Raw genomic sequence first — 230,686 nt, 5'->3', positions numbered from 1 at the left:
CTTCCTGGGTAAAGGGAGCGGTTATGTATCAGATTTTTGTGGATCGCTTCTACAATGCGGATGGAAAGAACAATGTTGAGGATAGGGAATATATCTATCTGGGAAGGCCGGTCAGTGCAGTGCAGGACTGGAATGCCAAAATAGAGCCTTTTGATGTGCATCGTTTTTACGGTGGAGACCTGGAAGGAGTTTGGAAGAAGCTGGACTATCTTTGTTACCTTGGCGTTGAGGTTTTGTACTTTAACCCTCTTTTCGTATCTCCCTCCAATCACAAATATGACACACAGGATTATGACCATATCGATCCGCACCTGGGGAGGCTTGTTGAAGATGGAGGAGAAGTGCTTCTTCCGGGAGAGACGGAGAACAGAAAGGCAAGTAAATACAGCATTCGCAGTACCGAGAAAGCAAACCTGGAAGCCAGTGATGCCCTTTTTCGGGACTTTGTGGCGGCTTGTCACGCCCGAGGAATGAGGGTTATTATTGACGGTGTTTTTAATCACTGCGGATCTTTTCATCGCTATATGAATGCCTCTTTTTTCTATAAGACGGGAGAGGGAAATCCCTATCCTTTCGGTGCCTTTGAGAGCTACCAAAGTCCATATCGAGAGTATTTTGAATTTGCCAAAAAGACGGAAGCCGATTGGCCTTATAATGACAGTTATGAAAAATGGTGGGGAAATGATACGTTGCCGAAGCTGAATTATGAAAATGCCGAAGCGCTGGAAGAGGAAATTATAAACGTAGCCAGAAAATGGATTAGTGCTCCTTACTTTTGCGACGGATGGAGATTGGATGTTGCGGCTGATTTGGGACACAGTGAAGCCTATAATCATAGCTTTTGGAAGAAGTTTCGGAAGGCCGTAAAAGAGGCCAATCCGGAAGCCGTGATTTTAGCAGAGCATTACGGAAATCCGGCTGCCTGGCTAAAAGGAGAGGAATGGGACAGCATCATGAACTATGATGCTTTTATGGAGCCGGTAAGCTGGTTTCTCACGGGAATGGAAAAGCATTCCGACAGAGCCATGCCGGAAACCTACGGGGATGGTGTGCTGTTCTTTAATACGATGCGTTACAACATGGCAAATATTCCGGAAAATGCATTAGATGCCTGCATGAATCAGCTTTCCAATCATGATCATTCCCGTTTTATGACAAGAACAAACAGGAGAGTGGGACGAATTAAAGCGGATATAGATGATGCTGCAGTGGGAATTGATCCGGCACTTTTCCGTTTAGCGGCTATGCTGCTCTTAACTTGGCCCGGGGCCCCCACACTTTTTTATGGAGATGAGGTAGGAGTATGCGGGTGGACGGAACCGGACTGCAGAAGGCCTTTTCCCTGGGGGGAAGAGGATATGGAGCTTCTGGACTATCATCGATACCTCTTATTTCATCATAAGAAGCTGCCGGCTCTTAGAAATGGAGCTCTTATGCTCTTAGAGGCCGGGCCAAACTATGCGGTTTATGCAAGAATAACAGAGAGACAGGTAGCGATTATCGTGCTATACACAGGAGAGACGGAGTGTACTCTTCCGATTCCGGTTTGGAAGGCCGGAGTGAGCGATAAAATGCAGATGAGAAGAATTCTAAAAACGGACTACAGAGGATACAATGCAGGTCAAACCTGCAGATTCTCGAAGAATGGAATGATAGACTGCCGCATGTGGGCTAAAACCGGAAAAATTTACATTGTAGATTTAGAAGAAATCGAAAAATCAAAATAATTTTCTAAGCAATATAGGTCTGAACTTGGGCACGCTCTCGCTAGCTTCGCCACGTAACGGATACTAAGCGAAAAACTGCGTTTCTCTTGTTTTTCGCAAGTACCGACGGGCTCAGACTACCCTGCATTCAGACCTATATTGCAAAAATTACTTTATTATTTTGATTTTTTACAGCCCCTTTTTTACAATAAGAAGACCACTAAAAGGGAATCTTTTAAGCCATGACCAAATACTCTCGAAGTTTTTCTTCCACCTGCGTCATCTTCTCCTTTGGCGCAAAGAGTTCGGTGATTCTTCCAACGCCTAGATAAAGAACGCCCAGAAGAGATTTTGCATCAACTAAACGATTTCCGCTCCCCAAATCCACATCAAAAGGCAGACTGCTGGTTTTGTTTACAAAGTCGCTTACGGCTTCGGAATTGGGTATCAGGATTTTTACTGTTTCCATAATTCCTCCATAACAATGATTTATCGGCGTTTTAATCGGTTACTCTGTTTTATCTTTCCATCTGAAACCGAACGCCCTTATGTTCTACTCTATTAACCCTTATTTAATAATTCGGTATTTCGAGGGAAAATATTACTCTTTTCGAGAAAAATAAGCAAGGACATTTATATAAAGCTTTTATAAACTCGGCATGAAAAAAAGAAATAAAAATGATTGAATTAAGTTCTTTCCTTTTTCTGTCTTCTTTTCTTCTCCAGTAGGAGGTCGCGCTTTGCTTTTTGCTCACGACTTAAATCTTTTGTATGTTTCAGCATACGCTTTCTTCTTCTTGCACGGTAAAATTCCTCCCTCCTTTGAAACAGATAGACGGCGAGAAGACCTAATACGGTTAGAAGGGAAAGGCTTAGAAGAATCTTTAATAATTTCAGAATCGGTTTTTGCAGGATGATTTTTCCGGCCTTTTTGTCGAAAATAAGCGGTGCATTGTTTTGTTTTTCCGGATTACTGTCTACGCTTTCTTCTGTGTTTTCTTCCTCTTTTTGCAGCTCCACGGAAATCTTTTTGGGGATAGCTTCTTCTTTTTTTAGAGAAGTTTTAGACAGATCGGAATTTTCATTGCTCGTTTTCTCATCCTCCAGATAAATATAGGCCGTACCAACAATACGGTCTTCATAACGATACTCAATTTTCGCTATTTTTCCCTCCGCTTTTTCTTCTTCACTTAAGTCATAATGGAGGTCGGAGGCTACATCCTGGAAAGGGATTCCTTTTGGAAGGCAAACCTGGTCGTCACTTCCCGTAGTAAAATGCAGGCTCTTTAAGAGCGGAATTCCGTCCACAGACCAGTTGCTTTCCAGATTGCGAAAACGGCTGTCATTCTTTTCTGCAGGATAGGAAGTAAAGGAAGAAAAACCGAAATCAAAAAGTTTTTTTGTGTCGCGATACTGGGAATTGTGTCCATTTAAAATGGCACAAATCAGTGTGGTATCTCCCTTTTTACAAGCGGTCAGAAGGGTGTTTCCGGCAAGAAGAGTATATCCGGTTTTTCCGGCAAAGACTCCCTCATAGTATTCTCTATAGCTTTTACGCATCATCTTATGATGGGCGTAAACCGTATTTTCCTTGTCCTCGGGATTCGGATATTTACTGATAGGAGCATGGGTATAAACCTGCGTAGCATCAATTTGTAAAAAGCTCTTGTTTTGAATGGCATACTGCATGATTTTTGCCATGTCCATGGCACTGGTGTAATGCTCTGCATTATTCAATCCCGAAGGATTGGTAAAATGAGAATCCGTGCATCCTATTGCCTGCGCTTTTTCATTCATCAGCTCCGCAAAAGCACTGTTGGATCCGGCTACATATTCTGCCAATGCATTTGCACAGTCATTTGCGGAATGTAAGAGAAGACTGTAGAGACAGTCTCTGACACTCAGTTTATCTCCGGCTACCGCGCCGATAACAGTAGAGTTCGGTTCCAGATTGTCTTTGGTGGCTGCGGTAGAAAAGGTGATCTTGGTTTCCAGATTTTCTACGTGTTCTAAAACCACGATGGCTGTCAGAACCTTTGTGATGGAAGCCGGATAGTAGTGTGCATGCTCATTTTTTGCATATAAAACGGTTCCGGATTTTGCATCCATCAAGACAGCACCTTCTGCTTCGATATTTTCCGTACAACTTGGCCAGCCGTCGGCATAGGATGGAAAAGAGGGGGCAGAAAAAAAGCCTAAAAGAAGAATGAGGAGCAGGCAGAACAAACGAGAAGAAAGGCTATTTTTTTGTCTTATCATTTCTCCTCCTTTTCTACCAGAGGAAAAATCAAAGAAACCTTGTAGAGATCACCGTCAATCTCGATTCTCATTTTTCCGGACATCAGCTTGGTTAAGCTTTTGGCTATGGAAAGTCCCAAACCGGAACCCTCCGTACTTCTGGATACATCCCCTCTTACAAAACGTTCCGTCAGTTCCTCGGGCGAGATATTTAAGGGAGCTTCGGAGATATTTTTCATCGTAAAGACGGCATCCTTCTCCCTTTTTGTTAAAGTAATATAGACTCTACTGCCGAGCAGGGCATATTTTGCACAGTTATTAAAGAGGTTTTCCAGAACACGGAACAGCTGTCTGCCATCGGCAAGAATCAGAATGGAACCTTCCGGAACCTCTGTTATGATCTGTAAAGAACGCTTTTCCAGTTTTTCCTGAAACTCCCCCAGGGTTTGTAAGATGATTTCATTATAGTCAATCGGATGGAGTTCCAAAGTTATATTACCCGAACTTGCTTTACTGGCCTCGACGAGATCCTCGGTAAGGTTCTTTAAACGACTGGCCTTGTGCTCCAGAACCTCGATATAGCTTTGTACTCTCTCGTCCTGAATATTTTCACGCTTTAAAAGATCCACATAGCTTATGATGCTGGTGAGAGGTGTTTTTAAATCATGGGATACATTGGTAATCAAATCCGTCTTTAATCGCTCCGCCTTTACCTGTTCGTTTACAGCAGCCTGCAGACCACGACTGATATAGTAGGTATAGTAGTCGATGGAAATGGTGACGAAGAGCAGGATGATGGAAAAGAGGAGGTGCAAAAGACTCCTTCTATGGACAAAACAATATCCGTTGTACAGGATAAGCCCGAAAGCCAAAAGATTCGGGAACACGAAAAGAATGTATGAGAAAGTTTTGGATCGGGCAAATTTACTGGCTTCCACATAGGTTCCGATGAGTTTCCAGATACGCTTTAAATAAGAACTGCTGTACAAGGTGGACTTCTTATATTTTCTTACCAGGGAAAGAAATAGGGGCAGCAGAAGGAAATAGCGCAAAATAAATAAGCAGAGCGCGGAGAAGAAGGAGGGCTCCGGAAAATTTCCCACCGCAAGGACAAGGCTTTCGAAAAAGTACACGGTAAGAGGCTTTGCAAGATAAAACCAAAGCAGTCCCAGAAACAGGGTTATCTCCATAGGGCTTTTATCAAAGGTATAGAGGGTGAGCTCCCGCCCCTCATTGCGTCCCGTATCAAAGAGAAGGATAACAAAGCTGGTCAGTGTTAGGACTGCGGAAAATATAAACAGAAAAAGTCCCAGGAAGGTGAGCTGACGTCGGTTACTGTAGCTAAGATAGGCTGCCTTATACAGGTCATCATAGGGGAAATTGGTATCGACTCCGGCAGCAAAAACATAGGCACCGTCCTTATAGGGATCTCTGGCTTCCAAAAGGGGCACCAAATTGGAGGGTACCGTATTTAAATTGCTCTTCACTTCCAGAGAATTCGAATCTGTACCGATATATTTGCCCAAGTGCCAAATCTGCTCCGCACTGACACTCTCCACGTTGTTGTAATAAGTGGAATTGTTTCCGTTCGTATAATTCACATAAAACTGAAAGTTGCTTCCCCTATCGAAGTAACGGGAACGAATGGCATAGTATTTGGCAAGATAGCCGAGCGCTTCCTTCGCCAGTCGTCCCAAACTCATAAAACCGTCTGCAGGGCTTGCAGGTTGGTAATCAGGGAGATAAGCACGATACGTTACACGAATCTGATGCTCCTTTTCGTCCTGCTCCTTTGTCACGGTAGCCGGACCGTCTTCCATGATTTCATTTTTCTCATTCAAATAATAGCCCATCGAACGGGCATATTTAATCAGATAATCCAAACTGTAGGAACGAGTGGCACCATTGGTTTCACTTTGCGCAATGGTATGGTTTAAGTCCAGCGTTCCCTTTGTCTCAAATAGGTCTCGAAGATCGATATAATCAAAGATATCATTGACGCTTTCGGAGATGGCACTGTCAAAAGCGGAGGAAGAAAGATAACTTTTCTCTTTTAAAAAGGAGACGGCATCATTTCCTTCCGGCGCAAAATGCAAAAGAATCAAGCTGCCAAGAAGCAAAACCACGGAAAAGAGATGGATGAAGGGGATGAAAAATTTCTTCATACTAGTCCTCCGGCTTTCCCTGCTTTTCAATCTTGTAACCTACGCCCCAAACAACCTTTAAATACTTGGGCTTACGGGAGTCAATCTCAATCTTTTCCCGAATATGGCGAATGTGTACGGCTACCGTATTATCGGCACCGATAGCCTCCTCATTCCAGATAGAGGTATAGATTTCGTCAATGGAAAATACCTTTCCGGCATTCTTTACCAAAAGCAGAAGGATATTATACTCGATAGGGGTGAGTTTCACCGGCTCTCCGTCCACGGTAACTTCCTTGGTATCATCGTTGATCACCAGACCGCCACAACTGAAAACGGCATCTCCTTTGGCGGATTCATTCATATTTCCGAGCTGTGTATAACGCCGAAGCTGGGACTTTACTCTGGCTACCAGCTCCAGAGGATTAAAAGGTTTTGTGATATAGTCGTCCGCCCCGATGTTTAAGCCGAGAATCTTATCGGCATCTTCACTCTTGGCACTGAGAATAATAATAGGAATAGAACTTTTTTCGCGAATTTTCAAAGTGGTACGAATGCCGTCCAGTCCCGGCATCATAACGTCCAGAATCAAAAGATCCAGGGACTCCTTTTCCATGATTTTTAAGGCATCAAAGCCGTCGTATGCTTTCAAAACATTATAGCCTTCCCCCGCAAGATAGATGGAGATGGCTTCCACGATTTGTTTATCATCATCGCAAACCAAGATATTTTGCATAGTTGCTCCTTTTTTATGTGAAGAAAAAGTACACTTCCCGAATCTATGCTAGTATAACAAAGCTTTACGGAAAGCGGAAGAAGAGTAAAAAGTATTCAGAAAAAAATAAGAAGCATGAAAAAAGGATGTCATCTTCATGACATCCTTTTTCGAATCAAATGCGCCCTCAGGGACTCGAACCCTGGACAAATAGATTAAGAGTCTACTGCTCTACCAACTGAGCTAAGGGCGCGTATGCCGTAGCACCCGTATAATATACAAAGATTCATTTTTCTTGTCAAGCAAAATTTTGTAAATAATTTACGCGAGCATTTTAGCCGCTTAGTTTGAGTGAAAAAGCTAAGATGTATTTTTCTTTGTACAAAAATATACAAAAAAGCTTCCATTTTATTTCCATAGTGAAAAAGCGGAGTTTTTATAATAAAATCAGATATAAGGAAGATGGCCGGGACGTGTAGCGGATTATCTTTGGTATGATTGGAAAAATCTCTCACAAACGGATTCATCTTGATGTTTCTTACATTCATGAAGGGAGAAAAAATGAAAAAAACGGTTTCTGTGCTGCTGGGCAGCGCGATGGCGCTTATGGTGGTGACTTCCCAGGTTATGACCGCCTTTGCCTGTACCGGTGTAATCATCGGAAAAGATTTAACGGAAGACGGCAGTACGATTTTCGGACGTACCGAAGATCTGGAGGTAAACCATAACAAGGTTTACAAAGTCCATGAAGAGGCGGAGTACAAGGCGGGAGAGAGCATTAAGGACGTTTCGGTGAATCCGGACAACGGGTACTCCTACACCTTTACCCATGCATCCTATCGCTATACCTCTGTGAGTGATACCACTCCGGAGTATGGATATTTCGATGAGGCGGGCTTTAATGAAAAGGGATTGATTGCGGATATGACGGTATCGGCCAGTGCAAATGATGAGGTCCTGTCCGTGGATCCTTATGTGGACGGAACGGATACAACAAAGCCGGTCGGTATTACGGAAGCCATTATTGCCACGGCGGTTCTCGGAAATTGCGAGAATGCAAGGCAGGCGGTAGAATTTATTGCGGATGAAGTGGCAACAAAGGGAGCAGCGGAAGGAAACGGCCTTGTGGTTGCAGACAGTAAAGAGCTATGGTATATGGAAATTTATACCGGACATCAATTTGTTGCGATGAAATACCCGAGCGACAAGTTTTCCGTTTTCCCGAACTCTTTCTGGTTAAACGAGTGTAATCTGACTGTAGGGGAAGAAAAAGAAAACTACAATGTTTCTTCCGACGGAATGTACATTTACTCAAAAGATATTTTCAAAGTGGCATCCGATGCAAAAACCTTAAAGGGCGATGAGGCAAGCCGAAGCATCGACTTATACGGCTCCTATGCGGGAGAGCTCAGAGACAGTACGGAATCCCGTGTCTGCTCCGGTATTAAGCAGTTTAAGCCTGACGCCAGCTTTGACGGGAAGGTTTATCCGTTCTTACAGGATACGACAAAGAAAATTACGCTCTCTGACGTTTTTGCCTTTACACGGAATCGTTTGGAGAACTTGGATAAAGTAGCCGATGACTTGAGTCGCGGAGACCTCTACCCAATCGGAAACAGAAACACCATGGAAGCGCATATTTACCATATTCCAAAGACGGCAACGGCGGAATATCCCGGAACGATGTGGCTTGCTTTAGGTTCCCCTCTTACGTCTCCTTTTGTGGCGTATTATCCGAATCAAACGGCAGGAATTCCTGAGGCGCAAAATGAAAGCAACGAATTTAATGAAGATTCGGTTTACTGGCTGGCCATGGATACGCTCTTCATGATTGAGTACAATCGTGAACTGCTTCAGCCTATTGCAACAGAAAAGATCAATGCGTTGGAGAGCGAAGAACTGAAAGATGCGGTAACAACGATGATGAGTGCGGAAGAGGCTACGGCACTGAATCAGAAGGATGCAACAAAGGCATTTGAAACGCTGAAGGAAATCCACTCGGAAATCAAAGAGAAGTTCCAAAATTATATCAAAGAAAATGATTACACCATTCACTTTTCCGGAAAGCGTGCAACAGCTGCATTTACCGGTGCGGAAGTAACGGTTCCGAAGGACAGTGCGGAAGTCGGCATGAAGCTGCAGATTAAGCCTGCTGAAGAGGAAGGAAGCGGAGAATTACAGCTCGTGGATTTCTACGGTAATCCTGTAACGGAAGTGAAGCAGGAGTTAACGTATTCCATTCCTACATCTGCTTTTTCCGGAAAAACGGCATTTTTCGACGGAGAGCAGGAAATCGCAAGTGAAGTAAAAGACGAGCATTATGTCTTTAGCACCAAGGCGGTGAAGATCAGCTATAAAGCGGGAAGCGCTGAGGGAAGCGCAGAAACGACAGCAGAGGAAAGCACTGCCGCTACACAGGAAAAGACGGAAAATCAGGCGGAAAGTTCCAAGAAAGTCCCCAACTCCGTTTTGTTGATCGGTGCAGCTGCGTTCATCATTGCAGCAGTGCAAATGCGCAGAAAAAAATCACAATAAAAAGAATGGGCTGTCACAGCTTCTTGCATGGCAGACATGAGTAACGAGATATCCTATGCACTAAGATTACGATACTTCTTAAGAATAAAAATCCCCGGGCCGAACGGCTCGGGGATTTTTATTCTTAAAGTGGTGCAGAAAGAGGGAGACGATAGAAACTTTCTAAAAGCCGATTGTCCCCGGAACTGCTGTAAAGTGTAAGCTTGGATTCTCCGGTTTTTCGGAGAAGATTTTTTTCCGCTAATCGATGAGCGGTTTCTCTTGCCGTGCCTTCCGCACCGTCAAAGAAGGGGATGGAATAGCCAAGTGCCTTTTCGATTTCTTTTTTCACAAAAGGGAAATGAGTACAGCCCAGAACAATAGAAGAGACGGAACCTTTAGAATAGGGCTTCAATAAGTCCTTTAAGTAGGATTGCATTTCTTCTCCAAAGCCTTTTCCCTCCTCAAGCAGTCGGACAATACCCGGTGCGGGAAGCAGGATATATTCTCCTTTGTCTTTTAAGCGGTCTATCAGGTGATGCAGACGATCTCCCTTCAGTGTACTTTCGGTTGCTAAAATAAGAATCTTCTTCTCTTCCGAATGGGGGAAGCGTTCTCCCTCCCGCTCTGCAATTTCCTGAGCAAAGAGTGTTGCGGGTTTCACGGCCGGCTCCATACCCACAATAATATCTTCCGGATATTTCTCACGAAGGAAGGGAGCGGCAGCGGATGTTGCGGTATTGCAAGCGATAACCGTCGCTTTCACTCCGTGTTCTTTCAGAAAGCGGTAGGCGCTAAGAGAAAGTGCTCGTACTTCTTCTTCCGTTTTTTCCCCATAGGGAGCATTTTTTTGATCTCCGTAGAAAAAGAAATTTTCATGGGGCAGTTCCTTTTCCAGCGCCTTTAAGACACTGATTCCCCCTACACCTGAATCAAAAATGCCGATAGGACTGTCCTTTGCATTTTCACCATTCATAGATAGTTTCCGTCCTTTCTTCACCGCTCAAGTCTAGCATAGCTTTTCGGGGATTGCAATTTTACGGCGGAAAACCTATACTTTTTAAAACAAAGAATAGGAGGTGCTCATGAAAAGCACTGAAAAAGTCAGCGTATCGGAATTGATAGAGAAAGAAGGATTAAAAAACCTGACACCGAGCATCAACACGGATGAGGTTTTTATGACAATTCCCGATGTAAACAGGCCGGCATTACAGCTTGCAGGTTTTTTTGATCAATTTGATTCGGAAAGAGTACAGATCATCGGTAATGTAGAGACTGCCTATCTTATGACGAAAGATAGGCCCACGAGAAGGGCAAGATATGCGGAAATTACGAAATATCCGATTCCCTGTATTATTTATGCCAGAAACATAGAACCGGATTCCTGCATGATTTCCGCCTGTGAAGAAGCAGGGATTCCTCTTCTTTCGAGTAACAGACCGACGACCGAACTGGAAGCCGAGGTCATTCGTTGGCTGAAGGTAAAGATGGCACCGATGATTACCGTGCATGGTGTTCTGGTGGATGTCTACGGAGAAGGCGTGTTGATTACCGGGGACAGCGGAATCGGAAAATCCGAAGCGGCATTGGAATTAATTAAAAGAGGGCATCGCTTGGTCAGTGATGATGTAGTAGAAATCCGTAAGGTTTCGGATGAATCTTTGGTGGGAACCGCACCGGATGTTACCAAGCATTTTATCGAACTGCGCGGAATCGGCATTATTGACGTGAAGCAAATGTTCGGAGTGGAGTCTGTCAAGGATACGCAAACCATCAATATGGTCATTTCTTTGGCGGAGTGGTCGAAGGAGAAGGACTATGACAGACTTGGCTTAAAAGATAATTTTGTGGAGTATTTGGGGAATAGTATCATCAGCTATGATATTCCGATTCGACCGGGAAGAAATGTGGCGATTATTGTAGAATGTGCCGCCATCAATAACAGGGCCAAGAAGATGGGATACAATGCCGCTCAGGTACTGTATGACAGAGTCACCAAAAATCTGAAGAAGCAGGAAGAAGAATAGATAGATGGAACATTTGCAGGGAATATTGCTAAAGGAATACACCAGCTTTCAAGTAGGGGGAAAAGCCAAAGACCTCTATATTCCGCACTCCGCGGAAGAACTGGAAGAACTGCTTAAGCGTTTTCATAAAGAAGGACGTTCCTTTTATGTTTTGGGAAAAGGCTCCAACTTACTGATATCCGATGAGGGACTGGAAGAACCGGTTATCTTGATACGGGAGAATCTTTCCGGAATTACTTTTACGCCTTCCGGTGAGGAGGCTGTTTTCACGGCCCTTTCCGGAACTTCTCTTTTTGAACTTGCAAGGTTTGCGGAGGAAAAGGGCTATACGGGTATGGAGGCGCTTTCCGGAATTCCGGGAACGGTAGGTGGTGCCGTAAAGATGAATGCAGGTGCATATAACAGAGAAATCAAAGACATTTTCCGGAGTGGCAGTTTTTTTTGGAAAAACGGAGAAAGGATAGAACTGGATTTAGGGCAAATGGATTTTTCTTATCGCCATTCAGCGGTGGAAGACGATATGGTATGCCTTTCGGCAAGCTTTCTTCTGCAAAAGGGAGAGGCTGCTTCCATTCGGGAAAAGATGGAAGACTACACGACTCGCAGGGCGGAAAAGCAGCCTTTGGAAATGCCTTCCGCCGGTTCGACCTTTAAGAGACCGGAAGGGGATTATGCCTCCAGGCTGATAGAGCAGGCGGGACTTCGAGGATTTTCCTTGAATCATGCGGGAGTTTCGGAAAAGCATTGTGGTTTTGTGGTGAATCTTGGCGGTGCGAGTGCGGAGAACATTTACAGTCTGATACAAGAAGTCATACGGATTGTAAAAGAAAAAGAGGGAGTTCAGTTGGAACCCGAGGTGAAGCTGTGGGGGAAATTTTAAAAAACAGTTCTGCTTTTTGCCTGATTTTGACAGGAATGAGCGGTGCCGGCAAGACGGTAGCTTTGAAAAATTTGGAAGATTTCGGCTTTAACTGTATTGATAATCTTCCTGTCGGCTTACTCGATAAATTTATTGAGTTATTTATGCAAAGCAATCAAGGCGAACGGATTGCGCTCGGGATTGACAGTAGAAATATTCAAGAGCTGGATCAACTGGAAGAACACCTTCTTTTTTGGGAAGAAGAGGCGCAGATTCGATTCCGAATCGTTTTTTTGGATGCAAGAGATGAGGTTCTGATACAGCGCTTCAAGGAAACAAGGCGTGCACATCCCTTGGCAAAAGGCGGAAGAATAGAAGCGGGGATCGCTTTGGAAAGGAAAAAGCTTGCTTTCTTGCGGGAGAAGGCGGACATCCTCATCGATACTTCCAAACTTTTAACACGGGATCTTCGCCAACAGTTGTTTTCCATTTTTATGGAAGACAAAGCATATAAAAATTTACAAGTCAGTTTGGTGTCCTTCGGCTTTAAATACGGTATTCCGGAAGACTTGGACTTACTTTTCGACGTACGTTTCCTGCCTAATCCTTTTTATGACAGTGAGTTGCGCAGTCACACCGGACTTGAAAAAGGGATACAGGATTTCGTGATGCAGGATGGAAAGGCGGAGATTTTCCTGCAAAAACTGAATGATATGCTCCGTTTTCTTATTCCTTTGTATATTGCAGAGGGAAAAAATCAATTGGTTATCGGAATAGCTTGTACCGGAGGGAAACATCGATCCGTGACAATTTGCGAAAAATTGTATCAATCTATAAAAGACCTGGAAAATATAGGACTAAGTCTGGACCATAGAGATATAAATAAATAATATGCATAGATTAAACTTAAAAATCCGTCGATGATTATGTAATTTATCGAAAAATAACAGGACAAAATGCACAGTGGATAAAAAAAGAAAAATAGAAAAAGAAGAAAAAAAACCGTCATTTTCCAAGCGGATCAAGGCGGAACTGGCTGATTTAGGCTTTACACAATCTAAAAAAACCTTTAAGATAAGCATAGATGATAAGGAGAAAAGCAAGGAAGAGTTAAGACGTTTTTTTCTTGCCGGAGCTTCTGTAACGGATCCCATGAAAGAGTATCATCTGGAGTTTTTGCCCGGAAACAAGGCGGAGGAAGAACGGATTGAAGCAATTTTAAAGAGCTTTTCGATTCATCCGAAGCGGGGTTTCAGAGGGAAGAACCCCATGATTTACTTAAAGGATGCAGGTGAAATTGCGGATGTTTTAAAGCTTCTGGGGGCTTTTAACAGTCTTATGGAGTTTGAAAATGCCCGAATTTTGAAGGAAGTGAGCGAGAATGTAAACCGCAGGGTAAACTTTGAAGCGGCGAACATTAATCGCACGGTAAAGGCAAGCGTGAAGCAGCAGGAAGATATTCTTCTTATTAAAGAAATGATAGGATTGGAACGAATAGAATCCGGTTTAAGAGAACTTGCCGAACAACGTTTACAATATCCAGATGCATCTCTGGAAGAACTTTCAAGGGGACTCAGTACTCCTATCGGAAAGAGCGGAGTAAATCATCGACTGCGTAAGTTGGCTAGGATTGCAAGGGAACTTCGAGAAGAAATTGCCCTAAACCGGAATGAGACAGAGATGAGTCAGGATGACTTCTAAATCATTTTAATTTGTTACAAAGGAAATACCGGAGGGAGCATTCCTCAAAAAGTAGAAATTGCTTAGGCCTGCATTTTCAAGACAATTCAGTAAGACAGCTTAGGAACGAGGATGGAGTGAAGACACTCTGCATTTGGGATGCTCAATGCACCAGGGAGGCACAGACCATGAAAGACAATAACATTACAGTAAATTTACCGAGGAACACGGAGGATCATCCGGTGGCTATGCTGGTACAGATTGCCAGTCGCTTTCAGTCCAGAATTTATATGTCGGAAGGAAGCCGGAGAGTCAATGCGAAATCCATTATGGGAATGATGGCGCTCGGATTGAACAATGGATCCAAACTGTATGTTTCAGCAGAGGGAGAAGATGAAGAGGCTGCGATTACGGCAATCAGCGATTACCTTTTGGGAGAAGCAATATAGTCTTATCAATCAATTTGTGATTTTTAAATAAAGAGTAAACCAGGGCTTTCGGGGATTGATTCTCGGAAGCCCTTCCTTTAGTATACAGAGAGAATGATACGATAAGGAGAGAAAATGGCATTTACACATTTGCATGTACATAGCAGCTACAGTTTGTTGGACGGCTCGGGGAAGATTCCGGAAATGATTGCCAGAGTGAAGGAGCTCGGAATGGATTCCTGTGCCTTGACGGATCATGGTGTAATGTACGGCGTGATTGATTTCTATAAAGAGGCGAAGAAGCAGGGGATTCATCCGATTCTGGGCTCGGAAATCTATTTAACCGAGAATATGGAAGAGAAGAGTCTGCAAAAGGGCGAGGCGAGATATTATCATCTTGTTCTTCTTGCGGAAAATGAAACGGGCTTTCATAATCTGATGAAGCTTGTATCACTGGGATTTACCGAAGGATACTACTATAAGCCGAGGGTGGATTATGTCGTTTTGGAAAAATACCATGAAGGCATCATTGCACTTTCCGCATGTCTTGCGGGAGAAGTTTCCCGTGCCCTTCGGCAAAGCGATTACGAAAAGGCGAAAAAGGCGGCTCTTCGCTATCGGGATATCTTCGGAGAAAAGAATTTTTTTCTGGAAATGCAAGACCACGGCTATCCGGAACAAAAGCTTGTAAACCAAGGGATGCTGAGACTGCATGAAGAGACGGGGATTCCGCTGGTTGTGACAAACGATATCCACTATACCTACCCGGAGGATGCCAAGTCTCATGATATTTTGCTCTGCCTGCAGACCGGAAAGAAACTGCTTGATGAAGACAGAATGCGCTATCCCGGAGGACAGTTTTATATTAAAAGTGAAGAAGAAATGCGAAGTCTTTTTCCCTTTGCAGAGGAGGCTTTGGAGAATACGGCGCGCATCGCGGCGCGTTGTCAAGTGGAGATAAAGTTCGGTGAATATCACTTACCGAAATATGAGGTTTCTCAGGGCTATACTTCCGAAAGCTATTTGGAGGAGCTTTGCCAAAAAGGCCTGGAAAGGCGCTATGGAGCAGTAGGGGAAGAAGTGCAGGAAAGACTGAACTATGAGCTTTCCGTCATAAAAAGCATGGGATTTGTAGACTACTTTCTAGTGGTTTGGGACTATATTAACTTTGCTAAAACAAACGGCATCGCGGTAGGACCGGGGAGGGGTTCCGCTGCAGGTTCCATCGTGGCCTATGCAATCGGCATTACCGATGTGGATCCGATTGCCCATCAGCTTCTTTTTGAGCGCTTTTTGAATCCGGAAAGAGTGACCATGCCCGATATCGATGTGGACTTTGAGTACGAAAGACGACAGGAAGTGATTGACTATGTCGGAAGAAAGTACGGAAAAGACCAAGTGAGTCAGATTATCACCTTTGGAACCTTGGCTGCTCGTGGAGTTATCCGAGACGTAGGACGTGTTCTCGATATTCCCTATGCGAAGTGTGACCGGCTTGCGAAGCTTGTGCCAACGGAACTCAACATGACTTTAGAGAAAGCTCTTTCCATGAGTAAGGAACTGAAGGAACTCTATGATACGGAGGAAGAAACGCGAACCATGATTGACTTCTGCCTTCGCCTGGAGGGGCTTCCCAGACACAGTTCCATGCATGCGGCAGGCGTGGTCATTGCCGGCAGTCCGGTTTCGGACTATGTTCCTTTGGCCCGTGCACAGGACGGATCGGTAACCACGCAGTTCACGATGACCACCATCGAAGAACTGGGACTTTTAAAGATGGACTTTCTGGGACTGAGAACTCTTACGGTGATACAGGATGCTATTCGTTTTATCGAACAGAATCACGGTATTCGTCTTGATCTGGATAAACTGAATTATGAGGACAAAGAGGTTTATGCAATGCTTTCCAGAGGAGACTGTGCAGGCGTTTTCCAGTTGGAATCTACCGGTATGGTGAATTTTATGAAACGTCTGCAGCCTACGAATCTGGATGACATTATTGCCGGAGTGGCACTTTATCGTCCCGGTCCCATGGACTTTATTCCGGACTATATTGCGGGGAAGAAAAATCTGGAGAAGGTAGAATATGATTGTAAAGAAATGGAGCCAATCCTGAAAAACACCTATGGTGTTATCGTGTATCAGGAGCAGGTTATGCAGATTGTTCGGGACCTCGCCGGCTTCAGTATGGGGGCTGCGGATTTGCTTCGACGTGCCATGAGTAAGAAGAAGCTTTCCGTTATGGAAGAAGAACGAAAACACTTTGTTTACGGAAATCCTGAGGAGGGTATTTTCGGATGTCTTTCCAAGGGAATCTCCGAGGCTGTGGCGAATCGCATCTATGATAAGATGATTGATTTTGCAAAATATGCCTTTAACAAGTCTCATGCGGTAAGCTATGCACTCCTTTCCTATCAGACAGCTTATCTGAAGCGCTACTATGCTCCGGAGTTTTACGCCGCAACCATGAGTTCTTATATGGACAACTCTGTTAAAACTGCGGAATACATTGAAGTGGCCAGGGAAGAAGGGATTCCGATTCTTCCTCCGGATATCAACGAAGCGGAGGTGGGATTTTCCGTCAAGGGCGGAGCGATTCGCTATGGACTTTCCGCTGTGAAAGGAGTAGGAAGAACTGCGGCGGAAACCATTCTTGAGGAGAGAAAAAAAGGTCGATTTAAAGATTTTGAGGATTTTGTGCTCCGAATGAGTCAGAAAAGACTCAATCGTCGGGCAATGGAATTCTTTATTCATGCCGGCTCCCTGGACAGCATGGAAGGCAACAGAAGAGAAAAGCTGGTAATGCTTTCTGAAGTTTTGGAGAATGTGCAAAAAGGAAAGCAAGACAGTATTCCGGGGCAAATGAGCCTCCTGGATCTTTTGGGAGAGGATGCAGGAGAAAAAAGTGAATTCTCCTTGCATTTTCCGGATCTTTCCGAATTTCCAAAGGCAGAGTTGCTTCGTAATGAAAAGGATGCCTTAGGAGTATACCTTTCCGGGCACCCGCTGGATAGTGACAAAGCGCTGCTGAAAGAAGTATGTACGAGAAAAGCCAGAGACTTCTCGGAAGAGGCGCAGGAGTTGCAAAAGGAAGACGGCATAAAGGATGACGAACTTTGCGTTATCGGCGGAATGCTTGCAGGTATCAATAAGCGTATTACTAAGAAAAATGATATGATGGCCTTTCTTACTGTGGAAGACAATACCGGGACCGTTGAAGCGGTAGCATTTCCCCGTATCTTTGAACAGGCAAAGGAATTTCTGGAGGAGGACAGAAAGATTTTCGTAAAAGGCAGGATTCAGAAAAAAGATGAGGGAGAGGCGAAGCTCATTGCCGAAAAGATTATAGCCTTTGAAAATTTGCCGAAAGAAATCTGGATACAATTTGCGGATAAGGAAGAGTATGAGAGGCAAGAACAAAGCTTGCACCGCGTTATAGATGAAAACAGGGGAGAATGTGAGCTTGTTCTTTTTCTGAAAAAGGAGAAGGCGATTAAAAGACTTCCGAAGAACCGGGGAATAGCTTCCGGAGAAAAAACAAAGGAAGCTCTTATCGAGTTATTCGGCAAGGAAAATACAAAAGAAAAAGTAAAATCCTTGAAATTCCTATAAGAATACAGTAATATACTTTTCCTGTTTAGAAGTATATTTTTGGTTTATGGATAGGCCCTAAGTAGAGTTTGAAAATAAAAGAATTGGAGGCTTTTATGGCAAAAACGGCAGTAAAAACGATTGGAATCTTAACTTCCGGAGGTGATGCACCGGGAATGAATGCAGCAATCCGCAGTGTGGTAAGGAGTGCAATTCATCACGGCTTAAAAGTGAAGGGAATCATGCGAGGATACGCAGGCCTTTTGGAAGAAGAAATTGTGGATATGGACAGCCATTCCGTATCGGATATTATCAGTCGCGGAGGCACCATTCTCTATACTGCCCGTTGTAAAGAGTTCACTACTGCCGAAGGACAGAAGAAGGGTGCGGAAATCTGTAAAAAGCACGGCATTGACGGTATGGTGATTATTGGAGGAGACGGTTCCTTTATGGGGGCCGGAAAGCTTTCCGCACTTGGGATTAATACTATCGGCGTGCCCGGAACAATTGACTTGGATATCGCCTGCACAGACTATACTATCGGCTTTGATACTTCCATTAATACCGCCATGCAGGCGATTGATAAGATTCGGGATACTTCCACTTCTCATGAACGTTGCTCCATTATTGAAGTAATGGGCAGACGCGCCGGATATATCGCGCTTTGGTGCGGTGTGGCAAACGGAGCCGAGGAGATTCTTCTGCCGGAGAGGTATGACGGAGATGAGCAGGCTATCATTAACCGTATCATTGAAAGTAGAAAAAGAGGAAAGAAGCACTATATCATTGTTAATGCGGAAGGAATCGGTCATTCTTCCTCCATGGCCAGTCGAATTGAAGCGGCAACCGGAATCGAAACCCGAGCAACCATTCTTGGGCATATGCAAAGAGGCGGTTCACCAACCTGTAAGGACCGTTACTATGCTTCCATTATGGGAGCAAAGGCTGTGGAACTCCTTGTGGAAGGAAAGTCGAATCGCTTAGTGGCATACAAAAACGGAGCATTTGTGGATTATGACATTCAGGAAGCATTGCAGATGAAGAAGGATATTTCGTCGGAACAGTATGCCATTGCACAGCTCCTTGTACGGTAAGCGGGAGATAAAGAGGATAGTTTGGAACTGAATCAGAATCTTGACAAGATTATACAAAGTCATGGGATAGAGCACTTTGATGCAGCATCTTTTTCCGAAGAAAAAAGGAAGGGAGCACGACTTTTTCATCCTGTACAAATCGGTACGGTGCAACTGCCGGGAAATATTCTTATGGCGCCGATGGCAGGAGTAACGGATCTGCCTTACCGGATTCTTTGCAAAGAAATGGGAGTCAGCCTGACTTGTACGGAAATGGTCTCTGCCAAGGCCATCCTATATGGGAATAAAAATACGGATTCCCTTCTGGAAAAGGGGGAAGAGCCGGGGAAGCGGGCAGTGCAACTTTTCGGTTCGGATCCCGAGATAATGGCTGAAATGGCGAAACGAGTAGAGGAGGATTTTGACATCATTGATGTCAACATGGGTTGTCCCGTACCCAAGGTGGTAAGAAACGGAGAAGGTTCCGCACTTATGGAAAACCTTCCTCTTGCCGAAAAGGTCTTACGTTCCATGGTAAAAGCGGTATCTGTTCCGATTACGGTGAAATGTCGTTTAGGCTTTACGGATGACCATATCAACGTGCTTGATTTTGTAAAAAGTGCGGAAAATGCGGGAGTTTCCGCCATTGTGGTACATGGTAGGACGAGAGAACAGTATTATCGGGGAAAGGCCGACTGGGAATGGATTCGAAGAGCAAAGGAAGCCGTACATATTCCTCTTTTTGGAAATGGAGACATTTTCACGGAAGAAGATGCCATGGCGATGCTCCTTTCCACGGGGGTAGACGGTATTTCTTTGGGAAGAGGAGTGCAGGGAAATCCATTCTTGATTAGAAGGATTCGGTCTCTTTTGGAAAATGGAGTGAAAGAAGCTGCGCTTTCAACGAAAGAACGAAAAGATATGATGTTTCGACACCTGCAGCTGATGGAAAAAATCAAGGGTGAGCATTTGGCTTTGCTCGAAATGAGAAAGCACCTTTCCTGGTATATGGAAGGAATGCCCGATGCGGCGAGGTGGAGAAATAGGGTCAATCAGGAACAGAATCTGAGAGAGGTTTACAAGATGGTTGAGGCACTGTAGGCATGAAAAATGCCGAGAATAAAGAAATGGATTGACTTATTCGGTTTCGATTGTTAAAATATCTTCTCGTGTTATTGACGGCTTCCGGTAGACCGGAAGCCGTATTATTAGCGAGATTTAACTTTGTATTAAACGGACTTCGGTTCGTTAAAAATATAGATAAATGAAGAAAGGGCGGAATTGTAACGTGGCAGAAGGAAAAAAGAATCTCCTTACCAGAGCCGGCTTAAATAAGTTGGAGAAGGAATTACATGATTTAAAAGTAAATAGAAGGCAAGAAATAGCCGAGAAAATCAAAGAGGCCAGAGAACAGGGAGATTTATCGGAGAATGCGGAGTACGATGCGGCAAAAGATGAGCAAAGAGAAATTGAAGAGCGTATCGTAACCATTGAAACACTTCTGAAAAATGCGGAAGTAGTGGATGATGCGGAAGAGGGAACCATTAACATTGGCTGTAAGGTAACGCTTTATGACAAGGAATTTGAGGAGGAAGTAGTGTACCACATCGTGGGCTCTACGGAGGCAAATTCTCTTCAGGGGAAGATTTCCAACGAATCTCCCGTAGGGATGGCTCTGCTTCATCATAAGGCAGGAGATGATATTTCCGTGGAAACACAGGCCGGGCCTATAGAATATAAGGTGCTGAAGGTGGAGCGTTCCAACGAGGAATAAGTGCATCAGTCGATGAAAAGGAAATTTCCATATAGCAGGGAACTTTCCGAAAAAACAGAATAACGCTATGGATAGTGTGAATAAGAAAGGGAGAGCCATGGGAGAAAAAGAACAAATGCAAGACATGAACCATATTTTGAAGGCAAGATATGATAAGTTGAAGGAGTTGCAGGACGCTCAGGCGGATCCGTTTGTTATTACCAAAGCAAAGCAGACACACCATTCCATGGAGATTAAAGAGAACTTCGCTGCTTTGGAAAACCAGCAGGTAGTGATTGCCGGACGTGTTATGGCGAAGCGTGTGATGGGAAAAGCCGGCTTCCTTCATGTACAGGATCGAGATGGAAAGATTCAGGTTTATGTGAGTCGGGAAAGTCTCGGAGAAGAGGAATACAAGGCCTATAAAAAACTGGATATCGGAGATATCGTGGAAGTTTCCGGTTATGTTTTTAAGACGCAGACAGGAGAAATCTCGATTCACGGGGAGAAGATTGTCCTACTCTCCAAGTCTCTCTACCCGCTTCCGGAAAAGTTCCACGGTTTGCAGGATACGGATACCCGTTATCGCCAGCGCTATGTGGACCTCATTATGAATGAAGACAGCCGCGATGTTTTTATGAAGCGTTCTCAGATTCTTCGGGAAATCCGGAACTTCCTTGCCGGAAGAGATTTCCTGGAGGTAGAGACACCGATGCTGGTGGAAAATGCGGGCGGAGCTGCAGCCCGTCCCTTTGAAACCCATTACAATGCTTTAAATGAGGACGTAAAGCTTCGTATTTCCCTTGAGCTTTACTTGAAGCGTCTGATTATCGGCGGTATGGAGCGCGTTTACGAAATCGGAAGAGTATTCCGGAACGAGGGAATCGATACCCGTCATAACCCGGAGTTTACACTGATGGAGCTCTATCAGGCATATACCGACTACAACGGGATGATGGAACTTACCGAGTCCATGTTCCGGTATCTTGCAGAGAAGGTTTGCGGGACTCTCCATATCAGCTATCAGGGAACCCCCATTGACCTGGAGAGTCCGTTCAGAAGACTTACCATGACTGATGCCATTAAGGAATATGCGGGCATTGATTTTGACAAGATTCAGACCTTGGAAGAGGCGAGAGCCCTCGCAAAAGAAAAGGAAATCGCTTACGAAGAACACCACGGTATCGGCGATATCGAGAATCTCTTCTTTGAAGAGTTCTGCGAGGAGAAGCTCATTCAGCCGACCTTTATCATGGATCACCCCTTATCCATTTCTCCGCTTACAAAGAAGAAGCCGAGCGACCCGACAAAGGTAGAGCGTTTCGAGCTCTTTATCTACGGAAGAGAAATGGCAAATGCTTATTCCGAGCTGAATGATCCGATTGATCAGAGAGAGCGTTTCAAGGCACAGGATGCTTTGGCTGATGCGGGAGATGAGGAAGCGAACCACACCGATGAGGACTTCCTTCACGCTATGGAAATCGGTATGCCGCCAACGGGCGGAATCGGCTACGGCATCGACCGTCTGGTCATGCTTCTTACCGATGCGGCCTCTATCCGTGATGTACTCCTCTTCCCCACTATGAAACCTCTTGAGAAGAAAGAGGGTGAAGGAAAGAAGAACGTTGAAGACGAATCCGGAAGCATCGGAAATGCGAACAACGGTTTCTTTACACCGAACAACAAGATTGATTTTAGCAATGTAAAGATTGAGCCGCTTTTCGAAGAACAGGTTGACTTTGAGACTTTCAGTAAATCCGATTTCCGTGCCGTAAAGGTCAAGGACTGCGTTGCCGTTCCGAAGAGTAAGAAGCTCTTACAGTTTACTTTGGACGACGGAACCGGTACGGACAGAACCATTCTCTCCGGAATTCATGCTTACTATGAGCCGGAAGAGCTGATTGGAAAGACACTGATTGCCATCACCAACCTTCCTCCAAGAGCTATGATGGGCGTAGAGTCCTGCGGTATGCTACTTTCCGCAATCAACAATAAGAAGGACAGTGACGAGGAAGAGTTGCACCTTCTGATGGTGGATAACCATATCCCGGCAGGAGCGAAGTTGTATTAGTATTTTGTTTATTGTTAAAATATTTTGAAGACGAAGAGATTATGTTTTACAGCGGATGAAGTGAACTTCATCCGCTATTTTATATAAAAAAGAATGGATGATTTCTTGTTTCAGCAAATAAAAATATCATTTAAGCGATATATGGAGTATTATGATTTAGAGTAATACTAAAATTAACCGTTTAAGATACGAAGAGGTATAAATATGTTTGTAATTTTATGGTTCAATTTCATGATGGTTTTGCTCTACTTGATTATAGGGATTATATTTATGGGATTCCTAGTGAGGTATTTCAAAAATGATAATGCATGATTGGAATAACGAAAAAAAAGATGTGATTCTTCTGATCCATCCGATGCTTTCGTCAGCAAACGGCATGAAGACATTTATCGCTGACATCATTGGAGAGGAATACCGTTATCTCGCACCGGATCTCTCCGCGCATGGCGATGCAGATAAGGATAGCTATAAAAGTGCTGCTGACGAGGCAAAGCAGATCCATGAGTATTTGGCTGAGAAAAATATTACGGAGCTCTCACTCGGATATGGGGCTTCACTGGGCGGGGTGGTTCTTCTACAGCTACTCAAATATAATGATATTGCATTCAACCATCTGTTTTTTGAGGGAAGCAGTTTCTACACTAACGCAAAGATGATGGAGTGGATTCTCCGCACGGTGTTTCTGCATAAACATAAGAAGGCTGTCGCAGACCCGGAACTTAGTGTGAAGAAGATGTCCTCCATGTTTGGAGAAGAGGCCGCCCCGCTTCTGGCAAAACATTTTATTGCAATGAATGAGGAAAGCATCCGAAACATCGTTCACGACTGTGCATTCGTGGAACTGCCGTCGCTTTCCGATGATGTTCAGCGGAAATGCATCTTTGCGTACGGAGATAAGGATTTTGATTATAAGAAAGCAAAGAAGATGATTCCCAAGACTTATCCGCTCGCCCAAATAAAGGTATGGGAAGGCTACGACCATTGCCGGATGATGACGAAAGATAAGAACAATTATTGCCGGGAACTTGAGAAATGTATTCATGAATAATAAGCAACAAAACGCCTGACTATCACCTCGATAATCAGGCGTTAATCTTTTCCCGCGAAGAACCTTCCCGGGAGCCACCGGAACATCCACAGGAGCCTCCGTTTAATATTCCGTTTAGAGTTAGAAGGTATAAATCGATAGGCTCTTGACTTGTGTATATATTGAGATATATGTTTAGTGCATATTACAAGGAAGGTGATCTAAATGATGACTGCAAAGGTTTTTAAAAATGGAAGAAGTCAGGCAATTAGACTTCCTAAGGAGTGTCGATTTTCATTAGATGAGGTAGTAGTGAATAAGATAGGGGATATTGTTATTTTGCTTCCAAAACAGAATAAGTGGGATTCGTTTATGAGAGCAATAGATATGTTTTCGGATGATTTCATGGCGGATGGTAGAGCAAGAGATATAGTGCAGGAGCATGAAGCGATATGATGTAAATGCTTGATATAAACATCTCTATTTATGGATACCAAAGAGGTAATCAATATGTTTGTATTTTTATGTATCGATTCCATGATGGTTTTGCTCTATTTGATTATAGGTATTCTATTTATTAGATCGAACGGCAGAGCAATTCGATATTTAACCGGACATGATCTTGACGAAAATAGATCAAATAAAAGCAAAGAACTATGCATCATTTGTGGTAAGCAAATTATGAAATGGAGCCTATGTTTCATTATAGGGTTTGCGATAGATTTGCTTTGGGTTGGAGCTGGTCTTATATTAGCGGCTATTCTGAATACTGTTCTAATAATTAGATTAATGGTATTAAGAGATCATTTTGAAAAAGATAAATAATCTGTTTATCAAAAAAATCTACCGGCTTAGGCTGGTAGATTTTTCTTATCTGGTTTTATTCTTCCTACAACTATCCGGTAATATGAGGTATAAATGGTTAAAAGTCTGTCATAAATAATAATATAAATATTATTGAAAATATGACAAAAGAAGAGTATATTATTTCTAGGTGATTTTGTAGCAGGAGGGGAAAATGGAACAGAAGGAACTTCATCTTCGATTAAAGAAACTTAGAAAAGATTGCAAATTAACCCAAGAACAGATGGCAAAATACCTTGGTGTGGATCAAACATTAATAACAAAACTTGAAAATGGAACAAGAGCTATGAGTGTTACCATGATGGATCAATTATGCAGTCTTTTTGGCTGTACGGAAGCATATCTTTTGGGGCAGAGCGATGCCTATATTCCGCTTAATTTTGCTTTTAGAGCAAATAGCATTCAGGGAGAAGATTTGCAAAGCATAGCAGCCGTAAACAAAATTGCAATGAATATTCGATATATGAATGAGAAACTTAAAGAGGAATAGGATGAAGACAGCACAAGAATTAAATTCACTTGCATTGGAAACAAGGCGTATTTTAGGGGAAGACAGTTATTCTCCCATCGACATTTTTGCTGTTGTCAATGGATGGAAAGAAAAGAAGATTACCATAGTAAAGTATCCTCTTTCACAGAGAATCAGCGGAATGTGTACCAAGGTGGATGAAGATATTATTATCTGTATTAATTCAACAACGTCTTATGGAAGACAACGCTTTACTTTAGCCCATGAACTATACCATATACTCTATGAGACTATAGATGGAAGAGTTGTTTGTGATATGCATATGGGAGATGATAAAACAGATTCTGAAAAAGAAGCGGATATGTTTGCCGGATATTTGCTTATGCCATACGATACCTTGTTTCAGTATGCAAAAAAGTTTGATGGATGGACTTTAAATAAAATTATAGATTTAGAGCAACTATACATGATTAGTCATATGGCTCTTTTATTTCGTCTTGAAAAGGATGGATTTGTATCGGCGAATTCCATGTCTCCATTCAAAGATATCAAAATTTCCCGTGAAGCTGCAAAACTAGGATATGGTAAAGAACTCTATCTTCCTTCACTAGAAGGAAAACAGTATTTTACTACAGGGGAATATGTGAGAAAGGTGGAAAAACTCTCGGAGATGGGGTTAATCTCCGAGGGCAAAAAGGAAGAATTATTACTGGATGGATTCAGAGCGGATATTGTTTTTAACTTGGATGAAGAGGAAGGATATCCTAATGACTGATGAGTTATTTTTCGATACAGATTGTCTTTCTGCTTTTTTATGGATAAACAATACCAATATTTTACAAACATTATACAGCGGGAGAATAGTCTTGCCTGAACCGGTATATCAAGAGTTATCTAATCCATCGATTCCGCATATAAAGCAAAGAGCGGATAAACTGATTAGTACAAATGTTGCAAGTGTACAGCAGATTGTTACTGGAACTTGAGGGAAATACAATTTGGCAGAATATGTTAAATAAAAATAGAAGACTTCCGGAAACAAGTTTTTCAGAGTATCTAAGAAAAAATCATCTTAGTAAAAAGTGATGGCTTCAAAGACAAGAAAGATTTTATAGGATGAGGAGACATAAGTTCAGGTACACCTGTATTGCAATGGAAGGGGCGGTGATCTAGTTCAGGAGCGTGACGAGCTATGAGGAAAGTGGAGTTCGGAAAAAATTTTATAAAATTGTTTATTATTTTCCTGGCGACTTTATGCACGGGGAATATTTTTTATGATTTCGTGTTGTGTATTCTTCACAAAGTATTCTTACTGAATTTTTTAGCCTTTTTAGGCTATGATTTTCAGATGGAACTTGAAAACTTAACAGAAAACAGATAAAATTGTGATTGTAAAAGCCTAAATAGGCATGAATTTTCAATGAAATGGAGCAGTTTTATGGAAATTAAGCGTGATAGCTACCTTAAGCAGTTGATTTCCTATCGTTTTGACGGATTAGTGAAAGTAATTACCGGAATCAGAAGATGCGGTAAATCCTATCTTCTTAAAAATATATACCGAGATTATTTAATTGAGAATGGTGTAAAAGAAGAACAGATTATTACGATTGAGCTTGACCTTGCGAAAGATATTCAATATCGCAATCCGCTTATTCTTTCATCCTTTGTAAGAGAGAAAGTGGAAAAGAGCAAAGAGGAGTATTATCTTTTTGTTGATGAAATTCAAATGTCCGATGAGGTAGCTAATCCATATAATTCGGATGGTAAGAAAATTACTTTTTACGATGCTCTTAACGATTTGAGAGCTTTATCGAATTTAGATGTTTATGTGACAGGAAGCAATTCAAAAATGCTTTCCAGTGACATTCTTACTGAATTTAGAGGACGAAGTGATGAAATAAGAGTACACCCGCTTAGCTTTGCGGAATATTATTCTTTTGTTGGTGGAGATAAAAACGAAGCGTTTGATGAATATGCATTTTATGGCGGAATGCCACTTATCCTGTCAAGACCTAATGATATGGCCAAGATGAATTATCTGAAATCCCTTTTCTCAGAAGTGTATATTAAAGACATTGTTGAACGCAAGAGAATTGAAAGACAAGATGTACTGGAACAGATATTGGATTTGCTTTGTTCTTCGGTTGGTTCATTAACAAATCCGACTAAAATTGCCAATACTTTGAAGTCAAAGCAAGGGGGGAGTATATCTGCTAATACAATTAGGGCATATATCGGACATTTGGAAGATGCGTTCCTTTTTTCAGAAAGTCAGCGATATGACGTAAAAGGAAAATCCTATTTTGACTCGCCAAATAAATATTACTGTGAGGATATTGGACTTAGAAATGCAAGAATAGGATTCCGTCAGCAGGAAATGACACATATCATGGAGAATATCATATATAATGAGTTGCATATCCGGCAGTTTTCTGTCGATGTTGGTGTTGTTTATGCAAGGACACTAAGCGAAAAGGGGAATTCCATTCGTACTCCAAGGGAAATTGATTTTGTCGTAAATACAGGAGGAAAACGAATCTATATCCAGTCGGCGTATGCGATGCCTACGGATGAAAAAGCGGAAGCAGAACTTAGACCATTTTCGCTTACGGGAGATTCCTTCCCTAAAATTGTGGTAAGGAAAGATATTGGGAAACGCTGGTATGATGATCACGGTATTTTGAATATCAATGTAATTGATTTTCTTTTAGATAAGGAATTGATTTAAAAAGTATATTGTGCATGCGTAATAAATGATTCGCTCATGAAATGTGAATTATGAATTGAAAAACGCTCATGTTTTGTGAATAATAAGAAAAAGTTTTACGAAGAAATTATGCTTTACAGCGGATGAAGTTTACTTCATCCGCTATTTTTTATCCGGAAAATTATAGATATGCAGTTTTATCCCGCGGGATATTTTGAGCGCCAAGAAAATATAAGACACAAGAAAATATAAAGCTCCAAGAACAACAGTTGACATATGAACTAAGTAGTATTATAAATACAACTGATAATTGAATTATCGATAATGTAATTATCAATATAAGTTCATCCGCTTTGCGGCAAATATGAAGGAGAGAGTTTATGTCAAACCGCGATACCAGTATTGATCCGAGACTTTTGGAAAGTGCTCGTAAAGAGTTCATGGAAAAGGGATTTATAAAAGCCGAACTGAAAACAATCTGTGAGAATGCAAAGATTACAACAGGAGCGGTTTATAAACGATACAAAGGGAAGGAAGAACTGTTTAGTGCCGTTGTCGAAGAAGCGGTAGCAACTTTAGACCGTTTTGTTTCGGAACGAACGGACGTGGACTTTTCCTCTATGAGCGATGAAGAAGTAAGAAATACATGGATTATGAATGAGAAATACATCTTAGATGTGTTTCGAATCCTATGGGATATTCGAGAAGAATTTGTATTACTTTTAGAAAAATCCGCCGGAACAGTGCATGAAAACTTCGGGCATGATTTTGCTTATCGCATGACACATGCCTATAAGCAATATTATGAAGAGGCAAAAAAGAGAAATATTGCGAAAGCTAAGATTTCGGATCAGGAAATGCACGTTCTCTGTACGGTATTCTGGACCTCTATTTATGAGCCTTTCATTCATAAGATGTCTTGGAAAGAAATCGAAGAGCATTGCAAAGTGCTATGCAGATTCCTGGATTGGAAAAAGGCAGTAGGAATCATGGATTAGTATAGTTTGACCGTCGAAAGACGGCTTAAAACGAGGTACTGCACGCTTTGCGAGTGATACTCATTATGAATAAACACTATTAGTTAGTATTAACTAACTTAAAAGGAGGAGGCAATGTTTAAAAAAGTAGCTCCCTATATGGGAGAATACAAGAAATACACGATCCGAGCAGTCATCATGATGTGCATCGGGATTGTAGCAAAAACGATGCCCTATTTTTTCCTGTATCAGATAATTTCCCCTTTAACAAAAGGGCAATCAATCAGTTTGGGATATCTGATGCTGAGGGTACTCGGGGTACTTTTATCAGAGATGATTTATTCATTTGCCTATGTGAAAGGACTGATTTTTTCCCATATCAGTGCATACAATACCCTGAAAAATTTAAGAATATCTCTACAGGGGAAACTGGAAAAACAGTCTCTCGGAAATATAGAAAGCCTTGGTACCGGTCGTATAAAAAAGGTATTTACGGAAGATATTGATATGATTGAGCTTTTACTTGCTCATGCCATTCCGGAAGGAATTGCCAATATTTCGATTCCGTTTGCCATCCTCGTTCTGATGTTTGTAGTGGATTACCGCTTAGCTTTGCTTTCCCTTGTTCCCATCCTCGTAGGAATCTTTGCCATGGGTATGATGATGAAGCAGGGCAACTCGAAAATGGATGCCTACTATGAATCCGCTGCCGTGATGAATAACACGATTATTGAATATGTAAATGGAATGGAAGTGGTGAAGGTATTCAATAAGGACGGCGATTCCTATAAAAGATTCGGAGAAGTCGTAAAAAACTACAGAGATTTTACCCTTTTATGGTACAGAGCTTGTTGGCCATGGATGGCGATGTATTCCAGTGTTTTGCCGTGTCTCGCTCTTCTCATCCTTCCGGTAGGCGCATTTTGGGTTATCAGCGGAAGTCTAGCTTTAGATAAACTGATTTTAGTGCTTTGTATGTCTTTCGCGGTCGGGCCGTCTTTTATGAAGGCGATGCATTTTGCAGGAAATTTTCCGCAGCTGAACTATAAAATCACAGAGCTGGAAAATCTTATGGATAGACCGCCTCTTAAAGAGGGGAGTGCAAAGTTTAGTGGGGTGAATAGAGATGTTCGGTTTGAAAATGTTCGATTCGCATATGGAGAGAAAGAGGTTCTGCATGGGGTAAGTCTGGAACTTACACAGGGAACAACAACCGCACTTGTTGGAGAATCGGGAAGCGGAAAATCCACACTGGCGAAGCTTTTAGTGCATTATTATGACTTAAATGACGGAAAAATCCGGATCGGTGGACAGGATATCACAGATTTGTCTCTGGAAGCACTGAATAATGAGGTCTCTTATGTTGCGCAGGAGCAATTTTTATTTAATACAAGTCTTTATGAAAATATTCTTATCGGAAAGCCCGAGGCGAAAAGAGAAGAGGTACTGAAAGCGGCAAGTAGAGCGCAGTGTGATGAGTTTCTGAAGAGACTTCCTGACGGAATAGAGACCATGGCGGGAGACGGCGGAAAGCAACTGTCGGGAGGAGAACGCCAGAGAATTTCCTTGGCACGTGCGATTTTGAAGGATGCGCCGATTGTGGTTTTGGACGAGGCTACCGCCTTTATGGATCCGGAAAATGAAGAAAAATTAAATGCTGCTCTAGATGAAATCACAAAGAATAAAACGGTGCTTGTGATTGCGCACAGACTTTCCACGGTGAAAAATGCGGATAAGATTTGCGTGATAAAAGAAGGAAAGTGTATCGCAGCCGATAAGCATGAGAAGCTCCTGGAAGAATGTCCGGAGTATAAGAAATTCTGGGATGCCTCTGTAAGTGCGAGCACATGGAAGATTAAGGGAGGAGAAAAAGCATGCTAAAGATACTGCATAGAATCGTTTGTATGACAGGAAAATACAGTTCCCGAATCAGAGCTTCGTATATTACTTCTTTCATCAAGGGAATTATGATGAAGGCACCGTTAATCTTTAGTTTTATGGCGATCAGTCTCTTTATGAAGGGGCAAATGCAGGAAAAGATATGTCTTTATCTTGGAATCGGTCTTGTTCTTTGCATAGCAGTGGAAGCGGTTTTTGAGCACATCACGAATGTTCTTCAATCTGCAACAGGATATGAAGTGTTTGCGGATATGCGAATGAGACTGGGAGATCATCTCCGGAAACTTCCGATGGGATACTTTACAGAAGGAAATATGGGTAAAATCAGCACAGTTCTATGTACAGACATGGTGTTTATTGAAGAGTGCTGTATGACTGTTTTATCGGAGCTGGTAACTTTTATGATTTCCCAGGGCCTTATGACGCTCATGATGTTTGCCATGGATATACGATTAGGAATAGCTGCTCTGACAGTGATTATCGCCTTTGTCATCGTTGGAAATTGTATGATGAAAACGACCCTTGCCCATTCCAGGACGAAGCAGGAGGGAAGTGAATCGCTTACGGAAGAGGTTTTGGATTTTGCCGAAGGAATAGGGATTATCAAGTCCTTTAATATGTTAGGAGAAAAATCCAAAAGTCTTTCCGCCGAGTTTGATAAAAGCTGTAAAGAAAGTATTGATTTTGAGAAAAGTTATGGGCCCTGGGCGAGAGCCTTATACCTTACCTACGGAATCGGTACCTCCTTTATGCTTGCTGTAGCCGGCCTGTTATATGCGAAGGGAGAAATGGCGCCGAACTATATGGTGGGAATGGTGTTGTTCTTATTTGATCTGTTTATTTCTATAGAGAGCTATTATGGGCAAATTACCAGACTTACGGTAACAGCGGCATCTTTAGACAGAATAGAAGAGGTTTTTCAAGCGGAAGAACTGAAAGATGTCGGTGATCAGGAGTTTTCTGAAAGTACAAAGGAGACAGAGAAGGATTCCGCTGATAGGGCAATGTCTGAAAGTGCAAAGGAAACACGGAAGGATTCCGATGATACTGTATTCTTGGAAAATACGGAGGAAGCACAAAAGGATTCGCTTGTAGAGTACAGAGATGTAAGTTTTGGCTATACAGGAAAGAATGTGCTGAACCATATCTCCTTTAGCATGAAAAAGGGGGAAATGACGGCTCTTGTAGGACCGTCAGGCAGTGGAAAATCTACCATTGCCTCTCTTCTTGCCAGATTTTGGGACATCAAGGAGGGGACGATTAAGCTTAACGGCAAAGACATCAAAAATATTTCCTTGGGTAGCCTGATGGATCAAATCAGCATGGTGTTCCAGAGGGTTTATCTTTTTAAGGACACAATCTATAACAATATCGCAATGGGCCGGCCCGATGCTACAAGGGAAGAAGTAATAGAAGCGGCAAAGAAAGCAAGATGCTATGATCTTATCCGCTCGCTTCCGGAAGGCTTTGATACGGTAATCGGGGAAGGCGGCGCCTCCCTTTCCGGCGGAGAAAAACAAAGAATTTCCATTGCCAGATGTATCCTGAAGGATTCGCCCATCGTTATTTTAGATGAAGCAACAGCAAGTGTGGACGCGGATAATGAGCGGGCTATACAGGAGGCGATTTCGGAACTCTGCAAGAATAAGACCCTTCTAGTCATTGCGCATAGATTAAAGACCATAAAGGATGCGGACCATATTCTTGTTGTATCGGACGGAAAGATTATAGAGCGCGGAAATCACGATAAACTTATGGAAGAAGACGGCATTTACGCACGGATGATCTCCGTGCAGGCGTCTTAAAAAGGAAAATGAGAAGAAGAGAACAGTTTCAAGAGGACTCCCGGAAGGGGAGTTCTTTTTTTTCATTTTTTTTAAAAATGATACTGATATCACGCTTTGTGAGTTTCTATATGAAAAAAATGCAGATTGGAACAATAAAATCATCCTATGTCAATAATTCTAATAATCTTCCGACTTAGCAAACAATATTCTTCCGATTTGTGGATATCGAATGGGGATTTGCGTAGAAAACACACTCTTACGAATGGGGATTTGCGTAGAAAACACATTCTTACGAATGGGGATTTGCGTAGAAAATACACTTTCACGAATGGGGATTTGCGCTGAATTTAGCTTTCTTTAAGTGAGGATTTGCGTTATACTTCCTTTGGAAAGGTGGTCTTCAGTATGAAAAAATCTGTATTTACAAGAAAAATATATAGAGAAATTCTTGAATGGAAAGAGAATCGCAGCGATAAATATGCGTTGCTGGTCAAGGGAGCACGAAGAGTCGGTAAATCTACAATAGTAGAAGAATTTGCGAAAAAAGAGTTCAAATCCTATATCATGATAGATTTTGCTCATGTAAGTAAGGACATAAAAGATTTATTTGAGGATACTTATGATTTGGATTTTTTCTTTTTACAGTTGCAGCAATTAAGCGGTACCAAATTATATGAGAAAGAGTCAGTTATCATTTTTGATGAAGTCCAGTTGCTCCCTAAAGCGAGACAGGCCATCAAGTATTTTGTTGCAGATGGTAGATATAAATATATCGAGACAGGTTCGTTACTCTCGATTAAGAAGAATACAAAGGATATTTTGATTCCGAGTGAAGAACATAAAATCTCTATGTATCCTATGGATTTTGAAGAATTTTTATGGGCAATCGGAGATGAGGTTTCCATCGAAACAATCAAGGTACTTTTGGAAAAAAAGAGGCCTGCGGGGAATGCAATTCATAGAAATCTTATGAGAATATTCAGATTATATATGTTGATTGGGGGGATGCCTCAGGCTGTAGAAACATATCTGGAGAAGAATAATTTGCAAGAAGTAGATGAGATTAAAAGGGAAATAGTGGATCTTTATGAAGAAGATTTTACAAAGATTGATGCTTCAGGCCTTGCCGGTGATATATATGATGCGATTCCTGCAAATCTAAGCAGTAATGCATCACGATATATTTTATCAAATGCGAGAGAAGGAACACGGTCGGAGCGAGTACTTGACCTCTTGCCGGATATTTTAAGTTCTTACACGGTTAATATAGCATATCATGCCAATAATCCCGCGGTCGGCATGGCATTGGAAAAGGATGTGGGAAGATACAAGTTATTTACTTCCGATGTTGGATTGTTTGTGACCCTTGCATTCAGAGATAAGAATTATGTCGAGAATATCATTTACAATAAGTTGCTTTCCGATAAAATGGAAGCCAATTTAGGGTATGTATATGAAAATGCTGTTGCGCAGATACTTGTTGCCAAGGGAAACAATCTGTTCTATTACACAATGGGTAATAATTCGTCCAATCATTTATATGAAATTGACTTTCTAATTTCGACAGGAAACAAGATATGTCCTATAGAGGTGAAGTCGGGAAATTATCGATGCCATAAATCATTGGATCAATTTTGTGATAAGTTTAGAAGCCGTATAGGGAATAAATATCTTGTTCATACTAAGGATTATAAGTGGGAGAACGGAATCAACTATATTCCGGTATATATGCTTCCATTTTTATAAGATGTACATTGGAAAGAATCCCCCTTTGGCATGAGAGGAGCACGTATGAGAGAATTTAAAAGCATATCCGGCCTGTATGACGGTAATTTAGCCTTATCCATAGCGCCTGCCCTCACCCCCAAAGGGATAGAGGAAAATCCATTGTTTTTTCAGGGAGAAATCGTGAATCCTGCGATTATCGCGGGAGGGCTTTTGGTTCTTGCAGATATTGTGAGTACAAGATATTTTCAGTATGTGCCTGTGGCGCAGAAGGATCCCGTACTTTCTGCCCAGGGGGATAGGCTTAGAGCGGAGTGCTTTTCGGCTTGTAACGGTGTTTATGCAAGGCTGGATATATTTCAAACTGCCTTGGATGGAGAAATTCTTTACGGCACTACCAATGTGGATATAGGCGTCAAGCTAAGACAAGCCCTTTGTAAAGTGAGGCAGGGAGATAAATTAAAGTTTCTTATCGGTGATGAGGGCTGGAAGAGCGTGCACTGTAAGGAGCTTTCGGACGGAACCTTGCTTACGGACATCCTGATAGAGCGACCCGTGCAAATGCCGGATCGCTGGATTCGAGCTCTGGGAAATTGCGCCGTGCTTCATCAAAAAATGAAATACAAATTCCAGCTGGAAGGAATGCAGGCAAAAGCCTTTATTGCAGGGCTCCCGCCTGTTACCGGAAAGGAACAATCCGGATGGCTTTGCCCCACAAAAACCGGTGTAATTTTAAAGCTTCGGGAAGAAAAGGACAGTGTATATATCAGCGGCCTTCATAGGCTTAGCGGTTTGAAGCGCATCATGAGCCATGTGAACAGGATTAACTTTTATGCTCCCGAAGGGACTGCTCCCGGGCAAATGATGATAGAGGTCTGCATGAGCGGGGCAAGCATTACCCTGAGCCTTACGGCGAAGAGCTATGAAGGCTATTCCGGGGAAGGGGCTTTACTGGAGGCACTTTCTAACTTAGAGACTTTGGAATGTGCCGACAGAATCGATAACGAATTGAATTTTGAGCCGAAAATTAAATTTGAAAATATCTCTGCATCCCTAGGCATGGAGAAGAAAAATGTGCATGACGCCATGGAACTGCTAGCCGTTTCAGGAAAGCTGGGCTTTGATGTCCATGAAAATGCATTTTTCCATAGAGAGCTTCCGGATGACCCGGATAGAGTCTTAAAGGACAATCCGAGACTTGTGGCGGCAAAAAAGCTCATGGAGGACACCGTCTTTGTGGAAGATTCCCTTTGGTATGTGAAGTCGGGAGAGACAAACTACAGAGTGATTTACCCGGAAGAATCTGGAGTGGAAGATGCAAAATGCACTTGTACATGGTATTTAAAGCATCGAAACAGCAGGGGCCCCTGCAAGCACATTTTGGCAGTGAAATTAAGACAGGGACTGTAATTTTCAGCAGGCAAGCAAATAGTCTAAGGACTATAACTTAGCAAGTAATATAATATAAAGACTGTAAGCCGATAGGGTGACAAGTGGATATCATTCGGCTGGAAAAGTAAATAAAGGAGTTTACGATGGCAAGCAAACTGGAAAGCGCTGTTGCAATCTACCGTTCTTTAGGGTATGAGGAAAGCGCTTATGAAAATATCTTAAGCCTTGGAATAGGAACTAAGGAAGAGCAAGGGATTGCAAGGGAGGGGCTAAAATCCGGAGAATGGGTACAGGTCAAACAATTATCCGAGAACAGCTACGGCTTTGCTCCAGTTATAGATGTTGATCTTAAGAAGCTTGCTGTTTTTACCGTTCGAATCGGTGTGGAGGCTAAGAGGGCGGCAAATGTGATAGGTCGGGGAGATGAAATTACTCTTCAGGCAATTATGGCCAGGGGAGAGAACTTTGCAGTGAATTTTATTTCCGCTGCCGAAAGCGGTAACAGGAGGGCATGGGAGCATTCCCTGTCCGTCCTTGGTATGCTCTGCCTGAAACTTCTGCACAGGATGAATCTCCCTATTCCGGAATCCGTGGAGTATATGAAAGACTGGGCAGCAGCCTCTTCGGTGATATTGCTGGGGGCAAAAAAAGGACTATCTCTTCGATGATAGCTTTACGCTGGAGAAGGAAGAAATTCTGAGAAGATTTGTAGAGCATATCGAAAAGGGAATTTCCCTGAACATGCCCGCAACAGGCCCCTTTCCCGAGTTGCTTTTCTTTGGCGTAGAGAATCATTTACTCCGTAAAGAAGCGGCGAAAGAGTATATCTTTGATGCACTGTATATTGCGAAAAGACCCGGGGACAGAAAAGCATGGGTAGAACTTTTGGATAAGCTTGGCTGTGCAGAAAAGGATTTCCTTGATAGGGCGGAAAATCTTATTTCCCTACTGGGGCTTGGGGAGAGTCCTCTTATAGAGCGATTTGCTCCGGTCCTTATAGAAAATATCTCCGAGGAGCTTCTGTATCCGGTCTTAATTTCCTGTACTTCGGCTAAGGTTAAGAAAACGAAGAAGATGCTTTTACATTCGGCTTTAAAACGAGAGAAGCCAAAATCCGCCAATGACTTTGCAGAATGGCTTTCCCTTTATTTGCAGGATGAGGATAAGAGCATTGCCGGCCTTGCAGAAAAATTGGCCCTGTCCTGGGGGATAGCGTTGGAACAGGAAGAAAGTACAAAAGAATTGCGGGGCTTATGGAGAGAAAGCCCTAAGCTTTGGGAGGTTCCAAGATTTAGCTTGGGAGAGGAAACGGCGGAAAGCTTAACGGACATGGTTGCCCTGCTTTCCGATAGAAAGGAGTGTGTAGAAGACCTTCTTTTTGAACAGTTCCTTGCCTTGGCAAATCACATTGCATACAAAAATCCGGAAGAAGCCAAAATGAGTCTTCTGGGAATTCCCAACAGCGATTCCGGCATTTTATGGACATTGGGGAGATGGGCAAGAGGAATAGAAATGAGGCCGGTGGAGGAAAGCCGGCAAAGATTTTGGCAGGGGGAGAAAGAAATTGTAAAGATAGAGTATCGGGAACTCTTAACCATGCGAAGAGAGCTTCTTTTTCGTACCATGGGACAATGGCCCTGCTTACTTAGCACCCCAAGCTTTGAAGACTTAAGCATTTCCATAGAGGATTTCCTGGAGCGACTAAGTCTGTACCGGGCGGAAAAATTCTCCTATGTAATGGAGCCGGACTTACAGCTTGCATTAACAAGACTGGATACGGAGACATTTTCACAGGAAGATAGAAGCGGGTACACGGATAAGCTAAAGGAAATTGACTTGAAAGTTCAGCTTCCCTCCGGAGAATTTTTGCAGGATGAAGAGGGAAAAGACATTTTGATGGGGGAGTTGATTGCAGCTTATTTGCACCACCCATATGTAGAGCCGGTGTTTTTCCCGGGAGAAACGCCGTTTTGGAATGTGGAACTAAAAATGCCGGAAAGCCTTAAGGCACTGCCTTATAGACTGTCTTACAGTCATAACGCACTGTTTTCGATTTTTCCGAATTGGGGTGATTATTCCCTTACGGCAGTGCATAGAGATTTTGAAGTTTATCATGGACAAGGCATTATTTTGCGACAGCTGGCAAGAAGGAGAAAGCCCTTAAGTAAGGGGGCGTTGATGAACTGGATTACGGTATTTGGAAGGCTTAGTGATGAAAATGCGGAGGATGCGCTAAAGGCAAACCGGGAAGCCTGGGAAAGAGGGCTTTTACTTCCGGGACTGGCGGATATTTCCTATCTGGATTGGAGCGGCGGGGAGTTGTCCAACCTGGCAAATCTTTCTGTTGCCATGGACTTTATGGCAAATGAGAGGATGCTGAGTTTAGTGTGGAAGGTAGCCTGCGACACAGTGGATCAGTCCTTAAAGATGCCCAGAATCCTGGCCGGAACTGCGGAGATTGTAAAGTTTTTAAGAGATTATCTGGATGAGGTGATACTTGCGGTAGAAAAAAAGCTTGCTCCCAAAGAAGCATTGGAAATGAAGTCTATCCGTATTTTGGCAGAAAAAAGCGGCTCCTCCAAGGCGGTATCTTATGCAAAAGAAATCCTTGAGAAATTGGTTTTCATAGAGACAGAGCAGATACAGAGTGCTAAAAACGCAGGATTAAGAGAAAACTCCAGTCGAAAAGATAATGTGGCTTTAAATGAAGATATAAGCTTAATCAATGATAGAGGCTTAAGAGAGAATCAAGGAAATATAAAGAATACATCAAAAAGCAATATAATAGCTTCCGTAGAGACCCCCGCTCCCGCCGATTTTGAGAAAGTATGGCTTCCTTTGCCGGAAGGAAAAGAACTTATAGAAGACCATGTTACTTTTCGGGTCAAGGCCATAGAACTAAGAAAAAACGAAAAAGTTTTTCAATTCGACTTGGATTTGCCAGAGGATTCGGACTGTTCCTATCAGGTGGTCATTGCCGGATGGTTATATGCTTTAGCTCATGAGAGACAGGTTTCTGCCAGTAAGATAGACCGAAATGGCGAACTGATAGAGGAGGAAAATTTAGCGTGGCTTCACTATGACAGTGCTCAGAAAAAGATTGTAGTTAGCAAATTTAGAAACTGGCGAGGAGGAAATAAATCTCCCCTGGAAGGCGAGGCTACACCCTATTCCAAACTGTTTTTAAGCTTTGCAGTAGCGCTTTTGGCTCAGGATGGAGAAAGCATCTACGGGGCAAAGAGTCTGTTTAAAGAATTGGTTCAATCCGGGACATTATCTTTAAAGACATTAAGAGAAATTACAAGGTTGCTCTTAAGCTATGAAGAAATCAGTCCTGCCAAGCTTGTGCGAATTGTGGAAAAGGAAGGCGAAGTCTTAAGTATTTGCTGGGGAATGCTCTGGGAATGTATAAAAGATGCGGGAGTGAAAACAGCGGAGACAGGAAAACCGCCTGTCTGGATCAACAGAATTTTAGATCTGTGCATCTATTATGGAGCATATTTAAGGGAAGCCGCAAAAAGAGGATCTATTTCGAAAGAGGATGCCCTATGGCCCGGGCTTTTGGAAATGGCAAACTGCGGTGCAAAGTCTACCGCGGTTAAGAAAGCTAGGGAGCTTTTCGAAATCTTGGGAATCGCATGATATCACACTTCTTGGATTTCTATATGAAAAAAATGCAGATTGGAACAAAAAAAATCATCTTAGGGATGAAAGTAGCCTTGCAGGATAACATGGAAGCAAGCGTGTAGAACAGTTATCTATTGAAGGAAAGTACCGCTATCTTTATAATAGGAACGAAGATTTAGCTTAACTGATAACGGATAGGGAGGCAATGCATAGATGGCAGGACGTGTATATGGGGAAAAAGTGAGTATTGATACGAAAGGCACTGTTTCCTTTTATGATCAAAGAGCGAAAACAATCAAAAATAGAGAGCAGGAATATACTACCGTTTTGTTGGGAGATCAAGACCCTGAATATGCGGTGAAATGGGATGAATACGAAAAGGGTTTTATTCTTCCCAAATTAGGGCTGAATCGCAACAAAGTGATTCTGGATTTGGGCTGTGGGATGGGAAGGATGGCGGATGCGGTTTCCGATCAGTGCAAGGAATATTATGGTGTTGATTTTTCATCGGAGATGATTGCCGTGGCAAAACAGAACAGCGGAAACAGAAACTGCCATTTTTATACCATGTCTATTGTGGATGCCCTTTCCAATCCTCAAATCACAACTCGTCAGTATGACATTGTTCTTATGGCCGGTGTTTCCATGTATATTAATGAAGATGAGTTGATGGAGTCTTATCGACTTTTAAGGCGCTTAGTGAATCAGAACACTTTACTTTATTTTGAAGAGAGCGTCGGAAAAAAGGAAAGGTTGACTTTAGACCATATCTGGTCAGAGAACTTAAAGGATTACTATGGTGCAATCTATAGAACTCGTGAGGAATATAAAAGCCTTATTCGGGAGTGCATGAAGGGGGCAGAGTTTGTCGAGGAAGGCTATATGGATTTTTTGGATAAAAAAGAGCAGTCGGAGACGAGTCATTGGTATGCGCTATTAAAATGCAGGGAGGACTAAATCTTATTTTTGCAGATAAATCTTGCCATTTTTAAGAATATAAGAGATAATAAAATTATTCTAAACTAATCGCTTGAGGTGGCAGATGGAGATCCATTTAAAATCCAGAACAGTTAAATATGTTTCCGTAACAATAGCTTTTCTTCTTGTAGCATCGTTTCTCCTCTATCTTTTTAATATTGACAAAGCCATAGAATCTCTGCGAGAAATCAATTATTTTGATCTTTTACTGGGACAAATTGCCAATACCTTGATTGTCCTGTCTTTAACATCGGTTTTATCCTCGAACTTCGGGCAGGCCTATTGGGTGGATATCAAAGAAACAAAGCTGATTAAACCTTTTTGGACCTGTTTTACCGGAATCACGGTGTATCTTTTAACGGCATTACTTTATTCCATTTTGATGTATGCGATAGGGAGATATGCCGGCGTTTTGTTGTCTTCAATTTTTTCAACAGTTCTCTTAGTGATTCTTTCTTTTCAAATGATCAGTATCTATTTCGGAAAGGAAGGGATTAAAAAGCAGCTGCGAGAAGAGTATGAGCAGTTGCTTCGACTTACGAATTATCCATATGTATCGGATTATCTTTATAAAATCAAAAAACTGGAAAAAGAGCTGAGAGAATGCGCTTCTCCCGAAAAGGAGGACCTATGTCGGGCTTTACAAACGGAAATCCGGGCGTTAGAGAAAAAACTGAATTCCGGAGATGAAAAGCAGGTGGAAGAAGCACATAAGGAGTATGTCAAAAGAAGTGTAGATGCACATGAAACTTTAAAAAACATAGATAGAAAGCTTGAGGAATATACAAAAAATGCAATAAAAAACAATGATTCGGAAGTGATTATCGAAAATATTGAGCTGTTGGTGTCCGCAGAAAATGATATTACTTTGTTTCGGCTAATGGAGGATTTATTTTCCTGGGATGAACGCTATTGTTGCAAAGTTCTTCGACAAGTAAACGAGAGAGGCACAAATTTCATTATTAATAGAGAAATGCGTTTTTTCAAACAATTTGCTTTACAAAAATTGATGGAAGGAAGCGGAAAACTGTCAGCAATACAATTTTTGCTCTCCATTTATGATCAGTCGAATCTCGGCATGAAAAATATAAGAGAGGATTTAAAGAGAATAGATTCTGAACGCCAAAGATTACGTAGTAAAGAACTGGAATTGAATAAGGTGATGCTCGGCTGTGAGGATATCGGAGAAGGGTACAGGAAAGTTAAGCAGGAAAATAAACAACTGGAAGAAGAGAAGAAGGCTTTAGAAGAGGAGATACTCACTCTCCTTGGGGATTGCGCGACGAAGGATTTGCGAAGCTATTATTTACCGCTGGAGGAGTGCTACCGAGCTTATGAGGAGGAAAAGTACGAGATTGCCAATAAATATATCACGGTAATATTGGAATGCTTCCGCTTGGATATTGATTTGATTAGATTTGATACGGGAATCATGGATATTCCGGATAGTGGCATTTCTTTTTCCTATTTTACGGAAGAAGAGTTTTCGATTGTGGAGAGACTAATTGAAAAAGATAGGCAAAAATCTGTACTTTCAGAGGTAAATAAGAAGGCTCTCCTTAGTATGAAGGAAATCAAGCTTTAAAGAGTGGCGGAAAATAGATTATCTTGGATTACAAAATCTAAAAAGAGGTGAAGGAATGAATATTTACTTACAACTTGGTCTTGGCTTATTGCCCGGAGCGGTAGTTGCTACAGTACTTTTGGTAAAAAGAAAGGCCTTTCAAGTTCAAAAAATCATAATTTCGCTGCTCCTACTGGTTTTGAGCGGAGGACTTCTGTTTCGCGGTCTGTCCGCTTTTGCATCGGAATTAAAGCATAAGCCCGTGCTGTCACAGAAAAAGATGACTGAATTCATGAATGCGCTGATTGATGAGAAAGCCTATCCGGAAGCGGAGGAGGTTATAGAACAGTACAGTGAGGCATACGGCTATGATGACGAGTGCAGGCTGGCAACGGCCAGAATGGCTTTGTTGCAGGGAGAGTATGACCGGGCCTATCCGCTTTATCTTTATTTAAGTGAAAATACCAAGTTGATTTCCAAAAAATCGGAGGAGCTTCTTTTAGCGTCGGAACAGATGCAGGATCCGCTGTCCGATGTCATTATGGCGGATTATCTTACGAGCCAGGGAAAGGATATCACGGAATACGGCTATTCCAAGGAGCAATATGAGACGGCTAAGAAGGCGCTGGAAAAGCAAGACGGCAAAATAGAGAAAAAGGTGGAGAAGGCCATTCAGAGCTCTTATTCCGTTTCCAAAACGGCGAAGGAGTATGCGGAGGCGGTTTCCGAGGTTTCTGCAGACTATGCAAATATAGGCGAAGAAGAAACAAAATCTACAGCGAAGTACAAGAAGCTTTTTTCCGAGATGGAAGAAAAAATAAGGAGTATTTCTCTATTGATTCCATAAACAAGGCTCGTATCAAATCGTATGTTATGGACGGAGATTTTGCAGAGCTTACCGAGAATCTGAAAGCGGATTCTTCCTATCATGAATCTATGATAGCGGCGGAATTATATATGGGAAATTTGGTAGGGGAAAAGGACTTCTCCGACGCATTCCAAAGCATTGACAGTCGGGATGCGGAGCAGCTTACAAAGCAACTGAATAAGATTTACCGCAATATCCATGAGGATATGACCGTACAGGAAAGGAAGGCACTAAAGGCACGCGTGGAAGCACTGGACCGACAGTTGGAGGAGCCTGTTCTTTACACCATCAAGGAGAATTTAACGAAAGCGGCAGAGGAAGAAGCCGGCACAGATGCCACGAAGGTGAATCTGGAGCTTGCAAAAATTGAAAACTATTTCGGAAATGAAGTTTCCACCGATCAGTACTTAAGGGAGGCTATTTACAGTTCCCAGGACAATGAGGACGACAGCTATGTTGCAGCCATGTCTCAAATTATCGGTGTAATTGAAAATGATGACGAGGATGAGTCGGAAAATATCAAAAATGTATCAAACTATGTGGATACGGTGCTGGATCACTCTCTGACCGTGGATGTAGAAGAAATTATTTCTTCCAAAGCGGATGCGGTGATGCCCGAGCAGGAAAATACGGAGGATGCGGATACTTCCGTCGATTCTAAAAAACAAAAGAAAACAGAGAAGAACTCTTCCGATACGGAGGAAGAAGAGAAAAACAAGAAATTTTCACAGGCTGCCGTGGAATACGTCAGTAAGGCAAAGACCGCCATTTCCATAGGACAAATCAATACGGAAAAGTTTGAAGAGATTACGGCTGTCGTGCAGATTGACAGCAATTACAGTGATGTAAAGGATTTACAGAAGGCACTGAAACTCTATGACTGCGGAACGGAAATCACGGATTTTAGCATAAAGAAGCTGGATTATACGGCATCGAACATTATTCTGGTTTGTGACGTTTCAGGCAGTATGCAAGGCAGCATAGAGGACTTACGGCAGTCGGTGCTCCGTTTCATTCAGGATAAGAATAAGAATGAAAATCTTTCTATCGTAACTTTCAATGACGGAATCGTGGATGCGGCATCCTTCGGCGCTTCCGACGATAAGCTGATAGACCTTGCGGAAAGCATGGAAGCCAATGGCGGAACCGATATGTTCCATGCCGTTGTAGACAGTCTGTCCAATTACGGAACAAAGTCTACGGAAAGCAATGTTCTGATTCTTATGACGGACGGACAGGACAACTATCCGAAGACGGCGGAGGAGATTCAGAAAGAGATAGGGAAAAAGGCACAGCAGCAGGGGATTACCATTTACACCATGGGACTCGGTAATGAGGTCGATACTGCTTATTTGAGTACGATAGCTTCCAGCGGAAACGGAAAATTTGTCTATGTGTACGACAGTTCCAGCCTGAGTTCCTTCTATGACATGTTGCATGCAAAGGTTTACAGTCAGTATGAAGTAAAATATAAGGCGGAAGATACGCTAACGATGTCCGGTAGAACTTTGGAGATTACTTTACCGGCTGAAAACAGCAGAGATGTAAAAACATATTCTTTAGAAGGTGCTGCAGACAGTGAAAATGCCTTAGGGGCTATGCAAGATGTCCGAATTGACGGTGTCTTTCCGAGGTTTGTCTATAAGGGATTGCAGGATACGACGGTTCGGTTAAAGGGAGAAGGATTTCAGGAAAAGGACAAGATTTCAGTCAAATTAAACGGCAATATCGACTATACCCTTACGACCAAGTATATCGATAAAGAAACCTATGAAATGACCGTGCCTGCCGGCATTGCAGTCGGTTCTTACAATGTGGAAGTCAGCTTTAACGGAAAAAAGAAAGTGATACAAAAAGGATTTTCCGTTATTGCAGATGGCGATCAAAAGAAAACGGTTTTCGGTCCTTATGTGTTCACTTCCGCGGAAAAAATAGAGAACGCCGAGAATGATTATACCTTAAGCGGGGCAGTGACTTTAAACGGCTGGCTTCATTTTAAAGGGGATATTCACTTACAGGGAGACTTGGAAAATGACGGCTCCATCAGCGTATCGGATTACGATGGCTCCTATATAGAATACGATTCGTCTACTGCAGAGGGGATAGCCAAATTCTTTGCAGATAAAGGAATAGCGATATCCGTTCCACGACTGGATCAATTTAAATTATATAATGATCCGAAGAATCTTTATGATTATGAAAATTATCAAGTGGATGATATTTCAACAGGATTGATGGAAGTGGTCAATTTAACCATGTTTGATCAGACAAAAATCAGGTTATATCCTGAAAGTATCGGGATGTATTGGTCCGGTGGCAATACTTTTCTTCCATATCAGGATCAAATTATAGGACATGCGGTTAATCTTGATATGTTTCATTTTTCTGCCGAAGGGGACGCCATATTTACAGATAAAAAAATGGGTATTTTTATAGATGTTTCCTATGAAGATAATAAGGAAGAATATAGCCACAAGCTGAATTTTCTGAATTCGCCTGTTTATTTTAATGGCAATATTAAGATACATGTTGATACTCTAAAGAGTGAATATACTTTAGGAGGGATGGTTCGATTAGCATTTTTTGAAAAACAGTCAGGTCTGAGTGCAGAAATTTCTTGGAAGGGAAATCTGGTGCCGAATTCTGTACAACTCGGGCTTGAATTATCTGTACCTGTTAAACTCCCTACACCTATTCCGGTTGAAGTCAATGATTTTGCATTTAAAGTTTCAGATATTGATAAGGCGGCGGAAACAGGGAAATGGGCAGGTCTGAAGTTCACGGGAATAGCAAGCTTTAGTAGTTTAAAGGTAAAAGATTATGCTCCTCCCTTGGAGAAATTTTTGGGAGATCTCAGTTTTTTGGAGATGCCTGAAACGGAAGCAAGTCTTAGAGCAGCACCTTTTACCATGGAAGCAAAGGCTAAATTGATGCTGCTTAGTGAGATTCAGTTGGCGGAAGCTGAGGTTCATGTTGGAACATTCGACTACAGTAACAGCTTGCTTGCTTTGGATGATGTTGAGATAGAAGGATTTTCTTCTAAAGTAAAGCTCGGTATTGCTTGGGAAACGGCGGATAAGAGGATTTCTCTTGAGGCTTCCGGAACAGGGGAGGTCGATGCGCATTCCCGATTTGTTGGATTATATCTTGTGGGAACAACTAAATATGATATCAGCTGGTGGATGATCAATCTCGAGCACAAAAAAGAAGGAGAAATGGCCTTTGGACTTTATCGAAATCATGATGGGAAGTTGCAATTAATTTTTACTACACGAAATCAGGACAGTGACGGCAAAGTGCGTGGGGAATTTTACTATATCGATGAAAATGGAAGAATCGGAAACAGAAACGGTACGTTAACATAGCTTCGGGGGGAGATTGTATGTTGAAAAATATCAGAAAAATCAGTTTTATACTCTGCTTTTTGCTTTTGTTTAGTCTCTTCCCGTTTACCGCCTATACGGAACCGAAGCAAAGCATTATTGCAAACCTGAGTACTCCCGGAGATCTCACGGTTATGTTTACTTATGATGCGGAAAAGGTGGATATTACCTTTATCTCTCCTTCAGGGGAAAGGCTCGGTGCCGGAAGTGAAGGCGTGGAAATGAAAGAGGGAGATCTGTGGAGAACTTACCGCATTAAGGGCGCAGCGGCGGGAGACTGGTCCGTGGAATATGACTTGGGTTCCAATAAGGCAATTAACTACTCCATTCTTCGAGATAACTATGGGCTTTGGATTCAGTATTTTACTTTGGGGGAGCTTAAGGAGGACGGGATAGACCTCAGTTTCCAAGCGGACTTTGAGGGAGAAAACGTATATTATACTTATGAGATTTATGCGATCAGTTCTTCCGACCCGGAAAACCGCAATAAGATTATGGATGGGATGGCAAGTGCAAATAAGGCGACAGCTGTTCATGCGAATCTCAGTGCTTTACCCGGCGGAGACTATACCTTGCGACTGGATGTGCATTACAATGACGGAGAGGCCGAAGTTTTTGATTCGGCGAGCACGGAGTCTTTCAGTTATTCCAATCCCAACGAAAAGAGTGAAATCGCGGACTATATGGTAAAAATTGATAAGCATGAGCATATCTGCACGATAGATTGGTCCGATTTTACCGATTGGTCTTATCAGAACTATAAATTGCTGGTAGTGGCTGACGGGGAAACCATTTATAAGGGCGAATTTGATAATGATGTGAAGGACAGTTCCATCGTTTTTTCGGAGGGAACCAAGAATCTGGAGATTCAGTTGGCTTACCGCTCCGACTCCATTTGGTCTAAGTATAAGGTAAAAAAAATTGACCTTGATAAGGAATACCTTAGCTTAAAGGCGGAGCAGATCACATCTTCCTCCCAAATCTCTCTTGAGTATAAGGTAGAGAAGGAAAGAGAAGTAAAGGTCAGTGTAAATGGCAAAGAGGGGCAGTATAAGGTAAAGGATAGCGGCTTTTTATCCTTTGACCTGGAGGATATGGGAAATGAGATTTATGCGGAAATGGGAGTAGAGGATTCGGTTTTCTATATTGTGGATTCCTCTGTCTATTCCGATACCATCCCGCCATCCATCACCTTGTTTGAAAATCTGGACGGAAAGACCTTTTTTACAAACAGCGTTACGATTATGGGAAAGATGACGGGGGGGAATGAGTTAAGTATTGCGGGAAAGGCGGTTGCATTGGATTCCTCCGGTAACTTTTCTTATGTTTTTTCCTTGAGTCCGGGAGAAAATGTGCTGGAAATTCTGGCAAAGGACGCAAATGGAAATGCCGCTTCCAGAACCCTGACCTTATATCGCGGCGGAAGCATATTGAACAAAAAGACCGATGCAAAAAGTTGGAAAAGCTTTCTCCCTGCACTTCTGGGAGCGGTATGCAGTCTTTTTGTAATTATCTTATCCGTGTTCTTTATGAAGAAGAGGGGGAAAGAGGAGAGAAAGAGAGGAGGATTCCTTCTGCCGCTTATTCTTTCGGATGGAATTTTTGCAGCAGGAACAGTGCTCTTTGCTTGGCAGTTTGTGGAGCGTTTTCGTTTTGCGAATTCTCTTAAGTATCTGGATTTGGTAGAAAAATCCGCATCCAAGGCTGCCGAATATCTTAGATGGGAACGCATTTTCGGTCTCTGTGCGATAGGCAGTTTGCTTTTGTTCTTGCTTTGCCTTACAGGAACCGTCCTTTTCCTTCGGAAGAAGAAAACGGTTCAATAAAAGCGAGGAGGATGGTATGGAAAATATAATCTTTGCGGCAATTTTGATTCTTTTCCTGTCCTATGCTTTCAACAAATATGGCTTTACGGAAGAAGGTAGAACCTATGGTGTATGTAAGGAAGTCAAGGTGGAATTTACCAGGGATAACGGTTCACCCTTTAATGAGCAATTAAGAGGAATGGACAGTCGGATGTACAGACCGTATATCGAGTATAGCTGGAAGGGAAGGCAGTATCTTGCAAAAGCCTATAGAGCCTATCAAAGAGCCAAGATATTTCCGGGAGACAGAGTGAAGATTCGAGTGAATAAGAAAGATAAGGAAGTGGTGGATATTTTGAGTTAAGAAAAAGAGCTTTCGCGCCTTATAGCGTTGAAAGCTCTTTTAAAATTCTTAACGAGTATCGCTCGCGTAGCGCACGGTATCTCGTTTATTCCTTTGCGTTAGCCTTTAACAGAGCAGTGATTTCCGTCTCGGTGGAAAGGGAAAGTACTTTTTCTGCCAGAGCATCCGCTTCTTCCTTTGTCCATTTGGAAATGACGCACCTTGTGTTTAGTACAAGTACCGGATTCACACTGAATTCGTCCAGTCCGAAGGAAATAAGAAGAGGAATCAAGAGCGGGTCCGCAGCAGCTTCACCGCACATTCCGACAGGAATCCCGGCTTCTTTTCCGCAGGCAATAATCCGTTTTATGGAACGAAGTACGGAGGGATGGAAGGTAGAGTAGAGATATGCGACATCCGCATTTCCCCGATCCACGGTCATGGTATACTGGGTCAAATCGTTTGTGCCGATGGAGAAGAAATCCGCTTCTTTGGCCAGAAGATCCGCGATAAGAGAGGCGGAAGGTGTTTCTATCATGCATCCCAATTCGATATGTTTGTCGTAGGCGATTCCCTCGGCATCCAAATCTGCTTTTATTTCGGAAAGGAGCTCTTTTACACTGCGCATTTCCTCTACACAAGTCACAAGAGGAATCAAGATTTTTATCTTGCCAAAGGCACTTGCCCGTAACATGGCACGAAGCTGTGCACGGTAGCCTTCTTTATTTCCGAGACAGTACCGAATAGCCCGATACCCGAGGAAAGGATTTTCTTCCTTCTTCATATTCAGGTAAGGAATGTCTTTGTCTCCGCCGATGTCCAGCGTGCGGATGATGATGGGCTTCCCTCCCATGATTTCTGCCGCTTCTTTATATGCTGAAAATTGTTCTTCCTCCGTGGGCATCCGTTTATTGTCCATAAAGAGGAATTCGGAGCGGAAGAGCCCCACGCCTTCTCCGTCGCATTCTATGGCTTTCCTGGCATCCTTCGGGGTACCGATGTTGCAGAAAAGCTCTACGGCAGCGCCGTCTGCTGTTTTTGTTTCTTTACCGTGAAAATTCTTCAGTTCCGATTGTTTTCGAATATATTCCTCTCGCTTCAAAATATAGGAGGAAAGTGTGTCACCCTCAGGGTTAATGTAAACAATGCCTTCCGTGCCGTCTACAATGGCGGTATCCTTATCTTTTACTAGAGATGTAATATTGGGAACGGAGAGGACGGCGGGAATTTCCAAAGCCCTTGCCAGAATCGCGGAGTGCGAAGTTTTTCCACCCATTTCGGTTAAGATTCCCGCAACATTTTCTTTGTGAATTTGCGAGGTCATGGATGGAGTAAGGTCTTTTGCTACCAAGATGGTACCGGGGGGGAGTTTGCGAATATCTACATCTTGGACACCCAGTAAGATTTTCAAAAGACTCAGTTTGATATCGCTGACATCGGCAGCTCTTTGCTGCATGAATTCGTCATCCATTTTGGAAAACATACCGATAAACATGTCGCAGACCGCTTCTACGGCGGACTCGGAACACTGGCCCGTTGCAATCATATTGCTCATTTCATCAGCCATGGTGGGGTCACTGATCATGACAAGGTGGCTTTCCAGAATTTCCGCTTCTTTTGGACCGATTCTCTTTCGGATGTCTTCCGCCATCTCTTCGGTTTCTTTTTTAAACTGTTCAATTGCTTCGTGAAATCTTTTTTGTTCTTTTTCCGTATCTTCAATCTTTATCGCTTCATATTTCAGCTCATGTTCTTCGATGACACAGATGCTGCCGATTCCTATGCCGCGAGAGGCGGGAATTCCGTTTACCATTTGCTTTTCTCCTTGTTTTAAAGAAAGAATTTTAGTCTTCCAGACCACCTTCGATGAGGGAAATAGCCTTATTCATCGCTTCTTCTTCGTCGCTCCCTTCACAGCGGATTTCGATTTCCGCACCGCGTTTGATGCAGGCACTCATCAGCATCATAACACTTTTGGCATTGTACTTTTTATCCTTAAAAAAAATGCTGATATCGCAGGAGAAGGGGGTCATTGCCTGACTGAAAATACTGGCAGGGCGCATGTGCAATCCCTGTTCGTTTGTTACTGTAATTTTTCTGGACACCATAGTTGATTCCCTTTCTGTCAAAGTGACTTTAAAATAAAGGCTTCCGGCCTGTTTTTTCAATACTAAACAATAATGATTTCAATTCCGCTGGCACGGAGCTTTTCTATTATTTCCGTGTCTGCCTGGTTATCCGTGATAAGCGTTACTTTTCTATCATAGATACAGCTTCCATAGCTGCTTTCCAGGTTATCATGCCTCTGCAATTTGCTGTGATCGGCAAGGATATAAAGGTCTTCCGTGGTTCGGCTGATCATGGCTTCGTTAATTCCGATTTCATTTGGGATGTTGTATAAAAAGGCGCCGTCATCATAGACTGCCCAGCAACCGATAAAGGTTTTATTGGCTGTAACATCCAGAATATTTCTCATGGTTGCATCACCTACGAGAATGTGATTTCGTAATTCTCCTCCGGTCATATGGATGGAGACGTTCTCCGGAAATTTTCTTCCGAATGCAAGACCGTTATTGGTATAAACGGTCACGTTTTTATTCCCTACATACTCGAGCATTTTTAAAGCGGTTCTGCTGCCGTTGATAAAAATACGGTCATTGTCTTTGATTAGGGAAGAGGCATATCGGGAAATGAGATCTCTGCATATCCTGATGTTTTTGCTGAGAGACTTACTGCCTTTGACATAATCCAAGGTACAGGCTCCACCGTGGGTGCGCTTCAAAAGGTGCTTTTGCTCCAGTTCCTCCAAGTCCCTTCTGACGGTCATGATGGAAATCTTAAACTCATCGACCAAGTCATAGGAATTGACTTCTCCGGCCTTTCTGACATATTGCAGGATATTCTTTTGTCTTGCTTCTACATTTGCTTTGCTGTTTTTCATGGACACTACTCTATTCTACAGGGGCTGTTATAAAAACAGTTTATCGGTAAAGGCGAGTCCGAGGGAAATACCCCGGACTCGCATGGGTTTTAGTCTAAGAGACCTGCGGCCTGAAGACCTTCTTCGATTTCTTTATCGGACATGACATTTTTTAGGGGAATGACAACCGTGTTTCCGCCCAAGTTTTCAAAATTTGCCGCAAATGCTTTGGAACAAAAAACCACATCGTAGTTTTTCGCTGCACTTTGCCCTTCTGAAATAGGGCAGTGCGTCAGCTCTGCAGGCTTGATATTGTGGCGCTTTGTTACCTTTTGGATGGCCAGTTCCATCATAAGAGAGGAACCCGCCCCGTTTGCGCAACAAGCCAAGATTTTCTTTCCGTCTAATTTTGCCATTGTCTATGCTCCCTTCTTAGCCTTCTTGTGCTCAAGATAGGCATCGTAATCTTCCGTAATGAGGAAGTATCCTTTCGGATCCATGCGGTACTCGATTTGCGGAATCGCAAGAAGAACAATTACCACGATTCCTACACCGATGTAGCCAAGATAATGCATCACTACCGTAAACATCGGCCATACCGTATCCCAGTCGAACATGCCGAGGTATCCGCCGTAATTTGCGAGACCAACCCATCCGGAGATGAAAGCGGCACCAAATACTTGGATAAGCCCTGAAATGAATGGTATAACAAGGCAGGCCTTAAGTCCACCCTTTTCATTAGCGACAAGACCGATGGTTGCATTGTCAAAGAATACGGGAACGAATCCGCAGATGATGATGGTCGGAGAACCCATAAGAATCAAGGCTACGATAGCAATAATCTGTCCTGTAAGACCTGCCAGGAAACCGAAGGTTACGGCATTTGCATCGCCAAATCCATAGCATACGGCGCAGTCTACACCGGGTACGGAAGAGGGAAGAAGTTTGTCGGCAATTCCCTGGAAGGATGCGGTTAATTCCGTTACGAAGGTACGAACTCCAAGCTGTAAAATAGCAAGATATACAGCGAACTGTAAGGAGGTATTAAATACATAGAATGCAAAATTGTCCTTTTCCTTCATGGCTTCCGCTTTTACGAAGAAGGGTTTTCCGATTACGGTCATGATGGCACCGAAGAATACAGTCATTAAGATTGCGGTACAAACCATATTCTGGCTGAAAATGGAGAAGAAACCGGGCATCTTCAGGTCGCCCACTTTTTTAACTTCCTTCTGTCCGTTTTTGCTGCCGAAGAGTTTTTCGGAAGCCCAGGAAGCAAGACGAATCCCGAACATTTGCTGGTGCGCAATGGCAAAGCCGGCACCCTCTGTAAGTTCCTGCATCGGCTTTACGGTAAGGTTGGATCCGACTGCCCAGTAAGCACCGAGAATAACGGACATTACAATCAGAAGTGCGAAGTTGTTGTCCCGAAGGGCGGGAAGGGCAAAGAGGATGAGCCAGTATGCCGTTGCCGCCTGCTGTACCTGTACATGTCCGGTTGTGAAAAGTGTACGGCACTTTGTAATCTTGTTGAAGCGGACAAGCAGGATATTGACGATAAAGGCGATGAGAAGAAGGGTCATAACCTGTGAAAAGCCTTTTCCGAAAACTTCTTCCACACCGGCAGTTACCGCGTTTTGTCCGTAATAAGGATCAATTACGGCTGCGGTCAAATTGAATCTGTCCTTCAGTCCCGCAAGGATAGGGCGGAAGTTCGTTACGAGTCCGCCGGAGCCGGCACTTAAAATCAGCATACCGATGATGGCCTTCAAGGTTCCGGCAAGGGTGTCATACCATTTTTTACCCATCAGGCAGTAGCCCAGCAAGGTAAGAAAACCTACCATATAAGGCGGCTTTTGTAAAATGTAGGTCGCAAAAAAAGTCCAAATCGCGTTTAAAATTCCCATTTTTTCCTCCTGTTTTTTAAACTTAATTTTCGCTAGTTTGGTATTTCTTCATTGCTTCTAATATTTCTTCTGCACTATGACATTTCCCGAGCGCTTCAATTAAGTCATAGTTCATAAAAACATCCATTAATTGCGCTATATTTTCCATATGCTCATCCGAATTGACTGCTGAAAGTGTAAAAAGAAGATTCGCTTCTTTTTTCTCTCCGTCTGTATCCTGTCCAAAATCAATCTTGTTTTCACAAATCATAAGACCGACAGCAGTTCTGTGTGCTCCAATCGGATTTTCCGTGGTATGGGGCATAGCAATATTGTGTTCCATCACGATGTAGGGACCGTGTTTTTCGATGCAGGCTACGATTTGTTTATAGTAGTCACTGTCCACGCTGCCGTCTTCCACAAGGGGAAGAGCGCTTAAACGGACTGCTTCCTGCCAGCTCACGTCTTTTCCGTTAATGAAACTGTAGTGTTTTTTTGCAACAATTCTTTCTAAAACATTGGACATCTCTGTTTCTCCTTATTTATAGGCAGGAACGGAAGGGGATGTTCTGCGGATGCTCGAAGCAGTCTTCAAAACCCCTGCGATGATGATAGTAAATCTTATCCTTATCCTGCGGATAAACGTATTTTCCGCCTACCTGCCAGAAGAATGGATGGAATTTATATTCGTTTCTGTCCTTTTTGAAATCGTAGAGCAGTTTAATTTCTTCGCAATCTGCCTGGAAATTGGTCCAAACATCCCAGTGGATAGGGATAACCACCTTGCACTGCAGGTTCTCCGCCATACGGAGAACATCTACGGAAGTCATCTTATCCTGCATGCCGATGGGATTTTCTCCGAAGGAGCCGAATGCTACATCAATGTCATGATCTTTGCCGTGTTTTGCAAAGTAAATGGAGAAGTGGGAGTCTCCGGAGTGGTAAATGTTTCCGCCGGGAGTCTTTACGAGGTAGTTCACTGCCTTTTCATCCATATCGGTAGGGCATACCCCGGTAAGTTCTTCTCTATCCTCTCCTGTAGAATCCGTCGTAACTAGACAGGTTCTGTCAAAGCTGTCCAGACATACAATCTCGATATCCTTTAACTTAATCACATCTCCGGGCTTTACAATTCTGCAACGCTCTTCCGGAACACCCCATTTTTTCCAGGTTTCTACGGACTTCAGGGGACCGATAAAGGGGACGGGAATTTCCTTGCCGTTTTCATCCGTGGTGGTCATGCCGCTGTTGATAACGTGTGCCGCCCATTCGATAGACATATGGTCCTGATGATAATGCGTAGCTAATACTGCGTCTACCTGCTTAAAAGCAAAGGGGTCAATCACGAAGGGGACATTTCTTAAGTTCGGCTGCATGAGTCTTCCGCCACACATATTAGCCATCTGATGTCCGGGCTTCATCTGATTGTCTCCGTGGGTACGCTTTCCGTTTCCGCACCAAAGGTCGATGGTGATATTTGCCCCTCCGGGGGTTTTAAACCATACGCCCGTGCAACCAAGCCACCACATAGCAACCTGTCCGTCCGGCACCACTTCGCTTTCAATGTCCTCTACCAGCCAGGTGCCCCACTCGGGAAAGGTGCTCTTGATCCAACTCTCCCGAGTTGTGTCTGCGATTTTTGCCATAATTCCTCCTTATTCTTTTCTTTCCTGCTTACTTTAAGATGTTTCCGCTTCTCTTACGGATAATCGCTTAAGTTTATGATAGAGTGAGAATGGGATAAAAACAATTATAAAATATTTTTTTATGCTCGTATTAGCTATTATATGATTGATTTAATATTTCTATAGCTAAGTTGCTTATTGTGTAAAAATAGCAATATAAGCTGGAAGTTAAACAATAATAATTATGGTTAGTCACAACTTACTAACTATTTATTTGTGCAATATGCTGAAAATTGATTTTATTGAGAAAACAATGAAAAATAGAAAAAACACTTGAAATAATAGAAAAATATCAATAAAATCAGCCTTATGGATGTTCTGTGGGGTTGATGGTAAAATACAATACTGCACAAATCATTAAAAATATTAAACTTATAATACATGTTCTTTTTTATGATTGTTTATAAAAAGAATAAGTTCTTTCTGATATGAGCGGACAAGCAGGAAGAGAAGGAGAAGGTGATGTATGAATCAATATGCTATCGGACTTTATGAAAAGGCAATGCCGAAGACGATGAGTTGGAGTGAGAAATTGCTTTGTGCAAAAGACTGTAATTATGATTTTTTGGAAATCAGCATAGATGAAACGGAAGAAAAGCTTTCCAGACTGAATTGGACAAAGGAACAGAGACGGGAAATACTCGATCTGATGAGAAACTTGGACTTGCCAATCCGAAGCATGTGCTTGTCCGCTCATAGGAAGTATTCGTTTGGCTCTTCAGAGAAAACGGTACGGGATAGAGGAATGGAAATCATGGAGAAGGCGATTGCTTTCGCGGATGATTTGGGCATTAGGATTATTCAGCTGGCAGGGTATGATGTTTACTATGAAGAAGGAAATGAAAAAAGTAGAGAGCGCTTTATAGAGAACTTGGAGAAGGCAACAAGAATGGCGGCAACAAGGGGAATTCTCATGGGCTTTGAAACGATGGAAACGGAATTTATGAATACAACGGAGAAGGCTATGCGATATGTCAATCTTATCGGAAGTCCCTATCTCGGGGTATACCCCGACTCGGGGAACCTTACCAATGCTTCTCTTCTCTACAACAAGAGTGTGGTGGAGGATTTGGAGACGGGAAGAGGGCATATTGTTGCGATGCATTTGAAGGAGACGCTTCCCGGAGTCTTCAGGGAGGTGCCGTTCCTAACCGGTCATGTGGATTTTGAGGCAATCATTCGGAAGGCCCGGGACTTGGGAGTCAGAAGATTTGTCACGGAAATGTGGGATGTAGGAAAAGAAAGCTGGAAGGAAGATATCCTCTTTGCCAATAAGACTATGCGCGCTATTTTGGACAAGCAGAATTAGGAGTAGGATATAAGAAAGAAAAAAGGAAAGGTTGAGGCAATATGAAGTTTCATAAAAAGAGTATTGGAAATCTGAACAAATGCTATTCTTTAGCTGAACTACAGTATAGGGGAGAACATTGCTTTTTGGTCGCCGCCGAGAAGCAGGATCCCTGCTATTTGTTTAATGAGGCAGGCGAAAAGATGGATACCGTATGGGACGGACCGGGCGGAGTTATGACTATGGCGCAGGTTCCCAGAACGGATGGTGTATTTCTGGCAACCAGAAAATTTTATTCTCCGAATGACTCCCTTGAAGCGGAAATCATTGTGGTAAAGCCGAAGGCGGAAGGAGGATGGGAGACCTATACCCTTTGTAAAGCGCCTTTTGTTCATCGTTTCGGGATTTTAAGGAGGGCAGGTTCCTACTATCTTCTGGTCTGCTGTCTGAAATCGGGGCATGAATATAAGGATGACTGGAGACAGAAGGGCGCCTGCTATGGAGCACATTTGCCGCTTGACTTGGAACAGTTTAGGGGAGAGAAGAAACTGGAGCTTAAGCTCATCAAAGACGGGATGCTCAGAAACCACGGCTTCAGCAAGATTCAAAGGGGCGGATATGAAGCCGGCCTGGTAGGCTGTGAAGAGGGAAGCTTTATTTTTGATCCTCCGGCCGTATATGGAGCGGATTGGACTGTTACGCAGATTCATTCCCTTCCGTCCAGTGATTCCGTGCTGATGGATTTTGATGGAGATGGAAAGTTGGAACTGGGATGCATTGCGCCATTCCATGGAAACTCCCTGACCATTTATCATCTGGATGAGTACGGTAACTACGTTCCGCAGTGGAAATATTCGGCTAAAGAATCGGATACGGAAATGATTCATGCGACCTGGGCGTGTGAAATAAACGGAAAGCCCTCCTGGATTGTCGGTTGGAGAAAGGGCACAAAGGATACCATCCTCATCAGCTGGGACAAGGAAGAGGGAAATTATAAGACGGAATACCTTGACCGTAACACGGGGTGTGCCAATGCCATGCATTTCAAAAATAAGGACGGAAAAGATATTATCATCGGAGCAAATCGGGAAATCGACGAAATTGCAATGTACACGGTAGAATAGGAAGAACGATAGCTGAGAAATAGGCTTTGTTTTAGCTTATTCCTAAGTTTAATAAATATTTATTCTCCTCCTTAATTTTTCTGTGGAGAAAATAGGATAATCCTATGGTTATCCGTTTCTAACTGCTTTATACTGAAACTACATTATAACGGGAAGAGCTATTGGTCTTAAAGAGAAGGGATTCCCTTTCTTTAAAGCTGATAGTTCTTTGGCTTGGAGTAAAAGTACATAGTTCTTTATGAAGGAGAATAGGAGGCGTGTTCCTATGTCAAAAAAAGATTCTGCGTTTCAGAAAGTGTTTATGTCCTTTATGTTTCGCGGTAAAGAAATTTTTAAGCCGCTGAATACCGGATGGATTGATGAAAGAGTCGGAGCGGTTCGGGAGTGGGTTGCCAATGTTTTCTTTTACAGAAAAAATGGTACGACGATTATGATTGATGCGGGCTACAATTATGAACGTCTGGCCGAGAAGATGGCTTGGCTGGATATCCGGCCCACGGAGATTCAGAATATCCTGCTGACACATCTGGATACGGATCATATCGGAGCGGTGGAAGAGGACAGCGAAGGACTTTTCCGAGAGGCAAGGCTCTATATCGGGGAGGAGGAAAATAAATATCTTACGGGGGAACTTCGCAGGAGAGTTTTGCACAGACTTTGTACGCTTCCCGTTGTAAAGCTGGATAACCCGAAAAGCTTGCTTTATGACGGAGAAATATTCTATATTAAGGATATTAAGGTAGAAGCAATACTTGTGCCCGGACACAGCTACGGACACCTTGTTTATCTTATCGATGACGCCTATTTGTTTACTGGAGATACGATTTGGTTCGGTGCGGATGGCGGCTACAGCTTTTTGAATTCTCTTGCGGAAGATAATGAGCTGGCGAAGCGTTCCTTAAGGGAACTGGAACAACTCCTCCTGAAAAGGGGAATTGCTCCGATTATTGTGAGTGGTCATACCGGTTGGACGGATGACATGGAGTTCGCGTTTCGTCATAAGGATAAGCTCTGCATTTCCGGGAAAAAGCAGAAACCGCATGATCCGACTGCACCTTACGACGGCTATGATGAGCGGGAGGATACGGAGGAACAAGCGAGAAAGAAGAGGCTTCCCAAGGCTTGGGACTGCTTGAAGCATACCGAGGCGGAGAGAGAGTGAAGAAAGAGGAAAGTACTTTTGCATGGAACGGAATGGAGAAATGACAGCATGGTAGTGGTATTTGAATTTCTTAGTGAAGAGCCGATTGAAAACCTCATCACCTGCATGAATTTTAAGGTGGATAAGTTGGTTTTATTCGGAAATTATGATCGGGTTGCTTCTCAAAAGGAGAAAACGGAGTGCTTTCTGAAAAGGTATTGCGGCGTAAAGGATGTGCTCTTCCGCGTCCTCTCTGAGAAAGATTTACAATCGGTTCTAAGCGTAATGCGACAGGAAATAGAAGCGGCTTTAAAGCAAAATGCCGAGCTGTATTTTGATATAACCGGCGGGGAAAGCTTGATGCTTGTAGCCTTCGGGATGCTCTCTAAGGAATATAAAACACCGATTCATCTCTATGATGTTTCAAAATGCAAATTGATTGAGCTTAACGAAGGAGCGGACAAGAATTTAAGTAAGGATGTGGAACAACAGAAAATAGAACTGAATCTGGAGGCCGTAATTGAAATGCACGGAGGAAAAATCAACGACTCTTTGCATAAAGAAACGAAGACGGTAGCGAATGCCGATGCGGAGAAAGATATTCTCGGAATTTGGGAGGTTATGAAGCGGTATTCCGCATCTTGGAATCTTTTCTCCCAATTTATGAGGGATCATATGCAAGCGGATGAAAATGGGGAGGTGATTCGGAAAGAAGCTACAGTTCTACAGGCTCTTAAGGCCTCCCCATCAAATTTCAGTTCCGTCTCCTTACTCAATCAAATACTGGATGCACTGGGAGAAGCCGGGGTGCTCCTCGATGTAGTCCACGCAGCCGGGATGTATCGCTTTAGCTTTAAAAATAGGGCTATAAAGAGTTACTTATGGGATGGAGGAAGTGTACTGGAACTCTATACCTATTTGCGTGAAAGAAAAAGTGCTACGGAGTGTCAAGTAGGGGTGTATTTGGACTGGGATGGCGTACTGCACGGGACGGGAGGGGGAGATGTCTTCAATGAAATCGATGTTTTGGCTTTGCATGGCTATATCCCTACTTTCATTTCCTGTAAAAGCGGAAATATGTCGCCGCAGCAGATTCTGCATTCGTTTTACGAATTGGATACGGTAGCCAATCGTTTTGGCGGAAAATATGCGAAGAGACTTCTGGTCTTGACCATGGAGTTAACTAAGGTATACCAGGATCGAGCTAAAGAGATGAGAATAGAATTGAGATTTGAGAAATGAGATTCCACACGCTACGCGAACGATACTTGTTAAGAATAAAAAAGGAAGGGAACCTGTCTTACGACATGGTTCTTTTTTTATGCTGACTTCTGCATAGAACCGGGGAACCTTTGTCATTTTGAGAACTTTCTCGAGCAAAGCCTATAGCATTTCCCTTCTTGAGAACTGCTATAGGCAAAACTTGCTTTCTTCTTGGTGAATCATATATAATCCAAAGGATAATTCTTAAAACTTGTAAAAAATGGAAACAAATTCACTAAATGCCTTGCTTAGGAGATGAAATGAGGGAAAACAGAAATTACTATAAGAAAAAAATTATTTTGTTCTTATTCGTGATCACTACAGTCTTTGGAATAATCAGTCTGTATCAGTATTATAGAGTGAAAATCGAGAATCCCTTTCAACTGCTTTCTGCTGTTCTTTACGGGACCATAAAGCTCTTTCTTTTTGCGGCTCCTCTTTCTGCGGAGGTAAATGGCGGCATGATGTACGAGTTTGCCAAGTGGATGGCACCGATTCTTACATCCGCTTTTATTTTCACGCAAATCTCGAATATCCTATTGCACTCTAAAAATATGATTTTAAATCGCTTCAGTAGTAATCATGTCGTACTTTTCGGAAGCGGAAAAATGACCGAAACGCTCATCGGTAATTTAAAAAAGGAGAAAAAATATTATAAGATTTCTCTTGTTACGAAGGAATTCCTGGATGAACGCCTAAAGAATCAATATGAGAGAAAGGGAGTTGCAAGCTACCGGCTGGACTTTGGAAAAAGTGATAAATATGAAATTCAAGAGCTTTTTACGGCTCTCCGTATAGAAAACGCAAAATATCTTTTTTTTACGGCGGAAAGTGACTTGGAAAATTTTTCTCTTTATGCCGGAGTGATACAAAGAATTAAGCCGAAGAGAGCCATTACCGCCTATGTACATTCCGAGTCGGGGACTGTTGCGGGTTATATGGAGGAGCTTTTGTACGAGGAGAGAAAAAAAGAAGCCGGCTTAATGAAGCTCGATACCGTGCACTTTAACGAGAGAGACTTAACAATTAGAATGCTGCTCCAGGAAAGGCTTGTGCAAGACAGTCTTTTAAAAAGTCTAAGCGGAGTGTCCGAACTTTCGTTTCCCGGACAGAAAGTAGAGCGGGAAAGCGAAGAGGAATTGTTACGGGACAGGAAGCTTTCTGCCGAGAAGATTGACGAGGCGATACATGTGCCCCATATCCTTCTTTTTGGAGTTAATGAACTGAGCTTCCCCTTATTAAAACAGCTTGCCAATGATGCAACGCTTTCTTTAAAAAAGAAGACGAAGGTCACGGTTTTGGATGAAAATGCGGGACGAGGCATCGCGGAGCTTTTTTCTATTTACGGTGATGCATCTACGAGAGAAAATCCGGAAGAGTGCGGGGGAGAAAAAACGGAAAAATCTTCTATAAGAAAGAGTCCTTCTTCCAGCCTTGAAATGGCCTTGGAAATCGAGTCTATAGAACTTGGGGATGCTTCTATGGAAGCGCTTCAAAAACAACGTTTGGAGAATTACTTAAAGGCGATTGGAAAGGACGATGCGCCGACTCTCATCTTCCTGATGGATAAGGATATCATAAAGAGCCTTAAGGCGCTGAACCTCATCAATCGTTATTTTGAAAATGTGCCAAAGCTCATTCGCAATGTTTCTCAAGTGGATTTAACAGGGCTTCTTCCGAAAAGAGGTGGACAAATTCGAAGCTTTGGAGATATTTCCGAGATTCTCACGGAAAAAGTGCTGATTCGGGAAGCTTTGGATAAGAGAGCAAAGGCCTTTAATGAAGCGTACAATTCTCTTAGTGGAATGGGAGAGGGAGAAAATTGGAATGAGCTTAGCTTTGTGAAGAAGAATTCCTCGCGCCTTTCGGCTACCCATGCGATAGTAAAGGAAGAGCTCTTAAGGCGGATATTTTCCGAAAAAAACGAGGCGGAAATTCGTGCCCTTTGCAGGGAGAAGCTTTCGGAATTCACTAAATTACAGGAATCGCAGAAAGAAAATCCTGAAGAATTCCGTAAGCGTTTCTGCAGCTTTTTAGAGGAAAATCCGGTGCTAGACTTCCTGTCCAGGCTCGAGCATAAGAGGTGGTGCAACAGCTATTATGCCATGGGCTTTCGCTATGGAGAGAAAAAGGACGAGAACAGAAGAACACACCCTTGCCTGATTGAGGATTGGGGAGAAGTAATCGGGGAGAAATTTGCTCTCTGTCACCCGGAGTATGACCTACTCTCCGTGTTTTGCCTGTTTCGGGAGGAGCCTTAAATATGGAGAACGGCATAGGGAAAAGTGGGGATAAGGACATGGAGAACAGCATGGAAAATGGTATGGAAAAACAATATAAGTATGATGCGTTTATCAGCTATCGTCATGTGGAGCCGGATCAGACGATTGCAAAGGAAATCCACAGAATGATAGAGGGCTTTAAACCGCCTAAGGAGTTTTATAAAAGCGGAAAAAAGACGAGCTTTCGTGTATTTCGGGACAGAGAGGAGCTTGCGGCGAGGGACTTAAGCAGTTCCATTGAGGAAGCGCTTAAGGAAAGCCATTTTCTGATAGTCCTTTGTTCCAAGAGAACCCCCCTTTCCGAGTGGTGTGAGAAGGAAATTCGGACTTTTAGATCGCTGCACGGGGATTCTCGCATTATTCCGGTGCTCCTTGAAGGGGAGCCGGACGAGTCCTTTCCTATGCCTCTTAAGCAGTTAAAAAGAGGAGAGGATGAGAGTCTTCTGGATGTTTTGGCAGCGGATATTCGTCCGGAAGAAGTATTGAAGAAGGACTTCCCGGGCTATGAGGCCGTGCAAAAGACGGATAAGGGAAAGCTTACGGATTTAACGAAGCAGGCGGTGAAGCTTCTAAAGGTGGAAAAATACCGTATTATGGCGGCTATCCTGGGCTGCAATTTTGGGGATCTGAAGCAGAGAGATAAGGAGAGAAAAAACAGGCTTATACTCACCATTTCTTCTATGCTTGGGGCTCTATTTCTCATCTTTGGTCTCTTTATGACCGCTGCCTACCAAAAAGCGGAGCAGGCGAGGCAGGAGGCTGTGCAGTCGAATGCGAGCATTTTATTGAAAACGGCAAAGGATATTGCAAAAGAGGGGGATTATCTGAAGGCTGTTTTGGTGGCAAAAGAGGCGATGCAGTCGATTGGAAAGAAGATGCTGTCTTATTTGAAATTAAGAGGAGAAGAATTTTCCATCTTTCATGACGCCATTTATCACAGTGGAGCGTCAACCTTAACCTCGATTTCCACAAAGAACAAGCTGACCTACATGTCTCTAAGTTATAATGAAAAATATCTGGCCTATGGTTTGGATAATGATGCGACGGCGATTGCCAGTGTGGAGAACGGTGAAGTCATAAGGATATTTTCCGGACATACACAGCAGGTTAAACTTCCGCTTTTTTCTCATAATGACAAGATGCTCGCGACTTCCTCCTTTGACAGTACCTGCATTGTTTATGATGTGGAAACGGGAGAAAGCCTGGCCAAGCTGGAAATTCCAGGTATTCCGATGCTGACCAAGTTTTCCGATGATGATTCTGCGCTATTTTGTATTGCCTTTCGGGATAACTTGGCTGACTTCTATGTATTTGACACGGCAACTTGGGAAGAAAAAAGCAAATTCACAATCACGGAGCCGATAAGACATGCGGATATCAAGGGGGACGGGACGGAGGCGCTCGTTGTATTAAATGCAAATGTCGAAGGACAGCTCACAAGAAGAAGCATGCAAGACGGCAGCATTATCGATGTTCTTCCGAAAGAAAAGGCAGTCGACATAAACGGGCAGGAATATGAGCTGTCCTATAGACAGGCATCTTACTCCGGAGATAAGGAAAATATTTTGCTGCTTACCGATTCATCGATAAAGAAACTTTCTCTTTCGGATTATACGGAGCTTTTCAAGCAGAGTATCAAAGTGGACAGCAATGATTTAAAACCGCTTGTAGAAGGGACAAACGGAGAAACCATAGCATTGCAATCGTATTCGAAAATTTATCTTTTGGATGGAAAAAGCGGAGAGATTTCGGATGAAATTTATTTTTCGGAATTGGGAACCAAGTATTTTGCCTATCATTCCGAGACCAATACCGTTGTGGGATTCGGTGCTGACGGACACTATTCTATTTGGAGAAATAAGGTTATAGTGGAGGATAAGCTGAACTATGGAGGGGCTTTGCCGTCCGAATTGAAATTCTTACAGGATGGCAGTAAGATTCTGGCCAATTCCCATGATGGACAGACCATTAAGATTATCGATATGAAGTCGAGAATTTCCGAAGAGCCTATTTATGCAAGAATTGTATCATATTCCAATGATTTTTCCAAAATGCTGCTTTATGACGGAAGTGAGCTTTCTTTTTCTTCGGATAACGGGAAGAGCAGTGAGATAATCAACTTGGGTGATAATTTAAACTTCGGATTAATGAAAAATGGAAGCGTTTATCAGATTTCCAATGATGGAAGGTATTTTACGTCTGTTTGGCAAAAGCTCAGTTCACCAAAGCCGTTTTTACTGCTTTATGATTTGGAAACGCAAGAGAAGCAAGAATTGGAACTCAATTCCATCTCTCCCCTTTTACGCTTTTCGGATGATGGAAAGGCACTTTATATCTTGGATGCAAAGGAAGGCTTAAAGGTCTACAGTACGGCGGATTTAACCGAAATGGAAAGCTATCCCGAATTGCAGGAGAGTGCAACGAGCTTTTTGCTCTCGGAAGATGGAGAACTTCTCGTGCTTAATCGTTTTTCCGGAACGGCGTCCTTATACAGTCTTGCAAACAGGAAAGAACTTGGAAACATTCCCGGACAGGTGCTCTATATCAAGAAAAACGGGGAAGAAATCCTGCTGAAAGGGATTCAGAACAATACGGCATTTACTTGGAGCAATCAGACGGATACGAAAACGGTTGCTATGGACGATGCTTGTGCCCAGACACCGCTAAGCTTTGATGATATCAATCTCTACAATGAAAAGTCCGGACTTCTTCTTATGATTCGAAACAATGAAATAGAGAGAAAGGCTTATGTGGTGGATTTTGAGAGCGGACAGCTGAAAATGAGTTTTACACCTTCTGTGAAAGCTTATGATGTAAATGGATATATTTCTCCGGACGGAACAGTTCTTGCGATAGACCAGAACTATTATGCGAAAATTTACGGGGACGATTCCATAGCGCATGATTATATGAGCTCTGCCGTTTATCATATTTTAAGCGAGGAAGAAGTAGAGGCGGAAATCGAGAAGATTCTTGCCGGAAGAGTATTGACTGAGGAAGAAAAAGAACAAATTGGAATTACGGCAAAATAGGCAGGAGATTTTATGAAGCTGATTTACAAAGCGTTAAATATTCCTCTACGTATCTTGTTACACTTGACCCATCCCGATATGCAGTGTTTTTTGGGGATTCTTATCCCGGAAGTTATTTGCATTCGGCTCTTACTTGCAAATCATGTACGCATTTATCTATTCCCGCTTTTTATGCTTCTGACCTTTGTTCTTACTTACTTGAGCTTCGGTAAGTTTGTGGAATATGATGTGAAGCATGACAATATTCTGGTGGAACGTGTTTATGCATTTTTTTTGAAGCTCTATATTGAAAATAAAAATAGATACTGCTTTACACAAATTCCGGAGCTTTACGTGAATGAAAAAATTGAGGAATACAATGAAAAGTTTCAAAAAACTATGCAAGATAGAAAAAACAAGGCTAAAAAAGAGGAAAGCAGAATTCCGTCTTTCTTTGACTTGGAGTATGAAAAAGAATTGAAGTTTTTCGGCCTGTACAACCGGGATTTTGATTTACAGGATTTAAAAAGAGAAAAAAGGAATTTGGTTAAACTGCACCATCCGGATCAGTTTACGGAACTCGGCGAACAAAATGAACACAGAGTACTCTATGATTTGACGATTCGATACTACAATACCATCGTGAAAAATAAGAAACTTTGATGTTGATTATATCGTTTTTGGGAATGATCTGAAGAGGGGGAAGCACTATCCGGAGTCGGAGAGTGCTTCTTCCTTGTTCTTAACAAGTGGCTAAGGCGAAGCCTGAGACATCTTGTTCATAACGAGTATCGTGCGCAAAGTGTGCGTTATCTCGTTTTATCTAATTATAAAAACTGAATAATACCACCCAGTAATCATTTCCGCGGGAATCGACATAATATCCTGCTCCGAATCGAACGAAATCGTCTCGTAGCATAAGCCGGTTATGACCGGGGCTTTTTTGCCAAGCTTGAAAGGCTTTTAGAGGAGTGTCTTGGTTTGACGCGAGAATTTCTCCGCAAACATCCGCTTCTGTCAGGACCGAACCGCCTTGCGGTCTTGTGTGAGAAAATAAAACGGAACATTCTCTTGCCCTTGTATCCGCAATAGAACTAAGACCGGCACTTTCCGAGAGAGGCTTCAGACCGGAAGCGATTCGATACTGATTGATTCTTCCGAGAAGCTCTTTTTTTATAATGCCGTTCTCAGAAGATACACCTCTTGTCTGTACGACATTATTGACTGTCCATGCTCCGTTTTGGTTTACGGTATAGCCGTCTGAAGTAACCGTATTTTCAGCCATCCAACCGTTGTAGTCAAAGCGATAGCATTCTGCAATTCCGTCACTGTTTCCATCCAGCCACTGCCAGGTTGATTTATAATAATTTCCATTTCCGAGATCATACCACCAGGCATTTTTGGAAAGTCCTCTGCACCATCCTCTGGCAAATACCGGCATAGCGGACAGCAATGATAAAGAAGCTGCAAGCAGAAGCGTTTTCCAAATCTTGTCGAAGTTCTTTGTCTTGTTATTTTCTCTTACTGAATCATTCTGTTTTTTTACAATCATCTGTTTCATTCTTCTTCTCCTTTATAGCATCATATTTCAAGGAATAGATGCCGAGCAAGTCAAAAAGTGATATGTCACAAAACTGTAAAGGAAAAGGAATAATCATTATGCACAAATCAATAAAAAGTTAAATAAATCGTTGTAACCATTACAGAAAATAGTCAAAATGCTTAATTTCGAAAATTTTCTTTGTATGATATTTAGCGACCAACTTAAAAATGGGTAAAGAAAATAAGGCTGTTTTATACAGCGTTTTTGGGAAAAACAAATAGAACTCCTTCTCAAGATGGAATTGTTTAGAAGACGGAGTTGTTTTGGGGGATTTTAACGAAATGGCTTATCACGCGGAATACATAAAAATATCCGCATTAAAAATAAGCGACAACTTCTTTTATCTTGCTGAGATTTTGGCTTATAAAAAAGTCCTTTGAGTCACAAAGTGCGGAGTTCGTAAACGGATAGTCCGCCTGTTTGTGAAAATTAGAATTTTCGGGAAGAAAGCCATATGTTAAACACATGACCTTCCGCTTGTTTATTCCGATTGAAATGTTCATATACGATACCTCTTCTCCAAGGCAAATTATATTAAAATAAAATTAATTAAGCAATACTTTGAGTAGAAACTAACAAATATAATGATATTAAAAATTATTTTATGTAGAAAACATACAAGTTAATTGTATTTTATAGGGGGATTGATATAGAAGTGATTTGGTTAAGAAAGAAGAGAAGAAACATTGAAAAAAGAGTTTTTCAAGATGATAGATAGTTTGAAAATTCTTTCCTTTTTGTTATAATAAAAAATATTGCAAATTTTGAAAAGCTTAGGCTGGCAGAGGACGGTGAACTTATGCAAGAGGATTTTTTGACAAGAATTCGTTCTTCCTACAATCAATTCACAAAGGCGGAAAAGAGGGTAGCGGATTTTATTTTACAGAATCCGAACAGGGTTTTGTTTATGTCCATTTCCGATCTGGCGGAAACTTGTATGGTGGGAGACACTTCCGTTTTTCGTTTTTGTAAGACAATGAACCTGAAAGGATATCAGGAGTTTAAGATGACGCTTTCTCTTTCCATGAGAGGAAATAAAAAAATGGAAGAGGGAAATACGGGAGAGATTACACTTGGAGATAAGATTACGGACCTTGCAGATAAGGTACTACAGGATACAATTTCTTCCATCCGGGAAAGTTATTCACTTTTGGACTTCTCACAGGTCAGCTTGGCTATGGAAGCGCTTTCCAAGGCGAAACGAATTCTGTTTTTCGGTGTAGGAGCCTCCATGCTCACTGCGATGAAGGCGATGAATAAGTTTCACCGGATTGAGCCGAAGGTATATTGTTCCGAAATGGTCAGTCAGCAATTAATGAGTGCGGCAACCATGGAAGAGGGGGATGTTGCCGTGATTTTCTCCTATTCCGGTGCAACCAGAGATATTGTGGAGATTGCGAAGCTGGCAAAAGAAAGTAAGGCTACCGTCATTGCCATAACGCGATTCCAAAAGTCTGCTTTAACGGAGTATACGGATATAGTTCTTCTTTGCGGAGCAAATGTGGGTTCCTTGCAACGCGGTTCCACCTCGGCGGAAATCAGTCAGCTCTTCCTTGTGGATATTATGTATACGGAGTACTACCGCAGGCATTTTGAAACGTGCAGTCGTGTCTTGGAAAAGACCACTAGAGCCATATCGGATCGTAATTAAGCACCGGGAAAAGGGATTTTTAAAGCAGGGGTCTTTCTTCCGGTTTTGCCATTCGTTTAAAAACGATAAAGCCTTCCCAATGAAAAAATCATTTGGAAGGCTTTTTACAGTGTGGTTTATTTTTCCAATCCCGCTCTTAATTCGGCAATCTTATCTCTGCATTTTGCGGCGTCTTCAAAGTTTAATTCGGCAGCACAAGCTCGCATTTTTTTACTCAGTTCACGGATCATCTTTTCTATTTCGGCCCTGGACATGGATTCCATATCCTTTGTGATCTCCTTATCCTCGTCGTCCAGTACTTTTGAAATGGCAATAAGGTCTCTGACGGCCTTTTTAATGGTGGTAGGCGTGATGCCGTGTGCCTCGTTATATTCCATCTGTAAGGCGCGTCTTCGATTGGTTTCGGAAATGGTACGTTCCATGGAATCGGTTATCGTGTCCGCATACATGATGACATGCCCTTCCGCGTTTCTTGCTGCACGGCCGACAGTCTGAATCAGGGAGGTTTCCGAACGTAGGAATCCTTCTTTATCGGCATCCAGGATGGCAACCAGGGTAATCTCCGGAATATCCAGTCCCTCTCTTAAGAGGTTGATTCCCACGAGAACATCAAACTTGTCCAGTCGCATATCGCGGATAATGGCGGCACGTTCCAGGGTATCGATATCGGAGTGCAGATATTTTACCCGGACCTGATTTTCCTGCAAATATTTTGTCAAATCCTCCGCCATTTTCTTGGTCAGTGTGGTAACCAGAATTTTATGCTTTTTTTCCGTTTCCTTGTGAATTTCGGAAAGCAAATCATCAATTTGCCCTTTAGTGGGACGAACCTCAATTTCCGGATCCAGGAGGCCGGTAGGACGGATGATTTGTTCTGCTCGAAGCAGCTCATGCTCTTTTTCATATTCTCCGGGAGTTGCGGAAACAAAAAGCATTTGGTTGATTTTTCCCTCAAACTCGGCAAAATTCAGAGGTCGGTTATCGAGTGCGGAGGGAAGACGGAAACCGAAGTCGACAAGAGTGTTCTTTCTGGAAAGATTTCCATTATACATTCCTCGAATCTGGGGAAGACTGATATGACTTTCATCCACAATAATCAGGAAGTCGTCCGGAAAGTAGTCAATCAAGGTATAGGGGGGCTCTCCGGGCTCGGCAAAATTCAGATGACGGGTATAGTTTTCGATCCCGGAACAGACACCGGTTTCCCGAATCATTTCCACATCGAAGTTTGTCCGCTCGGAAATGCGCTGTGCTTCCAGAAGCTTATCCTCTTCTTTAAAATACTTTACCCGTTCCTCCAGTTCCGCAAGAATATTTTTGCAGGCCAGACGGAGCTTGTCCATGGGAATAACATAGGGACTGGCCGGGAAAATCATGGTGTGTTCCAGCTTTCTCTGTGCCTTTCCGGTGAGGACATCAATCAATTGGATTTCCTCGATTTCATCGCCGAAGAAAATCACACGAATAGCCTGTTCTCCTTCGGAGGCCGGGAAAATGTCTACCGTATCGCCCTTTACGCGGAAACATCCTCTTCGAAAGTCCATATCGTTTCTCGTATATTGAATTTCAATGAGATTTCGGAGTAAGTCATCCCGATCCCGCGTCTGTCCGGGACGAAGGGAGAGTGCCATATTGAGATATTCCGTAGGCGCGCCGAGCCCGTAGATACAGGACACGGAAGCAACCACGATGACATCTTTTCGCTCGGAAAGAGCAGCCATTGCCGAGTTTCGAAGCTTGTCTATTTCATCGTTGATATCGGAATCCTTTTCAATATAGGTGTCCGTACTGGGAACGTAGGCCTCCGGCTGGTAATAATCATAGTAGGAAACAAAGTATTCCACTGCATTTTCCGGGAAAAATTCCTTCATTTCGGAGTAAAGCTGTGCCGCAAGAGTTTTGTTATGAGAAATAATCAGAGTGGGCTTTTGTATCTGCTCTATTACGTTAGCCATGGTAAAGGTTTTTCCCGAACCGGTAACGCCCAAGAGTGTTTCAAATTGATTTCCTTCCTGTAAGCCCTTTACCAGCTTGGCAATAGCTTGAGGCTGGTCTCCTGTCGGGGCATAATCGGCATGCAGTTTAAAATCCATCTTTCCTCCTTATATGATTCATATCGGATGATAGGGCAAGGCAAGCTTGCAGCATGGCTAGTATAGCAAAAAAGAATTCGAAAAAAATAAAAGTCCTGTAAAATGGAGGAAACGAAGGAGGTGCGCAGATATGGAATATAAAGTAACGGTATTAAGAGGAGACGGTATCGGACCGGAGATTGTGGGAGAGGCTAAAAAAGTACTGAAAAAAGTGGCGGAACTGGAGGGATTTTCTTTGCATTTTCAAGAGGAACTCTTTGGAGGAGCGGCAATTGATGCGTGTGGAGAACCGCTCCCGGAAAAGACGTTGCGCGCCTGCAGAGAAAGTGATGCGGTTCTTATGGGGAGTATCGGCGGACAGGTAGGCGTATCTCCCTGGTATAAGCTTCCCGTGGAAAAGCGTCCGGAAGCCGGACTCCTACGGCTTAGAAAAGAGCTGGGGCTCTTCTGTAATCTTCGTCCCGCAAAGCTTTATCCGGAATTAAGAGCGGCTTCTCCCTTAAAGGAGGAAATTATAGGGGAAGGCTTCGACATCATGATGATTCGTGAATTGACAGGCGGTCTGTATTTCGGAGAAAAATCTCTTCGCGTGGAAAACGGGGAAGAGGTAGCCAGAGACGAACTGATTTATCGCGCGCATGAGATAGAGCGAATTGCCAAGATTGCCTTCTCGCTTGCCAAAGAGAGAGGAGCGGATTTGGTTTCGGTGGATAAGGCAAATGTGCTGGAAAGCTCCCGTCTTTGGAGGAAAATCTTCACGGAAGAGGGCGAAAAAGAAAAAGAGGTAGTGCTTTCTCATGCTCTTGTGGATTCCATGGCGATGCAACTTGTCCGTAATCCCGGAAAGTTCTCCGTAATTGCTACGGAAAACATGTTCGGCGATATTCTTTCGGATGAAATGGCGGAGATTACCGGTTCTCTCGGAATGCTTCCCTCTGCATCTTTGGGAGAAAAAGATTTTGGCCTTTATGAGCCTAGTGGCGGTTCGGCTCCCGATATTGCAGGGCAAAATATGGCGAATCCCTTAGCTACCGTTTTATCCGCAGCGATGCTCCTGCGTTTCTCTTTGCATGAAAAAGGCGCTGCGGACCGAGTGGAAAAAGCGGTGGAAAAAGTGCTCCAAAAAGGATTTCGAACGAAAGATATTTTCCCCAAACAGAAAGAAGAGGACATAGTTCTTCTTTCCTGCTCTGAAATGGGGGATGAACTTGTAAAAGTATTATAAAGAGTCCTGCTTCTCCGGAATTTCAGCTTGCCTGTTCCCCGGCCGTTCCGTATAATGATAGGCGTATAAAAACTGAAGGAGAGTGGAATGGATAATAAGGATTTTAAGGATGGGGATCATGGCGGCTTCTCCAACATGGGGCAGACCATCCTCATTATTTTAATAGCGGCTACGGTGACGTTCTTTATTTATACTTTGGCGCAACGATTTACCGGAAAGGGGCTGAACCAGGAACTCAGTTATTCCGGATTTTTGTCCATGGTGGATCGGAATCTGGTCGAAAAGGTAGAGTGGGGAGACGGACAGATTGTGGTTTATCCGAAGAGCTCCGCGCCAAGTGCAGGCTCTGCAGGGACTTCCGGGGATTCGTCCGCAAAAAAGGATGCGGAGGACAGTATCCTCGGCCTGGGAAAGACCCAGGGACCGCTTTTTTTTGTAGTACCGGTCAATGCGGACGCGGAAAAGCTGGTTGAACGACTGTATCTCCATAATGTGACGATTATCCGAAAAAGACCGGATAATTCCGCCTTTATTTTACAAATTGTACTGAGCGTTGTGCTCCCCTTCGTGCTCTTGTTCTGGTTTATGAACGGGATGGCCAAAAGAGTGGGAGGTTCCGGCGGAGTAATGGGTGTCGGGAAATCCAATGCCAAAATGTATATGCAAAAGGAAACCGGTATCAGCTTTAAAGATGTTGCGGGAGAGGATGAGGCAAAGGAAAGTCTGGTGGAAATTGTGGATTTCCTGCACAATCCCGCGAAGTATACGGCAATCGGAGCAAAGCTTCCAAAAGGGGCCCTTTTAGTAGGGCCTCCGGGAACCGGTAAAACTTTACTGGCTAAGGCAGTGGCCGGCGAGGCTCATGTTCCCTTCTATTCTCTTTCGGGTTCAGACTTTGTGGAGATGTTTGTGGGGGTCGGTGCCAGCCGTGTAAGAGATTTGTTTAAGCAGGCCAATCAATCGGCCCCGTGTATTATTTTTATCGATGAGATTGATGCCATCGGAAAAAGCAGAGATAACCGTTACGGCGGAAATGATGAGCGTGAGCAGACTTTGAACCAGCTTCTTTCGGAAATGGACGGTTTTGATGCCGCTAAGGGAATCATGGTGATGGGAGCTACCAACAGACCGGAAATCTTGGATCCGGCTTTGCTTCGTCCGGGCCGTTTTGACAGAAGAATTATTGTGGAAAAGCCCGATTTAAAAGGCAGAGTCAATATTTTAAAGGTACATGCCAAGGATGTGAAGCTGGATCATACCGTGGATTTTGATGAAATCGCTTTGGCGACCAGCGGAGCAGTCGGAGCAGATCTTGCCAATATGATGAATGAAGCTGCCATCACGGCGGTAAAGCACGGTAGAGAGAAGGTAAGTCAAAAGGATCTTTTTGAGGCTGTAGAAGTGGTTTTGGTCGGCAAAGAGAAAAAGGACAGAATTCTTTCCAAGGAGGAGAGAAGAATTGTTTCTTATCATGAAGTTGGTCATGCTCTGGTTGCCGCAATTCAAAAGCATTCGGAGCCGGTGCAGAAAATCACGATTGTACCGCGTACCATGGGAGCCTTGGGCTATGTTATGCAGGTACCGGAGGAAGAAAAGTATTTAAATACCGAAGCGGAATTGCATTCCATGATTGTGGAGTGTCTGGCGGGCAGAGCCGCGGAAGAGCTGGTCTTTGAAACGGTAACAACCGGGGCCAGCAATGACATCGAGAAAGCGACCAAAATTGCAAGAGCCATGGTGACACAATACGGAATGTCCAAGAAGTTCGGCCTGATGGGCCTGGCAAGACAGGAAAATATGTATTTGGGAGGACGTGCCGTTTTAGAGTGCGGGGATGATACCGCGACAGAGGTAGATGCGGAAGTTTCCCGTATTTTAAAGGAATGCTACGAGGAAGCGAAGAAGATTTTAGAAGAGAATCGTTTTGCAATGGATGAGATAGCCAAGTTCCTGATTGAAAAGGAAACGATTACCGGAAAAGAATTCATGAAGATTCTTTCCGAGGTTAAGGAAAAACAATCCGCTTCGGAAGTGAATGCGACAATCGGTGCAGAAGCTAAAGTAGAATCCGATTCAGAATCCTGCGCAGAAGCTAAAACGGAATCCGCTTCGGAAACAAAAGCAGAAGAAATGACAGTTTAGAGCAAGAAAAAGGTCCGATAGAGTAAAGCTCTATCAGACCTTTTATCTTATAGAAAATACTTGAATACACTGACAGAACCTCCTTGTTCTTTTCTCTTTCTCCTTACAGCAGGAATTCCATAATGTCTGATACATTGCAGGAGAAGATCAGACAGATTTGTCTGATGCTCTCCGTAGAAACAGGCTGGTTGTTTCTGAGACGGTTCAGCACTCCGGCAGAAAGTTTTCCTTCCCGAATGAGACGGTATTGGCTCATCTTTTCCTTTTTCATCAGTTTCCAAAATGGTGCGTAGCTAATCATAAAAACTCCTAACTGTGTGGAGGCGATGATTCGCTTTCTATTTCTATTTCAGAGTAGCATATTTGGCTTAAAATTCGTAGAAAGGAGCAAAATGTTAATTCTCTTAACATTTTCAGTAATCGGAATCGGTTCACTTATCTATTCCTACTGGGAAAGAAATCAACTGAAAGTGGAGAACTATCGTATCGTTTCCGCTAAAATTAAAAAGAAATGTCGTTTTATCTTTTTGACAGACTTGCATGAGAAAGAATTCGGGAAAGAGAACTGCATTCTGCTGGAGAAGATTCGAAAAGCCGAGCCGGACTTTATTCTCATTGGAGGAGACTTTCCCATCAGTCATTCCGCGGAGGAAACAGATGAAAGGGATGAGGCGGAAGTTGGAGCAAAATTGCTTTCTACTTTGGCAAGGGAATATCCGGTCTATTATTCTATGGGGAACCATGAGGTAAAGCTATTTTCCAAAAAGGAAAAGAAAGGACAGAAAACCCTCTTTCAGCAGGCTTTTACAGGGGTAGAAGTGGTGGATGGAAAGGCGGTCTTTCCGGAAAAAGGGATACTGGTGGCGGGCTTTCCTCTGGATATTTCCTATTACAAACCTTTGTTTTTTAAAAAAAAGAAAGACTTGGAAGACAAAATAAGAGCTTCCTGGGAAAATGCCCTATCTTCTGCTATACGGGAAGATCCTCGGGAGACAAAAGGAGAAGAGTGCTTTACCATTGCAATGCTTCACAGTCCTTTCTATATAGAGGAGGCTCTTTCTTTACCTGTCGACCTTCTGCTTTCCGGCCATTTTCACGGCGGGGCGGTGGGCATCCCTTTTTTTGCTTTCATGACTCCGCAATTTCGCTTTTTTGTTCCGAAACCCCGCGGGCTTTTTCAAAAAGGAGAACAGCGCTATTTTATCAGTAGAGGACTGGGAACCCATACAATCAATATTCGAATAAATAACTTTCCTGAACTTTCTTGCTTTGACTTGTGCCCTAAGGAAGAGTAAAATTAACGGGTTGTGTATGGGAAAGAACAAGTAGACGAGATACTGCACGCTGTACACCTGTCGTCCGTTTCATAGGAAAACAGAGAAGCATTTTCATAGGAAAGCAGAGAAGTATTTTCAGGAGAAGCGATGTTCGGAGAGAGGGAAAAAATTATTTCGTATAAATTGGATGCCTTTGAGGGACCTTTGGATCTCCTCCTACATTTGATTGAGAAAAATAAAATCGATATCTATGATATTCCCATTGCACAGATTACGGAGCAGTATCTGGAATACGTCAATCGCTTGGAAGAGGATGATTTGGAAATCATTTCCGATTTCCTGATTATGGCCGTGACACTTTTGGAAATTAAGGCCAAAATGTTGCTTCCCGCCAAAGAAGAGGAAGAGGAGGAAGGGGACGTTCGGGAAGAGCTCGTTCAGCGACTTCTGGAATATAAAAAGTACAAGGAGATGGGAAAGCTGCTGCATAAAAAGGAAGAAGCGGCACCGATGAGCGTACAGAAAGAGCCCAGTATTCCGGAAGAAGTGGAGCGCTACAGTCCTCCCCTAGATATAGACTATCTCTTAAAGGGAATAGACCTTCTCAGGCTTCGGGAAACCATGCGGGAAATTGTACGGCGAAAAGAAGACAGGAAAGATACGCTCCGTTCCAATTTTGGAAAGATTAAGCGGGAGAAAATCAGTTTGCAAGGGAAAATCAAGGATGTACTTGCCTATGCTAAGGCTCATGGCCGTTTTTCTTTCCGGCAAATGCTTCACAATGCTAAGGGGAAGACGGAGACCGTGGTCAGCTTTTTGGCTATTTTAGAGCTAATGAAGATGGGGAAAATCAGCCTGACACAGGAGAAGGCGTTTTCCGACTTGCATATAGAGGTGAAGGAAGGCATTTCGGAAGAAGACCCGGAGAATTTAGATATTACAGGAATTGAAGAGTTTGATTAGGAGGTTTCGGATTGGGAGAGTATGAACAGATTTCTCTGGTCCCGGATTTAGGCGGAGAAATTGAAGAAGAGGACAGAATCAGGAAAAGGGAAGAGGAAAACCTCGTGGAATCTCTGCTTTTTTCCTTGGGGCGCTCCGTTTCCGTGGAGGAAATTGCTACTTGCTTAAACATGGGGAAGGATGGCGCTTTTCTTGCGGCGGAAAGGTTGCGGGAAAGATACGAGGAGAGGCAGGAAGGGCTTCTCATCAAAAAGCTGGAGGACCGCTATCAGATGGTGAGTCATCCCAAGACCTATGAAGGCTTAATCAGGGTTGTGAAGAGACCGCAGAAGCCGGTACTTTCCGATGTTGCCCTGGAAACCCTTTCCATCATTGCCTATTGTCAGCCGATCACCAAGGTGGAAGTGGAAAGAATCCGCGGAGTCAAGTCGGATCATGCGGTAAATCGTCTGGTGGAATTCGGGCTTATCGAGGAAGTGGGTCGTTTGGAGGCACCGGGAAGACCTATGCTTTTTGCTACGACAGAGGAATTTCTGTACCGCTTCGGTGTAAATTCTTTAAAGGATTTGCCCGCTCTTCCCGAAGAAGTGGAGAAACTCTTAAAGGAAGAGGTTACGGAAGAACTAAAAGACGGCTTCGGATTGGAGCCGGATGAGGCCGAGGCTACCGATGAAAATACCGTGGGAGAAGAGACTAAAGAAACAGTAGGAGAAGAGACTGAAGAAGCTGCAAGAGAAGAGATTGAAGAAGAGCAGAGGGAAGTTCTTGAAGAGGACTTGAGGAATAGTACTGAAGAGGAAGCGGAGGAGGAAGCGAACGCAGAAAGCCCGGAAACTTAGGCGGGTTCGATTCTGAGGAAGAGGAAAGCGATGCCTTCATAGAGGCTTATTTACAAGAACTGGAAGCAGAGGCGAAAGAGCCAAACGAACAGGCGGAAGAATCAAGCGAGAATTCGAAAGAACTGAGCGAATGTTCAAATGAGCCGAGCGAGAGTGTAGAAGAGCCATATTATGAAGAGCAGGCATGCGAAGAGGAGTCCGATGAGAACATTGGAGAGCGACAAACAGAGGAGATCGAAGAGTCTCTCTCCCCTCCTTTTGATCAGAACAGAACCTGCCGTACGAAATCTTATAGGGAAGAAATAGGCAGACAAAGAAATGCCTGGATTAGGGGGAGATGGAAATGGAAGAAAAGATAAAAATCAAGTACCATGTGAAGGAGCTGGAGAAGCTATGCTATATTGACGGGAAAAGTGACTGGATAGACCTTCGTGTTGCGGAAGAGGTGAAGATGAAAGCGGGGGAGTTTCGTTTAATCAGCATGGGAATTTCCGTAGAACTCCCGAAAGGCTATGAGATGTGGGTTCTTCCCAGAAGCTCGGCTTTTAAAAACTTCGGAATATTGCAGACCAATGCTATGGGAGTCATTGACGAGTCTTTTTGCGGGGATGACGACATTATTCATATGCCGATTTTGGCTATGCGAGATACGGAAATTCATGTAAATGATCGAATCGGTCAATTTCGGATTATGCCACATCAGCCGGAGGTGCATTTTGTGGAAGTAGAGCACTTGAACAATATGAATCGCGGCGGATTCGGTACGACCGGAAAGGCTTAGAACGATAAATCAACTAAAGAGAAGGACAAGAAAGAGGGACAAAACCATGATAAAAAGAAAGTTGGCAGGAATTGTTTTACTTACGCTCATCAGCCTTAGTGCTTGTAAAAATGAGGCAAAGGCTTATCGAACGGAAGGAATTACCGCTCTGGAAAAAGGAGATGCACAAAAGGCGCTGGAGAATTTTGACCTTGCCTTAGAGAAAAGTAAGGGTAAGGTTGGAGCTCTGCAGTTTGATATTTTGGCTTACAAGGTAGAAGCGGAGATTCATTTGGGAAAACTGGGCGAGGCGGAAGAAAATCTGCAGAATCTGGAGACTATTTCCACCAAGAAATATGCAAAATTACAAGATTTAATTGAGGCAAAAAAGAGCATTGTATCCGCAGGAGAGGCTTTAAATCAGGATGACTTGGATTTGGCCAGAAAAGAATTGGATGAAGCAAAAGAGAAGGGACTCAGTACGGACCGGGAATTGGAATACAGTGAAGCGATTTATCTGGAGAAGACGGGAGAATGGCAAAATTCCTATGATGCCTTTTCCAAGTACTGTAGTCGCTATCCGGATGATGCGGAGGCTGCCAGAGAATTGCAATTTTTAGAGAGTCGTGTAAAAGTACTGGGAGGAAATACTCTCTTATCCGAGCGTGCCAAGAAAGTCGGAAAAAGGCATCATAAATATATAAGAAGAAAGTATAGGCTGAAAGAAGAATCCCCGAAACGACACTAAAAAGGATGTGTACAAAGATGAAAAAGAATGCGGAAAAGAAAGTCAATGCAGTCAATGCGGAGGAGGCCGGTATGACGAGGTATCAGGATTTGTCGGTAGAGGAACTGGAAAGTTTACGGAAAGAATTAAAACAAAGCTATAGAGAGTATCAGAACATGGATCTTAATCTGGATATGAGTAGAGGCAAGCCGAGTCTCGACCAGCTGGACTTGAGCAACGGGATGATGGATGCCTTAAACAGTGAAGCCGACATGTATTCCTCTGACGGATTTGATGTTCGAAATTATGGCGTTTTGGGCGGTATTGCGGAGGCAAAGGAACTGCTCTCCGATATGATGGAAAATAACCCAGATAATATCATTATCTTCGGAAATTCTTCCCTGAATGTGATGTATGATTCCATTTCCCGTTCTTACACACATGGAGTCATGGGAAATACACCTTGGTGTAAGTTGGACAAAATCAAGTGGCTCTGCCCGGTTCCCGGGTATGACCGTCACTTTGCCATTACCGAGTATTTCGGAATTGAAATGATTAATGTGCCGATGACGGAGAAGGGTCCGGATATGGATATCGTGGAGAAGCTTGTGTCTTCCGATGAGAGTATCAAGGGAATCTGGTGTGTACCAAAGTACAGTAATCCCCAGGGCTACAGTTACTCCGATGAAACGGTGCGCCGTTTTGCAAGACTGAAACCTGCGGCAAAAGACTTTCGTATTTACTGGGACAATGCCTACGGCATGCATCACCTCTACGACCATGACCAGGATTATCTGATTGAGATTTTGGCGGAGTGCAAGAGGGCGGGAAATCCCGACCTTGTTTATAAGTTTGCGTCCACTTCGAAGATTTCCTTCCCGGGTTCCGGGATTGCATCCATGGCAACCAGCTTAAATAACTTGGAAGACATCAAGAAACAGATGCAGTACCAGACCATTGGTCATGATAAAGTAAATCAACTCCGTCACGTTCGTTTCTTTGAAGACATTCACGGTATGGTAAAGCATATGATGAAGCATGCCAATATCATTCGGCCGAAGTTTGAGATGATAGAAACTGTCTTTGAAAAGAACTTGGAAGGTCTCGATATCGGATCCTGGACAAAGCCGAAGGGGGGCTATTTTATCAGCTTTGAGACACTGCCGGGCTGTGCCAAGTCGGTGGTGGATAAGTGCAAAAAGGCGGGTGTGAAGCTTACTCCGGCAGGAGCGACCTTCCCCTATCATAAGGATCCGGAAGATAGCAATATTCGTATCGCACCGACTTATCCGCCGTTGGAGGACCTGCGTATTGCGACAGAGCTTTTCTGCCTGGTTGTGAAATTGGTCAGCGTGGAGAAATTGCTTAAGGAAAAGACAGAGGGACTTTCTTTCTGTACGGTATAGAAATGAGCGCAGGGGGCCGCGCATTCCATGCACGGCTCCCTGTTTATAACAAAAAGGGACACCCGAACTTCGAGGGTGCCCCGGAATAAGCCGGATGTTCAACTTACTTTTCTTCTAAAAGGGCAGAGAGAAGATAAGCGTATAGTTTTCCGCTTTTTGCTTTCCATGCCTTACAAACCGCTTTTGCATTTTCTTCACTGGGGACGGACAGTTTAATTTGACAGAGTAGATTTTTACTTTCTCGAAGTTCTACCTGTACAAGGTACTCCTCGTTTTCCGTTTGGGAATAGTCCGTATGTACGGCTGCTTCGTTTTGCAGACGAAACTTATTTTTCAAAAGAAATTGATTCATGTCTTCTTTGGCTATGGTGGAAATCTCATCTTCGAAAAATTGGAGCGTTTGTTTTCCTTCTTCCGTAATTTCATAGCGGGTTGTACTTTGACTTTGATGTGAAACAATCAGAGCGGCTTCTACAAGGTCAGAGATGCATTCCTGCAAAGTAAAGTAGGTTGTGTATTCATTATCCAAAAAGAATCCGCTTAATTGGCTGTTGGTTAAGGGATAATTTACGGATTGCAATAAATACAAAATCATGAGTTTATATTGGGTTAAAGCTTCTGTAGTCATAGTCTTTCCTTTTTTCTTGCACTCTTTTTATTGAGACTATAGTGTAGCAGAAAGTTACGGTAATAAGCAAGTGCGGGAGGGGAATGCAGGGAATGGAAAAATCTGTCTTTTTAGAAAGGTCTTCCTGTGCTAAAATAGAGCCCTATGGAGTGTTTGCTATGAGAGAAAAGATTAATAAACTGGCTAGAGGAATTGTGGATCAGGAGAGACCGTCCACGCATTTTTCCGAAGAGAGAATCGAGGGGAAGATTTCTCTGTTGGAAAGTAAAACCTTTGAAATTTTTATTCAATCCCTAAATGCGGTCCCCATGCGCGGACTGGTTTATTGTGAGGCGCCCTATATCAGCTTACATAAAAATGCTTTCGGGGGAGTTCGGACAAAGGTTAGTTTTACGGTAAATACGGAGGGGATGGAAGAGGAGAGCGAGCTTAGAGGGGAGCTGTCTTTTGTGTATCTGGGTGGGGAAAAACAAATTCCCTATCATTTTATATTGGAGAAATCACCATCTGCGAAGCAGTTAAAAGAGATTAGGCATTTTGAAGATTTACAGAAGTTGATGGAAGCGGATAAAAAGGCTGCAACCCGTATTTTTGACTATCGGGACTTCTTATCGGCACCCATTATGCAAAGTGCAAAGGCGGTAAAGCTTTATGAACTTCTAAAGCCGTGTGGAAATCGTGCTCTGGCGCTGGAAGAGTTTTTGGCTTATTTTTCCTATCGCCCGAAAAACGGAATAAACCGAAAGGGCTTATTGTCTTCCTCTAAAAGAAAAGAAGAAAAAAAACTGGAGTTTCCGGAGGGACTGAGCTTGGAAGAGAAGATCAGTCTTTGCATCCGAAGAGGAGAACGCGGTGAAGAAGCGTTTGAACTGTATAAACGAGGGGTGGAGGAAAATATTAAGTTGACCAATCTCTATGAAAATCTTCTTTATTCCATGAAAAAGGGCTATAAGGAAGAACTTCCCAGAGCGGTTTACCTTTACTTCTCTTATGAGTATAGAGTGGAAGAAGGATTGGCCTCTGCCTTGTATTACAATATTTTACAGAATTTTCCGGAGAATTCGGAAATCTATCTTCGCTTTGCAAGGCAAATGCAGGACTTTGCGGTAGAGTCCATGCTCGCCGGAAAGATGGACGAAGAATTGGCATTACTGTATCAAAAACTGATTCTTCCGGATATGGTGGATGAGAAGATGGCGGAACTTCTTCCCAAGTTGCTTCGTTCCTATAAGGTTGTCGTAGAAGATTCGGAAATGGAGAAGCTTATTCTATCCCACCCTGCTTTAAAAGGAGAAGAGGTCTATTCCTTAAAAGAGGGAGAGGCCTATGTTCCTATGCCCTATAAGGATATGATCCTTCTTTTTCAGGATGGGATGGGAAATCGTTATACGCGGGTAAATCATCGGAAGACCAAAGTTTTTGAAGGAGAAGAACTGGAAAAGAGGATGGAACGATTTTCCGAATATACGCCGGTCTTCCTTTTACAAAAAGCCTTGCAACTGGAAAAAGAAGGCATTAAGACGGAGGAAGAGTTGGAATGTATGGAGAGAGCCTTTGACAATTCCGCTTTTTCCAATTCCTTCCGTATGGAGATTTTGTCGCAGATTCTGGCTTATCACAGGCAGGAAAAGCAGAGCGAATTTCCTGAAGAGAGCCTCCGCTTTCTGCATCACATTCCTACAAAAGGAATGAAGAAAAAGGAGAAAGAGGACTATCTTGCCGCCCTTCTTTATCGAAGGGAAATGGATCGCGCCCTTATGTTTTATAAGGAATACCCTTATTTGCATATTGAGAAGGAACTTCTTCCCGCCTTTTCGGACAGTGCGATAGACCGGGGAGAGGAAGAGCTCAGTTTATATCTTTCTCATCTTGCTTTCAGAGCTGAGAGAATTAGTGATAAGGGTCTCTCTTACCTCTTGGAAGAATGGAATGGCAGCAGCAAAGAAATGTATGCGGTTTTAAAGACTGCGGAACAGAGAAGGGAAGAAAAGGGAGGAATCGATGCTTCCCGCCTTTTGAATATGGCGGAACGCCTTTTGGCACAATGCCTTTTTACGGAAAAGATGAGAGAGGCGGAAGAGGCCTTCCACTTATACAGAAAATTCTCAGGACGAGAAAGTTTACTGATCCGTGCATTCTTAAGCAATTATGCCGCTTCCATATTCCTGTATCAAAAACGGGAGCTTCCCGATTTTACCGCCCTGCTTTATGAAGAGGTGCGAGGAGAAAGCTATAAAGAACGGGTTCCGCTGCTCTATCTTCTGGCTTTAAGCTATTCTTTCTCCAAAAGAGAGAGCCTGACCGAGGATGAGAGGGAACTGTTAAACAGCATTGTCCCGATTCTTTTGGAGAAGAACCTAGTCTTTTCTTATACGAAGAGTCTGGCAAAATTTGTCCCGCTTCCGGGAGAGGTGCTGGAGAAGACCGTGGTGGAATATCATGGAAAGGCAGAGGAGAAACCTTATTTCTCGGTACGTGCAGAGGGAGAGAAGGAATTTCACAGAGAAGAGCTGCAACATAGTTATCATGGCATATATACTGCATCCTTCCTGCTGTTCCCCGGAGAAAAGATGGAATATCGTTTTACTTTGGGAAAAGAAGACAAGCTTCTTTATGAGTCGGTTTTGAAAAAAGAAGAGGGCATGATGATGGAGGGAGAGGATGTCTATACAGCACTTTGTAAGATGTCCCGTCTTCTTATGGAAGAAAAGGTAGAAGAGTTGCTTCCGCTTATGGAGGACTATGAGGAGAAAGAACTTAGTATAGCGAGGGTTCTGAAGGATTAGGAAAGAGGTTTTTGTGAAAGTCATCGGGATTGCATTAAGTGATGAATATACGGATATTTCCCTTTACAGAGAAGAATATACCTATCGTTTCCCTACTCTTTTAAGTCGGGAAAGGAAGGGGGACCGCTTTTATATCGGAGAAGAGGCATATAAGAAAAATCTGGATGGAGGAGTCATCTTGGTGGACAAGCTTCTTTCTCTCTTTAAGAAGAAGGGAAGCGCTACGATTTCGGAGACCTGTTATGATGCAAAGGAACTCCTCGGAATCTTTTTGGAGAATCTGCTTTTGGAAGGAGAAAGGCGCGTTCAGGGAAGGGAAATTCCGGAAGAAGAGGGAAAGGATACATTGGTACTTTCCGTTCGGGATGCGGATGTGGAACTGATGAGTTCACTCAACGAGCTGGTAAAGGAGAAGTTTTCCGGGCAGTATGCGGTACAGCTGATTAGTCATACGGAAAGCTTTTCTCACTATATTCTCAGGCAGGATAAAAAGCTTTACAATCGACAGGTGGGAATGCTGGAGTTCTCTTCCCAGGTCTTGCATTACTATGAGATGCAGGTCTCCAAAGGAACAAAAAAATACGCTATTTCCGTTTCGGAAGCACAACCGGATGCACTGTCCTTTGGGATTCTGGAAGATCCCAGAGGAAGAAGGATGACGGATCAGGTACTATCCGGACTTTGTGACCGTTTGACAAAATCCAAGGTATACAGTGCCTTCTTTTTGTCCGGGAAAGGCTTTGAAAATACGGAACTTTTTCCTGAATTTATGAAGAAAATAGTCAGAGGCAGACGAGTCTGTGTGGAATCTTTTCTCTTTTCTATCGGAGCATTGTATTACGGAAGGCTTCTTGGAAAGGGGGAGGAAGAAGAGTGTCTTCTCCTCTGCGATACCAGAATCGGTGCAGACATCAGCATCAAGGTGACAAAGAAGGAAAGAGACTTTCCGCTTTATCTTGCTCATGCGGGAGATTCGTGGCTAAAGGAAACGGAGGACATTCGCCTTTTGTTGGAAAACCAGGACTATATTGATTTTCAGGTACAGGATGTGAGTGCAACGAATCGGGGAAAACAGTATCGCATGAGCCTCACTTCTTTTCCGAAAAGAGAGAGACGTTGTACGAAGGTATCCTTAAGAACCTCATTTCACGGAAATGCCGTTGCGGGGATAGAAATTACGGATTTAGGATTCGGAGATTTGTGGAAGGGGAGTTTTCAATCAATTAAAGAGACGATTCCTCTGAAGGGAAAGGAGTAAAATGGCACTGATTTTATGCGGGAGAGAAGCCGAAATTCCATACTACTATGAGAGACTGGATCTTTCCGTTTACTCTTTGGAAGAACTCGGCTATGCTCTGGGACACTACCTTATCCTGGTGCCGGATCATTTCGTGAATCCCGAGCTTTGCAGATGGCTCAGTGAAGCATTGGGAGAGAAAGAACTGGGAGAGAAGCTTCTGCAACTCCTGGAGATGGGGGAGAAGGAGGAAAGATTGATTTTCCGCCTGATTCGAGAAAGCAGCTACTATACGGAGAAAGAAGTGGAAGAGCTTTCCCAGGAATGGAGAAGAATTCATGCCTTAAGCGAGGCGGAACGAAGAGAAAAGATGGGGGACAGCTTCTTTTCTCTCGGAAAATATAAAAAGGCAGTGGATGCCTATCAGGACGCTTTACACTTTGAGGAAAACGGAAGAAGAATTCGAAAAATCGGAGAATGCTATATTCAAACCAAGGAATTTCAGCGTGCGGCGGAGAGCTATAGAAGGCTCTATGAAAAAAATCACGATAAGATGGCGGCAAGAAGGCTGTATTTTCTGTCCAAAATGTGCTTTCCGAAGGATAAGTACCAAAGTGCGTTCCAGGACTTGGAAGAAGGACTTACGGAAGTCTGGGAAAAGGAATGGCAGGAAGGCTTAAGCCTTGCAAGGACAGCTCCGGAAATGCATAAAATAGAAGAGGCGTATAGAGAAGGAAAGGAAGCGTTTCTTTCCTTTGCAAAGGAAAAGATTGCTTCCTGGAAAGAGGAAATTCGGGGAAGAGTGTAAGACAGGAGGAAGTATAGATGAAAGAAATGGCAAAACAATATAATCCGGAAGAGGTAGAAGACAGAATCTATGAGAAGTGGCTTCAGGGAAATTATTTTTCCGCGAAAGTAAATCAGGCGAAGAAACCCTTTACCATTATGATGCCGCCTCCCAACGTTACAGGGCAGCTTCACATGGGACATGCTTTAGATAATGCTTTGCAGGATACCCTGATTCGTTTTAAGAGAATGCAGGGCTATGAAGCACTCTGGCAGCCCGGAACGGATCATGCGGCGATTTCTACGGAAGTCAAGGTTATCAATATGCTGAAGGAACAAGGCATAGATAAGCATGATCTCGGAAGAGAAGGCTTTTTGAAAGAGGCATGGAAGTGGAAGGAAAAGTATGAGAAGCGAATCGTGGATCAGCTTCACAAGATCGGTTCCTCCCCGGATTGGAACAGAATCCGTTTTACCATGGATGAGGGATGTTCTCATGCCGTACTGCAAAGCTTCATCCACCTCTATGAGAAGGGTTATATTTATAAAGGAGCCAAAATCATTAACTGGTGTCCGGTTTGCCAAACCTCTATTTCCGATGCGGAAGTACTGCATGAAGAGAAGGAAGGTTCTTTCTGGCATATTCTTTATCCGATTGTCGGAGAAGAGGGAAAATTCGTGGAGATTGCTACGACCCGTCCGGAGACACTCCTTGGCGATATGGCGGTTGCCGTAAATCCCGATGACGAGCGCTATAAGGATTTAGTAGGTAAAGAGTTGCAGCTTCCCTTAACGGATCGAACCATTCCCGTCATTAGCGATGAGTACGTAGATAAGGAGTTCGGGACCGGTTGTGTAAAAATCACCCCTGCACATGATCCGAATGACTTTGTTGTGGGGGAACGTCATCATCTCAAAGTGATGAATATCTTGACGGATGATGCAAAGATTGATTTACCGGGTTCCAAATATCACGGCATGGATCGCTATGAGGCAAGAAAAGCCATGGTTTCGGATCTTGAGGCACTCGGGCTTTTAAAGAAGGTAGTACCGCATACGCATAACGTAGGAATCCATGATCGCTGTGAGACGACCGTTGAACCCATGGTGAAACCGCAGTGGTTTGTAAAGATGGAAGAGATGGCTAAGCCTGCCATTGAAGCTTTAAAGAGCGGAGAGCTACAGTTTATTCCTGAAAACTATGGAAAGACCTACCTCCACTGGTTGGAAAATATCAAGGACTGGTGTATTTCCAGACAGGTCTGGTGGGGACACCGTATTCCGGCCTACTACTGCGATGCTTGCGGCGAAGTGGTAGTCAGTGAGAAGATGCCGGAAACTTGTCCGCATTGCGGAGGAAAGCATTTTACGCAGGATGAGGATACCCTGGATACCTGGTTCTCCAGTGCGCTTTGGCCCTTTGAAACACTGGGCTGGCCGGAAGATACCGAGGATTATCGTTATTTCTATCCGACTGATGTCCTGGTTACCGGATATGACATTATCTTCTTCTGGGTTGTTCGTATGGTTTTCTCCGGAATCGAGCAGACTGGAAAGGTTCCCTTTAAGAAGGTTTTGATTCATGGCCTCGTGCGGGATGATCAGGGTAGAAAGATGAGTAAGTCTCTCGGAAACGGTATCGATCCTTTGGAAATTATTGCGGAATATGGCGCGGATGCACTTCGCATGACGCTGCTTACCGGGAATGCGCCCGGAAATGATATGCGTTTCTATCATAGCAGGGTGGAAGCAAGCCGTAACTTTATGAATAAGGTTTGGAACGCTTCCCGTTTCCTTTTCATGAACTGTAATGAAGAGGAATGCAAGGCTCTTTCGGCCCTGTCTTCTCTTGAAAATCCGACGCTTTCCGAACTCTTGGAGAAAGTTCCGGAGAATCTTGAGATGGCGGATAAGTGGATTCTTTCCAAGCTAAACGGTGTTGTAGCGGAAGTGACGAGAAATTTGGAATCCTTTGACCTCGGTATCGCCCTGGATAAGACACAGAGTTTTATCTGGGAGGAGTTCTGTGACTGGTATATCGAGATGGTGAAGCCGCGCCTCTATAATGAGGGGGGAGAAAGCAAACACCTTGCATTATGGACTTTATTGAAAGTTCTTAAGACTTCCTTAAGCCTCCTTCATCCCTTCTGTCCCTTCATTACGGAAGAAATTTACGATACGGAGATATCTTTATTCAGAGAAGATGAGAAGCCTCTTATCATTTCCGATTTTCCGAAATACACGGAAACACTGGACTTTGGTGCCGAAGAGAAAGAGATTGAAGCAATTAAGGAAGCGGTTCGTGCGATTCGAAATATTCGTACGGAAATGAATGTGCCACCATCCAAAAAAGCTACGGTTTATCTTGTTTCCGAGGACGAAGCGTTAAGAAAAACGTTCCAACATAGTAAGGTTTTCTTTGCTACCCTTGCTTTTGCTTCCGATGTTATAATACAGGAGAATCGGGACGGGATTCCTGAGAATGCCGTATCCGTTCTCATTCCGAAGGCAAATCTGTTTATTCCCTTCAGTGATCTTGTGGATATTGAAAAAGAGCGAGAGAGACTGGAGAAGGAAGAAGCTCGCCTTGTGAATGAAATAAAACGTGCAGAAGGAATGTTGAAAAACGAGCGTTTCCTGGCCAAAGCTCCTAAAGAAAAAGTGGAGGAAGAGGAAGAGAAGGCGCAGAAGTACAGAGACATGTTAGAGCAAGTTAAAGAAAGAAAGAGTATGCTTTCCTGAATTTCAACCTTCCTTTTTAAGACGGGAGGTTTCATGAAGAAGTTTGTAACGTTGATTTTGGTGAGTTTTACACTGTTGTTTTGCTTTTCTTTTGCCATATTTGCCGCAGAAAGGGAAGCGACCGGGGAAGAGATTTCTGCAGTGAAATCCGGGCAAAGCTCGGCGTACAGTTGGGAAGACAGTGAAAATCATTGGAAACTTTTGTATCTGGATACGAAGGAAAAGGCTTGGAAGTATGCCAAGGACCGTTGGGTTCAAATCGGGCATCGGTTTTACTTTTTTGATGCGAATGGAAACGCAATGGAAGGCTGGTTTCAGGACGAGGGAAAATGGTACTTTGCAGAGTATGACAATCTGAAAAGAAACAATGATAATGCCGGTCTTGTTCTGATGGGCTGGGCCTCTATTCCGGACGAAAAGGGAAAGAATCAGACGTACTATTTTACTACAGATGAAAGCGGAAGGCCGAGCGGCATTTTGCAGGGAACTGCCGGAAAATATGATGCCTTTACGGTAGACGGACAACAAGTTTATTTCGATGAACTGGGACACGCGGATATGCGTTCCGTTTCCGTTTCGGTACCGAAGTTTGCCGGAAAGAGGGCATAATATGACCGTAAGAGTTTGTTCGGTTGGAAAAATCAAAGAAAAATTTTACAGAGAGGCACTTTCCGAGTACGGAAAGCGCCTCTTAGCTTATTGTAAGTTGGAAATGATTGAGGTAGCTGACGAAAAGACGAAAGAAGGGAGCAGTCTTTCTGAAGACAGATTGGTTTTAGAGAGGGAAGGAAGGCGTCTTTTGGAAAAAATACCGGAACGTTCTTTTGTGATAGCCCTGGCCATAAAGGGAAAGGAACTGGATTCCGTAGAGTTTGCCAAGAAAATGGAGAAGCTCTTCCTGGAAGGGAAAAGCGATATTACTTTTGTGATTGGAGGCTCCCTGGGATCAAGTGAAGAAGTTTACAAAAGAGCGGATTATCTTCTCAGTTTTTCACCGATGACCTTTCCTCACCAGCTGATGCGCGTTATCCTTTTAGAGCAAATCTATAGAGGCTTCAGAATCAATTCAGGAGAGCCTTATCATAAGTAACTGGATAAAAAGCATAAGAAAATATAGCAGGAATAAATAATATTTATTTAACTTAGACAAAGATTATGAATTCCGGGAAATGCACTGGAGTTTTTTGTGGAGAAATGCTAAAATGTTATCCAGATATTTGTTCGTGATAGGGTTGTATTGTTTAACAGGAAGCAGAGTTTGTGAGGGCATTTTTATTCATAACGAGTATCGCTCGTAAAGCGTGCGGTATCTCGTTTCAGCATGGTCGTTCATCACAATACCTGTCTAGAGATCGAAAGAAAAGGAGGTTAAAATGTTTCAGTCAGGCACTTATGTGGTTTATGGCTGTAAGGGAGTTCATAAGATTTTAGGGACTACACGTCTGGACCTGGAAGGAATTCCCAAGGATAAGGATTATTATGTAATGCAGGCAGTGAAGAAGCCGGATGGGGCAGTTTATGCTCCGGTGGAAGCCAGCAGAACGAATATGCGTTCGGTGATGACCAGAGAGCAGGCGGAAAGTTTTCTGCATACTGCTGAGCACATTCATGCATTGACTTGTAAGACTCCAAAGCAGAGAGAAGAGAATTGTAGGGAAGGGATTAAGAGTTGCGCCCCGGATGCCTTGCTGCAGGTCATTAAAACGGTATTGGAGCGAAGAGAAGAAAGAGCAAGACAAGGGAAGAAACTCACTCTTTCGGATTTACATTTCATGGAGCAGGCTGAAGATATTTTGTATGAAGAGCTTGCGATTTCCTTGAGTATTTCCAGAGTGGAAGTGGAAGAGAAGATTAAGGCGTACGCATCATAATATAGTTAAATTGAGAAATGAATCTCGACGATCATACAGGGATATTCCGGTATGGTCGTTTTCTTTTTCACTCTACCGTTGCCAGGAAGAGTCCTTTTTCGTATACTGTTCTGGTACTTAAGGAAAGGAACTGTTCGATTGATGCATAAAAATATGGATGAGGGAATACGGTATATCCTGGTCGGTGTTTTGACTACGCTGGTGAATTATATTTTTTACGGCGGTTTTGATTTTCTTTTCGAGAAAATAGGAGTAGCCTCTGTGATTTCCTATAAGCTTGCTTATGGAGTGGCTTTCGTGGCGGCGGTTTTGTTTGCTTTCTTTGCCAATAAATATATGGTCTTTCGAAAGAAGGGGGGAAAGCTTTTTCAAGAGATCTTGTCTTTCTTCGGTCTGCGTGTGGCTTCCGGAATCGCGAGTTTTTTTCTGTTAGTCCTTTTGGTGGATGTACTCAGGCTTACACACACAATGGGGTGGGTTTTAAGCTCAGCCATAAATCTTATCGTGAATTATATCGGCAGTAAATTTTTTATCTTTCGCTCATAGCCAGGTATCGTCCACTACGCGCGAAATCTCGTTCTTATTCCAATCAATATTACAGATTGAATTTTACAGATTAAGGTAAATTATCCAAAGAGGTGAAAAAATGAAAAAAAAGTGGGTTAGAAAAGAAGACTGGTTAGCCTTTTTTTTGCCGCTGCTTACGATGCTCATGATTTTTATAATCAAAGGAATTTTTCCGTTTGGGAAGGAAAGCTTCCTTCGGACGGATTTATACCATCAATATGCTCCGTTTCTTAGAGAGTTTCAGGCAAAGTTACAAAGCTTTTCCTCTCTTTCCTATAGCTTTAATCTGGGTTTGGGCGTAAACTTCAGTTCCCTGCTATCGTATTATCTTGCCAGCCCTCTGAATTTTTTTGTGATTTTCTTCCCGAAGACACTCTTTATTGAGTACATTACCTATCTTATTGTACTGAAAATAGCGCTTTCGGGGATGACTGCATCAATCTATTTCAGAAAGCATTTTCGGAGAAACGATTATTTTTCGACTCTTTTTGGAATGCTCTATGCTTTGTCCGGTTATATTGCGGCCTATTCTTGGAATGTAATGTGGCTGGATTGTATTTTTCTCTTCCCTTTGATCCTTTTGGGCTTGGAAAATATGCTGGAAAAGGAAAGACCCGAACTCTATACCGTAACGCTTGCCCTGTCTATTCTTTCTAATTATTACATCAGCATCATGATTTGTCTTTTCCTGGTGTTCTATTTTCTTTCCTTACTTTTCTATTATGGCGCGGAAGAGATAAAGCTCGTAGGAAAAAGATTGCTTTATTTTGCTCTTTATTCGATTTTGTCGGCTCTCATTGCGGCGGCTTTTCTTTTACCGGCTATTTTTGCCTTACGGTTTACCGCGTCTTCCGGAATATCTTTCCCGAAGACGATTACACAATATTTTACGATTATCGATATGGCGGCAAGACTTTTCCCCTTTGTGGAAACGGAGCAGGGCCTGAAGCATTGGCCGAATATTTATGCCGGAGCCTTGAGTCTTTTTATTCTCCCTCTGTATTTTAAAAATCCGGCAATTCAAATGAAGAAGAAGTGTATTTTTTCCTTCTTTGTTCTTTTCTTCTTTTTGAGTTTTTCCATTAATGCCTTGAATTTTATCTGGCACGGATTTCATTATCCGAACAGTTTACCGGCAAGGCAAAGCTTTCTCTTTATTTTCCTTCTGCTTACTGCGGGAGCGGAGTGGTATGGAAAAAGAAAGTTGAGCAGCAGAAAGGATTTGTCCTTCTCTTTGTTTTTGACATCCGCCTTTGTGATTCTTTGTCAGAAGATGATTACGGAGGAGGCCTTTCACTGGTCGGTTTTTTATCTGACCCTCTTGTTTCTCTTCCTATACTTTTTACTTTTTGTATTTGAAAAAAAAGGATTGGACAGTTCGATTTTCACCCTCTTGTTAATTGCGCTATGCTTTGTAGAGGCCAGCTTAAATATGGCGGTGACCTCCGTTCCGACTACGGATCGAAATGCCTATCTTGAAGGACGGAAGGAGACGGAAAAACTGGTAAAAGAAGTGCGTCTGGAGGATGACGGCTTTTATCGCTTTTTGCGGGAGGATGCGAAGACAAAGGATGACGGTGCGCTTATGCGCTACAACAGTGCTTCGATATTTTCTTCAACGGCATATGGAGCTGTATCGGATTGGTATACAAAGCTTGGTATGGAAGCGTCTACCAATGCTTATTCCATTAATGGCGCAACTCCTCTTATGAAGAGCCTTCTCGCACTGAAGTATGAGATAGTGAAAGAGGAGCCGAAGAACAGTAAGGCAATAGGCCTTTCCTATGTGAACGGTGAAGGGGGGTATCGCTTGTATGAAAATCAATATGCTCTTCCTTTGGGATATTTCCTGACGAAAGAGGAATTGAGTCAGTTTGATTTGCAGGCGGGAACTCCGGCTCTTGTACAAAATTCTATTACAAAGGCACTGGAAGGAGAGGATATTTTAGAGCCCATTCTCGGTAAAATGGAGTCTTCTGTTTATACTTTCACTGTGGAAAAGAGCGGAGACATCTATGTTTATGTGAACAATGAGAAGGTAAAGGAAGTGAAAGCCATTTTACCGGATGGAGAAAAGAGCTTTGACCATGTTGATAGGGGATATCTTCTTTCTTTGGGGTATCTGGAAGAGGGCGCTACGGTAGAATTAAAGAGCCAGACTGAAAATGAGAGCATGGATGCTACTGCTTATTCTTTTTCTTTTGACGTCCTTTCCGGAGTGAGTGAAAAACTCTTGAAGCGTTCCATGGAAGTAACAAAATGGAAGGACGGTTCCGTAAAAGCCCGCCTTACAGCAGCAGAAGACGGGATTCTCTTTACCTCGATACCCTATGATCCGGGTTGGAAAGTGAAGGTGGACGGAAAAACGGTAGAGCCTGAGAAATCTATGGGAGCGTTTTTGGGAATTCCCGTGAGGGAAGGAGAACATGAAATGGAAATGCAGTTTACGGCAGAGGGTTCCCGATTCGGCCTTTTGCTCAGTGTGAACGGCTTACTGCTCTTTGCCCTCTTCCTTTTTTTAAGAAAAAGAAACGGATTTTCAGAGGGGGAAAGAGATAGAGGTCAATATCTCTTACGAAAGACGGAAGGCAGGTCTACTGAGCATCCGGAACAAACGGATAGCTTGATGACGGAATCGGAAAAAGAGGCGGTGCACGTAAGGAGCAGAAAGAGGGGAAATCGAATTTCCCCCTATAGAGGAAAATTACCGAATGCAAGGGGACGAGTGCATCTTGTGGAAAAGATGGATGTGAAAGAGTAAGGGATTTAAGGGAAGGAAATAGAATGGATAAGAACCGGGACTTAACAAAGAAGGAATCAATTTCAGGAGAAAGGCCTTCTCCGGGAAAAGAAACAATAGCGGAGTTTTTAGAGGCGCTTTCGTCTAAAAATCCGGTACCATCAGGAGGAGGGGTGACGGCTATTTCCGCATCTCTGGCTTTTTCTCTTGCTCTCATGGTGGGGAATCTGACGCTTGGAAAGAAAAAATATGCGCATTATGAAGATAGACTGAAGATTCGTATGCAGGAATGGGAAGAGGGGAGAACAGTAGCCCTTCGCCTTGCGAAAGAAGATGAAGAGGCTTTTATGCCGCTTGCGAAAGCGTATGCTCTTCCGAAAGAGACGGAGGAGGAAAAAGAAATCTATCGGGAGAGGATGGAAGAATGTTTGGACTATGCGTCTTATGTCCCCTTACAGCTCCTTAAACTCTGTGCAGAGACGGCAAAAAGCCTGAAAGAGCTTGCGGAAGAGGGATCAAAGCTTGCGATATCCGACGTGGGAATAGCGGCCGGCCTTTTTCTGACCGCCATGCGCGGTTCCGCCTTGAATGTAAAAATCAATACAAATCTGATGCAGAATGAGGAAAGAAAAAAGGAAAGAGAAGAGGCGGTAGAGGAAGCTTTGAAACAATGCGAGCTGTTGGAACAGACAGTTCGAGAGGTTGAGAAAAGAATTTGAGATAAGGGGAAGAAAGATTATGGAAGAACTGAGAGGAAAAGAAGTCGTAGAAGCCATACAGTCGGAGTGCCTTAGTTTTGTGCAGAAAGAGGCTTGCCTTCCTACACTTGCGGTTTTAAGGGTGGGAGAAAAGGAGGCGGACATGTCCTATGAGCGCTCAATCAAGAAGCGTTTTCAGGACTTCGGGCTGGAGGTAAAGGATTATCATCTGGAAGAAAATTGCAGTAATCAGGAGTTTCAGGAGGTTTTTCGCTTTTTAAATGAGGATCCGGAGATTGACGGCATCCTGGTTTTCCGTCCGCTACCTCCGCAGATTGACGAGGAGGAAATGCTTTCCGTAATGAAAAAGGAGAAGGATGTGGACGGGGTGACAAGTTCGAATCTTGCCGGCCTTCTTTTGCAGGATCCGGATGCCTTCGCGCCTTGTACGGCGGAAGCGGTGATGGAGCTTTGCAAATACTATAAGATTCCGCTTTCCGGAAAGGAGGTCTGCATTATCGGACGCTCTCTTGTTGTGGGAAAACCGCTATCCGTTCTCATGCTGAATGCCGATGCTACGGTAACCGTTTGCCATTCCAAGACGGAAAATAGCAAAGAAGTCGCGAAGCGGGCTGATGTTTTGGTTGTGGCAATCGGAAAAGCCAAGGCAATCGGTTCGTCCTATAGTAAGGAAGGGGCGACGGTGATTGATGTGGGGATCAACGTAGACGCTGACGGAAATCTTTGCGGTGATGTGGATTATGACACCATGAAAACGGTAGCGGAAAAGCTCACCCCGGTTCCGGGAGGCTTAGGCGCAGTTACTACAGCGGTGCTTGCCAAGCACGTAGTGAAGGCGTATCAATTACTGCACTAAATTCAATGCAAAGCCCGGGGAATAGTGTCTTTCCCCGGGCTTCATAGTATACTTTTATAGACATAGTTGAGAGTTCATTTTGGGAGGTAAAAAGATGGGTGTTTCCACTTTTAAGGGTGGTGTCCACCCCTATGATGGAAAAGAATTGGCAATGGATAAGGCCATTGTCGATTTGCGTCCTGAGGGGCTGATGGTCTACCCCCTGTCACAGCATATCGGTGCTCCTGCTAAAGCCCTTGTGGGGAAGGGAGACAGAGTACTGATGGGACAGAAAATTGCGGAAGCGGCAGGATTTATTTCCGCTCCGGTCATCTCTTCTGTTTCCGGCACGGTAAAGAGTATAGAAAAGAAACTGACGGTGGGCGGCACTATGGTAGAGTCTATCGTGGTAGAGAATGATCAGGAATATGAGACAATCCCCGGGTTTGGCGAGAAGAGGGACTATACCAAGCTCTCCAAAGAAGAAATTGTGCAAATTGTAAAGGACGCCGGGATTGTAGGCTTAGGCGGAGCGGGATTTCCCACTTCTGTGAAGCTTTGTCCGAAGAACCCGGAGAAAATCGATTTCTTTCTGGCCAATGCCGTAGAATGTGAGCCATATCTTACTTCGGACTACCGGGATATGCTGGAAACACCCGAGAAGCTTATCGGCGGCTTGAAAATCGTGCTTTCCCTCTTTCCGAACGCCAAAGGAAAGATTTGTATAGAAGACAATAAGCCGGAAGCCATCCGGATTTTGACAGAGCTCACGAAAAACGAAGAAAGAATAGAAGTGATTTCTTTAAGAACACGCTATCCGCAAGGAGGAGAGCGGCAGTTAATTTATGCCGTTACAGGGAGAAAAATCAACTTTTCCATTCTTCCTGCCGATGCCGGGGTGCTTGTCAACAATACGGATACGCTGATTGCTATTTTCGAGGCGGTTTGTGAATCAAAGCCTCTCGTAAGAAGAATTCTTACGGTTACGGGAGACGCGGTAGTACGTCCCGGGAATTTCCGTGTTCCGCTGGGAACCAATTACCAACAGTTAATTGATGCCGCGGGAGGATTCACGGAAGATCCGGAAAAGGTGATTTCCGGCGGCCCTATGATGGGAATGTCCTTATTTACCTTGGATGTACCGGTCACGAAAAACTCCAGTTCTATTTTGGCATTTAAGGAGGATCAGGTTTCTAAAGAGCCCGTTACGCCCTGTATTAACTGCGGACGATGTGCGGCGGCTTGTCCTACAAATCTTATGCCGGTTATGATGATGAAAGCGGTTTTACAGAAGGATATTGACCGCTTTAAAGCTTTATACGGAACGGAATGCATCGAGTGCGGATGCTGTGCCTATGTTTGTCCCGCAAAGCGGCCTCTCACGCAGGGCTTTAAAGAAATGAAGAGAAGAATTAAGGCGGAACTGGCAAGAAAGGCGGAAGCCGATAGGAAAGCAGAAGCCGAGAAGAAAGCGGAAGCGGAAAAGAAGGGGGGAGAGTAAACCATGAAGCTATTACAAATTTCATCCAGTCCCCATATCAGAGAGGATGTGAGCTCTTCGTCTATCATGCGGGATGTGGTGATTGCCATGCTTCCCACGGCGATTTATGGCAGTCTGCAATGGGGCTTCCATGCCTTCTTCGTTGTAGTATTCACAACGCTGGCAGCTGTTTTAACGGAACTTGTGTATCAGAAAGCAATGAAGCTTCCTGTAACGATAAACGATTGGTCTGCCGCGGTAACGGGGATGATTCTCGCTTTGAATTGTCCGCCCAATATTCCGTTCTGGATTCCAATTGTCGGATCCGTTTTTGCCATCATTGTGGTGAAGCAGCTTTACGGAGGGCTCGGGGCGAACTTTATGAACCCTGCTCTTGCGGCACGTTGTTTTCTTCTCATTTCCTTTGCAGGGAAAATGACGACCTTCACATCAGTGGGAAGTGATGCGGTTTCTACCGCAACACCGCTTGCGATTTTAAAGGCAAGTCCAACTGCAACACCGGATTTAATGAATATGTTTCTCGGGAGAATACCGGGAACAATCGGAGAAGTATCGAAGATTTGTCTTCTTATCGGTGCACTTTACCTGATTATTCGAAGAGTGATTTCTCCGAAAATGCCTTTACTCTATATCGGAACCGTTGCCCTTTTTACCTTACTTTTCGGAAAAGGAGGGGCAAGTCCCGAGTATTTACTTTCGGAAATTCTCGGCGGAGGTCTGATTTTCGGTGCCTTTTTTATGCTGACGGATTATGTGACTTCTCCGATTACCCCTATGGGACAGGTGATTTTCGCGATTCTTGCCGGTCTTTTAACCGGGCTTTTCCGTTTGTACGGCGGATCGGCCGAGGGTGTATCCTACGCGATTATTCTCTCCAACATTGTAGTCCCGATTATCAATAATAAGACAATCCCGAAGGCTTTTGGAAGGGAGGGTAAATAAGATGAAGAAAGATTCCTTTATCAAAGATGCACTGGTTTTAACGGCAATTACTCTCATTTCCGGCTTACTTCTCGGGGCAGTGTATGCCGCAACAAAGGATACCATCGCGGAAGCAATCAGAGAGAAAACCAATGCGGCATATAAGGTGGTACTCGATGCACATGACTATGATGCGGACAGCTTGAAGGAAAAGCTGGAAAAGGCGACAGCGGACGGAAAGCTTGCTGCGGATAACGGCAACGCGAGCCTTTCCGAGGCAATCCTTGCAAAGGACGAGTCGGGAAATACGGTAGGCTATGTGCTGAAAGGACAGGCTGCCGGCTACGGCGGAGCCGTTGTAGTGGTAGTCGGTGTGAGCAGCGATTTAAAAGTTACGGGCATTTCTTTCCCGGAAACGCTTCCGGAGACTGCGGGTCTCGGACAAAAGGCGACTCTTCCGGAGTTCTATGAGCAGTTCAAAGGAAAAGGGACGAAGCTTTCCGTAAAGAAGGGTGGCGGAGCAGGAGAAAATGAAATCGATGCCATCTCCGGTGCAACCATTACCAGTACAGCTGTAACCAATGTAGTCAATGCCGCTACGGAATTTGTGGAAGACTATGCGGAAAAGTAGGGAGGGGGAGTATGAATAAATATTTAGAAAGAATTGTAAACGGAATATTCAAAGAGAACCCGACCTTTATCATTATGCTGGGAATGTGCCCGACTTTGGCGACCACAACCAGCGCGATGAACGGTCTCGGAATGGGACTTTCCACACTGGCGGTTCTGATGTTTTCAAACCTTGTGATTTCCGCCTTAAGAAAGGTGATTCCGGAGAGAATGAGATTACCCGGCGAAATCGTAGTAGTGGCTTCCCTCGTAACCATCGTGCAGCTCCTTATTCAGGCCTATGTGCCTTCCATATATGAGGCGCTGGGGATCTACATTCCGCTTATCGTGGTAAACTGTATCATTTTAGGAAGAGCGGAGTCCTATGCACTCTTTAACGGACCGCTGCTTTCCTTCTGTGACGGACTCGGGATGGGACTCGGCTTCACCTTTGCTTTAGTGATTATCGGTTCCGTGCGTGAACTTATCGGTTCCGGCAGTATTTTCAATTTCCAAATCATTCCGGAAGCGTATCATATCAGTATCTTTGTTTTGGCACCGGGGGCTTTCCTTGTTTTAGCGATGCTGACCGCCATTCAAAACAAACTTCGTCTGCCTTCCGCAACGAATGGAGACGCAGTGCAGAGTGAATTTGTATGCAGCGGAAACTGCATGGGCTGTTTCTCGGATTGTAAGACGGAGGCGGCCAAGCCTATCGCTAAGACTGCGGCAGCAGCGTCTGCAGCTGTAAAGCCTGAAGTTGCTAAGGAAGAACTTAAGGTAGATCATAAGGAGAAGGAGGAGACAGTATGAAAGACTTACTCTTAATTGCCATTAAGTATTCCTTAGTGAGCAACGTAGTACTTTCCCAATTCTTAGGGATCTGTCCTTTCCTCGGGGTTTCCAAGAAGACGGAATCCTCAAAGGGTATGGGAGGAGCGGTCATTTTCGTTATTGTGATTGCTTCCGTGATTACTCATGGAATTTATGTGACTTTCCTCGCGGCTTCCGGCCCGCTTTGTCAGGCTTTGGGCTTAAAGGACGGTCTGGAGTATTTAAACACCATTGTATTTATCCTGGTGATTGCCGCTCTTGTGCAGTTTGTAGAGATGTTTTTAAAGAAGAATATTCCTTCTCTGTATGAGTCTTTAGGAGTATACCTTCCTTTGATTACCACGAACTGTGCCGTACTCGGTGTAGCCTTAAACAATGTGTCCTATGGCTATAATTTGGCGGAAAGCTTTGTCTATGGACTCGGAATTTCGGTGGGATTTGCTCTGGCACTCCTTCTTATGGCGGGGATTCGGGAAAATATTATTGCGGGAAATGATCGGATTCCTCATTCTTTCCAGGGATCTCCTATTGTTCTCGTTACTGCCTGTCTTATGGCGATTGCTTTCTTCGGCTTCGGCGGATTGATTTAAGGAGGGATTATGAGTTTAATGACTACTCTGATTCTGGTTGCCGCAGGACTCGTGGGAGCAACCGGATTGATTTTGGGCTTATTTTTAGGTGTTGCCTCGGAAAAGTTTAAAGTGGAAGTGGATGAGAGAGAGGCGGAGGTTCGTGCCGCTCTCCCGGGAAGTAACTGCGGTGCCTGCGGATTTCCGGGATGTGACGGCTGTGCAAAAGCAATTGCGAAGGGACAAGCTCCCGTGAACCAGTGTCCGGTAGGCGGAGCTCCCGTTGCGGAGAAGATAGCCGCTATCATGGGAACGGGTTCTGTTTCCGTGGATAATGTGAAAAAGGTCGCACATGTGCACTGTCAGGGAGACTGTGACAAGGCAAAGCAGCAGGCGCATTACAGCGGAATTGCCGATTGCAATGACCTTGTGGTGGTTCCGGGCGGAACGGAAAAGGCTTGTCCTTACTCCTGCTGTGGCTACGGCTCCTGTGTCAAGGTTTGCGCCTTTGATGCCATTCATGTGATTAACGGCGTTGCGGTAGTGGATAAGGAAAAGTGTACTGCCTGCGGTGCCTGCGTAAAGGCCTGCCCGAAGTCCTTGATTGCCTTAGTGCCTTATAAGAAAAAGCACATTGTCTCCTGTAAGAATCTTTTAAAGGGAAAGCAGGTGAAGGATGCCTGCTCCATTGGTTGCATTGCTTGCGGAATCTGTGAGAAAAACTGTCCCTTTGATGCGATCCACGTGTTGGACAACCTTGCGGTCATGAACGAGAAGTGTACGGACTGCGGTATCTGCGCACAGAAATGTCCGACTTCCGCCATTACCGGAAAAAGGGTGAAGAAGCCGGAAGTGAAACAGGAGGTACAAGCGGAAGAGAAGAAGGCGGAAGCAAGCGCTTCCGTGTAAAAAAAAATATTCTGATTGAAAAGCTATTTTTTAATATTTTCCCCTTTTGAAAAATTTATTATTGCCGATAATAAAGTGTTGCTGAAAGAAGACAATAGGATTTGTCTGATTTAGCCGCAGATTCTACATTAAAACTTCCTATAGATTCTTGAATAATCCATAGAGCTAGTGTAGAATCGTGCGAGATAATGTTTTATCAATCTTTACATTTTGATTTACAGCGAGTACTGTGTGTAAAATACGGAACCTCGTTTTAAAGGATGATAAATTTTGAGGGAAATCCGTAGTGAGCATACGGATAAATCAAGGAGGAGAAGTGGCATGAAGGAATGGTCTAAGGCGTTAAAGAATCTGTCGATTCTGACACAGCTTGGCTTGTCCCTTATCATGCCACTTTTACTTTGCCTATTTTTGGTATATCGCCTAAGGGAAGTTTTTTCTCTGGGCTATTGGATATACATCCCCGCTTTTTTCTTTGGCTTGGGTGGTTCATGTGTAACGGCGTATAAAGTCTACCTTTCCGTTTGCAAAAAGGAAGAGGAAGAAAAGAGAAGTAAGGATAAGGCATTTAACGAGCACAAGTCTTAAGAAAGATAGTCTGTTCCGTTGATTGCGAAAGTCTCTTACTGATGGAAAGGAAGAAAAATGAGGGTTCAGGAAACCGTGAAGAAGGAAACCGTGCAGATAGCCGTACAAAGTAGCATTGCGACTATTGTGATGTGGATATGCATTTTCGTTCTTCACCGCTTTTTACCGGAAAAAGTGGCTTTTGATTATCGAGTGATTTTATCCGGTCTGCTGGGGACAGCCGTTGCCGTAACGAATTTTTTTCTTATGGGGGTTACGGTACAGGGTGTTCTTAGTGTAGAAAATCAGGAAGAGGCCTATCAGAGGATGCGGCTTTCTTACCGAAATCGTACCATGTTACAGCTTGGATGGATTATTCTTGCCGTTGTGGCACCTTGTTTTCAGGCTGTGGCAGGTATTGTTCCTCTACTTTTTCCGGGCGGGATTCTTCGTATAAGGGGAGTTCTGGAATGGAAAAAGGGAAAAAATCAAAAACAAGGAGGTGAAAACTAGAGTATGAATTTTGATATTTCCGGTGCAAAGATATTCTTAAAAATTCCTACGGGAATTCCTATTTTAGGGGACATTTTGCTTTCGGAAACCCTAGTCGTCAGCTGGGTGGTTATGCTCATCATTACCGGTCTTTGTATTTTCCTGACAAGAAATCTGAAGGTGGAAAATATCGGTAAGAGGCAGGCCATAGCCGAGTTGATTGTGGAAAGTGCGAACAATCTTGTTCGAACCAATACGGGAGGCAATCGCTTTGATAAGATGATTCCTTTTGTGGCGGCACTCTTCGGAACAAGTATTGTTTCCAACTTAATCAGCTTAACAGGCTTACGAAGCCCCACGGCGGATTTGTCGACTGAAGCGGCCTGGGCTGTTGTCGTATTCACCATGATTACGGCGAACAAAATCAAAGCAGGAGGATTCTTAGGCTACTTAAAGGGCTTTACTACCCCGATTTTCATTATGACACCCTTCAATATCCTTTCGGAGATTGCTACCCCCATTAGTATGGCGTGTCGTCATTTTGGAAATATTTTATCCGGCATTGTTATCAACGGATTGATTTATGCCGCGCTTGCGCTTGCGTCATCCGCGTTACTGGGATTGATTCCGGGAGCTGTTGGAGCATTCTTATCCAATATTCCCATTTTGAGTGTAGGTTTACCGGCAATCTTATCCTTTTATTTTGACTGGTTCTCCGGAGCCATGCAGGCATTTATCTTTACAATGCTCACGATTATGTATATCGCCAATGCGGCGGAAGGCTAGATGCAGCAGAAGGCGAAATATGCCGGAAGGCAAAATATAGCAAAAGGCTAAAGTTAGCAGAAGTAAAGAGCTTATTTTAAAATAAACAGGACAAAAGAGAGCCTGTTTAGTATAGGAAATGAATTTCTAGGAGGAAAACAATGAGTGATTTTCAATTTTTGGCAAAAGGTATCGCATTAGCAGGTTGTGGAATCGGTGCAGGAGCAGCACTGATCGCCGGTATCGGACCCGGTATCGGAGAAGGTAACGCCGTAGCAAAGGCTCTGGAAGCAATCGGAAGACAGCCGGAGTGCAAGAGTGACGTTACTTCCACCATGCTCCTCGGTTGTGCTATCGCAGAGACCACAGGTATCTACGGTTTCGTTACCGGTCTTCTTTTAATCTTCGTTGCACCCGGAATGTTCATGAACTTCCTGGCATAATAGGATTATTTTCCTAAAAGAAGATAGAAAGGAGAAAAAGGATGGAATCGCAACAGTTGGTAACCATCATACCGTGGACCTTCATTGCCCAGATTTTGAACCTTTTTATTCAAGCATACCTGATTAAACGCTTCCTCTTTAAGCCAATCAATGAGGTTTTACAGAAGAGACAGAAGCTTGCGGATCAGAATATTCAAGAGGCAAAGAAAGCAAAGGAAGATGCGGAAGCCGTAAAGGCGGAATATGAGAGCAGCATGTCCGATGCCAGAGGTGAGGCTAGCCGTATTATTGAAGACGCAAAGAAGGATGCAGGCATCCGTGCGGAGGAAATGATTAAAGAGGCACAGGCTGAAGTAAGCTCTATCAAGGCAAAAGCGGAAGCGGATATTCGTCTGGAAAGAAAGAAAGCTTTGAATGAAGTGAAGGACGAAATCGGAAGTCTCGCTATGGACATTGCCGGCAAAGTCGTGGAGAAGGAAATCCATGAAGATGAGCATAAGGCTTTAATTGATGAATTCTTACAAAATGTAGAGGAGGCATCATGAATCAGTCGTCCGCTTTGTATGGGAAGAGCTTTTATGACTTAGCAAAGGAAGAGAAGATTACGAAGGAAGTTTTGGAGGAAATGGAGCTCGTAAAGGCTCTTTTTCAGGAAAACCCCGATTATATTCGTCTTTTGCTGGAGCCGTCTATTCCTAAGAAGGAAAGACTCTCTCTTTTGGATCAGGCTTTTTCGGAAGAACTGCAGCCTTATCTTTTAAACTTTTTAAAGGTTTTATTGGAAAAGGGCTTACTCAGGAGCTATTCCGAGTGCTACAAAACATACAAAAAGCGATATCAAGAGGATGAGGGAATTACCGATGCTCTTGTGGTAAGTGCTGTGGCCTTAAGCGAAGAGCAAAAAGAGAATTTGGTTAGCAAACTCGAAAAGCTTTGTCAGAAAAAGATTATCCTGTCGGAGAAGATTGATCCTGAAGTTTTGGGAGGTCTTAAGGTGGAAGTTGACGGAAAAACCTTAGACGGTACCGTTTCCGGCAGATTAAAAGAGATACGGAAAAATGTAAATGAAGTAGTCTTGTAAAAAGGATGGGCATAGAATGGAATTAAAACCAGAAAAAATATCCGAGGTCATTCGAAGCCAGATAAAATATTACCAAAATGCTATCGTACAAAATGAAACCGGCACCGTTCTTACGGTTGGTGACGGTATCGCCAGAGTTTCCGGCCTTACAAACTGTATGGCGGGTGAGCTTCTGGAATTTAGTGACGGTACATTCGGTATGGCTCAGAACTTGGAAGAAACCAGTGTTTCTGCTGTGCTCTTTGGATCCGATGTAGGAATCAAAGAAGGGCAGAGCGTAAAGCGTACAGGAAGAGTTGTTTCCGTACCGGTAGGAGACTCGATGATTGGCAGAGTTGTCAACGCAATCGGACAGCCTATCGATGGAGCAGGACCCATTGAGAGTACGGAGTTCCGTGCTGTTGAAAGTCCCGCACCCGGCATCATTAAAAGACAGCCGGTTAAAGAGCCTTTGCAGACGGGAATCAAGGCCATTGACTCCATGATTCCTATTGGAAGAGGACAAAGAGAGTTGATTATCGGCGACAGACAGACCGGTAAGACAACCATTGCTATTGATACCATTATCAACCAGAAGGGGAAGGATGTAATCTGTATCTATGTCGCTATTGGACAGAAGAGATCTACAGTTACCGCTCTTGTGAATGAATTGAAGGATGCCGGCGCTATGGATTATTCCATCGTTGTTGCGGCTACCGCATCCGAGCCCAGCCCCCTGCAGTATATTGCACCGTATGCAGGCTGCGCTATGGGTGAGTATTTTATGAATCAGGGTAAGCATGTCCTGATCATCTATGATGATTTAAGTAAGCATGCTGTGGCTTATCGTGCAATTTCCCTTCTGATCAGAAGACCGCCAGGAAGAGAAGCTTACCCCGGAGATGTATTCTACTTACACTCCAGACTGCTTGAGAGAGCGGCAAAGCTGTCTCCGGAACTTGGCGGAGGATCTCTTACGGCACTCCCGATTATTGAGACACAGGCAGGTGACGTATCGGCGTATATCCCGACTAACGTTATTTCCATTACAGACGGACAGATCTTCCTCGAGACCGAGCTTTTCCACAGCGGAATCATGCCGGCGGTTAACCCCGGTATCTCCGTATCCCGTGTAGGAGGAAATGCGCAGATTAAGGCCATGAAGAAGGTTGCCGGTACCTTGAAGCTCGTTTATTCACAATATAGAGAGCTGCAGTCTTTCGCCCAGTTTGGATCCGACCTGGATCAGGATACCAAGCAAAGACTGGCACAAGGTGAACGTATCGTGGAAGTATTGAAGCAGGGCAAGGGTGATCCCGTTCCTGTAGAAAAGCAGGTAGCTATCCTCTACGCCGTAGTACACGGTATTTTAAGCAAGGTGGAAGTAAAGGATATCAAGAAGTACGAAGAAGAGCTGTATCACTTCCTTGACTCCGATGCAGAGGCTGTTAATGCTATGCAGGCTATTGTAAGTACCGGAAAGTTGGAAGAGGATACGGAGAAGAAGTTAAATTCTTCCTTGGAGCGTTTTACAGAGGAATTTTTAAAGAGACTGTAGAAGTAGAGATAAAAGGAGAAAAACATGGCTGCAAATATGAAGTCCGTGAAACTCCGTATTAAAAGCATTCAGAACACAATGCAGATTACCAAGGCGATGGAACTCGTAGCTTCTTCCAAATTAAGAAGAGCGAAGGAGAAGGCTGAGAATACGAAGCCTTACTTTCAGACCTTGAAGAAAACCTTGTCGGAAATCGCAAATGGCAACACCGATTTTTCCTCTCCCTATGTGAAGAGTAATACATCGGAAAAATGGTGCTATGTGCTGATTGCCGGAGACCGCGGTATGGCGGGAGGCTACAATGCAAACCTCTTCCGTGCCTTGGAGGAAGAGGTAAAGGGAAAGGATTTTTCTTTATTTCCCTTAGGAAAGAAAGCCCTTGAGTATGGAAGACAGAAACACTACAGCATTGTGAATGAAAACTATAGTTTGGTAGGAGATTTAAATGTCTCCGATGCCTATGCCATAGGAAAAGAACTCTGTAAAGCCTACCGTGAAGGGGAATTCGGACATATTGTTCTTTTATATACAGACTTTATTTCCATGATGAGCCAGAAGGTAGGAAGCCTTTCCCTCCTGCCCCTTTCAGCCCTGAAAGAGGAGAGTGAAGAAGAGGCGAAGGCAATCCGAAACTTGATTCTTTATGAACCGAGTGGAGAGGATGTTTTTAATGCGATAGTGCCGGAGTATCTTGCCGGACTCGTCTTTAGCGGTGTTTGCACTTCTGTTGCCAGCGAGCTTGCGGCAAGAAGAACTGCAATGGAAGCGGCTACGGACAATGCCGGAGAGATGATTGATAAATTGAGTCTGTTCTATAACAGAGCCAGACAGGCAAGCATTACCCAGGAAATTACGGAAATTGTTGCCGGTGCGGAAGAGTTATAGGATAGCTAAAGGAGAAATACATGACAGAGAAACATGTAGGAAAGGTCATACAGGTCATGGGTGCCGTTCTGGATATTCGTTTCCAGGAAGGCGAACTGCCAGCCCTCTTAAATGCCATTTCCATTCAGCTCGACGGAAAAGAGCTGATTTGTGAGGTAGCACAACAGTTGGGGGATGATACGGTTCGCTGCGTTGCCATGAGCTCAACGGATGGCCTTGTACGAGGAACAGAAGCAGTCGATACGGGAAGCCCCATTACGGTACCTGTCGGAGACGGCTGCTTAGGACGAATTTTTAATATCTTGGGTGAGCCTGTGGATGAGAAGCCGGCTCCCGAGACAGAGGAAAGATGGGCGATTCATCGTCCGGCTCCTTCCTTTGAAGAGCAGACTCCCGCAACGGAAATCCTGGAGACAGGAATCAAGGTTGTAGACCTCATTTGCCCCTATGCAAAGGGTGGTAAGATCGGTCTCTTCGGCGGTGCGGGTGTAGGAAAAACCGTGTTAATCATGGAGTTAATTCACAATGTCGCAACAGCACACGGCGGTATTTCCGTATTTACCGGTGTAGGAGAGCGTACCCGTGAGGGTAACGACCTTTACGGCGAGATGAAGGAAAGCGGCGTTTTGGATAAGACAGCCTTAGTTTACGGACAGATGAATGAGCCGCCAGGAGCAAGAATGAGAGTCGGACTTTCCGGTCTCACTATGGCAGAGTATTTCCGTGATGTGAAGCATCAGGACGTATTGCTCTTCATTGACAATATCTTCCGTTTTACCCAGGCAGGATCGGAAGTTTCCGCACTTCTCGGAAGAATGCCTTCTGCCGTAGGATATCAGCCGACTCTTGCAACCGACATGGGTGCCTTACAGGAGCGTATCACTTCCACAAAGCAGGGGTCCATCACTTCCGTTCAGGCGGTTTATGTGCCTGCGGATGACTTAACAGACCCGGCTCCCGCAACAACCTTTACGCACCTGGATGCGACGACCGTACTTTCCAGAGATATCGCAAGTAAGGGTATTTACCCTGCAGTAGATCCTTTGGATTCCACCAGCCGTATTCTTACTCCGGAAGTTGTCGGAGAAGAGCACTATCAGGTAGCAAGAGGCGTACAGCAGGTTTTACAGCGTTATAAGGAATTACAGGACATCATCGCCATCATGGGTATGGATGAGCTTTCCGAAGAGGATAAGATCACCGTTTACCGTGCGAGAAAGATCCAGAACTTCCTGTCTCAGAGCTTCTCCGTAGCGGAGCAGTTTACAGGACTCGAAGGAAAGTATGTTCCTTTGAAGGAAACCATTCGCGGCTTTAAGATGATTCTGGACGGAGAATGTGATGAGCTTCCCGAGTCTGCATTCCTCTTGGTAGGAACGATTGAAGAAGTCTTTGAAAAAGCAAAGAAACAGTAAGGAGGGACGCTTATGGCAATGTTCCCGTTAGAGATTGTTTCTATGGACGGAGAAAAGTTCAAGGGAGAAGTGGAGAGACTGAGCCTTCGCAGTATCACCGGAGATTTGGCTATTATGGCACACCACATTAACTACTGCACCGCAGTGGGGATGGGAACGGCCAAGGTCATTCTTCCGGACGGTACCGAGAAAAAGGGCGCCTGCATCGGCGGTATGCTTTCCATGATGGACAACCACTGCAGATTGATTCCGACCACCTTCGAGTGGAGTGATGAAATCGATGTGGAGCGTGCACAGCGTGCTAAAGCAAAAGCCGAAAAGCGCATCGAGGAGGAGAAATCCGAAGAAGCGAGGGTTCGTGCACAGGCTAAGCTTTATAGAGCTTTGATTCGTTTACAAACAGCAGAGAAATAAAATAAAGAACTGTGAGGTAAGATTGATTCACGAAATTGTGCAGAAGGATTTCTACCTCACAGTTTTTTTGTGTAATTCTCCATAGTGTGATAGACTAGAAGCGTGTTAATGCTGAAATTGTAGAACAACGAAAGGTAGCTTCTGTGATGTTCAAATGCAATCCGCTGAGCCGGAATTTTTTTAGAAATAATAGCTTGAATTTGTTTATGGCGGTGCTTGGAACCAGTGTTTTATCTTTGGCGATTCTTTCGGTACCGCAGCTTTTTCAGATTCTGATTGATTACTTATCGGGAAGTAGGGAATATTCTTTAAAGGGAATTATTCTTCTTACTGCCGGTATTTTTTTGATGGAGTTCTTTTCCGCCGTGGCGACGTATTTTTTTAGAACAAAATTCAGTACCAGGGCGGTCTTACAGTACCGGAACTTTGCCTGCGATTATTTATTGAAAAAGAAGGTTGCGGATTTTTATGCTTCGAACAGTTCAGTGTATCTTTCCGCATTAAGTAATGACCTCATGAAGATAAAAGAGCAGTTTCTGGATCAGATTCCGATTATCACGCAGATTATTTTCTGTGGTATCGGCGCGATTATCGTGATGCTTCGTTACAATGTCTTTTTGGCCTGCATGTCCTGCGTTCTTTCTCTCATTCCTTTTTTTGCGGCGCTGTATTCCGGAAAAAATATGGGAGAGCTGGAGGAACGTTTATCGACGAAGAATGCGGAGTATCTTGCTTTTTTAAAAGACTTTTCCATCGGTTTTACAATTATCAAAAGCTATAAGGTGGAAGCCATCTTTTCAAAATTGCATGGCGCGGTAAACGAAAAAACGGAAGAGACGATGTTGAAACGGGAAAGGTGCGTCGAAAAGGTAAATTACTTTGCGGCCATTTCCGGTTATGTCACAAGGCTTTCCATCCTCTTTCTATCTGCTTATATCGCCTTTACCAGGCATAGCATTTCCATCGGAACGGTCATTGCCTTCTCACAGCTGATTCATTATCTGATTGATCCTTTAAGTTCTCTTCCTTCCATGCTTACGGAAGCGAAGGCCGCGTACAGGCTTACGGATAAGTTTTGGGATACAATAAAGAGGGAGGAAGAGTTACAAAATGTTGTGGGGAACAATAAGGCCCTAGAGAAACAGGAATTCATCGAGCATCAAAGCATAACCGAGCATAAGGACAGAATAGAGGATAAAATTGCTATAGAAGAGCAATCAGGGATGGCGGAAGCACTGCCTTCCCTTCGCGGAGAGATTCTCTTTAATCAGATTTGCTTCTCCTATTCGGAGGGAAAAGAAGTTCTGAAAGAGTTAAACTTGCGGGTAAAAGAAGGAGAGAAGGTGGTTCTTCTCGGGACTTCCGGAAGCGGAAAGTCCACCATTTTGAAAATCCTTATGAGCATGGAAAGAGCACAGTCCGGGACAATACGCGTTGGCGGGCAGGACACTATGGATTTGGGAGAAGACAGGCTTTTCAAGGAAATCTCCTACATTCAGCAGGAGGTCTTTATCTTTGACGGCACGATTCGAGAGAATATTAGCCTTTTTCAGACTTACCGGGAAGAGGAGCTGCAGTCCGTGATAGAGCGGGCAGGACTTCGGAATCTCGTAAAGGAAAAGGGCTTAGACTATCTATGTGGAGAAAACGGGGCAGCCTTGTCCGGCGGAGAGAGGCAGAGAATCAGTATTGCGCGAAGCTTGCTGCGAAAAACTCCCATTTTACTTGCGGACGAAATCACCGCGTCTTTGGACAAGGAAAATAGTTATCTGGTCTTGGATACCTTGCTAAACATTGAAAATACAACGGAAATTCTGGTTCTCCATGATCTAGATAGCCGGATTTTAAGCCGTGTGGATAGAATATGCGTATTAAAGAACGGAAAAGTCGAGGAAGAAGGGAACTTTACGGAGCTATTGGAGAAAAAGGGCTATTTCTATGCCTTGTATCATGTGGAGGCGGAATAAGAATACAGCATAGGAATTTTATAATAGGAAGAGGGGGAAAGTCCTACTTTTTCCCTCTCTTCTTTTTTGCTATAATAGAGCAATTAAAGTCCTTGGATTTTTATTCCGGACGGGCATTCTTTGTGGAGCATGCTATTTCTCGTTTATTGCGAGTATGATGCATAACTGTACACGGTTTCTCATTTTCCCCATCATCATAATAGAAAAGAGCGGTATATGGACAAGAACAATTTATTCAGAAGCATCCCCAAGGTGGACTTACTTTTAGAGCGGGAGGAAATTCTTTCTCTAATTCAGGATTACGGCTTATCTTATGTAACAGATCAGGTGCGAGAGGTCGTGGAAGAAATCCGAGAGGAGATTAAGGCCTATCCGGAGTCGGAGGGGATAGACGGCTTTGAAGACCGTATTTTAAAGAAAATAGAGCGGATTGAGGATCTTGTAATGGAGAGGGTAGAAGAGGGCTTAGATTTAAAGCTTCGCCCTCTTTTAAACGGAACCGGCACCATTTTACATACGAATCTCGGAAGAGCACCGCTAAGCCACAAGATTTCTACCGAGCTTGCGACGCTGCTTTCTTCCTATTCGAACCTCGAGTATAACTTGGAAGAGGGAAAGAGAGGCGAGCGCTATTCTCATATGAAAGAGATGCTTTGTAAAATCACCGGGGCGGAGGATGCTATGGTGGTCAATAACAATGCGTCTTCCGTGCTGCTTATTCTTTCCACTCTGGCAAAGGGCGGGGAAGTTATTGTCTCCCGTGGAGAGTTAATTGAAATAGGGGGGAAGTTCCGGATTCCCGACGTCTGCGCGCAGTCCGATGCGGAGATGGTGGAGATTGGAACGACGAATAAGACCCATTTGTCCGATTATCAAGAGGCAATTACGGAAAATACGAAGGCCTTTTTAAAAGTGCATACCAGTAACTACCGCATCATGGGATTCACCGAGTCGGTAGAGGCAAAGGACTTAAAGGCTCTTTCCCTAGAGCACAATATCCCGATTATTGAAGACCTGGGTTCGGGCGTCCTTCTACCGCTGGAAAAGTACGGGATTCGACATGAGCCGATGGTGCAGGAGGCAATCGAGTCCGGAGTGGACGTTGTCTGCTTTAGCGGAGATAAGCTCCTTGGCGGACCGCAGGCCGGTATTATCATCGGCAAGAAAAAGTATATCGATGCCATGAAGAAGAATCCGCTGACAAGAGCTCTTCGCATTGATAAGTTTACCGTAGCGGCACTTTCCATGACGCTTCGAGAGTACCTGCATATGGAGGGGATTGAAGAGCGTATTCCGGTTTTGAAAATGCTTTCCGAGACGGCGCCTTCCATAAAGGAAAGGGCGGAGAGACTTTATGATTTATTTAGGAAAAATCATATTCAGGGAGAATGCTCAATTCGGCCCTGCGAGTCCCAGGTTGGGGGAGGCTCTCTTCCGGATACCTTTATGGAGAGCTACGCTCTTTGTTTTCACCCGAGGCAGATTTCTGTTTCGGAGTTGGAGAAGCGACTGCATTTTACCAAAGAGCCCTTAATTGGGAGAGTTATGGAGGATGATTTCTGGATTGATCTTCGTACGATTCGGGAAGAAGAATTAGAGAGAGTAGTAGAGAGTTTTCAGGAGGCTTTAGAGTGAAACACATTATCATCGGTACGGCAGGACACATCGATCACGGAAAAACGACACTGATACGGGCGCTTACCGGAAGAAACACAGACCGTTTAAAAGAGGAACAGGATAGAGGAATCACAATCGAACTCGGCTTTACCTGGTTCGATTTAGAGAGTGGACTTCGCTGCGGTATCATTGATGTTCCCGGGCATGAAAAGTTTATCCAGCAAATGGTTTCCGGTGTGGTGGGGATGGACATGGTGCTTATGGTTGTGGCAGCCGATGAAGGCATTATGCCGCAGACAAGAGAACATCTGGATATTCTGGAGCTTCTCGGCATTGAAAAATGTATCTTGGTGCTGACAAAGTGCGATACCGTGGATCCGGAATGGATTTCTATGATGGAAGAGGATATTAGGAAAGAGCTGAAAGGGAGCATTTTGGAAAATGCCCCTGTGGTTCGTGTTTCTTCCGTTACAGGGGAGGGAATAGAGGATTGCAAAAAGGCAATTTCTGCGATGGTAAAGGCGCTTCCGGAAAGAGATACCAAGGGAATTCCGCGTCTTCCGATTGACCGTGTGTTCAGCCTGCAGGGCTTTGGAACCATTATTACCGGTACGCTTATTTCCGGAACGCTTCATAAGGGAGATGCACTGGAGATCTATCCGGAAGGACTGAAAGCGCGGATTCGAAACATTCAGGTGCATGAGCAGGACTCCGAAATTGCGGAAGCCGGACAGCGTGTGGCGCTGAATTTAACCGGTGTAAAGAAGGAAGAGCTCCATAAGGGCTCCGTTATTTCTGCGGAAAACAGTATGGAGAATTCCACCCTTATGGACGGAAAAGTGACCATGCTTCCGGATACGAAGAGAAGTCTGAAAAATAGAGAAAGACTGCATTTCCTGTCCGGGACAAAGGAAGTGCTTTGTCGCGTGGTGCTTCTTGATAAGGAAGAAATCGGTCCCGGAGAAGAGGGGCTTTGTGAGTTTATTTTAGAAGAGGAAACGGTATTTAAGCGGGGCGACCGTTTTATTCTCCGCTTTTACAGTCCGGTGGAAACCATCGGAGGCGGCGTGGTGCTCGAACCCAATGCCAGAAAGAAGAAGCGCTTCTCGGACGATGCCATTCAGGAGCTTTTAAGTAAGGATAAGGGCTCCTTAGAGGATGTACTGGAGACTCTTCTTCGAGAAGAGCTCGAGACGCTGTATACGATTCCGAGCCTTGCGAAACGAATTTCTCACTCGAAGGAAGAAATCGAGCCCGCCATGGAAAATTTGATTCGGGAAGAGCGTGTTTTCCCTGTTCTTGTGCAGAAGGAACGCTATTTTCTGCATAGGGAAAATGCGTATATCCTCGGTACGGAAATGGAGCATGTACTGGAAGCTTTTTATAAAAAGCACCCCTATCGAATCGGCATTCCGAAGGCGGAGATGCGCGAAAAGCTCTTAAAGAACAGCAAGCAAAACCTCTTTGATGCCTGCATGCCCTTTATTTCCGGAGTGCGTTTGGAAGGAGAATACCTGCTCCTCAATGACAGAACGGATTTCAAGGACGAAGCCTACCAAAGAATGGAAACAAATATCTTGTCCCAGCTTTCCGAAGCCGGATTTATGCTTCCTCGTGTGGAAGAGCTCGACCGAAAGAAAGTGAAGGAAGAAGACTTCCTCGATATTCTGCAAAATCTGGTAGTGGAAGGGCGGCTTGTAAAGGTCGGAGAGGATCCTGAGCTTCTAATCTTAAAGGAAAATCTGGATAAGGTGGAAGACTATCTTAAGAGCTATTTTTCGGAAAATGAGGTACTCGGTATTGCGACCTTGAAGGATCAGTTTGGAACGAGCAGAAAGTGCGCTAAAGCATTGATTCAGTACTTTGATAAGGTGAAGATGACGAAGAGAGTTGCGGGTGAGGCGGAGCGAGTAGCCGGCCCGGAGCTGAATCATAAATAAGAATCAAAATGCATATTTATAAATTCATTTCCATAAGGAGGGGGGAATGTCATGAAGGAAGGAACTGATACAAAATGTTCTTGTCTGATTTACGGGGATTCTTTAACTTACGGTTATCTTCCGAACGAGGAGCATCAGGATCTGAAGCTTCCGGTGGAGGAGCGCTACACGACGATGCTGGAGCAAGCTTTTCCGGAGGTTCATTTTTCCATCCACGCCAAGGTAGGCCGTTGTATTCCTTATCTTCCTTTTGAATGGGAAGATTTCAAGGAGGCTTGTAAGGAATTTACAAAAGCGGACTTTCTAATCGTGTTTTTAGGAATAAATGATTTCCTAAGCTACGGAAGGCCGGATATTCCAAGGGTGGTCAATCGTCTTAAAGAATTTTTAGAAGACTTTCCTAAGGAAGGAATTCCTTTTATTGCTTCTCACATTCTGTATATTTGCCCACCTACTCTGGATTTTAGAGGGGATAAATCCTATGAGCCCTTTAGCACAATGGACGGAAAATTGAATGGAGCTCTGGCGGAATTCTGTAAGGAAGCGGAGATTTCCTGTTTTAATACGGGAGAGCTTTCCCTTGAGAAATTTCCCGACGGAGTGCATCTCAAAGGGGAGGCACAGATACAGTTGGGAGAAGCCGTCTCTCAATTTATACAGAAAGAAGATTTCTTTTCTTTTTCTTAAAGAAAGACATGGTAAAGGGGCTGCAAAATCTACGATTCTCAAGGTCTGCAAGTAGTAGTAAAAAAGATTAAAATTCATAAACTTTTGATTTTATTTATAAAAATTTACTATAGACTATCCCTATAAATAAAATGTTTTTGTTGAAAAGGACCAGTTGTTTGGATAAAATATTAACAAATAATTGTACCGGCAGGGTGTTTAAAAACATTTGCCAAACAACTTATCAAGAAGAGGAGAGGAAAATATGGATGCATTAAATGCAATCATCAACAAAGGGAATGATTTCTTATGGGGCTTTTTGCTCATCTTCCTTTTGTGCGGAACAGGAATTTATTACACATTTCGGCTGAAGTTTATCCAGCTGCGCCGTTTTGGAGAGGGCTTTAAGCTGGTATTCGGACATTTCAGTCTGAACGGAGAGAAGCATGATACCGGAGAGATGTCTCCGTTCCAGGCTATTGCAACGGCGATTGCGGCACAGGTTGGTACAGGAAACCTTGCCGGAGCGGCAACCGCTATCGTAAGCGGCGGCCCGGGAGCCATTTTCTGGATGTGGGTTTCCGCATTCTTCGGAATGGCTACCATCTACGGAGAGGCCGTTCTTGCACAGACCTATAAAGAGGAGAAGGATGGACAGGTAACCGGCGGACCGGTTTACTATATCAAGGCCGCTTTTAAGGGAACACTCGGAAAAGCGATGGCAGTTGCCTTTGCTGTTTTCATTACCCTTGCACTCGGCTTCATGGGAAACATGGTGCAGTCCAACTCCATCGGTGCTGCATTTAAGGAAGTGTTTGCCGTAATGCATGTTAATGTTCCGAGCGTAGCTATAGGAATATTCGTAGCAGCCATCGGCGCTTTTATCTTCTTTGGAGGAACAAAGAGATTGGCTGCCGTATTGGAAAAGGTTGTTCCGATTATGGCCGGCGTTTATATCGTAGGTGCTTTGGTTTTCATCGTAATGCACATCTCCGCACTTCCCGGTGCAATCAGCTCCATTTTTATCGGCGCTTTCAACCCGCAGGCGGTAGTTGGAGCGGCAGCAGGTATCACCATTCGTCAGGCAATCCGTTTCGGTGTGGCTAGAGGACTTTTCTCCAACGAAGCAGGTATGGGTTCTACTCCTCACGCTCATGCAAGAGCAAAGGCTGAGTGCCCGGATGCACAGGGACTTTGTGCTATGGTTTCCGTATTTATCGATACTTTCGTAGTATTGAACTTAACCGTATTTGTTATCTTAACGAGCGGAATCCTTGGAACAATTGATCCGACAACAGGAGAGGCTTTTACCGGTATTCGTTTGACACAGCAGGCTTTCGTGTCCGGCTTCGGTAACTTCGGTCATTTCTTTGTTGCCTTCTGTCTTTTCTTCTTTGCCTTTTCTACAGTACTTGGATGGCACTTCTTTGGTGCAGTAAATGTTCAGTACCTCTTTGGTAAAGGAGCCGTAAAACTGTACTCCGCAATCGTTGTGGTTTGCATCATCATCGGTACAACGCTTAAGGTAAATCTGGTTTGGGATATGTCCGACTTCTTTAACGCTTTGATGGTTATCCCGAACGTACTGGCACTTCTGGCTCTCTTTAATGTAGTAAAAGATACGAAGAAGAGAAGCAAGTAATAGAAACCGAATAAAGTAATAGAAACTGAATAGAAAATATAGGATTATTTCGGTCGCTGTGCCTTTTCCGTGTTTTACGGAGGAAGCACAGCGATTTTTTCATAACAAGTAGCACGGGCGTAGCCTGAGGAATCTTGCCCATAACAGGTATCGTATGCGGAGCGTGCGATATCTCACTTGTACAGAGAAAACTCCAAAAAAGAAGAAAGAGCTTTTCTATTGGGCTCTTTCTTCTTTTCCATCTTTGGCTATTTTAGACTTTCGTCTCGGGTTATCTTTAGGATATAAAATAAGCAGAAGAATGTAAAATTGTTTTTGGATATAGGGAACTTGATTAATAGACTAAAACTATAAATGGAGAGGAACATATCGCTAACAAAACGGAGAAGTCAATATAAAAGCGCTTATAGGGAAAATGCAAATATCTTCCGCTATATTTGTTATATAAATGTATAATTTGCTTATAGCAATTAGCTATAACTGGCATTGATTAGTTGATTTTATCGCTTGAAATGTTAAAATAAAGTCAAATCAAAAAACAGTGCATACTCAGAGAGAGTGTAAACCACCGAAGAGGCAAGTTGTCGAGAAAACAATGAATCTTTCAGGTAAAAGGATGAGTATGCAGGGGACTCTGAATCAATGATGAAACAGGGAACGGAAAAGATTTTTTTCCTGCCCCTGTTTTTTGTTCCACTAAAAGAAAGGAGCAAAAATCTATGAAGACCCTTGTTATTTTGACAAACAATCCGCTGGTTAAGGAGAATTTTCCGAAGAAATATCCGGATGTAAAAGTAGAGATTGATTTTCGTGAAATATCTTTTATGGATGTTTTACGGGGAGTGCGGGACATGGTTCACTCGGGAGCAAAGATTTTGACCCACCCCTTGGACGGGTCGATTAAGCCCAATGAGACCCCGTATGAATCGGTGCTTTTGGATAAGACGCCGGAGGAAGGCTTTGATATGAAGTCTTTGGATTTGATTGAATACGCATTGAATACCTGCGAGAAATTCGAGGAAAAGGATCGTATCCACATTGAAGAAGTACAGAAGGACTTTCAAACTCTGGATTGGACGCTTCTTGACAGTGGCTTGGAATCGCTTATGTTACATTAATTAACATAAACTTATTTAAAGGAGGTACAAAAAGTGAAACTGGAATTAGGTAAGATTTTCATCAAGGACATCCAGTTCGCAGACACAACCGAGATTAAGGATCATGTTCTCTATGTGTCGAAGAAGGAACTTACGGAGGTCTTCCTTACGGAAGAAAAGATTAAGGAAGTAGAATTCGACATCGCTAAACCCGGCGAGTCAGTTCGTATCACTCCGGTTAAGGATGTTATTGAGCCAAGAGTAAAGGTTGAAGGAAAGGGCGGCGTTTTCCCGGGAGTAATTTCTTCCGTAGATACAGTCGGATCCGGAAAGACCTATTGCTTAAAGGGAATGGCAGTGGTTACTGCAGGACCGATCGTTGGTTTCCAGGAGGGTATCATCGATATGACAGGTCTTGGCGCAGAGTATACTCCGTTCTCGAAGACCCTTAACCTGACTTGCGTATGTAAGCCGGTTGAAGGAACAGAGTCCCATGCTTATGAGCAGGCTGTTCGTATGGCAGGACTCAAGGCCGCTACCTTTATTGCTGAGAAGGCAAAGGAATTGACACCGGATGAGACAAAGGTATATGAGACCTTAGACCTTATTGAGGGTGCAAATGCATATCCGAATCTTCCAAGAGTTGGTTATGTTCAGATGTTACAGTCTCAGGGGCTTCTGCATGACACCTATGTATACGGCGTAGATGCGAAGAAGATTCTTCCGACCATTCTCTATCCGACAGAGGATATGGATGGCGCTATCATTTCCGGAAACTGCGTGTCCGCTTGTGATAAGAACCCGACCTATGTTCATGAGAACAACCCGGTTATTGAGGACCTGTTTGAAGAGCACGGTAAGACCATCAACTTCGTGGCACATATCATTACCAACGAGAACGTTTATCTCGCTGATAAAGAGCGTTCCTCCAACCAGACTGCTAAGCTTTGCAAGATGCTTCACTTAGATGCAGTAATCATTACTGAGGAAGGATTCGGAAACCCGGATACAGACCTTATCATGAACTGTAAGAAGATCGAGGCAGAGGGCATCAAGACCGTTATCGTTACCGATGAGTACGCAGGAAGAGATGGAAAGTCTCAGTCCCTTGCCGATGCTGACGTGGCTGCCAATGCGCTGGTAACTGCAGGAAATGCTAACCAGTTAATTACTCTTCCGAAGCTCGATAAGCTGATCGGTACACTGGACTATGTAACCAAGATTGCAGGAGCAAGTGATACAACACTTAAGCCGGACGGATCTTTGGAAGTAGAGTTACAGGTTATTACCGGTGCTACTTCTGAGGTAGGATTCAATAAGCTTAGTGCAAGATAAGGAGAAAGAAATGGGAAAATTAAGAGTTGTTCAATATATTAACCAGTTCTTCGCTCAGGTAGGTGGAGAGGATAAGGCTGATTATCCAATGGAGTACCATGAGGGCCCCATGGGACCGGGACTTGCGTTCCAGCAGGCTTTCGGTGACGAGGCTGAAATCATTGGCACTATCGTTTGCGGAGACAGCTATTTTGGTGAGAATACCGATAAGGTAAAGCCGGAAATCTTAAAGAAGGTTGCTGAGCTTAAGCCGGATTTATTTATCGCAGGACCTGCATTCAATGCCGGCCGTTATGGATTTGCCTGCGCTACTATTGCTGCAGCAGTACAGGATGAATTGCACATCCCTGTTATCACAGGTATGTATGTTGAGAACCCGGGTGCTGATGAAGCAAAGAGCAAGATTTATATTGTAGCAACAAAGAACAGTGCTGCAGGTATGAGAGATGCCGTTAAGAAGATGGCTCCCTTAGGTTTAAAGATTGCTCGCGGAGAGAAGATCGGTTCTTCCAAGGAAGAAGGATATATCCCGCAGGGAATTCGTGTAAACTTCTTCGAAGAGGAGAGAGGTTCCAAGCGTGCGGTTAAGATGCTTCTTGCAAAGATTGCGGGTAAGGAATTCACTACCGAGTATCCGATGCCGTCTTTCGATCGTGTACCTCCGATGCCTGCTGTTAAGGATCTTTCCAAGGCAACCATCGCACTGGTTACATCCGGCGGTATTGTTCCGAAGGGAAATCCGGACCATATCGAGTCTTCCAACGCTACTCGTTATGGCGAGTACAGCATTGCTGGAGTGAATGATCTTACTGCAGAGACTTATGAGACTGCTCACGGCGGATACGATCCCAGCTACGCTAACCAGGATGCAGACCGTGTTCTTCCGGTTGATGTTTTGAGAGACCTTGAGAAGGAAGGAAAGATCGGAAAGCTTTACGACTACTTCTATACCACTGTAGGTAACGGAACAGCCGTTGCTTCTGCTAAGAAGTTTTCCGAGGAAATCGGTGCAAAGCTGAAGAAGGATCATGTAGATGCGGTCATTCTGACCAGTACGTGAGGAACCTGTACACGTTGCGGTGCAACGATGGTAAAGGGTATCGAAGCTACAGGAATTCCTGTTGTTCACATTTGTACAGTTACACCTATCTCCATGACAGTAGGTGCTAACCGTATCGTTCCGGCTATTGCTATTCCTCACCCGCTTGGCAATCCTTCTTTGAAGCCTGAAGAAGAGAAGGCATTAAGAAGAAAGATTGTAGAGAATGCTCTGCATGCTCTTACAGTGGATGTTGATAAGCAGACAATCTTCAAGTAAGAATTGTTTTCGACAATATTACGGAAATTACCGTGAATTGTGTATGATAACGAGGACTATGCGCTAACTGCGCTATCTCGTTTACAGGATTTGAGGGGCAGGGCTCCTGCCCCTTTAAATTCTTAATGAGTATCGTGCGCAAAGTGTGCGATATCTCGTTTAAAAAGGGCCTTGTGCGTATGGCACAAAGGATTTTATTCAAACGGGTTTTAAAATAATTGGCTATTATGGATTTTTGCGATAACAATATCGAGCTATTATAGAATAAGAGAAATGGGGCATTCGGAAAATCTATTTTAATGACCATAACTTATAGTGTATAATAGATTTGCTATTTTAATTCGGGTTATTCACTGCAGTGCAGTAAAATATACATTTAAGCAAAAGGAAGGAGATTCAGAAGACTATGTCAAAGCTTTATGATGTTTTGATTTTAGGAGCCGGTCCCGGAGGACTCGCAGCAGGCTTGTATGCAGGAAGAGCAAGACTTTCCACCTGTATCATTGAAAAAGGACAGGATGGTGGACAGATTGCGATTACTGATTCTATTGAAAACTATCCCGGACAGATTGTAGAAGGTGAGTCAGGTCCCTCTCTTATTAAGAGAATGACAGAGCAGGCTGAGCGCTTCGGATGCGATCGAGTACATGATACGATCAAGTCGGTTGAATTGGAAGGCGATGTAAAGAAGGTTGTCGGCGTTAATGGAACCTATGAGGGAAAGACCTTAATTATCGCTACCGGTGCGAATCCCCGTCCTATCGGATGCAAGGGTGAGCAGGAATTTCTTGGAAAGGGTGTTTCTTATTGTGCAACCTGTGATGCCAACTTCTTTGAAGGGCTTCCGGTATTCGTAGTGGGTGGAGGAGACTCCGCTGTAGAAGAAGCAATGTACCTGACCAAGTTTGCAAGCTCTGTTACACTCATTCATAGAAGACATGAGTTAAGAGCTGCTAAGTCCATTCAGGAAAAGGCTTTCAAGAACGAGAAGCTTCACATTATGTGGGATACGGTTGTTGAGGAACTTTCCGGAGATGACATCTTACAGAAAATCAAGGTGAAGAATGTCGTTACCGGTGAAGAGCAGGTACTCGAGGCCAGTGAAGAAGACGGTATGTTCGGTATTTTCGGTTTCATCGGAAGAATCCCGACTACAGAGCTTTTCCAGGGCACGAACCTGAAGATGGACGAGAGAGGATATATTCCTACAGACGAAGATATGCATACCAATATTCCCGGTGTATTCACCGTCGGCGATGTTCGTGTGAAGAGCTTAAGACAGGTTGTAACCGCAGCGGCAGACGGTGCGATTGCAGCTACGCAAGCTGAGAAGTATCTCAATGAGATGGAGTAATTCCCATTTTGTTTAGAGTTTCTCGAATACCTTTGTGTAATTCTAAAATCAGATAGTTTATGTTGATAAAGGAGGAATTATGTTAGAAGTTAATAAGGACAATTTTGAAGAGGAAGTATTGAAGGCTGAAGGTTATGTGTTTGTAGACTTCTTTGGAGACGGCTGTGTACCTTGTGCTGCACTGATGCCTTTTGTACACTCCTTAGCCGATCAGTATGACGGAAAGCTGAAGTTTACTTCCTTAAATACTACAAAGGCAAGAAGACTGGCGATCGGTCAGAAGATTCTCGGACTTCCGGTTATGGCTATTTATAAAGACGGACAGAAAGTCGAAGAATTAGTTAAGGATGCTGCAACAGAAGAGTCCATTAAGGCAATGGTTGAGAAGTACGTTGCATTAAATGCCTAAATTTATTACCGCGTATTTGGCATTTCGCCATTACGATATAAACTTTTCAAGAAAGGAGAGAAGAGATGGCTATTTTAAAGGGTAAAAAAGTAATCATCATCGGAGACCGTGACGGTGTTCCAGGACCAGCTATTCAGGCTTGTGTTGAGAGTGCCGGCGGAGAAGTAGTTTTCGCTTCCACTGAATGCTTCGTTTGAACGAGCGCAGGCGCAATGGATTTGGAAAATCAGAAGAGAGTAAAGGATTTTGCTGAGAAGTTCGGACCGGAGAATCTGGTTGTAGTTCTTGGCGCTGCTGAGGGAGAGGCTGCAGGACTTGCAGCAGAGACCGTTACAGCAGGTGATCCTACCTTCGCAGGTCCATTGACAGGGGTCCAGCTTGGACTCACAGTTTATCACGTTTGCGAACCGGAATTGAAAGCAGAGTTTGATGAGGCCGTTTATGACGACCAAGTCAGCATGATGGAAATGGTTTTAGATGTTGATGACATCGTAAATGAAATGAACAATATTCGTTCTGAGTATTGCAAGTACCTTTAAAAAAATAGGGGAGCTTTTTCGGGCTCCCTTTTTTTCTCAAAGTTTACAAAAAAATAGCTAAATCAATAGCACATCATCATCTCTTCATTGTTCAGGATAACAAGAAGCGAAAGCAAATTTTATATTTTATTTATAAAGAGTGTTGCATACACGGTTGCAATGACTCATTGAGGATGAAAGCCCGCAGGGCTCTTTCATCTCCGTCACGAAATGGCAAGTTTATATTCTTTAAAGAGGGAATTCATATGAATAGTATTATTAAAGGCGTTGGATATTGCTTAAATTACACACCGGGACTGATGTTGCAACATGGTTCCACCATTGTAACGGAGAGAGTAGTAAATCCGGATGGAGAGTTCTTAAAGGAGATGGGAAAGCATGTTCGTTCCTTTGAGGATTGTGTGGCGTATTGGCCGAATCAGGTTTATATCGGAAACAAGACTCCGGAAGAGTTAAAAGGAGTGGAGTTCCCTTACTATGATAAAAAAGTAGAGGGCGCGAGCCGTTACGGTAAGTTCGGTGAGATTATGCCGGAGGCGGAGTTCCTGCTTCTTGCACAGGCTTGCGACTGTTTCGAAGTTGTATATCTTGAGAAAGGCTTTGTAGCAAAGCATAAGCCTGAGCTGGCAAAGGATCCTGTTATTACTGAAGAAATCTTAAATCGTGTAACAGAGGGTGCTGAGCTTTCCGAAATTCAGGGCTTTGTAGACAGACATGAAGCTGAGCCTTTATTTTACGAAGGTGCGCTCATCGGTTGTGTAAAGAGAGCACATGATATCGACGTAAACTTATCTGCGGAAGTAATGCTTGAGAATATCATGAACAAAGCAAGTTCTGTTCTTGCTATTTTACATTCCTTAAAGCACTCCGGTGTAAATGCTAATGAAATCGAGTATGTTATCGACTGTTCCGAGGAAGCCTGCGGTGATGTAAACCAGCGTGGCGGCGGAAACTTTGCAAAGGCAGCTGCGGAAATTGCAGGACTCCAGAATGCAACCGGATCCGATGCAAGAGGCTTCTGTGCAGGACCGTCCCATGCCATGATTGAAGCTGCCGCTTTGGTTAAAGCAGGTGCATTCCATACTGTTGCCGTAATCGGTGGCGGTTGCGTGCCGAAGCTTGCCATGAACGGTAAAGATCATGTGAAGAAGGAACTCCCGATGCTGGAGGATTGCCTTGCTTCCTTCTGTATCATCGTTTCCGAAAATGACGGCAAGTCCGCTGAAATCAATCTGGATATCATTGGTCGTCACACTGTAGGAACCGGTGCCGCTCCGCAGAACGTAATCGGTTCTCTTGTAGCCGATCCGCTTGAGCGCGCAGGACTGACTGTAAAGGACATCGACAAATTCTCTCCGGAGATGCAGAATGCCGATATTACAAAGCCGGCAGGTGCAGGAGATGTGCCGATGGCAAACTACAAGATGATTGCCGCACTTGCCGTAAAGAAGGGATGGCTTGATAAGGCAGATCTTGCTAATTTCACTGAAGAGAAAGGCCTCATCGGTTATGCTCCGACACAGGGTCATATTCCTTCCGGTGTACCGTTCGTAGGATTCGCTAAGGAAGATATTGAAGCCGGAAAGATGAACAAGGCTATGATTATCGGTAAGGGATCACTCTTCCTGGGAAGAATGACAAACCTTTTTGACGGTGTTTCCTTCATTATTCAGAAGAATACCGGAAAGGGAACAGGAGCAGTTTCAGAGGAAGAAGTTCGCTCTATGATTGCTAAGTCCATGAAGGATTTTGCTGCTTCCATTTTGGGAAATCAGGAATAAGAAAGGAAGGGTAGAATGGCTAAGGAAATTAAAGAACTGATTGCCGATACCTTTTTAGCCATGGCAGAGGGCTTAGAAACCGGTTCTTTCGGGAAAAAGCCGCGTATTGCTTTAACAGGTATGGGTTCCGAGCATGGAGAGGAAAACTCCATGCAGGCTGCAGTAGCTGCGGCAAGAGACGGCGTGGATGTGGTTTATATCGGTTCCTTAAAGCATGAACTGGTAGAAACCGTTGAAGTTCCGGATGATGAAGCAGGTCATGATAAGATGGACGAGCTTCTTAGTGAAAAGAAGATTGACGGTGCGGTAACCATGCACTATCCGTTCCCTATCGGGGTATCTACTGTAGGACGTGCTGTAACACCGGGAATCGGTAAGGAAATGTTTATTGCCAACACCACCGGTACATCCAGTACGGACCGTATCGAAGGTATGGTGAAAAACGCTATTTACGGTATCATTACCGCAAAGGCTTGCGGCTACGCCGAGCCGACTATCGGAATCTTAAATGTAGACGGTGCAAGACAGACAGAGAAGGCTTTAAAGAAGCTTCAGGCGAACGGTTATCCCATTCATTTTGCAGAGTCTTCTCGTTCTGATGGCGGATGCGTTATGAGAGGAAACGATGTTCTTCGCGGTACACCGGATATCCTGGTAACGGATTCTTTAACCGGAAATGTGCTTTCCAAGATGTTATCTTCTTATACAACAGGCGGTTCCTATGAAGCGCAGGGCTTCGGATATGGCCCCGGTATCGGAGAAAACTACGAGAAGCTGGTTATGATTATCTCCCGTGCTTCCGGAGCTCCCGTTGTTGCCAATGCACTGCGTTTTGCCGGAGACTTGATTAAGGGCAAGGTTTTCGAAGTGGCTAAAGAAGAGTTTAAGAAGGCGAAGAGAGCCGGCTTGGATGATATTCTTGCTGAGATTCGCGAGGCAAATAAGCCGAAGGATAGCGGTGAGGATGTGAAGGAGCCTCCAAAGGAAATTGTAACCGCTGCAGTTTACGGTATTGAGGTTACAGACCTCGATGATGCTGTTCGTTGTCTCTGGAAGCTCGGAATTTATGCGGAATCCGGAATGGGCTGTACAGGGCCGATTATTCGTGTCTCCGAAGCAAATTTGGAGAAGTCCGAGGCTGAGTTGAAGGCTAAGGGATATATCTCTTAATGTACATAAAGAAATATTACTCGCTTTGTAAGAGGTAATCAGTAAGAATAAGATAAGTGCCGCTGCAAGTTTGCAGAGCATTCTTGCAGCACACTTATTTTTGTACCCAAAATTCGGGAGAAGCTAAGGGGAGTATAGCGGTCTTTGTACCGTAAGTAAGCAATTGAAAAAGTAGATAAGGAGTGAATGAATGGAAAATAAGAGTGTGCGATTTGCAAAGGTGCTGAGTTTCTGCGGAGCCTGTATTGCATTCTATATCGGGGCCGGCTTTGCTACCATGCAGGAAATTATCCAGTATGTAGCATCTTATGGATCACAGCTTGGGATCGTTATTGCGGTTAATGCAGCAATTTATATTTATACGGATTTATCTTTTGCCACAAACGGAAGCAGATTAAAGCTGGAAAGAGGAGGAGATATTTATAAGCATTATTGTGGAAAATATATTGGTGGCTTCTTTGACTACTTCTCTGCACTCTTTTGCTATGCCTGCTTTATCGTAATGTGCGGTGGAGCCAATGCCACGGCACAGCAACAGTGGGGACTTTCGAACGGTGCGGGAGCAATCATTCTTACCGTATTTGTTATTGCGACAGTGATTTTCGGATTAGACGGAGTCATTCAGACCTTGGGAAAAGTTGGACCAATCATTGTTATGTTCATTTTGATTGTATCGGTTATCAGTATTTTTAACGGTGCAGGAAATATCACGGAGAATATTAAAGCAGTAGATAATAATCTGCACAAAATTACGCAGGTCGGAAATGGCAATCCCTTCCTCTCCGGTGCCTCCTATGCAGGCTTTATGCTCCTTTGGTTTGCCAGTTTCCTCGCGGAAATCGGGGCGAAAAACCGGGTAAAAGAAGTAAACATCGGGATGCTTTTCTCTGCGATTTTTATTATGGGCACCATGGTGATTGCCAGTGTAGCATTGCTTGCTCATATTGACGTTACCGCACAGGCGGATATTCCGGCTTTGATTTTAGCAAATAAAATTTCTCCGGCTTTGGCAGGATTTTTTGCGGTCATCATTTTCTGCGGTATTTATACGACATCCGTACCTCTTCTTTGGACCAGTATCGGAAGAATTGAAAAAGAGGGAACTCCGAAATATAAGATTTATACTGTGGTACTGGGCATTATCGGTTGTGTCATTGCCTGCTTCTTACCGTATAAGAATTTGGTTAATGTTCTCTATGGCCTTAACGGTTACTTGGGCTTTGCGCTGGTTATCTTTATGCTGGTTTATGATGTTCGTACCAAAATGAGTAAAACCCTGGTGAAGGAAGGCGAAGAATAGAATTTAAGAAAATTCAGCTGTTTTTTTAAAAATGATTTATAAGTAAATAGTTTCTTATGAAAAGCTAAGTTGTGCTATAGTACTAAAACACAACTTAGCTTTTTTTGACAAGGAGTAGGAATAGAATGAAAAAAGTTGGAATTGTTCCCTCATCGAGTTTACTGGAAACGGAGAATCCGTACCATGATTGTTCAAGCTTCATAGAACTTTATACCAGGCGTATTACGGAAAATGGAGGACTCCCGCTTGGAATCTTAAACGTAGGCGGATTTCTTTCGGAAGAAGCACTGGAAGTCTGTGACAGCTTCTTAATCTGCGGAGGAAAACGTATTTTCCCATATCACTTTCAGGTCATCGATTATGCACTAAGAAGCGGAAAAAGACTCCTCGGGGTATGCCTCGGCATGCAGGCAATACACAGTTATTTTATTGCGAAAAGAGAGCAGAAAAACCGACCCGGAAAGAGCATTCTGGAAACCTATACGGAAATGAAGAAGGAAAAATACTTCTTTGTAGAGCCTGTGAAAGAGCACTGGAAATTGAATCCGAATCGTGGTGAGGAAGACTTGGTTAAACACAAAGTTACGATTTCGGAGGACTCGGTTCTTCGGAAGTATTTTCCGGAAAAGGAGATTAAAGGCGCAAGCATGCATAATTATCGGATTACGGAGCCTTCGGAAGAGTTGAAAGTCGCAGGACACAGTGAAGACGGAACAATTGAGGCAATAGAGTACGGGGACAAGGTGCTCGGAGTTCAGTTTCATCCGGAAATTGACGGAAGCTTCCCGGGGATTTTTCGATTTTTAACCGGATTTCCATTAGAAGGATAATTTTACAAAAAATGAAATAGGAGCTACATTTTTTTTGATACCGGTGCTATACTGAGAAAAACAAAGGAGGAGAAACGTATGAAGGCAAAATCTGTAGCGAATAATTATCGCTTTTTAATTATCTTACTTTTATCCATGATATTTGGAGCAGTTACGGGAGCACTGGCACCGGGCTTTTCCCATTCGATTGCGTTCCTCGGAACCTTATTTATCCGTATGATGTTCTGTATCGTGGTACCTATGGTCTTTGCTTCGATTGCCGGAGCGGTTGCAGGAACCAAGAGTCGAAAAAGAGCCGGGAAAATCATGATGGTTACTATTATCAGCTTTGTACTTACCGGAGCCTTTGCCGCAATCGTTTATTTTCTACTTTGTCAAATATTTCCGCCTGTGACTGCTGCTTGGGCCAATTTACCCAAAGGAGAAGTCGGAGAGCACGCTACCATGACGGAAATGGTGTTGAATTTCTTTACGGTGGAAGACTTTTCCATGCTGCTTTCCCGTAAGGCGATGCTTCCTCTGATTATTTTTTCCTTGCTTTTCGGTTTTTCCGTGAATTTGAGTGGAGAAGCAGGAAAGAAGGTGGCGGAGTTTTTGGACAGTCTTACCGCTGTGATGATGAAGTTTGTGCAGATTGTAACCTACTATGCTCCGATTGCCTTTTTTGCCATCTTTGCCGATCTGGTTGCGACCTACGGATCTCAGATTACGGAAAGCTACGCGAGGGCTTTGCTTCTTTACTATCCGGTCTGCTTTATCTACATTTTCACGGCCTTCCCTATTATGGCTTATATCGGTGCCGGAGCGGACGGGGTGAAAATGATGTTCCGCCACATTTTAAAGCCTGCCGTTGTGTCTCTTGGAACCTGTTCTTCCGTGGCGACCATTCCGACCAATATGGAGGCTGCGGCGGAAAGCGGCATTTCCAAGGATGTTTCGGATATTGTGATTCCCTTAGGAGCAACCATGCACATGGACGGCTCCTGCTTTTCCTGTGTTTTAAAGATTGTTTTTGTAATGGGAGCACTCGGAACACCGGTGCACTTTTCCGAGCTTCCGGCCATTGTTCTTGTTGCAGTACTGTCCTCAGTCGGCATGAGTGGCGTTCCGGGAGGCGGATATATAGGAGAATACATTATTGCTTCGATTTTCTTCCCGAACAATATGGAACTGGCATTTCCTATTCTTGTGGCTATAGGGAACCTGATTGACCCTCCGGCAACCATGATTAATGCAGCCGGAGATTATGTGGTGTCCTTCATGGTTTCTCGTTTTGTGGACGGTAAGAATTGGATGAAAAAGATGAGTTTACAGGAGAAATAATGAATAGTTCATGGTTGAAAGAATTGGGATTTACGGAAGAGAACTGGAGCTTAAGAAAAGGAAGCATGGAAGACCTTTTGGCAGTGTCCGTCGTGGAAAAGGAATGTTTCCCGCCTTTGGAAGCGGCGACGGAAGATAGCTTTCGGGAGAGATTAAAGTTCTACGGAAATCATTTTCTCCTTTTGTATAAGGGAGATCGGCTGATTTCCTTTGTGGACGGATTTTGCACAAAGGAAGAAAATTTGACCGATCTAATGTATGAGGATGCGTCCCTGCATGATGAAGAGGGAAGCTGGCAGATGATTTTTGGGGTGAATACCATTCCATCCTATCGTAGAAAAGGGATTGCTTCGAAGATGTTGGAAGAGTTCATTCGGATAGCAAAAGAAGAGGGAAGAGAGGGACTGGTTCTTACCTGTAAGAAAGAAAAAATCCCCTTTTATGCACGACTTGGTTTTTCTTTGGAAGGGCTTTCCGACTCGGTACACGGGAACGTAGAGTGGTATCAGATGCGTCTCCGATTTTAAATAAGGCTGCTAGAAGAAGTAGAAAATATGGAAAAATTGCTAAATTGAAAAATTTGCTGCAAAATGCGTACCGTGTGGAAATGCACGATACGCATTTTTTAAGGATCAGCTATTTTGTTTGCGGATTTTACAATTCCAATTCTTTATATATTCCACTATTTCATTCCTATAAAAATTTCTTGTGTTTACCGAATGTATATTGTATATTGTATCTAATTTTGTACAAATGGAGAATCTATAACGATTTCCATGTTTGCAGTGAAATGACAGGAAAGTCGCGTGTACATAGCAAAGTAGTTGCTAATAGAAAATGCAAATTCTTCGATACAAAAAAGGACAATAGTAAAGGAAAGAATAGGTATGGATGGTAAATATATTGCTTTGGGAATTTTGATTCCGTTCGTGGGCACGAGCCTCGGTTCCGCCTGCGTGTATTTTTTGAAGGGAAATAAGACTACAGGGGGAAATGCACCCGTGATTCCTCCCGATGTAGAGAAGGGTCTAACGGGATTTGCGGCAGGAGTAATGGTTGCGGCATCCATCTGGAGTTTACTGATTCCGGCGATGGAAGAGAGTAGCAGTCTCGGCAGACTCGCTTTTCTTCCGGCGGTTATCGGTTTTTGGATTGGATCGCTCTTTCTCTTTGCTTTAGATAAGCTGATTCCGCATCTTCATCTCCATGCGGAGAAGGCGGAGGGGCCGAGGAGCTCTTTTCAACGTACGACCATGATGCTCCTTGCGGTAACGATTCACAATATTCCGGAGGGCATGGCGGTAGGCGTGGTCTATGCCGGAATGCTTACCGGAGATGTAGGTCTCTCGCTTGGTGCGGCACTTGCGCTTTCCATCGGTATTGCCATTCAAAACTTTCCGGAAGGGGCGATTATTTCTATGCCCCTGCACGCAAATGGACAGAATAAACATAAGGCTTTCGTGAATGGTGTTCTTTCCGGAGCGGTAGAGCCGGTTGCAGCCGTTCTTATGCTCCTTTTTGCCCCGGTATTTTCTCCGCTTATGCCTTATTTTCTCTCTTTCGCGGCAGGAGCGATGATTTATGTGGTTGTCGAGGAGTTGATTCCGGAAACCGCGGAAGGAGAGCACTCAAACTGGGGAGTGTTGCTCTTTGCCGTAGGATTTACCGTCATGATGGCATTGGATGTGGCGTTGGGGTAGCTATATCCTTTAGCTGCTATATTCTTTAGCTTTGGGAAAGCAGAACCAGAGAGTAAAGCAAGCCTTTATTTTTCATGAGTTCATCAAAAGAGCCAAATTCGATTAGCTTTCCGTGATGTAGAACAAAGATTCCATCATATCTTTTGAGTAGCGTACTATTTAAACGATGTGTAATAACAAGGCTTGTGGTATCGGGCATATCCAAAATGGAATGCATGATTTCATCTGCCGTTTTTTCATCTAATGCGGAACTTGCCTCATCCATGAGTAAAATGGATGCATTTCTAAGTAGTGCCCGTGCAATGGAAATGCGTTGCTTTTCTCCTCCGGAGAGTTTATTTCCGTTTGTTCCGCAAGAGAAGTCTTTTCCTTTTTGCTGAATAAGGGAGGAAAGTCCGGATTTTTGAATCACATAGTCAAATTCCTTTTCCGCTATGTTTTTATACAGGCAAATATTGTTATATATGCTGTCATTGAAAACAAAAACATTTTGCTGCACCGCAGAAATACTCTTTGAAAGGGAGGAATAAGTAATATTTCTCAAGTCTATTCCGTCAAATAGAATATTGCCGTCATATTCGCTGCTGTACTTGGTCAACAGTTTAAATAATGTGGACTTCCCCGAACCGGAAGTGCCGACAATGGCATATTTTTTCCGGCATGAAAAGTCAAAGAGACGTTTCGGAGTGCTTTTTCACTAGCTTCATAAGAAAAAGAAAGGTTTTGAACTTCAATTGCTGATTTTAGAGAATGGATTTCTGTTTTTTCTAGTTCATCAGGTTTCTCATAAAGAAGTTCAGCAGTTTGTGCAATCAGAGAGCGTGCCGCTTGACGATTCGCAAATAGAGAAGGTATTTTCTCTATCGGAGTGATAACAAAAGTAACTAGCTGAAGGAAGGCAAGCACAATGCCCGGGGTAACATGCGGATTCGATAAGGATAGCCATGCCCCGAAAAGAAATACCCCTAGTCTCATCACTACGCTTGCCGCAGTGGAAAGAAGATTGATATTTTCTTCAGCAAATCCGCGAAGAAACTTTGCTTTTTCAATTTTGACATTTTCCTCATGAAAACGGCTTTCCAGTTCGGATTCCGCTTGAAAACTTTTGATTACGGAATAACCGGAGAGGGTATCTCTCATAAATTCCATAAATCCGGCATTTTTCTTGGAAAGATTTTTTTCGGTTTTCGTAATTTCCTTTGATGCCGGAATGGATACGAGTAGAGGCAATATGGATAATGCAATAGCTACCATGGTAAGTACAGGGCTGTACCAAAGCATTAAAACGATGGCTCCGACGAAACTGATTCCGATATCGATCAGAGTAATATAAAAATCAAAATAATGCTCTTCAATGGATTTCAAATCGTTGCTGAGTTTTGAAAGAAATTGTCCGCTTCCGATTTCTGAAACCATTCTACTATTATTTCGAAGAATTTTTGCAAACAGCAAGTCCTTGTAAGAAGTAGACAATGTCTGTAAAAATTTAGGGTGAGCATATCGAAATATAAAGTAAAAGACAATAAATACAAGAAAAGAAAGAAGAGAAACGAGTGCCAGCTGATAAAAGGGAGTTTTATCTATTCCGGCTGCAAGATCGATGATTTTTTGGAGCAGCCATGAAATAATTAGATTATAGGCACTTAAAATTACCATAGAAATCATAGAAATAAGAAACCATTTTTTTCCAACAGAAAAAGGGGTTCTATAAAGTTCTTTATTCAATTTTTTCATCACTATCAACTGTCCTTTCGCACAAGAAAAGAACGATACCCACTTGAGATGGGGCAAAGACATGGTAAAACACTATGCCGGCTTAGAAAATATCGTCCTATGTTTACATCTGACAAAATTGATAATGAATCATGATGGCGTCACCTTTTACGTAAATTTACGTCCTGATGGAATCCTGTTTCGAAAATCATAAACTTCAGTTTATTCAGCTGAAGCTTAACATCTGTTGTTGATTATATAGAAAATGTGAAATATACACAAATGTTTTGCATCACCACGAGAATGAATCTACGAGAGTGTAAAGTTTTGTGCTTAAGCTATATCCATCCACCGTCAAAGGGAATGACCTGTGCGGTGAGATAGAGCGGCGCTTTGGAAAGAAGAAGCAGGAAATCGGCGGCTTCCTCTACTGTTGCCATTCTGCCGTAGGGAATTTCTTCTTCCAGACTGCTTCGCTCTTCCTCTGTAAGCCAGGCGTTCATGTCGGTGTCTATCGCACCGAAAGCGACTGCATTTACAGCGATGTGCGAAGGCGCAAGTTCTTTTCCGAGTGCTTTCACAAAGCTGTTGATGCCTCCCTTTGTGAGGGAATATAAGCTTTCCATGGAGGAGCCGACATTTCCCCAAACGGAGGAACTGAAAAGAATCCGTCCTTCTTTCACACGGAGCAGATAAGGAATCATGCGTTGCACGAGTTGAAAAGGTTCCAGGAGATTTGCCTGAAGGAGACTGTCGGTTTCATCGGCACTATACTCTTGCGTAAGACGCAAGACGGACTTTCCCTGATTGATGATTAAGACCAGCTCGTCTATTTCTACGCGTTCTGTTTCTTTAGCATGAAAATAGCCTTCCAAGAATGCGGAGGAAAAGCTTCCCTCTTTTAGAGTGATTTCCATCGGGGAGAGTTTATCTACCGTGCATTTTTCGTCGTAGACTCGTCTTCTCGCGAGTTGAGACTCGGGGAAACTCCCTTCGATTTCTGTCTTTAATTCTTCCAGTAAGGCTATATTTTTCTCGCAGTTTAAAAGCAGAGTATACCCTTCTTTGGCAAAGGCCTTTGCTGCAGATCTTCCTATTCCTCTGGATGCGCCGGTGATGATGGCAAGCTTCATTTTTTACCTCGTTTACAAAGATTACAATTTCTTTATCATTTTGATTTCGTTCTGATTTGCTTTCTTTTTTAGTAAAAAGAAAGCGGCTCTGCAAGGATGATTTTACCATGCAAAGCCGGTTTTTGCTTCTCTTCAGCTTTTAGTTAAAGCCATAGAACTTTCTGCTTAAGCGGTAAGCTAAAATGGTCAGCTTGTTTCCGATTTTCCCGGGAAGATTTACACCCTGACCGAGGAAACTTGAGCGCATACGGAGCCACAACGGGAAATGTTCTTTCTTAAGATAGTTCCAAAGCTCTTTCTTTCGTTCCATATTTTCTTCGTTTTCCGACTTGATGGAAAGAACGGAGGAGACGGTAGTGATGATTTCCAGGTAAAGAATCATATAGTTTCGCAGTTTTTTCGGCTGTACCTTCATGACATCACAAGAGTCTATCATCAGACGATTGACTCTAAACTGCTGATCCAGTCTTCCAATCATTACGGTTTCGTTGACAGACTGATCGTCTCTACCGATGTAGTAATGATAGAGGTTTTTGTTGCAATAATAAATCTTCTTCACATGGGGGAGCGGAAGATAAACAAAAAGATTATCCACATAGAAGGTGTGCTTCGGAAGGACAAGACCGGCATCCCGAAGGAGCTTCGTACGGTAAATCACGGAATGCATCAGGATATACTGCCCAAGATTAAAGCGCTTCATGTCGTTCCAGCCGAAGATTTTATCTTCCGGGAAGGCGTTGCCGTAGGACATTACCTTTTTATTTTCCTGTCCTACTTTGTCATAGACGAAGTTCGCAACAAAGAGATCAATGCTATCTCCGGAAAGAGTAATATTCCTGATTTTTTCCAGAATTTCTAAGAGCACCTCGGAATCCAGCCAGTCATCGGAGTCTACGACCTTGAAATAAAGGCCGCTCGCATTTTTTAAGCCGGTATTTACGGCTTCCCCGTGGCCGCCATTTTCCTGATGAATTGCCTTACAGATAGTAGGATATTTTTTCTCATATTCCTTTGCGATTTCTAAGGTATTGTCTTTCTGGGAACCGTCGTCCACAATGAGGATTTCCACTTCGTCCCCTGCGGGAAGGATGCTTTCGATGCATTTTCCCATGTAGGCGGAAGAGTTGTAGCAAGGAATGGCAAAACTGATTAACTTCATAGACTCTCCATTTAATTCATAATGTGTATCGTACAGAAAGCGTGCGATATTTTGTTTACGAAAGTGCTCATATTGCGAGCGAAACATACCATTTACTATAGCATAAAAGAAGTGGAAAGCACAGTTTTTTTAAGCCTTGCTGCTTTTCACGAGATCCCAGAGTGTATAGCGATTTACCACGGAATAAATGGCATCTTCTATTTCTTTATAGAGGGGAAAGGTGGGGCAGGATGCAGATTTTTCACAGCTTACACCGTCTCTGACACAATCAACCGGTGCGAGCGTTCCCTCTGCAGCATTTAAGATTTCTCCAACCAGAATATCCTTGGCGTCTCGAGAGAGAAGATAGCCTCCCTTTGCTCCACGCACACTTTTTAAGAGCTTTCCTTTTACCATCAGGGAAATAATTTGTTCGAGATATTTCAAGGAAATGCCTTGCCGCTCCGCCATTTCCTTTATGGAAACAGGACTGTTCTCATCCTGATTTTTTGCAATATCGATTAAAGTGCTTAAGGCATAGCGCCCCTTGGTTGAAATCATCATAGTCTTCATCTCCTCTTATAACTGAATATCCTAGCATAGCACTGGGGAATGTGCAAGGAGGGGGAAAAGTGCTTTGCATAAAGGACATAATTATGACATAATTAAAATTTAAAAAGGCGGTGGATTATGCCAAAGATTATTCCGATAAAAGAATTGAAAGATATGACTAAGGTTTCTGAAATATGTCGTAAAGAGCGAATTTATAAGGATTTAGAGATAGCAGAATCAGATATTCTTTCCGGTAGAACGAAAACGGCAGGATTAGTTTTGAAGGAACTACAAAGAAAAACTGTAGAATGAAATAAATACGAGGAGGCACTATGGCTAAGATTGATTTCGCGATAAACAGCGAAGGACAAAGAGTAAGCATTCATTCGGAGAAACTGAACCGACACGGATTTATTGCCGGAGCAACAGGCACGGGAAAAACGGTAAGTCTTAAGGTTTTGGCAGAACGGTTTTCCGCGCTTTCCATTCCGGTATTTCTTTCGGATTTCAAGGGAGACCTTTCCGGTCTTTTTAAGGCGGGAGAAGCAACGGAGAAGATAGAAGAGAGAAGGAAGAGGTGCGGGCTTTCCGAAAGTGAATTTTCCTATAGAGCCTTTCCGGTGGAGTTCTTCTCTTTTACGAAGGAGGGAGGGATTCCTCTTAGAACCACCGTGTCGGAGATGGGACCCTTACTCTTGAGTCGTATTCTGAATCTCTCCGATGTGCAGGGTGATATTCTCCGTATCATTTTCCGCATTGCGGACGAAGAGGGTCTGCTTTTACTGGATTTAAAGGATCTTCGTTCTATGCTCCAGTATGTCAGTGAAAACAGTAAGGAGTATGAAAAGTCCTACGGAAAGCTCTCCACACAGAGCTTGAATGCGATTTTACGCTCTGTGGTAGCCTTGGAAGACAGAGGAGGAGAGGAATTCTTCGGAGAGCCCGCCATCAATGTAAAGGACTTCTTCCGCTTGACAACGAATAGTGAGGGTGTGGTTTCCATTTTGGATGCGAAGTCAGTGGCATCCGACCCGAAGATTTACTCCACCTTCCTCTTGTATCTTCTGTCCGAGCTTTATGAGAATTTGCCGGAGGTGGGAGACCTGGAAAAGCCTCGTATGGTTTTCTTCTTTGATGAAGCGCATCTCCTTTTTCAGGATTCATCGAAGGCTCTTTTAGAGAAAATAACGCAGGTGACAAGGCTAATCCGCAGTAAGGGTATCGGCATTTATTATGTAAGCCAAAATCCTGCGGACATTCCGGAGGAAATTCTTTCTCAGCTTGGAAACAAAATACAGCACGGTCTTCAGGCCTATACGCCGGGAGAGAGGAAGAAGCTGAAGGCGGTTGCGGACAGCTTTAGAGAGAATCCTGCCTTTGATACCTTGGAGGTTCTGGAAAATCTCGGTACCGGAGAAGCTTTGGTATCCTGCTTAGATCCGGATGGAAAGCCGACTATGGTGGAGAAGGCAATGATTTTCCCGCCGCAGACTTTCCTCGGAGAACTGAGCCCGGAAGAAAAGGAAAAAGCAAAGCTCGGATCAGACTTGGCTCTTAAGTATGATGAGATGATAGACCGTGACTCTGCTTACGAGATGCTCACGAGAAAGGGGCTTTCCGAGGAAGCCGAAAAGGAAAAGGCCGTTTCAGAGAAGGAAGAGGAAAGGGATAAGGCACAGACTTCCAAGCTGCAAAACCGTGTGGTGAAGTCGGTCAGCCGCTCCGTTTCCGGCTCTATCGGAAGAGAAGTCGGGGCAAGCATCGGAAAGTCCGTACTCGGAAAGGGTATGGGACGCCGACTGGGCGGTAATATCGGTGCTGCTTTGGGAAGAGGCATTCTGGAAACCTTATTCGGAAGATAAAATGTGGATGGAGCCGGTTTTAGCTGATAAATAGTTGGAATGACAAAAGCTGCCGTAAAAATCAAAGGATAAAGAAGTTTTGATTTTTACAGCAGCTGTTTTTTGTTCTATGGTCTTTAGCCGGTATCATGACTGAACTTTGAAATAGTACCGATTTTATAGAATTTTATATCTTTTATACCATAGTAGTCATTCCTTATCGTTGTGGCCATTCTTATACCATAGTAGTCATTCCTTATCGTTGTGACCATTCTTATACCGTTGTGGTCATTTCTTCCGTCCCCGGGTTAAACAGGATTACAATGGCAAGAATCACCAGCACGACAATATCTACCCATACCAAAGGAGAACTGAAGAAAAGCTTCAGTGCTTTTCGGCCTTTCTCATCGGGACGCAGAGCGACAAGCTTTGCTCTGTTTTTAATTAGGCTTATCACAGTATAAACGCTTCCTCCTAAAAGAAGGAGCCCGTAAGCGGACATAAGCCAAGGCTGTGCAGTACCGAGGTTATTCACCAGAATAGCCAGAGCATTATTCGTTAAGTGAAGTAAGATGGAATAACGAAGTCCGTATTTGTCCCGAATCGCGAAGAGGACAAAGCCCATCATAAAGGCGGGAATAAATTGCAGAAAGTTACTGTGAATTAATGCAAAGAAGAGGGAACAGGCAAAGGCGGTAAAAAAACTGCCGAATGCTTTAAAACGCTTATAAAATACCCCGCGAAAAACCAGCTCCTCTACAATCGGTGCAATAAGAATGGTATAAACAAGCATGGGAATATCATTCAGTGCACCGCCTTTTGCCGCCATTTCGGAATAGCTTAAGTCGAGTCCCATTTTCTGAAAAAGAAGGACCAGAGGGATGGTCAGCAAAGAAGAAATCCATTGTACCCCGCAAAAAATCAGAAAAAAGTGTAAAAAGACGGGGGGAGAAAAGCGGGAAGAAGGCTCTTCTGTTTCATTCAACGAAACAAGATTATTGTTTCGAAAAAGAAAATAGAGAAAGAGCAGACACGGAATGACGGAGACCATCATACTGTAATACATTGCGCCGGAAGACAAAGCCGGAAAAAGCAAGTCAATGAGAAGGACTGCCAGGACAGCCAGAACTTGTATCAGGATGGCATAGGAAAAAAACCCCAGTGCAGTCATATTGAAATATCTTTTGATTTGTTTATCTGTCATAAAAGCCCCTTTTTCTGCTACAATACTGTCAAGATTTTCCTCCATCCTTTCGTTTTCAGACGAAGAGGATGAACTACATAAAAGAGAAAATTCATTTTATACTAACAAGATTTAATGGAAAAGGCAATGCAAGGAAATTCCAAGCTTTTTTTGAGAAGTTCCAAGATTTTTTTGAGAAGAATCAAGACATAAGGAATACGGCAAAGAACACCGGGAAGATAAGTTGGAGAGTGAGAAAGCTATGAGAAAAAAGAATTGGTATATTTATGGAAAAAAAGCGGATTTTCAGGCTTTGGCGGATAAACTGAACTTGGATCCCGTCCTTGTTCGTATTTTACGAAACAGAGACTTGGAAACAGAGGAGGAAATGCGGGAATTTCTCTCCGGAGAAGAAATTCCTTCTCCTTTATTTTTACCGGACAGTATTCGTTTTATAAACCGCCTCGAGAGAGCTGTAGACGGGAAAGAAAAGATCCGCATTGTGGGAGACTATGATGTGGACGGTGTTTGTGCGACAACGATTCTTTATCTTGCCATCTCGCAATTTACGGAGGCGGGACAGTTAAGCTTTGTGATTCCGCACCGAATCAATGACGGATACGGAATCAACAAGCATATCATAGAAGAAGCGAAGAAGGACGGCGTGCAGCTTCTCATCACCTGCGATAACGGCATTTCCGCCTTTTCGGAGTTAAGCTATGCGAAGGAAGTGGGGATTGATGTTCTTCTTACCGATCATCATGATTTGCGCGTAGATGAAAGGGGGAAAAAGATTTATCCTGAGGCTTTTTCCGTAGTGAATCCGAAGCGGGAGGACAGTAAGTATAAGAATGCCGAGATTTGCGGAGCGATGGTAGTTTACCTTCTTATGAAGATGCTGATAGAGAAGCGGGGGAGAGGGGAAGAAATCCTGGATGAGCTTCTCTGTTTTGCCGGAATTGCCACGGTCTGCGATGTCATGAACTTACAGAAGGAAAATAGAGTTGTAGTGAAGAAAACGCTGGAACTTCTTCCGAGGACGGAAAATATCGGGCTTGCCGCTTTGCTTTCCCTGTATTGGAAGGAAGGAGAGCGGGAATTGTCGTCCTTTACCTTGGGCTTCCAGATTGGACCGGCAATCAATGCGTCCGGAAGACTGGAGAGCGCTATGGAAGCGATTTCGCTCTTTCTGGAAAAAGACAGAGAGAAGGCGATGGCCCGTGCGGAACATTTAAAGGAGCTCAATGAAGAGCGAAAGAGTCTTACGGGAAATGCGGTGGAAGAAGCAAGAAAGCTTGCGGAGGCGGAAGAGGGGAAAAAAGTGCTTCTCCTGTATTTGCCGGAGCTGCATGAGAGCTTGGCGGGAATTGTTGCCGGAAGAATCAAGGAGGAATTTTACCGTCCCACCTTTGTGGTGACCAAGACGGAAGAGGGCAAGGTCAAGGGCTCCGGAAGGTCGATTCCGGCCTATCCCATGGCGGCAGCTCTTGAAAAAGAAAAGGAGCTTTTACTTCGTTTCGGAGGACATCCCATGGCAGCAGGCTTTAGCTTGGAAGAAAAAAATCTTCCCCTTCTCAGAGAAAAGCTGGAAGAAGACTGTACCTTGTCTCCCGAGGATTTAGTGGAAAAGTTATGGATTGATACCGTTCTTCCCTTTTCCTACTGTACGGAAGAGTTTACGGAGTCCTTGCGTATATTAGAGCCCTTCGGAAAGGGAAATGAAAAGCCTGCTTTTGCTGAAAAAGAGGTGGAAATTCAGGGCTTGAGGATTCTCGGAGAGCATAGAAATGTAGTGAAGCTCAATCTCATGGATCGTCAGGGAAAGCGTATGGAAGGGATTTATTTTACGGACGGGGAAAGTTTTCTTTCCGAAAAGGGGGATCGTAAGAAGTTAAATATTGTTTACTATCCGCGCATCAACAGCTACAATGGGGAGAAACAAGTGCAGCTTGTGATTTCAGCACACAGTTTTGTATAGCATGATTATCCTGAAAAAGGATATGTGGACAGGGTAAAAGAAGGAAACCCGGAAATAGAATATTTCCATAGATAAAGATTTACGATGTAAGGAGGAAACAGGATGGTAAAAGAAATCATGAACTATGTTCGGCAGATGGATCCCGAGGTTGGAGCAGGATTATTTTCCGAATATGAACGGCAGCAAAACAACATTGAGCTCATTGCATCGGAGAATATTCTTTCTACCGCTTCCATGATTGCCATGGGAACGGTTTTAACCAATAAATACGCGGAAGGCTATCCCGGAAAGCGTTATTACGGCGGTTGTCAGGAAGTGGACAAGGTGGAAGACATTGCCATTGAAAGAGTGAAGAAGCTTTTCGGCGCGGAATATGCCAATGTACAGCCCCACTCCGGTGCACAGGCCAATATGGCGGTGACCATGGCGGTTTGCAAGGCGGGAGACACGATTCTCGGAATGAGTCTGGATGCGGGCGGACACTTGACACACGGGTCCCCTGTAAACTTTTCCGGTCTTTTTTATAACATCGTGCCCTATGGCATTACGGAAGAGGGATATCTTAATTATGATGAGATTCGCGCCTTGGCGAAGCAGCATAAGCCGAAAATGATCATTGCCGGTGCATCCGCTTATCCGAGAGTGATAGATTTTAAAAAGTTTAGAGAAATAGCCGATGAGGTCGGTGCCGTACTCTTTGTAGACATGGCGCATATTGCGGGACTGGTTGCCGCAGGGGTACACCCGAGCCCGATTCCCTATGCGGATATCGTGACCTCGACTACGCATAAGACACTTCGCGGGCCAAGAGGCGGCATCATCCTTTCTACTGCGGCTGCAGCGGAAAAATACAATTTCAACAAGGCTGTTTTCCCGGGAATCCAGGGCGGACCGCTGGAGCATGTCATTGCGGCTAAGGCTGTTTGCTTCGGAGAGGCTTTAAAGCCGGAATATAAGACTTACCAGGAGCAGGTAGTGAAGAACGCCCGGGCTCTTGCAGAGGAGCTAATGAAGAGAGGCTTTAAGCTCATTTCCTCCGGAACGGATAATCACTTGATGCTTGTGGATCTGACCAACTTTAGCGATGTAAGCGGAAAGGATATGCAGAATCGCTGCGATGAGGTCAATATTACCTTAAATAAGAACAGTATTCCGCGTGAGCCGCGTTCTCCCTTTGTGACTTCCGGTGTACGGATCGGAACTCCGGCCATCACCACGAGAGGCTTTAAGGAAGAAGATATGGCGGTCATTGCGGATTGCCTTTATAAAGTGGTTTCCGACTTTGAGGGAACGAAGGAAGAAGTGCGTGCTCAGGTTTCGGCTCTTACCAAGAAGTATCCGATTTATGAGGGTTAGGAGAAGATGAGACAGAAAGAAAAAAATCTATTATTCGGGCATATAATTTTGCTTCTTCTGGAACTGATTGTCGTACTGAGTGCCTTCTCGGAAGACGGCTTTACGACCCTTCGGTATTATACGACCGATTCCAATCTTCTTTGCGGGATAGCGTCTCTTCTCTATCTCTTATGGAAGCTTCCGGCTTTAAATAGAGAGGGAAAAGGAGTAGTAAGTCGTTATTTTCAGAATAAGGACGGAGGGACGACGGAGCTTTCTGCGGCCCGGAACGGAATCAGTCTCTTACGTTTTATTTCTACGGTGTGCCTCATGGTGACCTTTGTGGTGGTCCTCCTTGTTTTGGGACCGGAACAGGGGTATGCCCATGAGTTTTTGGAGGGAAGAAAAATTTTCAGTCATTTAATTTGTCCCTTTCTCTCCTTACTTCTGCTTCTTTTTGAAGAGGGGGATATTCCTTTAAAATGGGTTTCCTATGCCCTTTTTACTACCTTGGCCTATGCGATTCCCTTAATTCTTTTAAATGCGCTGGGACTGGTTTCCGGCCCTTACAGTTTTTTGAAAATCAGGGAGCAAAGCTTGGGAAAAACCGTTTTTTGGATTGTGACCATTTTATCCGGAAATGCGCTACTGGCTTTAGGCGCGCTATTTCTTCGGAGGATAAAGAATCGGAAGAGTTAGGCTTTACTCAGAAATAAATTACTAGCAGATTTTTGACGCGTTTTTCCGATAATGGATAACTCATGCATTATCTTTATAGAAAAACAGCTTACAGGGACAGTCCTTGTAAGCTGTTTTTTGAGTTCATAACAAGTGGCGCAGACGAAGCCTGAGACATCTTGTTCTCAACGAGTATCGTTCGCGTAGTGCGCAGTATATTGTTTTATCGTCCGGCTAAACCTTTTGCAGACCTAAATGCTCCTTCCGTAAAATCGGATACAGTTCCATATAGACCAAGACGGAAACAATGATGGATAATACTGCATTGATGGCGGAGGCCGCTACATTAATCTTAAAGGACAGCTCTGCAGCAGGCTTTCCCAAAATAAGGAGTTTGTAGAAATACCCGATGGTGGGATCCAAAATCACATTGGCAAGGAGCCCGAAGATTGCGGCAAGCAGAACCCACTTGAAAATGTGAGAACGATCCTGCGAGTCATTGATTTTTCCCAACTTATGTGCAATAAAGCCTGCGATTAAACCAATCACGAGTTTGCAAATTACGGTTTTCGGAGCATAAGTGATATATGCCGGATCGAGAAGATCGCCTATGGTCATACCCAGGGCACCAGCAAGTCCGCCCAAGGGACCGCCAAGAACCAGTGCGGCAATCACAACCACGGCATTTCCGAGATGAATGGAAGTGGTATCGCCTCCGACGTGGATTTTCATCTGCAGAAAGGTAAACACCACATAGGATAATGCGGCAAAGAGTGCAGATAAAGTTAATTTTTGTACTTTTTGATTCATAGTCATACCTCCGTAACAGGACTTCCAGCATTCGAAAGATTTCGACTTGATAATGGAATAGCCGCGTGATTTTGCCGGGCACGAAAAAATCTTCCGATGTTTTCAGATGATAACACAAACTGGACTTGATAAAATATCCAATTTTATAAAAATATATAAGACCAGATTGTTATAGTCTGTAACTATATCCAAATCAAAATTCATAGTATTAGACAGAAAAAGTGCACTGTGCTACATTTTCTGACAAGATGTGATTCGGTTATCCGAAAGAGACATTTGCTTTGATGAAAAAACGGAAGAGACCGTTTTTTAAGGGCGGTAAGGTATTTTTATTCTTAACAAGTAGCACAGGCGAAGCCTGAGACATCTTGTTGTGGTTTTTGACTATGGAGGTAGAAGAATGAGCGAGAAGAATAGAACGGGAAGAAATTTTTCTTTTAACACAAGAGCGGTTCATGTAGGGCAGGAGAAGGCGGATCCGGCAAGCGGTGCAAGGGCGGTACCCATTTACCAAAGTACAGCTTTTGTTTTTGAAAACTGTGATCAGGCTGCTGCACGTTTTGCTCTTAAGGAGGCGGGGAACATTTATACCAGACTGACGAATCCGACACAAGGCGTGCTCGAGGAGAGGATTGCCAGTCTTGAAGGAGGAGTTACGGCGCTGGCGCTTGCATCCGGTGCAGCGGCGGTTACTTACGCTTTTAAAGCTGTGGCACATCAAGGAGATCATATTGTCAGTGCAAGAAATATTTATGGAGGAACTTATAACTTCTTAAAGCATACTTTTCAAGACTCCGGTGTGGAAACGACATTCGTGGATCCCTATGATTTGTCCGAAGCGGAGAAGGCTATTCGGGAAAATACAAAAGCACTCTATATTGAATCTCTCGGAAATCCCAACGGGGATGTTGTAGATGTTGAGGCTTGGGCAAAATTAGCGCATAAACACGGGCTTCCGTTAATCGTAGACAATACTTTCGCAACCCCCTATTATGTTCGTCCGATAGAGTACGGTGCAGACATCGTGGTGCACTCCGCCACGAAGTTTATAGGAGGACAGGGCTCCACCATGGGCGGTATCGTGGTAGATGGAGGAAAATTTGACTGGACTAAGGGAAATAAATGGCCTTGGCTTACCGAACCGAATCCTTCTTACCACGGCGTGAGCTTTGCAAGAGATACTGCCCCGGCAGTGCTTGCAACGTATATCAGAGCAATCATCCTTCGAGATGAAGGCGCTGCCATTTCCCCCTTTAATGCCTGGTTACTCCTGCAAGGGACGGAAACGCTTCCGCTTCGTGTAGAGAGACATGGACAAAATGCGTTAAAGGTGGCAGAGTATTTGAACAAACATCCGAAGGTGGAACACGTTTCTCATCCAGCCGTTTCTCAGGATCCTTTACAGAAAGAGCTTTATAAGAAGTATTTTCCAAATGGCGGAGGTTCTATTTTTACCTTTGACATTAAGGGAGATGCGGAAACAACAAAGAAGTTTATTGACCACCTCGAGCTGTTCTCTCTCTTGGCAAACGTTGCGGACGTGAAGTCTTTGGTGATTCATCCGGCAAGCACAACGCACTCGGAGAGTTCGAAAGAAGAATTGCTTAAGCAGGGAATCAAGGAAAATACGGTTCGTTTTTCTATCGGAATTGAGGATATCGGAGATATTCTTACGGATTTGGAAGAAGCGTTCAAGGCGATTTAAGGCGAAAATTATTAATAGAACATTTTTTTGTGGCGGGAAAAAGAAGCGTCTTTCGACAGAGGAAAGAACGGCTTCTTTTTCCTTTTATCTTGTCACTTGGAATAGAAAGAAGTAAGATAGCAAAGAATCACGACTAAGGCGGAGAAGAAAGCGATGCATCATTTTTTTGTAGACAAGAGTGAAATTATAGGGGATGAAATTAAACTTTACGGAGATAATTTCCATCATTTACAGAAAGTTCTTCGGGGAAAAATCGGAGAGGAAATTATAATTTCCGATGGGGATGCTGTCGATTATCATTGTAAAATAAAAGGCTATGGAGATGACTGTGCCCTGCTTTCCGTTTCCTTTTTGGAAGAGATGCATGAACTGAAGACAAGACTCATACTCTTGCAGGCTCTTCCCAAGGGAGAGAAGATGGAACTCATTATCCAGAAGGCGGTAGAACTTGGCGTGACGGAGATTATTCCTTTGGAAAGTGAAAATTGCATTGTGCAGTTAAAAGGAGAGAAGGCGGAGAAGAAAAGAAAGCGTTGGCAGAGTATAGCGGAAGCGGCGGCAAAGCAGTCCAAGCGTTCTATTATTCCGGAAGTGCTCCCGGTTACCACATGGAAGGAGGCATTTTCCACTCTGAAGGATGCGGAGATGAAGCTCTTACCTTACGAAAATGAAAGAGGAGTAGGCTTTACGAAGGAAGTGCTTCAGCAGGCAGAAGAGCTGGGAGGAAAGGCCGGCAGCAAGATTGTTCTTTGTATCGGACCGGAAGGCGGGTTTTCTATTCAGGAAGTAGAAGAGGCTAAGAAAGAAGGCTTTCTTCCCATTAGCTTGGGAAAAAGAATCCTCAGAACGGAAACAGCGGCAATTGCCGCATTAAGTCTTCTGATGATGCATTTGGAATTTGCTGAAAATAAGGAGGCAGAATGAGAAGTATTTACTTAGATAATTCAGCTACCACTAAGGTTTATCCGGAAGTGGCGGAAGAGATGTGTAAAACGATGATGGCTGATTATGGGAATCCTTCGGCGAAACATCTCATGGGAGTAGAGGCGGAAAAATACTATAGGCAGAGTCGGGAGGAAATTGCCGAGACCTTAAAGGTGAAGGCGAAGGAAATCCTTTTTACTTCGGGCGGTACGGAGTCCGACAATATGGCGCTAATCGGAGGATCCTTTGCTAAAGTAAGACAGGGGAAGCATATCATCAGCTCTGCAATTGAGCATCCTGCTGTGTATAAGACTTTGGAGTTTTTGGAAAAGCAGGGCTTTGAGATCAGTATTTTAGCAGTAGATGAGAAAGGGCATATCTCTTTAGAAGAGTTGGAAAAAACGATTCGGGAGGATACCGTTATGGTAAGCATCATGACGGTAAACAATGAGATGGGAGCGATAGAGGATATCCATGCCATTGGAGAGCTTATCAAGAAAAAGAACCCAAATTGTCTCTTCCATACTGATGCGATACAGGCCTATGGGAAAATGATTCTTCGCCCGAAAAAAGATTTTGTGGACCTTCTTTCCGTAAGCGGACATAAGCTTCACGGTCCCAAGGGAATCGGTTTTCTTTTCATCGATGAGAAGGTGAAGATTGATCCGATTCTTTTTGGGGGAGGACAGCAAGGGGGACTTCGCTCCGGCACGTTAAATATTCCCGGCATTACCGGGATGGGACTCGCTGCCAAGATGGTTTATCAGGACTTCCCGGAAAAGATAGAGAGACTCTATCAATTGAAGGACTACTTTATCGAGGAGCTTTTGAAGCTCCCGGAAGTAAAGGTGAATTCCGAAAAAGGAGCGGCATCCGCACCGCAGATTGTCTCCGCATCCTTCTATGGGGTAAAGGCGGAGGTCTTGCTTCATGCGCTGGAAGATAAGGGGATCTATGTCAGCAGCGGATCCGCCTGCTCTTCGAATCATCCGGGAATCTCCGGAACACTGAAGGCTATAGGTCTTGGACCAAAAGAATTGGATTCGACACTTCGTTTCTCCTTTTCCTTTCTTACGGAAAAGCGAGAGCTTACCGATACGATTGAAGCTTTAAAGGAACTGCTTCCTGTTTTGCGAAAGTTTTACAAAGCATAAAAACTGTTATAAAGCATAACAACTTAGAAAATGCGATGGGAAACGGAGAGAGGTCGTTTATGGTTTGGAGGAAAATAGCGGTAAAAACAAAGGAGGAAGCGGTAGAGATATTAGCTGCCTATTTATTTGACCGCTGGGAAATCGAGGGCGTTGAGATAGAAGACGGTAAGGGGCTTACGGAAGAGGAAGCAAAAATCATTTTCGCGGATATCCTTCCGGAGGAAACTATCGGAAACGGAGAAGCGAGTCTGTCCTTTTATCTGGAAATTTTACCGGAAGAGGAGAAAAAAGCGAGAAAGGCTCTCGTGGAGAAAGAATTCTCGGATGAAACGGTAGACCATTCCTATACTTTGAACAGTAGCAATATTTTTACGGAAGAAGAGTGTAGGGAGATTCTTTCGGATTTAAAGAGAGAGCTTAGCGAAATGGCGGAGTACACGGAGATTGGAAGTGGTGAAATATCCGTTTCCGAGACGGAAGATAAGGATTGGATGAATGCCTGGAAGGATTTTTTCCATAGCTTCCGTGTGGGAAAGCTTCTTATTAAGCCGAGCTGGGAGGAGGAAGAACCGAAGGAGGGAGAATTTGCAATTTCTCTGGATCCCGGTACAAGCTTCGGTACGGGACAGCATGAAACGACGAAGCTCTGCCTCCTTTTTCTGGAAAAATATTTGAAAGAAGGCGACCGCGTACTGGACCTCGGTACCGGATCGGGAATTCTCGGGATTGCCGCTTTGAAAATGGGTGCAAAAGAGGTTTTAGCCACGGATCTTGATCCCCTTACAAAGGAGGCAGTTGCGGGAAATTGCAAAGAAAACGGGATTTCGGAAAAGGATTTTCATCTCTTCATTGAAAATATTTTGGGAGAGGAAGAAAGCGCAAAAAGCTTGCAGGCTGCTTTCCGGAAAGAGCCCTTCGAAGTAGTTTGTGCCAATATTCTTGCCCCCGTGATTGTTTCCTTAACTCCGCTTGTACCCTCTTTTCTAAAACAGGACGGTATCTTTATCGCTTCCGGCATTATTTGCGATAAGGCGGAGGAGGTACGAAAAGCATTGCAGGCAGAAGCAAGCTTGGAAATCCTCGAGGAGTGTGTAGAAGGGGAATGGCACGCCTTCACCGCGAGAAAGAAATAGGAAAGTGAATAGCATTGCTATGAATTGAGTACCGGGAATTAAAAAGAAAGGAAGCTCTATGGCCAAGGAAATGTGGAAGCCCGGAAATATGCTGTATCCGGTGCCTCCTGTGCTGGTGACTTGTCAAAATAAAAAAGGGGAAAGCAACATGCTTACCGTGGCTTGGGCAGGAACCGTGTGTTCCACGCCCGCCATGCTTTCCATTTCCGTTCGGAAGGAGCGGTACTCCCATGCCATGTTGATGGAAACCGGGGAGTTTGTTGTGAACCTTCCGACAGAAGATTTGGTTTGGGAAACGGATGAGGCCGGTGTACGTTCCGGAAGAGACATCAACAAGTGGGAAAAACTGCATTTGCATCAGGAAGAGGGAAAAGTGCTTTCCGTTCCCATGATTTCTGAGTGCCCAGTTAATATGGAATGTAAAGTGAAGCAGGTTTTGGAGCTGGGAAGTCACGACCTGTTTTTGGCGGAAATTGTGGCGGTTCATGTAGACTCTTCCTTATTGGATGAAAAGAAACGCCTGCAATTGGAAAAGGCAAAGCTTTTGGCCTATTCTCACGGACAATATTTCGGTCTGGGAAAAGTATTGGGAAGCTTTGGATTTTCCGTACGAAAAGGCGCAAAAAAGAATAAGGGAAAATAGACAGTCGTTTTTTAAAAGGGAGGAGCAGATTTTTCATGCTTCCTCCCTTCATTTCTTTCTCTTAGTTTCCTTCTCTTAGTTTTCCCTTTCCTTGCGGATCAGGATGGATTCCACCTCGTTCACCGCTTTTTCCGCCATGGCATCAATCTCGGGGAAGAGCTTTTCTTCGGATTTTCTGATTTTCTCTACAATGGGCTTGGTTACGGGGTGTTTTGCCACAAAGATGGTGCAACAGTCTTCATAGGGCTCAATGGAGGTTTCATAGGTTCCGATTTGTTCTGCCACATCTACGATTTCCTGCTTATCAAAGGCAATCAAGGGGCGGTACACCGGAAGAGTGCAGACTTCATTGGTGCAAACCAGACTTTGCAGGGTCTGAGATGCGACCTGTCCTATGGATTCTCCCGTAATGAGACCGATACAGCCATTTTTATAAGCTAAGGCTTCCGCAATACGCATCATATAGCGGCGCATGATAATCGTCAATTCATCGTGCGGACAGCGGTCGTAAATCGCAAGCTGTATCTCCGTGAAGTTTACAACATGCAGCATGATGGGACCGGTATAGGTGGAAAGCTGTCTTGCGAGGTCCATGACCTTGATTTTTGCTCTTTCACTGGTATAGGGCGGTGCATGAAAGTAAGTGGCTTCGATTAAAGCACCTCTTTTTGCCACTTTAAAGCCGGCAACGGGAGAGTCAATTCCGCCGGAAAGAAGGAGCATGGCTTTTCCGTTTGTGCCAAGGGGCATACCGGAAAGTCCCGGAATGATTTTTCCGTAGATATTGATGAACTGTCGGATTTCGATGCGGAGCTTTACTTCGGGCTTGTGCACGTCCACTCGGGTATTCGGGAAGTTCTCCAAAATACTGTGTCCGAGTTCCATTTCAATTTCCGGAGAAGTCATGGGATAGGATTTCTCCGCGCGCCTGGATTCAACCTTAAAGCTTACGGGCTTGTCACCGTAAGCGGCACGAAAGTAGGAGAGTACCGCCTTTTCCAAATCGGCAAAATCGGCGGAGTAGGGAATCTGCACCATGGGTGCTATCCCGGCGATGCCGAATACGTGTTGAAGCGCATCCATGCATTCTTCGTAGTCATAGCTTTCCGACTTCACATGAACATAGATTCTGCCGCGTTCTCTGGCTACATAGTATTCTCCCGTAGCACGCTTTAATTTCATGCGAATGTCTTTTGCAAGGGCGTCCTCAAAGACATAGCGATTTTTTCCTTTCGTGCCGATTTCAGCGTATTTAATTAAAAATGCTTGGTACTCCATACTGCTCCTTTTCTTTCCATTACTTTACCGGCACTATCGCACGCAAAATGCACGATATGCTTTGCAAAAAATAAAGTGCATGAATCCATGCACTTTTTAAAAACCTTGTAAGGCTTTCATCTTTCCGTTAAGATACAGGAAGTCAGGCTTCGATAATATAGGGCTTTAATGTATCTACGATTTCATCCAGTCTGGACTCATCCGCATGAATATTTAAATCAATAGGCTTGGATAAATCCAAAGAGAAAATACCCATAATAGACTTAGCGTCAATGACATAACGACCGGAAACCAAATCAAAATCCACATCCGTAAAGCGAACAAGGTCGTTTACGAAGGATTTTACTTTATCAATAGAATTCAGGGAAATACGAACGGTTTTCATTAGACAATCCTCCTTTTTTATGATGGTTTCATTGTAGTGAGGAAGTTTTTTAAAGTCAAGTAAAGATAAGGGAGAAAGGCAAAAAGATAGAGCCATGCTCCATAAGGAAGAAAGGGATAAAAAATGGAATTAAAGGGACTGCGTTTTGCTATGCACAACTTAGGTTGCAAGGTTAATTCATATGAAGCGGAGGCGATGAGTGAGGCAATTCTTAAAGAAGGAGCAACGTTGGTGCCCTTTCATGAGGAAGCGGATATCTACCTTATTAATACCTGTTCCGTAACGAACATTGCGGACAGAAAGTCCAGACAAATGATTCACCAGGCCAAAGAACGGAATCCGGATGCCCTTGTGATTGCGACAGGCTGCTATGTGGAAGGAAAAAAGGAGGAATTGAAAAAAGATAAGGGAATCGATATTCTGATCGGGAACAGCGGCAAAGGAAAAATTGTAGAGCTGATTAGAGCCTATCGGGACGCCATGTTGGAAAATGACGGCAGAATCGAAGACTATTTGCCTCCTGTTAAGGAAGAGGGAGAATATGAAAATCTTTTTCTTTCAAAGCCCTTGGACAGAAGTCGCGCCTTTGTAAAGATTCAAGACGGTTGCAACCAATTTTGTGCGTACTGCATTATCCCCTATGTGAGAGGCAGAATTCGAAGCAGGAAAATAGAGGACTGCCTTCAGGAAATAGAACACCTGGGGCAGGAGGGCATTTCCGAAATCGTACTCACGGGAATACACCTTTCTTCTTATGGTCTGGATTTTCAAAATCTTTCCTATGAATATGCCAGTAGAAATGCGGAAAGCGGAGAGGCGCTCATTTCCCTCATTGAAAAAATCGGAACAATTCCTTCTATAAAGAGGATCCGCCTGGGAAGTTTGGAACCCAGAGTCATCACGGAGAACTTCGTTTCCCGCTTGAAAGCTGTAGAGGGCATTTGTCCGCATTTTCATCTTTCCCTGCAAAGCGGGGCGGCCAAGACCTTGAAGGAAATGAACCGACATTATACGAAGGAGGAGTTTAAAGAGGCGGTGGACTGTATTCGAAGAGCCTTTCCGCTCGCGGCCATTACCACGGATGTGATTGTGGGATTCCCCGGCGAGACGGAAGAGGATTTTCGGGAGTCAAGGGACTTCATCGAAGAAATCAGCTTCTACGACCTGCATATTTTCAAATATTCCCGCAGGAAGGGAACTCGCGCGGATGAGATGAAGGAGCAGATTACGGAAAAAGTGAAGAAGGAACGCTCGAAGATTCTCTTAGACCTTGCACTTAAGGATTCGGAAAAGTTTCGGAAGCAGTTTATCGGAAAAAGGTCGGAGGTCTTAATAGAGGAAGTTCGTGAACTGGAGGGAGAAATGTATTACACCGGTTTTAATAAAGAATACATTCGTTTCTATATCCCCCTGCAGAAAGACAGAGCATTAGAAATCGGAGGGGTTTATCCGGTGCTTGCAGAGAAAGCCATGGAAGAAAGCCTGCTGGGAGAGCTCTTTTCAGAATAAATACAAGTTCATAGGAAATTCACAAATCCCCTCGGGAAAATTCTTGACAATCTCTTTTCCGAGGGGTATATTATGAACATGTGTTAGCACTCGATATATATGAGTGCCAATAAATCCAAAAAGGAGGAAGGTGGTCTTGTGGATCAGAGAAAGCTTATTATATTGACAACGATAATCAAGAACTATTTAGAGACCGGTGAACCGGTAGGATCCCGAACCATTAGCAAGTACTCCGGTCTGAACTTAAGTTCCGCGACAATTCGGAATGAGATGAGTGATTTGGAAGAGATGGGCTATATTTTACAGCCTCACACTTCCGCGGGAAGAGTTCCTTCCGACAAGGGTTATCGCTTTTATGTAGATCAGTTGATGGAGAAGCAGGAGAGAGATTTATCGGATGTTCGAAGTTCGATGTTTGACAGGATTGAGAAGCTCGAATCCGCCCTACAGTCTCTGGTTAGGAATATAGCGAGCGATACTCATTATACGGCACTTGTTTCCGGACCCAGGATGGAGAAGAACAGGATTAAGTTCTTACAGATTTCTCTGGTGGAAAAGGGAAAACTTCTCTTTCTTCTGATGTTCGAGGGAAATATCATTAAGACGATGACCGTGGACATTGATGAGGATTTAGAGCAGAATGCGATTCTCTCCATTAACCTTCTTTTAAACGATGTTCTGGGCGGACACAGTGTGGAAGAGATTACGGAAGAATACATTCGGACACTCCTGGATAGGAGCCGGCACAGAAAGACGATGGGACTCCTTCTTCAAAGCTTGGAAAGTATGCTTCGTACCGATGAGCAGGATGTGGAAATCTATACCTCGGGCGCTACGAACATTTTCAAGTATCCGGAGCTTATGGATTCGGAAAATGCATCCAAGTTGATTTTTGCTTTGGAGTCCAAGGAGGAACTTGCCGGTCTTTTGCAGGAAGCGGAAGAGAAAGAAGAGGACAACAAGAGTATTCAGGTTTATATCGGAAAAGAAAGTCCCCTGCAGGATATGGCAGACTGTGCACTGGTTACGGCAAAGTACCGTCTTGAAAACGGAATGCACGGTACGATTGGGGTAATCGGACCGAAGAGGATGGACTATGAAAAGGTACTGGATACCTTGAGCAGATTAATACAGGAAATGGGAGAGATTCCCTTGCAATAGGAAGGAGACGTTGTGTCAAAGAAGCATAATGAAGACGAGAAATGGAAGAAGCAGTCGCACGAAGGTGGCGAGCAAGGAAGGGAATGCACAAAGGAGGACTCTTCCGGAGATGTAAAATCGCAGGAAGCGGAAGAGCCGGGAACTGTCAGCGAAGAACAGACTTCTTCTACACAGTCTTCCGGAGAGAATTCGGAAGGAGAGGCTTCTTCCGGAAAGGAAAATTCCGGAAAAGAGGAGAATACGGAGCTTTTACAGCTGAAAGATAAATATCTTCGCACCTTGGCGGAATACGAAAACTTCCGAAAGCGTTCCGAGAAGGAAAAGGCGCAGATGTTTGAACTTGGCGCAAAGAGCATTATCGAGCAACTTCTTCCTGTAGTTGATAACTTTGAGAGAGCCTTGGAACATATCCCGGAGGAAGAGAAAGAAAACTCTTTTGCAAAGGGTGTAGAAGGAATTTATAAGCAGATTCAGAAGATGTTTTCAGATTGTGATATTCAGGCGATTGAGGCTGTAGGACAGAAGTTTGATCCTGCACTCCACAATGCCGTTATGACGGAAGAAGAGGGAGATGCGGAAGAAGATACCGTAACTGCCGATTTGCAAAAAGGCTATACCTACCGCGGAAATGTAGTTCGCCACTCCATGGTGAAGGTAAAGAAGTAGGGCGAAGATAAAGAATCGATGTAAAGAAAAACCGATGTGAAGAAAAATTGCTGTAAAGATGAAGTAGTGTATAAACAGACGAATAAGCTTTTAAAAGAGCTTTTTCCATAAAGTAAAGCAAGAAATCAAATTTAGAATAGAAAAAGGAGAGTAAGAATATGGGAAAGATTATAGGAATTGACTTAGGAACAACCAACAGCTGTGTAGCCGTTATGGAAGGCGGAAAGCCCGTTGTTATCCCGAACGCCGAGGGTATGAGAACCACGCCGTCCGTTGTGGCATTTACCAAGAATGGTGAGAGACTTGTGGGAGAACCTGCAAAGAGACAGGCGGTAACCAATGCGGACCGTACCATTTCTTCCATTAAGAGACATATGGGTACCGATTATAAGGTTTCCATTGACGGAAAGGATTATACTCCGCAGGAGATTTCCGCAATGATTCTGCAGAAGTTAAAGACCGATGCGGAGAGTTATTTAGGAGAGAAGGTAACCCAGGCGGTAATTACCGTTCCGGCTTACTTTAACGATGCACAGAGACAGGCAACAAAGGATGCCGGTAAGATTGCAGGACTTTCCGTAGAAAGAATCATCAACGAGCCGACAGCGGCAGCACTTGCTTACGGTCTGGAAGATGAGTCCGAGCAGAAGGTTATGGTTTATGACTTAGGTGGAGGTACTTTCGATGTTTCCATCATCGATATCGGTGACGGCGTTATTGAAGTGCTTTCTACAAACGGTGATACGCACCTTGGCGGTGATGATTATGATGATCGTATTACCAAGTGGCTTGTCGAGGAATTCAAGTCCCAGGAGGGCGTAGACCTTTCTCAGGATAAGATGGCGCTGCAGCGTTTAAAGGAAGCGGCTGAAAAGGCGAAGAAGGAGCTTTCTTCCGCAACGACAACCGATATCAACCTTCCGTTCATTACCGCGACAGCTGAGGGGCCGAAGCATCTCGATATGAAGCTTAGTCGTGCCAAGTTTGAAGAGCTTACTGCGGATTTAACGGAGAGAACCGCGATTCCGGTACAGAACTCTCTTCGTGATGCGGGCTTAACGGCTTCCGAGCTTGGAAAAGTACTTCTTGTCGGCGGTTCCACCAGAATGCCGGTAGCACAGGAGAAGGTAAAGCAGTTAACCGGAAAAGAGCCTTCCAAGAATCTGAATCCGGATGAGTGTGTGGCTCTCGGTGCCGCAGTACAGGGTGGAAAGTTAAGCGGAGAAGCGGGAGCAGGTGATGTTCTTCTTCTTGATGTTACTCCGCTTACCCTTTCTATTGAGACCCTCGGCGGCGTTGCAACTCCTCTTATTAAGAGAAATACAACCATCCCGACCAGAGCATCTCAGGTCTTCTCTACTGCAGCGGACAACCAGACTGCCGTAGATATCAATGTAGTACAGGGTGAGAGAGAGTTTGCAAGAGACAACAAGAGCCTCGGTCAGTTCAGACTGGACGGCATTCTTCCTGCACAGCGCGGTGTTCCGCAGATTGAAGTTACCTTCGATATCGATGCGAACGGTATCGTAAATGTTTCCGCTAAGGATAAGGGTACCGGAAAGGAGCAGCATATCACGATTACTTCCGGCTCCAACATGTCCAAGGAAGATATCGATAAGGCTGTCAATGAAGCTGCACAGTTTGAAGCTGCCGATAAGGAAAAGAAGGAAGCTATCGAGGTAAGAAACGGAGCGGACTCCATTGTATTCCAGACCAAGAAGGCTCTTACGGAAGTAGGAGATAAGATTTCCGACAATGATAAGGCTACAGTAGAAGCGGACTTAAAGGCTTTGGAAGATGTTCTTTCCGCTAATCCTCTGGAGAGTATTACGAAGGACGGTGCTGAGAAAATCAAGGCAGCGCAGGAGAAACTGATGCAGTCTTCTCAGGCACTCTTCACCAAAGTCTATGAGCAGGCACAGGCTGCAGGCGCAGCAGGCTCCGGAGCCGAAGCAGGTGGCAGTGCAAATGCCGGACAAAGCACCGGTAATGCGGATGACAATGTGGTAGACGGAGACTTTAAGGAAGTTTAATAGGAAAAGGTTTCCCGAGCCTTTCGTTCGGGGAAGTAAGTAAGAACCGTTTCGTAGGTATCGGACTCTCCGGTGCCTACGAAATATTGCGTATGATATGAATTCCCCTTCGGGGGAGAAGCGAATATAAGGATTCCCCTTCACGGGGAAAAGAGAATTGGATAAGAGTCCCCTTTCAAGGGGGGAGGAAGAGAAGAGGATTTGTAAACATGGCAGAAAAGCGTGATTATTATGAGGTACTGGGGGTAGAGAAAAATGCCGATGACAGTGCGATAAAGAAGGCATATCGTCAGCTTGCAAAAAAGTACCACCCGGATGCGAATCCCGGAGATGAGACTGCCGCCGCAAAGTTTCGGGAAGCCTCGGAGGCCTATGCGGTTCTGTCGGATCCGGATAAGAGAAAGGCGTATGACACCTACGGTCATGCGGCATTTGATGCCAATTCCGCAGCGGGAGCAAGCTCCGGTTTCGGAGGCTTTGACTTTAGCGGAATGGATATGTCGGATATCTTTTCGGAGTTTTTCGGAGGCGGATTTTCCGGTGGAGGATTTTCAGGCGGAAGAGCTTACGGGCGTCGTGCCAATATGCCGGAAAAGGGCGACAATATCCGCGTAGGAATACGGATTTCTTTTGATGAAGCAATAAAGGGCGTAAAGAAGAATATTAAGATTCGGTATAAGGATACCTGTAAGACCTGTAACGGTTCCGGGGCAAAGCCGGGAACGGAGAAGACGACTTGCCCAAGATGTAACGGTGCAGGACAGGTCAGAATGACACAGCAAAGTTTATTCGGTATGATTCAGCAGGTAACGACCTGTCCGGAGTGTCACGGTACCGGCTCTATCATTAAGGAGAAATGTCCCGATTGTAAGGGTGCAGGCTATATCAATACCGAAAAGACGATGGAAATTTCGGTTCCTGCAGGAATCGATGACGGACAGGCAATCAGAAGAAGCGGCGGAGGAGATCCCGGAAGAAACGGAGGACCGAGAGGAGATCTTCTCGTTGAGGTTTCCGTAAGCGACCATCCCTTCTTTAAGAGACAGGGAATCAATATTTACTCCACGGAAGCAATCAGCTTTCCGAAGGCTGCTCTTGGAGGAACAACGATTGTGAAGACGGTAGACGGACCGGTTGAGCTGAAGATTGCTGCCGGAACGCAGTCGGAGACTCGTACTCGTTTAAGAGGAAAGGGAGTTCCGTCCTTGCAGAATCCGAATGTGCGCGGTGACCACTATGTGACACTGGTAGTGGAGACGCCGAAGAAATTGAATAAGAAGCAAAAGGAAGCTTTAAAGGCCTATGCCGAAAGCTGCGGAGAGAAGGTAGACTAAGCAAGCGGGAGCGAATCGGGAATTTACGGGTCATTCGGTGCTGTAAAATTTCAAAATAGAGTAGGTTTTCCGGCAATATAGGTCAAAAATGGGGGTAATTTGAGCCCGTCAATACTTGCTGAAATCCGGCGGAGTAAAGGGCTATAAAATTAATAAGTGAAGCGAATAATGCAGTATGGTCAGTAATGGGGGCAATCTGAGCCCGCCGGTACTTACTGAAAGCGAGTAAAGCGAAGCTTGAAGTTAGTGCTGTAAGGACAGACTTTTCATTAGAAAAGTCGTCCTGATGCAGACCAACTTCCGAAGGAAGTTGCTTTGCGAAGCAAAGTGAGCAGTGGTTAACAAAAACCACTGCTCAGTCAAGGCGAAGTTAGCGGGAGCGTGCCCCAATTACTGACCATACTGCATTAGAGCTAACGATAGCTTTTTTTATTTCCGTAAATTCACTAATACATTCTTCCAAACTGACGATATTGATTAAAGCGGAATCATGGAGGAGAGTAACTTCTACCATTTCACGATAATTTTTCTGAGATAGAGGAATGACAATTTCAAGGAGGAAGAATGGAAAACACACAGGAAAACGGGTTAAACCCAAAGGAAGCTGCTGTTAAGACAGAGGCAGGCGGGAACCAGGAAAAGCCGGACTCCAAGGCTTTTAAGAAGGCTCCGGGAGGAAAACCGGGACAGAAGGCAAAGGCTGTAAAAGGTAAAAAGAGATCCAGCCTGGCAGGAAGAATTTCTGCATTGGTCTGCGTATCCATGTTGGTGGTCTTTGTGTTGGCAAACATTGTTCTGCTGAATGCGGTAGGAAAATCCTTCGATAAGATTAATCAGGATTACTTACTTTCTACTACTGCTATGAACGTAGAAAAAGCTAGAAAATCCATCACTTTAGCAGAGAACGCTGCAAGAGCAATCAGTGATCACTTGGAGGAAATGTATAACGAAACGGATGACGGAGCGGCAACAGTTCCCAGTCTTTTAAAAGACACCGTTCACTTAAGCCAAAGAAGATCCTTTGAAGAAAAATATTTGCTGGATTCTGTTTGGGAAATGATTCGTCACGATGAGCACATCATGGGTGCAGGTGTTTTCTTCGAGCCAAATGCATTCCAGCAGGGTGAGCCGGAATACGCTATGTATTTAGGAAGAGATAACGGAGATGAGAACAAGCGTTTCTTTAAGTTCCTGGATTATAAGTTCTATGGAAATGGAGCGGAAGAGTATTATACCAAAGCTTCTCAGGAAAAGGTAAGCCATGTGGTAGATCCCTTTGTATCCTCTATTACCGGAGAGACAATTTTTGTATTGGTTGTTCCTATCCTTCATAATGACCAGTTTATGGGTACGGTAGTAGTAGACTTAAATGTTAAGATGTTTGATTCTCTGGGTCAAGATAAGTCCGGAGAGGGCGCTAAGACCTTCTTTGATGTTATTAATAAGGATGGTAAGTTTGTTTACAGCTCTAATCCTGAAGCAGTAGGAAAGAATCTTTCCGAGTATGTTGGAGAAGAGACCTTTAAGAATGACATCCAGAGCAAGTTTGATGGAGAGAGCATTTTCCATGTCAAGGACAGTCACCGTATTCGTTACTTTGCACCACTGACCATCTACGGTACAGACTGGTATGTACAGTCCGCAATGAGCTTGGATTTATATAACCAAGGAAAGCACCAGCTCTTTGTTGCATTGGCTACGGCAGAAGTTATTTTGTTTATTCTTTTACAGGTAATTCTTTTCTCGGCACTGAAGAAGTCCCTTAGTCCTCTTGGAAAGCTTGCAGAGGAAAGTGACAAGCTGGCAGACGGAAACTTCGACATTAAGGTTTCTTATGCGCAGGAAGATGAAATCGGCCGTTTGGTGAAGAGTTTTAACAATATTGTAAAGCGTTTGACCTATGTGGTATCCGACTTACAGGCAAAGCTTGGAGCATTTGCTCAGGGAGACTTCGGATCAGAAATTAAAGAAGATGAGAACTATAAGGGAGATTTCCGTCCAATCCTAAGTTCTTTACAGGATATTTCCACAAGCCTGAACAGTACTTTGAAGAATGTACATACTTCCTCTTCCGAGGTAAGCAGCAGTGCGGAGCAGGTAAGCAGTATGGCTCAGAGAATTTCCGAGGGTACTACCAAGCAGGCATCTTCCATTGCAGAGCTTTCCAAGACCATGGAAGATATTACCGACCAGATTCGCCATACCACAAAGCAGGCGGAAAAGGCACAGCAACTTGGTGTTGTCAGCGGTTCTCATGTGGAAACCAGTAACCAGAAGATGACCGACATGCAGGGCGCTATGGAAGAAATCACTGAGAAGTCCAAGGAAATCAGCAAGATTATCAAGACTATTGATGATATCGCCTTCCAGACCAATATCCTTTCCTTAAATGCAGCTATCGAGGCGGCAAGAGCAGGAGAGGCAGGAAAGGGATTTGCAGTAGTTGCGGATGAAGTAGGAAACTTGGCAAAGAAGTCTCAGGAAGCGGCTCAGAATACTTCTCTTCTGATTGAAGAGACCATCGGCGCTGTACAGAAGGGCGCAAAGTTTACAGAGGAAACTGCAGAGGCACTACAGTCTGTATCCGAGAGTACCAACCAGGTCAATGATTTAATCGGAGAAATCTCCAAGGCTTCTGAAGAGGAGTCTGCCGGAGTAAGTAGACTCAGTGACGGTTTACAGGAAATTTCCTCAGTAGTACAGGAAAACTCTGCTACAGCGGAGGAAAGTGCGGCAACGGCAGAAGAATTATCCGCACAGGCTAATCTGATGAATGACCTTGTAGATAAGTTTAAGGTAAGATAATAGCGGAGTTTTAAACTAAAATTCAGCATTAATCCCATATAAGGAGTATAGAGAAGAACGACTTCGTATCTCGTTTCTCTATACTCCTTTTTTAAATCATTATGGTATAACTTGCAAAACATGCAGTGTATTGCTTGCAAAGTATGCAGTATATTGCTTTAAAAATTGAATGATAAAATAAGAAGCTTATACAATTATATTAAAAATCGTATCTTTACGAAACGAATTATTATACCCGGGAAAAATTTTGAAAAAAAACACTAATAAAAATAATAATTTTCTGTCGACAAACTGTTGGGACTTGCCCTATAATAGACAGTTCTAACAGTTTTTTATTAAAAACGATTTTCTCGAAAAAGTGGGGAAATCGTTTATAAACTTCTTCCTTTAGGAAGGGAAGAAATTGGACATAAAGGAGTGTGCCATGCAGTACAAAACAGAACAGCACTTAGGTGCAGGAGAAGCGGGAAGAGGAAGGGATACCTTAACCCGTAGGAATTTTTCCAAAAGGCGTCAAAGGGGAAGCTTTTCCAAGAAAAGCATGGCATATTTCCTCAGTTTTTTGATGCTTGTTGGAAATTTGCAAAGCGTAAGCTATGCTTCGGAAAATGCACAGGAAATGGCAAAGCAGATGGGGGTATCTTCTGAAGCAAGTTCCCCGGCTGATGCCACAGCTACAGAACAGGCTGAGAACTCTTCCGGCGTAGGATCAGACGCGGCAAAGCCTTCTGGAGAAGAAAATGAAGAGAATGCAGCGGCTTCCGAGGAGCAGGAGAGAGCCTCCGAAGAAACATCTGCTACGGAACAAGCAGGGTATAAGCAGGAAAATTCGGATTCTGCTTTGACAGAAGAGAAGAATGCTGCTACAGAGGAAAGTAAGAATGAAGAGAGCCCTGAAGAGGAAGCAAACCAGCCTTCCGAAGAAGCAGGAAAAGAAGCGGCGAAATACATGGAGGCCGGATCCTTTGCCCTGTCTTATAAGGATATGACGGTTACTGCGGATTATCCGGAGGGAACCTTCCAAGAAGGCACACAGATGAAGCTGCTTCCCTTGGAGAAGGAGTCCGTGGTTGAGGAAGCTAAGTCTCTTTTGGAGAAGAGCTATGAAAAGGATTATCCCGGAATAGTACCTCTTGTAGAGGTGCTGGACGCAGTAGATATTTCTTTTGTTAGAGAAGTGGACGGCGTAGAAAAGGAAGTTCAGCCGAAGAACGGTAAGAAGGTGGAGATTCGCCTGCAAAAGACCGAGAAAATCAAAGAGGTTTTGGCGGAAGAGGACAAGGATCTTCGCATTGTGCACCTACCGGAAGGACTTCCGGCAGAGATTCTTCCTGTAAAGGAAGAAGGAGAGGATTTGCTCTTCTCCGCAAAGCATTTCAGTCCCTTTGTCCTGATGGGAAGTGGTTCGGGAGAAGAGGCTGTCAACCATGAGTTTAAGGCGTTCTGGACGGAAGCTCCTAATGCTCCTCGATTTGGCAGCATCATTCCCAATGGCCATACTTATACCGATGGCAGTAACGGTGTAATGCGGGAACAAAGAGATTTAAAAATCATTCCTCCGGAGAATGCTTCCAACGGTACGGATACAACTACCCTGGGCATAGAGCTTACCCTGAAGGGAAACAAAAATGTCAGTTATGATCCCGGAACGGTTAGCATTGATATTCCTGCCAGAATTTTTGAAGGCTGGGATGAAAATGAACCGAACAAACTTTCCGTGTATGAGAAAAAGGAAGGGAATCGGCATAAGTTACAACCATCTATGGCTACCGGTTTGCTAGAGGCACCGAATACCAATACCCAAAGTAGCTTTAATTATACCATTATCAAAAAGAATGTTCCCGGAAAGGATAAGCCGGAGGAGTATCTTCATTTAACTAACTTCAGGGCGTTAAACGGTGGATTTACCTTTAAGGCGGATGTTGCCTATAACCTGACTCCTACCATGCTGAAAGTAAAGCATGATAATACTAAGGGGGTAGGTGTCTATGACAATAAATTCCCTGTCAGCTTAAATATTGACCATAGCGATAACAATTTGGATGTGAAACAGGATGTTCCTCTTTCCGTTCATGTGGAAACAAAGGTTGAGCCTACCCTATTCAATTTCAAGCACGGTGACGCGGATACGAAACAGGGGCTTTTCTTCTCCTGGGATCCCAGCTGGGGCGAGACCACGGATAAAGCGGGTGAGTATTTTTACGGTGTTTGGTACGTAAGAGTGGATAGAGCTAGGGGAAGTTCTCAGCCCTTTGATTATAGCTTCCAAACCTTAGATCCGGAAAAGTCGGATGGGGGTATCCTGGTTGGTGCGAAGAAGCTTCCTACAAACGCGGCATGGAATATCTACTTCAATAAGGACAATATTGAAAATCTTGCCAGAAACGGTTATGCGGATATTGCAAAGTTTATGGGGCCGGGAAAAAATCCTCCGGCAACACAGCCCTTTTTGGAGAACCCCATTGGTAGAAGCTATGTAGGAATTCCAAAGGACCCCAGTGTAGAAAACCTCCCCACTAATCAGCCCTATGCGGAAACCTTAAATTATGCCTACGACAAGAATAATTCCCAGCTTTATGCCTTACTGTATAAGTATCCTATGAGCAAGTTGCAAGAGGCAAAGGACAAGGGGATCGATCTTACGACCAAGGAGAAGGGGCTTGATATTCACAATAGGATTAAGTTTACAGAAACCTGGGCAGACGGCTATGTGAGAGAGGGTGAGGTGGAGGCAGCACCGATGAAGGTACTTCTTCCCTCTTCTGGGCCGGGAGACTTTTTATTAAAGAAGTATAATACTGTGGATAGACAGTATTACCTTGGCGTTTTTGGATTACAAAGTATTTATGAAGAGGGTAAAGCGGCTCCTGTCGTATATAGCAACTGGAATGAAAGCTTTACGCTTTCTTCTTCCTATAAGGCAAAGGATAGCAGTGTAAATGTTTCTGAGAATGGAAGCTATACCACCTCCTCTGATCCTAATGTTCCCGGTTCCGGTGCTACCCTTACAGACGGAGAGTATAAGCTGTTCTCTGTAAAACCCAGACAAGTGGATGGAAAAACACTGGAAAAAGCAACAAACAAGGATGTATTTTCCAGTGATTCTATAACAAACGGTGATGTTTATAGAGGTGATGTTTATACATTAAAAGAGAATGACTACCATTATAGCCGTATTTATTTAAGAGATATGAAGGCCTATGATGTGGATTATTTGGATAATCCGCTGATAAAATTCTCCGGTAAAGCAAGTCCCAGAAAGAAAGATAAAACTTATCCTCCTGTAGAGGTTTGGGTTAAGGATAAGAGGAATCTTGGAAGAGGTTTTTTTAAGTATGGTTACTTAAGCTATAAGGATAATGGAGGCGTTACCTTTACCGTAACAGAGCCCGGTGCAATAAAGAAGAATACAGTCAATGACTATACCGACATTTCCCATACGAATCAGCTGGACTTAGAAGCTGCCTTTGGAAATAACATTGTAGGGCTTCAGTTTAAACAGGATTCCCCCTATTATAAGACAAGCTTTGATGCATCATTCACCATAAAGGTAACCCCTCAGCCTGCTATGCGGACCTTCATTGCCAATACCATGGCTAATGGAGGCGAGTATAATATGAACTTCCTGGCAGGTGGTGCTGTAGGAGAAGTCCGTCAATTAGGAACAGCGGTTATTGAAGAGAGGGCGGGAAAATATTTGGCTGAAATAGGCTACGGTTTAGAGCCCTTAAACATTACCTCGGAGCTGGTAAAGCAAAACAAACCTTATGTGGACCATCCTGAGCGCAGCGAGCAAAGCATGGATGTTATTGCCTGGGGCTTTAACTGGGGAATCTTCCCCACCAGTTTACAGGGGGATGAGTATACCAAACCTTATGTGTTAAAATCCGGAATTATCTATGATCTGCTTCCTGCAGGAACCTATGTGGACGAAAGCTCTATCGTTCTGGGAACCTGGGATGCGGCGGACACTCCACCGGAAAGTAAAAAATTTGTCAAGGGGAAAGACTATACCGTAGCGTTTAAGAAGAACTGGGAGAAATCCGGCCAAACCATGATGATTATCAAGTTAACCATTCCGGATGATGCAGACCATCGTTTCTGGAATAAACAATATAATCGAAGCGGTTGGAAGCTAAACTATACCCTTTGGAATCCTTACACCAATATCGTGGACCGAGGAAGAACGGCGAAAAACACCTTGGGCTTTGTCAATACTGACGAGAATACCGTTTGGAGTCCAAATTATAAACCGGATACTCTCGATAATAAAGCGGAGAAAATTGGCTATTACAAAGTCCTTGCCAAGGAGGCTTTAACACAGAACAGTAAATATACCACCTCCGTAACGGAACTGAATATGCCCTACGGCCCGGTAACGGTACTGGAGGCAAGATTCAGCAATACGGTTTCTACGGAGATCGATCCTCGTTATTTAAGTGAAAATGTTAGCTATATGGGAGATCCTTATACCCATAGGCTGATGTACCAGGCTTCAGACAAGAGTAGAACTACGGATTTGGTCATCTATGATATCCTGGGAGAGAAAAAGGATAGAAACGGAGACTTTAACGGTGTAGATATCAATAGTCTTTTGTCCAAGCACTCCTTTGATAAGGACAATGCCAACAACCCGGATACTTTAAAGCCCAGAGTTTTTTACTCTTACAAGATTCCTGAAGAAGCTGAAAGGGATTTAGGGAAGGCCCTTCATGACCCGGATTACAACAATGATATGAATCCAAACAATCCGAAGAATACCGGTACTAGTATTTGGCATGAATGGAACTACGTAGACGAAACACAAAATATTGGCGTAGAAAAAGATAAAATTGTGGCTTTGGCTTTTGATCTTCGAACAACCAAAGAAAATAAGCCCTTTATTTTAGATAAGAAGGGATTACTTATTGCCAATGTCAATATGCTGGCCCATACGGATATGGAGAAGGTTCCTGTTGTAAACACCAATCTGGCATACCGTGTGGCTACCTTATTCCCGGGAAATGATATTCCTCAGAATGTGGCACCGGATATTGTACAAGGCAGCAGTAGCCATAGACTGGTAGAGCCGGTAGTCTTTAAGCTTCCTGTAAAGAAGGTTTTGGAAGTCCCAAAGGAATTAGCTGCGCAAGCTCCCGATATTCGCGGAAAATTCACCTTCACGATTAGTGGAGAAAATGGGGCACTTTTACTGGATGAAAAGGGAAATTCTATCACTACAGTATTGAAGAACCCGGATAAGGACGGCGGAACGGTAGAATTTGGAAACATTCGCCTGATGAGACCCGGAACCTATACTTATAAAATTAATGAGCATGGAGAAACGAATGAGCTCGGTGTTACCAGCAAGGATATGGGAGATAAATATATCACCATTACCGTTACAGACCCGGATCACAAGAAGATGGTTTCTGATCTACGGTTTAACAATGGCAATCCTTTAAGCTTTGTCAATGTTTTCGGAGAAGAAATCATTGAACCGGAAATTAAGGTGCAAAAGTTCTTAAGCGCTACGGCAGGAATTAAGAAGCCGGATATCAGTAATGCATTTACTTTTACCTTAAAGAGTAAAAATGGAGCACCTATGCCGCTAGAGGCAGGTAGTTCCGACAGTTTAAGTAAGACAAATCCTGATGCCATCGGAGGAGAGGTTAACTTCGGAAGAGTTAAGATTGCAGCTGAAGGGGATTATGAGTATACAATAACAGAAAGCGGTTTATTCCCCGGAGTAAATAACGATCCTCGTGCCACCAGAAATGTTACTATTAAAGTTCGTCGTCTTAATGGTAAGCTCTATGCTTTGGTAGGAGGAGACGACTTTAACTATACCAATGTCTTTACGCCTACCCCCACACAGGGACAGGTGGAGCTGGGGAAAAAGATTTCCGGAAGAAAGCCTTCTCAGGCAGACCCTTTCCGCTTTGTTTTACGGACAGAGACCATGGAAATCAGTTCCAACTCCGTATATTGGACTGACAAGAGAGAAGACCCAAGCTTTGATGAAAATGAAATCTTTCTGAACAACGGTAAGAGAAACGATGCTTTCGAAGAGTATCTGGATCCGGATAACAACGTTATTAGGAATAAGAAAATCGTGAGCAACTCCGATTTGGAAGAGGGTTTTTTATACGGCTCCAGTGGCCTTATTACCGAGGTAAAGCCTTCCCTAAGATCTATGCCTAAGGGACTTTTCCAGCCAATGCCGGAGGGCAGCCAGTCTGAAACGGAGATGGTAGTGATTGCCGGAGAAGGACATACGGAATTTGCTCCCATTACCTTCCATGTTCCCGGAAAATACGTGTACACGGTGGAGGAATTAAAGGATGGACTCAGAGGCTATACCTATGACAAATCCCTTTATAAAGTAGTCTTTACGGTAAGTCAGCTTGCTGAAAATAAAGAGGACTTGGTAGTGACTCGTAAGATTTATAAGGATGGTGTAGAGGTATCTGAGATTCTTTTTGATAACCTATACAATCCAAGGAATCCGGGTGGCGGAGGTGGTGGAACACCAAGTAGACCTTCCTTCCCAACGCCAAATACCCCGGGAGGCCCCGGAGAACCGCCGGTAGAGCCTGAGAAGCCCTCGCTTCCGGAAGACCCCAAGACGCCTACACCGGACAATGGAAACAATGTTCCGCCAAGTCCCACAGTACCCAGAACCATCGAGGAGATTCAGAAGCGAATCGGTGAGATTCTCGGTGCAGGACGGAAACGTCCTTTGACTCCTGAGGAAGAAGCGGAATTAAAGCGTTTGGGAGAAGTTCTGGGAGCCTTGAGGAGAGCCCAATCTCGAAAAGTAAATACGGCAGATGCCTCTCATTTGCTTTGGTATGCTTTTGCTTCAGCACTAAGCTTTAGCCTTTTGAGCATTTACTACTTCCTGAGAAAGCTAAAGAAGAAAAGATAAAGCAGAAAGCTAAAACCGAAAAGTTAAAGCTCATTCTCTTTTAACTATTGGGAAGAAGTTTCAAAGACAATGAATCGCCTTTTGGCAAGGATTTTGATCCATGTCAGAGGGCAATTTTTTTGGTTTTTACCTTTTTGTCTGGCTATGCATGGGGCTGATCTACATATCCGGTCTGGTGCTTGGCCTGCTCAGTACGGTAATTGCTCTGCTTGGCGTGGCTGTGCTTATTACCTATTCTCCGCAGAATATTTGAAAACGGCAGAAGCCATCAGAAAAGTTCCTACTTCTCTTTATAGAGTTTTAGAGGATGGCTCCCTATCCAAAGAATTAAGAACAGAATATCTTACCGGAGCAAAGCCGCCGAAATTTACCGGTGGAGTGGCAAAGCCCGGAGAAGAAATCGTTTTAGAAACCGAGGATAGAGAATATTTGAAGGAAGGAGAAATTAAGGCATACTTAGACAAGCAAAGCTTTACTACAGAGATTAACTCTTCATCTATGGAGATATTGGAAGAAGAGAGAAAAATGGTGATTTCTCCCAAGGCCTTTAAAGGAAAAGCTGAGGGAGAGCATACGCTGATTCTGGTGCGCGATGGCTATCAAACCCTGGAACTTCCTTTATCCTTTAAAGAAGAAGCGGTAGAGAAGCTTCCGGAAGAAAGGCTTAGTCCATCCAACCTGTCTTCTTAAAAACCGGGATAAATAATTAAGCTACGGAAGCTGCATTATGGAAGGATTTTCAGTGCTCTTTATGACACGAGAGATTCTAAGTTCCATAGTGCTTAGCAAGGGGCTGTAAAAAATCAAAATAATAAATAGATATTTCGGCAATATAGGTCTAAATGCAGGGTAGTCTGAGCCCGTCGGTACTTGCGAAAAACAAGAGAATCGAAGTTTTTCGCTTAGTATCCGTAAGGACAGACTTTTCATCAGAAAAGTCGTCCTGATACAGACCAACTTCCGAAGGAATTTGCTTTGCGAAGCAAAGTGAGCAGTGGGTAACAAAGCCACTGCTCAGTCAGGCGAAGCTAGCGAGAGCGTGCCCTAAATTGAGACCTATATTGATTAGAAAACAATTATGATTTTTTACAGCCCCTTGCTTATTATTCTAAGGGAAAATTCCAAACAGTTCTAAATTTAAAACCAAAATTTAAAAAAGAATTAAAGCAAAAATAATTAAGTGATTAAAAATAATGCAAGAAAAAAATGTAAAATGCAAGTGACTTTCCAAGGGAAGTATGTATAATAAAATCATTAAGCTTTGTATTTATTTTCATACGAGGGCTTGAAAATTTCAAAAGAGTGAGAAGGAGACCACTATGGCAAATTTGGATTTAACACAATATGGCATTACAGGAACGACGGAAATTGTACATAATCCCTCTTATGAAACACTGTTTAAAGAGGAGACTGCAGAGTCTTTAGTCGGTTATGAGAAGGGTAGAGTCAGTGAGTTAGGTGCTGTAAATGTCATGACCGGAATTTATACCGGACGTTCTCCCAAGGATAAATATATCGTTATGGATAAAAATTCCAAGGACACCGTTTGGTGGACCAGTGAAGAATATCCGAATGATAACCACCCGGCTTCGGAAGAGGCATGGGCATGCTGTAAAGAGCTCGCTAAGAAGGAACTTTCCAATAAGCGTCTTTTCGTAGTGGATGCTTTCTGCGGTGCAAACAAAGATACCAGAATGGCTGTTCGTTTCATCGTGGAGGTGGCTTGGCAGGCACACTTTGTGACCAATATGTTCATTAAGCCGTCCAAAGAGGAATTAGAGAACTTTGAGCCGGACTTTATCGTATATAATGCGTCCAAGGCTAAGGTAGAAAACTATAAGGAACTGGGACTGCACTCCGAGACTGCCGTAATGTTCAATATCACAAGTAAGGAGCAGATTATCCTTAATACCTGGTACGGCGGAGAAATGAAGAAGGGTATGTTCTCCATGATGAACTACTATCTGCCGCTTAAGGGCATTGCTTCCATGCACTGCTCTGCCAATACCGATTTGGACGGAAAGCATACCGCTATTTTCTTCGGCCTTTCCGGAACAGGAAAGACAACGCTTTCCACCGATCCGAAGAGACTTTTAATCGGTGATGACGAGCACGGTTGGGATGATAACGGAGTATTCAACTTTGAAGGCGGATGCTACGCGAAGGTTATTGACTTGGATAAGGATTCCGAGCCGGATATCTACAATGCCATCAGAAGAGATGCACTTCTTGAGAATGTTACGGTAGATGCAAACGGAAAAATTGATTTTAAGGACGGAAGCACAACGGAGAATACTCGTGTATCGTATCCGATTAATCATATTGAGAAGATTGTACGTCCGATTTCTGCAGCTCCCGATGCGGAAAACGTTATTTTCCTTTCTGCAGATGCTTTCGGTGTTCTGCCTCCGATTTCTATCCTTACTCCGGAGCAGACAGAGTATTACTTCCTTTCCGGATTTACAGCAAAGCTTGCCGGAACAGAGAGAGGCATTACCGAGCCGACTCCGACCTTCTCCGCTTGCTTCGGACAGGCATTCCTCGAGCTTCCTCCCACAAAGTATGCCGAGGAGCTCGTTAAGAAGATGAAGAAGACCGGTGCTAAGGCATACCTTGTAAATACAGGCTGGAACGGTTCCGGAAAGAGAATTTCCATTAAGGATACCAGAGGAATCATTGATGCTATCTTAAACGGAGACGTAGTAAAGGCGGAGACCAAGACCATCCCGTTCTTCGATTTCGAAGTTCCGACAGCGCTTCCCGGTGTAGATCCGAAGATTTTGGATCCCAGAGATACCTACAGCAATGTTAAGGAATGGGAAGATAAGGCAAAGGATCTTGCAGGAAGATTTGTGAAGAACTTTAAGAAGTATGAGAATACCGAGCTTGGCAAGAGCTTAAAGAATGCCGGCCCGAAATGCTAATGAAGTAGTAGAACATATTACGATACGTACAAGAAATGGGCTGTAAAAAATCAAAATAATAAATAGATTTTCGACAATATAGGTCTAAATGAGGGGTAGTCTGAGCCCGTCGGTACTTGCGAAAAACAAGAGAATCGAAGTTTTTCGCTTAGTATCCGCTACGTGGCGAAGCTAGCGAGAGCGTGCCCCAAATTTAGACCTATATTGTTTAGAAAACTATTTTGATTCTTAACGAGCATCGTGCTGAGCGTTTATGGTATCTCGCATAACAAGGAGGAAGAACACGAGGAATTCCTTGCAAAAACTTGTAGATATTCTTAAGGCGGCTTTCCCGAGAAGAGAAGCTTTGCTATAATGCAGAAAGAATCAGTTTGGAGGGGAAAAATTGGACAGTAGAAAAAGACGTACAGCCAGGAGTCGCAGTTTTAGCAGAGAAAAAGAAGATTTTTCAAATTTGGACATTCCGATTAGGAGAAGTGAAACGCGAAGAGAAAGCGATGCGAGGGAATACAGAGGGCAGGAGACTGATAAACAAGAGGAAGGATATCGAGCTGCAAGAAGAGGAAAGAGGAAGAGAAAGAACCCTTTGAAGGGCGTCTTCTTTCTTTGCCTGTTACTGGTCGGCATTTTTTTCCTTTGGCGCTTTCTTTCTCCTTACATCGGAAAACAATATCGTACGATTGCAATCTTCGGATTGGATAGCCGCGACGGAAATAAGGAAGCGGGTGCGTTATCGGATGTCATCATGCTTGCGAGCATCAATAAAAGAAGCGGAGAAATCAAGCTGACCTCCGTTTTTCGAGATACTTATTCGGAAGTAGACGGAAACGGCAAATATCATAAGATGAATGAAGCTTATTTTTTAGGCGGGCATAAACAGGCAATCAAAGCATTAGAACGGAATCTGGATATTTCCATTGATGATTATGTAAGTTTTAACTGGGCTGCCGTAGCGAAGGGGATTTCCGCACTCGGAGGGGTGGACTTGGATTTGTCCGACGCCGAATTCTACTATATCAATGCTTTTATTACGGAAACGGTGGAATCCACCGGTATTCCTTCCGTACATTTGGAACATGCGGGGTTGAATCATTTGGATGGCATACAGGCGGTGGCCTATGGAAGACTTCGCTTAATGGATACGGATTTTAACAGAACGGCCCGGCAGAGAAAAGTTCTGAGCCTTGCCATGGAAAAGGCCAAAAAGGCGGGACCCGTGAAGATGATCTCTGTAGCGACACAGGTTTTACCGGAAATATCCACCAGTATGAATATGGCGGATTTTACGGATTTGGCTTCACAGCTTGGAAGATTGCATCTCGGAGAAACGACAGGCTTTCCTTTTGCAAGAACGACGATGAAGATTAAGAAAATGGATGTGGTTATTCCGGCTACATTGGAAAGCAATGTCATCGAGCTTCATCAGTTCCTTTACGGAGAGGAACATTATCATCCCTCTGCAACGGTAAAGAAAATAAGCGACCATATTGCGGAAGTTTCCGGTGTGACGAAGCCTTTGGAAAATGCGGAAGAAGCAGGAACGGGTGGAGGAACGGTTCGAAAAAAGGATAAAAAGCAAGAAGAAAAAACCACTAAGAAAGAGGAAAAATCTTCCAAGTCCGAGACAGAGGAGAAGAAGGAAGAGCATAAGAGCGAAACGGAAAAAAAGCCTTCCGAGACGGAGGAATCTTCTATCGAAGTGAAAAAAGAAGTGGAAAAAGAAACAGAGAATGAGGAGGAAAAATTAACGGAAGAGAATTCTTTGGGTCCGGCAGGAGATATCGGGAAAAAAACCATAGAGTCTTCTGAGGAAAATGCAGAAAATCCTTGACATTTCTAAAGACATTATGTACTATATCTGAGTCGCCTTTTTTAGGTGACTCAAACCTATAGGGCTATCGCCAAACGGTAAGGCAACGGACTCTGACTCCGTCATTTCAAGGTTCGAATCCTTGTAGCCCTGCTAACGACTCCCGTGTGTGGAGTCTTTTTTTATGCATAACAAGTGGTGCAGGCGAAGCCTGAGGCATCTTGCTCATAATGGGCTTATTGTGCACGAAGCGTGCGAGATCTCGTTTTCCAATAAACTGTTCTATGGAAAGTGTTGGAAATGGGGAAGCTTTCGGATAAACTTAAAAATATTAAAAAAATAGTATAAGAGATAAATTGAATCAATCGAGTCTCTTAAATCCTCCAATTAGATAAGGATGGGAATCGTGTTATAATAAGAGCAAGAAGAAGCGAGAAGGCCTGTAATAAAGGTGCTTTAAAGCAAAATTTCAGTCACTATTTATTAGGCGATGCTTCCTTTCTATTTCCGAAAAAGAGCTGCGGCGGTCGCCACAGCTCTTTTTCGATATGAATAAGCGTCTATTTAAACGGAACTGCATTTGGAAAGGGCGTCCTCGTCTGCAATTAAAATAACATTTTTGTGGAATTGCAGGATGGAAGCCGGAACTTCCGGACTGACCGGACCTTCCAAAACCTTTTTCAAAATAGCGGCTTTGTCTCTGCCGGATACCAAAAGAAGGATTTTCTCTGCTTGCATGATGGTTCCGATTCCCATCGTGTAGGCTTCTCTCGGTACCTCATCCTTAGAATTAAAGAAACGTTGATTGGCTGAGATGGTTTCTTCAGTGAGCTGCACGCAATGTGTTTTTGCGGGGAAAGAATCACTCGGCTCATTGAACCCGATGTGGCCGTCATGTCCCAGACCTAAAATCTGCAGATGAATTCCGCCGAGACTTTCAATCAGTCTTTCATAGCTCTCACAGGCTTCTTGGGCATCGCTTAGACTGCCGTCCGGTACATGCGTATTTTCCTTGGCAATATTGACATGATGAAACAGTTCTTGATTCATAAAATAACGATAGCTGTGACTATCCTCTGGAGCCAGACCCCTGTATTCATCCAGATTAACGGAGCGAACGGCAGTAAAGTCCAACTTTCCTTCCTGGTACATTTCTCGCAACACCTGATAGGTTCCCACCGGGGTAGAGCCTGTAGCGAGCCCCAGCACGGGTTTTTCTCTTTGGACAATTTCCGCAGCAATGTACATGGCTGCCTTTTTGCTTAAAGTAGCGTAATCCTTCACTTTTACAATCTGAATCATGTTCTTTCCTCCTGCTGATAGAGTCTCTGTTTTAGAATTCCAATCGGATGTTCCGACGGAAGGATTTATGGATATGTAGATGCTTTCAATACGCTTCGTTTTCTCGTATATCGTAGCAAAATGCAAGAAAAAGTACAAGAAGACGAAAGATGGTAAAAGAGAGATTTTATGGTATACTATAGGACAAACTTTTATGGGAGGGTTAAGGCGTGTTTAAAGATAAGAAAAACCAAAACGGTATAGAGAAAAAGAATCGATTTGCAGAGCATGGCAAGGGTTTTGTTTCAGCTCTTCTGCTCTGTTTTACAATCGGTGTTTTTTCTTTGGCATCGGGAGTTTCCGTAAAAGCTGCGGAAGGCTGGGTGAATCGTGAGGGCAGTTGGTATTATTATCCCTCTACGGAAGAAGAGCATTATACGGGCTGGATTCGGTCGGAAGATTCCGGACGCTGGTATTATATTGTAGACGGACAAATGCAGACCGGTTGGGCGTCTTGGAAGGGAAAGTGGTATTTTCTGAATGCGGACGGAGGAATGGCCGAGAAACAATGGGTCGGAAACTTCTATGTAGGAGAGGATGGAGCAGTCCTTACGAATACGGAAACTCCGGACGGGTGGAAACTTTCCGGAAACGGATCCTATCTTCTGAAAGGAAAACCGACAGAGGAGTTAAATGAAAAAACGGCAAGATACATCAAGGTTTTAATGGAACATCCGGATGCCCGTGCGGTTTTTGACAGTCCGAGTCAGCTTGTCATGGAAAACGGAAATGGCTATCCTTTTGTTATTTTTAAGAAGATGAGTCTTTACGATTCGAAAACTTCCGAATTGCTTTATGAGGGAGATGCAGGTTTTCACAGGAATGCCGTGCTGGAGTATTATGACGGGGAAGAATTGAAATTGATGCAGACCATGGATTTTATGCAACACCATTATCTTAGCGGAAAACAGGTTCTTATTGATCCGGCAGGATTGATTACTTATGTTGTGGGTGAAAAACGATGACTTTACAGCAGCTTCGGCAGATTATTGCGGTAGCCGATTCCGGCTCCATTAATGAGGCGGCAAAACGACTGTATATTACACAGCCCAGTTTGAGTGCTACGATTAAGACGGTTGAGAAGGAAACGGGAATCGACATATTTTCACGTTCCAACAGAGGCATTGTGGCAACACCGGAGGGAGAGGAATTTTTGGGCTATGCCCGTCAGGTTTCCGAGCAGTACCAGCTGATGGAAGACAAGTATTTGACCGGAACGCCTTATAAACAGAAATTCGGTGTTTCCATGCAGCATTATACCTTTGCCGTGGAAGCATTTATTCATCTTCTAAGACAGTACGAAAAAGACAATCTCTATGAATTCTCTATTTTTGAGGGAAGAACCATCGATGTCATAGAGAATGTGCGCAAGCAAATCAGTGAGCTGGGAATCATTTATCAAAACGATTTTAATGAAAATGTGATAGGAAAGATTTTACGAGAGGGAGAGTTGGAGTTTGTCCCTCTTTTCTCCTGTAATATCTATGTTTTTATGGCAAAATCGAATCCGTTGGCCAAGAAAAATTTAATTCAGATGGAAGACCTGATGGATTACCCTTGTTGCAGTTTTGACCAGGGAGAGCGGAATTCCTTCTACTTTGCGGAAGAGGTACTCAGCACCTATTCCTATAAAAAGTTAATCAAGGTCAATGATCGTGCTACCATTTTAAATCTGATGGTAGGATTAAACGGCTACACGCTTTGCTCCGGCATCATTTGCCAGGAACTGAACGGACCGGAGTATATTGCAATTCCCCTGGATACCAAGGAGAGTATGCGGATTGGGTACATCAAACATAAAAAAATGCGTCTTTCGGAGCTTGGAAAGAAGTATGTGGAAGAACTGAAACAATATGAGGGGCAACAGTCCGGTCCCATCAGTGCCGGAATGTAAATTTTAGAGCTATCGTTTGCAAAACTTGCGTTAGCTTCTTGATAACGGGCATTCTTTTTTTGCACAGACGATTTTCTAAAAAAAATTTAGGATTGGAGAATTATGACTTTGGATTTTATTGTACCGATGCTTATCCTCTTGCAATGGAGGACCAATATTCCTTTTCTCGATCAAATGCTGGAGAAACTTTCGAAGATTAGTGGCGGAAGAGAAGAAATTGTACTGCTTGCGTTGTTTATTCTTCTGCTTCTATTCCTTCTTTTTATAAGAAGCGTGATACGGAAAAGAAGGCAGAAAGAAGCCTTACAGTATCATATTGAGGAAAAGGACCGGTATCATATCAGTATGGAAAAACAGGACTTGCATAAGCTGGTATCTCTTTTGATAGAAGGACTCGGCGGCAAAGAAAATATCCTGTCAGTACGTTTTGATGCAAAGAAGCTGAAAGTCAAGATAAAAGAATATGCCCTGGTTCAGGAGAATACTCTTCGTATGGCGGGTTTTCCCGGCGTTGTACGTCCCAGTAAGGACGAAGTTCACCTTCTCATCGGAGATGAGGCCGGGGAGCTTTGTGAAGCTTTACAGAATTTGAATTTATAAAAATGGAGGAGAAATGAAAAAGAGCTATGAAATCGATATGACGAAGGGAAGTATTTTCCCTAAAATCTTGAGTTTCAGCTTTCCTCTTATGCTCACCGGGATGTTGCAGCTTCTCTTTAATTCGGCGGACGTCATTGTAGTAGGGCGCTTTGTCGGACATAAGGCGATGGCGGCTGTTGGTTCTACCGGAACGGTTGTGTATCTGCTGGTGAATCTTTTTTTGGGTCTTGCCATGGGCGTCAATGTTTGCATAGCGCAAAGCATCGGTGCCGGAAAGCAGAAAGACACGGAAGAAGTATTATCTACGGCGTTCTGTGCGGCAATCGTATCGGGAATTCTTGTTTTCTTTCTGGGAAATTGCATTATACGCCCCATGCTTATCCTGATTGCCATCCCTGAGGATGTGTTTCAGGATGCGGAGACTTATCTTCGCTATTATTTCTTTGGAGTTCCTTTTTTGATTCTATATGATTTCCTTGCGGCTATTTTTCGGGCGGTCGGAGATACGAAAAGACCTCTTTACACACAAATTGTAGCGGGAGTAATCAATGTTCTTTTGAATCTTTTTTTTGTGATAGAACTTGGTTTAGGGGTAAGAGGCGTGGCGATTGCAACCAGTATCTCCGAGACCTTTTCTTCTATAGTCCTCTTCGTTCTTCTTTTAAAGGAAGAGGGAGCATTGAAGCTGCCGTTACATCACCTTCGCATTTATCCGAAAAAACTATATAGAATCTTTCAGCTGGGAATTCCCGCCGGCGTGCAGGGAATGCTTTTTTCCATTTCCAACTTGAGTATTCAGTCTGCTTTGAACTCTTTCGGTTCCACGGCTATGGCGGGAGCCACTGTTGCCGGAAATATTGAAGGTTTTGTTTACATTGCCATGAATTCCGTGTCACAAGGAATGCTTTCTTTTACCAGCCAAAATCTGGGTGCAAAACAGTATAAGAGAATCAATGACATCTTAAGGAACTGTGTTTTGGCTCTGGGGATGATTGCTGTAATCAGTAATATCCTGGTTCTTTTATTTTCTAAAAGTCTGGCAGAGCTTTTTACCAATTCGGAAGAGGTGGTGCGTTATGCGCAGGAGAGAATGTTTATTATTATTTGCCCCTACTGCCTTTTTGGTCTGATGGATGTTCTGGTGGGGGGCTTGAGAGGTTTCGGCTACAGTTTTCAACCGATGATTATCAGTTTGATCGGAATCTGTTGTACCAGGGTTTTTTATGTCTTGGTGCTTTTTCCGCTTTCGGCCTTTCACGGACTAAAGCAGCTTTATTTCAGTTATCCGGTGACTTGGGTGATTACCTTAAGTTGCCTTTGGGTTTTATACAAAAAGGTACGGAATACTTTTCCCGCTACCAATGAAGAAGGAGTAGTATGAGAAATTTAACCTTATTAACGGACTTTTATGAACTGACGATGATGCAGGGTTATTTTAAGAGCGGAAAATCACAGGATAGGGTGATTTTCGACATGTATTACCGAAAGAATCCTTGTGGAAACGGCTTCTCTATCTGCTGTGGTCTGGAGCAGGTAGTGGAATATATTCGAAATCTTAACTTTAATGAAGAGGATATCGATTATTTAAGAAGCCTGAAGATTTTCGACGAAGATTTTATTGACTACCTTCGAGGATTCCATTTTACGGGAGACATTTATGCCATTCCGGAAGGAACGGCAGTATTTCCGAGAGAACCTCTTGTAAAGGTGATTGCACCGGTTATTGAAGCCCAACTGATAGAAAGTGCATTACTGAATATCATTAATCACCAGTCCCTTATTGCGACAAAGGCAAGCCGGGTTGTACATGCCGCAGCGGGAGACTCGGTCATGGAATTCGGACTTCGAAGGGCCCAGGGACCTGATGCGGGAATTTACGGGGCAAGGGCGGCGATTATTGCAGGATGCATAGGCACTTCCAATGTTTTTGCCGGAAAGAAATTCGGCGTTCCGGTTATGGGAACGCATGCGCATTCCTGGATTATGTCTTTCCCGACGGAATTGGAGGCTTTTATCACCTATGGAAGACTTTATCCGGAAAGTTGTATTCTGTTGGTCGATACTTATGACACCTTAAAGAGCGGTGTAAAAAATGCGATTCGTTGCTTTGATACCTTGAAGGCGGAGGGAATCAAACTAAAGCGCTACGGAATCCGGATGGACTCGGGGGACTTGGCTTACCTTTCCAAGAAGGCGAAGAAGATGCTGGATGAGGCGGGATATACGGAAGCCGTGATTTCCGCGTCCAATGATCTCGATGAAGACTTAATCAGCTCCTTGAAATTGCAAGGAGCAACAATCAATTCCTGGGGAGTCGGAACAAAGCTCATTACCTCTGAAAATCAGCCCAGCTTTGGCGGAGTCTATAAGCTTGCGGCGATTATGGGAGAGAACGGAAAGTGGATTCCGAAAATTAAGCTCTCCGAGAATTCCGAGAAGATTACGAATCCGGGAGATAAGCAGGTTTATCGTATCGTGCAGAAGGAGAGCGGAAAGGTCTTTGCAGATTATATCTGTCTTGCTGACGAGGTATTTTCCGAAGAAGAAGACCTGACTCTTTTTGATCCGGTGGAAACCTGGAAGAAGAGTACCTTGGAAGGCGGAAGCTATACGATGGAGCCTCTGCTTCAGCCTATTTTTGAAGGCGGAAAGCTTGTTTACACATGTCCGAGCGTGGAGGAAATTACCGAGCATGCAAAGAGAGAGCTGGACAGACTCTGGGATGAGTGTAAGCGTTTGAAAAATCCGCATAATGTCCATGTGGATTTATCGGATAAGCTCTACGAGATGAAAATTAAGCTTTTGGAAGAGTATAGATAGGCAGTCCGGAGAAGTGCCAATCTTTCCTACACTGCTGTATTCCTGTACTGCTGTATTTTCTGCAGTGGATTGTGCGCTTGGATTTCTTGCTTTCTTTTTCCCGAATTATTATAATAGGACGGATAATGCTGAATGAAGGAGTGAATCATGTTTAAAAAAGTAGATACCAATATGAATTTTGTGGAAAGAGAGAGGGAAGTCGAGGAGTTTTGGAAAAGGGAAGATATTTTCAAAAAATCCATTGAGGAGCATAAGGGCGATCAGTCTTATGTTTTCTATGACGGCCCTCCTACCGCAAACGGAAAACCGCATATCGGTCATGTGGAGACCAGAGCATTTAAGGACATGATTCCCCGTTACCATGCCATGAAAGGAAATATGGTTCCGAGAAAAGCCGGTTGGGATACTCACGGTCTTCCGGTAGAGTTGGAAATCGAGAAGGAAATCGGCATCAACGGGAAAGAGCAGATTGAGGCTTACGGTGTAGCGCCTTTCATTGATTTATGTAAGAAAAATGTTTGGAAGTACAAGGGCATGTGGGAGGATTTCTCCTACAAGGTAGGCTTCTGGGCAGATATGGAAGACCCTTATGTAACCTATCATGACGACTTTATCGAGTCGGAGTGGTGGGCCTTAAAGGAGATTTGGAAGAAGAAGCTCTTGTACAAGGGCTTTAAGGTTGTGCCCTACTGTCCCCGTTGCGGAACCCCGCTTTCCTCCCATGAGGTAGCGCAGGGGTATAAGGAGCTTACAGAGCGTTCCGCTGTAGTTCGCTTCAAAATCAAGGGTGAAGAGGGCTATTTCCTCGCTTGGACAACTACGCCTTGGACCCTTCCTTCCAATGTAGCGCTTTGCGTGCATCCGGATCTTGACTATGCGAAGGTCAAGGCTTCGGACGGGAATCTCTATATCCTTGCCGTAGCACGTCTTGATGCAGTGCTTTCCGGCCTTGCGAAGGAGGGCGAAGAAGCCTACTCCGTTTTGGAAACCTGTAAGGGTAAGGACCTTGTTGGCCTTAGCTATGAGCCTCTGTACGCCGGTGCGGAGAAGGAAGCGGAGAAGCAGCATAAGAAAGCCTGCGTTGTGGTTTCCGACTACTATGTCAGTGCAGATGACGGTACCGGTATCGTGCATATTGCTCCTGCCTTCGGTGAAGACGACGGCCGTATCGGAAGAGAGAACGATCTCGCTCTTGTGAAGTTCGTGGACAGTGAAGGAAAGCTCACGGAGGAAACGCCTTTCTTCGGTATGCGTTGTAAGCCGACGGAGAAGGAAGTTATGGAAGGCGCAATCAGTGCCGATCCGGAGGTTTTAAAAGATCTGGATAAGAGAGGTCTGCTTTTTGATGCGCCGAAGATGACACACAGCTATCCGCATTGCTGGCGTTGCGGAACACCGCTTATTTACTATGCAAGAGAGAGCTGGTTTATCAAGATGTCCGCGGTAAAAGACGAATTGGTAGCCAATAACAATACGGTAAACTGGATTCCGGAGTCTATCGGAAAGGGAAGATTCGGCGACTGGATTGAGAACGTACAGGACTGGAGTCTTTCCCGTGACCGTTACTGGGGAACTCCGTTAAATATCTGGGAGTGCGAAAGCTGCGGACACCAGGACGCAGTCGGCTCGATTTCCGAATTACGGGAAAGAGCGGAAAATTATCAGGAAGTTTTAAATAAGCTAAAGGCGGAGGGGGATAAGGGCTATTCCTCCGACTATGTAGGCTATGAGCATATTGAACTGCATAAGCCTTACGTGGATATGCTTACTATTCCCTGCCCGCACTGCGGAAAGAAGATGAAGAGAGTACCGGAAGTCATCGACTGCTGGTTTGACAGCGGTGCCATGCCTTACGCGCAGCACCATTATCCCTTTGAAAACAAGGAGCTCTTCGAGTCCCAGTTCCCGGCGCAGTTTATTTGTGAGGCGGTAGACCAGACCAGAGGTTGGTTCTATTCCCTACTTGCGGAGTCTACTTTACTTTTCCATAAGGCACCTTTTGAAAATGTTCTGGTTCTCGGCCATGTGCAGGACGAAAACGGGCAGAAGATGAGTAAATCGAAGGGCAATGCGGTTGATCCGATGGAGGCTTTACAGAAGCACGGTGCCGATGCGATTCGCTGGTTCTTCTATACGAACTCTGCGCCCTGGCTTCCGAACCGTTTCCATGACGGAGCCGTGGTGGAGGGACAGAGAAAGTTCCTTTCCACCCTTTGGAACAGCTATGCTTTCTTCGTTTTATATGCCAATATTGATGATTTTGATCCGACAAAATACAGCTTGCACTATGAGAGTCTGTCTCCGATGGATAAGTGGCTTCTCAGTAAGTTGAATACTTTGATTGCCACGGTAGACAGCAATTTGGCACAGTTTAAGATTCCGGAGGCGGCCAATGCTCTTGAGGAATTCTGTGATGAATTATCCAACTGGTATGTAAGACGTTCCAGAGAGCGTTTCTGGGCAAAAGGCATGGAAGAGGATAAGGTCAACGCCTACATGACGCTTTATGAAACACTTGTTACCTTTGCAAAGCTTGCGGCACCGCTTGTCCCCTTTATTACGGAGTCCATCTATCGTAACCTTGTTTGCTCCGTGGATGCATCGGCACCGAAGTCGGTACATCTCTGTGCCTATCCTGTTTCGAATCCTGCTTACATCATCAAGGATTTGGAGGAAAATATGGACGAAGTGCTGGCTCTTGTAAAGCTTGGAAGAGCAGCGAGGGAAAAGGCGCAGGTTAAGAACCGTCAGCCGCTCTCCATAATGTATATTTCCGGTGGAAAGGCACTGGAAAAACAGTATGAGAGCATTGTGCGGGAAGAGCTGAACTTAAAGGCCATTGAGTTTAAGGAAGATTTATCTGACTTTACCGCCTATATTTTTAAGCCGCAGTTAAAGACGGTAGGACCGAAGTACGGCAAGCATTTGCAGGAAATCCGTACTTACCTGACAGAACTGGACAGTAAGACGGGAATTAAAGCTCTTGAAGAAGGGGCTATCCGCTTTACAGCTAAGGACGGTACTGCAGTAGAGCTTTCCAGAGAGGATTTATTGATTGAGTCCACGAAGAAGGATGGCTTTATCACGGAAGAAGACGGAAAGTACACCGTGGTACTGGATACGAACTTAAGTGAAGAGCTGAAGGAAGAGGGCTTCTTAAGAGAAATTATTTCCAAGGTACAAACCATGAGAAAGGAAGCCGGCTTCGAGGTTATGGATCGCATTCATCTTTCCGCAAAAGGCAATGAAAAGCTTATTTCTCTTATGCAGAAGTTTGAGAAGGAGCTTTGCAAGACTGTTCTTGCAGATACGCTTAGTTTCGGGGAATTAAGGGGCTATGTAAAGGACTGGGATATCAATGGAGAAGAGTTAAGCCTTTCCGTAGAAAAATAGATCGAAGAGTAGAGGACAATCTAAGGAGGGAAAATGCAAAAGTTTGATAAAGCCATGTTGAAAAAGGAAATTGAAAACAATGCCAGAAAGCTTTTCAGACGAGAACTTACGGAATTAAATGAGAAAGAAGCTTTTCATGCAGTAGCGGCAGCAATCCAGAATCAAATTATTGATGATTGGATTCTCACAACCAAGCGTGCGGAAGAGGAAGATCGGAAGAGGGTCTACTATCTTTCCATGGAGTTTTTGATGGGAAGAGCACTCGGAAACAATATCCTGAATCTTTCCGCACATGAAGAAATCAAGGAAGTGCTTGAGGAGCTCGGTTTGAATTTGTCCGCCCTGGAAGACGCCGAGCCGGACTGGGCTCTTGGTAACGGAGGTCTCGGAAGACTGGCTGCCTGCTTTTTAGACAGTCTTGCAACTCTTGGCTATTGGGCTTGCGGTTGCGGAATTCGGTATAAGTACGGCTTCTTCAAGCAGCAGATTGTAGACGGCTACCAGAAGGAAGTGGCGGATGACTGGTTAAAGGACGGAAATCCCTTTGAAATCCGCAGAGCCGAGCTTGCCAAGGAGGTGCGTTTCGGCGGTTGGGTAGAAACCGTACAGGAGGCGGATGGAAGGCTTCGTTTTATACAGAAAGGCTATCAGTCCGTAGAGGCCATCCCTTATGATACGCCTGTGGTTGGCTACAATAACCATATTGTGGACACTCTTCGGGTTTGGGATGCCAATGCGAAAGAAACCTTCAGTCTCGACGAATTTGATAAGGGAAATTATCAAAAAGCGGTAGAGTCTGCCAATATGGCAAAGAATATCGTGGAAGTACTGTACCCGAACGACAATCATTATGCCGGGAAGGAATTGAGACTTCGTCAGCAGTATTTCTTTATCTCCGCATCGGTTCAGACCGCAGTGGAATATTACGCCAGAAAACATAACGGAGATGTCAGGAACCTGCCCGAAAAGGTTGCCTTCCAGTTAAATGACACGCATCCCACGGTAGCAGTAGCGGAACTGATGCGTGTTTTAATGGATGATTATCAGTTAAGCTGGGATGAAGCTTGGGAGATAACGGTCAAGACCTGTGCTTATACGAACCATACCATTATGGCGGAGGCCTTGGAGAAATGGCCGATTGAGCTGTTCTCGAAGCTCCTTCCCCGTATTTACCAGATTGTAGAAGAAATCAATCGTCGTTTTTGTGAGGAAGTCAGAAGAAAATATCCTGACCGGGCAGAAGCTAAGATTGCCAAAATGGCTATTATCTATGACGGTCAGGTTAAGATGGCCCATCTTGCCATTATCGGAGGCCATGCGGTAAACGGTGTGGCAGCGCTACATACGGAAATCCTGGAAAAACAGGAGTTGAAGGATTTCTATGAAATGTATCCGGAGAAGTTCTCCAATAAGACCAACGGAATTACCCAAAGAAGATGGCTGCTCCATGCGAATCCGGAGCTTGCCGAGTGGGTTACAAATAAAATCGGAGATCAATGGATTACGGATTTACCCCAAATTGAGAAACTTGCAGTCTATGCTGAAGATAAAAAGGCACAAGCGGAATTTATGGCGATTAAACGACATAATAAGGAAAGACTTGCGCGCTATGTCTTTGAGCATAACGGCATCAAGCTCAATGTGGACTCCATCTTTGATGTCATGGTTAAGCGTCTTCATGAGTATAAGAGACAGCTTATGAATATTCTGCATGTGATGTACCTTTATAACCAGATTAAGGATCATCCGGAGAAGGATTTCTATCCGCATACCTTTATCTTCGGAGCGAAGGCGGCTGCAGGCTATAAGACGGCAAAACTCACGATTAAGTTAATCAATAATGTAGCGGAAGTCATTAACAACGATGCTTCTATCAGAGACAAGATTAAGGTAGTATTTGTAGAGGACTATAAGGTTTCTTCTGCAGAAGTGATTATTCCGGCAGCAGATTTCTCCGAGCAGATTTCCACTGCGTCGAAGGAAGCTTCCGGAACCTCCAATATGAAGCTGATGTTAAACGGTGCCTTGACCATTGGGACAATGGATGGGGCAAATGTGGAAATTGTTAAGGAAGTCGGTGCGGAAAATGCCTTTATTTTCGGGATGAGCAGTGATGAAGTGATTCAATTGGAACAGAATCGAAGCTATAACCCGATGGATATTTTTAACAATGATCAGGAAATCAGAAGAGTCCTGATGCAGCTGGTAAACGGCTTCTATAGTCCTGAAGATCCGGAGCTCTTCAGACCGCTTTATAATTCTCTCTTAAACACCAAGGAATCCGATGTAGCTGACCGCTACTTCATCCTGAAAGATTTACGTTCTTACATTAAGGCACAGGAAGAAGCGGTAAAGCAGTTCCAAAATCGGGACTGGTGGGCTAAAGCGGCAATTTTGAACACGTCCCATGCCGGAAAGTTCTCTTCGGACAGAACGATAGAAGAATATGTAAGAGATATTTGGCATCTGGATAAAATTACTCTGTAAGGAAGAAAGAATGGAAGTATTGCTTCAGCTGGAATTGGAAGAAGAGGAGAAGCAGGCCTTTCAAGACCTGATTCTCCTCTGTAATCGAGAAGACGGAACCAATTATGACAGCGGTCTGGACTATGATTTCTTTTACAGCATTCGAAATGAAGAGAAAAAGGAAAGCGGAATCAAAGAAGAGTATCTTGCTCTTTTGATGGGATATAAACTCGGAGAGCAGGAAGAAGGACAGGACATTTTGCTGTGTACGGCTTTTGTACATCCCTCCATGCGAGGACAGGGACTCTTTACGATGTGCATGGAATGTCTTTATGATGATTTTCGTGGTAAGAAGATTCGCCTGATGCGTAAAGAGAAGGATGAACATTTTCTACATTTTCCTTATATCTATACAGAGTATTTTCTGGAAAAAACTTTGGAACGACCGATTGCTTTTCCGGGAGAACGACGGGGTTATCCTTATGGAGAAGTGTTTTTTTCTCCCTATAACGAAAAAACGCTTTACCTTTACGGGCTTATGGTAGAAAATAGATTCAGAGGACAGGGTAAAGGAGAAGAAATTCTTCGTGACTGCCTGGACAGGGGAGAGGCCGGAGTATATCAAAAGGTGATTTTGCAGGTGGACTCCCGAAATAGAGCGGCAATGCGGCTTTATACCAAGATGGGTTTTCAAATAAAGGATCTGCTCTCCTACTATAGGGGGGAAAGAAAGAGGAAAAGAGATGGAAAGAATATATAAGGTCATGCGAAATGCGGGAGCGGCATCGATTGCCATGGGAGTGATTTTGATTACGATTGGACTTGTCACCGGGATATTGTCTATTGTAGAAGGCGCTATTCTCTTAAAAAGGAAAGAAGATTTGACGTTTTAGGAAGTAGTGATTATGCGTGCTAAAGAAATGACCAGAAACAGGTGGTTTGGCGTTGCATTTTTTGCAATGTATATCCTTCTCCTGTTTTACATTCTATTCTTTTCCGAACTGAATGGAAGAGGATTGATGAACAGGGATCATATCAGTTATAATATGCATCCCTTTCGAGAAATTTACAGATATCTGTTTTATTGGAAACAGATTGGTTTGTTAAACGCTCTTTTGAACCTTTTCGGCAATATCATCGGCTTCGTTCCTTTGGGGTTCTTACTGCCTTCCTTTTCGGGGAGATGTAGGAAATATTGGTACAATACACTTATGGCAGGATATCTTCTGTCCTTTGCGGTAGAATTTTTCCAGCTGGCTTTCCGTGCGGGAAGCTGTGATGTGGATGATATCATTTTAAATACGCTAGGGACCGCATTGGGATATCTTTGCTTTCTCTTTGTACAGTTGGGAAGAAGTAAGAGAAGAGAAAAAAAGAATCTCAGATAAGAAGAGAGTAGGGAGGAAAGCATTTGGAGAAGGAAAAAAGATATTCCTACATACGAAAGAAATTGGCTAGAGGGACTGTGGGGGCTTGTATCCTTTCCGGATTGGCTCTCCTTCTTTTTTTATTTTGTCTTGCTTATTCTTTTTTTAAAAAGGGAGAGGCGGGACCGGCAGTTGCGGCACTGGCCCTTTTATCCGTGAATTTTTCCGCCTTTTCTCTCCGCCTTGCACTTCCTGTTGAGAGAGGAGAGTTTCTTGAAAAAAGATGGCTTTATGGAGCGGTAGGCTTATCTGTTTTGTTACTCTTTGTCTGGCTTTTTTTTCTCTTTTTGGGAATGAGAAGATGAATCTTACGGAAAAACTATTGATTTTGTAAGGCTTGTAAAAATGCATTTTGCTATAATGAGGAGGCTATGGGAGAGAGACTGGAGCTTTCATGGGAGAGAATAAGGAAAATTCCGGAAGAAGTGAATAGGGACACTCTGCACGGTGCTTTTTTTGCTTCTTTGAGTGTGTTTTTTTTACAATTTTTAAAGGGAAGAGAGGAAGAGAATTTTAATAAGGAGAGCTTAAGAGGGGTCTTAGCGGAATGTTTACAGAATTGCCCGGATTATCTTTTTCCACAGGATGCTCTTCAAAAAAAAGAAGAGGGAGATATTCTTTCCGTCTTACTTTATCTTTCACTTGGGCTTGTGTATGAGAAAGAGGAAGAAGCGGTTTGCCGTGTATTGGAACTTTTTATTGAACTGTATTTGCTCTTGCAAGATTCCTCGTTTTCGGACAGACAGAAGCTAAAGGATGTGCTTTATGCTCATTTTTATGATTATACGGGGGATTTTTTAGAAGAGTGGTTTATATATGGCAAGGGGACAAAGACAGGGATGCTTAGCATCCATAACCCTTTGTTTCCCTTAATTTTTCCGTTCAAAACGGTCTCTCCTTTCTTTACGGAAGAATATGAAGAGGCGCATCGAAATGATTTGGCTTTGATTCTGGGAGATCGTCTGCTTAGTCATCTTAAACAGGAACTGGAAAAGCTCCGGAAAAGGGCGGATTTTACAACGATAAGAAAAGAAATGATACAATCTGCTCTATCGGAGGAATCGGATTTATCATCCGAGCCGGTAAATTGGAGCGATTCTCCGCATGCTTTGACCTTTCATTCGCATCAGATAAAATTATTAAAGAAGTTTAGAGAAGAGTTCTTTCTTTGTTAGGCTGAAACAGCAGAGCCGAAAAATTGTTTTTATTGGAGTCAGGAGGAGCATTTGCGAAACAAAAGTAGGAAAATCTATAGTATGCTTTTTCTCCTGTTGTTTTTATGGGGAGTTTTATGGGAAGCAGAGAGTGTCTATGCGGCAAATTGGGGAAGTGTAGAACTCACTGCGGAAGAAGCCGTTCTTATGGATGCGGACACGGGAGCCGTTTTATTTGAAAAAAATGCAGAAGAGAAGGGCTATCCCGCCAGTATTACGAAGGTACTTACAGCCCTTGTTGTTTTGGAGCATACTTCACCGGATGAACAGGTCAGCTTTTCACACGATGCGGTTTACAATGTCGATCGGGGTTCTTCCAATGCGCAAATAGAGGCCGGAGATGTACTGACGGTAAATGATTGTTTGCATGCCTTACTCTTAAAATCGGCAAACGAAGCCGCAAATGCTTTGGCGGAACATGTAGCCGGTTCCCGGGAAGCCTTTGCTGAGATGATGAATGAGAAGGCTAAAGAACTGGGCTGTACCGGCAGTCATTTTCAAAATCCTTCCGGTCTTTTTTCGGAGGAGCAATATACGACTGCAAAAGATATGGGACTCATTGCCATTGCGGCATTTCACAATGAAGAGTTCATGAAGATTGAGAAAGATTTACGATATACTCTCTCCGGTCTGCAACGTCTTCCGGAGGGAAATATCTTATATATGGAACATAAAATGATGCTTCCGGAATCCCGCTTTTATGATTCTCGCGTGGTGGCGGGAAAGACAGGTTATACAAGGGACAGCGGGAATACTCTACTGACTCTTGCTAAAGAAGGGGACAGAAGACTGGTTACGGTTGTTTTGAAGGATAAGAGTCCCTATCACTATAGTGATACGAGTGCCATGCTGAATCTGGGATTTCAAGAAACGGAAAAACAGAGCTTGGAGGATGCGGAAGGCTTTCTGGAGAAGATTAGGGCGGAACTGGTAGAAAAGGGGACGCTTACAGAAGAGACGAAGCTGCATTTTTCTTCAAAAGTGATGCTCACACTTCCTAAAGGGGAGACGCAGGAGGGAATTTCTTATCTTCTTTTAGAAGAGGAAGCGGAAAAGAAGGAGATTTCCGCAGCGGAGGCGAAGGCAAGCGACAGCGGCATGCCCGATGCAAAGGACAGTGCTTTACCTCATATTGTTTTTTTGTTAGACGGTAGAAAGGTTGGAGAGGCAAATTTATATAGGGAACAAAATATACGAGTGATGCTTAGCGAAGCAAGCCCTAAAACCAAGGCGGCCTTTTTTGCGGTTACCATTAGCGGTTTTACGATTATGATTGCAATAGCTGTTTTTCTTTTTGGAGGTGGTGCGCTTTACGGTGCAAAAAATTTCGCAGACGAGAGAAAAAGGAGAAAGAAGTGGAAGGATCGGAGAAAGAAGAGACTGGAAGAAATGAAGATTTCGGAGGAAGAATTCCGAATACTTCTGGAAAAACGGAAAAAAGAGAAGAAGAACTGAGAGAAGAGCCTTATGAAGAGGATCAAGAGATAGAAAGGGAACGGGAAAGGCTTCGTAGGGAGAGAAAGGAAAGAAGAGAGAAAAGACAGGAAAAACGCAAGAAGGAAAGGAATAAAAAGCTTTTACTTTGCTTACTTCTGCTTGCGGCTTTATTTTGTGTAGTATTTTTACTGCGAGGCTTTAGTAATTTGGAAAAAGCAAGGCCGGCTTCCTCTTCCAATTTAACAAAAGAGCTAAATCTGACCATTGTTAAAAAGATTTCCGAAGAAGAAAAAAATGCACTCATGAAACAGGCAGAAGAAAGGCAGGGACTGGTTTTGCATTTTTTGAGTCCTGATACGGATGAGAACAAAATGGAAGAGCAAATTCGGAATTTCCGGACGGATATCCTTCTTACAGGGGATGGAAAGAATGCCAAACTTCTTTCCGCATACAGTGAAAAAGAAAAAACGCCGGTTCTGTTTACCTCCTATCTTCCCAAGGAATCCATGGGCGACTACAGCTTTTGTTTGGGGAAATCGGCAGAGGATCAGGCCGTGGACTTGTCGTTCTTTGCCTATAATGAGGCGTTTCGTTCTATCGGGATTTTGGAGCCGGAAGGATCTTCAAGCGCTCTTTCTCAAGAACTTTCGGAAGCCTTTCAAATTCTTGGCGGGACTTCCCGGATCTTACAGTATTCTTCAATGGAAGATATGAAGGCAAAAGAAGCGGAGTTGGAAAATACCGGAGCGGATCTTTTATTTCTGGAAGAGTATAGTGAGGAAGGAGTAGCTTTCCTTGCGGAAGAACATAATCTTCCCGTTTTACTGGGGGAGGATTGGGATAGAAATGATTTTCCCGGAGAGACTGTACTTAAAACTTCCTCCTATCTCTATGGAAAAGATACCCTTGCCTCAAGTCCCAATATAGCTGAACCAAAAGAGTCGGTGAGTGAAGAGGAAAGTAGAGAAGAGGGGAGCAGAGAGAGGGATGCATTAAAGCTCGCCATGCTTGCGATGGAAAAGTCCGGAAAAAGCTGGGAGGATAAACTGGAAGGTCTGGATTTCCAAGGAACTTACGGCGAATATCAACTGATTAAGGGGGGCTATGCGCTTCACGGCAGACCCGTATTCTATGAAATTGCAGAGAATAAAAGAGTAGTGCTGTCTCGGTGATTGCATCGATGGGAATGATAGGAGAGGCTTACGCTGAATCAAAGGAGAAACATATGAAATTTACAAAGATGGAAGGGGCGGGAAACGATTATATTTATATTGATTGCTTCCAAGAGAAGGTAGATAATCCGAAAGACCTGGCGATAAAGATGTCAGACAGACATTTTGGAGTAGGAGGAGACGGCATTATCCTGATTGAGCCCAGTGATCGGGCAGATGCTTTCATGCATATGTTTAATGCGGACGGTTCAGAGGGAGCAATGTGCGGAAACGGCATTCGCTGTACCGCAAAATATATTTATGATCATGGGATTGTCAGCCCCGAAACGCCTGTAATGAAAATAGAGACCAAGTCGGGCATTAAAGAGATTCGTTATGAAGTAAAGGACGGAAAGCTTTATAAAGCTACAGTAGATATGGGCGAAGTGAAGTTGGACAGCGAGCTGCCGGAGAAAATTCTGATTGACGAATTGAGCCTTTCCTTTGTGGGAATCGATACCGGAAATCCGCATGCCGTTTACTTTTTAGAGGATAATCCCGTGCTGGGGAAGACCATTTATGAAATTGATTTTTCCCGCTACGGGCATAGCTTTGAAACCCATATTCGTTTCCCGAATCGGGTGAACAGCGAGTTTATTGAGCTAAAGAATAGAAAAGAAATCAATTTTCGGGTTTATGAAAGAGGCTCAGGAGAAACGCTTGCCTGCGGAACAGGGGCTACTGCGGCGGTTGTCGCAGGAAATCTACTGGGAAAGCTGGATGAGCGAGTTTTAGTTCATCTTTTAGGGGGAGATCTTGAGATTTTTTACGATAAAGAGAGTAAGCATGCTTTTATGAGCGGAGAAGCGAGAGAAGTCTTTACGGGTATTTGGGAGGAATAGAGCCTTTTTATAATAGAAAATAGCTTGGGAGCGATAGTATTTACAGGGGAAAGATCTTAAATTCTCACAAGCACAGTATGTGTTGTGATTTGCGATACAATATTGTATACTATCCTTTAAGGAGGTGCTTGACATGACACTGAATAAGACTGCAAATGTGAATGTTAGAATACAAGAAAATATAAAACAACAGGCTGAACAAATTTTAGATACCATAGGTATCCCCAGAGCTACAGCAATTGATATCTTTTACAGACAGATTATTCTTAATAATGGAATTCCGTTTTCATTGAAGATACCCAAATATTTGCCGGTAAGAGAAACTATGGATGAAAAAGCATTTAATTCATTAATGGCACAAGGTTATGCGCAGTCAATCCGGGGGGATTCTTATCCTATTGATGATGTTTTTAACGAACTTGAGTCGGAGCTTTGATGGATAAGTATAAGATAAAGATTACAAGCCAAGCAAAAGACCATCTTCGACTTATACAAGAGTATATTGCTATAGAACTAAAAGTTCCCAGCATTGCAAAGAAAATGTTGGAATTGTTGAAATCTAAGATATATTCTTTAGAAACTATGCCGAATCGCATTAAGTGTATTGATGAAAAACCGTGGCAAGATTTAGGATTTCGAAAAATTCGAGTAAAAAATTATTATATTTACTTTTGGATTGATGATAAGAAAAAAGAGGTACACATTGTTGCGATAATTTATGTAAAAATGGATCAAGGAAGACAATTGGTTAAACTTTGATTCATAACAAGTGTCGCAGGTGAATCCTGCGACATCTTGTGTATAAATGTTCAGACAATTTTAAAAGAAGAAAAAAACGAGATATCACCTGTAAAACGTGTGATATCTCGTTTTGTGAATGTAACATTGGGCATCTATTTATGCAAAAACAAGCCAATAAAGTTGAAATGGAATGAAAAGCACATCTGTTTAGAGCAGAAGCAGTCCGTTTCCGACTCCCAGTCTGTCTGCGCCTGCAGCGAGCAGTTCTTCTGCAAATTCTTTGCTTCTGATTCCGCCACTGGCCTTAATCTTCATCTTGTCGGAAACGGATTCCTTCATGAGTTTCACATCTTCCACAGTAGCGCCTCCGGTGGAAAATCCGGTAGAGGTCTTTACAAAATGCGCACCGGCTTCTTCGGAGAGCTCGGAGGCTTTTTTGATTTCTTCTTTTGTAAGGAGACAGGTTTCAATGATAACCTTCACAATTGCCGGCTTAGAGGCTTCCACAACGGCTTGAATATCCTCTCTTACATAATCGTAATCCTTATCCTTCAAGGCGCCGATTTGAATAACCATATCCACTTCGTCGGCACCGTCCGCTACCGCCTGTTTCGCTTCAAAAGCCTTGGCTTTTGTGGACATAGCCCCTAAAGGAAAGCCTACAACACAGCAGGTCTTTACTCCGGAGCCGGAAAGTGTCTTTGCAACGAGGGGAACGTAAGAAGTATTTACACAAACCGAGGCAAAGCCGTGCGCCTTGGCTTCTTCGCAGTAGCGTAGAATGCTTTCTTTCCCTGCATCCGCTTTTAACATGGTGTGATCAATTTTTTTAGCAATATCCATTCTTATTCTCCTTTTCCTGATGGAAAGTTCGTTGACTGAGCGTGGACCCTAGGCCTTATCCCGTATTTTGTTTTGGGCTACGGTCAGCATCAGCTTGATTCGATTCAGCTGATTTACTTCTGAAGCACCGGCATCATAGTCCACGGCAATGATGTTTGCTGTGGGGTTATGCCGCTTCAGCTCTTTGATGACACCCTTTCCGACAATGTGGTTCGGGAGGCATCCGAAGGGCTGCGTACATACGATATTATCTACCCCTTCGGACAAAAGTTCAAGCATTTCTCCGGTTAAGAACCAACCTTCTCCGGTCTGATTTCCCAAGGAGACATATTCTCTGGCAAGAGAAGCTAGTTCCCGTATTTCGCTCGGTGCGGTAAAGTGCTTGGATTTCTGCAATTCCTTCTTCGCCGTCTTACGGAAGGACTCCAGTAAACTGATTGCGATATTGCAAAGAGCTTGTCCCTTCCAGGAAGCCCCTAAGTTCTCATGCTTAAAGTTCTGGTTGTAGAAGCAGTAGAGCAGGAAGTCCATAAGATCCGGCATCACGGCTTCAGCTCCCTCTTTTTCAAGGAGCTCCACAATGTGGTTGTTGGCAAGTGGAGAGAACTTTACAAGGATTTCTCCCACGATGCCGACTTTCGGCTTTTCTTCCGAGGAGAGCGGAATGTTGTCAAAATCACGGATAATGCCCTTTACATTCTTACCGAACTCAAAAAGCGGAATGCTTCTCTTGGAAAGGCTTTCCTGACAGATTTTCTTCCACTTCTGATGTACCGCTTCCGCAGCACCGGCCTGCAATTCATAAGGCCTTGTGGCGTAGAGAAGACGCATAAAGAGGTCGCCGTAGACCACGCCCTGTAAAGCTCTTGTGAGAAGCGGAATTGTGATTTTAAAGCCCGGAGTGGATTCCATCCCGTTGGCATTTAAGGAAATAACGGGGATTTGTCCCATTTCCGCCTTGTCCAAGGCTCTACGAATAAAGCCGATATAGTTGGAAGCACGGCAACCTCCTCCGGTTTGAGACATGATGACTGCGGTCTTATTTAAGTCATATTTTCCGGAAAGGAGTGCTTCCATAACCTGCCCTACCACGATAATGGAAGGATAGCAGGAATCGTTATTTACATACTGCAGTCCCGTGTCGATAGCGGAACGGTTATCGTTGTCCAGCACCACAAGATTGTAGCCCTCCGCACGAATTGCCGGCTCAATGAGCTCAAAGTGCAGCGGAGACATCTGCGGACAAAGGATAGTGTAGCCTTCTTCCTTCATATCCTTGGTAAAGAGGGTTCTCTTGTACTGCTCGGAACGAATCTTTCTTCTGTACTTCTTCTCGGAACGCACGCGGATAGCGGCGAGGAGAGAACGGATACGGATTCTTGCGGCACCGAGGTTATTGACCTCGTCAATCTTTAATACGGTGAAAATCTTATCGGAGCCGTTCAAGATGTCTTTTGCCTGATCCACTGTCACGGCATCCAAACCGCAGCCGAAGGAGTTTAACTGGATGAAGTCCAGATTTTCCTGCGTTTTTGTAAAGGCTGCCGCACGGTAAAGACGGGAGTGGTACATCCACTGGTCGGTTACAATAATCGGGCGTTCCACTTCCGCAAGGTGGGAAATGGAATCCTCGGTCAGTACGGCAAAGTTGTAAGAAGTAATCAGCTCCGGGATACCGTGGTGTATTTCCGGATCACAGTGGTAAGGACGGCCGGCAAGGACAATGCCTCTGTGACCGGTTTGCTCCATCCATAGCAGGGTTTCTTCTCCCTTTTCTTCAATATCCTTTCTGGATTGAAGAAGTTCTTCCCAGGCAAGATGCGCGGCATTTCGAATTTCCTTCTCCGTAAAATTCCATTCCTTAAACTGTTCGCCGATTTTCTCTATCGTCCAGTCTCCGGCGGGCTTCACGGAATCCTTAATCTGCTTCGGATGCACAAAAACCTTGGTCAGCTGATCCGTAAGAATTTTCTCATTGGTAAAGGCGAGGAAGGGCTTCATAAAGAAAATGCTCTTTTCCTCGAGGTTCTCGACATTGTTTTTGATATTTTCCGCATAGGAAGTCACCATGGGGCAGTTGTAGTGATTGCCCGCACTTGGAGTTTCGTTTCTTTCATAAGGAATACAGGGATAGAAAATGAACTTCTGTCCCTTGTTAATCAGCCACTCGATATGTCCGTGTACGAGCTTTGCCGGGTAGCACTCGGACTCGGAGGGAATGGATTCAATCCCCATTTCGTAAATCTTCTTGTTGGAAGAGGGGGAGAGCACCGTACGGAAACCGAGCTCCTTAAAGAAAATGGCCCAGAAAGGATAATTTTCATACATATTTAAAACTCTCGGAATGCCTACTTCACCTCTTTTGGCTTCTTCCGGAGAAAGCGGCTCATAGCCGAAGATTCTCTTTATCTTGTACTTAAAGAGGTTCGGAATTTCGGACTTGGCCTTTGGAAGTCCTGCACCGCGTTCACAGCGGTTTCCGGAAATGAATTTCCTGCCATGACCGAAATCGTTTATGGTCAGCACACACTTGTTGCTGCAAAGTCCGCAGCGGCTCATAGTATTCTCATACTGTAAGTCTAAAATTTCATCCAAGGAGAGCATGGAAGTTTTCTTGTAGCCGGCCGCATCAAGCAGTGCCTTATCCTCTTCTCCTGCAAGAATCTCGTTTTCCAGTTTTTCCGTTTCGATAAAGTAGCGTTCTTTGGCAATAAGAGCGGCACCGAAGGCTCCCATGATTCCGGCAATATCCGGACGAACTACATTCTGTCCGAGAGTTTCCTCCAAGGCACGAAGTACGGCGTTGTTATAGAAAGTTCCCCCCTGTACCACGATGTGCTTCCCGAGGTCCTTCGGATTCGTTACCTTGATAACCTTATATAAGGCGTTTTTAATCACGGAGTAGGCGAGACCCGAGGAAATGTCAGCGACGGTGGCACCTTCCTTTTGGGCCTGCTTTACATTGGAATTCATGAAAACGGTGCAACGGGATCCGAGATCCGTGGGGTTCTCTGCAAAGAGGGCTTCCTTCGCAAAATCTTCTACGGAATAACTCAAGGACTTTGCAAAGGTCTCTAAGAAAGAGCCGCATCCGGAGGAACAGGCCTCATTTAATTGCACATTATCCACCGTGCCGTCCTTAATATGAATGCACTTCATATCCTGTCCGCCGATGTCCAGAATACAGTCCACATCCGGCTCAAAGAAGGAAGCGGCATAGTAGTGAGCAATGGTCTCCACCTCACCCTCATCCAGCTGAAAGGCTGACTTAAGAAGCGCTTCTCCGTAACCGGTGGAGCAGGAGTAGGCGATTTCCGCATCGGAGGGAAGCTGTTCTTTGATTTCCGCGACAGCACGCATGGCAGTTTTAATGGGAGAGCCTTCATTTCCGGAATAAAAGGTATAGAGCAGTTCTCCGTCCTCGGAAATTAAAGCAAGCTTTGTTGTGGTAGAGCCCGCGTCGATTCCGAAGAAGACTTTTCCGTGATAGTTCTTTAAATCTCTTCTTTTTACTTTTGCCTTTTCATGTCTTCTTATAAATTCCGCATATTCCTCCTCGGAAGAAAAGAGCGGATTCATTCTCTTAATCTCACTGTCCATTCGGATTCCGGCACGCAGGCGGGGAATCATTTCGGAGAGATAAACAGGCGCATTTTTTTCCTCTGCATTTAAGGCGGATCCCATAGCAGCATAGAGGTGAGAGTTCTCCGGATTGATTATTTCCTCATCCGTAAGCTTTAAGGTACGGATAAAGCTGTTCCGAAGCTCCGGCATGAAGTGGAGCGGACCTCCAAGGAAGGCAACATGACCGCGGATGGGCTTTCCCTGCGCCAGACCGGAGATGGTCTGATTGCATACGGCCTGGAAAATAGAAGCGGCAAGGTCTTCTCGAGCTGCACCCTCGTTAATCAAAGGTTGAATGTCGGTCTTCGCAAAAACACCGCAACGGGCTGCAATAGGATAAATCATCTGAAAGTTCTTTGCGAGCTCATTTAATCCTGCCGCATCGGTATCAAGAAGAGATGCCATCTGGTCGATAAAGGAACCGGTACCGCCGGCACAGATGCCGTTCATTCGCTGGTCGATTCCGCCCTTAAAATAAATAATCTTCGCATCTTCTCCGCCAAGCTCGATGGCAACATCCGTCATGGGATAGTTTTCCTTTAAGGCCGCCGCCACGGCAACCACCTCCTGACAGAAGGGTTGTCCCATGTGCTTTGCAAGGGTCAATCCGCCGGAACCGGTCACCACAATACGACAAGAGAGGTCACCATGTGCCTCTTTTGCTTCTTCTAAAAGGTCTGCCAAGGTTTCTTGGATATTGGCGAAATGCCTGCGATAGTCTGAAAAAATAAGATGATTCTCCTGATCAAGGATAGCTACCTTTACGGTAGTAGAACCAATGTCAATGCCCAGTCTGTAAGTTTCCGTCATAAATACACCCAATCTATACTTTCTAAGTCTTAATAAAAATTGTTTAAATTAAGAAATAAAACCAACAGTCTGTTACTCTAGCACAGTTCAGGATAGGCAACAAGGAAGGCTTTCTAAAAAAAAAATAAAAGTTTAGTTGAAGGAAAAATTCTGCAAAAATAATTTTTAACGTTATATAATTAAGAAAATAGGACAACGCTGCAGTGCTTCCTTTTTTGTATGATAAAATCCGTATATTTATTTGATTTTACAGAAGATAAACCTTCGGTTTACTAAACTCTACCACGCTTCGGTTCACTCTTTTTTTGAACATAGCTACAATATAGGCAAGAATAAATTAAAAAAGGAGATTAGGCTATGAATAATCCATCGATGGGTGATATGATCAGTACACTAAGAAAAGAAAAAGGAATGACCCAAAAAGACTTGGCGGATAGGCTAAACATAACCGACAAGGCTGTTTCCAAATGGGAACGAAATCTAGCTTTTCCGGATACGGCTACGATCCCCGGACTTGCTGAAATCCTTGGCATATCCGTGGAAGAACTGATGAACGCGAAGTCCATTCCCGAACATGGACACAAAGGTGCTTCTTACTTATTGAATATCATCTTGAAGGCTCTACCTACTGCAATGGGCATTGCTGTTCTTGTAAGTTCCTTATTGGGGGAACTTGACCGGAAATCCGCTTTTACCATGCTGGGAATTGGGCTTCTTTCTGTGGGAATTTACCTGCTTAGATTGAAGGACTAAATAGGGAAATGCTCTCTGGAAAGAGCTTTGTGAGTTGCTATGTTATTGTTTACCTTCCCACCATTTTTGTAGTTCTTTCTTTCCTATATCAGATTTCCTACGGCATGAAAAATCCTTAAACAAGAATAAAAACCCCGGGGCAACGCTTGAAAAAATAGAAGAGTGCAAGTATACTTTCAGCGTGTTTTGAAGAAAATACAGTGCAGTTTTATCTTAATAGTCGGATATTAAGAAAGGTGGAAAATGAGCATTTTAGACCGATTGGAAAGAAAACTGGGGCGCTATGCCGTTCCCAATTTAATGAAATATATATGTGCGATGTATGCATTGGGATTTTTGATTCAGATTACCGCACCGGAGTTTTATTTTTACTATCTGGACTTGGATCCGGAAGCCATTCTTCATGGACACATTTGGAGAATCTTAAGCTTTCTGATTTATTATCCTACGGCAAACGGATTCGGCTCCATATTCTGGGCAATTATCGGAATCATGGTTTACTATAGTATAGGAAGAACTTTGGAATATCTTTGGGGGAATTTTCGTTATAACTTTTTCTTTTTTTCCGGGGTCATTCTCTATAACGTGGCGGGAATCCTGATTTATCTTTTAACCGGTGTATCCCTTCAATTGAATCCGACCTATATGGGATTCAGTATTTTTCTGGCCTATGCTTTGACGTTACCGGATACGGTGTTTTATCTGTATTTCTTTATTCCGATTAAGGCAAAATATCTGGCGCTCATGGAGACTTTACTATATCTGTATTTTCTGGCGGTGAGTCAGAGTCTGGGCGAGAAGCTTTCCATTGTATTGTCTTTCGCGAACGTTCTCTTGTTTTTCTTTTTGATGAACCAGGGGAAGAGGAAGAACATTTTCAATATCAGAAATTATAGATAGGAAAGTAAATTAGGATATAGACTGATACAAAGTTTATTACGGAAATAGAGTATTACGATATATATAGAGTTTAGAAGATTTAAGGAGATGAATATGAGAAGAACGAAAATGGTATGTACGATGGGACCCAATGAGAATGATTACGGTGTAATGAAGGCCATGGCGGAAATCATGGATGTTGCCCGCTTTAATTTTTCACACGGAGACCATGAGGAACACCTTGAGAGACTGGAACTCCTGCGCAAAGTGAGAAAGGAAGTGGGAAGACCGATTGCTGCACTGCTGGATACCAAGGGCCCGGAAATCCGAACCGGCCTTTTGGAAGGTGGACAGAAGATTAGCTTAGAAGAGGGAGCGAAGATTATCCTGACTACAGAAGAGGTAGTGGGAACCAAGGATAAAATCTTCATTAACTACGACAAGCTGCACGAGGATGTAAAGCCGGGAAATGTAATCCTGATTGATGACGGTTTAATCGGCTTGGAAGTAGAAGCTGTAAAGGGAGTAGAGATTCATTGTAAGGTGACGAACGGGGGAGAACTTGGAGAGAGAAAGGGTGTGAATGTACCCGGTGTACCGATTCAGTTGCCTTCTATCACGGAGAAGGATGTAGAAGATATTAAGTTCGGTCTTGCAGAAGACTTTGATTTTGTGGCGGCCTCTTTCATTCGTTCCGCAGATGCGGTAAGACAGATTCGCTCGCTTATCAATGAAGCCGGGTCGCAGATGAAGATTATTTCCAAAATTGAGTCTCAGGAAGCACTCGACAATATTGATGCAATTATTGAGGCATCGGACGGCATCATGCTGGCAAGAGGAGACCTCGGTGTGGAAATTGAGGCAAAGCGCATTCCGCAACTCCAAAAGGAAATTATTCAAAAGTGTAACTATCATGGAAAACTCGTCATTACCGCAACCCAGATGTTGGATTCCATGATTCGAAATCCGCGCCCTACGAGAGCGGAGGTCACAGACGTAGCCAATGCGGTTTACAACGGAACGGATGCGGTGATGCTTTCCGGAGAATCTGCAAATGGAAAATACCCGATTGAGGCTGCAAAGACCATGGCGTCTATCGTGGAGTATACGGAACAATTCCTGGATTACAAACAGTTTAAGACCAGAATGGTGGAAAAGACCGTATACGAAAGCATCGGAAATGCGATGTGTGCAGCTTCCGTGACGACTGCATCGGAGTTAAAGGCGGCAGCCATCGTGGCATCGACACTCTCCGGTGTTACTGCTTCCATGATTTCGAAGTATCGTCCGATTACACCGATTTATGCGCTTTCACCAAGTCAGGTCGTGACCAGACAGATGATGCTGTTCTGGGGTGTGACTCCCATTTGGGCAAGAAGAGCAGAGACGACAGACGAGCTTTTTGAAAGTTCCATTGAGGAGTTGAAGGACAGAAAATTGCTGAAGAGCAAAGACATCTGTGTCATTACGGCAGGTGTGCTCTCTCGCTTACAGAGAAAGCAGGCACCGACCGGTACCAACATTATGCGTGTTATGGAAGTAGACTAGGATTTTACTTGAAAAGTCCCTCTAGCTTGTTTAAGATAGAGTGGACTTTTTTTTATTCTTAACAAGTGGCGCAGGCGAAGCCTGAGACATCTTGTTCATAATGAGTATCGTGCGCAAAGCGTGCGATCTTTTCGTTGGACAGGTAAAGAGGGATGTTCCGTCCTCTATGAAAACTTGCTAAAAAGAGAAGTAAAAGGTATAGAGTGGGTTTGTAAGGTGATAAAACCGAAGGAGAAAAGATGAAGAAAGCATTTGTGGATTATCGAAAAGCCAGGGAAATTGCGGAAACGTATCCGACTCCGTTCTATCTTTACGATGAGGAAGGAATTCGAGAAACCGTCAGAAATCTCTATAAAGCCTTTTCCTGGAATGAAGGATACAGAGAATATTTCGCGATTAAAGCGACGCCGAATCCGTCCATTCTTCGCATCTTGAAAGAGGAAGGCTGCGGAGTGGATTGTTCCTCCGATGTAGAACTGAGTTTGGCAGAGGCTTGCGGATTCTCCGGATCGGAAATCATGTTTTCTTCCAATGATACGCCGGATGAAGAATATGTTTTTGCAAATCGTCTTCACGGTATCATCAACCTGGATGACTTTAGTAATATTGAAGAAGTCAGTGAAATTCTAGGTGTACTTCCGAAGACGATGAGCCTGCGCTTTAATCCGGGAGGCTATTTCAGCATCGGAAACACCATCATGGACAATCCGGAAGAAGCCAAATACGGGATGACCGAGGCACAGATCCTGGAGGGCTACCGGATATTAAAGGATAGGGGAGTGGAGCACTTCGGCATACACGCCTTTCTTGCTTCCAATACAATCAGTAACGACTATTATCCCGAGCTTGCAAGACAACTTTTTTCTTTGGTTGTAAAGATTAAGGAAGAATGCGGTATTTCCTTGGAATTTGTAAACCTTTCCGGCGGCGTGGGGATTCCTTACCGCCCGGAGCAGGAGGCAACCGACATTTTCCTGATTGGAGAAAAGGTGAGAGAGGTTTATGAGGAAATCCTTGTGAAGAACGGTCTCGGACACATACGACTTTGTTCAGAGCTTGGACGCTATGTTTTAGGACCTCACGGGGCATTAATTACAAAGGTTTTGCATTTTAAGAATACCTATCGGCATTATGCGGGTGTGGATGCCTGTGCATCGAATTTGATGCGACCGGCCATTTATGACGCCTATCATCATATTACCGTGCTCGGGAAGGAAGATGCAAAGGAGACGGAAGTCTATGACGTCGTCGGTTCTCTTTGTGAAAATAATGATAAGTTTGCAAAGGGGAGAGAACTTCCTAAGCTGGAAAAAGGAGACTTGCTCTTTATCCATGACACCGGTGCACACGGTTTTGCTATGGGCTACAACTATAACGGAAAGTTATGGTCTTCAGAACTTCTCTTACAAAAAGACGGTACCGTGAAAATGATTCGCCGCGCGGAGAAGGACACCGATTACTTTGCCACCCTGGATATTGATGAAGGACTGAGCAAGTATTTACAAATCAGGAAATAGAGTCCGGAAGATTACAATTTGTTTTTAGACGAAATGCTGTGGCTTTATGCATGGTATTGGGTTAGTGATATTGGAAAAGTAAAGAGAGGCAGTATGGCATTAAAGAAAAAGGCCGTAACCGGCATGAAGGACATTTTACCGAGAGAAATGGCGGTGAGACAAAGGGTACTATCCACGATACGAAAGGTCTATGGGGGCTTCGGTTTTACCGAAATTGAGACACCCATCGTGGAGCATCTTTCCAACCTTCTCAGTAAGCAGGGAGGAGATAATGAGAAGCTCATTTTTAAGGTGGAAAAAAGAGGAGAGAAGCTGAAGGAGGCCTTGGAAAAGGGAGATTTCGAGAATCTTTCCGATTCGGGACTTCGGTACGATTTAACGCTTCCGCTTTCCCGCTTTTATGCGGAAAACCAAGGGAATCTTCCTTCCCCCTTTAAAGCTTTACAAATCGGTCCGGTTTTTCGTGCCGATCGTCCGCAGAAAGGACGCTTCCGAGAATTTTGGCAGTGTGACATCGATATTTTCGGGGACGCAAGTTATCTTTCGGAAATTGACCTGCTCCTTGCTATGGGAACGGTCTTACAGGAAATCGGTTTCGGAGAAAAGTATCCTTTTTATATCGTATTAAATGACCGTGCTATCCTAAAAGCCATGCAGAGCTATGCGGGATTTCCGGAGGCGGATTTTTCGGAGATTTCCATCGTTCTTGATAAAGAGGATAAGATCGGAAGAGAGGGAGTTCGCGAGGAACTGCTTTCTCTCTCTTACACGGAGGAGCAGATTTCCCGTTATGAGGACTGCTTAAATCTTGTGAAGGGGGATAAGGAAGATATTCTGAAATTACAGGAAAAGCTCGGTGCGCATCTTGATGAAGAGGTCGGAAAGAATCTGTATCAGATCATGAAAATGGTGGAAGAGAGCGGAAAGGGCGCGATTCCCCTTCGCTTTGATCCGACCCTTGTGCGCGGAATGGGCTATTATACCGGACCGATTTTTGAAGTGCGTTCCACGCTTTTCTCCGGCTCTATCGGAGGGGGCGGAAGATATGATAAGATGGTGGGAAAGTTTATCGGTGTGGATACTCCTGCAGTAGGATTTTCCATCGGCTTTGAAAGAATCATCGGCATCCTTTTGGAGGGAGAAGAGGAGGAGCAGTCGGAAGGAAAAATTGCTTATTTGGTAGAGAAGAGAGTTTCCGAAGAGAAGCTTTCCGCCTGTCTTTCCGAAGTTATGCAAAGAAGAGCCAAGGGAGAAACAGTGCTTCTTACCCAGATGAATAAGAATAAGAAATTCCAAAAGGAAAAGCTTAGTGCGGAAGGCTATAAGGAATTTGTAGAAATCTACGGAGACTAAAGGCGCATTGCAGGACTTTTTAGAATAAAAAGACTATATAGAACGGAAAAGAAAAGAGGAAATTATGGCAGAGTCAATGAAAGGTTTACACAGAACGGCCAGATGTGCCGAGCTGGGAGAGAGCTATATCGGAAAAACGGTTTGTATGATGGGTTGGGTACAGAAGTCCAGAAATAAGGGCGGTCTTATTTTTACCGACCTTCGTGACCGTTCCGGTATTCTGCAGATTCTTTTTGAGGAGCAGGAATGCGGTAGCGAGGTATTTGAGAAGGCAAGTGAGCTAAAGCAGGAGTATGTCATTGCCGTAGAGGGAGAAGTGAGAAGCCGTGGAAAGGACAGCAATGCGGCACTTTCTACCGGCTCGATCGAGCTTGTTGCAAAGAGCCTTCGTATCCTTGCGGAAGCGGATACCCCTCCGTTTCCAATCGAAGCGGATTCCAAGACGAAGGAAGAGCTTCGATTAAAGTATCGTTATCTGGATTTAAGAAGACCGGACCTTGCGAAGAAAATTATGACGCGTGCCAGACTTTCTCAGCTTATTCGCCATTTCCTGTCCGAAGAGGGCTTTTTGGAGATTGAAACACCGACTCTCATTAAGTCCACACCGGAAGGAGCAAGAGACTTCCTTGTGCCGTCCAGACTCCACAGAGGTGCCTTTTATGCGCTTCCCCAGTCTCCGCAGCTTTTAAAGCAGCTTCTTATGGTTTCCGGAATGGATCGTTATTTTCAGCTCGCAAGATGCTATAGAGACGAGGATCTAAGAGCGGACAGACAGCCGGAGTTTACTCAGGTGGATATGGAACTTTCTTTCGTGGATATCGAGGATGTTCTGGAGGTAAATGAGCGCTTGTTAAAGTATATCTTTAAGGAAGTTTGCAATGTGGATATTGCCCTTCCGCTGCAGAGGATGACTTGGGACTATGCGATGAATCACTATGGCTCCGATAAGCCGGATCTTCGCTTTGATATGCCTCTTATTGAGCTTACGGAGGCGGTAAAGGACTGCGGATTTTCCGTATTTTCCGACTGTGCAAAGGCCGGCGGAACAGTAAAGGGTATTTTGGTAAAGGGGCAGGCGGAGATGCCCAGAAAGAAGCTGGATTCCTATGTGGAGCTGGTTAAGGGCTATCACGCAAAAGGGCTTGCCTGGTACGGCGTACATGAAGACGGTACGGTAAAGTCTTCCTTTGCAAAGTTCCTTTCGGAAGAGGATGCAAAGAGACTTGTAGAAGCATCGGGACTCGAAAAGGGTGATTTACTTCTCCTCGTTTCCGATGTAAAGAAAAATGTGGTATGGGATTCTTTGGGAGCACTGAGGCTTGTGCTTGGAAAGGAACTCGACTTAATCGATAAGACACAGTGGAAGTTCCTTTGGATTACGGAGTTCCCGATGTTTGAGTATTCCGAGGAGCTGGGACGTTATCAGGCTATGCACCACCCCTTCACCATGCCGATGGAAGAGGATTTACACTACCTGGATACAGATCTTTCGAAGATTCGCGCCAAGGCATATGACATTGTTTTAAACGGAACAGAGCTTGGAGGCGGTTCCGTGCGTATTCACCAGAGTGATGTGCAGGAGAAAATGCTCGAGAAGCTTGGGTTTACACCGGAGAGAGCAAATGAGCAGTTCGGCTTCTTAATGCAGGCCTTCCGGTACGGCGTTCCTCCTCATGCAGGTCTTGCTTATGGCTTGGACAGACTGGCAATGTGGATGGTCGGTGCGGAAACGATTCGTGATGTGATTGCCTTCCCGAAGGGCAAGGACGGATCGGATGCCATGATGGATGCCCCTGCTGAGGTATTTGATCCGCAGCAGCTTCTGGATTTGAATATTGCTGTCATAGCCGAGGAAGAAAAGAGTGAATAAAAAGGAATTTTTACAGGCTTTAAGAGGGGAGCTTATCAATTCTGTTTCAGGACAGATTATTGAGGAACAGCTTCGGTTTTATAGTGAGTATATTGATACGGAAATGGGCAAGGGAAGAGGAGAGGAGGAAGTAGTAGCCGAGCTCTCCGCCCCGAATCTTTTGGCGCGAAGCATTATTGAAGCGGCTGATGCGGGAGGAGACCGTGTGGCAAGAACCACTCCCTTCCGCTATGAGGAGAAAGACATCAACTATGCTTCGGATGAAGAGGACCTGCGTTATCAGGGAATGGCTTCCGAAAAAGACAGGTTCGACTCCGAAACGGAAAGCCTTCGTTATGAAAGACGGGAGAGCAGTTCGAGCGGAAGCGGAAATTACAGCGGCGGAAGAGTTTATGGAGATAGAGAAAACACAAACTATCATAACACTGGCTACGGTAACGGCGGAGAAAACCACGGTTACAGGCCTTATATTCCGGTAAGCAGTACCGGTTGCCTCATTTTCACCATTGTTGTGATTGCACTTTTGGTACTGGCGGTGTTGGTTTTTGTGGGAATTCTGTCTTTCCTTGCACCGATCCTTTTCCCGGTGCTCTGTATTGCCGTGATTTTATGGTTGCTTTCGGGGATATTGAATCGATAAAGGGCAGTTCAGCTCATGGATGAAAATGCTCTTTTTCGACTGATTCATAACGAGTATCGTACGCAAGGCGTGCGATATCTCGTTTTATCATTGTGAAGCGATAAAGGAGAAAAATGCAAAGATTTGAATTGATTGTACCCTGTCATTTTGGGCTGGAGTCCATTTGCAAAAAGGAAATCCATGACCTCGGTTATGAGGTCTCTTCCGTGAGCGATGGAAAGGTGCAATTTATCGGGGACGCGGAAGCTATCGTGCGGGCCAATATTTTCCTTCGCACAGGAGAAAGAGTGCTATTGAAAGTCGGATCCTTTCATGCGGAGAGCTATGAGGATCTCTTTCAGGGCACAAAGGCCCTTCCTTTAGAGGACTTCCTTCCTGTCGATGCTTCCTTTTGGGTCACGAAGGCCAGCTCCGTAAAATCCAAGCTTTTTTCCCCGAGAGACATTCAGGCGGTGATGAAGAAGGCGATGGTAGACAGGCTTGCTTCCGTTTATCATCAAACTACGTTTTCGGAGCACGGGGCTAAGTATCCCTTTCGTGTTTCGCTCTATAAGGACGAGGTTTTGGTTTGCCTGGATACGAGCGGAGAGTCTTTGCATAAGAGAGGGTACCGTTTGAAAATGGGAAAGGCACCCATTAAGGAGACTTTGGCTGCAGCCCTCATTCTTCTCAGTAAGTGGAGAGATGATGCACCCTTTGTAGACCCGATGTGCGGTGCCGGAACCTTTCCGATTGAAGCAGCTATGATTGCAGCCAATATTGCACCGGGCATGGAACGGAGTTTTACGGCGGAAGAATGGTTGAATCTCATTCCGAAGAAGGAATGGTACAGTGCACTGGAAGAAGCGGAAGACAATATTGACCGGCACTTACTGGAAACGAAGGAAAACAGCTTCGGAAAAATGGTGGATATTCAGGGCTATGATATTGATCCCGCGATGATTCCCGTTTGCAGAGAAAATGCGGAAAGAGCGGGGGTGGCAAAGCTCATCCATTTTCAGGAAAGAGAAGTGGCAAAACTGTCGCACAGTAAGAAGCACGGCTACATTTTGACGAATCCGCCTTACGGAGAGAGAATCGAGGATAAACGAAATCTTCCCTTGCTCTATACAGAGCTTAGAGAGGCCTTCGAGGGACTTTCCGAGTGGCAGCTTTGTCTGATTACGGCTTATGAACAGGCGGAAAAATACCTCGGCAAGGCCGATAAAAACAGAAAAATCTACAACGGAATGATGAAGACATATTTTTACCAGTACAAAGGGAAATAGGTGCGTAAAATGCGGATTATCTTTGCAACGCATAATGAAGATAAGTTACGGGAAATTCGGGAAATCATGCGGGAATTTCCGGGGGAAATCAAAAGCAAGAAAGAAATCGGGGAATTGGGAGATGTTGTGGAAAACGGCAGCTCCTTTTTGGAAAATGCGGAGATCAAAGCACGTGACTTATATGAAAAGCTGAAAGGGAAGGGGATTCTACAGGATGGAGATATCGTGATGGCGGACGACTCCGGCCTTTCCATTGAGGCGCTTTCCTTCGGCCCCGGAATTTATTCCGCGCGCTTTTTGGGGGAAAACACAGCGTATTCGGAGAAGAATAAACGAATTCTTGCCATGCTTAAGGAGGCTTCCAATAAGAGTCGCTATGCTTACTATACTTGTGCAATCGTGGCGATTCTTTCCGACGGGAAGACTTTAAAAACGGAAGCTCGCTGCGAGGGAGAAATAGCAGAGGAAATAAGAGGAGAGGGGGGATTCGGCTATGATCCCATCTTCTTTATTCCGGATTGCGGTAAAATGGCTGCGGAACTTTCCGAGGAAGAAAAGAATCGAGTCTCTCACAGGGGAAAAGCGCTTCGAAAAATGGTGCGTATCCTGAAGGAAGAAAATGCGCATTTAGAGAGAAAACAAGCTTCGGAAGACAAGAAGGAAGGAAAGCCGAAGGAGGATTCGAAGAAAGCGCAGGAGACCGTTTCCGAAGAAGAAAAAAAGATTCTTGTGGTGTCTGACAATCATAGAAAGCTGGAAACGCTGTTTCAATTAATCGATGCCAATCCGGATATCAGCTGTTTTCTGCACTTAGGGGACAGTGAAGGGGGAGAAGAAGAGATTCGTGCTCATTTGCCGAAGAAATGTGACAGCTATTTTGTACAGGGAAATAATGATTTTTTTGCTTATTTACCAAAAGAGGCGGAAATCAGATTGGGAAAGGAAAGACTTTTTCTTACACACGGTCACCTTTACGGAGTGAATTTTGATTTACAAAGACTGGCAGATGAGGCAAAGGACAGAAATTGCAGTATGGCTCTTTTCGGGCATACGCATAAGCCTTGTCAACGTACGGTGAACGGCGTACTGTGTATTAATCCCGGATCCATCAGTTTTCCGAGGCAGGATAACAGAAGGCAAAGTTATGCCATGTTTTATTTGGACAAGAAGGGGAATCTTCGAACGGAACTCCGCTATATTTAAGATGGATTGGATAATCTGCATTTTTACTATTCTTTTGACCAAAAAATTCTTGACAAACAAATTGAAATTCGCTACTATAAACGAGTCGCACATGATGCGTTTACGATTCAGTAGCTCAGCTGGATAGAGCAACGGCCTTCTAAGCCGTGGGTCGGGGGTTCGAATCCCTTCTGGATCATTTTGCGAGAATAGCATGGTGGCCATAGCGTAGTTGGTTATCGCGCCAGATTGTGGTTCTGGAGGTCCCGGGTTCGACTCCCGGTGGCCACCCTTTTTTTTTGAGAAGGGTTTTTATTTTCCCTTATCTCGCAATATTGGAGGGTGGCAGCTGTGGCACTCACCAGCCTTAGGGCCATCGCCAAGCGGTAAGGCACAGGCCTTTGACGCCTGCAGTCGTTGGTTCGAATCCAACTGGCCCTGTTATGAGACACTAGCTCAGTCGGTAGAGCACTTGACTTTTAATCAAGTTGTCGCGGGTTCGATTCCCGCGTGTCTCATTCCTTTTTTAAGGGACATGCGGATGTGGCGGAATTGGCAGACGCGCCAGATTTAGGTTCTGGTGGGCGACCGTGCAGGTTCAAGTCCTGTCATCCGCAGTAAGAAAATAGAGATGTTTATCTTGAACGAGTAAAACTCCTTTTGAGTTTACTCGCTATTTTTTTGTAATTTTATCTTTCTTAAGAACCTCTGCCGTAGACTTTTTCACACTTAGCCTTTATGCTAAGAAAAGCATCTTGTAGTTTGTGCGGAGAGAGAAAAAGTCGAACAAAATGGATAATTTTCTAAAGAAAAAAGGAGAGGAACTATGGGAACAGCACACAATAAGGCGGAAGTAGGAGACATTGCAAAAACGGTTTTGATGCCCGGAGATCCTTTGCGGGCTAAATATATTGCGGAAACCTATTTAACAGAGGTGAAGTGTTTTAATTCCGTACGAAATATGCTTGGCTTTACCGGAAAATACAACGGGAAAGAAATCTCCGTTATGGGAAGCGGAATGGGAATGCCTTCTATCGGCATTTATTCCTATGAGCTTTATCAGTTTTACAATGTGGAAAGTATTATTCGTATCGGTTCTGCAGGTGCTTTGCATGAGGATATTGATTTGAAAGATATTGTATTTGCACAGGGGGCATGTACGGATTCCCGTTTTGCCTACCAATATGAATTGCCGGGCAGCTTTGCCCCGATTGCGGATTTTTCTTTATTGGAACAGGCGGTATCGGAGGCACGTGCTTTGGGAACTCGTTTTAAGGTGGGCAATGTGGTTTCTTCCGATATTTTCTATAATGTTTATCCGGAGGCGGCAAAGAAGTGGGCCGGTATGGGGGTTCTCTGTGTAGAAATGGAGGCTGCGGCGCTCTATATGAATGCGGCCAAACTCCATAAGAAGGCACTGGCCATTCTTTCTATTTCCGATCACATCCTGAAGGGAACGGAACTCAGTCCTGAAGAAAGACAGACCGGTTTTTCCGAAATGATGGAAATAGCATTAAAACTGGCATAGTGTGATTTGCTTCAGAAAAGGAGGAGTCCATGATTAATTATTCGGAAGATGACAGATGTTATCATATCGGCGTAAGACCCGGAGAGGTTGGGAAATATATTATTTTACCGGGAGATCCGAAGCGTTGTGCAAAGATTGCACAGTATTTTGATAATCCGATGCAGGTTGCGGACAACAGGGAATACATAACGATTACCGGGACCTTACTCGGAGAGAAAGTAAGTGTATGTTCCACGGGAATCGGCGGTCCCTCCGCATCCATCGCCTTGGAAGAACTCTGTAAGTGCGGAGGAGAGGTCTTTGTGCGTGTAGGAACAGCGGGAGGAATGGATCTTGCCGTGGAATCCGGAGACCTGGTTATTGCGGAATCCGCTGTTCGTATGGAGGGAACTTCCAAGGAATATGCTCCCATAGAATGGCCTGCCACCGCAGACTTTTTTGTGACAAAGGAGTTGTATGAAGCGGCGGAACGTCTCGGTTTCAAAAATCATGTAGGCGTAGTACAATGTAAGGATGCCTTTTACGGGCAACATAAACCGGAAGATTTGCCCGTTTCCGGGGAATTGCTGGAAAAATGGCAGGCCTGGTTGAAACTAGGCTGTAAGGCGTCGGAGATGGAAAGCGCGGCGCTTTTTACAGTGGGTGCCTATCTGAAGAAGAAAATCGGAACCGTACTGTTTATCGTGTCCAATCAGGAGAGAGTGAAGGCCGGCTTGTCCAATCCGATTTATCATGATACGGATAAATCGATACAAGTAGCGGTAGAGGCCATTAAGGAAATGATTCGGAAAGAAAGAAAAATATAGGAAGAATCGGGATGCATACCGTTCTTAGTGAGAGTCAGGAAATGGGAAAGGAAGATTATGAAATTTAAAAGAGTATTTTTAATTGTTTTAGATTCTCTCGGAATTGGAAACGGAAGAGATGCCGCGCATTTTGGCGATAGCGGATCGGATACATGGGGACATATTGCGGAAAAGATGGAAAACTTCTCTATTCCGAATTTGCAAAAGATGGGAATCGGGAATTTTAAAAAACTGAAAGGTGTTTCTCCGGTAGAGCACCCTACTGCAAAGTTCTTCCGACTCAATGAGGCCAGTAGCGGCAAGGATACGATGACCGGACACTGGGAGATGATGGGGATTAAAACGGAGATTCCTTTTGTTACCTTTACGGAAACCGGCTTTCCGAAGGAACTGATTGACGAGTTGGAAAGACGAACAGGCAGAAAGGTTATCGGGAATAAATCCGCTTCCGGGACAGCGATTCTTGATGAATTGGGAGAAGAGCAAATCAAGACCGGAGCCATGATAGTTTATACCTCCGCAGATTCCGTTTTGCAGATTGCGGCTCCCGAAGACGAGAGATTTTTCGGTTTACAGGAGCTTTACCGTTGCTGTGAAATTGCAAGAGAAATATGTATGAAACCGGAATGGAAGGTAGGCAGAATCATCGCAAGACCCTATGTGGGAGAAAAAGCGGGAGAATTCAAAAGAACTTCAAATCGGCATGACTTGGCGGTGAAGCCCCCTCGGGATACCGTTTTAAATGCCTTGGAGAAGGCCGGTTTCACGGTTTTTTCCATTGGAAAGATTGCGGATATATTTGACAATGAAGGGATTACCGAGGCGGAGCATTCCAAGTCTTCAGTACATGGGATGGAGCAGTGCATTGCAGCGGCTGAAAATAAAGATTTTAAGGGACTCTGTTTTGTGAATTTGGTGGATTTTGATGCGATATACGGACATAGAAGAGATCCTATCGGTTATGGAGAGGAAATTCAGCGCTTTGATGAGAAACTGGGAAAACTGTTGTCCGTGATAAAAGAGGATGATTTGGTGCTTCTTACGGCTGACCACGGAAATGATCCTACCTTCAGCGGAACGGATCACACCAGGGAGCAGGTACCGCTTATAGCCTATTATAAGGGGATAAAGAGCGGAGAAGGAAATGAGCAGGAAAGCTTCGGCGTAATCGGAGCAAGCATTGCGGAAAATTTTTCTGTAAAAATGCCGGACGGTCTGGTTGGAGAATCCGTACTATCCGAAATCATAAATTAGTGTCAAGATGAGAAGTATATCTGAAAAAAACAAAGAATACATGGATTTAGCTTTAGAACTTGCAAGAAAAGCGGTAGAGAACGGAGATGTTCCGATAGGGGCGGTCATTGTTTATGATGGCTTGAAGGAGGACTCCCCTATGGGAAGACTCTGTAAGGAAAAAGGCATTCAGGCCGGACAAATTCTCGGAAGCGGATTTAACCAAAGAAATTTGCTGGGAAATGCCTTGCGTCATGCGGAGATTCTTGCGATAGAGGAAGCCTGCAAGAAAATAGGGGACTGGAGACTGGAAGACTGTACGCTTTATGTCAATCTGGAGCCTTGTCCAATGTGTGCGGGAGCCATTTTACAGGCGCGGATTCCCAGACTGCAAATGGCGATTCGAAATCCCAAGGCGGGATTCTGCGGTTCCGTTATGAATATCCTGCAGATGAAAGAATTAAATCATCGCGTAGAGATAAGGGAAGGCTTGGAAGCGGAAGAGGCACGGGCTTTGCTGCAGGGATTTTTCGTAAAGCTAAGACTGAAGGAAGAATAAGCGGGAATCAAAAAGGAAAAGGAAGGTCGGATGAGGGAAGTATTTGCAAAGCAAAAAGAGAAGAGAGCCATTCTTATTGCGGCAGGAAGCTTCTACGGGCTTCCTTTTTCCGTGACGGAAAGTGATCTTGTGATTGCCATAGACGGAGGGATGAAGTACTGTGAAGAAGAGGGAATCAAGCCGGATTTTCTTCTGGGAGATTTTGATTCTTACCCATTCGGAGAAGAGGGAGTGCTGCTTTCTTCAGCCGACCCCAAAAATCTTTCCGACGGAGCTATAGGGCAGGAGCAAGAGCAATACGTCATATTCGGACAAAGTTCTTTAACAAGGAAAGATTACAATTCTGCGGTCATCCGCTTACCGAGAATTAAAAATGAGACGGACCTTCATGCGGCAATTCAGGTGGCTTTGGAACAGGGAGTTCGGGAAATTCATATTTTCGGTGGACTCGGAGGATCAAGAATGGACCATAGCTATGCGGCTTTACAAAGCCTGGCTTATTTGACCGCTTCGGGTGCGGAGGGATATCTGTACGGAGAAAAACAGGTTTTTACGGCTCTGAAGAACGGAACAAAAACATTTTCCAAAGAATATAAAGGCTATTTTTCCGCCTTTTCTTTTACGGAGGAGTCCAAGGGAGTGACGGAAAAAGGATTCAAGTATCTGGTGGAAAACGTCAGCTTATTTAGTACCGAACCGGTTGGAGTCAGCAATGAATTTATTGGAAAAGAGGCGGAGATTTCGGTAGAAAACGGAATCTTGATTTTATGCTACGAAGTCTTGCAAGCATAAATAGCCTTTGCTATAATTTATAACGAGTGTCGTGCGCAAAGCGTGCGATATCTCGTGCATAACGAGTATCGTGTGCAGAGCGTGCGATATCTCGTTTAGGCGAGCGGACAAGACTTGGAAAAGTTTTTTGTATCGTTTTACACAGACTTTGCTGGGGCGTTCGAGGCCACACAATTTGAACCTACAAATATGACATACGGGATTCCAAGATTTGTGATAAGGAAAGCAAGCCTTCCGTCCGCGGTAAAGGATCCTTGAGATATCCGTGAGGTTACCCACCTGGCAATCAGCTAGGAGTCAAACGTGTGGTACGGCGCTTCGGTAGTCTGTTTTATATCCTGTACTTATGCTTCATATCAGTGGATGTGGAGCTTTTTTTATAAGATGCTGCTTCGTAAGTGTTCGAAATAAAATTTGTTTTGAGAATAAGGGACAGAAAAATGAAACATGAAGAGTGGAAAGAGCAGATAAAATGGGGACTGACCGCCTTTTCAGTATTGGCGGCGGTTTCTTTAGTTTACATTGTGGCAAGTAACTTCTATCTTGTAGAACAGAATTTTGCCATATTTTTACAGATTTTAATGCCTATTATTTACGGTGCGGTTTTAGCGTATTTGATGAGTCCCGTATATAATGTTGTGGTTTCCGTTTTAGGAAAAGCATATCATTCCCTCTTTCGTAAGGAGGCTTCTCATCGTTTCTTGGGATTTTTCGGAACCGTAGCGAGTCTTTTGTTTCTTTTTCTTTTAACCAGCGGCTTAGTTTCCATGCTGATTCCGGAACTGACGAAATCGGTTCTGAGTCTGTACTTCAGTCTTCCGGATACCATTAATCGTTCCTACAACAATTTGACGGTTATTCTGGAAAAATTTCCCGACATTAGGCCCTATGTGGAAAAAACCTATGAAGAAGTCAGCCGATTTTTTGTTGGAACGACGGATAGTACACAAACCATTTTCTCCCATTTGCAAAATCTGGCGACCTTCTTTACAAACGGAATCTGGAGTACTCTGACGATTGTAAAAAATATCCTGATCGGACTCATTGTTATGGTCTATCTTTTAAATATGAAGGATCTTTTGAGGCGGCAGTTCAGAAAACTCCTCTTTGCTCTTTTTTCCCGGAAGAAGGCAAAGGAAATCATTGAAGAACTGCAATATGTACATCGTGTTTTCGGAGGATTTATTCTGGGAAAAATCATAGATAGTGCGATTATCGGAGTGATTACCTTTTTCGTTTTGAGCATCATGAAGATGCCCTATACTTTGCTGGTTTCCGTAATTGTGGGAGTCACCAATGTCATTCCGTTTTTTGGTCCTTTTATCGGTGCGATTCCCTGCTTTTTCCTGATTTTACTCACCAGTCCTGTGCAGAGTCTTTATTTTGCGATAACCATCCTTATCATTCAGCAGATTGACGGAAATATTATCGGGCCGAAAGTTCTCGGGGATTCAACCGGCTTATCCAGCTTTTGGGTGCTTTTTTCCATCCTCTTATTCGGCGGTCTGTTCGGCTTTGTGGGAATGATTATTGCGGTTCCTTTCTGGGCGGTTATTTTAAATACGCTGCGTCGTTCTGCAGATAAGCGTTTACGGAAAAAGGCGTTGCCCGTTTCTTCTGCCGAATATGAGGATTTTGAAAAAATGGCAAAAGAAGTTTCTCCGGAAAAAGTTCATGGAGAATAGGAGTCGGGAATTGTAAAAAAGTTTTAAGTCCGTTATAATGATACGGTTTACACGGAGCATTGCGGCTTGTACGGTATATGCTCGATATAGGCAGGATGGATGAGGCTTAAGCTTTTCCGCTTGTAAAAAAGAAAAAGGACAGATAGAAGAATGCTTTCCATTCTTTAAAGAGTCTATAAGAAACGGAGAAAAAGAGATGGCAACATTATTAGAAAATTGGAGAAATGCAGCGTACGGGAACGGATTAAACAAGAATGAACAGGAAGCACTTTGGCAGAAGTATTTTACCTTGGAGAAGGGCTTCTACGAGAAAGTGCTTTCCGATCCGAAGAAGGTTTATGAAGGGAGCGTTAAGGAGCTTGCCGAGCAGTTCGGGATTGAAGAGTTTATTTTCGTGGGCATTCTGGACGGCATTGATGAGTCCCTTGCCGGTTTCCACAATCCGATTGACAGCATGGATGAGAATACAACGGTAAAAATTCAGGTTGATCCGGAGAAACTGTACTACAACATGGTGGAAGCAAAGGCTTCCTGGCTCTATGACCTTCCGCAGTGGAACGACATCTTATCCGAGGAGAGAAGAAAAGAACTGTACAAGGAGCAGAAGAAGTCCGGTACGGTTAGAAGAGAGGGAAAGAAGATTTACCCGAACGACCTTTGTCATTGCGGATCCGGGAAGAAGTACAAGAAGTGTTGCATGAGAAAGGACGAAGAAAGAGAAAAGGAACTTTCCGCAAATGAGTAGTAGAGATTATTTACTGAGAGCAACAGCGGCTGAGGGGCAGATTCGTGCTTTTGTTTGTTCGACCAGAGATACGGCGGAAGAGCAAAGAAAACTTCATAATACTTCACCGATAGCAACTGCGGCAATAGGAAGACTGATGAGTGCCGCGCTTATGATGGGAGTGGACTTGAAGGGAGAAAAGGACTTGATTACGCTTTCCGTTAAGGGAGACGGCCCGATGAAAAGTCTGGTTGCTACAGCAGATTCTCACGGCACAGTGAAGGCGACTTGTGCCAATCCCTATGTCATTTTACCGGCAAAGGCGGATGGACACTTAGATGTTGGGGGTGCAGTGGGAAAGGGATTTCTTTCCGTGATTCGCGACAATGGCCTGGGAGAACCTTATGTAGGACAGACCCAGCTCTTAAGCGGAGAAATTGCGGAGGATGTAAACGCCTATTTCAGTATCAGCGAACAGATTCCTTCCTCTGTAGGTCTCGGAGTATTGCTGAACAAGGAAAATACGGTGGAAGCCTCCGGAGGCTTTATCATTCAGCTTTTGCCTTTCGCCGAGGAAAGTTTACTCGATAAGCTGGAGGAAAAGCTGAAAACGGTACATTCGGTTACGGATCTGTTAAAGGACGGTCATACACCCGAAAGTCTTTTGGACTTCCTCTTAGGTGATTTTTCTCCTGAAATTCATGAAAAGCGAGAGCTTTCGTATTTCTGTAATTGTAGCAGGGAAAGAGTGGAGAAAGCTTTGATTTCGCTTGGAAAGAAGGAGATAGAGTCTCTGATTTCCGATCATAAAGCACAGGAAGTTCGTTGTGATTTTTGCAACAAACGCTATATTTTTACGGAAGCGGAATTGGAAGCGCTTTTGAAAAGATAAGAATATATGGGAAAATCCACCAAAACAGCATGGCATATAAAAGAATATTAGTTGACTATGATGAATTCGTATGCTATTCTTATTTTGTTGTAATCAATTTCGGTTACAATCGTTTTTTTGGAGGATATAGTAATGAAAGGTACAGTAAAGTGGTTTAATAACCAAAAGGGATACGGATTCATCTCTGATGAGACAGGAAAGGATGTGTTCGTACACTACTCTGGTTTGTCCGGAGAAGGCTACAGGTCTTTAGAAGAAGGACAGGCTGTTGAGTTTGAAGTAGTTGATGGTGCTAAGGGACCTCAGGCTACCAATGTAGTAAAGCTTTAAGAGATACGATAAGCTTTGCGTACATGACTTGAGAAGTGCTGTGTACAGCCACGGATAGACAGACACAAAGCATCAATCATCTCACTTTCTCTTTAGTTTTGTACCGTATTGTAATATAGATTTCTTTCTTTCAGTGGACAGGATTGTTTCCTTTTAGAGAGAGACAGCATTGCAAGAAGTGGCAAGTTAAAAGAAAAGAAGCAGGACGGCGAGAAGCCGTCCTTTTTTTATTCGAAAAGACGTGGTACACTAGGGGCTGGCTATTTTGGAGGATGATTTCTTTACGGAGGAGGAAGATGGAAAAAGGCACTAAGAAAATGACGGCTTACGCAATGTTGCTCGCTCTTTCCATGATTCTGGGTTATCTGGAATCGATGATTCCGACGCCTTTTCCGATTCCGGGAATCAAGCTGGGTTTAGCCAATATAGTAAATATAATTGGTCTGTTCTCTTTAGGGCCGGTACCGACCGGAATCATCAGTTTTTTACGCGTGCTGCTTCTGTCCGTACTCTTCGGAAACCTGATGACCTTAAGCTATTCCATGGCTGGCTTTTTTCTGAGTTTTTTTGTCATGGTTCTTGCGAAACAATGCTTCAAGTTATCCTTCATTTCTGTAAGCCTTTTAGGGGGCATTTTTCATAATATCGGGCAAATCCTGATGGCGGCCTTCCTCCTTCGGAATCCTGTTCTTTTTGCCTATTTACCCCTCCTGTTACTTGCCGGAACGGCAGCAGGGATGGTAATGGGAATTTTGGCTTCCATAGTGGCGAAGCGTTTGGCAAAATTTTTCAGAGAATTAAGAGGATAGCTTGCCAGAAGCAAGTTTCGGTGCTATTTTATAAAAGAACAAACGTTCCTATGTAAAAATGTCTTTTCATTCCGTCTTGCAGTGCTTGTTTCTGTATCCTGACACTTGTAAAAGAGAAAGCATAAGGTGGAAGATAAAAAATTAGAATATAGATATAGATAGAGATAGAAAAGGGGCAAACTGTGGAAAAGAAGTGGATCAAAATTCGAGGTGCCAATGAGCACAATTTAAAGCATGTCAATCTGGATATTCCGAGAGATTCCCTGGTGGTGCTTACCGGACTTTCGGGTTCCGGAAAGTCCTCTCTTGCCTTCGATACGATTTATGCGGAGGGGCAGAGGCGCTATATGGAGTCGCTCTCTTCTTATGCAAGACAGTTCCTCGGACAGATGGAAAAGCCGGATGTGGAACTTATAGAGGGACTCTCTCCCGCGATTTCCATTGATCAAAAGTCAACAAACAGAAACCCGCGTTCCACAGTGGGAACCGTTACGGAAATTTACGACTATATGCGTCTTCTCTATGCAAGAGTGGGCGTGCCCCATTGTCCCGTGTGCGGAAGAGAGATTAAGAAGCAGACCGTGGATGAGATGGTGGATCTCCTTATGAAGAAGGAGGAGGGAACGAAGATGCAGCTTTTTGCTCCGGTGGTACGGGGGAAAAAGGGTATGCATGAAAAGCTCCTGCAGAGTCTGCGCCGTTCCGGTTATGTTCGTGTACGAATTGACGGGAATCTCTATGAGCTCGAAGAGGAGATTTCCTTAGAGAAAAATATAAAGCATACGATTGAAGTCTTGGTGGATCGTCTGGTGGTGCGTAAGGGGATTGAGAAAAGGCTTACGGACTCGATTGAGCAGGTGCTTTCCCTTAGTAACGGCCTTCTTTTGGTGGACTTTTTAAATGGAGAAGAGCTTCAGCTCTCCACCAATTTTGCCTGCCCCTTTGACGGCACAAGCATTGAAGAAATAGAGCCGAGAAGCTTCTCCTTCAACAACCCCTTCGGAGCCTGTCCGACCTGCTTTGGTATTGGCTATAAGATGGAATTTGACGTGAAGCTGATGATTCCGGATGAGAGCCTCTCCTTAAATGAAGGCGCTATTTCCGTACTGGGCTGGATGAACTCGAAGGATGAAGGAAGTTTTACTCATGCCATGCTTGTGGCCATGAGTGAGAAGTACGGCTTTTCTTTGGATACGCCCTTTCAGGAGCTTTCGGAAAAGGTGAAGGATCTCATCATAAACGGCACGAGGGGTGAGCGCGTAACAGTGCATTATCAGTCGCAGTACGGCAAGGGTGCAGTGCATCAGGTGGCCTTTGAGGGCTTACTTGCCAACATCGAACGCCGCTATAAAGAGTGTTTTTCCGAGAAAATGAAGATAGAGTATGAGCAGTTTATGCGTATTACTCCCTGTCCGAGCTGCCATGGGGCGAGACTGAAGCCTTCTTCCTTGGGGGTGACTGTAGGAGAGAAAAATATTCATGAGGCGACCATGCTTTCCATGGATGAGTTCTTTGACTGGATTAATTCTATTCGTTTAAAGCCTATGGAAGCGAAGATTGCGGAGCAGATTCTTCGGGAAATTAAGGCGCGATCCAGGTTTATGCTGGATGTCGGCTTAAATTACTTAAGCCTTGCCCGTTCCGCGGGAACACTTTCTGGAGGGGAGTCGCAGAGAATTCGTTTGGCGACCCAGATTGGATCGGGTCTTGTGGGGGTTGCCTATATTCTGGATGAGCCGAGCATCGGTCTTCACCAAAGGGACAACGATAAGCTGATTGCAACCTTAAAACGGCTTCGTGACCTCGGAAACTCCGTTATCGTCGTAGAACATGATGAGGATACCATGCGGGAAGCGGATATGATCGTAGATATCGGTCCCGGTGCGGGAGAGCACGGAGGAGAGGTAGTTGCCGTGGGAACGGCGGAAGAAATCATTCAAAATCCGGCTTCCATAACGGGACAGTATCTAAGCGGGAAAAAGAAGATTCCACTCCCGAAAAGCAGAAGACCCCATACCCATACCTTGGATGTTTTCGGCGCGGAGGAGAACAATTTAAAGAATATCGATGTACAGATTCCGCTTTCGGTCTTTACCTGTGTGACCGGGGTTTCGGGTTCCGGAAAATCCTCCCTTGTAAATGAAATCGTGCACAAGTACTGCGCAAAAACTTTAAATAAGGCGAGATTGGTACCGGGTAAGTTCCGTAAAATCACGGGAACAGAGTACCTGGATAAGGTGATCGATATAGACCAAAGTCCGATCGGAAGGACGCCCCGTTCGAATCCGGCAACTTATACCGGGGTTTTTGACCTCATTCGCGACCTTTTTTCGAGTTCTAAGGATGCCAAGGAAAGAGGCTACAGCAAGGGAAGATTCTCTTTCAATGTCAAAGGCGGTCGTTGTGAAGCCTGCAGTGGAGACGGAATTGTAAAGATTGAGATGCACTTCCTGCCGGATGTCTATGTACCCTGTGAGGTTTGCGGCGGAAAGCGTTATAACAGGGAAACTTTGGAAGTAAAATACAAGGGAAAGAACATCTATGATGTTTTAAATATGACGGTGGAAGAGGCATTGACATTTTTTGAAAATATTCCCAGCATTAGTCGTAAGATGCAGACCTTGATGGATGTGGGACTTTCCTATATCCGGCTGGGACAGCCCAGCACCGAGCTTTCCGGAGGAGAGGCACAGAGAATCAAGCTGGCATCGGAGCTGAGCCGAAGAGGTACCGGAAAGACTCTGTATATCTTGGACGAGCCGACTACGGGACTGCATTTTGAGGATGTACGGAAGCTGGTGGAAATGCTGCAAAGACTTGCCGACGGCGGAAATACCGTGCTGGTGATTGAGCATAACTTGGATGTCATTAAATGTGCCGATTATCTTATTGATATGGGACCGGAAGGCGGCTCCGGCGGCGGAACGGTACTTTGCACCGGAACTCCGGAGGAAGTGGCAAAGAATCCGAAGTCTTATACCGGACAATATTTGAAGAAGTATTTGCAGTAGTCTTTATAGTAGTATTTGCAGTAGTCTTTGTAGTAGATTTACTTGGAAACGGTAAAAATCCAGCTAGGATAAGGAGGCAAAAATGAATGCGGATTGTATTTTCTGTAAAATAGCAAACGGGGAGATTCCCTCGAAGACCATTTATGAGGATGCGGATTTTCGGGTGATTTTGGATATTGCACCGGGCACACCCGGTCATGCTCTTATTTTACCGAAGAGCCACGGAGAGGACCTCTTTAGCTTAGATGATACGGTACTTCAGAAAGTCTTTCCTCTGGCAAAAAGAGTGGCGAAGGCGATCATGAAGGCAACGGGGGCAAAGGGCTGTAATATCGTGCAGAATAACGGCGAAGTAGCCGGGCAGACCGTGCATCACTTTCATGTGCACATTATTCCGCGTTTTGGGACGGAAGGAAATATTGTCTCTTGGAACCCTTCCGGATATGCTGATGGAGAAATGGAAGTTTTGCAGGAAAAGATGGTAAAGGAGCTTAATGGCTAAGATATTGTTAACCGGCGGAGGAACGGCGGGGCATGTGACCGCGAACCTTGCCTTACTCGGTGAATTAAGAGAAAAGCACACAATTTATTACATGGGATCTAAGGACGGCATAGAGAAGGAGCTGGCGGAAAAGGCAGGACTCCCTTACTTCGGGATTTCGACAGGGAAGTTGCGTCGTTATTTTTCTTTACGGAATCTCACGGATCCCTTCCGGGTAATCGGCGGATTTTTTCAGGCAAGAAAGCAGATTCAGGACTGGAAGATTGATTTGGTCTTTTCCAAGGGGGGCTTTGTTGCGGTGCCGGTTATCTTTGCGGCGGCAAGCCTGGGAATCCCGATTATTTGCCATGAGTCGGATTTTACTCCCGGACTGGCAAACAAGCTGACCATTCCCTTTACGAAGAAAATCTGCTGTAATTTCCAGGAAACGGTTTCCCTTCTCCCCAAGGGGAAGGCGGTTTGTACCGGTGCGCCGATTAGAGAAGAACTTTTACAGGGGAGTAGAGAAGAGGGATTAAAGCTCTGCGGCTTTTCAGGAGAAAAGCCGGTGTTGATGGTAATCGGCGGAAGTCTGGGCTCCGTGGCCATCAACACTGCCGTTCGAGAGAATCTAAGAAAATTAGGGGAAAACTACGACATCATCCATATCTGCGGAAAGAAGAATGAGGACAAGTCTCTTTCCGATTTAGCGTATTACAGGCAGTTTCCCTATGTGAACGAGGAACTTGCTGACCTCTATCAGGCGGCGGATTTTGTGATTTCCCGCGCCGGGGCAAACGTGATTTATGAAATCCTCGCTTTAAAGAAGCCGAACATCTTGATTCCCTTACCGAAAAAGGCTTCTCGGGGGGACCAGATATTAAATGCGGAGTCCTTTTCATCGCAGGGCTTTTCCGTAGTGCTTCCTCAGGAAGAGCTGGAGGAGAATCCGGCGATACTCCCGGACTGTCTTGAAAAACTTCATGAGAACAAGGAGAAGTATATTAAAGCGATGGAAACATCTAAAGAAAGAGACGGCAGAAAGAATGTGATAGCTGTCATTCAGTCGGTTTTGGATGAAAAATCGTAGTGTAGAAAAAAGAAACGTAGCGAAGAAAAAAGAAACGTAGTGTAGAAAAAAGAAACGTCGTGTAGAAAAAAGAAACGTAGTGTAGAAAAAAGAAACGTAGTGTAGAAAAAAAGGAGAGAAAATGATTGGAATCATCGGTGCCATGGAGGAAGAGGTTGCCCACTTGGTTAAGCTCTGCGAAGAGCGGGAAGAAATTGTGCAGGGCCCCTATCATTTTTATAAGGGAAGACTCTCCGGAAAGGATGTGGTGTTGGTTCGTGCAGGGGTTGGGAAGTGCAATGCGGCAGCTTGTACCCAGGCCTTGATTGACCGTTTTCACCCGAGTTATATTTTTAATACAGGGATTGCCGGAGCGATTTCTCCGGAGGTGCATATCCTGGACCTCGTGATTTCGAGAGATGCCTTGCAGTACGATGTGGATGTGACACGCTTTGACTATCCTCTCGGGAAGGTGCCGGGAGATGAGAAGCTGGGATATGATGCGGATGCGCACCTTTTGGAACTCGCCGTAGAAGTGAATAAGGAAATCAATCCGGAACACAATAGTTATATAGGACGGGTAGTAACGGGAGACCGCTTTGTATCTTCTCATGAAACAAAGGAGTATTTGAAGAAGACCTTTGATGCCGCATGTTGCGAAATGGAGGGAGCTGCCATAGCACAGATTGCCACGAAGAACGGCGTTCCTTTTGTGATTCTTCGTTTTATTTCCGATGAGGCCAATAATGAGGCAAGCATGGTGTACGAAGAATTTGAAGCAAAAGCCATAGAAAAAACGGTGGATTTTATGCTGGAGTTTTTGCGTAGAGTTTAATCTGAATCAGAATCCATTTTTGCTTTAGACTTTTAAAGCATTTTTAAGAAAAGTTTTCTAAAACAGGTAAGAAAGACTTGCGTGTCTTCTTGCCTGTTTTTATAATAACGGAAGTTGTGTAGAATTTTTTTCTTTATATAGAGGGTGGCTTAGGACGGTTTTTAGAAAAGGAGAAGAATATGCTGAAATTGGATTTATCGAAGGCAAGACAGTTTGTTTCCGAAGAGGAAATGGCGAATTTCAAGGCGCAGACGCTCTTAGCAAAAGAAATTTTACTGAAGGGAAGCGGTGCCGGAAATGATTTTCTCGGCTGGGTTGACCTTCCGGAGAATTATGATAAAGAGGAGTTTAAAAGAATTCAGGCAGCGGCAAAAAAGATTCAGGAGGATTCCGATGTTTTACTGGTCATCGGTATCGGCGGATCTTATCTTGGAGCAAGAGCGGCCAATGAGTTTTTGAATCACAGCTTCTACAATGAGCTTCCGAAGGAAGAGAGAAAGACACCGGAGATTTACTATGTGGGAAACAATATTTCTTCCAAGTACATTTCCGATTTAAAGCAGGTTTTAAAGGGAAAGGATTTTTCCGTAAATATCATTTCCAAGTCCGGAACCACTACCGAGCCCGCCATTGCCTTCCGTGTGTTTAAGGCTATGCTGGAAGAAAAGTACGGAAAAGACGGAGCGGCAAAGAGAATTTACGCTACAACCGATAAGGCGAGAGGGGCTTTAAAGAGTCTTGCCGATGAGATGGGTTATGAAGAATTTGTGGTACCCGATGATGTAGGCGGAAGATACTCCGTGCTGACTGCTGTCGGACTTCTTCCCATTGCCGTTACCGGAGCAAATATTTGCGAACTGATGGAAGGAGCCGCTTCCATGAGAAAGGCTCTTTTAGAGCAGGATTACGAAGTAAACCCGGCATTGCAATATGCTGCGGCAAGAAATATTATGCTTCGTAAGGATAAGAAGATTGAGATTTTTGTAAACTATGAGCCTTCCTGCCATTATATTTCCGAGTGGTGGAAGCAGCTTTACGGAGAGTCCGAAGGAAAGGATCAGAGAGGCATTTTCCCGGCTTCCGTAGACTTTACAACAGACCTGCACTCCATGGGACAGTTTATTCAGGAGGGAGCAAGACTTCACTTTGAAACGGTTCTGGAAGTGGTGGAAAGCGCGGCAGAGCTTGTGCTGGAGAAAGAAGAAATTGATACGGACGGCATGAACTATCTTGCCGGAAAGACCGTGGACTTTGTCAATAAAGCCGCTATGCAGGGAACAATCCTGGCGCACACGGACGGAAATGTACCGAACTTCCTTTTACAGATTGATAAGCAGTGTGAGAGAACGCTCGGCGAGCTTTTCTACTTCTTTGAGTTTGCCTGCGGTGTCTCTGCTTATATAAACGGCGTGAATCCTTTCAACCAGCCCGGTGTAGAGAGCTATAAGAGAAATATGTTTGCACTTCTCGGAAAGCCCGGTTATGAGGAGCTCGCGAAGGAACTGGCAAAGAAGTAAAAACGGGACTGTAAAAAATCAAAATTATTTTTAAGCAATATAGGTCTGAACTTGGGGCACGCTCTCGCTAGCTTCGCCTGACTGAGCAGTGGTTTTGTTAACCACTGCTCACTTTGCTTCGCAAAGCAACTTCCTTCGGAAGTTGGTCTCGTACAGGACAACTTTTCTGATGAAAAGTTTGTCCTTACGTAGGGGATACTAAGCGAAAAACTGCGTTTCTCTTGTTTTTCGCAAGTACCGACGGGCTCAGACTACCCCGCATTCAGACCTATATCGCAAAAAAAATCCCTTTATTATTTTGATTTTTTACAGCCCCTTCTATATGAGTCAACCGGTTTCTCGATAAATTGTGTATCGTTTGCTATCCAATTGATTATGCAAGATCAGTTTTATTCTTCAATCACCTGAATTTCCAATCCGTCAAAGGAAATCTCCTCCATAAAGGAGTCGGAAAGAAAAGTCGTTTTGGATCGGGTTTGAAATTCCCGAATTCTTGTCGGAAGCCAGATGGGAACCGGCAAATCAAAGTGATGACAGATTTCTTCCAATGCGGTATAGACCTTTTTGGTCCTGTTTTCCGTTCCTTCCTGCCTGGAAACACAGGACGCTATCACTTTTCCGTTTTTCAGTATTTGTCCGCTTAATCGAAACATTCAAACCTCCGTATAAGATCATCTTGAAGAAATCCATTCTTTTTCCTTACGGGACAGTGTCACCGTATGGAAGCTTTCCAAGCTTAGTCTGAAAAAATTTTTTTGTCAAAATAATTTCCGTATATTTTAGGTATTGAAAAATTATAATCAAAGAATTGTATTGCAGAAAACTTCTTACAAAAAGTGCTTTTCAGAGTTCATTGTAAGAGTCGGGAAAGTATGCTATAAGTAAAGAATGATACAATAATGAACGACAGATTTTTCTGAAAAATAGAGAAGAAAGACGGAGGCCGAAAATGGGACTGGAAACAGAAAATCCTAAACTTTTTTTAGAACAGGCAAAGGCGGAATTAGAGAATTATCATGGAATACAGGAGAGATTGCAGGAATCTCTTGGAAAAGAAAAAGAAGCGAAACAGGCATTTGAAAAAGACAGAGCGGCTGTGACGGAGAAAATAGAAAAGACAATAAAAGACAGGCAGAAAGAACTGGAACAGTCGTATGATCAAAAAATCAGTCAGAGTAGCGGAAAGATTAAAAAAGCACAAAGTGAAAGAGATGCGGCGAAAAATAAGGGAATAAAAGAACGCATTGCGGACGAGAGTGCACCGCTGAAGCAGGAAAATATAGAGTTAAAGAGGCAAATGCAGGGGATTTGCAAAAGAGAAGGTGCACCTCTTTTTATTGCGAGTAAATTCTTTGCCGTTTTATATAAGCCGGTCAGTTTTGTGGAAGTGTTGATTCTGATTTTCTTATTTTTATTGATTTTTGCAGCTCTACCCTTAGGACTGTATTTCTTTTTGTTGAAATCTAAGGGGATATTATTTTTAGCAGGAATTTATCTGCTGGATATTTTACTTTTTGGAGGACTGTATGTCTTCGTCGGAAACAGAACGGTAGGGAAATACAGAGAAGTAGTAAAGCAGAGTATTGCCATTCGTAAACGGATTTTAAGAAACAAGAAGTCTTTAAAGGCCTTAGCAAGGGAAATCAGAAAAGATTCCGATGATGGCCACTATAATTTGACGGAGTATGATGATGAACTGGCTTGTTTGACGCAGGAAAGAAATGATTTTATCGCGCAGAAGCAGAATGCATTGCATAATTTTGAAACGGTAAGTCAGGAAATTATTCGTGATGAAATAGAAAATGCAGAGAGAGAGGGCTTGGAGGCCTTAAAGGCGGAATGGCAGAGAAATACGGAGGAGAGAATCAGTCTTGAAGCCGCAGAGCGGGAAACAACATTGAAGCTGTCCAAGGAGTTTGAACAGTATATCGGAAAAAAACATATGAATGTTGAAGATTTACAGGCGATGATTCAGATTTTGGAGGAAGGAAAGGCCCAAAGTCTGACCGAGACAATCTTAAAACTGGAAGAGGGAGATAAAACCCTTTAAATCGGGATAAATAAAGTTTCGAAAAACCGTACCGTAAGAGGATGAATTTGCAAAGAATTGCAGAGTAAAGTCCGCTACAGTACGGTTTTTTCTGTTCTTACAGTAAGAAAATAGTTTCAATTCGTATAAATTTTGTAAAAAAATACAAAATATTTGGCACTCTATTACCATGGCTCTTAAATAATAAGATTACAATAAGAGAAAGTCTGAGTGTATTTTTTCATGTACATTTGGAAATATTATCAATGAAACCTTTTCAAGGTTAATGATTGATTTTTCACAATTTTAAATTAAGCGCGCAATTTCAAGTTGTGGGAATCAGTGGAATTAGAAGGAGGAAAATCATGTCCAACATTCATGTTACGAGTGAGATTAAAAAACTCAAAAAAGTTTTACTTCATAGGCCCGGTGATGAATTATTGAACTTAACCCCGGATACATTGGGAGAGTTGTTGTTTGATGATATTCCGGATTTAGCGGAAGCACAGCTTGAGCATGATCGTTTTGCAAATATTTTAAGAGATCATGGTGTAGAGGTTGTTTACCTTGAGGATTTGATGGCAGAAACCCTGAAGGCCCGGCCGGAAATCAAGGAGCAGTTCTTAGATCAGTGGATTACCGAGTCCGGTGTACACACGGAAGAATATCATAAGATTATCAAGAATTATTTGGAGAAGTTTAAGGACGAGAAGGAATTGGTTTTGAAGACGATGGCAGGTATCACCTTTGCCGAGCTTGGCGAGATTCATACCAATTTCCTGGTAGACCGCATTGCAACCGCTTCCCACCTTCTTGTTAATCCGATGCCGAACCTGTACTTCACACGTGACCCGTTCGCTTCAGTAGGAAACGGTGCAGTTATCAACAGAATGTTCTCCGTAACCAGAAATCGTGAGACCATTTATGCGGATTACATCTTCAAGTATCATCCTGATTATGCTGGAAATGTTCCTGACCTCTATGGCCGTAACAACTACTTCCATATCGAAGGTGGAGACGTATTAAACGTAAACGAGAAGTTACTCTTCATCGGAATGTCTCAGAGAACACAGCCTGAAGCGATTCAGGAACTTGCTATGAAGATGTTCTATGAGAACGAAGGCAATAAGATTGAGACCATTCTGGCATTTAATATTCCGGTTAGCCGTGCTTTCATGCATTTGGATACCGTATTTACACAGATTGATACCGATGCCTTTACCATCCACCCGGGAATCATGGGAACCTTACAGGTTTTCGCTATCACCAAGGATGCCGCAAAGCATGATGTAAAGATTGAAGAGCATACCGGAAAGCTGGAAGATATTCTTGCAAAGTTCATGGGACTTCCGAAGGTTCGTCTGTTCCCCTGCGGTGCCGGAGATGCACTTGCAGCAGAGAGAGAGCAGTGGAACGACGGTTCCAACACACTGTGTATCGCTCCCGGAACGGTTATCGTTTACAAGCGTAACTATGTAACCAACAAGTATCTGAAGGAGAACGGCTTCAACGTTCTGGAGCTTGAAGCATCGAACCTTTGTGTAGGACGTGGCGGCCCCAGATGTATGTCTATGCCGCTTGTTCGTGAAGATTAAAAATTGTATTAGAAGAGAGAGAGGGAAATTACTATGGGAGTTAATGTTAGAGGAAGAAGCTTTTTGACACTGTTGGATTTTACACCGGATGAAATCAGATATTTCTTGGAGCTTTCTGCCGAGTTCAAGAGATTAAAGGCAAACGGTGTTGATCACAGCTATTTGAAGGGAAAGCAGGTTGTTCTGCTTTTTGAGAAGACCTCCACAAGAACTCGTTGTGCATTTGAAGTTGGTGCTCGTGACCTGGGAATGGGCGTTACTTTCCTCGATTCCGGATCTTCTCAGATGGGAAAGAAAGAGTCTCTGGAAGATACCGCGAAGGTATTGGGCCGTATGTATGACGGTATTGAGTACCGCGGATTTGATCAGAAGGTTGTTGAAGACCTTGCAAAGTATTCCGGTGTTCCGGTATGGAACGGTTTGACCGACTTATATCATCCGACACAGATGCTTGCAGATATCCTTACCGTTAAGGAAGAGTTCGGTGATGTTAGAGGCCGTAAGTTAACTTTCTTCGGCGATGCTCGTAACAACGTTGCCAATTCCTTAATGGTTGTATGTGCTAAGCTCGGTATGCACTTCTGTGCTTGTGGACCGAAGGAGCTTATGCCGACTGATGATCTCGTTGCTAAGTGCAGAGAGGTTGCAAAGGATACCGGAGCTGAAATTGAACTTACCGATGATATCAAAATCGGTGCAAAGGATGCGGATGTCCTTTACACGGATATCTGGCTTTCCATGGGTGAGCCGGCAGAACTTTGGGAGAAGAGAATCAAGCTTCTTCGTCCGTATCAGGTAAACAAGGAGCTTATGGCTATGGCTAAGCCGACAGCTATTTTCTTACACTGCCTGCCTTCCTTCCATGACCGTAATACCACTGTCGGAGAGGACATCTACCAGAAGTACGGCTTAGAGGCAATGGAAGTTACCGATGACGTATTCCTTGGCAAGCACGCAAGACAGTTCCACGAGGCAGAGAATCGTATGCATACTATTAAGGCTGTAATGTATGCTACATTGAAGTAGGAGAAGAGCATGGCAAAACGTATTGTTGTAGCTCTCGGGGGGAATGCCTTAGGCAATACCCCCGAAGAGCAGCTTGATTTAGTACGTCATACCGCAAAGACAATCGTGGATTTGTCTGAAGCGGGTTATGAGGTGATTGTGGGCCATGGAAACGGACCGCAGGTAGGAATGATTAACCTGGCAATGGAGTTTTCCAGCACTAAGGGCGGAAACACACCGTATATGCCGTTCCCGGAGTGCGGCGCCATGTCCCAGGGATATATCGGATATCATTTACAGCAGGCAATTCAGAAGGAATTAAAGGCACGTCATATCGATAAGGAATGTGCTTCCGTTATCACACAAGTTGTTGTAGACGAGAAGGATCCCGGATTTGCTAAGCCGACGAAGCCGGTAGGAAGCTTCTATACGAAGGAAGAAGCTGACAAGATTGCCGCTGAGAAGGGATTTACTTTTTTGGAAGATGCCGGACGCGGCTATCGTCGTGTCGTACCATCTCCGATTCCGCAGCGTATCGTTGAGCTCAAGGTTGTTGAGCAGCTTGTGAAAGCTGGCGATATCGTGATTACGGTTGGCGGCGGCGGCATTCCCGTAGTAGAGACCGCTGACGGCTTAAAGGGCGTAGCGGCAGTAATCGATAAGGATCGTTCCAGTGCTCTTCTTGCGCAGGATATCGGAGCGGATATGCTGATCATCCTTACCGCTGTAGACAGAGTTTGCATCAATTATAACAAACCGGACCAGAAGGAACTTCCAACCATGAATCTGGCAGAAGCTGAGCAGTATATTGCCGAGAAGCAGTTTGCACCGGGCAGTATGCTTCCGAAGGTTCAGTCATGTATGGAATTCGTAAAGAATAATACCAACGGAGGAACCGCTCTTATTACCTCTTTACAGAAGGCAGCCCTTGCACTGAAAGGTGAAACAGGTACTATTATTACAAAATAACTAGAAGGGGGATAGTATTTCTGTGAAAGCGAAAAAACAATCTTTAACAGCGTTTAGTATTTTATTTATCATTTTGGCAGTTTTATGTATCATTTCCGTTCTTTTGAACGGACAGCCGATTAGCAACGATATTATTTCCGGATTAAACCCGGAAAAGTATGGTGCGTTGGTTGAAACTGTTGCTGCCGGCGGAACTGTTACCGTTGTTGGAGCTAAGCTGAATAACTTTTTTATGGCTTATCCCAATGGATTCGTTAATGCAGCGGACTTAATCGTATTTATCGTATCCATCGGCGGATTTATCGGCGTAGTGATGAAGACCGGTGCACTGGAAGCGGGTGTTTATCATCTGGTTAAGAAGATGCACGGGAAGGAAGAAGTTTTAATTGTAATCTTAATGGTTCTTTTCTCCATCGGCGGATCCACCTACGGTATGGCGGAAGAGACCATCGGCTTCTATGCTTTGATTACCACTGCGCTTGTTGCAGCGGGCTTTGATACCATTGTTGCGGTAGCGACCGTTCTCCTCGGTGCAGGTTGCGGTGTTTTGGGATCCACCATTAACCCCTTTGCAACCGGTGCGGCAACCTCCGCATTACAGAGCGTAAATGTTCCTTACAGCAGTACAACCATCATGGTTCTCGGCTTTGCGCTTTGGGTTACTTCACTGCTTATCGCGATTATCTTTGTACTGCGTTATGCCAAAAAAGTAAAAGCGGATAAGGGATCCACCATCCTTTCCTTACAGGAACAGCAGGACATGAAGGATCATTTTATGAAGGAAGACGGCCAGACCTTGGAGTTTACCGGAAAGCATAAGGCCGTTCTGATTGTATTCGCTATTTCTTTTGCGGTTATGATTGCTTCTCTGATTTCCTATCAGGACATCACCTTTGGCGGAAATGAAGACGCTTATCTTGCGGCACTTGGCTGGTCCGATTTCTTAACCGGTGTTCCTCTCGGACAGTGGTATTTTGCGGAGTTGGCAGCTTGGTTTACTTTTGCAGCTGTTCTTGTCGGCATTATGGCAAGGATGTCTGAAAACGAATTGATTAATACCTATCTTGACGGAGCAAAGGATCTTCTTTCCGTAGCGCTTGTCATTGCGGTTGCCCGCGGTATCACGGTTGTGATGCAGGCAACACATATGGACTTCTGGATTTTGGATAAGTCTGCAGCAATTCTGAAGGGTGTTCCGGGATTCGTCTTTGCACCGCTTTCCTATGTCATTTACCTGGTACTCAGCTTCCTGGTTCCTTCCACTTCCGGATTGGCAGGATTCTCCATCCCGGTAATGGGCGGATTGGCAAACACTCTTGGATTCGATGCATCCGTAATGGTTGCCGTATTCTCTGCAGGTTGCGGTTTGATTAACCTTTTCACACCGACCTCCGGTGTTGTAATGGGTGGTCTGGGTGCTGCCAAAGTAGAGTTAAAGACCTATATGAAGTGGGGACTAAAGCTCTTTGTAGCAATCGGCATTGCAAATATCGTTGTTCTTTCTTTGGCAATGATGATTATTAAGTAGTTTGTAAGTAATCCTTGCAAAGCATATAAGAAGGACTTCTGCTTGGAAGTCCTTCTTTTTTATACCCTATATTAAAAAAATTAAATTTATTTATAATATCTATGAATGAATTTGTGCTATAATAACGAAAATAGGAAAGAAATAATAAAAAAAAGTTCCTTCTTTTTCACTTTGGCGTTCCGGCATTCTTTAAGGAACTATGTGAACTGTTTTGAGGAAGAAACGGATGAGTAAAAAGGCAATTATGCAAGAAAGCTGGACATCGGGAATCAATCCTGTTTCCCTTTGTTCTTTTGATTATGAAGCGATAGAGAAGCCGACGAAGGCCATGATGCATCAGGCTGCTCGCTTTATGTATTTTAATAAGGGTGTCGGTAAGATTAAAATTGACGGGGTGGAGTATGATATTGTACCCCATACTTTATGTGCTATTACCCCTTGGAAGGTTACGGACATCATAGACGTTAGAGATACTTTACACTTGAGCCTCATTGTTTATGACTTTCAGTTTATGAATACAATGCTGAAGGTGGCTCCCGGTCTGGAGGTGGATAGTACAAGCTTATTTACTTTTTTAGCATCTCATCCGGTAGCTTACCTGGAAAAAGAGCAAATTTCCACGATTTATAGAATCATGTCCTCTCTGCAAAATGAATTGGGCGTGGATTCGGCAGTAATGAGACAGGCGGATCAACCCTTCACTTTCCTTTATACGGTAGTAAAGATATTAGAGCTCATGGTAGAGTATCGACGATGTTTAGCTTTGACGGAAGAGGCTGTGAAGCAAAAAAACAATATCGGGATACAGAATTCTATCTTAAGCTATATCTATTTTCATTCAGCCGAGCACTTGACTTTGGAAAAGGTTGCAGAGGTTTTTTATATCTCCGAATCTTCCTTGTCCAAGAGGCTGAGTGATTTAACGGGAACAACCTTTACGAAGCTTTTAAATGATATACGGATTGAAAAGGCGACGGACTATCTGATCTATACCGGATTAACCTTGGAAGAAATTGCAGATATATTGGGCTTTTCCGATGCATCCCACCTTTCCAAGCATTTTGTGGAGAAAATGGGACTGACACCGAACAAATATAGAAAGGCTTATGGGAAAGAGGGAGCAGTCTATCGTCCCGCGGATAAGAATATTGCTTTGGAAGTTACCGATTATCTCTATAATCATTATGATGCGGATGACTTATTGGCCAGTACGATTTCGGAGAAGTACGGGATAAGCGTTTCGGAATTAAATCGAGCTCTTTTATATTATACGGAAATGAATTTTATAACCTTGTTGAATTTTGTTCGAGTGAATAAGGCCAGTGAGATGCTCGTGGATTCGAATTATTCCATCTTGGATATTTCGGTTTCTGTGGGCTATAGTAATATTAAGACTTTCAATTTGAATTTCTACAAATTCAAAGGGATGACCCCCAGTGAATTTAGAGAGTCTATCACCTTGCAAAGGACAGATCAGTCTGAAAATAAGTATAAAAACAAAGATAAAAATAAAGAAAAGAAAAATAGAGTTTAATAAAAA

At 43.9% G+C, this 230,686-nt stretch carries 189 protein-coding genes, 7 tRNA genes and 1 riboswitch (1 of these 197 cut by a window edge); of the genes, 166 read left to right on the top strand and 30 right to left on the bottom strand.

Features of this window, described 5'->3' with window-relative positions; translation table 11 throughout:
* A protein-coding gene (locus HMPREF9624_RS04275) for a glycoside hydrolase family 13 protein (RefSeq protein WP_009536683.1) crosses the window boundary here: on the top strand, positions 1-1,727 show its 3' portion. It extends 349 nt beyond the left edge of the window; only the last 1,727 of its 2,076 coding nucleotides appear in the window; its start codon lies beyond the left edge, outside the window; the stop codon is at positions 1,725-1,727.
* A gap of 214 nt (positions 1,728-1,941) precedes the next feature.
* On the opposite strand, the gene HMPREF9624_RS04270 is transcribed toward HMPREF9624_RS04275, so the two are convergent.
* The 5 genes from HMPREF9624_RS04270 to HMPREF9624_RS04250 all read right to left on the bottom strand — a co-directional run bounded on the left by HMPREF9624_RS04270 (position 1,942) and on the right by HMPREF9624_RS04250 (position 7,056).
* Entirely contained in the window at positions 1,942-2,175 is a 234-nt protein-coding gene (locus HMPREF9624_RS04270; protein WP_009427893.1) for an HPr family phosphocarrier protein, read from the bottom strand.
* Between the two features lie 218 nt (positions 2,176-2,393).
* The gene (locus HMPREF9624_RS04265) at positions 2,394-3,965 is read right to left on the bottom strand and encodes a D-alanyl-D-alanine carboxypeptidase family protein (protein ID WP_009536682.1); all 1,572 of its coding nucleotides are present in this window, start codon (positions 3,963-3,965) and stop codon (positions 2,394-2,396) included.
* A complete protein-coding gene (locus HMPREF9624_RS04260; protein ID WP_009536681.1) occupies positions 3,962-6,109 on the bottom strand; it encodes a sensor histidine kinase in 2,148 nt (715 codons plus the stop codon). The genes HMPREF9624_RS04265 and HMPREF9624_RS04260 overlap by 4 nt, the downstream gene beginning before the upstream one ends.
* Before the next feature lies 1 nt (position 6,110).
* Positions 6,111-6,824 carry a response regulator transcription factor gene (locus HMPREF9624_RS04255; RefSeq protein ID WP_009428086.1) on the bottom strand — a complete coding sequence of 238 codons (714 nt, stop codon included), beginning with the start codon at positions 6,822-6,824 and terminating at the stop codon, positions 6,111-6,113.
* 159 nt (positions 6,825-6,983) lie between these two features.
* Positions 6,984-7,056 (bottom strand) — tRNA-Lys (locus HMPREF9624_RS04250).
* 308 nt (positions 7,057-7,364) lie between these two features.
* Between HMPREF9624_RS04250 and HMPREF9624_RS04245 the strand changes: the two genes are divergently transcribed.
* A complete protein-coding gene (locus HMPREF9624_RS04245; protein ID WP_009536680.1) occupies positions 7,365-9,338 on the top strand; it encodes a C69 family dipeptidase in 1,974 nt (657 codons plus the stop codon).
* A 124-nt stretch (positions 9,339-9,462) separates the two neighbouring features.
* Here HMPREF9624_RS04245 and murI read toward each other — a convergent pair whose 3' ends face one another.
* On the bottom strand, positions 9,463-10,293 hold the full coding sequence (gene murI / locus HMPREF9624_RS04240) for a glutamate racemase (RefSeq protein WP_009536679.1): 831 nt from the start codon (positions 10,291-10,293) through the stop codon (positions 9,463-9,465).
* Positions 10,294-10,402: 109 nt separating this feature from the next.
* Between murI and hprK the strand changes: the two genes are divergently transcribed.
* From hprK to HMPREF9624_RS04090, 30 genes are all read left to right on the top strand, one after another.
* Positions 10,403-11,344 (top strand): HPr(Ser) kinase/phosphatase, encoded by a 942-nt coding sequence (gene hprK / locus HMPREF9624_RS04235; protein ID WP_009536678.1) that lies wholly within the window; start codon positions 10,403-10,405, stop codon positions 11,342-11,344.
* A 4-nt stretch (positions 11,345-11,348) separates the two neighbouring features.
* Positions 11,349-12,224, top strand: coding sequence for a UDP-N-acetylmuramate dehydrogenase (gene murB, locus HMPREF9624_RS04230; protein WP_009536677.1), 876 nt, complete (start codon positions 11,349-11,351; stop codon positions 12,222-12,224).
* Positions 12,209-13,093 carry an RNase adapter RapZ gene (gene rapZ, locus HMPREF9624_RS04225; RefSeq protein ID WP_009536676.1) on the top strand — a complete coding sequence of 295 codons (885 nt, stop codon included), beginning with the start codon at positions 12,209-12,211 and terminating at the stop codon, positions 13,091-13,093. Before murB ends, rapZ begins: the two co-directional genes overlap by 16 nt.
* Positions 13,094-13,166: 73 nt before the next feature.
* Positions 13,167-13,904 carry a DNA-binding protein WhiA gene (whiA, locus tag HMPREF9624_RS04220; RefSeq protein WP_009536675.1) on the top strand — a complete coding sequence of 246 codons (738 nt, stop codon included), beginning with the start codon at positions 13,167-13,169 and terminating at the stop codon, positions 13,902-13,904.
* A gap of 167 nt (positions 13,905-14,071) precedes the next feature.
* Entirely contained in the window at positions 14,072-14,332 is a 261-nt protein-coding gene (locus HMPREF9624_RS04215; protein WP_009536674.1) for an HPr family phosphocarrier protein, read from the top strand.
* Between the two features lie 114 nt (positions 14,333-14,446).
* Positions 14,447-17,923 carry a DNA polymerase III subunit alpha gene (locus HMPREF9624_RS04210; protein ID WP_009536673.1) on the top strand — a complete coding sequence of 1,159 codons (3,477 nt, stop codon included), beginning with the start codon at positions 14,447-14,449 and terminating at the stop codon, positions 17,921-17,923.
* Between the two features lie 95 nt (positions 17,924-18,018).
* Positions 18,019-18,996, top strand: coding sequence for a 6-phosphofructokinase (gene pfkA, locus HMPREF9624_RS04205; RefSeq protein ID WP_009429738.1), 978 nt, complete (start codon positions 18,019-18,021; stop codon positions 18,994-18,996).
* Between the two features lie 21 nt (positions 18,997-19,017).
* Positions 19,018-20,076: a tRNA dihydrouridine synthase DusB gene (gene dusB, locus HMPREF9624_RS04200; protein ID WP_009536672.1), complete on the top strand. Its 1,059-nt coding sequence runs from the start codon at positions 19,018-19,020 to the stop codon at positions 20,074-20,076.
* A gap of 187 nt (positions 20,077-20,263) precedes the next feature.
* Positions 20,264-20,749: a transcription elongation factor GreA gene (gene greA / locus HMPREF9624_RS04195; RefSeq protein WP_009536671.1), complete on the top strand. Its 486-nt coding sequence runs from the start codon at positions 20,264-20,266 to the stop codon at positions 20,747-20,749.
* A gap of 97 nt (positions 20,750-20,846) precedes the next feature.
* Positions 20,847-22,799 carry a lysine--tRNA ligase gene (gene lysS / locus HMPREF9624_RS04190; protein ID WP_009536670.1) on the top strand — a complete coding sequence of 651 codons (1,953 nt, stop codon included), beginning with the start codon at positions 20,847-20,849 and terminating at the stop codon, positions 22,797-22,799.
* 298 nt (positions 22,800-23,097) lie between these two features.
* Positions 23,098-23,847 carry an alpha/beta fold hydrolase gene (locus tag HMPREF9624_RS04185; RefSeq protein ID WP_009536669.1) on the top strand — a complete coding sequence of 250 codons (750 nt, stop codon included), beginning with the start codon at positions 23,098-23,100 and terminating at the stop codon, positions 23,845-23,847.
* A 204-nt stretch (positions 23,848-24,051) separates the two neighbouring features.
* Positions 24,052-24,282 (top strand): type II toxin-antitoxin system antitoxin VapB, encoded by a 231-nt coding sequence (gene vapB / locus HMPREF9624_RS04180; RefSeq protein ID WP_009536668.1) that lies wholly within the window; start codon positions 24,052-24,054, stop codon positions 24,280-24,282.
* Between the two features lie 54 nt (positions 24,283-24,336).
* Positions 24,337-24,651, top strand: a complete 315-nt coding sequence (locus tag HMPREF9624_RS04175; protein ID WP_009536667.1) for a hypothetical protein — start codon at positions 24,337-24,339, stop codon at positions 24,649-24,651.
* Positions 24,652-24,844: 193 nt separating this feature from the next.
* Entirely contained in the window at positions 24,845-25,180 is a 336-nt protein-coding gene (locus HMPREF9624_RS04170; protein ID WP_009429953.1) for a helix-turn-helix domain-containing protein, read from the top strand.
* On the top strand, positions 25,158-25,934 hold the full coding sequence (locus HMPREF9624_RS04165) for an ImmA/IrrE family metallo-endopeptidase (protein WP_242822618.1): 777 nt from the start codon (positions 25,158-25,160) through the stop codon (positions 25,932-25,934). Before HMPREF9624_RS04170 ends, HMPREF9624_RS04165 begins: the two co-directional genes overlap by 23 nt.
* Positions 25,927-26,145, top strand: coding sequence for a hypothetical protein (locus tag HMPREF9624_RS04160; protein ID WP_009536665.1), 219 nt, complete (start codon positions 25,927-25,929; stop codon positions 26,143-26,145). The genes HMPREF9624_RS04165 and HMPREF9624_RS04160 overlap by 8 nt, the downstream gene beginning before the upstream one ends.
* Positions 26,146-26,597: 452 nt before the next feature.
* On the top strand, positions 26,598-27,887 hold the full coding sequence (locus HMPREF9624_RS04150) for an ATP-binding protein (protein WP_009536663.1): 1,290 nt from the start codon (positions 26,598-26,600) through the stop codon (positions 27,885-27,887).
* A 359-nt stretch (positions 27,888-28,246) separates the two neighbouring features.
* Positions 28,247-28,864, top strand: coding sequence for a TetR/AcrR family transcriptional regulator (locus HMPREF9624_RS04145; protein WP_009536662.1), 618 nt, complete (start codon positions 28,247-28,249; stop codon positions 28,862-28,864).
* A 114-nt stretch (positions 28,865-28,978) separates the two neighbouring features.
* Positions 28,979-30,724 carry an ABC transporter ATP-binding protein gene (locus HMPREF9624_RS04140; protein ID WP_009536661.1) on the top strand — a complete coding sequence of 582 codons (1,746 nt, stop codon included), beginning with the start codon at positions 28,979-28,981 and terminating at the stop codon, positions 30,722-30,724.
* The gene (locus tag HMPREF9624_RS04135; protein WP_009536660.1) at positions 30,718-32,547 is read left to right on the top strand and encodes an ABC transporter ATP-binding protein; all 1,830 of its coding nucleotides are present in this window, start codon (positions 30,718-30,720) and stop codon (positions 32,545-32,547) included. Before HMPREF9624_RS04140 ends, HMPREF9624_RS04135 begins: the two co-directional genes overlap by 7 nt.
* A 387-nt stretch (positions 32,548-32,934) precedes the next feature.
* Positions 32,935-34,275, top strand: a complete 1,341-nt coding sequence (locus tag HMPREF9624_RS04130; protein ID WP_009536659.1) for an ATP-binding protein — start codon at positions 32,935-32,937, stop codon at positions 34,273-34,275.
* A gap of 45 nt (positions 34,276-34,320) precedes the next feature.
* Positions 34,321-35,664: an SWIM zinc finger family protein gene (locus tag HMPREF9624_RS04125; protein ID WP_009536658.1), complete on the top strand. Its 1,344-nt coding sequence runs from the start codon at positions 34,321-34,323 to the stop codon at positions 35,662-35,664.
* A 125-nt stretch (positions 35,665-35,789) separates the two neighbouring features.
* Positions 35,790-36,314, top strand: coding sequence for a hypothetical protein (locus HMPREF9624_RS11950; RefSeq protein WP_009536657.1), 525 nt, complete (start codon positions 35,790-35,792; stop codon positions 36,312-36,314).
* 73 nt (positions 36,315-36,387) lie between these two features.
* Positions 36,388-39,288, top strand: a complete 2,901-nt coding sequence (locus HMPREF9624_RS04120) for a hypothetical protein (RefSeq protein WP_009536656.1) — start codon at positions 36,388-36,390, stop codon at positions 39,286-39,288.
* 198 nt (positions 39,289-39,486) lie between these two features.
* On the top strand, positions 39,487-40,230 hold the full coding sequence (locus HMPREF9624_RS04115; protein ID WP_009536654.1) for a class I SAM-dependent DNA methyltransferase: 744 nt from the start codon (positions 39,487-39,489) through the stop codon (positions 40,228-40,230).
* Between the two features lie 85 nt (positions 40,231-40,315).
* Positions 40,316-41,836: a hypothetical protein gene (locus tag HMPREF9624_RS04110; protein ID WP_009536653.1), complete on the top strand. Its 1,521-nt coding sequence runs from the start codon at positions 40,316-40,318 to the stop codon at positions 41,834-41,836.
* Between the two features lie 55 nt (positions 41,837-41,891).
* Positions 41,892-42,662 (top strand): hypothetical protein, encoded by a 771-nt coding sequence (locus HMPREF9624_RS04105; RefSeq protein WP_009429436.1) that lies wholly within the window; start codon positions 41,892-41,894, stop codon positions 42,660-42,662.
* A gap of 26 nt (positions 42,663-42,688) precedes the next feature.
* Positions 42,689-46,048, top strand: a complete 3,360-nt coding sequence (locus HMPREF9624_RS04100; RefSeq protein ID WP_009536652.1) for a vWA domain-containing protein — start codon at positions 42,689-42,691, stop codon at positions 46,046-46,048.
* Positions 46,049-46,065: 17 nt separating this feature from the next.
* Positions 46,066-47,892 (top strand): hypothetical protein, encoded by a 1,827-nt coding sequence (locus HMPREF9624_RS04095; protein WP_009536651.1) that lies wholly within the window; start codon positions 46,066-46,068, stop codon positions 47,890-47,892.
* Positions 47,893-47,908: 16 nt separating this feature from the next.
* Positions 47,909-48,235, top strand: a complete 327-nt coding sequence (locus tag HMPREF9624_RS04090) for a DUF3592 domain-containing protein (protein ID WP_009536650.1) — start codon at positions 47,909-47,911, stop codon at positions 48,233-48,235.
* An 85-nt stretch (positions 48,236-48,320) separates the two neighbouring features.
* Here the strand turns inward: HMPREF9624_RS04090 and ptsP are convergent, their stop codons facing one another.
* The 7 genes from ptsP to ulaG all read right to left on the bottom strand — a co-directional run bounded on the left by ptsP (position 48,321) and on the right by ulaG (position 54,666).
* Positions 48,321-50,027 carry a phosphoenolpyruvate--protein phosphotransferase gene (gene ptsP, locus HMPREF9624_RS04085; RefSeq protein ID WP_009536649.1) on the bottom strand — a complete coding sequence of 569 codons (1,707 nt, stop codon included), beginning with the start codon at positions 50,025-50,027 and terminating at the stop codon, positions 48,321-48,323.
* 31 nt (positions 50,028-50,058) lie between these two features.
* Positions 50,059-50,322, bottom strand: a complete 264-nt coding sequence (locus tag HMPREF9624_RS04080) for an HPr family phosphocarrier protein (protein WP_009536648.1) — start codon at positions 50,320-50,322, stop codon at positions 50,059-50,061.
* Positions 50,323-50,384: 62 nt separating this feature from the next.
* Positions 50,385-51,155, bottom strand: a complete 771-nt coding sequence (locus tag HMPREF9624_RS04075; RefSeq protein ID WP_009536647.1) for a DeoR/GlpR family DNA-binding transcription regulator — start codon at positions 51,153-51,155, stop codon at positions 50,385-50,387.
* Positions 51,156-51,244: 89 nt separating this feature from the next.
* The gene (locus HMPREF9624_RS04070; RefSeq protein ID WP_009536646.1) at positions 51,245-51,550 is read right to left on the bottom strand and encodes a PTS sugar transporter subunit IIB; all 306 of its coding nucleotides are present in this window, start codon (positions 51,548-51,550) and stop codon (positions 51,245-51,247) included.
* Positions 51,551-51,553: 3 nt separating this feature from the next.
* Positions 51,554-53,041: a PTS ascorbate transporter subunit IIC gene (locus HMPREF9624_RS04065; RefSeq protein ID WP_009536645.1), complete on the bottom strand. Its 1,488-nt coding sequence runs from the start codon at positions 53,039-53,041 to the stop codon at positions 51,554-51,556.
* A 22-nt stretch (positions 53,042-53,063) separates the two neighbouring features.
* A complete protein-coding gene (locus HMPREF9624_RS04060) occupies positions 53,064-53,546 on the bottom strand; it encodes a PTS sugar transporter subunit IIA (protein ID WP_009536644.1) in 483 nt (160 codons plus the stop codon).
* Between the two features lie 16 nt (positions 53,547-53,562).
* Positions 53,563-54,666: an L-ascorbate 6-phosphate lactonase gene (gene ulaG / locus HMPREF9624_RS04055; RefSeq protein WP_009428070.1), complete on the bottom strand. Its 1,104-nt coding sequence runs from the start codon at positions 54,664-54,666 to the stop codon at positions 53,563-53,565.
* Between the two features lie 505 nt (positions 54,667-55,171).
* Between ulaG and HMPREF9624_RS04050 the strand changes: the two genes are divergently transcribed.
* The 7 genes from HMPREF9624_RS04050 to HMPREF9624_RS04020 all read left to right on the top strand — a co-directional run bounded on the left by HMPREF9624_RS04050 (position 55,172) and on the right by HMPREF9624_RS04020 (position 65,477).
* Complete coding sequence (locus tag HMPREF9624_RS04050; RefSeq protein WP_009536643.1) at positions 55,172-56,014, top strand: L-ribulose-5-phosphate 3-epimerase; 843 nt, start codon at positions 55,172-55,174, stop codon at positions 56,012-56,014.
* Between the two features lie 41 nt (positions 56,015-56,055).
* Positions 56,056-57,117: a hypothetical protein gene (locus HMPREF9624_RS04045; protein ID WP_009536642.1), complete on the top strand. Its 1,062-nt coding sequence runs from the start codon at positions 56,056-56,058 to the stop codon at positions 57,115-57,117.
* Positions 57,118-57,382: 265 nt separating this feature from the next.
* Positions 57,383-58,279, top strand: a complete 897-nt coding sequence (locus tag HMPREF9624_RS04040) for an MBL fold metallo-hydrolase (RefSeq protein WP_009536641.1) — start codon at positions 57,383-57,385, stop codon at positions 58,277-58,279.
* A gap of 18 nt (positions 58,280-58,297) precedes the next feature.
* Positions 58,298-59,500: a PDDEXK family nuclease gene (locus HMPREF9624_RS04035; protein ID WP_154646739.1), complete on the top strand. Its 1,203-nt coding sequence runs from the start codon at positions 58,298-58,300 to the stop codon at positions 59,498-59,500.
* Positions 59,501-59,781: 281 nt separating this feature from the next.
* Positions 59,782-61,782: a hypothetical protein gene (locus HMPREF9624_RS04030; RefSeq protein WP_009536639.1), complete on the top strand. Its 2,001-nt coding sequence runs from the start codon at positions 59,782-59,784 to the stop codon at positions 61,780-61,782.
* A gap of 2 nt (positions 61,783-61,784) precedes the next feature.
* A complete protein-coding gene (locus HMPREF9624_RS04025) occupies positions 61,785-64,835 on the top strand; it encodes a TIR domain-containing protein (protein WP_009536638.1) in 3,051 nt (1,016 codons plus the stop codon).
* Between the two features lie 12 nt (positions 64,836-64,847).
* The gene (locus tag HMPREF9624_RS04020) at positions 64,848-65,477 is read left to right on the top strand and encodes a hypothetical protein (RefSeq protein ID WP_009536637.1); all 630 of its coding nucleotides are present in this window, start codon (positions 64,848-64,850) and stop codon (positions 65,475-65,477) included.
* A gap of 160 nt (positions 65,478-65,637) precedes the next feature.
* On the opposite strand, the gene HMPREF9624_RS04015 is transcribed toward HMPREF9624_RS04020, so the two are convergent.
* Positions 65,638-66,375 (bottom strand): CAP domain-containing protein, encoded by a 738-nt coding sequence (locus HMPREF9624_RS04015; protein WP_009536636.1) that lies wholly within the window; start codon positions 66,373-66,375, stop codon positions 65,638-65,640.
* 841 nt (positions 66,376-67,216) lie between these two features.
* Here HMPREF9624_RS04015 and HMPREF9624_RS04005 point away from each other — a divergent pair.
* Positions 67,217-68,068, top strand: coding sequence for a MurR/RpiR family transcriptional regulator (locus HMPREF9624_RS04005; RefSeq protein ID WP_009536634.1), 852 nt, complete (start codon positions 67,217-67,219; stop codon positions 68,066-68,068).
* 116 nt (positions 68,069-68,184) lie between these two features.
* Here the strand turns inward: HMPREF9624_RS04005 and uvrB are convergent, their stop codons facing one another.
* Entirely contained in the window at positions 68,185-70,161 is a 1,977-nt protein-coding gene (gene uvrB / locus HMPREF9624_RS04000) for an excinuclease ABC subunit UvrB (protein WP_009536633.1), read from the bottom strand.
* A 130-nt stretch (positions 70,162-70,291) separates the two neighbouring features.
* Here uvrB and leuB point away from each other — a divergent pair, with 130 nt between their 5' ends.
* Positions 70,292-71,386, top strand: coding sequence for a 3-isopropylmalate dehydrogenase (gene leuB, locus HMPREF9624_RS03995; protein ID WP_009536632.1), 1,095 nt, complete (start codon positions 70,292-70,294; stop codon positions 71,384-71,386).
* An 87-nt stretch (positions 71,387-71,473) separates the two neighbouring features.
* Entirely contained in the window at positions 71,474-73,528 is a 2,055-nt protein-coding gene (gene ftsH, locus HMPREF9624_RS03990; protein WP_009428652.1) for an ATP-dependent zinc metalloprotease FtsH, read from the top strand.
* A gap of 103 nt (positions 73,529-73,631) precedes the next feature.
* On the opposite strand, the gene HMPREF9624_RS03985 is transcribed toward ftsH, so the two are convergent.
* Positions 73,632-73,829 carry a helix-turn-helix domain-containing protein gene (locus HMPREF9624_RS03985; protein ID WP_009428908.1) on the bottom strand — a complete coding sequence of 66 codons (198 nt, stop codon included), beginning with the start codon at positions 73,827-73,829 and terminating at the stop codon, positions 73,632-73,634.
* Positions 73,830-73,920: 91 nt separating this feature from the next.
* Between HMPREF9624_RS03985 and HMPREF9624_RS03980 the strand changes: the two genes are divergently transcribed.
* From HMPREF9624_RS03980 to HMPREF9624_RS03955, 6 genes are all read left to right on the top strand, one after another.
* A complete protein-coding gene (locus HMPREF9624_RS03980) occupies positions 73,921-74,823 on the top strand; it encodes a metallophosphoesterase (protein ID WP_009429884.1) in 903 nt (300 codons plus the stop codon).
* Positions 74,824-74,952: 129 nt separating this feature from the next.
* Positions 74,953-75,768 carry a segregation and condensation protein A gene (locus tag HMPREF9624_RS03975; RefSeq protein ID WP_009428256.1) on the top strand — a complete coding sequence of 272 codons (816 nt, stop codon included), beginning with the start codon at positions 74,953-74,955 and terminating at the stop codon, positions 75,766-75,768.
* Positions 75,769-75,779: 11 nt separating this feature from the next.
* Entirely contained in the window at positions 75,780-76,607 is an 828-nt protein-coding gene (gene scpB, locus HMPREF9624_RS03970) for an SMC-Scp complex subunit ScpB (protein WP_009536631.1), read from the top strand.
* Positions 76,608-76,950: 343 nt separating this feature from the next.
* Positions 76,951-77,388: a dUTP diphosphatase gene (locus HMPREF9624_RS03965; RefSeq protein ID WP_009536630.1), complete on the top strand. Its 438-nt coding sequence runs from the start codon at positions 76,951-76,953 to the stop codon at positions 77,386-77,388.
* 46 nt (positions 77,389-77,434) lie between these two features.
* A complete protein-coding gene (locus HMPREF9624_RS03960) occupies positions 77,435-78,115 on the top strand; it encodes a hypothetical protein (RefSeq protein ID WP_009536629.1) in 681 nt (226 codons plus the stop codon).
* 17 nt (positions 78,116-78,132) lie between these two features.
* On the top strand, positions 78,133-79,500 hold the full coding sequence (locus HMPREF9624_RS03955) for a PLP-dependent aminotransferase family protein (protein ID WP_009536628.1): 1,368 nt from the start codon (positions 78,133-78,135) through the stop codon (positions 79,498-79,500).
* Between the two features lie 103 nt (positions 79,501-79,603).
* Here HMPREF9624_RS03955 and HMPREF9624_RS03950 read toward each other — a convergent pair whose 3' ends face one another.
* Positions 79,604-80,128, bottom strand: a complete 525-nt coding sequence (locus tag HMPREF9624_RS03950) for a DUF4364 family protein (RefSeq protein ID WP_009536627.1) — start codon at positions 80,126-80,128, stop codon at positions 79,604-79,606.
* A gap of 158 nt (positions 80,129-80,286) precedes the next feature.
* On the opposite strand from HMPREF9624_RS03950, the gene HMPREF9624_RS03945 reads away from it, so the two are divergent.
* The 45 genes from HMPREF9624_RS03945 to HMPREF9624_RS03715 all read left to right on the top strand — a co-directional run bounded on the left by HMPREF9624_RS03945 (position 80,287) and on the right by HMPREF9624_RS03715 (position 129,341).
* On the top strand, positions 80,287-82,914 hold the full coding sequence (locus HMPREF9624_RS03945) for a DUF5717 family protein (protein ID WP_242822617.1): 2,628 nt from the start codon (positions 80,287-80,289) through the stop codon (positions 82,912-82,914).
* Between the two features lie 13 nt (positions 82,915-82,927).
* Positions 82,928-84,172: a DUF5716 family protein gene (locus HMPREF9624_RS03940; protein WP_009536625.1), complete on the top strand. Its 1,245-nt coding sequence runs from the start codon at positions 82,928-82,930 to the stop codon at positions 84,170-84,172.
* A gap of 1 nt (position 84,173) precedes the next feature.
* Positions 84,174-84,959: a tetratricopeptide repeat protein gene (locus tag HMPREF9624_RS03935; protein ID WP_009536624.1), complete on the top strand. Its 786-nt coding sequence runs from the start codon at positions 84,174-84,176 to the stop codon at positions 84,957-84,959.
* Between the two features lie 17 nt (positions 84,960-84,976).
* Entirely contained in the window at positions 84,977-87,679 is a 2,703-nt protein-coding gene (locus HMPREF9624_RS03930) for a valine--tRNA ligase (RefSeq protein ID WP_009536623.1), read from the top strand.
* Between the two features lie 33 nt (positions 87,680-87,712).
* Positions 87,713-88,288: a hypothetical protein gene (locus tag HMPREF9624_RS03925; protein WP_009536622.1), complete on the top strand. Its 576-nt coding sequence runs from the start codon at positions 87,713-87,715 to the stop codon at positions 88,286-88,288.
* A 1-nt stretch (position 88,289) separates the two neighbouring features.
* Positions 88,290-88,769, top strand: a complete 480-nt coding sequence (gene rlmH / locus HMPREF9624_RS03920) for a 23S rRNA (pseudouridine(1915)-N(3))-methyltransferase RlmH (protein ID WP_009536621.1) — start codon at positions 88,290-88,292, stop codon at positions 88,767-88,769.
* Between the two features lie 283 nt (positions 88,770-89,052).
* Positions 89,053-89,550, top strand: coding sequence for a CarD family transcriptional regulator (locus tag HMPREF9624_RS03915; protein WP_009429054.1), 498 nt, complete (start codon positions 89,053-89,055; stop codon positions 89,548-89,550).
* 141 nt (positions 89,551-89,691) lie between these two features.
* Positions 89,692-90,096 (top strand): GtrA family protein, encoded by a 405-nt coding sequence (locus tag HMPREF9624_RS03910; protein WP_009429708.1) that lies wholly within the window; start codon positions 89,692-89,694, stop codon positions 90,094-90,096.
* A 100-nt stretch (positions 90,097-90,196) separates the two neighbouring features.
* A complete protein-coding gene (locus HMPREF9624_RS03905; protein WP_009536620.1) occupies positions 90,197-92,878 on the top strand; it encodes a YfhO family protein in 2,682 nt (893 codons plus the stop codon).
* A gap of 23 nt (positions 92,879-92,901) precedes the next feature.
* Complete coding sequence (locus HMPREF9624_RS03900) at positions 92,902-93,576, top strand: cyclodeaminase/cyclohydrolase family protein (protein WP_009536619.1); 675 nt, start codon at positions 92,902-92,904, stop codon at positions 93,574-93,576.
* Between the two features lie 19 nt (positions 93,577-93,595).
* Positions 93,596-94,432 carry a bifunctional 5,10-methylenetetrahydrofolate dehydrogenase/5,10-methenyltetrahydrofolate cyclohydrolase gene (locus HMPREF9624_RS03895; RefSeq protein ID WP_009536618.1) on the top strand — a complete coding sequence of 279 codons (837 nt, stop codon included), beginning with the start codon at positions 93,596-93,598 and terminating at the stop codon, positions 94,430-94,432.
* 94 nt (positions 94,433-94,526) lie between these two features.
* Positions 94,527-95,912 carry an electron transport complex subunit RsxC gene (gene rsxC / locus HMPREF9624_RS03890; protein WP_009536617.1) on the top strand — a complete coding sequence of 462 codons (1,386 nt, stop codon included), beginning with the start codon at positions 94,527-94,529 and terminating at the stop codon, positions 95,910-95,912.
* 3 nt (positions 95,913-95,915) lie between these two features.
* Positions 95,916-96,854 (top strand): RnfABCDGE type electron transport complex subunit D, encoded by a 939-nt coding sequence (locus tag HMPREF9624_RS03885; protein WP_009536616.1) that lies wholly within the window; start codon positions 95,916-95,918, stop codon positions 96,852-96,854.
* A gap of 1 nt (position 96,855) precedes the next feature.
* Positions 96,856-97,464: an RnfABCDGE type electron transport complex subunit G gene (locus HMPREF9624_RS03880; protein WP_009429197.1), complete on the top strand. Its 609-nt coding sequence runs from the start codon at positions 96,856-96,858 to the stop codon at positions 97,462-97,464.
* Between the two features lie 11 nt (positions 97,465-97,475).
* Entirely contained in the window at positions 97,476-98,255 is a 780-nt protein-coding gene (gene rsxE, locus HMPREF9624_RS03875; RefSeq protein WP_009536615.1) for an electron transport complex subunit RsxE, read from the top strand.
* On the top strand, positions 98,252-98,866 hold the full coding sequence (locus tag HMPREF9624_RS03870) for an electron transport complex protein RnfA (protein WP_009429842.1): 615 nt from the start codon (positions 98,252-98,254) through the stop codon (positions 98,864-98,866). Before rsxE ends, HMPREF9624_RS03870 begins: the two co-directional genes overlap by 4 nt.
* A gap of 9 nt (positions 98,867-98,875) precedes the next feature.
* Complete coding sequence (locus HMPREF9624_RS03865) at positions 98,876-99,754, top strand: RnfABCDGE type electron transport complex subunit B (protein ID WP_009536614.1); 879 nt, start codon at positions 98,876-98,878, stop codon at positions 99,752-99,754.
* A gap of 321 nt (positions 99,755-100,075) precedes the next feature.
* Positions 100,076-100,342, top strand: coding sequence for an AtpZ/AtpI family protein (locus HMPREF9624_RS03860; protein WP_009428781.1), 267 nt, complete (start codon positions 100,076-100,078; stop codon positions 100,340-100,342).
* Positions 100,343-100,399: 57 nt separating this feature from the next.
* A complete protein-coding gene (locus tag HMPREF9624_RS03855) occupies positions 100,400-100,834 on the top strand; it encodes a hypothetical protein (protein ID WP_009536613.1) in 435 nt (144 codons plus the stop codon).
* A gap of 3 nt (positions 100,835-100,837) precedes the next feature.
* Positions 100,838-101,599, top strand: coding sequence for a F0F1 ATP synthase subunit A (locus HMPREF9624_RS03850; protein WP_009427860.1), 762 nt, complete (start codon positions 100,838-100,840; stop codon positions 101,597-101,599).
* 140 nt (positions 101,600-101,739) lie between these two features.
* Entirely contained in the window at positions 101,740-102,021 is a 282-nt protein-coding gene (gene atpE, locus HMPREF9624_RS03845; protein ID WP_009428481.1) for an ATP synthase F0 subunit C, read from the top strand.
* A gap of 41 nt (positions 102,022-102,062) precedes the next feature.
* A complete protein-coding gene (atpF, locus tag HMPREF9624_RS03840; RefSeq protein WP_009536612.1) occupies positions 102,063-102,566 on the top strand; it encodes a F0F1 ATP synthase subunit B in 504 nt (167 codons plus the stop codon).
* On the top strand, positions 102,563-103,102 hold the full coding sequence (gene atpH, locus HMPREF9624_RS03835) for an ATP synthase F1 subunit delta (RefSeq protein WP_009428431.1): 540 nt from the start codon (positions 102,563-102,565) through the stop codon (positions 103,100-103,102). The genes atpF and atpH overlap by 4 nt, the downstream gene beginning before the upstream one ends.
* A gap of 16 nt (positions 103,103-103,118) precedes the next feature.
* On the top strand, positions 103,119-104,639 hold the full coding sequence (gene atpA, locus HMPREF9624_RS03830; protein WP_009428816.1) for a F0F1 ATP synthase subunit alpha: 1,521 nt from the start codon (positions 103,119-103,121) through the stop codon (positions 104,637-104,639).
* 24 nt (positions 104,640-104,663) lie between these two features.
* The gene (gene atpG, locus HMPREF9624_RS03825; protein WP_009536611.1) at positions 104,664-105,524 is read left to right on the top strand and encodes an ATP synthase F1 subunit gamma; all 861 of its coding nucleotides are present in this window, start codon (positions 104,664-104,666) and stop codon (positions 105,522-105,524) included.
* A gap of 20 nt (positions 105,525-105,544) precedes the next feature.
* Complete coding sequence (gene atpD / locus HMPREF9624_RS03820) at positions 105,545-106,939, top strand: F0F1 ATP synthase subunit beta (protein WP_009428085.1); 1,395 nt, start codon at positions 105,545-105,547, stop codon at positions 106,937-106,939.
* Positions 106,940-106,951: 12 nt separating this feature from the next.
* The gene (gene atpC / locus HMPREF9624_RS03815; protein ID WP_009536610.1) at positions 106,952-107,353 is read left to right on the top strand and encodes an ATP synthase F1 subunit epsilon; all 402 of its coding nucleotides are present in this window, start codon (positions 106,952-106,954) and stop codon (positions 107,351-107,353) included.
* A 194-nt stretch (positions 107,354-107,547) separates the two neighbouring features.
* Positions 107,548-109,320: an ABC transporter ATP-binding protein gene (locus tag HMPREF9624_RS03810; RefSeq protein ID WP_242822616.1), complete on the top strand. Its 1,773-nt coding sequence runs from the start codon at positions 107,548-107,550 to the stop codon at positions 109,318-109,320.
* A 216-nt stretch (positions 109,321-109,536) separates the two neighbouring features.
* Positions 109,537-110,955 carry an L-seryl-tRNA(Sec) selenium transferase gene (gene selA / locus HMPREF9624_RS03805; RefSeq protein ID WP_009536608.1) on the top strand — a complete coding sequence of 473 codons (1,419 nt, stop codon included), beginning with the start codon at positions 109,537-109,539 and terminating at the stop codon, positions 110,953-110,955.
* Positions 110,952-112,877, top strand: a complete 1,926-nt coding sequence (gene selB / locus HMPREF9624_RS03800; RefSeq protein ID WP_009536607.1) for a selenocysteine-specific translation elongation factor — start codon at positions 110,952-110,954, stop codon at positions 112,875-112,877. The genes selA and selB overlap by 4 nt, the downstream gene beginning before the upstream one ends.
* A gap of 51 nt (positions 112,878-112,928) precedes the next feature.
* A complete protein-coding gene (locus HMPREF9624_RS03795; protein ID WP_009536606.1) occupies positions 112,929-113,564 on the top strand; it encodes a GDSL-type esterase/lipase family protein in 636 nt (211 codons plus the stop codon).
* A gap of 244 nt (positions 113,565-113,808) precedes the next feature.
* Complete coding sequence (locus HMPREF9624_RS03790; protein ID WP_009536605.1) at positions 113,809-115,185, top strand: alanine/glycine:cation symporter family protein; 1,377 nt, start codon at positions 113,809-113,811, stop codon at positions 115,183-115,185.
* 539 nt (positions 115,186-115,724) lie between these two features.
* Positions 115,725-115,815: riboswitch (glycine riboswitch) on the top strand.
* Positions 115,816-115,904: 89 nt separating this feature from the next.
* Complete coding sequence (locus tag HMPREF9624_RS03785; RefSeq protein ID WP_009428541.1) at positions 115,905-116,303, top strand: GrdX family protein; 399 nt, start codon at positions 115,905-115,907, stop codon at positions 116,301-116,303.
* A gap of 33 nt (positions 116,304-116,336) precedes the next feature.
* Complete coding sequence (locus tag HMPREF9624_RS03780; RefSeq protein WP_009536604.1) at positions 116,337-117,617, top strand: glycine/sarcosine/betaine reductase component B subunit; 1,281 nt, start codon at positions 116,337-116,339, stop codon at positions 117,615-117,617.
* Between the two features lie 10 nt (positions 117,618-117,627).
* The gene (grdB, locus tag HMPREF9624_RS03775) at positions 117,628-118,935 is read left to right on the top strand and encodes a glycine reductase complex selenoprotein B (protein WP_081465280.1); all 1,308 of its coding nucleotides are present in this window, start codon (positions 117,628-117,630) and stop codon (positions 118,933-118,935) included.
* A gap of 406 nt (positions 118,936-119,341) precedes the next feature.
* A complete protein-coding gene (gene trxB / locus HMPREF9624_RS03765) occupies positions 119,342-120,289 on the top strand; it encodes a thioredoxin-disulfide reductase (protein ID WP_009429102.1) in 948 nt (315 codons plus the stop codon).
* 79 nt (positions 120,290-120,368) lie between these two features.
* Positions 120,369-120,698: a thioredoxin TrxA gene (gene trxA / locus HMPREF9624_RS03760; RefSeq protein WP_009428576.1), complete on the top strand. Its 330-nt coding sequence runs from the start codon at positions 120,369-120,371 to the stop codon at positions 120,696-120,698.
* A gap of 65 nt (positions 120,699-120,763) precedes the next feature.
* Positions 120,764-121,237, top strand: a complete 474-nt coding sequence (gene grdA, locus HMPREF9624_RS03750) for a glycine/sarcosine/betaine reductase complex selenoprotein A (protein WP_081465279.1) — start codon at positions 120,764-120,766, stop codon at positions 121,235-121,237.
* 245 nt (positions 121,238-121,482) lie between these two features.
* On the top strand, positions 121,483-123,018 hold the full coding sequence (gene grdC, locus HMPREF9624_RS03745) for a glycine/sarcosine/betaine reductase complex component C subunit beta (RefSeq protein WP_009536601.1): 1,536 nt from the start codon (positions 121,483-121,485) through the stop codon (positions 123,016-123,018).
* A gap of 15 nt (positions 123,019-123,033) precedes the next feature.
* Positions 123,034-124,188: a glycine/sarcosine/betaine reductase complex component C subunit alpha gene (gene grdD / locus HMPREF9624_RS03740; RefSeq protein ID WP_009536600.1), complete on the top strand. Its 1,155-nt coding sequence runs from the start codon at positions 123,034-123,036 to the stop codon at positions 124,186-124,188.
* A gap of 190 nt (positions 124,189-124,378) precedes the next feature.
* Complete coding sequence (locus tag HMPREF9624_RS03735) at positions 124,379-125,488, top strand: YkvI family membrane protein (protein WP_009536599.1); 1,110 nt, start codon at positions 124,379-124,381, stop codon at positions 125,486-125,488.
* Positions 125,489-125,613: 125 nt separating this feature from the next.
* On the top strand, positions 125,614-126,318 hold the full coding sequence (locus tag HMPREF9624_RS03730; protein WP_009536598.1) for a gamma-glutamyl-gamma-aminobutyrate hydrolase family protein: 705 nt from the start codon (positions 125,614-125,616) through the stop codon (positions 126,316-126,318).
* A 78-nt stretch (positions 126,319-126,396) separates the two neighbouring features.
* Positions 126,397-127,641: a dicarboxylate/amino acid:cation symporter gene (locus HMPREF9624_RS03725; RefSeq protein ID WP_009536597.1), complete on the top strand. Its 1,245-nt coding sequence runs from the start codon at positions 126,397-126,399 to the stop codon at positions 127,639-127,641.
* The gene (locus tag HMPREF9624_RS03720) at positions 127,641-128,168 is read left to right on the top strand and encodes a GNAT family N-acetyltransferase (protein ID WP_009536596.1); all 528 of its coding nucleotides are present in this window, start codon (positions 127,641-127,643) and stop codon (positions 128,166-128,168) included. Before HMPREF9624_RS03725 ends, HMPREF9624_RS03720 begins: the two co-directional genes overlap by 1 nt.
* A gap of 360 nt (positions 128,169-128,528) precedes the next feature.
* Complete coding sequence (locus HMPREF9624_RS03715) at positions 128,529-129,341, top strand: ZIP family metal transporter (protein WP_009536595.1); 813 nt, start codon at positions 128,529-128,531, stop codon at positions 129,339-129,341.
* Between the two features lie 25 nt (positions 129,342-129,366).
* Here the strand turns inward: HMPREF9624_RS03715 and HMPREF9624_RS11945 are convergent, their stop codons facing one another.
* The 5 genes from HMPREF9624_RS11945 to HMPREF9624_RS03695 form a co-directional block, all read right to left on the bottom strand.
* Entirely contained in the window at positions 129,367-129,984 is a 618-nt protein-coding gene (locus HMPREF9624_RS11945) for an ATP-binding cassette domain-containing protein (protein ID WP_242822622.1), read from the bottom strand.
* Positions 129,936-131,075, bottom strand: a complete 1,140-nt coding sequence (locus tag HMPREF9624_RS03710) for an ABC transporter transmembrane domain-containing protein (protein ID WP_009536593.1) — start codon at positions 131,073-131,075, stop codon at positions 129,936-129,938. Before HMPREF9624_RS03710 ends, HMPREF9624_RS11945 begins: the two co-directional genes overlap by 49 nt.
* A 317-nt stretch (positions 131,076-131,392) precedes the next feature.
* Positions 131,393-132,187: an SDR family NAD(P)-dependent oxidoreductase gene (locus HMPREF9624_RS03705; protein WP_009536592.1), complete on the bottom strand. Its 795-nt coding sequence runs from the start codon at positions 132,185-132,187 to the stop codon at positions 131,393-131,395.
* Positions 132,188-132,326: 139 nt separating this feature from the next.
* Positions 132,327-133,346: a glycosyltransferase family 2 protein gene (locus tag HMPREF9624_RS03700; RefSeq protein ID WP_009536591.1), complete on the bottom strand. Its 1,020-nt coding sequence runs from the start codon at positions 133,344-133,346 to the stop codon at positions 132,327-132,329.
* Between the two features lie 129 nt (positions 133,347-133,475).
* A complete protein-coding gene (locus HMPREF9624_RS03695; RefSeq protein ID WP_009429683.1) occupies positions 133,476-133,889 on the bottom strand; it encodes an RrF2 family transcriptional regulator in 414 nt (137 codons plus the stop codon).
* 126 nt (positions 133,890-134,015) lie between these two features.
* Between HMPREF9624_RS03695 and HMPREF9624_RS03690 the strand changes: the two genes are divergently transcribed.
* Together HMPREF9624_RS03690 and HMPREF9624_RS03685 are read left to right on the top strand one after the other, a co-directional pair.
* The gene (locus tag HMPREF9624_RS03690) at positions 134,016-134,189 is read left to right on the top strand and encodes a hypothetical protein (protein ID WP_009427824.1); all 174 of its coding nucleotides are present in this window, start codon (positions 134,016-134,018) and stop codon (positions 134,187-134,189) included.
* A 20-nt stretch (positions 134,190-134,209) separates the two neighbouring features.
* Positions 134,210-135,739, top strand: a complete 1,530-nt coding sequence (locus HMPREF9624_RS03685; RefSeq protein ID WP_009536590.1) for a helicase HerA-like domain-containing protein — start codon at positions 134,210-134,212, stop codon at positions 135,737-135,739.
* A 253-nt stretch (positions 135,740-135,992) separates the two neighbouring features.
* Here HMPREF9624_RS03685 and HMPREF9624_RS03680 read toward each other — a convergent pair whose 3' ends face one another.
* Entirely contained in the window at positions 135,993-136,922 is a 930-nt protein-coding gene (locus HMPREF9624_RS03680; protein WP_009536589.1) for a CPBP family intramembrane glutamic endopeptidase, read from the bottom strand.
* 241 nt (positions 136,923-137,163) lie between these two features.
* Between HMPREF9624_RS03680 and recJ the strand changes: the two genes are divergently transcribed.
* The 3 genes from recJ to HMPREF9624_RS03665 all read left to right on the top strand — a co-directional run bounded on the left by recJ (position 137,164) and on the right by HMPREF9624_RS03665 (position 140,913).
* Positions 137,164-138,879: a single-stranded-DNA-specific exonuclease RecJ gene (recJ, locus tag HMPREF9624_RS03675; protein WP_009536588.1), complete on the top strand. Its 1,716-nt coding sequence runs from the start codon at positions 137,164-137,166 to the stop codon at positions 138,877-138,879.
* Between the two features lie 102 nt (positions 138,880-138,981).
* Complete coding sequence (locus HMPREF9624_RS03670; RefSeq protein ID WP_009536587.1) at positions 138,982-140,235, top strand: serine hydroxymethyltransferase; 1,254 nt, start codon at positions 138,982-138,984, stop codon at positions 140,233-140,235.
* A 6-nt stretch (positions 140,236-140,241) separates the two neighbouring features.
* On the top strand, positions 140,242-140,913 hold the full coding sequence (locus tag HMPREF9624_RS03665) for a hypothetical protein (RefSeq protein WP_009536586.1): 672 nt from the start codon (positions 140,242-140,244) through the stop codon (positions 140,911-140,913).
* A gap of 213 nt (positions 140,914-141,126) precedes the next feature.
* On the opposite strand, the gene HMPREF9624_RS03660 is transcribed toward HMPREF9624_RS03665, so the two are convergent.
* Positions 141,127-141,702, bottom strand: a complete 576-nt coding sequence (locus HMPREF9624_RS03660; protein ID WP_009429043.1) for an ECF transporter S component — start codon at positions 141,700-141,702, stop codon at positions 141,127-141,129.
* A gap of 400 nt (positions 141,703-142,102) precedes the next feature.
* Between HMPREF9624_RS03660 and HMPREF9624_RS03655 the strand changes: the two genes are divergently transcribed.
* The 5 genes from HMPREF9624_RS03655 (at position 142,103) to HMPREF9624_RS03635 (ending at position 147,261) form a co-directional block, all read left to right on the top strand.
* Positions 142,103-143,407, top strand: a complete 1,305-nt coding sequence (locus tag HMPREF9624_RS03655; protein ID WP_009536585.1) for an O-acetylhomoserine aminocarboxypropyltransferase/cysteine synthase family protein — start codon at positions 142,103-142,105, stop codon at positions 143,405-143,407.
* Between the two features lie 153 nt (positions 143,408-143,560).
* The gene (locus HMPREF9624_RS03650; protein ID WP_009536584.1) at positions 143,561-144,331 is read left to right on the top strand and encodes a 16S rRNA (uracil(1498)-N(3))-methyltransferase; all 771 of its coding nucleotides are present in this window, start codon (positions 143,561-143,563) and stop codon (positions 144,329-144,331) included.
* Positions 144,328-145,485 (top strand): cysteine desulfurase family protein, encoded by a 1,158-nt coding sequence (locus tag HMPREF9624_RS03645; RefSeq protein WP_009428167.1) that lies wholly within the window; start codon positions 144,328-144,330, stop codon positions 145,483-145,485. The genes HMPREF9624_RS03650 and HMPREF9624_RS03645 overlap by 4 nt, the downstream gene beginning before the upstream one ends.
* A 35-nt stretch (positions 145,486-145,520) precedes the next feature.
* Complete coding sequence (gene prmA / locus HMPREF9624_RS03640) at positions 145,521-146,618, top strand: 50S ribosomal protein L11 methyltransferase (RefSeq protein ID WP_242822615.1); 1,098 nt, start codon at positions 145,521-145,523, stop codon at positions 146,616-146,618.
* Positions 146,619-146,676: 58 nt separating this feature from the next.
* On the top strand, positions 146,677-147,261 hold the full coding sequence (locus HMPREF9624_RS03635; RefSeq protein WP_009536582.1) for a flavin reductase family protein: 585 nt from the start codon (positions 146,677-146,679) through the stop codon (positions 147,259-147,261).
* A gap of 75 nt (positions 147,262-147,336) precedes the next feature.
* Here the strand turns inward: HMPREF9624_RS03635 and thiI are convergent, their stop codons facing one another.
* Together thiI and HMPREF9624_RS03625 are read right to left on the bottom strand one after the other, a co-directional pair.
* Positions 147,337-148,539: a tRNA uracil 4-sulfurtransferase ThiI gene (gene thiI / locus HMPREF9624_RS03630; protein ID WP_009536581.1), complete on the bottom strand. Its 1,203-nt coding sequence runs from the start codon at positions 148,537-148,539 to the stop codon at positions 147,337-147,339.
* A 142-nt stretch (positions 148,540-148,681) separates the two neighbouring features.
* Entirely contained in the window at positions 148,682-148,924 is a 243-nt protein-coding gene (locus tag HMPREF9624_RS03625) for an HPr family phosphocarrier protein (RefSeq protein ID WP_009536580.1), read from the bottom strand.
* 123 nt (positions 148,925-149,047) lie between these two features.
* Here HMPREF9624_RS03625 and mtaB point away from each other — a divergent pair, with 123 nt between their 5' ends.
* From mtaB to HMPREF9624_RS03570, 11 genes are all read left to right on the top strand, one after another.
* Positions 149,048-150,433: a tRNA (N(6)-L-threonylcarbamoyladenosine(37)-C(2))-methylthiotransferase MtaB gene (mtaB, locus tag HMPREF9624_RS03620; protein WP_009536579.1), complete on the top strand. Its 1,386-nt coding sequence runs from the start codon at positions 149,048-149,050 to the stop codon at positions 150,431-150,433.
* Between the two features lie 99 nt (positions 150,434-150,532).
* A complete protein-coding gene (hrcA, locus tag HMPREF9624_RS03615) occupies positions 150,533-151,594 on the top strand; it encodes a heat-inducible transcriptional repressor HrcA (protein WP_050801542.1) in 1,062 nt (353 codons plus the stop codon).
* 12 nt (positions 151,595-151,606) lie between these two features.
* On the top strand, positions 151,607-152,260 hold the full coding sequence (gene grpE, locus HMPREF9624_RS03610; protein WP_009536577.1) for a nucleotide exchange factor GrpE: 654 nt from the start codon (positions 151,607-151,609) through the stop codon (positions 152,258-152,260).
* A 158-nt stretch (positions 152,261-152,418) separates the two neighbouring features.
* Positions 152,419-154,293, top strand: coding sequence for a molecular chaperone DnaK (dnaK, locus tag HMPREF9624_RS03605; protein WP_009536576.1), 1,875 nt, complete (start codon positions 152,419-152,421; stop codon positions 154,291-154,293).
* 209 nt (positions 154,294-154,502) lie between these two features.
* Entirely contained in the window at positions 154,503-155,627 is a 1,125-nt protein-coding gene (gene dnaJ / locus HMPREF9624_RS03600; RefSeq protein ID WP_009536575.1) for a molecular chaperone DnaJ, read from the top strand.
* Positions 155,628-156,191: 564 nt separating this feature from the next.
* The gene (locus tag HMPREF9624_RS03595) at positions 156,192-158,432 is read left to right on the top strand and encodes a methyl-accepting chemotaxis protein (protein ID WP_009536574.1); all 2,241 of its coding nucleotides are present in this window, start codon (positions 156,192-156,194) and stop codon (positions 158,430-158,432) included.
* Between the two features lie 424 nt (positions 158,433-158,856).
* Positions 158,857-165,342, top strand: a complete 6,486-nt coding sequence (locus HMPREF9624_RS03590; RefSeq protein ID WP_009536573.1) for a Spy0128 family protein — start codon at positions 158,857-158,859, stop codon at positions 165,340-165,342.
* A 249-nt stretch (positions 165,343-165,591) separates the two neighbouring features.
* Positions 165,592-166,032, top strand: coding sequence for a hypothetical protein (locus HMPREF9624_RS03585; RefSeq protein ID WP_009536571.1), 441 nt, complete (start codon positions 165,592-165,594; stop codon positions 166,030-166,032).
* Positions 166,033-166,661: 629 nt separating this feature from the next.
* Complete coding sequence (gene pckA / locus HMPREF9624_RS03580; protein ID WP_009536570.1) at positions 166,662-168,266, top strand: phosphoenolpyruvate carboxykinase (ATP); 1,605 nt, start codon at positions 166,662-166,664, stop codon at positions 168,264-168,266.
* A gap of 385 nt (positions 168,267-168,651) precedes the next feature.
* Positions 168,652-170,097 carry an LCP family protein gene (locus HMPREF9624_RS03575; protein ID WP_009536569.1) on the top strand — a complete coding sequence of 482 codons (1,446 nt, stop codon included), beginning with the start codon at positions 168,652-168,654 and terminating at the stop codon, positions 170,095-170,097.
* A 60-nt stretch (positions 170,098-170,157) separates the two neighbouring features.
* Positions 170,158-170,229: transfer RNA gene (locus tag HMPREF9624_RS03570), tRNA-Gln, on the top strand.
* A gap of 411 nt (positions 170,230-170,640) precedes the next feature.
* Here HMPREF9624_RS03570 and nagB read toward each other — a convergent pair.
* The gene (nagB, locus tag HMPREF9624_RS03565) at positions 170,641-171,378 is read right to left on the bottom strand and encodes a glucosamine-6-phosphate deaminase (protein WP_009536568.1); all 738 of its coding nucleotides are present in this window, start codon (positions 171,376-171,378) and stop codon (positions 170,641-170,643) included.
* Positions 171,379-171,587: 209 nt separating this feature from the next.
* Between nagB and HMPREF9624_RS03560 the strand changes: the two genes are divergently transcribed.
* The 17 genes from HMPREF9624_RS03560 (at position 171,588) to HMPREF9624_RS03480 (ending at position 189,480) form a co-directional block, all read left to right on the top strand.
* Entirely contained in the window at positions 171,588-172,382 is a 795-nt protein-coding gene (locus HMPREF9624_RS03560) for a cell wall-binding protein (RefSeq protein ID WP_009428664.1), read from the top strand.
* A complete protein-coding gene (locus HMPREF9624_RS03555) occupies positions 172,379-173,311 on the top strand; it encodes a LysR family transcriptional regulator (protein WP_009428013.1) in 933 nt (310 codons plus the stop codon). Before HMPREF9624_RS03560 ends, HMPREF9624_RS03555 begins: the two co-directional genes overlap by 4 nt.
* Before the next feature lie 102 nt (positions 173,312-173,413).
* Positions 173,414-173,911 carry a hypothetical protein gene (locus HMPREF9624_RS03550; RefSeq protein WP_009536567.1) on the top strand — a complete coding sequence of 166 codons (498 nt, stop codon included), beginning with the start codon at positions 173,414-173,416 and terminating at the stop codon, positions 173,909-173,911.
* Between the two features lie 13 nt (positions 173,912-173,924).
* Positions 173,925-175,292 carry an MATE family efflux transporter gene (locus HMPREF9624_RS03545; protein ID WP_009536566.1) on the top strand — a complete coding sequence of 456 codons (1,368 nt, stop codon included), beginning with the start codon at positions 173,925-173,927 and terminating at the stop codon, positions 175,290-175,292.
* The gene (locus HMPREF9624_RS03540; RefSeq protein ID WP_009536565.1) at positions 175,289-176,731 is read left to right on the top strand and encodes a nicotinate phosphoribosyltransferase; all 1,443 of its coding nucleotides are present in this window, start codon (positions 175,289-175,291) and stop codon (positions 176,729-176,731) included. Before HMPREF9624_RS03545 ends, HMPREF9624_RS03540 begins: the two co-directional genes overlap by 4 nt.
* 147 nt (positions 176,732-176,878) lie before the next feature.
* Positions 176,879-180,124 (top strand): isoleucine--tRNA ligase, encoded by a 3,246-nt coding sequence (gene ileS, locus HMPREF9624_RS03535; RefSeq protein WP_009536564.1) that lies wholly within the window; start codon positions 176,879-176,881, stop codon positions 180,122-180,124.
* 33 nt (positions 180,125-180,157) lie between these two features.
* Positions 180,158-182,611, top strand: a complete 2,454-nt coding sequence (locus HMPREF9624_RS03530; RefSeq protein ID WP_009428364.1) for a glycogen/starch/alpha-glucan phosphorylase — start codon at positions 180,158-180,160, stop codon at positions 182,609-182,611.
* A gap of 10 nt (positions 182,612-182,621) precedes the next feature.
* Positions 182,622-183,350, top strand: coding sequence for a GNAT family N-acetyltransferase (locus HMPREF9624_RS03525; protein WP_009536563.1), 729 nt, complete (start codon positions 182,622-182,624; stop codon positions 183,348-183,350).
* On the top strand, positions 183,334-183,483 hold the full coding sequence (locus HMPREF9624_RS11860) for a hypothetical protein (RefSeq protein ID WP_009536562.1): 150 nt from the start codon (positions 183,334-183,336) through the stop codon (positions 183,481-183,483). Before HMPREF9624_RS03525 ends, HMPREF9624_RS11860 begins: the two co-directional genes overlap by 17 nt.
* A gap of 12 nt (positions 183,484-183,495) precedes the next feature.
* Positions 183,496-183,978, top strand: coding sequence for a VanZ family protein (locus HMPREF9624_RS03515; RefSeq protein WP_009536561.1), 483 nt, complete (start codon positions 183,496-183,498; stop codon positions 183,976-183,978).
* 23 nt (positions 183,979-184,001) lie between these two features.
* Positions 184,002-184,322, top strand: a complete 321-nt coding sequence (locus HMPREF9624_RS03510; RefSeq protein WP_009536560.1) for a hypothetical protein — start codon at positions 184,002-184,004, stop codon at positions 184,320-184,322.
* Positions 184,323-184,388: 66 nt separating this feature from the next.
* Positions 184,389-185,192 (top strand): hypothetical protein, encoded by an 804-nt coding sequence (locus HMPREF9624_RS03505; RefSeq protein WP_009536559.1) that lies wholly within the window; start codon positions 184,389-184,391, stop codon positions 185,190-185,192.
* Positions 185,193-185,243: 51 nt separating this feature from the next.
* On the top strand, positions 185,244-186,686 hold the full coding sequence (locus HMPREF9624_RS03500; RefSeq protein ID WP_009536558.1) for a D-alanyl-D-alanine carboxypeptidase family protein: 1,443 nt from the start codon (positions 185,244-185,246) through the stop codon (positions 186,684-186,686).
* The gene (locus tag HMPREF9624_RS03495) at positions 186,587-187,840 is read left to right on the top strand and encodes a type 1 periplasmic-binding domain-containing protein (protein ID WP_242822614.1); all 1,254 of its coding nucleotides are present in this window, start codon (positions 186,587-186,589) and stop codon (positions 187,838-187,840) included. The genes HMPREF9624_RS03500 and HMPREF9624_RS03495 overlap by 100 nt, the downstream gene beginning before the upstream one ends.
* A gap of 53 nt (positions 187,841-187,893) precedes the next feature.
* On the top strand, positions 187,894-188,721 hold the full coding sequence (gene dapF / locus HMPREF9624_RS03490) for a diaminopimelate epimerase (RefSeq protein WP_009536556.1): 828 nt from the start codon (positions 187,894-187,896) through the stop codon (positions 188,719-188,721).
* Between the two features lie 133 nt (positions 188,722-188,854).
* A complete protein-coding gene (locus HMPREF9624_RS03485) occupies positions 188,855-189,157 on the top strand; it encodes a type II toxin-antitoxin system RelB/DinJ family antitoxin (protein ID WP_009536555.1) in 303 nt (100 codons plus the stop codon).
* Complete coding sequence (locus tag HMPREF9624_RS03480) at positions 189,157-189,480, top strand: type II toxin-antitoxin system RelE/ParE family toxin (protein WP_009536554.1); 324 nt, start codon at positions 189,157-189,159, stop codon at positions 189,478-189,480. The genes HMPREF9624_RS03485 and HMPREF9624_RS03480 overlap by 1 nt, the downstream gene beginning before the upstream one ends.
* A 189-nt stretch (positions 189,481-189,669) precedes the next feature.
* Here the strand turns inward: HMPREF9624_RS03480 and deoC are convergent, their stop codons facing one another.
* Positions 189,670-190,305, bottom strand: a complete 636-nt coding sequence (gene deoC, locus HMPREF9624_RS03475; RefSeq protein ID WP_009536553.1) for a deoxyribose-phosphate aldolase — start codon at positions 190,303-190,305, stop codon at positions 189,670-189,672.
* A 48-nt stretch (positions 190,306-190,353) separates the two neighbouring features.
* Positions 190,354-194,739 carry a 2-hydroxyacyl-CoA dehydratase gene (locus HMPREF9624_RS03470; protein WP_009536552.1) on the bottom strand — a complete coding sequence of 1,462 codons (4,386 nt, stop codon included), beginning with the start codon at positions 194,737-194,739 and terminating at the stop codon, positions 190,354-190,356.
* 357 nt (positions 194,740-195,096) lie between these two features.
* Here HMPREF9624_RS03470 and HMPREF9624_RS03465 point away from each other — a divergent pair, with 357 nt between their 5' ends.
* From HMPREF9624_RS03465 to HMPREF9624_RS03325, 29 genes are all read left to right on the top strand, one after another.
* On the top strand, positions 195,097-195,492 hold the full coding sequence (locus HMPREF9624_RS03465; RefSeq protein ID WP_009536551.1) for a helix-turn-helix domain-containing protein: 396 nt from the start codon (positions 195,097-195,099) through the stop codon (positions 195,490-195,492).
* Between the two features lie 243 nt (positions 195,493-195,735).
* Positions 195,736-196,392, top strand: a complete 657-nt coding sequence (locus HMPREF9624_RS03460) for a hypothetical protein (RefSeq protein WP_009536549.1) — start codon at positions 195,736-195,738, stop codon at positions 196,390-196,392.
* A gap of 93 nt (positions 196,393-196,485) precedes the next feature.
* Positions 196,486-197,919, top strand: a complete 1,434-nt coding sequence (gene pyk, locus HMPREF9624_RS03455; protein ID WP_009536548.1) for a pyruvate kinase — start codon at positions 196,486-196,488, stop codon at positions 197,917-197,919.
* Positions 197,920-198,158: 239 nt separating this feature from the next.
* Positions 198,159-199,436, top strand: a complete 1,278-nt coding sequence (locus HMPREF9624_RS03450; protein ID WP_009536547.1) for a diaminopimelate decarboxylase — start codon at positions 198,159-198,161, stop codon at positions 199,434-199,436.
* An 18-nt stretch (positions 199,437-199,454) separates the two neighbouring features.
* Positions 199,455-200,789 carry a histidine--tRNA ligase gene (gene hisS, locus HMPREF9624_RS03445; RefSeq protein ID WP_009536546.1) on the top strand — a complete coding sequence of 445 codons (1,335 nt, stop codon included), beginning with the start codon at positions 199,455-199,457 and terminating at the stop codon, positions 200,787-200,789.
* Between the two features lie 64 nt (positions 200,790-200,853).
* Positions 200,854-202,659, top strand: a complete 1,806-nt coding sequence (gene aspS, locus HMPREF9624_RS03440) for an aspartate--tRNA ligase (RefSeq protein WP_009536545.1) — start codon at positions 200,854-200,856, stop codon at positions 202,657-202,659.
* Positions 202,652-203,299: a DUF1700 domain-containing protein gene (locus HMPREF9624_RS03435; RefSeq protein WP_009536544.1), complete on the top strand. Its 648-nt coding sequence runs from the start codon at positions 202,652-202,654 to the stop codon at positions 203,297-203,299. Before aspS ends, HMPREF9624_RS03435 begins: the two co-directional genes overlap by 8 nt.
* Before the next feature lie 113 nt (positions 203,300-203,412).
* A complete protein-coding gene (locus HMPREF9624_RS03430; protein WP_009536543.1) occupies positions 203,413-204,567 on the top strand; it encodes a THUMP domain-containing class I SAM-dependent RNA methyltransferase in 1,155 nt (384 codons plus the stop codon).
* 9 nt (positions 204,568-204,576) lie between these two features.
* Entirely contained in the window at positions 204,577-205,770 is a 1,194-nt protein-coding gene (gene rdgB, locus HMPREF9624_RS03425) for an RdgB/HAM1 family non-canonical purine NTP pyrophosphatase (protein ID WP_009536542.1), read from the top strand.
* A gap of 104 nt (positions 205,771-205,874) precedes the next feature.
* Positions 205,875-205,948 (top strand) — tRNA-Arg (locus tag HMPREF9624_RS03420).
* Positions 205,949-205,966: 18 nt separating this feature from the next.
* Positions 205,967-206,040 (top strand) — tRNA-His (locus tag HMPREF9624_RS03415).
* A gap of 78 nt (positions 206,041-206,118) precedes the next feature.
* Positions 206,119-206,190 (top strand) — tRNA-Gln (locus tag HMPREF9624_RS03410).
* Positions 206,191-206,194: 4 nt separating this feature from the next.
* Positions 206,195-206,267 (top strand) — tRNA-Lys (locus HMPREF9624_RS03405).
* A gap of 19 nt (positions 206,268-206,286) precedes the next feature.
* Positions 206,287-206,366: transfer RNA gene (locus tag HMPREF9624_RS03400), tRNA-Leu, on the top strand.
* A 209-nt stretch (positions 206,367-206,575) separates the two neighbouring features.
* Positions 206,576-207,277, top strand: coding sequence for a purine-nucleoside phosphorylase (gene deoD, locus HMPREF9624_RS03395; protein WP_009536541.1), 702 nt, complete (start codon positions 206,576-206,578; stop codon positions 207,275-207,277).
* A 29-nt stretch (positions 207,278-207,306) separates the two neighbouring features.
* Positions 207,307-208,083: a uridine phosphorylase gene (gene udp / locus HMPREF9624_RS03390; protein WP_009536540.1), complete on the top strand. Its 777-nt coding sequence runs from the start codon at positions 207,307-207,309 to the stop codon at positions 208,081-208,083.
* Between the two features lie 57 nt (positions 208,084-208,140).
* Complete coding sequence (locus HMPREF9624_RS03385; protein ID WP_009536539.1) at positions 208,141-209,337, top strand: phosphopentomutase; 1,197 nt, start codon at positions 208,141-208,143, stop codon at positions 209,335-209,337.
* A 40-nt stretch (positions 209,338-209,377) separates the two neighbouring features.
* Complete coding sequence (locus tag HMPREF9624_RS03380; RefSeq protein ID WP_009536538.1) at positions 209,378-209,875, top strand: nucleoside deaminase; 498 nt, start codon at positions 209,378-209,380, stop codon at positions 209,873-209,875.
* Between the two features lie 30 nt (positions 209,876-209,905).
* Positions 209,906-210,667, top strand: coding sequence for a thiamine diphosphokinase (locus HMPREF9624_RS03375; RefSeq protein ID WP_009536537.1), 762 nt, complete (start codon positions 209,906-209,908; stop codon positions 210,665-210,667).
* A 440-nt stretch (positions 210,668-211,107) separates the two neighbouring features.
* Positions 211,108-212,352 carry an AI-2E family transporter gene (locus tag HMPREF9624_RS03370; RefSeq protein WP_009428530.1) on the top strand — a complete coding sequence of 415 codons (1,245 nt, stop codon included), beginning with the start codon at positions 211,108-211,110 and terminating at the stop codon, positions 212,350-212,352.
* Between the two features lie 196 nt (positions 212,353-212,548).
* The gene (locus tag HMPREF9624_RS03365; RefSeq protein ID WP_009429309.1) at positions 212,549-213,097 is read left to right on the top strand and encodes an SEC-C metal-binding domain-containing protein; all 549 of its coding nucleotides are present in this window, start codon (positions 212,549-212,551) and stop codon (positions 213,095-213,097) included.
* The gene (gene hslO / locus HMPREF9624_RS03360) at positions 213,090-213,968 is read left to right on the top strand and encodes an Hsp33 family molecular chaperone HslO (protein ID WP_009536536.1); all 879 of its coding nucleotides are present in this window, start codon (positions 213,090-213,092) and stop codon (positions 213,966-213,968) included. Before HMPREF9624_RS03365 ends, hslO begins: the two co-directional genes overlap by 8 nt.
* 132 nt (positions 213,969-214,100) lie before the next feature.
* Positions 214,101-214,298, top strand: a complete 198-nt coding sequence (locus HMPREF9624_RS03355) for a cold-shock protein (protein WP_009536535.1) — start codon at positions 214,101-214,103, stop codon at positions 214,296-214,298.
* A gap of 296 nt (positions 214,299-214,594) precedes the next feature.
* Positions 214,595-215,107 carry a Gx transporter family protein gene (locus tag HMPREF9624_RS03350; RefSeq protein WP_009536534.1) on the top strand — a complete coding sequence of 171 codons (513 nt, stop codon included), beginning with the start codon at positions 214,595-214,597 and terminating at the stop codon, positions 215,105-215,107.
* A 182-nt stretch (positions 215,108-215,289) separates the two neighbouring features.
* Complete coding sequence (gene uvrA, locus HMPREF9624_RS03345; protein WP_009536533.1) at positions 215,290-218,118, top strand: excinuclease ABC subunit UvrA; 2,829 nt, start codon at positions 215,290-215,292, stop codon at positions 218,116-218,118.
* 82 nt (positions 218,119-218,200) lie between these two features.
* The gene (locus tag HMPREF9624_RS03340; protein WP_009536532.1) at positions 218,201-218,620 is read left to right on the top strand and encodes an HIT family protein; all 420 of its coding nucleotides are present in this window, start codon (positions 218,201-218,203) and stop codon (positions 218,618-218,620) included.
* Positions 218,613-219,689 (top strand): undecaprenyldiphospho-muramoylpentapeptide beta-N-acetylglucosaminyltransferase, encoded by a 1,077-nt coding sequence (locus HMPREF9624_RS03335; protein WP_009536531.1) that lies wholly within the window; start codon positions 218,613-218,615, stop codon positions 219,687-219,689. The genes HMPREF9624_RS03340 and HMPREF9624_RS03335 overlap by 8 nt, the downstream gene beginning before the upstream one ends.
* A 121-nt stretch (positions 219,690-219,810) precedes the next feature.
* Positions 219,811-220,503: a 5'-methylthioadenosine/adenosylhomocysteine nucleosidase gene (locus HMPREF9624_RS03330; protein WP_009536530.1), complete on the top strand. Its 693-nt coding sequence runs from the start codon at positions 219,811-219,813 to the stop codon at positions 220,501-220,503.
* 179 nt (positions 220,504-220,682) lie between these two features.
* Positions 220,683-222,020 carry a glucose-6-phosphate isomerase gene (locus tag HMPREF9624_RS03325; protein ID WP_009536529.1) on the top strand — a complete coding sequence of 446 codons (1,338 nt, stop codon included), beginning with the start codon at positions 220,683-220,685 and terminating at the stop codon, positions 222,018-222,020.
* Between the two features lie 389 nt (positions 222,021-222,409).
* Here HMPREF9624_RS03325 and HMPREF9624_RS03320 read toward each other — a convergent pair whose 3' ends face one another.
* Complete coding sequence (locus HMPREF9624_RS03320) at positions 222,410-222,673, bottom strand: hypothetical protein (RefSeq protein ID WP_009536528.1); 264 nt, start codon at positions 222,671-222,673, stop codon at positions 222,410-222,412.
* Between the two features lie 296 nt (positions 222,674-222,969).
* On the opposite strand from HMPREF9624_RS03320, the gene HMPREF9624_RS03315 reads away from it, so the two are divergent.
* From HMPREF9624_RS03315 to HMPREF9624_RS03290, 6 genes are all read left to right on the top strand, one after another.
* Positions 222,970-224,070: a hypothetical protein gene (locus HMPREF9624_RS03315; RefSeq protein ID WP_009536527.1), complete on the top strand. Its 1,101-nt coding sequence runs from the start codon at positions 222,970-222,972 to the stop codon at positions 224,068-224,070.
* 344 nt (positions 224,071-224,414) lie between these two features.
* The gene (gene arcA / locus HMPREF9624_RS03310; RefSeq protein ID WP_009536526.1) at positions 224,415-225,644 is read left to right on the top strand and encodes an arginine deiminase; all 1,230 of its coding nucleotides are present in this window, start codon (positions 224,415-224,417) and stop codon (positions 225,642-225,644) included.
* 33 nt (positions 225,645-225,677) lie between these two features.
* Entirely contained in the window at positions 225,678-226,670 is a 993-nt protein-coding gene (argF, locus tag HMPREF9624_RS03305) for an ornithine carbamoyltransferase (RefSeq protein WP_009429874.1), read from the top strand.
* A gap of 9 nt (positions 226,671-226,679) precedes the next feature.
* A complete protein-coding gene (gene arcC / locus HMPREF9624_RS03300; protein WP_009536525.1) occupies positions 226,680-227,618 on the top strand; it encodes a carbamate kinase in 939 nt (312 codons plus the stop codon).
* 22 nt (positions 227,619-227,640) lie between these two features.
* Entirely contained in the window at positions 227,641-229,146 is a 1,506-nt protein-coding gene (locus HMPREF9624_RS03295) for a YfcC family protein (RefSeq protein ID WP_009536524.1), read from the top strand.
* A gap of 226 nt (positions 229,147-229,372) precedes the next feature.
* Complete coding sequence (locus HMPREF9624_RS03290; RefSeq protein WP_009536523.1) at positions 229,373-230,680, top strand: helix-turn-helix domain-containing protein; 1,308 nt, start codon at positions 229,373-229,375, stop codon at positions 230,678-230,680.
* Positions 230,681-230,686: the final 6 nt, after the last annotated feature.

Origin of the sequence: Oribacterium asaccharolyticum ACB7 (assembly GCF_000238075.1) — a bacterium.
GTDB classification, from domain to species: domain Bacteria; phylum Bacillota; class Clostridia; order Lachnospirales; family Lachnospiraceae; genus Oribacterium; species Oribacterium asaccharolyticum.
The sequence above is the reverse complement of the archived record's forward strand: the minus strand, read 5'-3'. Positions and strand labels throughout refer to the sequence as shown.

Bases quoted from the DNA above. Each gene is read 5' to 3' on its own strand.
- HMPREF9624_RS03505 (WP_009536559.1), top strand. From the start codon at position 184,389: ATGGGAGAGAGACTGGAGCTTTCATGGGAGAGAATAAGGAAAATTCCG.
- HMPREF9624_RS03915 (WP_009429054.1), top strand. From the start codon at position 89,053: ATGTTTCAGTCAGGCACTTATGTGGTTTATGGCTGTAAGGGAGTTCAT.
- HMPREF9624_RS03880 (WP_009429197.1), top strand. From the start codon at position 96,856: ATGAAGAAAGATTCCTTTATCAAAGATGCACTGGTTTTAACGGCAATT.
- HMPREF9624_RS04105 (WP_009429436.1), top strand. From the start codon at position 41,892: ATGAATATTTACTTACAACTTGGTCTTGGCTTATTGCCCGGAGCGGTA.
- HMPREF9624_RS04270 (WP_009427893.1), bottom strand. From the start codon at position 2,175: ATGGAAACAGTAAAAATCCTGATACCCAATTCCGAAGCCGTAAGCGAC.
- HMPREF9624_RS03950 (WP_009536627.1), bottom strand. From the start codon at position 80,128: ATGACTACAGAAGCTTTAACCCAATATAAACTCATGATTTTGTATTTA.
- HMPREF9624_RS03290 (WP_009536523.1), top strand. From the start codon at position 229,373: ATGAGTAAAAAGGCAATTATGCAAGAAAGCTGGACATCGGGAATCAAT.
- ulaG (WP_009428070.1), bottom strand. From the start codon at position 54,666: ATGGCAAAAATCGCAGACACAACTCGGGAGAGTTGGATCAAGAGCACC.
- arcA (WP_009536526.1), top strand. From the start codon at position 224,415: ATGTCCAACATTCATGTTACGAGTGAGATTAAAAAACTCAAAAAAGTT.
- HMPREF9624_RS03375 (WP_009536537.1), top strand. From the start codon at position 209,906: ATGAGGGAAGTATTTGCAAAGCAAAAAGAGAAGAGAGCCATTCTTATT.
- nagB (WP_009536568.1), bottom strand. From the start codon at position 171,378: ATGATTCAGATTGTAAAAGTGAAGGATTACGCTACTTTAAGCAAAAAG.
- HMPREF9624_RS03790 (WP_009536605.1), top strand. From the start codon at position 113,809: ATGGATGCATTAAATGCAATCATCAACAAAGGGAATGATTTCTTATGG.
- HMPREF9624_RS04080 (WP_009536648.1), bottom strand. From the start codon at position 50,322: ATGGTGTCCAGAAAAATTACAGTAACAAACGAACAGGGATTGCACATG.
- grdC (WP_009536601.1), top strand. From the start codon at position 121,483: ATGAATAGTATTATTAAAGGCGTTGGATATTGCTTAAATTACACACCG.
- HMPREF9624_RS03370 (WP_009428530.1), top strand. From the start codon at position 211,108: ATGAAACATGAAGAGTGGAAAGAGCAGATAAAATGGGGACTGACCGCC.
- HMPREF9624_RS03480 (WP_009536554.1), top strand. From the start codon at position 189,157: ATGGATAAGTATAAGATAAAGATTACAAGCCAAGCAAAAGACCATCTT.
- HMPREF9624_RS03550 (WP_009536567.1), top strand. From the start codon at position 173,414: ATGACTTTGGATTTTATTGTACCGATGCTTATCCTCTTGCAATGGAGG.
- dnaK (WP_009536576.1), top strand. From the start codon at position 152,419: ATGGGAAAGATTATAGGAATTGACTTAGGAACAACCAACAGCTGTGTA.
- HMPREF9624_RS03540 (WP_009536565.1), top strand. From the start codon at position 175,289: ATGAGAAATTTAACCTTATTAACGGACTTTTATGAACTGACGATGATG.
- HMPREF9624_RS04060 (WP_009536644.1), bottom strand. From the start codon at position 53,546: ATGTCCAATGTTTTAGAAAGAATTGTTGCAAAAAAACACTACAGTTTC.
- HMPREF9624_RS03865 (WP_009536614.1), top strand. From the start codon at position 98,876: ATGAGTTTAATGACTACTCTGATTCTGGTTGCCGCAGGACTCGTGGGA.
- HMPREF9624_RS03365 (WP_009429309.1), top strand. From the start codon at position 212,549: ATGGCAACATTATTAGAAAATTGGAGAAATGCAGCGTACGGGAACGGA.
- HMPREF9624_RS03900 (WP_009536619.1), top strand. From the start codon at position 92,902: ATGGATAAGAACCGGGACTTAACAAAGAAGGAATCAATTTCAGGAGAA.
- atpC (WP_009536610.1), top strand. From the start codon at position 106,952: ATGGCAATGTTCCCGTTAGAGATTGTTTCTATGGACGGAGAAAAGTTC.
- HMPREF9624_RS03690 (WP_009427824.1), top strand. From the start codon at position 134,016: ATGCCAAAGATTATTCCGATAAAAGAATTGAAAGATATGACTAAGGTT.
- HMPREF9624_RS03960 (WP_009536629.1), top strand. From the start codon at position 77,435: ATGATAAAAAGAAAGTTGGCAGGAATTGTTTTACTTACGCTCATCAGC.
- rsxE (WP_009536615.1), top strand. From the start codon at position 97,476: ATGAATAAATATTTAGAAAGAATTGTAAACGGAATATTCAAAGAGAAC.
- HMPREF9624_RS03710 (WP_009536593.1), bottom strand. From the start codon at position 131,075: ATGAAAAAATTGAATAAAGAACTTTATAGAACCCCTTTTTCTGTTGGA.
- HMPREF9624_RS03785 (WP_009428541.1), top strand. From the start codon at position 115,905: ATGAAGACCCTTGTTATTTTGACAAACAATCCGCTGGTTAAGGAGAAT.
- HMPREF9624_RS03980 (WP_009429884.1), top strand. From the start codon at position 73,921: ATGTTAATTCTCTTAACATTTTCAGTAATCGGAATCGGTTCACTTATC.
- HMPREF9624_RS04185 (WP_009536669.1), top strand. From the start codon at position 23,098: ATGATAATGCATGATTGGAATAACGAAAAAAAAGATGTGATTCTTCTG.
- rsxC (WP_009536617.1), top strand. From the start codon at position 94,527: ATGGGTGTTTCCACTTTTAAGGGTGGTGTCCACCCCTATGATGGAAAA.
- HMPREF9624_RS04245 (WP_009536680.1), top strand. From the start codon at position 7,365: ATGAAAAAAACGGTTTCTGTGCTGCTGGGCAGCGCGATGGCGCTTATG.
- HMPREF9624_RS03930 (WP_009536623.1), top strand. From the start codon at position 84,977: ATGAAAGAAATGGCAAAACAATATAATCCGGAAGAGGTAGAAGACAGA.
- rlmH (WP_009536621.1), top strand. From the start codon at position 88,290: ATGACCGTAAGAGTTTGTTCGGTTGGAAAAATCAAAGAAAAATTTTAC.
- argF (WP_009429874.1), top strand. From the start codon at position 225,678: ATGGGAGTTAATGTTAGAGGAAGAAGCTTTTTGACACTGTTGGATTTT.
- HMPREF9624_RS04140 (WP_009536661.1), top strand. From the start codon at position 28,979: ATGTTTAAAAAAGTAGCTCCCTATATGGGAGAATACAAGAAATACACG.
- HMPREF9624_RS03460 (WP_009536549.1), top strand. From the start codon at position 195,736: ATGAGCATTTTAGACCGATTGGAAAGAAAACTGGGGCGCTATGCCGTT.
- HMPREF9624_RS03530 (WP_009428364.1), top strand. From the start codon at position 180,158: ATGCAAAAGTTTGATAAAGCCATGTTGAAAAAGGAAATTGAAAACAAT.
- HMPREF9624_RS04165 (WP_242822618.1), top strand. From the start codon at position 25,158: ATGAGAAACTTAAAGAGGAATAGGATGAAGACAGCACAAGAATTAAAT.
- atpG (WP_009536611.1), top strand. From the start codon at position 104,664: ATGGCTGCAAATATGAAGTCCGTGAAACTCCGTATTAAAAGCATTCAG.
- HMPREF9624_RS04045 (WP_009536642.1), top strand. From the start codon at position 56,056: ATGAAGTTTCATAAAAAGAGTATTGGAAATCTGAACAAATGCTATTCT.
- HMPREF9624_RS03665 (WP_009536586.1), top strand. From the start codon at position 140,242: ATGAGACAGAAAGAAAAAAATCTATTATTCGGGCATATAATTTTGCTT.
- HMPREF9624_RS04170 (WP_009429953.1), top strand. From the start codon at position 24,845: ATGGAACAGAAGGAACTTCATCTTCGATTAAAGAAACTTAGAAAAGAT.
- HMPREF9624_RS03860 (WP_009428781.1), top strand. From the start codon at position 100,076: ATGAAGGAATGGTCTAAGGCGTTAAAGAATCTGTCGATTCTGACACAG.
- pyk (WP_009536548.1), top strand. From the start codon at position 196,486: ATGAGAAGAACGAAAATGGTATGTACGATGGGACCCAATGAGAATGAT.
- murI (WP_009536679.1), bottom strand. From the start codon at position 10,293: ATGAATGGTGAAAATGCAAAGGACAGTCCTATCGGCATTTTTGATTCA.
- HMPREF9624_RS03485 (WP_009536555.1), top strand. From the start codon at position 188,855: ATGACACTGAATAAGACTGCAAATGTGAATGTTAGAATACAAGAAAAT.
- deoD (WP_009536541.1), top strand. From the start codon at position 206,576: ATGGGAACAGCACACAATAAGGCGGAAGTAGGAGACATTGCAAAAACG.
- HMPREF9624_RS03380 (WP_009536538.1), top strand. From the start codon at position 209,378: ATGGATTTAGCTTTAGAACTTGCAAGAAAAGCGGTAGAGAACGGAGAT.
- HMPREF9624_RS04120 (WP_009536656.1), top strand. From the start codon at position 36,388: ATGCCCGCAACAGGCCCCTTTCCCGAGTTGCTTTTCTTTGGCGTAGAG.
- HMPREF9624_RS04130 (WP_009536659.1), top strand. From the start codon at position 32,935: ATGAAAAAATCTGTATTTACAAGAAAAATATATAGAGAAATTCTTGAA.
- HMPREF9624_RS03730 (WP_009536598.1), top strand. From the start codon at position 125,614: ATGAAAAAAGTTGGAATTGTTCCCTCATCGAGTTTACTGGAAACGGAG.
- HMPREF9624_RS03885 (WP_009536616.1), top strand. From the start codon at position 95,916: ATGAAGCTATTACAAATTTCATCCAGTCCCCATATCAGAGAGGATGTG.
- HMPREF9624_RS04065 (WP_009536645.1), bottom strand. From the start codon at position 53,041: ATGGGAATTTTAAACGCGATTTGGACTTTTTTTGCGACCTACATTTTA.
- HMPREF9624_RS03350 (WP_009536534.1), top strand. From the start codon at position 214,595: ATGGAAAAAGGCACTAAGAAAATGACGGCTTACGCAATGTTGCTCGCT.
- atpF (WP_009536612.1), top strand. From the start codon at position 102,063: ATGGAATCGCAACAGTTGGTAACCATCATACCGTGGACCTTCATTGCC.
- HMPREF9624_RS03320 (WP_009536528.1), bottom strand. From the start codon at position 222,673: ATGTTTCGATTAAGCGGACAAATACTGAAAAACGGAAAAGTGATAGCG.
- HMPREF9624_RS04050 (WP_009536643.1), top strand. From the start codon at position 55,172: ATGAATCAATATGCTATCGGACTTTATGAAAAGGCAATGCCGAAGACG.
- recJ (WP_009536588.1), top strand. From the start codon at position 137,164: ATGAGAAAAAAGAATTGGTATATTTATGGAAAAAAAGCGGATTTTCAG.
- HMPREF9624_RS03590 (WP_009536573.1), top strand. From the start codon at position 158,857: ATGCAGTACAAAACAGAACAGCACTTAGGTGCAGGAGAAGCGGGAAGA.
- HMPREF9624_RS04215 (WP_009536674.1), top strand. From the start codon at position 14,072: ATGAAAGACAATAACATTACAGTAAATTTACCGAGGAACACGGAGGAT.
- HMPREF9624_RS03650 (WP_009536584.1), top strand. From the start codon at position 143,561: ATGCATCATTTTTTTGTAGACAAGAGTGAAATTATAGGGGATGAAATT.
- hrcA (WP_050801542.1), top strand. From the start codon at position 150,533: ATGAGTGCCAATAAATCCAAAAAGGAGGAAGGTGGTCTTGTGGATCAG.
- HMPREF9624_RS03985 (WP_009428908.1), bottom strand. From the start codon at position 73,829: ATGATTAGCTACGCACCATTTTGGAAACTGATGAAAAAGGAAAAGATG.
- HMPREF9624_RS03935 (WP_009536624.1), top strand. From the start codon at position 84,174: ATGGCACTGATTTTATGCGGGAGAGAAGCCGAAATTCCATACTACTAT.
- dnaJ (WP_009536575.1), top strand. From the start codon at position 154,503: ATGGCAGAAAAGCGTGATTATTATGAGGTACTGGGGGTAGAGAAAAAT.
- HMPREF9624_RS03795 (WP_009536606.1), top strand. From the start codon at position 112,929: ATGAAGGAAGGAACTGATACAAAATGTTCTTGTCTGATTTACGGGGAT.
- HMPREF9624_RS04210 (WP_009536673.1), top strand. From the start codon at position 14,447: ATGGCATTTACACATTTGCATGTACATAGCAGCTACAGTTTGTTGGAC.
- HMPREF9624_RS03855 (WP_009536613.1), top strand. From the start codon at position 100,400: ATGAGGGTTCAGGAAACCGTGAAGAAGGAAACCGTGCAGATAGCCGTA.
- ileS (WP_009536564.1), top strand. From the start codon at position 176,879: ATGTTTAAAAAAGTAGATACCAATATGAATTTTGTGGAAAGAGAGAGG.
- HMPREF9624_RS03945 (WP_242822617.1), top strand. From the start codon at position 80,287: ATGAGAGAAAAGATTAATAAACTGGCTAGAGGAATTGTGGATCAGGAG.
- uvrB (WP_009536633.1), bottom strand. From the start codon at position 70,161: ATGGATTTTAAACTGCATGCCGATTATGCCCCGACAGGAGACCAGCCT.
- HMPREF9624_RS03700 (WP_009536591.1), bottom strand. From the start codon at position 133,346: ATGAAGTTAATCAGTTTTGCCATTCCTTGCTACAACTCTTCCGCCTAC.
- HMPREF9624_RS03910 (WP_009429708.1), top strand. From the start codon at position 89,692: ATGCATAAAAATATGGATGAGGGAATACGGTATATCCTGGTCGGTGTT.
- HMPREF9624_RS04070 (WP_009536646.1), bottom strand. From the start codon at position 51,550: ATGGCAAAATTAGACGGAAAGAAAATCTTGGCTTGTTGCGCAAACGGG.
- HMPREF9624_RS04075 (WP_009536647.1), bottom strand. From the start codon at position 51,155: ATGAAAAACAGCAAAGCAAATGTAGAAGCAAGACAAAAGAATATCCTG.
- lysS (WP_009536670.1), top strand. From the start codon at position 20,847: ATGGGAGAAAAAGAACAAATGCAAGACATGAACCATATTTTGAAGGCA.
- arcC (WP_009536525.1), top strand. From the start codon at position 226,680: ATGGCAAAACGTATTGTTGTAGCTCTCGGGGGGAATGCCTTAGGCAAT.
- hslO (WP_009536536.1), top strand. From the start codon at position 213,090: ATGAGTAGTAGAGATTATTTACTGAGAGCAACAGCGGCTGAGGGGCAG.
- HMPREF9624_RS04145 (WP_009536662.1), top strand. From the start codon at position 28,247: ATGTCAAACCGCGATACCAGTATTGATCCGAGACTTTTGGAAAGTGCT.
- HMPREF9624_RS03895 (WP_009536618.1), top strand. From the start codon at position 93,596: ATGGAAGAACTGAGAGGAAAAGAAGTCGTAGAAGCCATACAGTCGGAG.
- HMPREF9624_RS04090 (WP_009536650.1), top strand. From the start codon at position 47,909: ATGGAAAATATAATCTTTGCGGCAATTTTGATTCTTTTCCTGTCCTAT.
- HMPREF9624_RS03685 (WP_009536590.1), top strand. From the start codon at position 134,210: ATGGCTAAGATTGATTTCGCGATAAACAGCGAAGGACAAAGAGTAAGC.
- HMPREF9624_RS04025 (WP_009536638.1), top strand. From the start codon at position 61,785: ATGGAGAACGGCATAGGGAAAAGTGGGGATAAGGACATGGAGAACAGC.
- ptsP (WP_009536649.1), bottom strand. From the start codon at position 50,027: ATGGTAAACGGAATTCCCGCCTCTCGCGGCATAGGAATCGGCAGCATC.
- ftsH (WP_009428652.1), top strand. From the start codon at position 71,474: ATGGATAATAAGGATTTTAAGGATGGGGATCATGGCGGCTTCTCCAAC.
- HMPREF9624_RS03715 (WP_009536595.1), top strand. From the start codon at position 128,529: ATGGATGGTAAATATATTGCTTTGGGAATTTTGATTCCGTTCGTGGGC.
- HMPREF9624_RS04095 (WP_009536651.1), top strand. From the start codon at position 46,066: ATGTTGAAAAATATCAGAAAAATCAGTTTTATACTCTGCTTTTTGCTT.
- HMPREF9624_RS03720 (WP_009536596.1), top strand. From the start codon at position 127,641: ATGAATAGTTCATGGTTGAAAGAATTGGGATTTACGGAAGAGAACTGG.
- HMPREF9624_RS04135 (WP_009536660.1), top strand. From the start codon at position 30,718: ATGCTAAAGATACTGCATAGAATCGTTTGTATGACAGGAAAATACAGT.
- HMPREF9624_RS03625 (WP_009536580.1), bottom strand. From the start codon at position 148,924: ATGAAAACCGTTCGTATTTCCCTGAATTCTATTGATAAAGTAAAATCC.
- HMPREF9624_RS03465 (WP_009536551.1), top strand. From the start codon at position 195,097: ATGAATAATCCATCGATGGGTGATATGATCAGTACACTAAGAAAAGAA.
- HMPREF9624_RS03955 (WP_009536628.1), top strand. From the start codon at position 78,133: ATGAAAAAGAATGCGGAAAAGAAAGTCAATGCAGTCAATGCGGAGGAG.
- HMPREF9624_RS03735 (WP_009536599.1), top strand. From the start codon at position 124,379: ATGGAAAATAAGAGTGTGCGATTTGCAAAGGTGCTGAGTTTCTGCGGA.
- leuB (WP_009536632.1), top strand. From the start codon at position 70,292: ATGGAATATAAAGTAACGGTATTAAGAGGAGACGGTATCGGACCGGAG.
- HMPREF9624_RS11860 (WP_009536562.1), top strand. From the start codon at position 183,334: ATGGAAAGAATATATAAGGTCATGCGAAATGCGGGAGCGGCATCGATT.
- HMPREF9624_RS04015 (WP_009536636.1), bottom strand. From the start codon at position 66,375: ATGAAACAGATGATTGTAAAAAAACAGAATGATTCAGTAAGAGAAAAT.
- pckA (WP_009536570.1), top strand. From the start codon at position 166,662: ATGGCAAATTTGGATTTAACACAATATGGCATTACAGGAACGACGGAA.
- HMPREF9624_RS03725 (WP_009536597.1), top strand. From the start codon at position 126,397: ATGAAGGCAAAATCTGTAGCGAATAATTATCGCTTTTTAATTATCTTA.
- HMPREF9624_RS03315 (WP_009536527.1), top strand. From the start codon at position 222,970: ATGGGACTGGAAACAGAAAATCCTAAACTTTTTTTAGAACAGGCAAAG.
- HMPREF9624_RS04125 (WP_009536658.1), top strand. From the start codon at position 34,321: ATGAGAGAATTTAAAAGCATATCCGGCCTGTATGACGGTAATTTAGCC.
- HMPREF9624_RS03905 (WP_009536620.1), top strand. From the start codon at position 90,197: ATGAAAAAAAAGTGGGTTAGAAAAGAAGACTGGTTAGCCTTTTTTTTG.
- pfkA (WP_009429738.1), top strand. From the start codon at position 18,019: ATGGCAAAAACGGCAGTAAAAACGATTGGAATCTTAACTTCCGGAGGT.
- rdgB (WP_009536542.1), top strand. From the start codon at position 204,577: ATGCGGATTATCTTTGCAACGCATAATGAAGATAAGTTACGGGAAATT.
- HMPREF9624_RS04030 (WP_009536639.1), top strand. From the start codon at position 59,782: ATGAGGGAAAACAGAAATTACTATAAGAAAAAAATTATTTTGTTCTTA.
- atpD (WP_009428085.1), top strand. From the start codon at position 105,545: ATGACAGAGAAACATGTAGGAAAGGTCATACAGGTCATGGGTGCCGTT.
- HMPREF9624_RS03695 (WP_009429683.1), bottom strand. From the start codon at position 133,889: ATGATGATTTCAACCAAGGGGCGCTATGCCTTAAGCACTTTAATCGAT.
- selA (WP_009536608.1), top strand. From the start codon at position 109,537: ATGGACAAGAACAATTTATTCAGAAGCATCCCCAAGGTGGACTTACTT.
- grdD (WP_009536600.1), top strand. From the start codon at position 123,034: ATGGCTAAGGAAATTAAAGAACTGATTGCCGATACCTTTTTAGCCATG.
- HMPREF9624_RS04115 (WP_009536654.1), top strand. From the start codon at position 39,487: ATGGCAGGACGTGTATATGGGGAAAAAGTGAGTATTGATACGAAAGGC.
- HMPREF9624_RS03670 (WP_009536587.1), top strand. From the start codon at position 138,982: ATGGTAAAAGAAATCATGAACTATGTTCGGCAGATGGATCCCGAGGTT.
- HMPREF9624_RS03660 (WP_009429043.1), bottom strand. From the start codon at position 141,702: ATGAATCAAAAAGTACAAAAATTAACTTTATCTGCACTCTTTGCCGCA.
- HMPREF9624_RS03340 (WP_009536532.1), top strand. From the start codon at position 218,201: ATGAATGCGGATTGTATTTTCTGTAAAATAGCAAACGGGGAGATTCCC.
- HMPREF9624_RS04110 (WP_009536653.1), top strand. From the start codon at position 40,316: ATGGAGATCCATTTAAAATCCAGAACAGTTAAATATGTTTCCGTAACA.
- atpH (WP_009428431.1), top strand. From the start codon at position 102,563: ATGAATCAGTCGTCCGCTTTGTATGGGAAGAGCTTTTATGACTTAGCA.
- HMPREF9624_RS04160 (WP_009536665.1), top strand. From the start codon at position 25,927: ATGACTGATGAGTTATTTTTCGATACAGATTGTCTTTCTGCTTTTTTA.
- HMPREF9624_RS03965 (WP_009536630.1), top strand. From the start codon at position 76,951: ATGGAAGAAAAGATAAAAATCAAGTACCATGTGAAGGAGCTGGAGAAG.
- HMPREF9624_RS03470 (WP_009536552.1), bottom strand. From the start codon at position 194,739: ATGACGGAAACTTACAGACTGGGCATTGACATTGGTTCTACTACCGTA.
- HMPREF9624_RS03850 (WP_009427860.1), top strand. From the start codon at position 100,838: ATGAATTTTGATATTTCCGGTGCAAAGATATTCTTAAAAATTCCTACG.
- HMPREF9624_RS03655 (WP_009536585.1), top strand. From the start codon at position 142,103: ATGAGCGAGAAGAATAGAACGGGAAGAAATTTTTCTTTTAACACAAGA.
- udp (WP_009536540.1), top strand. From the start codon at position 207,307: ATGATTAATTATTCGGAAGATGACAGATGTTATCATATCGGCGTAAGA.
- HMPREF9624_RS03925 (WP_009536622.1), top strand. From the start codon at position 87,713: ATGAAGAAGTTTGTAACGTTGATTTTGGTGAGTTTTACACTGTTGTTT.
- HMPREF9624_RS03595 (WP_009536574.1), top strand. From the start codon at position 156,192: ATGGAAAACACACAGGAAAACGGGTTAAACCCAAAGGAAGCTGCTGTT.
- atpA (WP_009428816.1), top strand. From the start codon at position 103,119: ATGGAATTAAAACCAGAAAAAATATCCGAGGTCATTCGAAGCCAGATA.
- vapB (WP_009536668.1), top strand. From the start codon at position 24,052: ATGATGACTGCAAAGGTTTTTAAAAATGGAAGAAGTCAGGCAATTAGA.
- trxB (WP_009429102.1), top strand. From the start codon at position 119,342: ATGTCAAAGCTTTATGATGTTTTGATTTTAGGAGCCGGTCCCGGAGGA.
- dapF (WP_009536556.1), top strand. From the start codon at position 187,894: ATGAAATTTACAAAGATGGAAGGGGCGGGAAACGATTATATTTATATT.
- deoC (WP_009536553.1), bottom strand. From the start codon at position 190,305: ATGGATATTGCTAAAAAAATTGATCACACCATGTTAAAAGCGGATGCA.
- HMPREF9624_RS03545 (WP_009536566.1), top strand. From the start codon at position 173,925: ATGAAAAAGAGCTATGAAATCGATATGACGAAGGGAAGTATTTTCCCT.
- HMPREF9624_RS03635 (WP_009536582.1), top strand. From the start codon at position 146,677: ATGGCCAAGGAAATGTGGAAGCCCGGAAATATGCTGTATCCGGTGCCT.
- HMPREF9624_RS04040 (WP_009536641.1), top strand. From the start codon at position 57,383: ATGTCAAAAAAAGATTCTGCGTTTCAGAAAGTGTTTATGTCCTTTATG.
- HMPREF9624_RS03325 (WP_009536529.1), top strand. From the start codon at position 220,683: ATGCTGAAATTGGATTTATCGAAGGCAAGACAGTTTGTTTCCGAAGAG.
- HMPREF9624_RS03355 (WP_009536535.1), top strand. From the start codon at position 214,101: ATGAAAGGTACAGTAAAGTGGTTTAATAACCAAAAGGGATACGGATTC.
- HMPREF9624_RS03330 (WP_009536530.1), top strand. From the start codon at position 219,811: ATGATTGGAATCATCGGTGCCATGGAGGAAGAGGTTGCCCACTTGGTT.
- HMPREF9624_RS04005 (WP_009536634.1), top strand. From the start codon at position 67,217: ATGCAAGAGGATTTTTTGACAAGAATTCGTTCTTCCTACAATCAATTC.
- hprK (WP_009536678.1), top strand. From the start codon at position 10,403: ATGAAAAGCACTGAAAAAGTCAGCGTATCGGAATTGATAGAGAAAGAA.
- aspS (WP_009536545.1), top strand. From the start codon at position 200,854: ATGGCAGAGTCAATGAAAGGTTTACACAGAACGGCCAGATGTGCCGAG.
- mtaB (WP_009536579.1), top strand. From the start codon at position 149,048: ATGGAATTAAAGGGACTGCGTTTTGCTATGCACAACTTAGGTTGCAAG.
- HMPREF9624_RS04255 (WP_009428086.1), bottom strand. From the start codon at position 6,824: ATGCAAAATATCTTGGTTTGCGATGATGATAAACAAATCGTGGAAGCC.
- HMPREF9624_RS03515 (WP_009536561.1), top strand. From the start codon at position 183,496: ATGCGTGCTAAAGAAATGACCAGAAACAGGTGGTTTGGCGTTGCATTT.
- atpE (WP_009428481.1), top strand. From the start codon at position 101,740: ATGAGTGATTTTCAATTTTTGGCAAAAGGTATCGCATTAGCAGGTTGT.
- murB (WP_009536677.1), top strand. From the start codon at position 11,349: ATGGAACATTTGCAGGGAATATTGCTAAAGGAATACACCAGCTTTCAA.
- trxA (WP_009428576.1), top strand. From the start codon at position 120,369: ATGTTAGAAGTTAATAAGGACAATTTTGAAGAGGAAGTATTGAAGGCT.
- HMPREF9624_RS04265 (WP_009536682.1), bottom strand. From the start codon at position 3,965: ATGATAAGACAAAAAAATAGCCTTTCTTCTCGTTTGTTCTGCCTGCTC.
- HMPREF9624_RS03705 (WP_009536592.1), bottom strand. From the start codon at position 132,187: ATGAAGCTTGCCATCATCACCGGCGCATCCAGAGGAATAGGAAGATCT.
- HMPREF9624_RS04020 (WP_009536637.1), top strand. From the start codon at position 64,848: ATGAAGCTGATTTACAAAGCGTTAAATATTCCTCTACGTATCTTGTTA.
- HMPREF9624_RS04150 (WP_009536663.1), top strand. From the start codon at position 26,598: ATGGAAATTAAGCGTGATAGCTACCTTAAGCAGTTGATTTCCTATCGT.
- HMPREF9624_RS03430 (WP_009536543.1), top strand. From the start codon at position 203,413: ATGCAAAGATTTGAATTGATTGTACCCTGTCATTTTGGGCTGGAGTCC.
- HMPREF9624_RS03525 (WP_009536563.1), top strand. From the start codon at position 182,622: ATGGAAGTATTGCTTCAGCTGGAATTGGAAGAAGAGGAGAAGCAGGCC.
- HMPREF9624_RS03450 (WP_009536547.1), top strand. From the start codon at position 198,159: ATGAAGAAAGCATTTGTGGATTATCGAAAAGCCAGGGAAATTGCGGAA.
- HMPREF9624_RS03870 (WP_009429842.1), top strand. From the start codon at position 98,252: ATGAAAGACTTACTCTTAATTGCCATTAAGTATTCCTTAGTGAGCAAC.
- prmA (WP_242822615.1), top strand. From the start codon at position 145,521: ATGGGAAACGGAGAGAGGTCGTTTATGGTTTGGAGGAAAATAGCGGTA.
- HMPREF9624_RS03645 (WP_009428167.1), top strand. From the start codon at position 144,328: ATGAGAAGTATTTACTTAGATAATTCAGCTACCACTAAGGTTTATCCG.
- HMPREF9624_RS03555 (WP_009428013.1), top strand. From the start codon at position 172,379: ATGACTTTACAGCAGCTTCGGCAGATTATTGCGGTAGCCGATTCCGGC.
- HMPREF9624_RS03680 (WP_009536589.1), bottom strand. From the start codon at position 136,922: ATGACAGATAAACAAATCAAAAGATATTTCAATATGACTGCACTGGGG.
- HMPREF9624_RS04175 (WP_009536667.1), top strand. From the start codon at position 24,337: ATGTTTGTATTTTTATGTATCGATTCCATGATGGTTTTGCTCTATTTG.
- HMPREF9624_RS11950 (WP_009536657.1), top strand. From the start codon at position 35,790: ATGGCAAGCAAACTGGAAAGCGCTGTTGCAATCTACCGTTCTTTAGGG.
- HMPREF9624_RS04260 (WP_009536681.1), bottom strand. From the start codon at position 6,109: ATGAAGAAATTTTTCATCCCCTTCATCCATCTCTTTTCCGTGGTTTTG.
- HMPREF9624_RS04100 (WP_009536652.1), top strand. From the start codon at position 42,689: ATGGACGGAGATTTTGCAGAGCTTACCGAGAATCTGAAAGCGGATTCT.
- HMPREF9624_RS03385 (WP_009536539.1), top strand. From the start codon at position 208,141: ATGAAATTTAAAAGAGTATTTTTAATTGTTTTAGATTCTCTCGGAATT.
- HMPREF9624_RS03335 (WP_009536531.1), top strand. From the start codon at position 218,613: ATGGCTAAGATATTGTTAACCGGCGGAGGAACGGCGGGGCATGTGACC.
- thiI (WP_009536581.1), bottom strand. From the start codon at position 148,539: ATGGAGTACCAAGCATTTTTAATTAAATACGCTGAAATCGGCACGAAA.
- HMPREF9624_RS03975 (WP_009428256.1), top strand. From the start codon at position 74,953: ATGTTCGGAGAGAGGGAAAAAATTATTTCGTATAAATTGGATGCCTTT.